The 225654-nt window shown below is 62.6% G+C and carries 185 protein-coding genes, 3 tRNA genes and 1 pseudogene (1 of these 189 cut by a window edge); 61 read left to right on the top strand and 128 right to left on the bottom strand.

Features of this window, described 5'->3' with window-relative positions:
* On the top strand, positions 1-940 hold the 3' portion of the coding sequence (locus Q5H89_RS14200; RefSeq protein ID WP_305019995.1) for a TonB-dependent receptor domain-containing protein. The gene continues 1586 nt to the left of window position 1, outside the view; 940 of the gene's 2526 nt are visible here — the last part of the coding sequence; its start codon lies beyond the left edge, outside the window; it ends in the stop codon at positions 938-940.
* Here the strand turns inward: Q5H89_RS14200 and Q5H89_RS14205 are convergent.
* The 3 genes from Q5H89_RS14205 to Q5H89_RS14215 all read right to left on the bottom strand — a co-directional run bounded on the left by Q5H89_RS14205 (position 937) and on the right by Q5H89_RS14215 (position 4963).
* Positions 937-1323 (bottom strand): hypothetical protein, encoded by a 387-nt coding sequence (locus Q5H89_RS14205; RefSeq protein WP_305019996.1) that lies wholly within the window; start codon positions 1321-1323, stop codon positions 937-939. The two genes, Q5H89_RS14200 and Q5H89_RS14205, sit on opposite strands and share 4 nt — an antisense overlap.
* 231 nt (positions 1324-1554) lie before the next feature.
* On the bottom strand, positions 1555-4182 hold the full coding sequence (locus Q5H89_RS14210) for an ATP-dependent Clp protease ATP-binding subunit (RefSeq protein WP_305019997.1): 2628 nt from the start codon (positions 4180-4182) through the stop codon (positions 1555-1557).
* 154 nt (positions 4183-4336) lie between these two features.
* Entirely contained in the window at positions 4337-4963 is a 627-nt protein-coding gene (locus Q5H89_RS14215) for a WbqC family protein (protein ID WP_305019998.1), read from the bottom strand.
* A gap of 72 nt (positions 4964-5035) precedes the next feature.
* On the opposite strand from Q5H89_RS14215, the gene Q5H89_RS14220 reads away from it, so the two are divergent.
* Genes Q5H89_RS14220 through Q5H89_RS14230 form a run of 3 tightly spaced genes read left to right on the top strand, consistent with a single transcriptional unit; the run spans position 5036 to position 7399 of the window.
* Positions 5036-5605 carry a DUF6891 domain-containing protein gene (locus Q5H89_RS14220; RefSeq protein WP_305019999.1) on the top strand — a complete coding sequence of 190 codons (570 nt, stop codon included), beginning with the start codon at positions 5036-5038 and terminating at the stop codon, positions 5603-5605.
* 10 nt (positions 5606-5615) lie between these two features.
* The gene (locus tag Q5H89_RS14225; RefSeq protein ID WP_305020000.1) at positions 5616-6482 is read left to right on the top strand and encodes a hypothetical protein; all 867 of its coding nucleotides are present in this window, start codon (positions 5616-5618) and stop codon (positions 6480-6482) included.
* Positions 6479-7399 carry a lysophospholipid acyltransferase family protein gene (locus Q5H89_RS14230; RefSeq protein ID WP_305020001.1) on the top strand — a complete coding sequence of 307 codons (921 nt, stop codon included), beginning with the start codon at positions 6479-6481 and terminating at the stop codon, positions 7397-7399. Before Q5H89_RS14225 ends, Q5H89_RS14230 begins: the two co-directional genes overlap by 4 nt.
* Positions 7400-7467: 68 nt before the next feature.
* Here Q5H89_RS14230 and Q5H89_RS14235 read toward each other — a convergent pair whose 3' ends face one another.
* Positions 7468-8100, bottom strand: a complete 633-nt coding sequence (locus tag Q5H89_RS14235; protein WP_208132680.1) for an L-threonylcarbamoyladenylate synthase — start codon at positions 8098-8100, stop codon at positions 7468-7470.
* A 200-nt stretch (positions 8101-8300) separates the two neighbouring features.
* Here Q5H89_RS14235 and mltG point away from each other — a divergent pair, with 200 nt between their 5' ends.
* The 6 genes from mltG (at position 8301) to Q5H89_RS14265 (ending at position 12709) form a co-directional block, all read left to right on the top strand.
* Entirely contained in the window at positions 8301-9404 is a 1104-nt protein-coding gene (gene mltG / locus Q5H89_RS14240) for an endolytic transglycosylase MltG (protein WP_305020002.1), read from the top strand.
* Positions 9405-9545: 141 nt separating this feature from the next.
* Positions 9546-10034, top strand: coding sequence for an acyl-CoA thioesterase (locus Q5H89_RS14245; protein WP_305020003.1), 489 nt, complete (start codon positions 9546-9548; stop codon positions 10032-10034).
* A gap of 156 nt (positions 10035-10190) precedes the next feature.
* Positions 10191-11150: a YihY/virulence factor BrkB family protein gene (locus Q5H89_RS14250; protein WP_305020004.1), complete on the top strand. Its 960-nt coding sequence runs from the start codon at positions 10191-10193 to the stop codon at positions 11148-11150.
* Positions 11151-11273: 123 nt separating this feature from the next.
* Positions 11274-11360: transfer RNA gene (locus Q5H89_RS14255), tRNA-Ser, on the top strand.
* A 76-nt stretch (positions 11361-11436) separates the two neighbouring features.
* Positions 11437-11521 (top strand) — tRNA-Ser (locus Q5H89_RS14260).
* 501 nt (positions 11522-12022) lie between these two features.
* Entirely contained in the window at positions 12023-12709 is a 687-nt protein-coding gene (locus tag Q5H89_RS14265) for a RibD family protein (protein ID WP_305020005.1), read from the top strand.
* A 110-nt stretch (positions 12710-12819) separates the two neighbouring features.
* Here the strand turns inward: Q5H89_RS14265 and Q5H89_RS14270 are convergent, their stop codons facing one another.
* A complete protein-coding gene (locus Q5H89_RS14270; protein WP_305020006.1) occupies positions 12820-13230 on the bottom strand; it encodes a cupin domain-containing protein in 411 nt (136 codons plus the stop codon).
* 317 nt (positions 13231-13547) lie between these two features.
* Between Q5H89_RS14270 and lepB the strand changes: the two genes are divergently transcribed.
* Positions 13548-14702, top strand: coding sequence for a signal peptidase I (gene lepB, locus Q5H89_RS14275; protein WP_305020007.1), 1155 nt, complete (start codon positions 13548-13550; stop codon positions 14700-14702).
* An 89-nt stretch (positions 14703-14791) separates the two neighbouring features.
* On the opposite strand, the gene Q5H89_RS14280 is transcribed toward lepB, so the two are convergent.
* Positions 14792-16963: a S9 family peptidase gene (locus tag Q5H89_RS14280; RefSeq protein WP_305020008.1), complete on the bottom strand. Its 2172-nt coding sequence runs from the start codon at positions 16961-16963 to the stop codon at positions 14792-14794.
* 237 nt (positions 16964-17200) lie between these two features.
* On the opposite strand from Q5H89_RS14280, the gene Q5H89_RS14285 reads away from it, so the two are divergent.
* Positions 17201-18010: a hypothetical protein gene (locus tag Q5H89_RS14285; protein WP_305020009.1), complete on the top strand. Its 810-nt coding sequence runs from the start codon at positions 17201-17203 to the stop codon at positions 18008-18010.
* 117 nt (positions 18011-18127) lie between these two features.
* On the opposite strand, the gene trpS is transcribed toward Q5H89_RS14285, so the two are convergent.
* The 7 genes from trpS to Q5H89_RS14320 all read right to left on the bottom strand — a co-directional run bounded on the left by trpS (position 18128) and on the right by Q5H89_RS14320 (position 25089).
* A complete protein-coding gene (gene trpS, locus Q5H89_RS14290; protein WP_305020010.1) occupies positions 18128-19102 on the bottom strand; it encodes a tryptophan--tRNA ligase in 975 nt (324 codons plus the stop codon).
* Between the two features lie 9 nt (positions 19103-19111).
* On the bottom strand, positions 19112-19738 hold the full coding sequence (locus Q5H89_RS14295; RefSeq protein WP_305020011.1) for a hypothetical protein: 627 nt from the start codon (positions 19736-19738) through the stop codon (positions 19112-19114).
* A 71-nt stretch (positions 19739-19809) separates the two neighbouring features.
* Positions 19810-20571: a queuosine precursor transporter gene (locus Q5H89_RS14300; RefSeq protein WP_305020012.1), complete on the bottom strand. Its 762-nt coding sequence runs from the start codon at positions 20569-20571 to the stop codon at positions 19810-19812.
* A 113-nt stretch (positions 20572-20684) separates the two neighbouring features.
* Complete coding sequence (locus tag Q5H89_RS14305; RefSeq protein WP_305020013.1) at positions 20685-21602, bottom strand: ribonuclease Z; 918 nt, start codon at positions 21600-21602, stop codon at positions 20685-20687.
* A 167-nt stretch (positions 21603-21769) separates the two neighbouring features.
* On the bottom strand, positions 21770-22144 hold the full coding sequence (locus Q5H89_RS14310) for an STAS domain-containing protein (RefSeq protein WP_151089188.1): 375 nt from the start codon (positions 22142-22144) through the stop codon (positions 21770-21772).
* A gap of 116 nt (positions 22145-22260) precedes the next feature.
* A complete protein-coding gene (locus tag Q5H89_RS14315; protein ID WP_305020014.1) occupies positions 22261-23106 on the bottom strand; it encodes a DUF4198 domain-containing protein in 846 nt (281 codons plus the stop codon).
* A 144-nt stretch (positions 23107-23250) separates the two neighbouring features.
* Entirely contained in the window at positions 23251-25089 is a 1839-nt protein-coding gene (locus tag Q5H89_RS14320; RefSeq protein WP_305020015.1) for a glycosyltransferase, read from the bottom strand.
* Positions 25090-25237: 148 nt separating this feature from the next.
* Between Q5H89_RS14320 and Q5H89_RS14325 the strand changes: the two genes are divergently transcribed.
* Positions 25238-25867: a nitroreductase family protein gene (locus tag Q5H89_RS14325; protein WP_305020021.1), complete on the top strand. Its 630-nt coding sequence runs from the start codon at positions 25238-25240 to the stop codon at positions 25865-25867.
* Between the two features lie 109 nt (positions 25868-25976).
* On the opposite strand, the gene Q5H89_RS14330 is transcribed toward Q5H89_RS14325, so the two are convergent.
* Positions 25977-27881 carry an alpha-amylase family glycosyl hydrolase gene (locus Q5H89_RS14330; protein ID WP_305020022.1) on the bottom strand — a complete coding sequence of 635 codons (1905 nt, stop codon included), beginning with the start codon at positions 27879-27881 and terminating at the stop codon, positions 25977-25979.
* A gap of 219 nt (positions 27882-28100) precedes the next feature.
* Complete coding sequence (locus Q5H89_RS14335) at positions 28101-31364, bottom strand: lamin tail domain-containing protein (RefSeq protein ID WP_305020023.1); 3264 nt, start codon at positions 31362-31364, stop codon at positions 28101-28103.
* A gap of 324 nt (positions 31365-31688) precedes the next feature.
* On the opposite strand from Q5H89_RS14335, the gene Q5H89_RS14340 reads away from it, so the two are divergent.
* The 7 genes from Q5H89_RS14340 to Q5H89_RS14370 all read left to right on the top strand — a co-directional run bounded on the left by Q5H89_RS14340 (position 31689) and on the right by Q5H89_RS14370 (position 37867).
* Positions 31689-32102, top strand: coding sequence for a DUF6960 family protein (locus Q5H89_RS14340; protein ID WP_305020024.1), 414 nt, complete (start codon positions 31689-31691; stop codon positions 32100-32102).
* An 83-nt stretch (positions 32103-32185) separates the two neighbouring features.
* Entirely contained in the window at positions 32186-33049 is an 864-nt protein-coding gene (locus tag Q5H89_RS14345) for an urease accessory protein UreD (RefSeq protein WP_305020025.1), read from the top strand.
* Between the two features lie 155 nt (positions 33050-33204).
* Complete coding sequence (locus Q5H89_RS14350; protein WP_305020026.1) at positions 33205-34035, top strand: phosphatase PAP2 family protein; 831 nt, start codon at positions 33205-33207, stop codon at positions 34033-34035.
* Between the two features lie 156 nt (positions 34036-34191).
* On the top strand, positions 34192-35082 hold the full coding sequence (locus Q5H89_RS14355; RefSeq protein ID WP_305020027.1) for a hypothetical protein: 891 nt from the start codon (positions 34192-34194) through the stop codon (positions 35080-35082).
* 106 nt (positions 35083-35188) lie between these two features.
* Positions 35189-35947: a helix-turn-helix domain-containing protein gene (locus tag Q5H89_RS14360; protein ID WP_305020028.1), complete on the top strand. Its 759-nt coding sequence runs from the start codon at positions 35189-35191 to the stop codon at positions 35945-35947.
* Positions 35948-35978: 31 nt separating this feature from the next.
* Positions 35979-37160 carry an FAD-dependent oxidoreductase gene (locus tag Q5H89_RS14365; RefSeq protein WP_305020029.1) on the top strand — a complete coding sequence of 394 codons (1182 nt, stop codon included), beginning with the start codon at positions 35979-35981 and terminating at the stop codon, positions 37158-37160.
* Between the two features lie 41 nt (positions 37161-37201).
* Positions 37202-37867, top strand: a complete 666-nt coding sequence (locus Q5H89_RS14370; protein WP_305020030.1) for a hypothetical protein — start codon at positions 37202-37204, stop codon at positions 37865-37867.
* A 67-nt stretch (positions 37868-37934) separates the two neighbouring features.
* On the opposite strand, the gene Q5H89_RS14375 is transcribed toward Q5H89_RS14370, so the two are convergent.
* The 5 genes from Q5H89_RS14375 to Q5H89_RS14395 form a co-directional block, all read right to left on the bottom strand.
* A complete protein-coding gene (locus Q5H89_RS14375) occupies positions 37935-39404 on the bottom strand; it encodes a glutamate synthase subunit beta (protein WP_305020031.1) in 1470 nt (489 codons plus the stop codon).
* 110 nt (positions 39405-39514) lie between these two features.
* Positions 39515-39856 (bottom strand): hypothetical protein, encoded by a 342-nt coding sequence (locus tag Q5H89_RS14380; protein ID WP_305020032.1) that lies wholly within the window; start codon positions 39854-39856, stop codon positions 39515-39517.
* 104 nt (positions 39857-39960) lie between these two features.
* A complete protein-coding gene (gene gltB / locus Q5H89_RS14385) occupies positions 39961-44463 on the bottom strand; it encodes a glutamate synthase large subunit (RefSeq protein ID WP_305020033.1) in 4503 nt (1500 codons plus the stop codon).
* 303 nt (positions 44464-44766) lie between these two features.
* Entirely contained in the window at positions 44767-45519 is a 753-nt protein-coding gene (gene ureG, locus Q5H89_RS14390) for an urease accessory protein UreG (RefSeq protein WP_305020034.1), read from the bottom strand.
* A 6-nt stretch (positions 45520-45525) separates the two neighbouring features.
* Positions 45526-46194, bottom strand: a complete 669-nt coding sequence (locus Q5H89_RS14395; RefSeq protein ID WP_305020035.1) for an urease accessory protein UreF — start codon at positions 46192-46194, stop codon at positions 45526-45528.
* Between the two features lie 60 nt (positions 46195-46254).
* Here Q5H89_RS14395 and Q5H89_RS14400 point away from each other — a divergent pair, with 60 nt between their 5' ends.
* Complete coding sequence (locus Q5H89_RS14400; RefSeq protein ID WP_305020036.1) at positions 46255-46662, top strand: endonuclease domain-containing protein; 408 nt, start codon at positions 46255-46257, stop codon at positions 46660-46662.
* A gap of 136 nt (positions 46663-46798) precedes the next feature.
* Here the strand turns inward: Q5H89_RS14400 and ureC are convergent, their stop codons facing one another.
* From ureC to Q5H89_RS14430, 6 genes are all read right to left on the bottom strand, one after another.
* Positions 46799-48520, bottom strand: a complete 1722-nt coding sequence (gene ureC, locus Q5H89_RS14405) for an urease subunit alpha (RefSeq protein ID WP_305020037.1) — start codon at positions 48518-48520, stop codon at positions 46799-46801.
* A 24-nt stretch (positions 48521-48544) separates the two neighbouring features.
* A complete protein-coding gene (locus tag Q5H89_RS14410; RefSeq protein WP_305020038.1) occupies positions 48545-49084 on the bottom strand; it encodes a hypothetical protein in 540 nt (179 codons plus the stop codon).
* A 24-nt stretch (positions 49085-49108) separates the two neighbouring features.
* The gene (locus tag Q5H89_RS14415; protein WP_305020039.1) at positions 49109-49834 is read right to left on the bottom strand and encodes an urease subunit beta; all 726 of its coding nucleotides are present in this window, start codon (positions 49832-49834) and stop codon (positions 49109-49111) included.
* A gap of 188 nt (positions 49835-50022) precedes the next feature.
* On the bottom strand, positions 50023-50622 hold the full coding sequence (locus Q5H89_RS14420; protein ID WP_305020040.1) for an urease accessory protein: 600 nt from the start codon (positions 50620-50622) through the stop codon (positions 50023-50025).
* 84 nt (positions 50623-50706) lie between these two features.
* The gene (locus tag Q5H89_RS14425) at positions 50707-51198 is read right to left on the bottom strand and encodes a GNAT family N-acetyltransferase (protein ID WP_305020041.1); all 492 of its coding nucleotides are present in this window, start codon (positions 51196-51198) and stop codon (positions 50707-50709) included.
* Positions 51199-51367: 169 nt separating this feature from the next.
* A complete protein-coding gene (locus Q5H89_RS14430) occupies positions 51368-52312 on the bottom strand; it encodes an acetylornithine carbamoyltransferase (RefSeq protein WP_305020042.1) in 945 nt (314 codons plus the stop codon).
* A gap of 412 nt (positions 52313-52724) precedes the next feature.
* On the opposite strand from Q5H89_RS14430, the gene Q5H89_RS14435 reads away from it, so the two are divergent.
* The 3 genes from Q5H89_RS14435 to Q5H89_RS14445 all read left to right on the top strand — a co-directional run bounded on the left by Q5H89_RS14435 (position 52725) and on the right by Q5H89_RS14445 (position 55576).
* Positions 52725-54248 carry a DUF2271 domain-containing protein gene (locus Q5H89_RS14435; protein WP_305020043.1) on the top strand — a complete coding sequence of 508 codons (1524 nt, stop codon included), beginning with the start codon at positions 52725-52727 and terminating at the stop codon, positions 54246-54248.
* Positions 54241-54891 carry a PepSY-associated TM helix domain-containing protein gene (locus Q5H89_RS14440; protein ID WP_305020044.1) on the top strand — a complete coding sequence of 217 codons (651 nt, stop codon included), beginning with the start codon at positions 54241-54243 and terminating at the stop codon, positions 54889-54891. The genes Q5H89_RS14435 and Q5H89_RS14440 overlap by 8 nt, the downstream gene beginning before the upstream one ends.
* A 253-nt stretch (positions 54892-55144) precedes the next feature.
* Positions 55145-55576: a hypothetical protein gene (locus tag Q5H89_RS14445; RefSeq protein ID WP_305020045.1), complete on the top strand. Its 432-nt coding sequence runs from the start codon at positions 55145-55147 to the stop codon at positions 55574-55576.
* 64 nt (positions 55577-55640) lie between these two features.
* Here Q5H89_RS14445 and carB read toward each other — a convergent pair whose 3' ends face one another.
* The 9 genes from carB to Q5H89_RS14490 form a co-directional block, all read right to left on the bottom strand.
* Positions 55641-58868, bottom strand: coding sequence for a carbamoyl-phosphate synthase (glutamine-hydrolyzing) large subunit (gene carB / locus Q5H89_RS14450; RefSeq protein WP_305020046.1), 3228 nt, complete (start codon positions 58866-58868; stop codon positions 55641-55643).
* Positions 58869-59001: 133 nt separating this feature from the next.
* Positions 59002-59292, bottom strand: a complete 291-nt coding sequence (locus tag Q5H89_RS14455) for a GIY-YIG nuclease family protein (protein WP_305020047.1) — start codon at positions 59290-59292, stop codon at positions 59002-59004.
* A 19-nt stretch (positions 59293-59311) separates the two neighbouring features.
* Positions 59312-59587: a hypothetical protein gene (locus Q5H89_RS14460; protein ID WP_305020048.1), complete on the bottom strand. Its 276-nt coding sequence runs from the start codon at positions 59585-59587 to the stop codon at positions 59312-59314.
* Between the two features lie 97 nt (positions 59588-59684).
* Positions 59685-60782 (bottom strand): glutamine-hydrolyzing carbamoyl-phosphate synthase small subunit, encoded by a 1098-nt coding sequence (carA, locus tag Q5H89_RS14465; protein WP_305020049.1) that lies wholly within the window; start codon positions 60780-60782, stop codon positions 59685-59687.
* 167 nt (positions 60783-60949) lie between these two features.
* Positions 60950-62113, bottom strand: coding sequence for an aspartate aminotransferase family protein (locus Q5H89_RS14470; RefSeq protein WP_305020050.1), 1164 nt, complete (start codon positions 62111-62113; stop codon positions 60950-60952).
* Positions 62114-62190: 77 nt separating this feature from the next.
* Positions 62191-62613 (bottom strand): hypothetical protein, encoded by a 423-nt coding sequence (locus Q5H89_RS14475; protein WP_305020051.1) that lies wholly within the window; start codon positions 62611-62613, stop codon positions 62191-62193.
* A gap of 75 nt (positions 62614-62688) precedes the next feature.
* A complete protein-coding gene (gene argC, locus Q5H89_RS14480; RefSeq protein WP_305020052.1) occupies positions 62689-63678 on the bottom strand; it encodes an N-acetyl-gamma-glutamyl-phosphate reductase in 990 nt (329 codons plus the stop codon).
* A 145-nt stretch (positions 63679-63823) separates the two neighbouring features.
* Positions 63824-65008 (bottom strand): argininosuccinate synthase, encoded by a 1185-nt coding sequence (gene argG, locus Q5H89_RS14485; protein ID WP_305020053.1) that lies wholly within the window; start codon positions 65006-65008, stop codon positions 63824-63826.
* On the bottom strand, positions 65008-65595 hold the full coding sequence (locus Q5H89_RS14490) for a GNAT family N-acetyltransferase (protein ID WP_305020054.1): 588 nt from the start codon (positions 65593-65595) through the stop codon (positions 65008-65010). Before Q5H89_RS14490 ends, argG begins: the two co-directional genes overlap by 1 nt.
* Before the next feature lie 404 nt (positions 65596-65999).
* On the opposite strand from Q5H89_RS14490, the gene argB reads away from it, so the two are divergent.
* The 4 genes from argB to Q5H89_RS14510 all read left to right on the top strand — a co-directional run bounded on the left by argB (position 66000) and on the right by Q5H89_RS14510 (position 72716).
* Positions 66000-66785, top strand: a complete 786-nt coding sequence (gene argB, locus Q5H89_RS14495) for an acetylglutamate kinase (protein ID WP_305020055.1) — start codon at positions 66000-66002, stop codon at positions 66783-66785.
* Positions 66773-67840 (top strand): M20 family metallo-hydrolase, encoded by a 1068-nt coding sequence (locus tag Q5H89_RS14500; RefSeq protein ID WP_305020056.1) that lies wholly within the window; start codon positions 66773-66775, stop codon positions 67838-67840. The genes argB and Q5H89_RS14500 overlap by 13 nt, the downstream gene beginning before the upstream one ends.
* Positions 67841-67882: 42 nt before the next feature.
* Positions 67883-69199 carry an argininosuccinate lyase gene (gene argH / locus Q5H89_RS14505; protein WP_305020057.1) on the top strand — a complete coding sequence of 439 codons (1317 nt, stop codon included), beginning with the start codon at positions 67883-67885 and terminating at the stop codon, positions 69197-69199.
* A gap of 73 nt (positions 69200-69272) precedes the next feature.
* Positions 69273-72716 carry a pyruvate carboxylase gene (locus Q5H89_RS14510; protein WP_305020058.1) on the top strand — a complete coding sequence of 1148 codons (3444 nt, stop codon included), beginning with the start codon at positions 69273-69275 and terminating at the stop codon, positions 72714-72716.
* A gap of 8 nt (positions 72717-72724) precedes the next feature.
* On the opposite strand, the gene Q5H89_RS14515 is transcribed toward Q5H89_RS14510, so the two are convergent.
* Positions 72725-73153: a response regulator gene (locus Q5H89_RS14515; protein ID WP_305020059.1), complete on the bottom strand. Its 429-nt coding sequence runs from the start codon at positions 73151-73153 to the stop codon at positions 72725-72727.
* Between the two features lie 31 nt (positions 73154-73184).
* Positions 73185-77048 carry a PAS domain-containing protein gene (locus tag Q5H89_RS14520; protein ID WP_305020060.1) on the bottom strand — a complete coding sequence of 1288 codons (3864 nt, stop codon included), beginning with the start codon at positions 77046-77048 and terminating at the stop codon, positions 73185-73187.
* A gap of 301 nt (positions 77049-77349) precedes the next feature.
* Between Q5H89_RS14520 and Q5H89_RS14525 the strand changes: the two genes are divergently transcribed.
* A complete protein-coding gene (locus Q5H89_RS14525; RefSeq protein ID WP_305020061.1) occupies positions 77350-78078 on the top strand; it encodes a hypothetical protein in 729 nt (242 codons plus the stop codon).
* A gap of 20 nt (positions 78079-78098) precedes the next feature.
* Positions 78099-79415, top strand: coding sequence for a M20/M25/M40 family metallo-hydrolase (locus Q5H89_RS14530; RefSeq protein WP_305020062.1), 1317 nt, complete (start codon positions 78099-78101; stop codon positions 79413-79415).
* Between the two features lie 67 nt (positions 79416-79482).
* On the opposite strand, the gene Q5H89_RS14535 is transcribed toward Q5H89_RS14530, so the two are convergent.
* The 4 genes from Q5H89_RS14535 to Q5H89_RS14550 form a co-directional block, all read right to left on the bottom strand.
* Complete coding sequence (locus tag Q5H89_RS14535; protein WP_305020063.1) at positions 79483-79956, bottom strand: META domain-containing protein; 474 nt, start codon at positions 79954-79956, stop codon at positions 79483-79485.
* Positions 79957-80042: 86 nt separating this feature from the next.
* On the bottom strand, positions 80043-80900 hold the full coding sequence (locus Q5H89_RS14540; protein WP_305020064.1) for a transporter: 858 nt from the start codon (positions 80898-80900) through the stop codon (positions 80043-80045).
* A gap of 157 nt (positions 80901-81057) precedes the next feature.
* The gene (locus Q5H89_RS14545) at positions 81058-83550 is read right to left on the bottom strand and encodes a M1 family aminopeptidase (RefSeq protein ID WP_305020065.1); all 2493 of its coding nucleotides are present in this window, start codon (positions 83548-83550) and stop codon (positions 81058-81060) included.
* Between the two features lie 155 nt (positions 83551-83705).
* Positions 83706-84152, bottom strand: coding sequence for a CHRD domain-containing protein (locus Q5H89_RS14550; RefSeq protein WP_305020066.1), 447 nt, complete (start codon positions 84150-84152; stop codon positions 83706-83708).
* Between the two features lie 367 nt (positions 84153-84519).
* Between Q5H89_RS14550 and dnaK the strand changes: the two genes are divergently transcribed.
* Positions 84520-86457, top strand: a complete 1938-nt coding sequence (dnaK, locus tag Q5H89_RS14555) for a molecular chaperone DnaK (protein ID WP_305020067.1) — start codon at positions 84520-84522, stop codon at positions 86455-86457.
* 1036 nt (positions 86458-87493) lie between these two features.
* Positions 87494-88186 (top strand): LEA type 2 family protein, encoded by a 693-nt coding sequence (locus Q5H89_RS14560; protein WP_305020068.1) that lies wholly within the window; start codon positions 87494-87496, stop codon positions 88184-88186.
* 139 nt (positions 88187-88325) lie between these two features.
* Here the strand turns inward: Q5H89_RS14560 and Q5H89_RS14565 are convergent, their stop codons facing one another.
* The gene (locus tag Q5H89_RS14565; protein ID WP_305020069.1) at positions 88326-89429 is read right to left on the bottom strand and encodes an endonuclease/exonuclease/phosphatase family protein; all 1104 of its coding nucleotides are present in this window, start codon (positions 89427-89429) and stop codon (positions 88326-88328) included.
* Positions 89430-89540: 111 nt separating this feature from the next.
* Here Q5H89_RS14565 and Q5H89_RS14570 point away from each other — a divergent pair, with 111 nt between their 5' ends.
* Positions 89541-90155 carry a MarC family protein gene (locus tag Q5H89_RS14570; RefSeq protein WP_305020070.1) on the top strand — a complete coding sequence of 205 codons (615 nt, stop codon included), beginning with the start codon at positions 89541-89543 and terminating at the stop codon, positions 90153-90155.
* Between the two features lie 125 nt (positions 90156-90280).
* On the opposite strand, the gene Q5H89_RS14575 is transcribed toward Q5H89_RS14570, so the two are convergent.
* Positions 90281-96358 (bottom strand): carboxypeptidase-like regulatory domain-containing protein, encoded by a 6078-nt coding sequence (locus Q5H89_RS14575; protein WP_305020071.1) that lies wholly within the window; start codon positions 96356-96358, stop codon positions 90281-90283.
* Between the two features lie 207 nt (positions 96359-96565).
* Positions 96566-97282, bottom strand: a complete 717-nt coding sequence (locus Q5H89_RS14580; RefSeq protein ID WP_305020072.1) for a 3-ketoacyl-ACP reductase — start codon at positions 97280-97282, stop codon at positions 96566-96568.
* Between the two features lie 113 nt (positions 97283-97395).
* Between Q5H89_RS14580 and Q5H89_RS14585 the strand changes: the two genes are divergently transcribed.
* Positions 97396-98367, top strand: coding sequence for an NAD(P)H-quinone oxidoreductase (locus tag Q5H89_RS14585; protein ID WP_305020073.1), 972 nt, complete (start codon positions 97396-97398; stop codon positions 98365-98367).
* 173 nt (positions 98368-98540) lie between these two features.
* Here Q5H89_RS14585 and bcp read toward each other — a convergent pair whose 3' ends face one another.
* The 3 genes from bcp to Q5H89_RS14600 form a co-directional block, all read right to left on the bottom strand.
* The gene (gene bcp / locus Q5H89_RS14590) at positions 98541-98990 is read right to left on the bottom strand and encodes a thioredoxin-dependent thiol peroxidase (RefSeq protein ID WP_305020074.1); all 450 of its coding nucleotides are present in this window, start codon (positions 98988-98990) and stop codon (positions 98541-98543) included.
* 205 nt (positions 98991-99195) lie between these two features.
* Complete coding sequence (locus tag Q5H89_RS14595; protein WP_305020075.1) at positions 99196-101241, bottom strand: M23 family metallopeptidase; 2046 nt, start codon at positions 101239-101241, stop codon at positions 99196-99198.
* A gap of 181 nt (positions 101242-101422) precedes the next feature.
* Complete coding sequence (locus Q5H89_RS14600; protein WP_305020076.1) at positions 101423-102121, bottom strand: fumarylacetoacetate hydrolase family protein; 699 nt, start codon at positions 102119-102121, stop codon at positions 101423-101425.
* A gap of 125 nt (positions 102122-102246) precedes the next feature.
* Here Q5H89_RS14600 and Q5H89_RS14605 point away from each other — a divergent pair, with 125 nt between their 5' ends.
* Complete coding sequence (locus tag Q5H89_RS14605) at positions 102247-103041, top strand: M48 family metallopeptidase (RefSeq protein WP_305020077.1); 795 nt, start codon at positions 102247-102249, stop codon at positions 103039-103041.
* A gap of 169 nt (positions 103042-103210) precedes the next feature.
* Entirely contained in the window at positions 103211-103828 is a 618-nt protein-coding gene (locus tag Q5H89_RS14610) for a hypothetical protein (RefSeq protein ID WP_305020078.1), read from the top strand.
* Positions 103829-103986: 158 nt separating this feature from the next.
* Here Q5H89_RS14610 and Q5H89_RS14615 read toward each other — a convergent pair whose 3' ends face one another.
* The 5 genes from Q5H89_RS14615 to Q5H89_RS14635 all read right to left on the bottom strand — a co-directional run bounded on the left by Q5H89_RS14615 (position 103987) and on the right by Q5H89_RS14635 (position 109130).
* Positions 103987-104529, bottom strand: a complete 543-nt coding sequence (locus Q5H89_RS14615) for a T9SS type A sorting domain-containing protein (protein ID WP_305020079.1) — start codon at positions 104527-104529, stop codon at positions 103987-103989.
* A 39-nt stretch (positions 104530-104568) separates the two neighbouring features.
* Entirely contained in the window at positions 104569-105735 is a 1167-nt protein-coding gene (locus Q5H89_RS14620) for a hypothetical protein (RefSeq protein ID WP_305020080.1), read from the bottom strand.
* 235 nt (positions 105736-105970) lie between these two features.
* Positions 105971-106723 carry a hypothetical protein gene (locus Q5H89_RS14625; RefSeq protein WP_305020081.1) on the bottom strand — a complete coding sequence of 251 codons (753 nt, stop codon included), beginning with the start codon at positions 106721-106723 and terminating at the stop codon, positions 105971-105973.
* A 272-nt stretch (positions 106724-106995) separates the two neighbouring features.
* Positions 106996-107670 carry a hypothetical protein gene (locus Q5H89_RS14630; RefSeq protein ID WP_305020082.1) on the bottom strand — a complete coding sequence of 225 codons (675 nt, stop codon included), beginning with the start codon at positions 107668-107670 and terminating at the stop codon, positions 106996-106998.
* 95 nt (positions 107671-107765) lie between these two features.
* On the bottom strand, positions 107766-109130 hold the full coding sequence (locus Q5H89_RS14635; protein WP_305020083.1) for a UDP-N-acetylmuramate--L-alanine ligase: 1365 nt from the start codon (positions 109128-109130) through the stop codon (positions 107766-107768).
* Between the two features lie 308 nt (positions 109131-109438).
* Here Q5H89_RS14635 and dnaB point away from each other — a divergent pair, with 308 nt between their 5' ends.
* On the top strand, positions 109439-111088 hold the full coding sequence (gene dnaB, locus Q5H89_RS14640; protein WP_369810666.1) for a replicative DNA helicase: 1650 nt from the start codon (positions 109439-109441) through the stop codon (positions 111086-111088).
* 153 nt (positions 111089-111241) lie between these two features.
* The gene (locus tag Q5H89_RS14645; protein WP_305020085.1) at positions 111242-112033 is read left to right on the top strand and encodes a sulfite exporter TauE/SafE family protein; all 792 of its coding nucleotides are present in this window, start codon (positions 111242-111244) and stop codon (positions 112031-112033) included.
* Positions 112034-112128: 95 nt separating this feature from the next.
* Here Q5H89_RS14645 and Q5H89_RS14650 read toward each other — a convergent pair whose 3' ends face one another.
* Both Q5H89_RS14650 and Q5H89_RS14655 read right to left on the bottom strand, forming a co-directional pair.
* The gene (locus Q5H89_RS14650; protein ID WP_305020086.1) at positions 112129-114657 is read right to left on the bottom strand and encodes a TonB-dependent siderophore receptor; all 2529 of its coding nucleotides are present in this window, start codon (positions 114655-114657) and stop codon (positions 112129-112131) included.
* 212 nt (positions 114658-114869) lie between these two features.
* On the bottom strand, positions 114870-115925 hold the full coding sequence (locus tag Q5H89_RS14655) for an LLM class flavin-dependent oxidoreductase (RefSeq protein WP_305020087.1): 1056 nt from the start codon (positions 115923-115925) through the stop codon (positions 114870-114872).
* A 100-nt stretch (positions 115926-116025) separates the two neighbouring features.
* On the opposite strand from Q5H89_RS14655, the gene Q5H89_RS14660 reads away from it, so the two are divergent.
* On the top strand, positions 116026-116736 hold the full coding sequence (locus Q5H89_RS14660) for a dienelactone hydrolase family protein (protein WP_305020088.1): 711 nt from the start codon (positions 116026-116028) through the stop codon (positions 116734-116736).
* A gap of 143 nt (positions 116737-116879) precedes the next feature.
* Complete coding sequence (locus tag Q5H89_RS14665; protein ID WP_305020089.1) at positions 116880-117923, top strand: SDR family NAD(P)-dependent oxidoreductase; 1044 nt, start codon at positions 116880-116882, stop codon at positions 117921-117923.
* A gap of 118 nt (positions 117924-118041) precedes the next feature.
* Here the strand turns inward: Q5H89_RS14665 and Q5H89_RS14670 are convergent, their stop codons facing one another.
* The 3 genes from Q5H89_RS14670 to Q5H89_RS14680 all read right to left on the bottom strand — a co-directional run bounded on the left by Q5H89_RS14670 (position 118042) and on the right by Q5H89_RS14680 (position 123877).
* Positions 118042-119391: a TolC family protein gene (locus Q5H89_RS14670; protein WP_305020090.1), complete on the bottom strand. Its 1350-nt coding sequence runs from the start codon at positions 119389-119391 to the stop codon at positions 118042-118044.
* A gap of 186 nt (positions 119392-119577) precedes the next feature.
* Positions 119578-122685, bottom strand: a complete 3108-nt coding sequence (locus Q5H89_RS14675; protein WP_305020091.1) for an efflux RND transporter permease subunit — start codon at positions 122683-122685, stop codon at positions 119578-119580.
* A gap of 88 nt (positions 122686-122773) precedes the next feature.
* A complete protein-coding gene (locus tag Q5H89_RS14680; RefSeq protein WP_305020092.1) occupies positions 122774-123877 on the bottom strand; it encodes an efflux RND transporter periplasmic adaptor subunit in 1104 nt (367 codons plus the stop codon).
* 160 nt (positions 123878-124037) lie between these two features.
* Between Q5H89_RS14680 and Q5H89_RS14685 the strand changes: the two genes are divergently transcribed.
* Positions 124038-124430, top strand: a complete 393-nt coding sequence (locus Q5H89_RS14685) for an MGMT family protein (RefSeq protein ID WP_305020093.1) — start codon at positions 124038-124040, stop codon at positions 124428-124430.
* A gap of 84 nt (positions 124431-124514) precedes the next feature.
* On the opposite strand, the gene Q5H89_RS14690 is transcribed toward Q5H89_RS14685, so the two are convergent.
* Together Q5H89_RS14690 and Q5H89_RS14695 are read right to left on the bottom strand one after the other, a co-directional pair.
* Positions 124515-124895, bottom strand: a complete 381-nt coding sequence (locus tag Q5H89_RS14690; RefSeq protein ID WP_305020094.1) for a DUF4440 domain-containing protein — start codon at positions 124893-124895, stop codon at positions 124515-124517.
* A gap of 507 nt (positions 124896-125402) precedes the next feature.
* Positions 125403-126353, bottom strand: a complete 951-nt coding sequence (locus Q5H89_RS14695; protein WP_305020095.1) for a zinc-dependent peptidase — start codon at positions 126351-126353, stop codon at positions 125403-125405.
* Positions 126354-126461: 108 nt separating this feature from the next.
* Here Q5H89_RS14695 and Q5H89_RS14700 point away from each other — a divergent pair, with 108 nt between their 5' ends.
* Entirely contained in the window at positions 126462-126839 is a 378-nt protein-coding gene (locus Q5H89_RS14700) for a hypothetical protein (protein ID WP_305020096.1), read from the top strand.
* A 106-nt stretch (positions 126840-126945) separates the two neighbouring features.
* Here the strand turns inward: Q5H89_RS14700 and Q5H89_RS14705 are convergent, their stop codons facing one another.
* From Q5H89_RS14705 to Q5H89_RS14715, 3 genes are all read right to left on the bottom strand, one after another.
* The gene (locus Q5H89_RS14705) at positions 126946-127383 is read right to left on the bottom strand and encodes a hypothetical protein (protein WP_305020097.1); all 438 of its coding nucleotides are present in this window, start codon (positions 127381-127383) and stop codon (positions 126946-126948) included.
* Positions 127384-127663: 280 nt separating this feature from the next.
* Complete coding sequence (locus tag Q5H89_RS14710) at positions 127664-129577, bottom strand: ABC-F family ATP-binding cassette domain-containing protein (RefSeq protein ID WP_305020098.1); 1914 nt, start codon at positions 129575-129577, stop codon at positions 127664-127666.
* A gap of 126 nt (positions 129578-129703) precedes the next feature.
* Entirely contained in the window at positions 129704-130945 is a 1242-nt protein-coding gene (locus tag Q5H89_RS14715) for a pyridoxal phosphate-dependent aminotransferase (protein WP_305020099.1), read from the bottom strand.
* 231 nt (positions 130946-131176) lie between these two features.
* Here Q5H89_RS14715 and Q5H89_RS14720 point away from each other — a divergent pair, with 231 nt between their 5' ends.
* Entirely contained in the window at positions 131177-131653 is a 477-nt protein-coding gene (locus Q5H89_RS14720) for a hypothetical protein (RefSeq protein ID WP_305020100.1), read from the top strand.
* Positions 131654-131666: 13 nt separating this feature from the next.
* On the opposite strand, the gene Q5H89_RS14725 is transcribed toward Q5H89_RS14720, so the two are convergent.
* From Q5H89_RS14725 to recR, 6 genes are all read right to left on the bottom strand, one after another.
* On the bottom strand, positions 131667-133292 hold the full coding sequence (locus Q5H89_RS14725; RefSeq protein ID WP_305020101.1) for a PepSY-associated TM helix domain-containing protein: 1626 nt from the start codon (positions 133290-133292) through the stop codon (positions 131667-131669).
* Positions 133293-133486: 194 nt separating this feature from the next.
* Complete coding sequence (locus Q5H89_RS14730) at positions 133487-135826, bottom strand: TonB-dependent receptor (protein ID WP_305020102.1); 2340 nt, start codon at positions 135824-135826, stop codon at positions 133487-133489.
* A gap of 117 nt (positions 135827-135943) precedes the next feature.
* The gene (locus tag Q5H89_RS14735; RefSeq protein ID WP_305020103.1) at positions 135944-136318 is read right to left on the bottom strand and encodes a hypothetical protein; all 375 of its coding nucleotides are present in this window, start codon (positions 136316-136318) and stop codon (positions 135944-135946) included.
* Between the two features lie 177 nt (positions 136319-136495).
* Positions 136496-138472, bottom strand: a complete 1977-nt coding sequence (locus Q5H89_RS14740) for a glycosyltransferase family 2 protein (protein WP_305020104.1) — start codon at positions 138470-138472, stop codon at positions 136496-136498.
* A gap of 205 nt (positions 138473-138677) precedes the next feature.
* Positions 138678-139481 (bottom strand): methyltransferase domain-containing protein, encoded by an 804-nt coding sequence (locus Q5H89_RS14745; protein WP_305020105.1) that lies wholly within the window; start codon positions 139479-139481, stop codon positions 138678-138680.
* Positions 139482-139595: 114 nt separating this feature from the next.
* A complete protein-coding gene (gene recR / locus Q5H89_RS14750; protein WP_305020106.1) occupies positions 139596-140210 on the bottom strand; it encodes a recombination mediator RecR in 615 nt (204 codons plus the stop codon).
* 133 nt (positions 140211-140343) lie between these two features.
* On the opposite strand from recR, the gene Q5H89_RS14755 reads away from it, so the two are divergent.
* The gene (locus Q5H89_RS14755) at positions 140344-140628 is read left to right on the top strand and encodes a hypothetical protein (protein WP_305020107.1); all 285 of its coding nucleotides are present in this window, start codon (positions 140344-140346) and stop codon (positions 140626-140628) included.
* A 180-nt stretch (positions 140629-140808) separates the two neighbouring features.
* On the opposite strand, the pseudogene Q5H89_RS14760 reads toward Q5H89_RS14755, so the two are convergent.
* Positions 140809-141327 (bottom strand): annotated as a pseudogene (locus Q5H89_RS14760) (recombinase family protein); the annotation flags it as partial.
* Between the two features lie 1175 nt (positions 141328-142502).
* On the opposite strand from Q5H89_RS14760, the gene Q5H89_RS14765 reads away from it, so the two are divergent.
* Entirely contained in the window at positions 142503-143414 is a 912-nt protein-coding gene (locus Q5H89_RS14765) for an IPT/TIG domain-containing protein (protein WP_305020108.1), read from the top strand.
* 288 nt (positions 143415-143702) lie between these two features.
* On the opposite strand, the gene Q5H89_RS14770 is transcribed toward Q5H89_RS14765, so the two are convergent.
* From Q5H89_RS14770 to Q5H89_RS14885, 24 genes are all read right to left on the bottom strand, one after another.
* A complete protein-coding gene (locus tag Q5H89_RS14770) occupies positions 143703-144278 on the bottom strand; it encodes a hypothetical protein (RefSeq protein ID WP_305020109.1) in 576 nt (191 codons plus the stop codon).
* Positions 144279-144605: 327 nt separating this feature from the next.
* The gene (locus Q5H89_RS14775) at positions 144606-145541 is read right to left on the bottom strand and encodes a hypothetical protein (RefSeq protein ID WP_305020110.1); all 936 of its coding nucleotides are present in this window, start codon (positions 145539-145541) and stop codon (positions 144606-144608) included.
* 30 nt (positions 145542-145571) lie between these two features.
* Positions 145572-146132 carry a hypothetical protein gene (locus tag Q5H89_RS14780; protein WP_305020111.1) on the bottom strand — a complete coding sequence of 187 codons (561 nt, stop codon included), beginning with the start codon at positions 146130-146132 and terminating at the stop codon, positions 145572-145574.
* 78 nt (positions 146133-146210) lie between these two features.
* A complete protein-coding gene (locus Q5H89_RS14785) occupies positions 146211-146390 on the bottom strand; it encodes a hypothetical protein (protein ID WP_305020112.1) in 180 nt (59 codons plus the stop codon).
* Between the two features lie 129 nt (positions 146391-146519).
* The gene (locus Q5H89_RS14790; protein WP_305020113.1) at positions 146520-146762 is read right to left on the bottom strand and encodes a hypothetical protein; all 243 of its coding nucleotides are present in this window, start codon (positions 146760-146762) and stop codon (positions 146520-146522) included.
* A 10-nt stretch (positions 146763-146772) separates the two neighbouring features.
* Entirely contained in the window at positions 146773-147330 is a 558-nt protein-coding gene (locus Q5H89_RS14795; protein ID WP_305020114.1) for a hypothetical protein, read from the bottom strand.
* Positions 147331-147335: 5 nt separating this feature from the next.
* Positions 147336-148331, bottom strand: a complete 996-nt coding sequence (locus tag Q5H89_RS14800) for a 3-oxoacyl-ACP synthase III family protein (protein WP_305020115.1) — start codon at positions 148329-148331, stop codon at positions 147336-147338.
* 3 nt (positions 148332-148334) lie between these two features.
* Entirely contained in the window at positions 148335-149612 is a 1278-nt protein-coding gene (locus Q5H89_RS14805; protein ID WP_305020116.1) for a patatin-like phospholipase family protein, read from the bottom strand.
* A 97-nt stretch (positions 149613-149709) separates the two neighbouring features.
* Positions 149710-149970, bottom strand: a complete 261-nt coding sequence (locus Q5H89_RS14810) for a hypothetical protein (protein WP_305020117.1) — start codon at positions 149968-149970, stop codon at positions 149710-149712.
* Positions 149967-150932, bottom strand: coding sequence for a TlpA family protein disulfide reductase (locus tag Q5H89_RS14815; RefSeq protein ID WP_305020118.1), 966 nt, complete (start codon positions 150930-150932; stop codon positions 149967-149969). The genes Q5H89_RS14810 and Q5H89_RS14815 overlap by 4 nt, the downstream gene beginning before the upstream one ends.
* Positions 150933-151081: 149 nt before the next feature.
* Positions 151082-152002: a hypothetical protein gene (locus tag Q5H89_RS14820; protein ID WP_305020119.1), complete on the bottom strand. Its 921-nt coding sequence runs from the start codon at positions 152000-152002 to the stop codon at positions 151082-151084.
* Between the two features lie 53 nt (positions 152003-152055).
* Positions 152056-152340 (bottom strand): hypothetical protein, encoded by a 285-nt coding sequence (locus Q5H89_RS14825; protein ID WP_305020120.1) that lies wholly within the window; start codon positions 152338-152340, stop codon positions 152056-152058.
* A gap of 177 nt (positions 152341-152517) precedes the next feature.
* Positions 152518-153039, bottom strand: a complete 522-nt coding sequence (locus Q5H89_RS14830; protein ID WP_305020121.1) for a GNAT family N-acetyltransferase — start codon at positions 153037-153039, stop codon at positions 152518-152520.
* A gap of 74 nt (positions 153040-153113) precedes the next feature.
* Positions 153114-153836, bottom strand: a complete 723-nt coding sequence (locus tag Q5H89_RS14835; protein ID WP_305020122.1) for a hypothetical protein — start codon at positions 153834-153836, stop codon at positions 153114-153116.
* Positions 153837-153885: 49 nt separating this feature from the next.
* Positions 153886-155610: a hypothetical protein gene (locus tag Q5H89_RS14840; RefSeq protein ID WP_305020123.1), complete on the bottom strand. Its 1725-nt coding sequence runs from the start codon at positions 155608-155610 to the stop codon at positions 153886-153888.
* A 131-nt stretch (positions 155611-155741) separates the two neighbouring features.
* Positions 155742-156413 (bottom strand): hypothetical protein, encoded by a 672-nt coding sequence (locus Q5H89_RS14845; RefSeq protein WP_305020124.1) that lies wholly within the window; start codon positions 156411-156413, stop codon positions 155742-155744.
* Between the two features lie 585 nt (positions 156414-156998).
* Positions 156999-157274 carry a hypothetical protein gene (locus tag Q5H89_RS14850; protein WP_305020125.1) on the bottom strand — a complete coding sequence of 92 codons (276 nt, stop codon included), beginning with the start codon at positions 157272-157274 and terminating at the stop codon, positions 156999-157001.
* Positions 157252-158166, bottom strand: a complete 915-nt coding sequence (locus Q5H89_RS14855) for a PLP-dependent lyase/thiolase (RefSeq protein WP_305020126.1) — start codon at positions 158164-158166, stop codon at positions 157252-157254. The genes Q5H89_RS14850 and Q5H89_RS14855 overlap by 23 nt, the downstream gene beginning before the upstream one ends.
* The gene (locus Q5H89_RS14860; RefSeq protein WP_305020127.1) at positions 158163-158555 is read right to left on the bottom strand and encodes a hypothetical protein; all 393 of its coding nucleotides are present in this window, start codon (positions 158553-158555) and stop codon (positions 158163-158165) included. The genes Q5H89_RS14855 and Q5H89_RS14860 overlap by 4 nt, the downstream gene beginning before the upstream one ends.
* Positions 158556-158746: 191 nt before the next feature.
* Positions 158747-159427: a GNAT family N-acetyltransferase gene (locus tag Q5H89_RS14865; RefSeq protein ID WP_305020128.1), complete on the bottom strand. Its 681-nt coding sequence runs from the start codon at positions 159425-159427 to the stop codon at positions 158747-158749.
* Positions 159424-161001, bottom strand: a complete 1578-nt coding sequence (locus tag Q5H89_RS14870) for a hypothetical protein (RefSeq protein WP_305020129.1) — start codon at positions 160999-161001, stop codon at positions 159424-159426. The genes Q5H89_RS14865 and Q5H89_RS14870 overlap by 4 nt, the downstream gene beginning before the upstream one ends.
* 19 nt (positions 161002-161020) lie before the next feature.
* Positions 161021-161563, bottom strand: a complete 543-nt coding sequence (locus tag Q5H89_RS14875) for a hypothetical protein (protein WP_305020130.1) — start codon at positions 161561-161563, stop codon at positions 161021-161023.
* Between the two features lie 460 nt (positions 161564-162023).
* Positions 162024-162698 (bottom strand): sensor histidine kinase, encoded by a 675-nt coding sequence (locus Q5H89_RS14880; protein WP_305020131.1) that lies wholly within the window; start codon positions 162696-162698, stop codon positions 162024-162026.
* 759 nt (positions 162699-163457) lie between these two features.
* Positions 163458-163748, bottom strand: a complete 291-nt coding sequence (locus Q5H89_RS14885) for an ATP-dependent Clp protease adaptor ClpS (RefSeq protein ID WP_305020132.1) — start codon at positions 163746-163748, stop codon at positions 163458-163460.
* A 138-nt stretch (positions 163749-163886) separates the two neighbouring features.
* Here Q5H89_RS14885 and Q5H89_RS14890 point away from each other — a divergent pair, with 138 nt between their 5' ends.
* The 3 genes from Q5H89_RS14890 (at position 163887) to Q5H89_RS14900 (ending at position 167713) form a co-directional block, all read left to right on the top strand.
* A complete protein-coding gene (locus tag Q5H89_RS14890) occupies positions 163887-164444 on the top strand; it encodes a hypothetical protein (protein WP_305020133.1) in 558 nt (185 codons plus the stop codon).
* A 7-nt stretch (positions 164445-164451) separates the two neighbouring features.
* Complete coding sequence (locus Q5H89_RS14895) at positions 164452-165855, top strand: cytochrome P450 (protein ID WP_305020134.1); 1404 nt, start codon at positions 164452-164454, stop codon at positions 165853-165855.
* Between the two features lie 196 nt (positions 165856-166051).
* Positions 166052-167713 (top strand): Na+/H+ antiporter, encoded by a 1662-nt coding sequence (locus Q5H89_RS14900; RefSeq protein ID WP_305020135.1) that lies wholly within the window; start codon positions 166052-166054, stop codon positions 167711-167713.
* A gap of 6 nt (positions 167714-167719) precedes the next feature.
* Here the strand turns inward: Q5H89_RS14900 and Q5H89_RS14905 are convergent, their stop codons facing one another.
* The 17 genes from Q5H89_RS14905 to kduI form a co-directional block, all read right to left on the bottom strand.
* Positions 167720-168073 carry a hypothetical protein gene (locus Q5H89_RS14905; RefSeq protein ID WP_305020136.1) on the bottom strand — a complete coding sequence of 118 codons (354 nt, stop codon included), beginning with the start codon at positions 168071-168073 and terminating at the stop codon, positions 167720-167722.
* A gap of 237 nt (positions 168074-168310) precedes the next feature.
* Positions 168311-170377: an alpha/beta hydrolase family protein gene (locus Q5H89_RS14910; protein ID WP_305020137.1), complete on the bottom strand. Its 2067-nt coding sequence runs from the start codon at positions 170375-170377 to the stop codon at positions 168311-168313.
* A 94-nt stretch (positions 170378-170471) separates the two neighbouring features.
* On the bottom strand, positions 170472-170891 hold the full coding sequence (locus tag Q5H89_RS14915; protein WP_305020138.1) for a hypothetical protein: 420 nt from the start codon (positions 170889-170891) through the stop codon (positions 170472-170474).
* Between the two features lie 82 nt (positions 170892-170973).
* A complete protein-coding gene (locus tag Q5H89_RS14920; protein ID WP_305020139.1) occupies positions 170974-171513 on the bottom strand; it encodes a hypothetical protein in 540 nt (179 codons plus the stop codon).
* A 168-nt stretch (positions 171514-171681) separates the two neighbouring features.
* On the bottom strand, positions 171682-173226 hold the full coding sequence (locus Q5H89_RS14925; RefSeq protein ID WP_305020140.1) for an aldehyde dehydrogenase family protein: 1545 nt from the start codon (positions 173224-173226) through the stop codon (positions 171682-171684).
* Positions 173227-173447: 221 nt separating this feature from the next.
* Positions 173448-174467: a class 1 fructose-bisphosphatase gene (fbp, locus tag Q5H89_RS14930; protein ID WP_305020141.1), complete on the bottom strand. Its 1020-nt coding sequence runs from the start codon at positions 174465-174467 to the stop codon at positions 173448-173450.
* A 217-nt stretch (positions 174468-174684) separates the two neighbouring features.
* Complete coding sequence (locus Q5H89_RS14935) at positions 174685-175203, bottom strand: nuclear transport factor 2 family protein (RefSeq protein WP_305020142.1); 519 nt, start codon at positions 175201-175203, stop codon at positions 174685-174687.
* Between the two features lie 9 nt (positions 175204-175212).
* Positions 175213-176589 (bottom strand): MFS transporter, encoded by a 1377-nt coding sequence (locus tag Q5H89_RS14940; protein WP_305020143.1) that lies wholly within the window; start codon positions 176587-176589, stop codon positions 175213-175215.
* Between the two features lie 136 nt (positions 176590-176725).
* The gene (locus tag Q5H89_RS14945) at positions 176726-177391 is read right to left on the bottom strand and encodes a bifunctional 4-hydroxy-2-oxoglutarate aldolase/2-dehydro-3-deoxy-phosphogluconate aldolase (RefSeq protein WP_305020144.1); all 666 of its coding nucleotides are present in this window, start codon (positions 177389-177391) and stop codon (positions 176726-176728) included.
* A 127-nt stretch (positions 177392-177518) separates the two neighbouring features.
* Positions 177519-178532, bottom strand: coding sequence for a sugar kinase (locus tag Q5H89_RS14950; RefSeq protein ID WP_305020145.1), 1014 nt, complete (start codon positions 178530-178532; stop codon positions 177519-177521).
* 180 nt (positions 178533-178712) lie between these two features.
* The gene (uxaC, locus tag Q5H89_RS14955) at positions 178713-180158 is read right to left on the bottom strand and encodes a glucuronate isomerase (RefSeq protein WP_305020146.1); all 1446 of its coding nucleotides are present in this window, start codon (positions 180156-180158) and stop codon (positions 178713-178715) included.
* Between the two features lie 165 nt (positions 180159-180323).
* A complete protein-coding gene (locus Q5H89_RS14960) occupies positions 180324-181973 on the bottom strand; it encodes a UxaA family hydrolase (protein WP_305020147.1) in 1650 nt (549 codons plus the stop codon).
* A gap of 93 nt (positions 181974-182066) precedes the next feature.
* Positions 182067-183599 carry a tagaturonate reductase gene (locus Q5H89_RS14965; protein WP_305020148.1) on the bottom strand — a complete coding sequence of 511 codons (1533 nt, stop codon included), beginning with the start codon at positions 183597-183599 and terminating at the stop codon, positions 182067-182069.
* 39 nt (positions 183600-183638) lie between these two features.
* On the bottom strand, positions 183639-184721 hold the full coding sequence (gene pelA, locus Q5H89_RS14970) for a pectate lyase (RefSeq protein ID WP_305020149.1): 1083 nt from the start codon (positions 184719-184721) through the stop codon (positions 183639-183641).
* Between the two features lie 105 nt (positions 184722-184826).
* Positions 184827-186671: a RagB/SusD family nutrient uptake outer membrane protein gene (locus tag Q5H89_RS14975; RefSeq protein WP_305020150.1), complete on the bottom strand. Its 1845-nt coding sequence runs from the start codon at positions 186669-186671 to the stop codon at positions 184827-184829.
* Positions 186672-186711: 40 nt separating this feature from the next.
* Entirely contained in the window at positions 186712-190017 is a 3306-nt protein-coding gene (locus Q5H89_RS14980; protein WP_305020151.1) for a SusC/RagA family TonB-linked outer membrane protein, read from the bottom strand.
* 45 nt (positions 190018-190062) lie between these two features.
* Complete coding sequence (gene kduI, locus Q5H89_RS14985) at positions 190063-190893, bottom strand: 5-dehydro-4-deoxy-D-glucuronate isomerase (RefSeq protein WP_305020152.1); 831 nt, start codon at positions 190891-190893, stop codon at positions 190063-190065.
* A gap of 357 nt (positions 190894-191250) precedes the next feature.
* On the opposite strand from kduI, the gene Q5H89_RS14990 reads away from it, so the two are divergent.
* Entirely contained in the window at positions 191251-192273 is a 1023-nt protein-coding gene (locus tag Q5H89_RS14990; protein WP_305020153.1) for a LacI family DNA-binding transcriptional regulator, read from the top strand.
* Positions 192274-192294: 21 nt separating this feature from the next.
* Here the strand turns inward: Q5H89_RS14990 and Q5H89_RS14995 are convergent, their stop codons facing one another.
* From Q5H89_RS14995 to Q5H89_RS15020, 6 genes are all read right to left on the bottom strand, one after another.
* Positions 192295-192711, bottom strand: a complete 417-nt coding sequence (locus Q5H89_RS14995; RefSeq protein WP_305020154.1) for a hypothetical protein — start codon at positions 192709-192711, stop codon at positions 192295-192297.
* Positions 192712-192737: 26 nt separating this feature from the next.
* On the bottom strand, positions 192738-193742 hold the full coding sequence (locus tag Q5H89_RS15000) for a pectinesterase family protein (protein WP_305020155.1): 1005 nt from the start codon (positions 193740-193742) through the stop codon (positions 192738-192740).
* A 254-nt stretch (positions 193743-193996) separates the two neighbouring features.
* Complete coding sequence (locus tag Q5H89_RS15005; RefSeq protein ID WP_305020156.1) at positions 193997-194947, bottom strand: pectinesterase family protein; 951 nt, start codon at positions 194945-194947, stop codon at positions 193997-193999.
* 138 nt (positions 194948-195085) lie between these two features.
* Positions 195086-195937 carry a fumarylacetoacetate hydrolase family protein gene (locus Q5H89_RS15010; RefSeq protein WP_305020157.1) on the bottom strand — a complete coding sequence of 284 codons (852 nt, stop codon included), beginning with the start codon at positions 195935-195937 and terminating at the stop codon, positions 195086-195088.
* 67 nt (positions 195938-196004) lie between these two features.
* Positions 196005-197918 carry a glycoside hydrolase family 88 protein gene (locus Q5H89_RS15015; RefSeq protein ID WP_305020158.1) on the bottom strand — a complete coding sequence of 638 codons (1914 nt, stop codon included), beginning with the start codon at positions 197916-197918 and terminating at the stop codon, positions 196005-196007.
* Positions 197919-198086: 168 nt separating this feature from the next.
* Entirely contained in the window at positions 198087-199778 is a 1692-nt protein-coding gene (locus Q5H89_RS15020) for a glycoside hydrolase family 28 protein (RefSeq protein ID WP_305020159.1), read from the bottom strand.
* A gap of 377 nt (positions 199779-200155) precedes the next feature.
* On the opposite strand from Q5H89_RS15020, the gene Q5H89_RS15025 reads away from it, so the two are divergent.
* From Q5H89_RS15025 to Q5H89_RS15045, 5 genes are all read left to right on the top strand, one after another.
* Positions 200156-200980, top strand: a complete 825-nt coding sequence (locus tag Q5H89_RS15025) for a phosphatase PAP2 family protein (protein ID WP_305020160.1) — start codon at positions 200156-200158, stop codon at positions 200978-200980.
* 147 nt (positions 200981-201127) lie between these two features.
* On the top strand, positions 201128-202141 hold the full coding sequence (locus Q5H89_RS15030) for a YncE family protein (protein WP_305020161.1): 1014 nt from the start codon (positions 201128-201130) through the stop codon (positions 202139-202141).
* Positions 202142-202289: 148 nt separating this feature from the next.
* Positions 202290-202967: a response regulator transcription factor gene (locus Q5H89_RS15035; protein WP_305020162.1), complete on the top strand. Its 678-nt coding sequence runs from the start codon at positions 202290-202292 to the stop codon at positions 202965-202967.
* A gap of 97 nt (positions 202968-203064) precedes the next feature.
* Complete coding sequence (locus tag Q5H89_RS15040) at positions 203065-204384, top strand: sensor histidine kinase (RefSeq protein ID WP_305020163.1); 1320 nt, start codon at positions 203065-203067, stop codon at positions 204382-204384.
* A gap of 46 nt (positions 204385-204430) precedes the next feature.
* The gene (locus tag Q5H89_RS15045) at positions 204431-205147 is read left to right on the top strand and encodes a carbonic anhydrase (RefSeq protein ID WP_305020164.1); all 717 of its coding nucleotides are present in this window, start codon (positions 204431-204433) and stop codon (positions 205145-205147) included.
* A 44-nt stretch (positions 205148-205191) separates the two neighbouring features.
* Here Q5H89_RS15045 and Q5H89_RS15050 read toward each other — a convergent pair whose 3' ends face one another.
* Positions 205192-206355 (bottom strand): acyltransferase family protein, encoded by a 1164-nt coding sequence (locus tag Q5H89_RS15050; RefSeq protein ID WP_305020165.1) that lies wholly within the window; start codon positions 206353-206355, stop codon positions 205192-205194.
* A gap of 69 nt (positions 206356-206424) precedes the next feature.
* On the opposite strand from Q5H89_RS15050, the gene Q5H89_RS15055 reads away from it, so the two are divergent.
* The 6 genes from Q5H89_RS15055 (at position 206425) to Q5H89_RS15080 (ending at position 215032) form a co-directional block, all read left to right on the top strand.
* Positions 206425-207333, top strand: coding sequence for a DUF3078 domain-containing protein (locus tag Q5H89_RS15055; RefSeq protein WP_305020167.1), 909 nt, complete (start codon positions 206425-206427; stop codon positions 207331-207333).
* 54 nt (positions 207334-207387) lie between these two features.
* On the top strand, positions 207388-209394 hold the full coding sequence (locus Q5H89_RS15060) for a TonB-dependent receptor plug domain-containing protein (RefSeq protein WP_305020168.1): 2007 nt from the start codon (positions 207388-207390) through the stop codon (positions 209392-209394).
* A 61-nt stretch (positions 209395-209455) separates the two neighbouring features.
* A complete protein-coding gene (locus tag Q5H89_RS15065) occupies positions 209456-209785 on the top strand; it encodes a hypothetical protein (protein ID WP_305020169.1) in 330 nt (109 codons plus the stop codon).
* Positions 209786-209836: 51 nt separating this feature from the next.
* On the top strand, positions 209837-210775 hold the full coding sequence (locus tag Q5H89_RS15070) for an EamA family transporter (RefSeq protein WP_305020170.1): 939 nt from the start codon (positions 209837-209839) through the stop codon (positions 210773-210775).
* A 611-nt stretch (positions 210776-211386) separates the two neighbouring features.
* Positions 211387-212346, top strand: coding sequence for a formylglycine-generating enzyme family protein (locus Q5H89_RS15075; RefSeq protein WP_305020171.1), 960 nt, complete (start codon positions 211387-211389; stop codon positions 212344-212346).
* A 109-nt stretch (positions 212347-212455) separates the two neighbouring features.
* A complete protein-coding gene (locus Q5H89_RS15080; RefSeq protein WP_305020172.1) occupies positions 212456-215032 on the top strand; it encodes a type IA DNA topoisomerase in 2577 nt (858 codons plus the stop codon).
* 41 nt (positions 215033-215073) lie between these two features.
* On the opposite strand, the gene Q5H89_RS15085 is transcribed toward Q5H89_RS15080, so the two are convergent.
* The 5 genes from Q5H89_RS15085 to Q5H89_RS15105 all read right to left on the bottom strand — a co-directional run bounded on the left by Q5H89_RS15085 (position 215074) and on the right by Q5H89_RS15105 (position 222244).
* A complete protein-coding gene (locus Q5H89_RS15085; protein WP_305020173.1) occupies positions 215074-216966 on the bottom strand; it encodes a prolipoprotein diacylglyceryl transferase family protein in 1893 nt (630 codons plus the stop codon).
* 232 nt (positions 216967-217198) lie between these two features.
* Entirely contained in the window at positions 217199-218647 is a 1449-nt protein-coding gene (locus tag Q5H89_RS15090) for a toxin-antitoxin system YwqK family antitoxin (protein ID WP_305020174.1), read from the bottom strand.
* 251 nt (positions 218648-218898) lie between these two features.
* Complete coding sequence (locus Q5H89_RS15095; RefSeq protein ID WP_305020175.1) at positions 218899-220080, bottom strand: acetyl-CoA C-acyltransferase; 1182 nt, start codon at positions 220078-220080, stop codon at positions 218899-218901.
* Positions 220081-220220: 140 nt separating this feature from the next.
* Positions 220221-221258: a hypothetical protein gene (locus tag Q5H89_RS15100; RefSeq protein WP_305020176.1), complete on the bottom strand. Its 1038-nt coding sequence runs from the start codon at positions 221256-221258 to the stop codon at positions 220221-220223.
* On the bottom strand, positions 221255-222244 hold the full coding sequence (locus Q5H89_RS15105; protein ID WP_305020177.1) for a VWA domain-containing protein: 990 nt from the start codon (positions 222242-222244) through the stop codon (positions 221255-221257). The genes Q5H89_RS15100 and Q5H89_RS15105 overlap by 4 nt, the downstream gene beginning before the upstream one ends.
* Before the next feature lie 189 nt (positions 222245-222433).
* Here Q5H89_RS15105 and Q5H89_RS15110 point away from each other — a divergent pair.
* Positions 222434-222521 (top strand) — tRNA-Ser (locus Q5H89_RS15110).
* A 703-nt stretch (positions 222522-223224) separates the two neighbouring features.
* Here the strand turns inward: Q5H89_RS15110 and Q5H89_RS15115 are convergent.
* Genes Q5H89_RS15115 through Q5H89_RS15140 form a run of 6 tightly spaced genes read right to left on the bottom strand, consistent with a single transcriptional unit; the run spans position 223225 to position 225393 of the window.
* Complete coding sequence (locus Q5H89_RS15115) at positions 223225-223605, bottom strand: hypothetical protein (RefSeq protein WP_305020178.1); 381 nt, start codon at positions 223603-223605, stop codon at positions 223225-223227.
* Positions 223602-223796 (bottom strand): hypothetical protein, encoded by a 195-nt coding sequence (locus tag Q5H89_RS15120; protein ID WP_305020179.1) that lies wholly within the window; start codon positions 223794-223796, stop codon positions 223602-223604. The genes Q5H89_RS15115 and Q5H89_RS15120 overlap by 4 nt, the downstream gene beginning before the upstream one ends.
* A gap of 10 nt (positions 223797-223806) precedes the next feature.
* Complete coding sequence (locus Q5H89_RS15125) at positions 223807-224346, bottom strand: hypothetical protein (protein WP_305020180.1); 540 nt, start codon at positions 224344-224346, stop codon at positions 223807-223809.
* Positions 224347-224390: 44 nt separating this feature from the next.
* Entirely contained in the window at positions 224391-224843 is a 453-nt protein-coding gene (locus Q5H89_RS15130) for a hypothetical protein (protein WP_305020181.1), read from the bottom strand.
* A gap of 31 nt (positions 224844-224874) precedes the next feature.
* The gene (locus Q5H89_RS15135) at positions 224875-225198 is read right to left on the bottom strand and encodes a hypothetical protein (RefSeq protein WP_305020182.1); all 324 of its coding nucleotides are present in this window, start codon (positions 225196-225198) and stop codon (positions 224875-224877) included.
* Positions 225199-225219: 21 nt separating this feature from the next.
* Positions 225220-225393: a hypothetical protein gene (locus tag Q5H89_RS15140; RefSeq protein WP_305020183.1), complete on the bottom strand. Its 174-nt coding sequence runs from the start codon at positions 225391-225393 to the stop codon at positions 225220-225222.
* Positions 225394-225654 lie beyond the last annotated feature (261 nt).

The following is a 225654-nucleotide window of genomic DNA, read 5'->3' on the forward strand; positions in this document are numbered from 1 at the left end:
CACCGAGGTGCTGGCCCGCTTTGGCGCGGGCAGCGCCGAGGTGTCGCTGCCCAGCTACCTCTCGCTGCTGCCCAACGGCAGCGCCCGCTATGCGTTCAGCGACGCTACCAGCCTGCGCTTTGCCTACAGCCGGCGCATCACGCGGCCCTATATCGACTACCTCAACCCGTTCGTGGACCGCTCCGATGCCAAGAATATTTCCTTCGGCAACTCGCTGCTGAGCCCCGAGTTTACCGACTCATACGAGCTGGCCTACAGCACCACCGTTAAGACAACGACCCTGAATGCCGCGCTTTCGGTGCGCCATACCGGCAACGCCATCGAGCAGATTCGCTACCTCACCACCAATCCCAACCCACCCGTGCCGCTGCCCGCCAGCGTAACGCCCGACCCTAGCGTGGCCGCCCAAACCTTCGCCAACGTGGCCGCCAATACCTTTTACCAGTTCAACGTGTACCTCTCGGCCAAGCCCTTGCCCAAGTGGGACCTTAGCGCCGGCCCCGACGTGCAGTACGTGGTGCGCAGCTCACCCGCGCTGGGCATCGAGCGCCGGGGCTTCGCGGCGGGCATCAACGTCAACACCTCGTATAAGCTGAACAAGGGCTTCACGGTGCAGGGCTTCGCGTTTGCCAGCACGCCCATGCCCGACATTCAGGGCACTGGCCCGGCCAACCTCTACTACCAGCTAGGGGTGAAGAAAACGCTGCTGGGCGAAAAGGCCGACCTGACCCTCAACTTCGGCAGCCCCTTCAACGCCTACTGGGCTTACCGCAACACCACCACCACGCCGCTCTTTACCGAGCATAGCGAGTACCGGGCCTACCAGCGCTCGTTCCGGCTCAATTTCAGCTACCGCTTCGGGCAGGCCGGCGCCGGCAAGCAGCGCAAATCCATCCAGAACGACGACACCAAGAGCGGCAGCAGCAAGCAGGGCGGCTAGCGGGCCGGCGCCAGCTCAGGCACGGGCCCCAGCCCGGGCGCTGCCCGGCTGGCGTGGGCGCTGCGGTATACAATAGCTGCGATAGCCAGCGCCAGGCTGCCCACTACCACAGCCGGGTGCGGCGCTGGCGCGAGCTGCTCCAAAACAGGCTTTTGCCCATCTTGTACCTGCGGCAAAAACGTGAGTGCCACCCACGCCAGCCCCGGCAGCCAGCTAATGTCGCGCAGCCACGTGCGCTCTACAAAGTGACCGGCAACCCCGGCGCTGGTGTAGTGCATGGGCACGTAGCCCAGCACTGAGGGCCAGATAAACTGCACGTACAACACCGGCACCAAAGCCAGCCCAGCGGCCAGGGCCGCCGCAAAAAATACTTGGCGGGTCATGGGCAGCTATGCAACTAAACGCAAGGCAATACTACTCCTAGCGAGGAGAAAGAGGACGAAGAATCCTCGAGCTATGAAAGCGGAAAGACCGGCCTCGTCCTGCGAAGCCGGTCTTTTTATGTTTGAAGCGGCGCTTGCCAGCTCCCAGCCGTCGGGTAGCTGCCGCATATATGCCAGGCAAAAGGCCGGTCCCGCACTGCGGAACCGGCCTTTTTCATCTGATAACCTTACTTATTTCGTTTCGCCGCTCTCGGGCTCCGAGGGGGCTTCCTCCGGCCGCTCGTCGCTGGCCAGGTTCGGCTTCTCGTCGCTCTTGGCAATGCTGAACGTCAGCTCATCCTTGCCATCCTCGTGGTCGGCCGTGATGACGTCGCCGTGCAGCAGCTGCGCTTTCAGGATTTCCTCGGCAATCGGGTCTTCAATGTACTTCTGAATAGCCCGGTTCAGCGGGCGAGCGCCGTACTTGGGGTCGTAGCCTTTGTCGGCCACGAAGTCCTTTGCTTTCTCGGTCAGCTCCACTTTGTAGCCGAGCGTGAGCACGCGGGCCAGCAGCTTGCTGAGGCTGATGTCGATAATCTTGTGAATGTCTTTCTTCTCCAGCGAGTTGAAGACTACCACATCGTCCAAACGGTTGAGGAACTCGGGCGAAAACGTCTTTTTCAAGGCGTTGGTAATGGTGCCCTTCGTAATCTCGTCCATGTTCTCGTTGCGAGCCTTCGTGCCGAAGCCGATGCCCGCGCCGAAGTCCTGCAAGTCACGCGCCCCTATGTTCGAGGTCATGATGATGATGGTGTTGCGGAAGTCTACCTTGCGGCCGAGGCCGTCGGTCAGAATACCGTCGTCCAGCACTTGCAGCAGCAGGTTATACACATCCGGGTGCGCCTTCTCAATCTCATCGAGCAGGATAACCGAGTACGGCTTGCGGCGGATTTTCTCCGTCAGCTGGCCGCCCTCTTCGTAGCCCACGTAGCCGGGAGGCGCGCCCACCAGGCGCGATACGCTGAATTTTTCCATGTACTCCGACATGTCCACGCGCACCAAGGCGTCTTCCTTGTCGAAGAGGTAAGTAGCCAACACCTTGGCTAGCTCCGTTTTACCCACACCAGTCGGGCCGAGGAATACGAACGAGCCAATCGGCTTCTTCGGGTCCTTCAGGCCCACCCGGGTGCGCTGAATAGCTTTCACGAGCTGGGCAATGGCCTTGTCCTGGCCGATTACCTTGCCCTTCAGCTCCTGGCCCATGTTCAGCAATTTCTCGCCTTCGTTCTGGGCCACGCGGTTCACGGGAATGCCGGTCATCATGGCGATTACCTCGGCCACGTTTTCCTCTTTCACCGTGTAACGCTTCTTCTTGGTCTCGTCTTCCCAGCTCTTCTTAGCCGAGTCGAGCTGCTCCAACAGCTTTTTCTCGGTGTCGCGGAGCTTGGCAGCTTCCTCGTATTTCTGCGATTTCACCACGCGGTTTTTCTCCGTCTTGATATTCTCAATCTGCTCTTCGAGCTTGAGAATATCCTCCGGCACCACAATGTTGTTGATGTGCACGCGGGCACCGGCCTCATCGAGGATGTCAATGGCTTTATCCGGCAGGAAGCGGTCGCTCATGTAGCGGTCGCTCAGCTTCACGCACTGCTCAATGGCCTTGTCGGTGTACACCACGTGGTGGTGGTCCTGGTACTTGTCCTTGATGTTGTGCAGAATCTCAATCGTTTCCTCGGGCGTGGTGGGGTCCACCATCACCATCTGGAAACGACGGGCCAGCGCGCCATCCTTCTCGATGTACTGGCGGTACTCGTCCAGCGTAGTAGCGCCGATGCATTGAATCTCGCCGCGGGCCAGGGCCGGCTTAAACATGTTGCTGGCATCGAGCGAGCCGCTAGCCCCGCCGGCGCCCACAATGGTGTGCAGCTCGTCAATGAACAGAATCACGTCGGGCGACTTTTCCAACTCGTTCATCACAGCCTTCATGCGCTCTTCGAACTGGCCGCGGTACTTGGTGCCCGCCACCAGCGAAGCCAAATCGAGGGTCACTACGCGCTTGTTGAACAGCACGCGGCTTACCTTTTTCTGGATGATGCGCAGGGCCAGGCCCTCGGCAATGGCCGTTTTACCAACGCCCGGCTCACCAATGAGAATCGGGTTATTCTTTTTGCGGCGGCTCAGTACCTGGGCCACGCGCTCAATCTCTTTTTCGCGGCCCACGATGGGGTCGAGCTTATCTTCTTCGGCTAGCTTGGTAAGGTCGCGGCCGAAGTTATCGAGCACCGGAGTACGCGATTTCTCACCGGCCCGCTTGGCACCAGCGCCAGCGGCGCCACCCTGGGCACCCTGGCCGCGGCCAGCCCCGCCCTGGCCCTGGCCAAAGAGGCGGTCATCATCGTCGTCAGCCTCCGGGCCAGCCTTGGGGCTGGTGTTCGGAGCGGCGCCGTGGTAGTCGAGCGAGTCGCGCACGGTTTCGTAGTTCACGTTGAATTTGGAAAGAATTTGAGAAGAAATGTTGTCCTCATCGCGCAGAATCGAGAGGAGCAGGTGCTCGGTGCCGATGATTTCCGACTTGAAAATCTTGGCTTCGAGGTAGGTGATTTTCAGCACCTTCTCGGTCTGCTTGGTCAGCGGAATCGAGCCGGTGATGCTGGTGCCCTGGGTGGAGGCCGTGTTGCGCGTGGCTTGCTCCAGGGCAAACTTCAGCTCATCGGTGGCCACGCCGAGCTTTTTGAGCAGGCCGAGGGCCGTGCCTTCGCCCTCGCGAATCATGCCCAGCAGCAGGTGCTCGGTGCCAATGTAGTCGTGGCCGAGCCGGATGGCCTCCTCCCGGCTCAAGGAAATAACCTCCTTGACGCGGTTTGAAAATTTAGCTTCCATGCAAGCAAGATAGAAATAAGACGCAGATAGTAGCTGTACCGAAAACGGCCCGAATAGTTGCGCTACAACGATACGTAAAGGAAAGCGGATTATGAGAAAAACAAGCGCCCGCGGGCGAAGGTTCGGACAAATTAAAATTGGCTAAGCGCCTGTCCTATAAAAACTGTCCGGCGGCCGGCCCTTGCATAAACAACAAATCCAACACGCTTAGCCCTGGTACAAATGCGATACCAAAAACCTGCGAATACGGTCGTTGCGACGGACTGTCAGGTCCGGCCCCGGCTAGGGCATTTTTGGGTGTCAGGAAGTCGCGCCGGTCGAGTAGAGTAGGAGGCAGGCTAGCCGGCGCCAGATACTCTGTAGTAGATTCGGTGGGCAGTGGCCAGCGCAGGCAGCGCAGTAGCAACTGCAAAAAAGTTAGATTTAATTCCCAGAGCCTGGCGGGCTTCTGGGTGTAAATATCCTGCAAATAATCAGCGTAGTACCCAAAATACGGCGAGGCGCCGTAGGCGGTTTGCAGGGTGCGAAAATGGCGGTGCATCCAGTTCTGGCGGTAGTCGATTTCAATCTCGCTGGTGCGGATTTTCTCGGAGCGCGCGCCATCCACTACCGGCACCGTGAGGGGCTGCGGGCCCTGCGCCGTGAGGATGAGCGCCCGGTTGCGGTAGGTCTGCTTGTGGTAGTGCTCGTGGGCGTCGAGCAAGAGCTTTTCGGCCCCTAGTACTTGCTGGAAATAGGGAATCGAGGGCAGGTAGTGCAACTCGGTAAGGACAACGGACATGGCCGCAAGGTAGCGGCAGTACGTTACTTTGTAGCCTCAGCCGCGGTAGTAGCTGAGTGCTTGATAGCCTATATGGACGACGTAACAGAAGATTATGCTGCTGCCATTCACGTCTGGGTTTGGTCGGGCTTTTACTCAGTCTCCGAAGTAGCTGATATGCTAGCTGAGCAATTGAAAGACGAAGCGGAGGAAGTCGACGAATTGCTGCTGAAGAGTTTGATAGCTCGGGAGTTTGCTACTAAGCAGCGAGCCGAAGCTACCTGGCCTGCCCCAACAGATTGTGACCGACTCGCCCAAGCCTTTGCTACTTTAGAGCGGCTGGGTATCATTTGCTTGCAAAATGCCGGGTATACAATGTCCGACGGCTTGGATAGCGTAGACGAAGTATTGGCCAAATACCCGTCGGAGCTAACAAAAGGTTATTGCTTTTATCATGGCCAAGACTTGGAGCGGGCCGTGAATGGCATGGGGCTGTGGCTAGCCTTCAGTAGCCTTGATAATGAAGCGGATACCAAGAGGGTGATAGGCCAGCAAGTGCAGGATACTATGCAGAAAGTTGGTTTAGTTGTTGAATGGAACGGCGACCCGGAGTCACGGATTCAACTGCCACAAATTGACTGGCAGCGCCGATATGCAATGTAAACTAGTAAGAATGAAAAATTTGCTTTTTCCGCTGTTTTTTGCAGTAACCACCGCCCAGGCCGGCCCGCCGCAACTCATTTTGCAAGTGGCCAAATTCCGCAACCTCGACCAGGTGCAGAAGGGTGGCGAGGTGGAGATTTCCGTGACGGTGCCCACCCAGCCGCTCACCTACCGGCAGCGGGCGCCCCGCTCGTTTCAGTCGTCGGCGGTGGTCGATTTAGATATTCTGAAAGCCGATGGCACAGCGGCCTGGCACGAAACCGTGACGCTGAAGCCGCCCGTGCTCAGCGATACCACCATTGCCATCAAAAACCCACTTAGCTTCCTCAAGCGCGTGGCCCTGCCCGATGGCACTTACACGCTGCGCGGCCGCATCCGCGACCAGTACAAGAGTGCCAACGGCGAAACTACTGTGGAGCAGCCCCTGGTGCTGGCGGCCCCCACCGGGCCGGCGTTCAGCGATTTAGTATTTCTGGCCAAGCCCGCGGCCAAGGCCAGCGCCGAAAGCGTCTTCAACCGTGGGGGCTACCTGCTCACGCGGGCGGCGGGCGGCTACTACGGCCGGGGTGCCGATAACGTCTTCTTCTACACCGAGTTGAATGCGGTGCCCGCCGGCCGCTCGGTGCGCCTGCACTACCACCTGGCCGCCGACGATGGCACCGCCGCCGATGCCGACGCGCCGCTCGTGACCACCCAGGGCGGCCGGCCCACGCCCATTGTGGGCCAGCTGCCGCTGGGCCCTATTCCGGCCGGGCATTTTACGCTTACCATTGAGGCCCGCGACGCGGCCACCAAAAAAGTAGTAGCCACCCAGCGCCAAACCGGCGAGCGTAGCCTCACCGACTATGCCCCCGCCGGGGCCGCCGTGCCCCGATGAGCCAGCCCGCTGCCCTGCCCTGGTACTACCGCCTGCTTACGGCCCTGCTGCTGGGGCTAGCCCACCTGCCTCTCACGGTACTGCACGGCTTTGCCCGGCTCATCTACTGGCTGCTGGCCTACGTGGTGCACTACCGCGAAAAAGTGGTGCTCGATAACCTGCGCCACGCTTTCCCGGCTAAGACGGAGGCCGAAATACGCCGCATTACCCGGCAGTTTTACTGGCACTTCGCGCAGGTAATGGTCGAGATTCTGAAGCTGGCCAGCATCAGCGCCGAGGAACTGAAGCGCCGTATGCGCTTCAGCAACCCCGAAGTGCTCGGTGCCCCCCTGGCCGCTGGCCGGCAGGTGCTGGTGCTGGGCTCGCACATGGGCAACTGGGAGTGGATACTCGGCGGCGCGGCCCTGCTATTTCCGGGGCAGATAACGGGCGTGTATAAGCTGCTGAACAATAAGTTTTTCGAGCAGTTTACGCTGCGCCTGCGCACCCGGCTAGGGGCGGGCGCGGTGCCTATGCTCGGCACGTTCCGGCACTTGGTGCGCTACCGGGGCCAGGGCCAGGAGCTGAGCCTGCTCATCGACCAGGCGGCCGGCCCCGACGACCGCCCGTACTGGACTGACTTTCTCAACCGCGAAGCCGGCTTTTACACCAGCGCCGACCGGCTGGCCGTGCAGTTCGACTGCGACGTGCTGTACGTGGGCGTTCGGCGGGTGCGGCGCGGCTACTACGAGGCGCGCTTTGTGCAGCTGCCGCAGGGCGAGGAAATCAGCGCGGGTGCCAAGTCGCTGGATGCGCTGGAGCGCTTCCCAGCCACCGAGGCCTTTGTGCGCCAACTGGAGGCCGATATTCGCGCCTATCCCGAGCAGTACCTCTGGACGCACCGCCGCTGGAAACACACGCGCCCGGCGCACCAGTAGGCTGAAACGCGAAACGGCCGGCTGCGAATGCTCGCAGCCGGCCGTTTCGCGTTTGCCAGGGAGCTTTTTTACAAAAACTGCTCAATATCGCCCAAGCCCTGGCGCACCAGCTCGAAGTCATCGTTGGTGCAATCCACGATGGTGCTGGGCTCGTTGCCACCGAAGCCGCCGTCGATGACGAGGTCGACGAGCGAGCGGTATTTTTCAAAAATCAGGTCGGGGTCGGTCACGTATTCTTCCAGCGTCTCCTCGCTTTCGCGCACCGAGGTGCTCACGATGGGCGTGCCGAATTCCTTCACAATCTGGCGCACAATCTGGTTATCGGGCACCCGGATGCCCACCGTGCTGCGCTTCACGCCGCCGTAGCGCGGGGCGTTGGGGCTAGCCTCGAAAATGAACGTAAACGGACCCGGCAGCGCCTTTTTAATCACCTTAAACACCGGCGTAGTGATGCCGTGCGCGTAATCGCTGATGTGCGACAAATCGTGGCAGATAAAGCTCAGATTAGCTTTTTCGGGCTTCAAGCCTTTGATGCGGCACAGCTTCTCAACCGCTTTCGCGTTGTTGATATCGCAGCCAATGCCATAAACCGTATCGGTGGGGTAAATAATAAGCCCGCCTTTGCGCAGCACTTCTACTACTTGCAGAATGCGGTTTTGGGGCGGGTTATCAGGATGGATGCGGAGCAGGGTAGCGGCCATAGGGCAGAAAAAGGGATAATGAATAACGATGGGCCAGTGGGGGCGGCCCGTTGGGGCGGGAAAGGTACTACGGCCGGCGGTTTTGGGCGGCTGGCCGGCTTTCGGTTGGGGGTTATAAGCAAAAGCGCCGCCAGTTGTTTAGGCCGGCCGCGTTGGTAGGGCAGGGCGGAGTTAATTTTGAAGTCCTTATTCCCTGCTCCATGTCTGAACCTGTCAAAAAGTCCGCTATCGAGTACCGGGCTGATTCCATCAAGCGCCGCAACCGCTTTGCCACCGTGAGCGTGATTATCGGCCTGCTGCTGGTATGCTTCTCGTATTATTTCTTCCAGATTTTCTACACCACCAACATCGACACCCGCGACAAGCCCGCGTTTGCCTACATCCACCGGGGCGACGACTGGCAGAAGGCTCTGGTAGCGGTAGAAAACGTGCGGGCCGAGGGCGAAAAAGTGGTGATTGACCCGCTCTCGCTGCACTTCGTAGGCAAGCTCATGGGCTACAACAAGCCCGGCGCCGTGAAGCCCGGCCGCTACGAGCTAAAAACCGGCATGACCAATCGCCAGGTAATCAACCTGCTGAAGTCGGGCCGCCAAACGCCGCTCAAGCTCACCTTCACCAACGTGCGCCTGCGCCGCGAGCTGGCCACCAAGCTCAGCAAGCAAATCGACGCCAAGCCCCGGCAGATTGATTCGCTGCTCAGCAGCCCTAGCTACACCAAGAGCCTGGGCTTCGACACCACTACGGTACTCTCGATGTTCATCCCCAACACTTACGAGCTGTACTGGAATACTTCGGCCCAGAACCTCATGCAGCGCATGAAAACCGAGTATGAGAAATTCTGGACGCCCGAGCGCGACGAAGCCCGCCAGAAGCTAGGCCTGACCCGCGTGCAAGTGAGTACCCTAGCCAGTATTGTGGAGGCCGAGCAGCAGCAGCACGCCGACGAGCGCCCCCGCATTGCCGGGGTGTACCTCAACCGCCTCAAGCGCGGCATGAAGCTGCAAGCCGACCCCACCGTAGTATTCGCCAACGGCGACTTCGGCATCAAGCGCGTGCTCAACGTGCACCTGCAAAAAGATTCGCCCTACAACACCTATAAGTACGCTGGCCTGCCGCCCGGCCCCATCGACCTGCCTAGCATCGCCAGCCTCAACGCCGTGCTGCACCCCGAGCAAAACGATTACCTCTACTTCTGTGCCAAGGACGATTTCAGCGGCTACCACGCCTTCGCCGCCACCCAGGCCCAGCACCTCGTGAATGCCCGCCGCTACCAGGCGGCGCTCACGCGGGCGGGCATTCGCTAGGACCTGTTCTTCGTGTTCCTCACGTCTGTCATGCTGACGAAGGAAGCATCTTGTCAGGGTAGAGCAGCTGCCTGGCAAACCTGATAAGATGCTTCCTTCGTCAGCATGACAGACGTTTTATAACGTCATTTATAAGTTCTTATGTACCAATCCGATATTCAAATCCGCGTGCGCTACGCCGAAACCGACCAGATGGGCTACGTCTATCACGGCAACTACGCGGCGTATTTTGAGGTAGCCCGCACCGAATCGTTTCGGGAGCTGGGCATTCGCTACAAAGACCTGGAAGGGCAGGGGGTAGGCATGCCGGTGGGCGAGCTGCACACCCGCTTCCGCCGCCCCGCCCGCTACGACGACCTGCTCACCATTCGCGTGCTGCTGCGCGAACTGGCCGAAGGCTCGCGGGTGAAATTCGAGTACGAAATTCGCAACGAGGCCGGCGAGCTGCTCACCGAAGGCTACACCCTCATGGTATTTGTGAGCACCGCCACCGGCCGCCCCGTGCCCATCCCCGACAGCGTGCGCCAGAAGCTAGCCCCGTATTTCGCCGAAGGTGAGGGCGACAGTCCGCTAGGCCCCGGCCGCGCCACGCCCGGCGAGGCGCCCGCCCCGGCCGCGTTTGGTAAGTGAAACTAGGAACGAACAAGAAAACTAGAACGTCATGCTGAACGAAGTGAAGCATCTCGCTCAAATCGGTAGATTAGCAACCCTAGCGGAGCGAGTGAGATGCTTCACTTCGTTCAGCATGACGTTCTTTAGTACTGCTTTAGTCTTCAGCCTCATTTAATGCTCGCTCCTCCCGCCCGCCGCCGCGCTATGCTGCCCGATGTGCGCCGCCACCGCGCCTACCGCACGCTTATGGCGTGGGGCAAGCGCCAGCGCATGCGCGGGGGCCGCATCTCGGTATATGAGGTGGGCGAGCGCGTGCTGCACGAGCTGCGCCTCGACTCGCTCGAAAAGCGCGCCGCCTACATGGCCTTCAACCTCACGCTGGCCCTGTTTCCGACCATTATTTTCCTGTTCACGCTCATCCCGTACATCCCGGTGCCCAATCTGGACGTGGACATTCTCCAGTTCCTGGCCGACATCATGCCCCACGAGCTGTACTCGGCCACGGCGGGCACCATCGAGGACATTGTGCGCATTCCGCACGGCGGCCTGCTCTCCTTCGGGTTTGTATCGGCCCTGGTGCTGTCCAGCAACGGCATTATGGCCCTGCTCGATGCGTTTGAGAAAAAATACCCCTGGTTTAAGCACCGCGGCTACTTGCATAAGCGTCTGATAGCCACCGGCCTCACCTTTGCGCTAGCCCTCATTTTGGTGATTGCCATCGCGGGCATCTTCTTCGGCACCTTCATCATCGATGGGCTGGTGTTCTACGAAATCGTGCCCGAAAGCTCCACCGAATTCATGATTCTGGTGCTGCGCTACGGCTCGCTCATCGGCCTGTTTCTCACCACTACCTGCGTTATCTATTACTTCGTGCCGCCGGTGCACGACAAGTGGCCCTTCATTTCGACCGGGGCCCTGGTGGCCACGCTGCTCATCTTCCTGGTGTCGTTTCTGTTCACGCTCTACGTGCGCATCTTCAACTCCTACAACCACTTCTACGGCTCCATCGGGGCGCTGGTGGGCTTCATGGTGTGGCTGGAGTTTGTGTGCATGACGCTCATTATCGGCTTCGAAGTCAACGTGAGCATCGACGCCGTAACGGGCCGGCTGGAGGTAATGCCCAAGCAAGCCTGAAAAAAAATGAGGAATTGATAGTGAGGCACCTAGCAGAAAAATCAAGAAAATTCGGCGCCGGCTCTTCCGCATTCCCATTTTCTGCCTAATTTTGCAGCCCCAACCACTCAATTTGGGACCTTTAGAGAGGTGGCAGAGTGGTCGAATGCGACGGATTCGAAATCCGTTATACCTGCAAGGGTATCGGGGGTTCGAATCCCCCCCTCTCTGCGAAATGGTGAAATAGTGCCTTGGTGAAGTGGCTTCCACTCTTCGCCAAGTTGCCGTTTTACCATTTTATTTTTCTAGAGAAGTGGCAGAGTGGTCGATTGCGGCGGTCTTGAAAACCGCTGACTGTAACAGGTCCGGGGGTTCGAATCCCTCCTTCTCTGCGAAAGCCCCTAGCGTTGCGCTAGGGGCTTTTTTTTGTTTCAGCAGGGCGGCCTGGTCCGCAGATTCAGAAGCCAAATCAAGCCGCTGAGTGCAGTGCCGGCGGGGTAGGAGCGGGGCGGCTCATCTGGCGACGGCGCGGACCTGCCGGGCCGGGCAGTGGGTAGCAATGACAGGAAATAATTCAGCGACAGATGGTTGCGCAGGTTGTCTATACGTTGTTCACGTTTCTACTTAGATAAAAACCTTTTCGCGGCGGATTATTGACCAAATATTTCGCTAGCTGGGTTTCTTTATGCCGGCTGCCGTGCCCCTGGCTTAGGCCCAAGCTACCGGCGGGGTGGGCATTGGCACCACCACGCCCCGCATCGGCTGCTTGCAATTTTCGGGCGAATGGCTACGCCTTGCCTGCCGGGCACCGGGGCCTGGCCGGCCGCTGGCAACGGCCTGGCGCCCGGCCCGTACCTGGCAGCTAGCCGCTTATTTTTTGCGCTTTCTCCCCTATGAAACCCCACGTTATCTGCCACATGGTGGCTTCGCTCGACGGCCGCATTATTACCAGCCGCTGGGGCGCCGCGCCCACTACCAAAGCTTACGAAACCACCGCCGCCACCTTCGATGCGCAGGCCTGGCTCTGCGGCCGCGTGACGATGGAAAAGGACTTTACCGATGGCCTGGCGCCCGACCTGCGGCCCGGCACTGCCCCGCCCGACCGCCACGATTTCGTGGCCGATAAGGAGGCTACTTCCTTTGCCGTTGCCATCGATGCGCACGGCAAGCTGGGCTGGGAGGCGGGCCACATCGACGCCGACCACCTTATCAGCGTGCTGACCGAGCAGGCCAGCGACGAGTATCTGGCCTACCTGCGCCGGCAGGGCGTGTCGTACATTTTTGGCGGCACGAAAGAGTTGGATTTCAAGCTGGTGCTTGACAAGCTCAGCCAGTTATTTCCCATCAAAACCATTCTGCTCGAAGGCGGCGGCCACGTCAACGGCTCGCTGCTCAAGGCGGGCCTGGTCGATGAACTGAGCTTGTTGCACTACCCCGTTATCGACGGGGCGGCCAGCTCGGCGGCCGTTTTTGAGCTTGGCAAGCAGCCCGGCCCGCCCGCCAAGCTGCGCCTGAAGCACGTAGAGCAACTGCCCGACGGCCTGGTGTGGCTGCGCTACGATGTGCTGGGCCACCACTAGGGCAGCACGCGCCGGTGCGCAGCCGTGGCTAGGCCGCTGCTGCGCACCGGCGCGTGCCAGGGTAGGTTTACGAAGGTGAATAGGGCTGACAAGGCTTACGTAATAGCTATTTACTGCGCCGCTGCCTGGTATTCGGCATCAGTCACGGGCGCTAGCCACACGGGCGCGCCCTGGCTGGCGCTGGGGTTGATGGCCAGGTGCGCAAACCAATCGGTGGCCGTGGCGCCGTGCCAGTGCACGACATCGGGGGCAATCACGACGGTGTCGCCGGCCCGCAGGCGGCGCGCGGGCTGGCCTTTTTCCTGGTAGTAGCCGGTGCCGGCCGTCACCACAAGCAGCTGGCCGTGCGGGTGCGCGTGCCAGTTGTTGCGGCAGCCGGGCTCAAATAGCACGTCGCCCACGGTGCAGTCGGTGGCGTTGCCAGCGGGGGCCAGCATTTTGACCCAGGCCGTGCCGGTGAAATACTGGGCTTGCGCCGGCTTAGCCTCGGCCGGGGCCACTTGGTTTGCTTGGTTGCTCATAGAAAATAGCGGTTTAGGGCTGCGGGGGGCAGCGTGCTGTATACGATACAAAGGTCTTCTGGCCGCGTTTTTTAAAAGAACAGGAAGCAAACCATTGCTTATAGAATTCAACTGGCAGCTTGGGCCCGGCGCTCGCTCGCTAGGCTAGTAGCCCGGCGGGCTAGCGGCTGGAACCGGCATTTCACCCAGGTTTGGTAGAACGCAGCAAGGTGCTAGTAGCCAAAGTCGGGCAGCCGGTAGCCGCTGCTTTTTGCGGGCGCGATACTACGAAGCGGTGCCAGGCCGTTGTAGGCTTACACCTTTTCACTCACGTACTTATGGCCTTCCTTACCAGCCGCCCCAGCACCCCTCCGAAGCCCAAAAGCCATGCGCGCCAGTGGCTCGACTCGCTCCTTTTTGCGGTGGTGGCCGCCTCGCTGCTGCGCTGGTCGGCGGTGGAGGCCTACGTTATTCCGTCGGAGAGCATGGAGCACTCGCTGCTGGTGGGCGATTATCTGTTTGTGAGCAAGCTGCACTACGGGCCCATTACGCCCCAAACGCCGCTGCAAGTGCCCCTCACGCACCAAACGCTGCCGGTGCTAGGCCTCAAGAGCTACTCCGACCTTATCCAGCTGCCTACGTACCGCTTCCCCGGCTTTAGCAGCGTGCGGCGCAACGATGTGGTGGTGTTTCACGTGCCCCACGAGCAGCAGCGCCCGGCCGACCTGCGCACCTTTCTCATCAAGCGCTGCATTGCCGTGGCGGGCGATACGCTCACTATTCGCCACGGCCAGGTGTTTCTCAATGGCCGGCCCGGCGCCATTGGGGGCCAGCCCCAAACCACCTACTTTATGGAGGTGCCCGCCCCCAACGATGAGGTGCGCCAGGCCCTGCGCGAGCAGGGAGTGGCCGACTACACCCAGCCCGACGGCCTGCCAGCCGTGGGTGCCAGCGCCGCCACCGGCAAGCTGGGCTACGTCATTAGCTGCCCGGCTAGCGTGGCCGCGTACTTCCGGCGGCAGCCCTACGTGAAGGGCCTCACCGTGGTGGTGCCGCCCGCGCAGCTCTTTCCCGACGTGGCCGATTTCGACGTGTCGGGCGCCCGCAGCGCGGTGCCGCGCCAGTGGCAGCTCGACGACTATGGCCCGCTGCCGGTGCCTGGCAAGGGCCAAACCATTGCCCTCACGCCGGCCAACGCCGCGATTTATTACAAAATAGTGAGCCAGTACGAGCGTAATAAAAATGTAACCTGGGACGCCAACACCGGCATGATTCTGCAAGATGGTAGGCCGCTCACGAGCTACACCATCAAGCAGAACTACTACTTCATGATGGGCGACAACCGCCACAATTCCGAAGACTCGCGCTTTTGGGGCTTTGTGCCCGAAGACCACATTGTGGGCAAGGCCGTGTTCGTGTGGCTCTCGCTCGACCCCTACGCCGACTGGCTGCACAAGGTGCGCTGGAGCCGGCTGTTTCAGCCCGTAAGCTAGGGGTCGTAAACAACTTAACGCCTAAAAAAGCCTCCTCTCCCGGCTGGGAAAGGAGGCTTTTTGCTAGCGCCTGGTAAGGCCAACCGGGGCTACCGGCCACCGGGGGGGCAGTTTTGCTGGAGGAACTTGGTGTAGATGCTGGCCAGGTGGCGGCTGGTACCCTCGCCCTCCGATATGCTGTGGGTGCGGTTGGGGTAGCTCATCAGCTGGAACGTTTTGTTGTACTTAATCAGCTCATTAATCATCTGCTCGGCGTTGTTGTAGTGCACGTTGTCGTCGCCGGTGCCGTGCACGAGCAGCAGGTTGCCGCGCAGGTTTTTGGCGTGGGCCAGGGGCGAGTTGTCCACGAAGAAGTGCCGGTCTTCGGGCAGCAGGCCCATGTAGCGCTCCTGGTAAATGTTGTCGTAGTTGAGCTGGTTATCGACGGCGGCTATGGAAATACCCGTTTTGTAGATTTTGGGGTACTGCATCAGCAGGCTGAGCGTGCTGGAGCCGCCGCCGCTCCAGCCCCACACCGCCACGCGGCTGGTGTCGATGTAGCTGTTTTTCAGCACCTCCGTGGCGCCCATTGCCTGGTCGCGGATGTTGAGCGCGCCGATGTTGTGGTAAATAGCCTTGCGAAACTCGCGGCCGCGCGGGGCGGGCGCGCCCCGGTTTTCGAGCGAGGCGTAGATGTAGCCGTCATCGGCCATGTTGCCGTGGTAGAGGCGGTTGGCGCCGGTGCCGAAGCGGTCGGTCACGGTCTGGCTGGCCGGCTCGCCGTACACGTAGAACACGATGGGGTATTTCTTGCCAGGGTCGAAGTTGGTGGGCTTCACCATCCAGCCGTCGAGGGTCACGCCATCGGCCGTTTTCACTTGGAAAAACTCCGTTTTGGGCAGCTTCATAGCTTTGGCCTGCTCCGAAACCTCGCCGCCGCTCAGGCGCTGGTGGGCGGGCAGGCTCACCACATCGGCCACCGGGAAAGTGCTGGTGTTGGAGAAGGTGTGCAGCGCCAGCTTGCCATTGGGCGAGATGTCGTAGCTGTTCGAGCCGGTGAGGGCGGCCGGGGTTACGCGCTCGGCCTTGCCCCCTTTCAGCGGCACTTTATACAGGTACGTCTGGGTGGCGTTGGCCGGCGAGGCCATGAAGTAGATGGTACCCGTGGGCTCGCTGATGGTTTCGAGGCTGATAACGTCGTAGTTGCCTGGCGTGAGGAGCTGCTCCTTGCCACTGCGGTCGATGGCGTAGAGGTGGCGCCAGCCGTCCTTCTCGCTAGCCCACACAAAGCGCTTGCCGCCCTCAATCCAGTTCCAGCCCACGGCGCCATCTTTGGCATCAACCCAGGCCTTGTCGGTTTCGGTGGCTAGCTGCCGGGCCGCGCCGCTGGCCGCGTTCACCAGGATAATGTTGCTCTGGTTCTGGCGGCGGTTGAGCTGCTGCACAATCAACTCCTGGGGGCCGGCCCACTCCATGCGCGGCAGGTAGTGCTGCACGGCATCGCCGGGAATGTCCATCCACTTGGTGGCGCCGCCGGCCACCGCCACCACCCCAATGCGGGCGCGGCTAGGGTCTTCGCCCACCACCGGGTACTCTACGGGCACGGTGTAGGGGTAGAGCTGGGCGGTAGTGTTCAGCATCAGATAGTTGCGCGTCTTGGTAGCGTCGAGCTGCCAGTAGGCGAGGCTCTGGCCATCGGGCGCCCACCGGAAGCCGTCGCGGCAGTCCAGCTCCTCCTCATACACCCAGTCGAAGGTGCCGTTGATGAGCCGGTCGGTGCCATCCTGCGTGAGCTGCGTGATGCGGTGGTCGGCCAGGTTTTCCACAAACAGGTTGTGCTCGCTCACGTAGGCCACTTTTCTGCCATCGGGCGAGAACTTGGCAAACATCAGCGACGACTCGGGCCGGCCCTTGCCCAGCTGGGTTAATTGCTTGCTGGCCAGGTCATACACCCAGTAGTCGCCGCGCGTGTCGTAGCGCCACACTTTCTTGGTATTCGTGTTGAGCAGCACCTGCTTGCCATCATCGGAAAGCGAAAAGCGCCGCACCTTCAGCGGGGCCGTGGCGCCGGCGGGCGTAAGCTGCTGCGCGCTGAGAATAGTGAGCGACTGGCCGGGCTTGCGGGCGTCGAGCTGCACAATGGCGTCCTTCTCAGTTTTGAGGTAGCCGTAGCCATCTTTGGTCCACTGCGTGCCGGGGCCAAACTGCGCCCACGTGGTAGTGGTGCCGCCTAGCAGCAGGGCTAGTGCCACGCCCGCCTGGCGGGCTGTGTGCTGTATCATGTTTTGGGAAATCAAGGAATGAAAGGCTGAAATTACGGCGGCGGCCTAGTTGCGCGGGTATTCAGCGCCGCTCGGGCATGTAAAGACACCGCCTTGCCCGAAAGGCGGCTTGGCGGCTGGCTTTTTACGCCGCTGCCAGGCCCGCCGGGGCTAAAAACCAGGCGGGGGGCAGCCTGCGTACCTGCACAGTAGCGTAGCTTGCTGCCCGATTGTCTTCCCGCCGTTATCCACTTGTCTATGGCTAAATCTGCCGCTGCTTCGGCTGCCTCTCCCGCCCCGGCTGGCCCGCCCGCCGCCCGCAAAAAAACGGTTCGCCCCAAGAAAGTGCCCGCCGCCCCGCTCGTGGAGCCCACCGAGGTGCCCGATGCGCTGCCGCCCGACCGCCTGCACCTCATTGCCGAAGGCCTGCGCGAAAAGTCCAGCGCCAAGCAGGCTATTTTCCGGGCTACCCAGGCGGCGTTCACGCTCTTGCGCCAGGTGTCGCAGCAGCTGTGCCTGGAGCTAACCCAGAAAGTAACCACCGATGCCGACGCCAGCGTACGCATCGAGTGCCTACCCGTCAACGAGATGGAGTTTCACATTCGCTTCTCGGGCGATTTGCTGGTGTTCGTGATGCACTCCAACATCGTCACGTTTCCCGACAGCTTTGAGCCGCTGAATACGCCCTACGTCGAAGCCGATTTTCGGCGGCGCTTCTTCGGCCACATCATGGCCTACAACTTTATGGCCGACAGCATTCGCTACCAGCGCCTCAACGACCCCGGCTACCTGCTGGGCCGCCTGCTCATCAACATCGACAGCCACTATTTTCTCGAAGGCGTGCAGCAGCTCGAGCTGCCCGACCCCGACATGAGCCGCAGCACCGTCACGGCCGAGTCGCTGCGCCTGTTCGTGGAAAGCGCCATGATTGCGGCCGTCAACAACGACCTCATCGCCCCGCCGCTGCCCGAGATTCAGCGCATCAGCGTCAAGCAAAAGCTCGAAAATCAGCAGGTAAGTCGCGGCAGCAAAGTAGGCTTCAACTTTACCAATCAGCAGCAGTTCTAGTCGTCTGTCATTGCGAGCGCAACTAAGTGAAGCGCGGCAATCTTTCCTGCACGCTAGCGTAGTAGCCCAACGAAAAGGAAGGATTGCCGCGCTTCGCTCGCAATGACAGATGGGGAGCTAGCTACCGTAGCCTACCCGTTGGCGCACCTTGGCCAGCACGCCCGCGCCGTATTCCTGCGCGCGCTGGGCGCCGAGGGCTAGCTGCGCGTCAATTTCCGGCAGGTTATTCATGTAGAAGCTAAAGCGCTCGCGCTCGGTGGCGAAGCGTTGCAAAATCAGCTCGTACAGCGCCTGCTTGGCGTGGCCATAGCCGTAGCCACCGGCCTCGTAGCGCTGGCGCAGGGCGGCCGTGTCGGCGGGGCTAGCCAGCAGCGAGTAGAGCTTGAAGGTGGTGTCGGTATCGGGGTTCTTAGGCGCTTCGAGCGGCGTGCTGTCCGAGATGATGCTGCGCACGGTTTTAAGCAGCTCCTTCTCGGGTGCAAACACGTCGATGATGTTGCCGTAGCTCTTGCTCATCTTCTGGCCGTCGAGGCCGGGAACGGTCATTAATTCGGCATCCACGCGGGCCTGGGGCTCCACGAGGGTATCGCCGTAGCGATTGTTGAAGGCCTTGGCAATGTCGCGGGCTATTTCGAGGTGCTGAATCTGGTCTTTGCCCACGGGCACCACCCCGGCGTCGTAGAGCAAAATATCGGCCGCCATCAGCACCGGGTAGGTGAAAAGGCCGGCGTTCACGTCCGACAGCTTATCGCTCTTGTCCTTGAAGCTGTGCGCGTTGGCCAGCATGGGGTAGGGCGTAAAGCACGACAGGTACCACGTCAGCTCGGTTACCTGCGGCACGTCGGATTGCCGGTAGAACAGGTTTTTCTCGGTGTCGAAGCCGCAGGCCAGCCACGCGGCGGCTACGGCGTAGGTGTTGGCACGCAGCACGCTAGGGTCGCGCACGGTGGTAAGCGAGTGCAAATCGGCAATGAAATACAGCGACTCGTTGGCCGGGTTTTTTGACAGCTCGATGGCGGGCAGGATGGCGCCGAGCAGGTTGCCCAGGTGCGGGCGGCCGGTGCTCTGGATGCCGGTGAGGATGCGGGACATTATGATAAATTAATTGCCAAATGGGTCTTCCACCGGGCGTTCTTTTATTTCTTTTACTGCTTTTTTGGGGGTTGCTTCTTTGCCTCTTAACTCAAGTGCCGGGAATGGCTGACCGGAATTAATAGCGTGGAAAAAAGCGATTAAATTTCGGTCGTTAATTCTATGGTCAGCCAGTAGCTTCTGTAAATCGGGGCGGTTAGCAGCGTAAGGAGTAATAGCCTCGTAAAACTTTTTACCTTGGTTAGTCCATACGTAACCAGGAACTGTCACCGCGTTTGGCATTCCTTCTTGCTTCAAAAGATACATGAAGTGGCTAGTGCCACCTCCGCTACCACCGCTGACAATGTACCCGTAGCGCATCAGGCAAATTCGTCCACTGTCGACTAATTCAACCAGCGTATTACCCATGACTTGGCTGCTAAAAGTAGAGAGAGCTTCGAAGCCACTAGTAGAAATATACCGTTGATTATTTGCGGTCTTAGCGTAATAAACTTCATCAGTTTTATACGTTATTTTCTTGCCTGATTTGTCTTTTACAGTGAGTGTCGACTTGTCGTATTTCAGGTCACCTGCATACACTTTCTGGGGATTATCCATCAAAATGTATGCGCCAGGTATAAACTGAGCATTACTCATTAATGGCGCTATACAGCAGAGAATTAGCAGTAGTCGGCTCAGCATGAGCAAGATGTTGACTAAGAAAAGGATTACACACTTTTATCCACCAGTGCCTCTTCTTGCAACTCTGCCGTTTCCTGTGGCCCGAGGTAGCGGTCGATGGCGTAATGCGCCAAGTAGAGTACGGGCGTAAGCACAATGGCCGCCGCAAACTTATACCAATAATTGAACCTGGCCACTGCCAGCACCTGCGTCATCGACCAGTTGCCGAACAGGTAGAATGCCACGTAGAGCACCACGAAGCTGTCGACGAGCTGCGAAATGAGCGTGGAGCCCGTGGCCCGCAGCCAGATAAAGCGGCTGCCCGTGACGCGCCGAAACAGCTGAAATACGCTGGCATCGAGCACCTGCCCAATTATAAACGCCGTGAGCGAACCGATAATAATGCCCAGCCCCTGCCGGAAAATGCTTTGGTAAGCAAACTCAATGTCGAACGGACGGCCTAGCGCGTCGGTCTTGTTGAGGTCGAGCCAGAAGTCGGCCGGTACCAGCCGGGTAGTACCCAGAATAACCAGGAAAGCGTACAAAATGAGCCCCACCGTGAGGAAGGTGATGCGCAGCACGCCCTTGCGCCCAAAGTACTCGTTGATAACGTCGGTAGAGATAAACACCACCGGCCACACCAGCACTCCCGCCGTGAGGTTGCCGCTGAGGCCAAAAGTCTTTTCAACCGAAAATATCTTGACGCCGATAATCTCGGCTAGCAGCGCGTTCACCAGGAAAATGCCGCTTAGCACTAAGTACAGCTGCTGTTTTTTGTGGGCGTAGGTAGCCATCTTGTCGTTTGTCATTGCGAGCGCAGCGCGGCAATCGCACCAGAACAAATTGTTAGCTGCGCTAATATGGTGCGAGCTATTGCATCGGGGCGATTGATTCGTTGCGCTCGCCACCGGCTAGCCAGCAGTTACACGCTCACCACGAGCCCTTCAGTGGCCAGCTCGGTCCAGGCAAAGACGGCCTGAGCCTCTTTCAGGTGCCAGGCCAGCTCTTTATAGCGCGACGAAAAGTGGCCGATGAGCAGGCGGTGAGCATCGGCGGCCTGGGCAATTTGGGCGGCCTGCCGGGCGGTACTATGAAACGTGGTGGCCGCCCGCTCGCGCAGGTCGTCCAGGAAAGTAGCCTCGTGGTAAAGTAAATCCACGCCGTGCACCAACTCGGCCAGCTCGGGCTGGTAGCGCGTATCGGAGCAGAAGGCGTAGCGGCGCGGCGCGGCGGCGGGCACCGATACCGCGGCGTGGGCCAGGGCGGGGCGGCCGGTAGCTTCGTCGGCGGGCAGGTCCTGGCCGCTGGCCAGCAGGCTAAGCTCGCTAGGGGTGAGGCCGGCGGGCAGGCGCTCCTTCACGAGCTTATCGCGGCGGGGCTGCTCCTCAAATAAGTAGCCGGCGCACGCAATGCGGTGGCGCATGGGCAGCGACCACACCCGCACCAGGGCATCCTCATACACCACGGCGTGGGCCTCGGTATCGACCGGAACAAAGGTGATATTATAACCCGGCTGCATCTGCGAGTGCTGGGCCTGAGTAGTAAGCACCAGTTCGAGGCCGGGCGGGCCTACTACCGTGAGGGGCTCCTGGCGGCCTTGCAGGTGCAGGGTGCTCAGCAGCCCAAATAGCCCGAAATAGTGGTCGCCGTGCAGGTGCGAGATAAAAATAACCCGGATGGAGCTGAGCCGGCGGCGGTGCTCCAGCAACCGCAGCTGTGTGCCCTCGCCGCAATCGATGAGGTAGCGGCCTTCGCCCACGGCCAGTAGCTGGGCGGTGGGGTGGCGGCCTACCATCGGGGTGGCCGAGCCGCTGCCCAGTATCTGAAGCTCAAATTGCATGACAAGCTGTTAGCGCCTAGCCGGTAGCCTGGGCCAGCGGCCGGAAAATGGCAGACCGGGTAAAAAAGCCGTAGCCGCTAGCCGGGGCGCGGGCGCTCGTAGAACCTACGAGCAGCGCACGCCAGGCTAGCGGCTATGTGCCGAATGAAGGCAGCCGCTAAAAAAATCTACTCCTTGTCCGTCAGGTCGCGCTCGATGGCGTGCAAAAAGATGCGGTCGATGCCTTCCTCCACGGTGGGCAGGATGTGCAGCACCGACTCCAGCTTGCTGATGGTGATGAGCTTCAACACGTGGTCTTGCAGGCCGGTGAGCACCAGCAGGCCGCCGGTCGAGTTGCACAGGCGGTTCGCAATCAGGATGCTGCTGAGGCCCGACGAGTCGGTGTATTTTACGTTTTGTAGGTCGAGTATCAGGTTGTTACTGCCTTCCGCGTTGAGCTTTACAAACTCCGATTTGAGGTCAGGCGCAACGGTTGTATCGAGCTTTTTTTCATCAATGGTGATGACGGTGTAGCTCTCTTTTTTATCAATGGAGTACTTCATAAAACCGCGGCGGGAGAATGAGATTTGTGTGCAGAGAAGCGAAGGTAGGAAGAAAAAGGAAAATGCGAAACCAGACCGTTACGAAGGGCCAGGGCTAACTAATTGGGGCGGTGCGGCTAGTAGGCTTTAGCGGGGGCTGCGGGCCCGCCAAACGTAAGCGAAGCCCACGTGCTAAGCCAGTCGGCGCGCGCGGCCAGGGCCGCAGGCGCATTTTCGATGCGCACAGTAGCAAGCAGGTAGGGCCCCGGCCCCGGCACCCGCAACAGCAGCCGGCCCTGGGCATTGGTATGCGTAGTGAAGTGAGTAACCGGCAAGGCCGCGGTTGGTTTGGCTGCCGGGGGGCTGGCCTGCCACACCTGCACCAGCGCGCCCGGCACGGGCTGGCCTTGGCGTAGCACCCGTACGGTAAGGGCCGCGCCGGGCCGCAGGCGGTAGGGGTTTTGCTCGGGCACCAGCTCTAGCGGCAGGCCTAGCACGCGCCCGAAAGCCGTATCGGCCATGGCTGGCGGCAGGTGCGGCCCCAGGGTGGCCAGCACCAGCGACTTGGCACAGCGGCGATAGGCTTCGCGGCCGGGCTTGGTGGCGGCCTCGCCGGCTTCCTGGCGTTGGCGTAGCGCTTCGCCCAGGCCTTCCTCGCGCAGGTAGGCGGTGAAGGCCTGGGCGGGCAGTTCAATGGAAGCAAGCTGGCTCGTGAGGGCTAGCAGGTGCGTGCCAGGCGTGGCGCACCGCAGCGTGGGGGCCAGCGAATCGGTGAGCAGGGCGGGGCGCAGGTCGGTAGAGTCGGCGGTGGCGCCAGGGCCGAAACAGACGAAGCGCCGCACCCGGCGCGTGGGGCGCGCCCAGGGCTGGCCACCGAAGTTTTCGCCCACCAGCAGGGCTAGCGGCACGGGCGCGCCTACCGCCACCCGAAAGCTGGCCGGCTGCAGCCAGAACTCGTGAGCCAGCCCGGCGGTGGTAAGCAAGAGGAGAGGTATGAGGCGGCGCATGAGTCATTTTTGACCCAGCGTTGAAGAAGGGAAGAGGCGTCTCACGAAGTAGCAGAACGCTGAGAAACCTCTTTTCTCTTCTTCCACGCTGAGCCAAATAATCAGCTAAACTGACGTGCGCTACTGCCGCTCCAGGGCCAGCGCGTAGGCGCGGTCGTAGTACACACGCAGGTTTTTCCAGTCGAATATATCGGCCGAGCTTTCCACGCGGTTGCGCTGGCTGATGCGGTCGCGGCGGTTGAGCAGCACGAAGTTCCAGAGCATCTCGGTCAATTCCTCGGCGGCCTGGTCGAAGCTGCGCTCTTGGCGGCGCACCACAAAAATGCCTTTTTCCTCGTGCTCAGGCACGTTTTTCTGCACGTAGTCGCCAAAGCCCGAGAGGTCGCTCGTCACGGCCGGCACGCCGCGGGCCACGCACTCGAGCGGGGTGTAGCCCCAGGGCTCGTAATAGCTCGGGAACACGCCCAGGTGGCAGCCGCGCACAAACTGCCCGTAGTCCATGCCAAACAGGGGCGAGGTAGTGCTCACAAAATCAGGGTGGTACACGATTTTTACCCGGTCGTGCTGATTATTCACCAGATTGGCGCGGCGCACGAAATTCAGAATATCGTCGTCTTGGTCGTTTACCAGGTTATGGGTAATGACGGAAGGCAGGGCCGAGGTTTTCCAGCTTTGCAGGCCGCGGCGGTAGCGCAGCTTCCAGTAGTCGTCCACCATGCTGTCGAGGTCGGGCAGGCGGTGGTCCTGGCTGGCGGCGGCGGCGTAGAAGAGGCGCTCGCCCACCTGCTCCTCAATGGCGCGGCAGGTTTGGCGCACTTCTTCGAGCTGGGCGCGGCTTTGCAGTACTAGGGGGTTGATGCTGGTATAAGGCCGCTTGGTGATGAAAAACATCACTACCTGGCCTTCCAGCCCACTTTGCTGCAGGCGGTGGTTGAGGCGGGCCAGCGCCTCCAGGGTCAGGTCAAAACCCTTATTGTGGTACTCGTAGCGGCCCGAGGTGAAGAGGTAAATCGTCTGGTCGAGGTCGAAGGCGTAGCTCTGAAAAAAGTGCGCCATCACAAACTCGTGGATTTTATCCTTGTAGAGCTTGTGCAGGTTCTGGAACTCGTGCAGGGCCACGAAGCGCTCAATGTTGAGGCCGTTGGGCAGCACCGCATCGGGTATTCTATCCAATAGATAGATGCACTCGCGCACCGTCAGCTCGCTCACCGTGGTGAAGACGTGGCTGCCGTGGGCGGCGGCGCGCTCCATGCTCACGGCCGGCTCGATGTTGAAGTGCCGCGCCTGGGCGCGCCAGTCTACGAGCATCAGATTGTCGTAGAAATTGGGGTCGTTCATGGCCAGGTAGCGGCCTAGCAGCGTGGCGTGCGTGGTAAAGAGCAGGTGCACCGGCACCTGGCGGCGGCGCAGCTCCGGAATGGCCACGCCCGTCATCCACTCGTGGAAGTGGGTAATGACTTTCCACTGGTTTACCGTTTGGCGGGCCACCATTTCCACAAACTGAGTAGCCAGGTGGCCGAAGGCAATAACCTGGTGCAGCAGGTCGTCGTTGTCGGGCGCGGGTATTTTATGGTCGCGCCAGAGGTCGCTTTTCAGCGTAGCCAGCTCGTTGTATTTCTGAAACGGATTGATGAGCACCGTGCGGGGCCGGCCCGTTACGAGCCACACGCCCAGGCAAATATCCATGCCCTGCTCGCGCAGCGCCCGCACAGCCGTGGCGTAGGGGTCGTTCATGCCGGCCAGCTGGTCGTCGTCGTAGGCCTCAAACTCGCCCTGCGCCTGCTGCGGAAAGTAAGGCCCTAGCAAGCAGTAGCGCCCGCCCCAGGCCGGCATGGTGGCCGGCACCTTCGAGCGGATAACGGTGTAGATGCCCCCCACCTGGTTACATACTTCCCAGGCTACTTCTATTAATAACGAATCGGGGAACAGAGCTTCGGGCGCGTGAGGCTGCGGCTGCATAACGAGAGTGAAAGGGGCGGGGAATAGAGAGCGGCAAGGTAAGCCAAGCCACTGCGTACTTCCTACGCTAAAAAACGGTGGGCAGCGGTGCCGGGCGAAAACATAACGCCCGGCCAGTGGCTTTAAAGCCGTCAAAACCCTCTTTTTCATGTCCGACCTCACCAACGTCCTCCCAGCCGAGCACCCCATTCTGCCCCAGCTTACCCAGCGCCGCAGCCCCCGCGCCTACACCAGCCAGCCCGTGGCGGCCGAGGTGCTCCAGCAGCTCTTTACGGCCGCCGGCTCGGCTGCCTCGTGCTTTGGCGAGCAGCCCTGGCGCTTTGTGGTGGGCAGCCAGGTCACCAGCCCCGAGGTGTTCCAGAAAATTCTGGGTACCCTAGCCGAGTTCAATCAAGGCTGGGCTAAAAATGCCTCGGCTATTGCGCTGGCGGTAGCCAAAACCACGTTTTCGCACGATAGCAACCCCAACGCTTGGGCCAAGCACGACGTGGGCCAGGCCGTGGCCACCCTCGCCATTCAGGGCGTAGAGCTAGGGGTGCAGATTCACCAAATGGCCGGTTTCTCGCAAGATGCGGCCCGGGCTGCTTTCCAGATTCCGGCCGACTATGAGCTGGTGTCGGTGTTCACCATCGGCTACCCCGGCAGCCCCGACACCCTGCCCGACCCACTGAAGGCACGCGAAGCTGCCCCCCGCAGCCGCAAGCCGCTGGGCGAAATCATGTTTGAGGGCGGCTGGCCCACCGTGGCCGGCGAGCGCTACGACCAGGCCCCCGTTTAAGCCAAGTCCGCGCAAGCTAGCGGCGTAAAAAAGAGGTGGCGCAAGGTATCCAAACTGGACCTTGCGCCACCTCTTTTTTACGCCGCTAGCTTGCGCGGGCTAGTACCGGCTAGCGAGAAAGTATCACCGCTGCATACGGCCCCAAGTCAAAGCTGGCGTGCTGCGGATAGCCATCGTAGTCGCCGGCCTCGGTGGCCGTGCCATAGCAAGGAAAATCCGCGAAAGCCTCGTCGTAGCCGTGCCAGTCAGAGTTGAAGCGCACCGTCCAGTCGCCACCTGCCGGCAGGCCCAGGGTGTAGCCCTGGCGCGCCTGGTTGGCAAAATTGACGATAACCACCGTCGCATTTTCGGGGGCGCCGTCCCAGCGGGCAAAGGCCAGCACCTTGTCGTCGTTGTTGACGTGGAAGACGTGGCAGCCCTGGCCGCGCAGGCCGGGCGTCACGCCGCGCAGGTCGCGCCGCAGGGCTATCAGGTCGCGGTAGAGCTGGGTGAGGCCAGCGTGGGCCTCAGCCCAGTCCCAATTCAGCGGCTCGGTATCGTTAAAGGAGCCGGGCGCCAGAAACTCCTGGCCCTGAAACAGCATCGGGATGCCGGGCGCCGTGAGTGTAAGCGCGGCCCCTAGCACCATGCGCTTCTTGGCAAAGTAGTTTTCGACATCGCCCCCGCCAATCTCTTCGGGCAGGCGGCTTTTGCCGTTGGCCACTTCGTCGTGGCTTTCGGTGTAGATAACGCGCTGGAAGGCATCGCCATTATAGGCCGTACACACGGCCCGGCCCACGGCGTGCATGTCGCGGTCGCGGTCTTCCATGGTAGTCAGCGCCTCGTGCAGGGGGTAAATAAAGGAGGCCGACCACTGGGCCGAGAAGCCCTCACCGCCCTGCTCGGTCGTGCCCGTAATGGCGGGGTTCGAGCGCAGGTCTTCGGCAATGGTGATTTTCCAGGGCTGGCGGTTGTGGATTTCCTCGTTCACCCAGCGCATCAGGCTCCAGCCGTCGGGCAGGTCGGCGCCGGGGTCTTCCTCGCCGTGCACGTTGCGGATGAAGGCAATGGCATCCATGCGCAGGCCATCGCAGTGGTAGTCTTCGAGCCACATCAGGGCATTGTCCAGGATGTAGCGGCGCACTTCGGGGCGGCCGTAGTCGGGGCGGTTGTGGCCCCAGGGCGTTTCGGCGCGCCAGTCGTTGTAGAAGTAAATGCCGCCGCCGTCGTTTTCCTGCCAGCCATCGAACTGCCACAGGTCGAGGTCGCCCGGGCCGAAGTGGTTGTACACCACGTCTAGAATCACGGCAATGCCGTGCTGGTGGGCAGCCTTCACCAGCTCGCGAAACGCCTCAGCCCCGCCGTAGTCGCTTTCGAGCGCAAATGGGTTGGACGGGTTGTAGCCCCACGAATACGCCCCCGGAAACTCGGTGGCCGGCATAATTTCGATGCAGTTCACGCCCAGCCCCTGCAGGTAGCCCAGCCGCTCAATCACATCGCGAAACGTGCCGGGGTGGCCGGCTTCCTTCACGTTGAAGGTGCCGATGTGCAGCTCATAGATAATGAGGTCATTCCAGGCCGGCATCTGAAAATTATCGCCTTCCCAATCAAAATCATAGGGGTCGAACACCAGCGAGTGGCCGGCCGAGTTGGTGACGGCGCGGGCGTAGGGGTCGTTGCGGGTAAGCTCGCCGGCGGGCGTGGTAAGGGCAAACTTGTAGCCGTCGCCGGCTTTTACGCCGGGCAGGTCAGCGGCCCAGTTGCCGCCTTCTTCGGCGTGCAGGGGGCTGGCATTTTTGTCCCAGTTATTGAAGGTGCCGATAACCGACACGGCGCTGGCGGCCGGTGCCCACACCCGAAAGGTGGTGCCCTGGGCGTGGGGCAGCGCCCCGAAGCCATCGCGCACGGGCGCGGCACCGGCGGGCTTGGTAGGGGGGGCATCGGCTGCGGCCGAAGCACCCGAAGCGGTTTTGGGAGTGGCTGAAGAAGCTTTTTTAGTAGCAGACTTAGCGTGGGGAAGGGTAGGTATAGACATAAAAAAAAGCCGCCGCGCGGGCTCTTACTGATGAGCCTCATTGGCGCGGCAAGCAACTAGACCCGCTTTTACGGCGCTAACCCAATTAGGATATCAGCGGGCGCTAACCCGGCTGGCAAAAGCCGGGCTGGTGCCCGCCGATAAGACAATGGCTCCCGCGGGTTTGCCGCGGGAGCCATTGCCATACCAGCTAAATTTCAGGGCTTAACGTTAGGGGGGCTATTCTTTCGCAAAGCGCTGCACTACCCGTTCGGTTGGGGTGCGCAGCTCCAGAAAATACATGCCCGCCGGCAGCCCGGCCACCCCTACCGTAGCTGGTCCGCTAGGCACTGTGCCACTCAGCAAAGCCTGGCCCAGCACCGAGCGCACCGTATAGGCCGTGGGCAGCATAGCCTGGAAATGCAGGTAGTCGTGGGCGGGGTTGGGGGCTAGCAGCAGGCCATCGGGCGCGCTGCCCGCCACCACGGCCACGGGCGAGTAGGCCGCGGTGCCATCGGCATCGACCAGCCGCAGGCGGTAGTAGAGCGGCCCGGCGGGTGCCCCTTCGTCGCGGCGGGCGTAGGTGTGGGCGATGGCCGAAGTGCCCTGGGCGGGCACGGTGGCCAGCAGGGCAAACGTGTGCCCATCGGGGCTGCGCTCCAGCTCGAAGCGGGCGCTGTTTACTTCCGAGGCGGTAACCCAGGCCAGGGCCACCGGGCCACCCGGCTGCCGGGCGGCCGTGAAGGCGGCCAGCTGCACGGGCAGCGGGTTGGGAGTGGCGGCCGGGTCGGTGCTGCCCAGCGCGAAGTCAGAGAACGACAAGATGTTATCCGAGGTAACGGTGCCCGCGCTGGCTGTGCCCGCGTAGCCCCGGCGGCCGGCGTTGGCCCAGGGCTGGGTGGCATCGGCGCGCTTGGCCACTGCCAGCGAGGTGGCAGCGGGCGTGCTTACCCCATCATCGGCCCCGTAGCTCAGGGTTACGGTGCCCGCGAAGCCTAGCGGCTGGGTCACTACCGGCATGGCATCGGGGCTGAATGGCGTGAGGGTAAAGTAGCGCGCCCGGCTCACGCGGGTGAGGCTGGTGCCGCTCGGGTCGGGGCTAGCCAGGGTGCGGGCGGCGTTGCCCTCAAACTGCTCGGCCCGGTACACAGTAGTGCTTGTTTGGGTACTGATGGTGAGGGTAAGCGGGCGGTAGGCCGCGCCCTTGCCCACCGGAAACACAAAAGCCGTAGCGCTCGAAACCGGCCCGATGGGCCGCCGCACGGGGCCATTCACAAAGCTGGCATCGGTGCCGCCCTGCACCGTGGCCGTGGCCGCGAGCGTGAGGGGGCTAGCCGCATCGGTAGTGAGTAGGCCGCTGGTGAGCACCAGGGTGTTGCCCACGGCAACGGGCGTGCGCAGGGTGGCACCCGCGGGGTTGGCTATTTCCAGTTGCACGGCCGCGCTCAAATAGGAGTCGGTACCTGCGCCGGGGTCGGACAAGGCAGTGCCGGTAATGAGCTGCGGCGCAGTGCCTTGTAGTATCAGGCGGGCCGTAGTGCCCGTGTTGTTGGGGGCAAACCGGAAATTGCCCGTGTTTTGCAGGTTGCCGCGCAGCACAATGTTGGCGAGCAGCGCGGCTGCGAACGCCACGTTATTCTCAATAGTGAGCGAGCCATTAATGGTGAGCGGCGAATTGCCGCTGGTGGTGTAGGAGCTGACCCCGGCATTGGTGCTGCCGCGCTGGAAGATAAGGTTGCCGTAGGTGCGGCCCGCCGTGATGGTGGTGTAGCTGGCTTGAGGCACCCGGTAGTAGAAATTACCAGTCTCAGTGCCTGACCCGGCTGATAGGTTCTCAACCAGCGATGCCACGCTACGCACCGTTTGGTGGCGGTAGCTACCACCATTCAGCAGAAAAACGGTTGGGTTGGTGCCCGCCACTTCCAGCACGGCATTGCTCATGCCGGCCGGCGCACCCGAGGCATTGGTGAAAAAAGCCCGGTTGCCCACGTATAGCGCCGTGTCGCCGCTCAGGCTGCGCGTCAGGGTCAGGGCCGGGCTGTCGCCGGTGGTGGCGGGCAGCAGGTTGGTGTTTGGAATGCTGAGCAGGATGGAGTCTCCACCCAAAGGCCGCAGGCGCAGCGAGGCCACCGTGGCGGCTGCCGTGCCAGGGCTATTTCCGAGCACCACGGTGTACTTGCCCCCCACGTAGCGGTGGTCGAGCACCACATCGTCGCCGGGGCCGGGCGTGGTGCCACCCTCCCAGTTGGCCGCGTCAAACCACGAGGTAGTGCTGGCGGCGCCCGTCCAGCGCCTGGGTGCCAGGGGGGCTACCACCGCCCCGCTCACGGCCACGCTGGTGGTAGTGGGGCCATTGGTGTTGGCTATGCTGCCCGCCAGGGCGCCCACGGCCAGGCCGCTTGCCACCCGCACGTATACCGGCGTGGGCGCCAGGGTTGCACTGCCGCTCAGGGCCAAGCTGGCCGTGGCGCCGTAGCTGAGGCCATTGAGCGATACCTCAAAGCTGGCATTCGAGGGCTTGATGAGCAAGGTAGTGCCATCGAGCGAGCTGCCGCTGACCTGGTACGATTGGGCGGCCGACGCCGCGCCTTGCGTAGCCACCAGGCCCGTGAGCGTGGCGGGGCTAGCCGTGATAACCGGCACGGTAACGGTGAAGTCGGTGGCCGAAGCAGCCGTGCCGGTAGCCGTAGTCACGGCTACCGGGCCACTGGTAGCGCTGCCCGGTACCACAGCCGTGAGCGTAGTGGGGCTCACAAAAGTCACCACCGTAGCCGCCGTGCCATTGAAGGTCACCGCCGTGCTGCTCGTAAAGCCCGTGCCGCTGATGCTGACGCTAGCCCCCACCGGCCCGCTCGCAGGCGTGAAGCCGGTGATGGTAGGCGCCGGCCCGTTGCAGAGGTTGCCGGCTGCCCCGGCGTTGCGCGGGGCGGGCGCGCCCGTCACGAAGTCCGTCGCGTTGTTGCCGACATCGGTGCAGCCGCCCAGCACCCGGAATAAGGCCGTGGTGGCCGAAGGCGCCGGGGCCGCGCCGCTGCCTTTGTAGGTAGCAGCCGTGCTGCCATACCCCACGCGGTCGGCCAGGGCCCCGGCGGCCAGCAAATCGAGCCGGCCGGCGGTCGCACTCATCGCAATGCTGGTAATAGTCTGGTCGGCCCTGGGTAGGTCGGCGCCGTTTGTGCCGCCCGCCAGCTGCACCAGGTAGTAGCCGCCGGCGGGTACCACGGCCGTAGCCAGGGCGTAGGTGGTGCCGGTTGCGGCCGTAGAGCTAGCCGTGAAGTAAGCCAGCGAGTAGCTCCCGAGCGATACCGGGCCGGCGCTTCGGTTGAACAGCTCGACATAGTCGTATTTGAGCGGCGCACCACTGTTGCCGCCGCCGCCATAAAGCTGGCTGATAACCAGCGGGCTAGCCTGCCCCCAGCCCAGCAGGGGCAGCAATAGGAGCAAAGCGGCGCCCCCCAGCCGGCGCCCGGCGCTAAGAAGCAGTTGCGTAAGTTTTTCGTCCATAGATTTTTAAGGAATACATGTTTATATGTAAAAGAAAAAAGTAATGCTACTTAGCTGTAAAGCTAAATAAAATATGCTAATAATATAAAAAACAACCTAAAGTATACCAGTTATTTAGGGGTTGAGCGGGGCAGCGGGCCGCAACTGCCGGGGCCCGGCCTGGCTGTTGCGCCCGGTGCGGCGCTTCGAAATACTGGCAAGCGGCACTTGGGCGGGCGGGCCAAGTTTTCGGCCCCAGCCGGCCGTTTCTGCCCGGGCGGCGGCAACCTTGGCCGTAGGTTTGGGGTTTTACCGTGGCGGCGGCTGCCGCTAACCTGCCCCTTTATGCCCCGTCCGCGTCCCGTTATTTTTGGTTTGTATGCTTGGTCGCCCGAGTATGGCTACCGCTACCTGCACCCCGCCAACCGGCGCTCGTTTGAGATACTGGAGCCGGTGGGCAAAGTCTTTGAGAAAGTGAGCGACCTCGACGATGACAGCGAGTGGATAACCCTGCGCTACGACGAGCAGCAGTTTCTGGTGCGCGGCGAGCTGTTTAAAGAACTCTACAACAAGCCTTCCTTCGGCTTTGGCGACCTGGTGGAGGAGGTACGGCCCGTGCCTGGCCAGCCCGCCCACCGGGGCCTGATTTCCGATATCTTCTGGAGCGAAAGCCAGGACCGCGCCACCTTTCAACTGGTAGAGCGCAAGCGCAAACTGGCCCGCCTCTTTGCCCCCGACGAGCTGCGCAAGGTCGACTAACCCCTGGCTGGCCAGGTAGGGCTAGCTGGCGGCTGCGCACCTTTACGTAGGTGCCAACCTGGCGGCGGGCGTTACTTTGCCCCATGCCCGAAACCGACCCCGCGTGGAGCGAGCTGGCCGTGGCCCAGGTGCGGCAGCAGTCGCGGCTGGTGGCTAGCCACAGTGTTCAGCCCCTCAAAATCATCAACCCTACGGCGCCGGCTAGCCCCGCCTGCCACGCCGTGCTGGCCAGCTACGGCGGCGGCCTGGTGGCCGGCGACAGCATTCGGCTGCGGGTGCGCTGCGAAGCGGGCAGCCGCCTGCTGCTTACTACCCAGGCCAATACCCGCATCTTCAAGTCGATAGATGGTAGCCGGGCCGAGCAGCTTACCGAAGGTCACGTGGCCGGCCAGGCCCTGGCCGTGGTGCTGCCCGACCCGCTGGTGCCCCAGGCCGCCAGCCGCTACCACCAGGCGCAGCACTGGCACCTGGCCGAAAGCGCTACCCTGCTGCTGGCCGACTGGTGGCACGCCGGCCGCACCGACCTGGGCGAAAAGTTTGCCTTCACTTCGTTTGCCACCGAGCTGCGCGTGAGCGTGGCGGGCCGGCTAGCCCTGCTCGACCGCTTTGCCCTGCAGCCCGCCGGGCATCTGGCTGCTTCGCAGGCCACGTTTGGGCCGTATCAATCGGCGCTGTCGCTTTACCTCGTGGGGCCGCCGGGCGGCGTGCCGTATCAGCGCCTGGCGGCGGCGCTGCGCCAATTACCGCCGCCCGGCCAAACCGAGCTGCACGCCAGCCTGGCCGGGCGCCCGCACGTGGTAGCCGTGACGCAGGCGCGCCCCCATGTGCTGCTGGTGCGAGCCCTGGGCATGTCGCGGCTCGCCCTGGAGCCCGTGTACCAGGCCGTAGCGGCGGCGCTGGCGGGGGAGGAGCTGCTGGGTTTCAACCCGCTGGCGCGTAAGTATTAGGGGTAGGCTCGGCGCATCTTTGGGCAGTAGGTGCGGGCGTACTGACTGGGCGAGAATCTGAAGAAAAGTAGCTGAAATTCTGTAGGTTTATTAAAGCGGCTTGGGGCTTAACCTTGGCCCTAGTCCCTGCGTTTGAGCAGCTTTCTTCCAGCTCTATGAAGCAGTTTTTCGCCCCGATTTTAGCTAGCTCGCTCAGCCTAGTGGCGGCTTGTCCGGCCGCCGCGCAGCAGGCGCCGTCGCCCTACCAAACTCGCTTTGCCGTGGAGGCGCCCGTTATAGTGGCCGAGGGTGCCGTTAGCGGCTTTGGCATCTACCGCTCGATGCAGCGCGATGGCTTGACCGACGCCGAGCTGGCGGCGCTCAACAAGGATAATATTCCGTCCTTCGACCGCTTTTCGGCCGGGTATTATAGCAAAAATTTCCAGACGGCCGGCGACCTGTTGTGCTACCCCACGCTGGTTATCGCGCCCGGTTTGCTAGCCCTCAACCCCGCCGCCCGTGGCCGCTACGGGCAAGTGGTAGTGCTCTACATCGAAACCATTGCGGCGGCCGATGCCTTTTTCACCACGGCCATTGGCAATATTCCGCGCTACCGGCCTTACCTCTACGGCTCCGAGGGCGGCGACCTGCGCAACGGCCACATTGCCACCAACTCGTTTTTTGCCGGCCACACGGCGCACACGGCGGCCGCTACCTTCTTCGCGGCCAAGGTGTTTCACGACTTCAACCCCAACTCGCGCGCCCAGCCCTACGTGTGGACGGCGGCCGCCCTGCTGCCGGCCGTGGTGGCCTACACCCGCATCGAGGCCGGCAAGCATTTTCTCTCCGACAACCTTGTGGGCTACGCCGTGGGCGCTACTATGGGCGTGGTGGTGCCGCAGCTGCATAAGGCAGCCGGCCGCCGCGGCCTCTCGCTGGTGCCGCTGCAAGGCGTGAATGTGAATGGCTACTCGTACAGCGGCCTGCTGCTGCGCAAGCAGCTGTAGCAGGGGCTAGCCCGCCACAACCGCAGCAAATCGGCTAATTATGGCGGCTGGTCGGCAAGGTGCTCGGCGCGGCCGATTGTGGGCAGGGCAAGTAGGCGCCGGCCAGCATTTTGTGCCGCTAGCCGCTCACTGCCAGGCTGGCCGTTTTGTAGCCTCATGCTTCGCAAAGAGTTTATCCGTCGCATTGCCCTGGGTTCGGCCGTGGCGCCGCTGTTGCTGCAGCAGCTGGGTTGTTCTTCCGAAAGCGGCCAGTCGGCCGCCACTGGCTCGGCCCCGGCCGATAGTGCCCGCCTAGCGGGGCGCCCAGGCCCGCCGCCCGGTGGGCCCGGCGGGCCGCCCCCTCCCGGTGGGCCCCCGCCCGGTTGGCAGGGCGGCCCGCCGCCCCCTCCGCCGCACCACGCCAGCAAGCCAGGCCCGGTGGGCCACGCGGCCGATGGCAGCACCTGCCTCGCTACCCCCGAGCTGACGGGCGGCCCGTACCCTTACGACCTAAGCGGCCAGGGCGCCATGACGCGCCGCGTTATCCACGAAAGCCGGCCCGGCCTGCCGTTCCAGTTCACCTTTACCCTCGTCAATACCCGGCAGGGCTGCGCGGCCATCCCGGATGCCCGCATCGATGTGTGGCACTGCGATGCCGATGGCTATTACTCCGAATACAAAGAGCTTGGCTATCTCGGCACGCGCGATTTTACCAGCCAGACGTTTTGCCGCGGCATTCAGCGCACCGATGCCCACGGCCAGGCCACGTTCGAGAGCATTTATCCCGGCTGGTACGAGGGGCGCATCACGCACGTGCATTTTGAGGTGTATATCGGCAAGCAGAAAGTGCTCACCAGCCAGCTAGCCCTTCCCGACGGTATAAATGCCGCCGTATATGCCCAGGCACCTTACAGTAAGCACGGTACGAACACTTCCGTTCGGCGCAACGCGGCCGATATGGTTTTCAGCGAAACGCCCACTACGCTGGCTCAGGCGCTCTTTCACGTAGTGCCCAATGCGGCCACGGGCGGCTACACGGGCTCGTACACGATTGGGCTGCCGGGGTGAGTAGTGCAGAAGCCGCCAGCCCGCCCGCCAGCATCTTGCGTCTGCGAGCGAGCGCCTCTACTTGCGCCCTGCGTTCGCTTGTAGAGTTCGCGCCACTCCTAGTACTATGGCTTTTCAAGACCTCGTATTTCAAACCCAGGCCCCGCCTCCGGCCCTGGCCGAGTACGTCGAGAGCTTCTGGCAGCTCGCCAATCCCTCCGGTGTGGCGCAGCCCGTCGTTATCGTGCCCGATGGCCGGGTCGATACTTTCTTTACCTACTCGGCCACCGAGCCCTACAACGTGCTGCTGCTAGGCCTCGATACCCAGCCCGAAGCCCAGGTTATTCTGCCCCACACCAGCACCTTCGCCATTGGCTGGAAGCTGCTCGCGGCCGATTATGTCCTGCCAGTTCGGCTGGCCGACTTGCCGCAGCATGCCTGCTACCTACCCCCTGACTACCTGGGCATGAGCGCCGCTGACCTGACCGACTTCGCAGGCTTTTGCGCGAAAGCAGCCGCGCAAATCCAGCAGCTGCTGCCGGCCGAAGTTGATAGCCGCAAGCGCAAGCTTTTCAACCTCCTTTACGCCACCAGCGGCACCCGCACCGTCGAGGCCTACGCCGACGCGGCCGCCTGGAGCAGCCGCCAAATCAACCGGTATTTTCAGCAGCAGTTCGGCCTGTCACTCAAAGCCTACTGCAATATTCTCCGGTTTCGGGCCGCTTTGCCTGACCTCAAATCAGGCAAGCTTTTTCCCGAGGCGCACTTCGCCGACCAGGCGCATTTCATCCGCGAAATCAAGAAATACGCCGGCGTGGCGCCCAAAGAATTAGTCCGCAACCAAGACGACCGATTTATACAATTATCCGCGTTGCCAAAAAAATAATTTTGTGCTGAATCTCCACCACTATTCAGCCATGCTACTTCAGGATAAGAAAATTGCCATCATCGGCGGCGGCCCCGGCGGCCTCACCCTAGCCCGCCTGCTCCAGCAAAGCGGCGCCACCGTGCAGGTATACGAGCGCGACCTCAATCGCCACGAGCGCGTGCAGGGCGGCACCCTCGACCTGCACCACGAATCGGGCCTGGCCGCCCTGCGCGCCGCCGGCCTGCTCGATGCTTTTAAAAAGCACTACCGCCCCGGTGCCGACCACCTGCGCATCACCGACCAGCACGCCACTATCGTGCTCGACGAACACGCCGAAACCCAAAACGCCACCTTCGGCGACGAGCATTTTCGCCCCGAAATCGACCGCGGCCCGCTACGCGACCTGCTGCTCGATTCCCTGCAGCCCGGCACCGTGGTTTGGGACAGCCACCTGCTAGCAGTAATGCCGCACGGCACCAGTTGGCAGCTAGCTTTCGCCAACGGCACCACTGCCCTGGCCGATATCCTCATCGGGGCCGACGGGGCCAATTCCAAAATTCGCCCCCTAGTGACGCCCATCCGGCCGTTCTACTCGGGCGTTATGGTAGTAGAAGGCGCCGTATACGACGCGGCCCAGCACGCGCCCCGCGTGAGCCAGCTGCTGCAAGGCGGCAAAATCTTCGCCCTAGGCGACGAAAAAACGCTGGTAGTAAGCGCCAAAGGCGACAATAGCCTGAACTTCTACCTCGGCTTCAAAGCCCCCGAAACCTGGCCCCAGGCCAGCGGCCTCGATTTCCAGCACGCGGCCCAGTTACAAGCGTGGTTCCGGCAGGAGTCTGCCGGGTGGGCTAGCCTCTGGGAAGAGCTGTTTGCCGCTGTGCCCGCTGCCTGCATGCCCCGCCCGCAATACTGCATGCCGCTCACCCAAACCTGGCCCGCCCAACCCAATAGCACCTTGCTCGGCGACGCCGCCCACCTCATGCCGCCCTATGCCGGCGAAGGCGTAAACATGGCCATGCTCGACGCCCTGGAGCTAAGCAACTGCCTGACCAGCGCGCAGTTTCCCAACCTGCAAGCCGCCATTGCCCACTACGAACAGCACATGCGGCAGCGCGCCTCCGCCGTAGCCCAGGATACGATGGAGCAAACGGCCGCTTTGCACGCGCCGGAGGGGCTAGCGCATTTGGTGGGGCTGTTTTGTGGGGTAGGGCTGGGTAAGGAAACAATTTAATCTCTACTACTGAGCGTTAGTAACAGTAGCCTGCGCTATATTTGAAAAGCTCTAAACTTATTTTATACAAAGCAAATGTGGTTGCTAAGTGGAATCGGCGTAAATTGAATGAACGGAACAGATGGTATAAAATTTTAAAAATACATAAGATGTCAGTATTCGATTTTTTTGCTAAAAAAGATAACGCCAAGAGAGAAGAAGGGAAGCTAGATGTGCTTAAGCCTCAAATATGTGCTGAGCTTATTGACGATGCAATTATTGAAGAACTGAGTAAAGTAAACTGGTCGCAATTCCATACTGCTTATGGAAATGCAGAAAATTCTGTTCCTTATTACCTCAAAAATATTTTTTGTGCTAATGAAGATGTGGCTTTAGAAGCAACTCATCAACTTTGGTGTTCTATATGCCACCAAGGAGTAAATATGGCAGATGCTGCCCTACCTTCATATGAAATACTCAAGACTAGCCTTGTGAAGCTGAGTGATAAGATAAGAGCAGAAGTACTTGATATATTCGCAGCCTTTGCTTTGTGCACAAGTAAAGAATATTTTACTGTTCCTAATGAGTTAGTAGAATGGGAGAAAGAGATTCAGCAAAAGCTTTTGAGAGATAAGAGTCTTTTTCGTTCTTTTGAGCAAGTGAACAACGAGTATATAGCTAATACGGCAAAGTTGATTTGCAGCTACTTAGAAAATCAAAAAGATTAAGATAAAAGAAGAAGCCCTGGACGCAACGGCTTCCAAGGCTTCTTTTTTACCTCAATTCCCAAACCCCTTACCCAAACATCCCCACCGCGTTCTTGCTCGGCAGGCTGGTCTTACCCATCAAATACATATCAATTTGCCGGGCCGCTTCGCGGCCTTCTGAGATGGCCCACACGACCAGCGACTGGCCGCGGCGCATGTCGCCGGCCACGAATACGCCGGGCATGTTGGTGTGGTAGGTGGTTTCGGGGGCGTGCACGTTGCCGCGCTCATCCAGATTTACGCCTAGCTGGCCGAGCAGGCCCGCGTTGGCCGGGCCGGTGAAGCCGAGGGCTAGTAGTACCAACTGGCACGGGATTTCGCGGTCGGAACCGGGTATTTCCTCGAAGCGGATGCGGCGGCCCAGGTCGTCGGTTTCCCAGGTTACGTCGCTCACGAGCAGGGCACGCACTTCCCCATTTTCGTTGCCGAGGTAGGCTTTTGTGTTCACGCCCCAGTAGCGCTGGCAGCCCTCTTCGTGCGAGCTGCTGGTGCGAAACACAGTGGGGTAGAGCGGCCAGGGCGTATGGGCCGGGCGCTCTTCGCCAGGCTGGTGCATCATGGCAAACTGCGCTACTGACTTGGCCTGCTGGCGGTTGGCGGTGCCTACACAGTCGGAGCCCGTGTCGCCGCTGCCAATCACCACCACGTCGAGACCATCGGCCAGAATGTGCTCGCTGTCCACGGGCGTGTCGCTCACGCGGCGGTTTTGCTGCGTGAGGTATTCCATGGCGTAGTGAATGCCTTTTAGCTCGCGGCCGGGCAGGCTAAGCTCGCGCGGGGCCGAGGCGCCGCCCGCCAGCACCACCGCGTCGAAGGCTAGCCGCAGCTCGTCGGCCGAGAGGTCGCGGCCGATTTCGGTGTTGCAGCGGAAGGTCACGCCGGTTTCTTCGAGCAGCTTGATGCGGCGCTCAATCACCCATTTTTCGAGCTTGAAATCGGGCACACCGTAGCGCAGCAGTCCGCCGGGATGCGGGTCGCGCTCGAACACCGTGACGGTGTGGCCGGCCTTGGTGAGCTGCGCCGCCACCGCTAGCCCCGCCGGGCCCGAGCCTACCACGGCCACCTGCTTGCCGGTTTTCAGCACCGGCGCGGTGGGCTGCACGTAGCCTTTCTGGAAGGCAATTTCGATGATGTGCTTCTCGATTTCCTCAATGGCCACCGGCGCGCTGTGGATGCTCAGCACGCACGCCGACTCGCACGGCGCCGGGCAGATGCGGCCGGTAAACTCCGGGAAATTATTGGTCGACGAGAGGATATCGTAGGCCTCGCGCCAGTCCTGCCGGTATACCGCCTCGTTGAATTCGGGGATGATATTGCCCAGCGGGCAGCCTGAGTGACAGAAGGGTACGCCGCAGTTCATGCAGCGGGCCGATTGCTTGTGCAGCTCCGGCTCGGGGTAGAGGCCGATAAATTCCTGGTAGTGCGCCACGCGCTCGGTCGGGGCCGCTTTGGGCGGCGCGGTGCGCGGGTATTCTTTGAAGCCGGTGATGTTGCCCATGTGTGCAGCCCCACCCCCCGGCCCCCTCCCCTGCGGGGGAGGGGGAGCCTGGGCGAGTTTGGGATTTGTTTTAAGTTTGAAACTTGATACTAGGTGCTTGTATTTGAGTGCTATATGAGTACAAACATCTTAGCTCCTTTTAAAGCCGACGCGGGTAGGAGGTAAGATTTCGTATCTCTGGAATAGCTCGTTCCATTAGAGTTACCTCGCACTACCTTAAGGTAGCGAGGGTATGGATATGGGTACTGCTGCACAAGAACGATGGTGTTTCCTGCCTGCAAGCGACGGCCTTTACCACTCAAAGTATCACGTAATTGCCGATAAAATATAGCCTTATTTGCTAAGAAAAAGCCATGTGGGTTAATAGAGCTTTGTAGTGGGATTTGAGAAGCTGATTGTGCTAGCGCAACAGCAGATGTTACAAGCATCAATTGAATTAGTAAAGCTTTCATAAAAGTGAATTAGTAAAGCTTTCATAAAAGGTAAATAAGCCAAAATACAAACTGCGCCGCAGTGGCTCCCCCTCCCCCGCAGGGGAGGGGGCCGGGGGGTGGGGCTACCGCGCCACCGCCTTCTCCAGCACCCGCTTGTACTCCAGCGGGAATACCTTCACAAACCGCCCCGCTTCTTCCTCCCAGTTGCCCAGCAGGAAGTTAGCCAAGTGGCTGCCCGTCAGCTCGTGGTGTTGCTTCAGCAGCGTTTGAATCTCAGTTTCGTCGGTTTCGGTCAGGCCTTCGAGGGCCACCATGTCGGGGTTGCAGTTAGTCGGGAACTGGCCGCTAGGGTCATAAATCCAGGCTAGCCCGCCGCTCATGCCAGCGGCGAAGTTGCGGCCCGTGCCGCCCAGCACCAGTACGCGTCCTCCCGTCATGTACTCGCAGCCGTGGTCGCCTACCCCCTCGACTACCGCCGTAGCGCCCGAGTTGCGGACTGCGAAGCGCTCGCCGGCCTTACCGCGCACGTAGAGTTCGCCCGAAGTCGCGCCGTAGAGCGCTACGTTGCCAATGAGGATGTTATTCTCGGGGGTGAAGGTGCTGGTGGCGGGCGGGAAGATGGCTAGCCGCGCGCCGCTCAGGCCCTTGCCCACGTAGTCATTGGCTTCGCCTTCAAGCTTGAAGGTGAGGCCGCTAGCCGAGAACGCGCCGAAGCTCTGCCCGGCCGAGCCGGTGAACTTGTAGCGAATGGTATCGGCGGGCAGGCCGGTCGAGTGGTAGCGCTTGGCAATCTCATTCGAGAGCAGCGTGCCAATGGTGCGGTCGGTATTCTTCACGTCGAATTCGGCCGTTACGGCTTCCTGACGCTCCAGCGCGGGCTGAGCGTGTTCCAATAGCTGCCAGTCAAGCACTTCGGCGATGCCGTGGTCCTGGCTTTCGCTGTTATATAAGGTGCCGCCCGAGATATTTGGGGCGGGCGTCAGCACCGCATCGAGGTCGATGAGCTTGGCCTTCCAGTGGCCAGCCTCGGGATTCACTTTCAGGAATTCGCTGCGGCCCACCATCTCATTAATGGTGCGGAAGCCCAGCTCGGCCATGATTTCGCGCAGCTCTTCGGCCAGGAAGTGGAAGAGGTTGACGATGTGCTCGGCCTTGCCGCTGAACAGCTTACGCAATTCAGGGTCTTGGGTAGCGACGCCCACCGGGCAGGTATTGAGGTGGCACTTGCGCATCATGATGCAGCCGCCCGCGATGAGTGCGGCCGTGGCTACGCCAAACTCTTCGGCCCCTAGCAGAGCGGCCACGGCGAGGTCGCGGCCGGTTTTCATCTGGCCATCGGCTTGCAGCACCACGCGGCTACGGAGCTGGCTACGGAGCAGCGTTTGCTGCGCCTCGGCTAGGCCTAGCTCCCAGGGCAGGCCGGCGTGGCGGATACTGCTGAGCGGCGAGGCGCCCGTGCCACCGTCGTAGCCCGAGATGAGAATCACGTCGGCGTGCGCCTTGGCTACGCCCGCCGCGATGGTCCCCACGCCCGCCTTGCTCACCAGCTTCACGTTGATGCGGGCGGCGCGGTTGGCGTTTTTGAGGTCGAAAATGAGCTGCGCTAGGTCCTCGATGGAGTAGATGTCGTGGTGCGGCGGCGGCGAAATCAAGCCCACGCCGGGCGTGGCGTGGCGCACCTTGGCAATCCAGTCATCTACCTTGTGGCCAGGGAGTTGGCCGCCTTCGCCGGGCTTTGCGCCCTGGGCCATCTTGATTTGCAACTCGTCGGCGTTGGTGAGATAGTGCGCCGTGACGCCGAAGCGGGCCGAGGCAATCTGCTTGATGGCCGAGCGCATCGAATCACCGTTCTCCAGGTGCTCGTAGCGGAGCGGGTCTTCGCCGCCCTCGCCGGTGTTGCTTTTGCCGCCAATGCGGTTCATTGCAATGGCCAGGGTACTGTGCGCCTCGTGCGAAATCGAGCCAAACGACATGGCGCCGGTGGCAAAGCGCTTCATGATATTCTCGGCCGGCTCTACTTCTTCGAGCCCGATGCTGGGCCGGTGCCTGGCAAAGCCCAGCAGCCCCCGGATGGTAAAGAGTTGGTTCGGGTGCTCGTTGAGCAGCTGCGCGTACTTCTTGTACGTCTGGTAGTTGCCGGTGCGGGTGGCGTGTTGCAGCAGGTGCACCGTTTCGGGGTTGAACATGTGGGCCTCGCCCTGGCGGCGCCACTGGTACACGCCGCCCGCGTCGAGCAGCTCGGGGCCCACGGTGCTTTCCTGCTTGTAGCCCTGGTGGTGCTTGTAGAGCGTTTCCTTGGCAATTTCATCCAGCCCCAGGCCCTGAATGCGCGTCACGGCGCCGGTGAAATACTGGTCCACCACAGCCTGGTTAAGGCCCAGAATCTCAAACACCTGCGCACCGTGGTAGCTCTGCAAGGTCGAAATTCCCATCTTCGAGAAGATTTTGAGCAGGCCATCGCACACCGCCTTTATGTAGTTGGCGGCCAGCTTCTCGTAGGGCAAATTGACCCCTAGCAGCCCGGCCGCGTGGCGCGTCTGAATGGTGGCCAGGGCCAGGTACGGGTTCACGGCCGTGGCCCCAAACGAGAGCAGGCAGGCAAAATGGTGCACTTCCCACACGTCGCCGGCCTCCACCACCAGCCCCACCGAGCCGCGCATCCCCTTCTTAATCAGGTGGTGATGCACGGCCGACACCGCCAGCAGCGACGGAATAGGGGCGTGCTCCGAGTCCATGGCGCGGTCCGACAGAATCAGCACTTCGAAGCTGTCGTTCACCGCGTCTTCGGCGTAGCGGCACAGGCGCTCCACGCCGCGCTGCAAGGCGCCGGGCTTGCCATCGGCCTTGAAATACGTTTGCAACGTCTTGGCCTGAAATGAGCCGGTGTCGATACTGCGGAGCTTTTCCAGCTCGCGGTTGCTGAGGATGGGCTGCCTAGCGGCCACGCAGTGGCAGTGGCGCGGGTCCTCATCCAGAATGTTGCCGTTGTTGCCGATAAATGTGGCCAGGCTCATCACCAGCCGCTCCCGAATGGGGTCGATGGGCGGGTTGGTGACCTGCGCAAAAAACTGCTTGAAGTAGCTGCTCAAGTGCTGCGGCTGGTCGGAGAGTACAGCCAGCGGCACATCCACGCCCATCGAGCCGATGGGCTCCTTGCCTTCCAGCGCCATCGGGGCCAAGATGGTTTCGAGGTCCTCGCGGGTGTAGCCAAAAGCCTGCTGGTACTTGAGTACTGCCTCAGCGCCGAGGTCGGTGAAGGTGAGGCGGGGCTCGGCCAGGTCTTCGAGCCGAATCTGGTAATTATCCAGCCACTGGCCATAGGGCTGTTGGCCCGCAGCTTGCGCCTTAATCTCACGGTCGGTGAGGATGCGGCCGGCCTTAGTATCCACCACGAACATCTTGCCGGGCTGCAAGCGGCCCTTCTTGATGATAGTTTCGGGGGCTAGCGGCAGCACGCCGGCCTCGGAGGCCACCAGCACGCGGCCATCGTTGGTGATGGCGTAGCGCAGTGGCCGCAACCCATTGCGGTCGAGCATGGCGCCCACTAGGGTGCCATCGGTGAAGTTGAGGGCGGCTGGGCCGTCCCAGGGCGCCATAAACGTGGCGTGAAACTCGTAGAACGCCTTTTTGAGCGGGTCCATCTGCTCGTTGCCGTCCCAGGCTTCGGGCACCAGCATCATCAGCACGTGAGGCAGCGAGCGCCCGCAGTGCGTGAGCAGCTCCACAATGTTGTCGAGGCAGGCCGAGTCCGACTGCCAGGGGTCGATAACGGGCAGCAGCATTTCCATTTCCTCGGCCGAAAAGTAGGGCGAGGTGTAGGTGGGCAGGCCCGCAAAAAACCAGTTCAGGTTGCCGCGCAGCGTGTTAATCTCCCCATTATGCGCCAGGTAGCGGAAGGGCTGGGCCAGCCGCCACGAAGGCATGGTATTGGTCGAAAAGCGCGAGTGCACCAGCCCGAACGCCGATGTCACGCGCTCATCACTCAGGTCGGGATAATACATGCCGACTTGAAAAGTCGTCAGCTGGCCCTTGTATACGATGGTGCGGCACGAGAGCGAGGCAAAGTAAAAGGCCTCCATCGCCGCCGGCACTTCTTTCTGCAACGTATTGACTACCAAGCGGCGCAGGATGTATAGCTTGCGCTCAAAGTCGGCTTCCGTGCCAGCCCCGAGCGGCCGCCCCAGCACCAGCTGCTCGATTGCCGGCTCGGCCGACAACGCCGTGACGCCGATGCCCTCGGTGCGCACCGGCACCGGCCGGTACCCCAGCACCGGAATGCCCAGCCGCTGCGCTGCCCCCGCAATTACCTGCTTGCAAGCCTCGCGCAGCTTTTCCTTCTTCGGCAAAAACAGCATGCCCACGCCGTAGCCGCCCGGCTCGGGCAGCCGAATGCCGTGCTTCACGCACTCCTCCAGCAAAAACCAGTGCGGCAGCTGAATGAGCACACCCGCGCCGTCGCCCGAGTCGGAGTCGCAGCCGCAGGCGCCGCGGTGTTCCATGTTGGCGAGCATGGTGAGCGCGTCGTCCACAATCTGGTGGCTCTTGCGCCCGTCGATGTACGTAATAAAGCCCGTGCCGCAGGAGTCGTGCTCAAACTCGGGCCGGTAGAGGGTGGGCGTGGTCATAAATCAAGTAGAAATTGGGCGAGCGCGAACTTTCAGTCCGCAGCTAGGTGCATTAATTACTCGCGAACTGCAAGTCCGCGCTACTTCCGGGCCGGACACGGCTTCGCGGCGCTGGCCCCAAGCTGCTTTCTGGAAAACAGCGAGGCTAGTGCCGAAAACCGGCATCCGTAGTGGGTGGGGGAGGGGAGGGAGAGGGCAGAGGCGCGGGCTAGCAAAGCTGGCCGTTGCCGGGGCGGCTGGCGCAGTGGGTGCGCTAACCGCAGAGTAAGATACAACGCTGAAGCTCAGCGTGCGCCGGTAAGGCTAGCGGCGGTCGGCGCGCACGGCGGCCAGCGCGTGCGCTTTGGCCGCGTGGATGTGCTCGATAATGGCGGCTAAGTTATAGCCATCGGAGGCGCGGGCAAAAACAAAAGGGCCATCGCCGCGCATCCGGCGCGAGTCGCGCTCCATCACGCCCAGGTCGGCCTTGACCAGCGGTGCCAGGTCTATCTTATTGATAACGAGTAGGTCGGCCTGCGTGATACCCGGCCCGCCCTTGCGCGGCACCTTGTCGCCACCCGATACGTCGATGACGTAAATCGAGTAATCGACCAGCTCGCGGCTGAAGTGGGCGGCCAGGTTGTCGCCGCCGCTTTCCACAAACAGGTAATCAATCTGATTGTCAAACTTGTGCATGAGGCCTTCGAGGGCGTCCATGTTCAGCGAAATATCCTCGCGGATGGCGGCGTGGGGGCAGCCGCCGGTTTCGACGCCCACAATACGGTCGGCGGTGAGGGCGCTTTCGCGAATGAGAAACTCGGCATCCTCGCGGGTGAAGATGTCGTTGGTGACGACCCCTAGCCGGTAGTCGTCGCGCAGGTTTTCGCACAACGCCTTGAGCAAAGCTGTTTTACCAGTGCCCACCGGCCCGCCAATGCCCACCGTAAAGGCCCGCTTGCGGAAGTTGCGGTAGGGCGGCAGGCGCCGGGTTTCGCGCTCGGCAAAGTCGCCGGGCGACTCCAGTACCTCGTGGCTATGGCCGTGGAGCAGCAGCGCCAGTTTCTCAACGAAAGCCATAAGCGGTTAATTCTGAAAGAGACGCGAGTAAATGTCGTCGTGAAGGATTTGGGCTACTTCGAGTAATAAGGTGCAACGACTAGCCTCGGTGTAGGGCCGAATATCGGCCGAATCCAGCAGACTCTCAAAAATTTCGTAAAAATCGTGTTGTAGCCGGTGCCCCGCCATCGGCCCGATAAAGCCCAGGCGAATGGCCGCGCTCAGCTGGTCGCGCAAGGTCAGGTGCAGGTAAGTAGCCTGAATATCAGCCACTGCAAAGCCCGTTTTGCCCAAACTCAACCCGAACAGCGGCACAAAATGCGCGGGTAGCTCCTGCCGAGCCAGCTCGCGGCCCACTTCCGCTAGCCCCGCCTCGGGGTAAAAGGTGGCCAGCAGCTTGAGCCAGTTTTTGCCCTGGGTGAGGCTCGCCCGGTGCAGGGCCGGGGTGAGCAGCTGGGCGTCGTACTCCAGAAGCAGCGCTTCGAGGTCGTTGCCAGTGGCCTGCGCCGCCGCCGTGACGAAGGGAATCTCAAACCCCATCGCCTGCTGCAAAAAAGAGTAGAGGTAGGCCCGAAACTCGGTTTCAGTCGTGATAAGGCCGAACGTAAGGCTGCTTTCCAGGCCGTAGGAATAGGCGAAGGAGCCGGTGGGCAAGGCCGAATCGGCGAGGTGGAGCAGGCGGGCGAGGTGCGGCACGGGGCGAAAGTAGCTGGTTGCGGATGTAAGATTATAGTTACTGAGGTATATCTTGCCCTCATGGCAAACCTCGGCCCTAGCGATAGCTCCATTCATACCTTCACCACCGACCGGCAACGGTGGAGGAACCTGAAAGGCTTTGCCCGTGAAAATCGCCGACAGCCCACCCTAGCGGAAGCGCAGCTCTGGCAGGCACTGCGAGGTAATCAGCTAGGCCCGCGCTTCCGGCGGCAACACGCCATTACCGACTATATCGTGGATTTTGTGTGCCTGTCGGCTTGGCTTGTGGTGGAAGTTGATGGCGAAATTCACCAAGTGTCGGAAGCAGCGGAGTACGATGGCGGGCGCACGCACGCCTTGCAGGAGCTTGGTTTTTTGGTGGTGCGGTATAGTAATGAGGCGGTATTGCAGCGGCTACCGGAGGTGTTGGCGGATATTGAGCGGCATTTGAAATTGCTGTTGCCCTGACGCCTTACCTCACCCCCCCGGCCCCCTCTCCTTGGGGAGAGGGGGAGCCTGACGACTTTTCAATGTGAGCTTACATCCGCTGACGGTCGGCTCCCCCTCTCCCCAAGGAGAGGGGGCCGGGGGGTGAGGTAAGGCGTTAGAACAAATTATAGAGCTGCGCCAGCGGCAGCGTCTGCGCCGGCTCGCACGTCAGGTGCACGCCGTCCACCATCACCCGGTACGTCTCCGGGTCCACCGAAATATTGGGTAGGTAGTCGTTCAGCGCCATGTCCTTTTTGGCCACCGTGCGGCAGCCCTGCACCGCCAGCACACGCTTACTCAAGCCATATTCGGCAGAAACCTTCTCCACCGAAGCGCCCGATACAAACGCCACAGAGCACGGCCCCGTAGCCTTGCCATACGCCCCGAACATGGGCCGCGAGAACGACGGTTGCGGCGTGGGGATGGAGGCATTCGGGTCGCCCATTTGGGCCTGCACGATTACGCCGCCCTTCAGAATCATTTCCGGCCGCGAGCCGAACAAGGCCGGCTTCCAAAGTACCAAATCGGCGAGCTTGCCTATTTCAACGGAGCCGATTTCGTCGGCCATGCCGTGGGCGCGGGCGGGGTTGATGGTGTACTTGGCTACGTAGCGGCGGGCGCGGAAATTGTCGTTGGGGCGCGGGGCGCCGGCGTCTTCGGGTAGGGGACCGCGCTGCTGGCGCATCTTGTGGGCCGTTTGCCAAGTGCGGGTGATGACCTCGCCCACCCGGCCCATGGCCTGCGAGTCGCTGCTGATGATGCTCAGCGCGCCTAGGTCGTGCAGAATATCCTCGGCGGCAATGGTTTCGGGGCGGATGCGGCTCTCGGCAAAGGCCACGTCCTCGGGGATGTTCTTGTCGAGGTGGTGGCACACGAGCAGCATGTCGAGGTGCTCATCAATCGTGTTCACCGTAAACGGCCGCGTGGGGTTGGTGCTCGACGGAATGACGTTGGGCTCGCCGCAAATCTTGATGATGTCGGGCGCGTGCCCGCCGCCCGCACCCTCCGTGTGGTACGAGTGGATGGTGCGCCCCTTGAAGGCCGCCACCGAGTTTTCGACGAAGCCGCTCTCATTCAGCGTATCGGTGTGGATGCACACCTGCACGTCGTACTGGTCGGCGATAGTCAGGCAGTTATCAATCGTGGCCGGGGTGGTGCCCCAGTCTTCGTGCAGCTTAAAGCCCAGCGCCCCGGCCTCCACCTGCTCGGCCAGCCCCTCGGGCTTCGAGGAGTTACCCTTGCCCAAAAACCCGAAGTTCATGGGGAAGGCGTCGGTGGCCTTGAGCATCATTTCGATGTAAAACGCGCCCGGCGTGCAGGTGGTAGCCGTGGTGCCAGCGGCCGGACCAGTGCCGCCGCCCACCATCGTGGTCACGCCCGAGGCCAGCGCCTCGGTTATCTGCTGCGGGCAAATGAAGTGGATGTGGCAGTCGATGCCGCCCGCCGTGAGGATGTGCCCCTCGCCGGCCACCACTTCGGTGGTCACGCCCACCACCAGGCGCGGGTCCACGCCGGGCATGATGTGCGGGTTGCCCGCCTTGCCAATGCCCACGATACGCCCGCCCTTGATGCCAATATCAGCCTTGTACACGCCGGTGTAGTCGAGCACCAGCGCGTTGGTAATCAGCAGGTCGAGCGCATCGGCCTGCCCGATGCCGGCCGCCTGCCCCATGCCGTCGCGCAGAGTTTTGCCGCCGCCAAACTTGCATTCCTCGCCATACACGCAATAGTCGCGCTCGACCTCCAGCAGCAGGTCGGTATCGCCCAGGCGCACCCGGTCGCCCACGGTCGGGCCATACATAGCGGCATACGCCTGCCGGGAAAGGGGTAGGGACATAGTTGGTATCTATTTGTTGGCTAATTATTTGTGCTTAAACTTAGGCGCTTTATAATAGCCTAGTGCTAAGCTAGTATGCACCCTCCTGTACCGTTTTAAGTTGCCTTTGTAGAAGAAATAGTTAGCAGCTTTCTTGCTCTCATCTCCAATAGGCACATGATAGAATTGGCCAGCAGGGATGGTATCAGTGAGGTTTTTGCTAGCAAGTAAACGCACAAGCTTTTCGTCTACCTGCTTTGTAGAATCATCCCAATAAAATATCTTGTCTTTTTGCTGTAAATAACCTGTTGGAATTGCCTTGTAATCGTATTTCGACTTGTCTTTATAAATCTGAAATTTATGCGAAGTTCCAAAGATGCCGACCGCTAATATGCTATCATTTATGGATACTGTATGCACCCAAAATAGATTGTCTTTTTGGTATAATTTATCTGAATGTGTAAAATCAATAATAGCATTTTGGATAGCCTCATTGCGACTGCCCTGAGATACTAATGAGCTTTTCCATGAAGCGCACTCTGTTAGCAAGACGCACAAAATCAGAGATGAAAAACTTATTTTCATAGCTATTCGAAATATTAAACTGCTTTACCCCAGCTTCTCTAGCGCCTGCTGCTTGCCGGCCTCATCGAGCGGGCCATCAATCCAGCCGTTGCCGCCGTACACGCGGCGCTCGCCGGCCAGCGCTACTAGCTGCACGCGCTTGCGCTCGCCCGGCTCGAAGCGCACCGCCGTGCCGGCCGGAATATGGAGCCGGTAGCCAAACGCCGCCGCCCGGTCGAAGTCCAGCCCCGCGTTTGTTTCGAAGAAGGGGTAGTGCGAGCCCACCTGTACCGGCCGGTCGCCCCGGTTCAGCACCTCCAGCTCGATAACGGGGCGGTTTTCGTTCAGGATGATGTCGCCGTCGGCCAGTAGGTACTCGCCCGGCACGGCGGCGGGCACCGGCGCGGCGGTCGGGGCCGTGCGGCTGAGGCCGCTGCCGTAGAGCGCCAGCTCGGGCGCGCCGTGCTCGCGGCAAATGGGCTGGTGCACGGTCACGAGCTTGGTGCCATCGGGGAAGGTGCCTTCTACCTGCACCTCGTGCAGCAGGTCGGCCACGCCCTCCAGCACGTCATTGAGGCCCAGTAGTTGCTTGCCTTTGTCCATGAGCGCAGCCACCGATTCGCCGTCGCGGATAAACTCCAGCAGCTGGGTGGCGAGCAGGGCGGCGGCCTCGGGGTAGTTGAGGCGCAGGCCGCGGGCGTAGCGCTTCTGGGCCACTACGCCGGCCTGGTGCAGTACCAGCTTGTCGAGGTCTTTGGGGGCGAGGTGCATGGGGGAGGGGTTTGGGCGCTAATGTAGGGGCTGCCGGCCTGACGTTCAACCTCACCCCCCGGCCCCCTCTCCTGGGGGAGAGGGGGAGCCGACCGCAAGCGGACGTGGGTCTATATTGGAAAGTCGTCAGGCTCCCCCTCTCCCCCAGGAGAGGGGGCCGGGGGGTGAGGTAGCACGCCCGACGAGCCTCACACGTTCACCCACACCAGCCACCCGCCATAGCCCACGCTCAGCGCCGACGACAGCACTACTGCTGCCGCCCGCAGCTGCCGCCCCAGCCGCATGCGCAGTGTGAACGGCACGCGCATCAGGCTCACCGCCACCAGCATACCCAGTACCGAGCCGAGGCCGAATAACAGAATGTAGGCCACGGCCCAGGCCGGCTGCGCAATGGCGCTCAGCACCGCCAGCACCAGCGCCCCGCTGCCCGCTAGCCCGTGCACCAGCCCCACGGTGTAGGCAAAGCCCACCCGCTGCTTCGGCAGCTGAAACGACTGATACGAATTCTTATCAAGCAAGCGGCTGATGCCTAGCCCAATGAGCATGACGCCCACGGCCACTTCAAAATAGCCCGGGTGCAGCCAGGTGGCCCGGCTGAAGATGATAACGGACCCAAACAGCACCAGCATGGTAGTGTGGCCCAGGCCCCAAAACAGCCCATCGCGCAGGGCCGGACCTAGCCGGTCGTGGCGCGTCACGAGGGTGCTCACGGCCAGCAGGTGGTCGGGTTCGAAGGCGTGGCCCATGCCGACTACGGCCGCGAATAGAATGGGAACAAGGGGCTGCATTCCTACAAAAAAACGCCTGCTAGGCTTTGCAAGCGACGGCTAGCGAAGCCCAACAGGCGACTTACACCCAGGCAAGAGGGAAAATCAAACGGATTTAATCATCCAAATCTGGCAGCCAAAGTGGCCGCTGTTGCCCAGTGGCGCGGGCAAGTACGTGAAGCCCAGCCGCTCGTAGAGCGGGATGGCCTGGGTCAACTCGTCGGTGGTTTCGAGGTACACGCGGGCGTAGCCGGCAATGCGGGCAGCTTCGAAGCAGTGGGTAATCAGCGCCTTGCCCACGCCCCGGCCCCTAGCGGCGGGCAGCAGGTAGAGCTTCACCAGCTCCACGGTATCGGCGGGCAGGCCGGTGGTGGAGAAAATGCCACCGCCGCCCAGCACCTCGCCGTTCAGCTCAGCCACGAAATAGGCGCTGCGGGGTGTTTGGCTGAACAGCTCGTAGAGGTGGTCGGTGGCCTCGTCGTAGTAGGCCGTGCCAGGCTTGGCCGCGCCAAACTCGGCTAGGGTGTCGCGCACAGCGCGGGCCAGCGCCGCGTTGTCGCCGGGCGCAATGGGGCGAATAGTGATTTCGGAGTTCATTAGTTATTCTGGCATGTCCTGACGCCTTACCTCACCCCGGCCCCCTCTCCTTAGGGAGAGGGGGAGCCGACCGTTAGCGAATGTAATGTTGCGTCGAAAGTCGTCAGGCTCCCCCTCTCCCCAAGGAGAGGGGGCCGGGGGGTGAGGTAAATCGTCAGGACAAAAAAACCTATTTTAACAACTCGTGCAGCACGGTTTGCATCGAAAAAGTCCGGTTGCCCGCCTCCTGAATAATGAGCGAGCCCGGCGCGTCGAGTACCTCGTCGGACACTTCCACGTTGCGGCGCACGGGCAGGCAGTGGATGAATTTGGCGTCGTCGGTGAGGCGCATGTGCTCGGTGGTGAGCATCCAGCTAGGGTCGTTGTTGAGCACCTGGCCGTAGTCGCGGTAGCTGCTCCAGTTTTTGGCCTGCACGTAGTCGGCGCCTTCCAGCGCCTTGCGCTGGTCGTACTCGATAGTCGCGCCCTTCGTGAATTTGGGGTCCAGCTCGTAGCCGTGGGGGTGAGTAATCACAAAATCCACCCAGTCGATTTCCGAAAACCAATCGGCAAACGAGTTGGGCACGCACTGCGGCAGCGCGCGCACGTGCGGCGCCCAGGTCAGCACCACTTTCACGCGCTCTTTTTTCTTGGTTTCCGCCACCGTGATGAGGTCGGCAAACGACTGCAAGGGGTGCAGCGTGGCGCTTTCGAGGCTGATAACCGGCACCGTGGCGTACTGCAAAATCTTGCTCAGCACCTCCTCGCTGTAGTCGGCCTCCTTGTCTTTGAGCGTCGGGAAAGTGCGCACCCCTAGCACGTCGCAGTACTGGCTCATCACCGCGATGGCATCCTTGATATGCTCCTGCGTCGAGCCGTTCATCACGGCGCCGTCGGCCATTTCGAGCGTCCACGAGTCGGCCCCGGCGTTCAGCACCCAGGCTTGCGCGCCGAGGTTATAGGCCGCTTTCAGGCTGCTGAGGCGGGTACGCAGGCTAGGGTTGAAAAATATCAGGCCAACGGTTTTGTTTTTGCCAACGTGTTGGTAGCCAAACGGATTTTTTTTGATTTCTAAGGCTTGCTTGAGGAGCGTCTTATAGTCGCCCGCATCGGCGAAGGAGAGAAAGTTTTTCATAAGTCAGAAATGAAGCCGCAAGAACGGCATAACGGAAAAGAAAGGCGGCCGCTAGCCCTCGCGTGGCCTGGCCCCTGCTGAAGAGGGGAGGGCGGCAAAAATCCGGGTCCGGCCTGGCTTTTGCACTAGTCGCGCCGTAGAAGTCCCGCTGCGTCGGCTCCATCTGCCGCGTGTAGCTGGCCAGCGTGGCAGACCACGAAAAGGCCTCCGCGCCTGGCTAGGGTGCCCAACTTAGCCACTATCAATTCGCGCCTCACCACAGCCGCTGGCAAGCCGTCGCAATACTGGTTGGTCGGCGTTTGCGGCCCGTTTAAAGCGCATGTAGCGGAGTTTACTTTTTTGGGTAACTTCTTTGCTTTCCCAATCCCATTGCCCTGGCCTGCTTGCCGGCCGGCCTTTTTCACGCTTTACCATGAAAGTCAATTTCCTGCGCCAACCGGCGATTTTGTTATTGCTAACGCTCGGGCTGGGTAGCGCCACTTTTCGGCCGCACCGGGCTAGCCGGCTCTACGTGGCCGACTACGAAAATGTGCTCGGTACTTCCCTGGAAATCAAGCTGGCCGCTGCGGCCGAGCCCGCCGCCACCCAGGCCGAAGCCGCCGCGCTGCAAGAGGTAGACCGGCTCAATAAAATCCTCAGCGGCTACGATGCCAGCAGCGAATTCAGCCGCTGGCTGCGCGCTCCCCAGGCGCCGGTGGCCGTGTCGCCCGAGCTGTACGAAGTACTGTCGCTGTTCGACCAGTGGCGCCTGCAAAGCCACGGCGCCCTCGATGCCTCGGCCGAAACCGTGAGCAAGCTCTGGCGCGAGGCCGCCCGCCAAAATCGCCGGCCCACCGATGCCGAAATTGCCGCCGCCGTGCAAGCCGTGCAGCAGCCGCACTACGTGCTGAACGCTCAAAACCACACCGCCCAGCGCCTGAGCGATGCGCCACTGGTGCTCAACTCGTTCGCCAAAAGCTACATCCTGAGCAAGGCCGCCGACGCGGCCCTGGCCACGCCCGGCGTGTCGGGCCTGGTGCTCAATATCGGCGGCGATATTGTGGTGCGCGGCGAGCACCTCGAGCGGGTAAATGTCAGCAACCCCAAAGCCGACGCGGAGAACGATGCGCCAGTGGCGCAAGTGCAGCTCCAAAATAAAACCATCGCCACCAGCGGCAACTACCGCCGGGGCGAATTGATTGATGGCCAGTGGTATTCGCACATTATTGACCCGCGCACCGGCCAGCCCGCCGGTGGCGTCATCAGCGCCTCGGTCATTGCCGACAAGGCTACCGATGCCGGTGCCCTGGCCACGGCCCTCAACGTACTTAGCCCCGAGGAGGCCCCCGCCCTGGTGGCTACCGTGCCCGGCGCCGAGTATATGCTCCTCACCGCCGATGGCCGCCGCCTCGAAAGCACAGGCTGGAAAAAAGCGGAGCTGCCGGCCCCCCAAGCCAGTATTAAAAACACTGCCCCCGTGGCCAAGGACAAGCTTTGGGACCCTAGCTACGAGGTAGCCGTCAACCTGGAGCTAGCCACCACCGAAGGCGCGCGGGTGCATCGGCCCTTCGTGGCCGTGTGGGTGGTCGACAGCAAGAAAAAGCCCGTCCGGCAAATTGCGCTGTGGTACAACAAGCCCAAATACCTGCACGATATGCGTTACTGGTACGAAACGTACTACGACCAGTTTGCGGCCAATACCAACAATCTAAGCTCGACAACCAGCGCCACCCGCGCGCCCGGCAAATACACCCTCAAGTGGGATGGCAAAGACGATAAAGGCAACCTGGTGCCCCAGGGCACCTATACCCTGAACATTGAAGTAGCCCGCGAGCACGGCACGCACCAGCTGCTGACCCAGGAAATCAACACCAAAAAGCCCCAGCGCGCCGAGCTGCCCGCTAACCCCGAAGTAGCCGCCGCCGCCGTAGACTATCGTAAGAAAACCAATGACTAGCCCCAGTGAGCAGTTGAAATCCGTGGCTAGCCCTCCCGGCAAGCCCAAACAGGTGTGGAAAAAGCGTACGGCCTCGTTTTCGCGCTGGCTGCACCTCTACCTGTCGATGCTCACGTTTTTCGTGGTGCTGTTTTTCTCCATTACGGGCCTTACCCTCAACCACGCCGAGTGGTTTGACGGCCAACAGGTTGAACATAAATTCACGGGTGCCGTGCCCGCCGCCTGGGTCAACGTTCCGGACACCGCCCGCATCAAAAAGCTGGAAATCGTGGAAGCCCTGCGCAACAGGCACGCCATCCGGGGTGCCGTCAGCGATTTTCTGATAGAGGACGACCAGTGCTCCGTTTCCTTCAAAGGCCCCGGCTACAGCGCCGACGCCTTCCTTAACCGGCACGATGGCACCTACAAGCTAACCGAAACCCGGCTAGGCCTGTTCGCCGTGCTCAACGACCTGCACAAGGGCCGCGACAGCGGCCCCGGCTGGAGCTGGCTGATTGACCTTTCGGCCGGCTTCTTAGTCTTAGTTTCCCTGAGCGGCCTGGTAATGCTGTTCTTTTTGAAAAACAAGCGGGTGAAAGGGGCGATAGTTGCTATTCTGGGCGGGATAATCTGCTACTTGCTGTATTGGTTGCTAGTACCTTGAGTAAGGTTTTATACTCTGTTGTAGCTAAGCGTTATAGTTGTCGCATCTTTTATGCAACTACAAAAAACAAGGTGTGAAGCCAACTGGCTTCACACCTTGTTTTGGTCTATCAAGTACCAAGCCGCCATAGCCAACGCCACTTCTGCCGTTCCTAAAATTGGCTATCAATAGAAATTATTAAGGCTTTTACAGCAACCGCGTGGTGAGGTGAAAAATCCACATAAAAGAGCCAAGGTATTTCTAATTTTGATAGATGAAAAATATAATTTCGGTACTAAGGAAAGTATTTAAAGCTGTCAGGCTGATTTTTACTTTTGTTGCAGTGGTAGTATTAGGAATAACAGTCGTCTTATTCTTAATATGGACCGGCAAAGAAATTATAACTCCTAAAGACCTCTCGCAGATACAAGGAGTTTGGCTAACTCATGATGGTGACGAGCAGTTATATGGTAAGCTTGAATTACGTATCATCCACGACAGTGCTTATTTTGGAAATAGAATTTTTGCTGACGGTCGTCCAGACTCTTTATGCGGTGTATGTGCTATAATACATCTCAAAAAGGATAGTCTAGTATTGAGAGATAATAATGGCCGTGACTTCCAAGCTTGGCGACTAGAATCGTTAGACGAAGAACACCTGGTCTTAGCTGGTGATTCCTACTCATACGATTTTATAAAGCAATAGAATGCTGAATAAAATCGTATGAGTAGGAATATTTTTAACAATTTAATAAAACATTACGACTGAATTACTGCCCCTTATACTCGTTCCAGCTCTTAATCTTCAAATCACTCATCTCCAGCTCGCAGAATGCAGTGATAAACGCGCTCGCCAACCGCGCATTCGTCAGCAGCGGGATGCTGAAATCGACGGCCGTGCGGCGAATCTTGTAGTCATTATCCAACTCGCCCTTCGTCAGGTTTTTGGGGATGTTGATGACCATCTCAATTTCTTTATTCCGCAGGTAGTCGAGCACGTTGGGCTGCTCCTGGCTGTCGGGCCAGTGGAGGAGGGTGGAGGCTAGCCCCATGTCAGCCAAGAACTTGTGCGTACCCGCCGTAGCGTAAAGCGTGAAGCCACGCTCGGCCAGCAGCTTCGCCACCGGCAGCAGCGTCACCTTCGAGGCGATGGGACCGCCCGAAATCAGCACCGATTTTTGGGGAATGCGGTAGCCCACCGACAGCATCGACTTGAGTAGCGCCTCGGCCGCCGTATCGCCCAGGCAGCCTACTTCGCCGGTTGAGGACATGTCCACCGTCAGCACCGGGTCGGCGCCGGCCAGGCGGGTGAAAGAGAACTGCGAAGCCTTGACGCCCACGAACTTGGCATCATATACCAGCTCGCTGGCATCGCGCTCCACGGGCACCCCTAGCAGCACTTTCGTGGCTTTGGTAATCAGGTTATTGCCCGATACTTTCGACACGAAGGGAAAGCTGCGCGAGGCGCGGATGTTGCACTCGATAACCTTCAGGTCGTTGTTTTTACCCAGAAACTGGATGTTGAACGGCCCACTGATTTCGTAGCGCTTGGCAATTTTCTCGGCAATAGCTTTGAGACGGCGCACCGTCTCCACGTACACCTTTTGGGGAGGGTAATACATGGTGGCGTCGCCCGAGTGCACGCCCGCAAACTCGACGTGCTCCGAAATGGCGTAGCTCACGATTTCGCCGTGGTCGGCCACCGCGTCCAGCTCGATTTCCTTGGCTTCCTCGATGAACTCCGATACCACCACCGGGTATTCGGTGCTCACTTCCTTGGCTACGCGCAGGAAGTTTTCCAGCTCTTCGTTGTTGGAAACCACGTTCATAGCCGCGCCCGACAGTACGTAGCTCGGCCGGATGAGCACCGGGAAGCCCACCTTGCCCACGAACTCAAATACGCCTTCCAACGTCGAAAGCTCGCTCCAGCGGGGCTGCGACACGCCCAACTCGTCCATGATACTAGAGAACTTGTGGCGGTTTTCGGCCTCGTCGATGCGCTCGGGCGAGGTGCCCAGCACCGGCACGTTTTCCTGGTGCAGGCGCATGGCGAGGTTGTTCGGAATCTGGCCACCCGTGGAGAGAATAACCCCGCCCGGCTGCTCAAAATCCAGAATATCCATTACCCGCTCAAACGACAGCTCCTCGAAATACAGCCGGTCGCTCACGTCGTAGTCGGTCGAAACGGTTTCGGGGTTGTAGTTGATAACGATGGTTTTGTAGCCCTCGGCAGCGGCGGTTTGCACCGCGTTCACGCCGCACCAGTCAAACTCCACGCTGCTGCCGATGCGGTACACGCCCGAGCCCAGCACAGCCACCGCCTTCTCTGTTTCGGGCTCTAGGTCGTTCTCAGTGCCGTGGTAAGTGAGATACAGGTAATTAGTCTTGGCTGGAAACTCCGCCGCTAGGGTATCAATCTGTTTAATTACCGGCAAAATGCCCAGCGACTTCCGCAGCGTGCGCACGCGCAATTCGCTGTTGCGCAAGTCGTTTTCGCCGTAGAACTTGGCGGCTAGCTGCATGTCCGAGAAGCCCAACTTCTTGGCTTCGGCCAGCAGCGCTTTATCAGCGAGCGTGCCATCGCCGAGCGGCAGGAGCCGCTGGCCCATTTCAAAAATGGTGCTCAGGCGCTGCAAAAACCACAGGTCAATTTTGGTTAAATCGTGGATTTGTTGCACCGTGTAGCCCAACTCAAATGCTTGGTTGATAGCGAAAATACGCTCTTCGTTGGGGTCGCTTAGCAGCTTGTCTACCTCGGCGTTGGTCACGGGTGCTTCGGGCCGGTTAGCCACAAAGCCGCGGCGGCCGGTGTCCAGCATCCGAAGGCCCTTCTGAATGGCTTCCTCAAACGAGCGTCCGATGGCCATTACCTCGCCCACGCTCTTCATGCTGGAGCCAATCTGCCGGGTCACGCCGTCAAACTTGCCTAGGTCCCAGCGCGGCAGCTTCACCACCACGTAGTCGAGCGCCGGCTCAAACAGCGCCGAAGTCGTCTGCGTCACGCTGTTTTTTACCTCAAACAGCCCGTAGCCCAGCGCCAATTTGGCCGCCACGAAGGCCAGCGGGTAGCCCGTCGCCTTCGAGGCCAGCGCCGATGAGCGCGACAAACGCGCATTCACCTCAATTACGCGGTAATCCTCCGAAACCGGGTCGAGCGCGTACTGAATGTTGCACTCGCCCACGATGCCCAAATGCCGAATGGTCTTGATGCCAATCTGGCGCAGTTTGTGGTACTCGCGGTTGCTGAGCGTCTGCGACGGGGCCACCACGATGCTCTCGCCGGTATGAATACCGATAGGGTCGAAGTTCTCCATGTTGCAGACCGTGATGCAGTTGTCATAGCAGTCGCGCACCACTTCGTACTCCACTTCCTTCCAGCCCTTCAGCGACTCTTCCACCAAAATCTGGCTCGAAGTCGCAAACGCCCGCTCGGCCAGCGCCCGCAGCTCGTCCTCGTTATCGGCAAAGCCGCTGCCCAAACCACCCAGCGCAAATGCCGCCCGAATAATCAGCGGAAAACCAATTTCCAGACCCGCCGCAATGGCGTCGTCCATCGTGGTAACGGCCCGACTACGGGCCGTTTTTACGTCGATTTCATTGAGCTTGTCAATGAAAATATCCCGGTCCTCGGTGTCGATAATCGACTGCACCGGCGTGCCGAGCACGCGCACATTGTACTTCTCGAAAATATTATTCCGGTAGAGCTGCACCGCGCAGTTCAGCGCCGTTTGCCCCCCAAACGCCACTAGAATGCCGTCGGGTTTTTCCTTCTTAATAACCTCCTCGACGAAATACGGCGTGACGGGCAGAAAATACACATCGTCGGCAATATTGTCCGACGTTTGCACGGTGGCAATATTGGGATTAATCAGGATGGTCGTAATGCCTTCTTCCTTCAGCGCCTTCAGCGCCTGCGAACCGGAATAATCAAATTCGCCCGCCTCGCCGATTTTCAGAGCGCCCGAGCCGAGAACCAGTACTTTTTTGATGTCTTTCATTGGTTGCTTAAAGCCTTCTAAGAGAGAAGGAAGCGAGTGTAAAAATTAAATAACTTTTGTAGCGCAGTAACCCCGCATCGTCATGCTGAGCGGAGCGCAGCGAAGTCGAAGCATCTCTACCGCTTCGTTGCTTTCAACCTGCCCAAGTCTCTAAATCAATTGCTTCCCAAGTAGGGTTAAATGCATTAATTAGCGCGTCTTTCTTTCGTCGTGTCCAGCCTTTCAATTGCTTTTCCCGCGCTATGGCTTGCGTAGCATCGGGGCATATTTCAAAATACATCAACAAGTCCGTCTGATACTTTCCGCTGAATTTGCTGGCATCACCGCGCCCACTACTATGCTCGTAGAGCCTTCGCGTAAGGTCGCTGGTAACGCCGACGTAGAGCGTGGTTTTGGTCGGATTGGTTAGGATGTAGACGTACATGCTAGCGTTGTCAATTAGACTACCAAATCATTTTGTCGGCAATGCTGCGCGGACAAATGAGAACTACAGAAACGTCTGTTTTAAGCAGTTCTTGATTTACAACAGCTAATGCATCTGGAATCAATTCTTCAGCATTATTTGGATGCTCAATAAAAAAGTCACTGTACTCATCTGCTTCTAGCACGAACCGACCTACTTCTACTGTTCCATTTTGGACAAGAAGTATTTCTGTTCCTGACGCAATTGGTGGCTCAGTGCGACCGTCGGCCCAAATACGTACTTTCTGTAGTTCCATAATTGAGTGCCTTTTGAGCCAGAGATAACAACGAAGCGGTAGAGATGCTTCGACTTCGCTGCGCTCCGCTCAGCATGACGTTACTTGTTGCTTCTGTTTATACTGCTGGCTGCTCCGCCTTATACTTCTCCACCGAAGCCAAAAAGTCGTCAAACAGATACTCTGTATCCACTGGCCCGCCGGCGGCTTCGGGGTGAAACTGCACCGCGAAGAATGGCTTGGTTTTGTGGCGGATACCCTCGCAGGTGCCGTCGTTCAGGTTCTCAAACAAGCCTTCCCACTCGGCGGGCAGGTTTTGCATATCCACCGCGAAACCGTGGTTTTGCGAGGTCACGTAGCACTTGTTGGTGCCGAGCTGGCGAACGGGCTGGTTGTGGCTGCGATGGCCGTATTTCAGCTTGTAGGTGCGGCCGCCGCAGGCCAGGCCCATGAGCTGAATGCCCAGGCAGATGCCAAAAATCGGTTTGTCGCCGGCCAGCGCGGTGCGCAGGTGGCCGATGGTTTTTTCGCAGGTGGTGGGGTCGCCGGGGCCGTTGCTCAGGAATAGGCCGTCGTAGTCGAGCTGGTTGAAATCGTAGTCCCAGGGCACGCGGGTTAGCTCCACGTCGCGTTCCAGCAGGCAGCGGATGATGTTGTTTTTCACGCCGCAATCGACCAGCACGATTTTGTGCTTGCCGCTGCCGTAGCGCTTCACGCCGTCCACGCTCACCTGGGCCACGAGGTTATCCTCGTTGGGGTCGTGCAGCGGAATGTCGTGGTCGGGCGTTACGATTTTGCCGAGCATGGCGCCTTCTTCGCGCAGCTTCTTGGTTAAGAAGCGCGTATCTACGTCGTAGATGCCCGGAATATCGTGCGCGGCCAGCCACTCGCTCAGGCTTTGCGAGGCGTTCCAGTGGTTGTACTCCTCCGAATAATACGACACCACGAGGCCCGAGATATGCACCTGGCTCGATTCGAGGGCACTCGAAATATCTTGCTCAATCTGCTCCATTGGCACGCCATAGTTGCCCACCATGGGGTAGGTCAGTACCAGAATCTGGCCCCGGAAGGAAGGGTCGGTCAGGTTTTCGGGGTAGCCCGTCATGGCCGTGCTGAACACGACCTCGCCCGCCGACGCCGTGTAGGCCCCGAAGGACTTGCCTTCAATTTCGGTACCGTCGGCTAATACCAGTTTTACCAGCTTCGTATTTTCCACGCTTGTTAGGTTATGTGTAAAATGGAGCGGTGCTCCGTTGGTCACTACTTGATTGATTCACAAAGCCTTTTGTACACGTTGAGCTTGCCAAATATCTTATCAGGCTCGAACGACTTGTTCTGGCGAGATAAGATATTTGGCAAGCTCAACATGATGGATTACGAGGGTTAGTCCTGCTCGACTACCGTGTTATCGACCGCAAATTTAGCCGGTTCCAGCGCGAATAGCGCCTGCAAAAATAGGTCAGCCTCGGCCTTCGTGATGTTAAGTGGTGGTAATAAGCGCAGTACGTTCGGGTCGCTGGCGTTGCCCACGAAGATGTGATGCTCGAACATTAGCTTATCACGAATTTCCTTAATAGGGAAATCGTACTTCACGCCAATCATCAGCCCGCGCCCGCGCACTACCGTAGCCTGGCTGTGCGCCCGCAATTCCTGCATGATGTACGCGCCCAGTTCGGCCGCGTGCGCCACCAGGTTTTCCTGCTCCAATACCTCGAGCACCGCCAGGCCCGCCGCGCAAGCCAGGTGGTTGCCGCCAAACGTGGTGCCCAGCAAGCCATACGACGCCTTGAACTCCGGCGAAATCAGCACGCCACCAATCGGGAAGCCATTGCCCATGCCCTTGGCCGTGGTGATGATGCCCGGCCGAATGCCCGCGTGCTGGTGCGCAAAAAACTCGCCGCTGCGGCCGTAGCCGCTCTGTACCTCGTCGGCAATGAGCACCACGCCGTGCTGCGCACACAGCGCCGCTAGCCCCTGCAAAAACTCGTCGCTCGGCAGCACTACGCCGCCCACGCCCTGAATCGGCTCGATAATGACGGCGCACACCGGCTGCGTCTGCATCACCTGCGCCACAGCCGCGAGGTCGTAGGGCACGAAGCTCACGCCGTGTCCCGCGTTGAATGGTGCCACGATTTTGGGGTTGTCGGTGGCGGCCACCGCGCCCGAGGTGCGGCCGTGAAACGCTCCTTTGAAGGCAATGACGTGGTTTTTGCCGGTGTGAAACGACGCCAGTTTCAGCGCATTCTCGTTGGCCTCGGCCCCCGAGTTGCACAGAAACAGCGTGTAGTCGGGGTAGCCTGACAAGTCGCCCAGCTTCGTGGCTAGCTCCTGCTGAATCGGAATTTTCACCGAGTTGGAGTAGAAGCCGATTTTGGCCACCTGCTCCTGCACGCGCTGCACGTAGTGCGGGTGGCTGTGGCCGATGGAAATCACGGCGTGGCCGCCGTAAAAATCCAGGTATTGCTGGCCGTTCTCGTCCCAAAGCGTCGCGCCGAGCGCTCGCACCGGTGTGATGTTTACGAGCGGATAAACGTCGAAGAGGTTCATGGTTATTAGGAGGTTATCTTTTTAGTAGACCGTTATGCTGAACGCAGTGAAGCATCTTGGCAGGTTCGTTGAAATAGCTAAGCCAAGCCTCTAATTATATCCAACCGATTACTCGGTGCATTTGGAGCGAAGAAATTCGAAATAGTATTCTCACTTCTTCGTGGTCGGCTCAAAAATTTTGGCGACCACTCAGTTAAGCGTTGTTCCTTCTTATGGATGAATTCGCCAGGCTCAGGTTCTTCAATGTATTCTTCTTGAAGGACAAGTGCTAGCGGTTCCTCTGCGCCAGCGCTTTTGAGTGAAAATTCCTGAGCTTCTTCATATGTCTCGAAAACGTAGTAATAATCATCGCCATTTTCGGTGTCTGGTGCGCCATCGTGCGGATGGCACCAAACTCGGTACTCCAAAACATCATCCCAAACGTAACCGCCACCTCCTCCAACGACTGCCGGATAAGTGCCTATAAGGTTTGGGTCTTTGACGCTTGGGTACTCAGACATTGGTGAAGCTTATGAATCAATAGTTACGAACCTGCCAAGATGCTTCGGCAAGCTCAGCATGGCGGACGGTCTAGGTTAAAAAAATGAAGCCTTAATCCCCAATCCCGCCGTTTCCTCCAAGCCAAACATCAGGTTCATATTCTGAATAGCCTGCCCCGATGCGCCTTTGAGCAGGTTGTCCAGCGCGGAAGTGATGAGCACTTGGTCGTCGTGCTTGGTCACATGCAGCAGGCATTTGTTGGTGTTCACCACCTGTTTGAGGTGAATTTCCTTGTCCGAAACTATCGTGAATGGCGCATCACGGTAGTAGTCGGCGTACAACTCTTGTACTTCTGGTATTAAAAGTTCGCAGGTAGTATAAACCGAAGCGAAGATGCCCCGCGTGAAATTGCCCCGGTAGGGGATAAACCGCACCGGCTTATCGAAGTCCGGCTGCAAGCCCACCAGCGTCTCGCCAATCTCGCCCAAGTGCTGGTGCGTGAAGGTTTTATAGGTCGAAATGTTGCCGGTGCGCCAGGTGTAGCCCGTCGTTTCGACGAGGCCCCGGCCCGCGCCGGTGCTGCCCGTAATGGCCGAGACATGCACGGCATCGTGGAGCTGCCCGGCCGCCGCTAGGGGCAGCAGCGCCAGTTGAATAGCCGAGGCAAAGCAGCCCGGATTGGCAATGCTGTCGGCAGTGCGAATCTGCTCGCGGTTCATTTCCGGCAGGCCGTACACGAAGTGCCGGCTGGCTACATCGCGGTCGGCCGCCAGGCGAAAATCATTGCTCAGGTCAATGACTTTGGTGCTGGCGGGCAGGTTGGCTTTCAGCAGCCACTCCCGCGAGTGGCCGTGGCCGAGGCACAGGAAAACCACGTTTTCATCGCCCCGCAACTCGCTGGCAAATGCTAAATCCGTGTCGCCCAGCAAATCCTCGTGCACGGTATGCACCGGCTGCCCGGCCTGCGTCGAACTCACAACCGCGCCGATTTCGACCTGCGGGTGATGCAGCAGCAGGCGCACCAACTCGCCAGCTGTGTAGCCCGCGCCGCCCACGATGCCGGCAGTGATTTTATAGTTGTTCATGATTAAATCGCCCTCAACGATTAACCTCACCCCCCGGCCCCCTCTCCTTGGGGAGAGGGGGAGCCACGGCAGCGCGGGATTAAAAATTAAGACTAAAAACCAGAGCTAGTTCCCCCTCTCCCCAAGGAGAGGCTAGGGGGTGAGGTTAATCGTTGAGGCTAGCGTGAATTTTCAGCTGATTACCGAAAATCTTAATAAAGCCCCGCGCATCGCGCGAATCCCAAGCGTTGTTTTCCTCGCCATACGTCGCCACTTTCGATTGCATCATGTCGTATTTCGACTCAATACCCAGCAGCTCAAAATGGTAGGGGCGTAACTCCACGAACACCGTACCCGTCACGCGCTCCTGCGAGGAGATAAGGAAGGCCTCAAAGTCGCGCATAGCCGGGTCGAGGTATTGCGCCTCGTGCAGCAGCGTGCCGTACCAGGTCGCTACCGGCTCCTTGTGCAGTTGCTGCCAGCGCGAGAGCGTGTGCTTTTCCAGCAAATGGTGCGCCTTGATGAGCAGCAGCGCCGCCGGCGCCTCAAAACCCACGCGGCCTTTGATGCCCAGAATAGTGTCGCCCACGTGCGTATCGCGGCCGATGGCGTAGGCGCCAGCTAGGTCGTTAATCTGCTGAATGAGCGATACGGCGTCCATGCGCTGGCCGTTCAGGGCCACCGGCTCACCCTTTTCAAAGGTGATTTCCAGCTGGCTAGGCTCGGTTTTGGAAAGCTGGGTAGGGTAGGCGCTCTCGGGCAAAGCCTGGCGCGAAGTCAACGTTTCGACACCGCCTACGCTGGTGCCCCAAATACCCCGGTTGATGGAGTATTTAGCCTTTTCCCAGCTCATCTCGAAGCCCTGGTCCTGCAAGTACTGAATCTCGGCCTGGCGCGACAGCTTCTGGTCGCGGATGGGCGTGATAATCTCGGTATCAGGCGAAATAACGGCGAAAGCCACGTCGAAGCGCACCTGGTCGTTGCCGGCGCCGGTGCTGCCGTGCACAATGTACTCGGCGTTCTCGCGCTTGGCGTATTCGGCGATGGCCAGGGCCTGAAACATGCGCTCGGCGCTTACGCTCAACGGGTAGGTGTCGTTCTTCAACACGTTGCCAAACAGCAGGTAGCGCAGGCAATCGTGGTAAAAGCGCTGGGTAATATCAATCACCTCGTGCTTCACCGAGCCTAGCTCGTAGGCACGCTTTTCGATGGCGGCCAGCTCCTCGGCCGAAAAGCCGCCCGAGTTTACGATAACAGTGTGCACCTCCAGGTCGTGCTCGCGCACGAGGTTCACTACGCAATACGACGTGTCGAGCCCGCCGCTGTACGCTACAATTGCCTTTTTTTTCATTATTCCGAAAGAGTAGAAGTCGAAGAAGGAGTTTCAGCCTCGGTTTCCGAGGCGGGCAGCGGCGCCGTGACATCGTCGAAGACCATGCCCGTGCAGAGGCACATTTTGCGCTCGTTTTCCATCAGGATGCCGAAGTTTTTGCAGCTCTTACAGCCTTTCCAGAAATCCTCACTGGTCGTAAGCTCTGAGAACGTGACCGGCTTGTAGCCCAGGTCGCTGTTGATTTTCATCACGGCCAGGCTGGTTGTGATGCCGAAAATCTTGGCGTCCGGGTACTTGGTGCGCGAAAGCCGGAACACCTCGCGCTTGATGGCGCGGCCCAGGCCGTGCTTGCGCAGCTCGGTGTTTACCACGAGGCCCGAGTTGGCCACGAACTTGCCGCTCTCGAAGGTTTCGATGTAGCAGAAGCCGGCCAGCTCGCCCTCGACAAACGCGATAACCGCGTTGCCTTGCAGCATTTTAGCTTTCACGTACTCAGGGTCGCGCTTCGCGATGCCCGTGCCCCGCTGCTTGGCCGATTCGATGTACCATTGACACAGCAGGTCCGCGTACTGCGTGTCTGCTGCTGTCGCAACCCGTATTGTCATTTTAAAAGGAAAAACTTAGGGAAAGAGACGCAGTTTACCGGCCCTCGCCCATGCGAGTTGTACGGCAGAAAACCCGAAATCTATCGGTAAGTGGCTGAGCGCGTTAGCGGTGGCTCAGCGAAGCTGGCTCGCGGCCAGCACCCGGCGGTTGAAGCCGGCTAGGGTCGTCGCAGCAATGCGCAAACGAGTGTGCGCACACCTTCCACGCCCGGAAGGGCCGTGGTGGAAAGTAGAAAATTGGTGCGAACCAAGTTAGTCATTGCGAAAGGTAGCCGTGGGCTAGCAAGTGAACTAGCAAACCAGGGGCCATAATGGAGCAGCAAAGGTAAAAGTTCCTACTTTTGCCCGCAATAGACAAGGTGTTTTTTTTCGCGGTCAGCCCCGGCCGCTGCGATTAACAAATCATGAATAATCCAGTAGTAACTATTTATAAAATTGGGGGCGGCATCATCGACGATGACGCCGAGCTTGGCCAGTTCTTAGAAATAATAGCCCAAACGGCGGGCCTAAAAATACTTGTGCACGGCGGCGGCAAAGGTGCCAGCACCATGATGCGCGAGCTGGGCCTCGTGCCGCAGCTCATCAACGGCCGCCGGGTAACCGACGCCGCTACGCTCGACATCGTGACGATGTTTTACGCCGGCAAAACCAACAAGCAGATAGTGGCCAGCTTGCAGCGCCTCGGAGTTGATGCGCTCGGCCTGAGCGGGGCCGATGGCAACGTTATTCGGGGCATAAAACGCCCCGTGCAGGATATTGATTATGGGTTTGTCGGCGATTTGCTGCCGGCTAGCGTCAATGCCGACCTGTTGCAGCAATTGCTGGCGGCTGGCCTTACTCCCGTGCTGTGCCCCATTATTCATGACGGCCAGGGCCAACTACTTAATACCAACGCCGATACCATAGCCTCGGCCGTGGCGGTGGCCCTAGCCGATACGTACACGGTAAAGCTGCATTATTGCTTTGAGAAAAATGGCGTGCTTCGCAACGTGGCGGACGAGCAGTCCGTAATTCCGGAAATTAACACGATTGACTACGCCGAATTAAAGCAGCAGGGAATTATTGCCGATGGTATGCTGCCAAAATTAGAAAACGCTTTCGCGGCGCTGCATAAGGGCGTTAGCCAGGTAATTATTGGCCACGCGCGCAATATTGGCACTTCGCTGCATACGGTATTATGTCTGAATTAATTGCGCAGCTTAGCGACGAGGCGATTAGCTTACTGATAAAGTTAATTCAGACACCTTCTTTTTCGCGGGAGGAAGCAGATACGGCCGCTAGTATTGAAGAGTTTTTAGCGCAGCATAATATTGCTGCACAGCGCCAGGGCAATAATGTGTGGGCCGTGAGCCGGGATTTCGACCCGCAGAAGCCAACTATTCTGCTCAATTCGCACCACGACACAGTGAAGCCCGGCGTGGCGTGGACGTATCCGCCTTTTGGCGCGGTGCTGGAAGGGGATAGATTGACGGGGCTAGGCAGCAACGACGCCGGGGCCTCGGCAGTGAGCCTACTGGCAGTATTCCGGTATTTCTACGACCAGCCCACGGCGTTTAATTTAATTTGTGCCATTACGGCGGAAGAGGAAATATCGGGTGCCAATGGCATTAAAAGTATTCTGCCGGTATTGGGCAAAATCGACCTTGGCATTGTGGGTGAGCCCACTGGGATGAATGCCGCCGTGGCCGAAAAGGGCTTGCTGGTGCTCGATGGCCTGGCGCGGGGCCGCACCGGCCACGCCGCCCGCAACGAAGGCGAAAATGCCCTTTACAAAGCGCTGGACGATATTGCCTGGCTGCGCAGCTATCAGTTTCCGGCGGTGTCGCCGCTGCTTGGGCCAGTGAAAATGACCGTGACGCAGCTAAGCGCGGGCACCCAGCACAACGTGGTGCCCGACGAGTGCCGCTACGTGGTGGATGTGCGCCCCACCGAGTGCTATTCAAACGAGGAAATTCTGGCCACGGTGCGCGCCCACGTGCAGGCCGAAATCACGCCGCGCTCCACGCATTTGCAATCGTCGGGTATTGCGCTAGGCCACCCGCTGGTGCGCAAAGCCGTGGCGATGGGCAAAAATACCTACGGCTCGCCTACGCTCTCCGACCAGGCGCTCATGCGCTTCGATACCCTGAAAATGGGTCCCGGTGACAGCGCTCGCTCGCACGCGCCGGACGAGTATATTTTATTGTCGGAAATTCGCGCTGGAATTGCGGATTATATTAAGCTGCTGACTGATTTTACCTTGTAGAGCGGAGCGGTACGCTGCGTTCTACAAAGCCATTTAATAATTATGAAAATCTGGGAAAAAGGTTTTTCCGTCGACGATAAAATTGAGCAATTTACCGTGGGGCAAGACCGGGAATTGGATATGTATCTGGCGCCTTTCGACATGCTGGCTTCCAAGGCACAGGCGAAGATGCTGGCTGGCATCGGCTTGATTTCCAGAGAGGAAGAGGAGCAGCTGCTAACTGGCTTGAACGAATTGCTGGCGCAGGTCGAAAATGGCACGTTTCAGATTGAGGCAGAATTTGAGGACGTGCATTCCAAGATTGAATATTACCTGACGGAGAAATTTGGCGACGCGGGCAAAAAAATTCATACGGCGCGCTCGCGCAACGACCAGGTGCTGACGGCCATTCAATTATTTATCAAGGATTACACCGAAAAGATTGGCGCGAAAGTTCTGGAGCTAGCCGAATTATTGGTGCAGCAAGGCGAAAAATATAAAAATGACCTGCTGCCCGGCTACACCCATTTTCAGGCCGCTATGCCGAGCAGCTTTGGGCTATGGTTTGGGGCGTATGCCGAGCATCTGTTGCTGGATATGAGTTTGTTGGAAGCTGCGCACCACGTGGCCGACCACAACCCGTTAGGGTCGGGCGCGGGCTTTGGCAGCAGCTTTGGCATCGACCGCGAGCAGACGACGCGCGAGATGGGCTTTGGCAACCTGGCTATTAGCGCCGTGGGGGCGCAGATGCTGCGCGGCAAAACCGAGAAAACGCTGGCCTTTGCCATTGCGGGCGTGGCGGGTACGCTCAGCAAGCTGGCGTATGACCTGGTGCTGTATAACAGCCAGGATTTGGGCTTCGTGAAGCTGCCCAAGGAGTTTACAACCGGCTCCAGCATTATGCCGCACAAGAAAAACCCCGATGTATTTGAGTTGGTGCGGGCGCATTGCAACCGGCTGCAAGCCCTGCCCAATGATATTATGCTCACCATTAATAATCTGCCGAGCGGCTACCACCGTGATTTTCAGATTTTAAAGGAGCTATTATTCCGGCCGATGACGCAGTTTGCCAATATTCTGGATATTCTGCTTTTTGCCGTGCCGGCGCTGGAAGTAGTGCCGGGCGTAATCGACCAGCCGAAATACGACGCCATTTTCTCGGTGGAGAATATCAACCAGCTCATTCAGAGCGGCGTGCCGTTCCGGGATGCCTACAAACAGGTGGGGCAGGCCGTGGATGCCGGCACGTATGTGCCGCATAAAGAGTTTGCTACCAGCCACTTGGGTAGCGTGCACCAGCCGGGGCTGGCGCAGCTTGGCGAGCGCTTGCAGCGGGTGCGCCAGCGGCTGCCCTGGGCAAATGGCGTGGCGGCGGGCTAGGGCAGAGGTAGGAAGGCTGCAACCCCCGGCGTAGCTTAGCCGCTACACTGCTGCTACCTCTACCGAAACCCGTATGAAAATCACGAAGCTGCTCGTCGCCAACCGCGGCGAAATAGCCATCCGCGTGTTCCGCGCGGCCTCCGAGCTGGGCATTCCCACGGTGGCCCTCTATACTTATGAGGACCGCAACTCGCTGCACCGCTTTAAGGCTGATGAGGCCTACCAGATTGGGCGCGACGACGAGCCGCTGCGCCCGTACCTTGATATTGAAGGCGTTATCCGGATTGCCAAGGACAACGGCGTGACTGCCATTCACCCCGGCTACGGCTTCCTGAGCGAAAATGCGACGCTAGCCCGGCGCTGCCGCGAAGAGGGCATCATTTTCGTGGGCCCGCGCCCCGAGGTGATGGAGGCGCTCGGCGACAAGGTGGCGGCCAAGGAGGTGGCCCAGCAGTGCGGCGTGCCGCTCATCGAAAGCAGCGAGGCCGCCCTGACGGACATCGACGTGGCGCTGGCCGAGGCCCACCGCATCGGCTACCCCGTGATGCTGAAGGCGGCCAGCGGCGGTGGCGGGCGCGGTATGCGCGTGATTCGGGACGATGAGCAGTTGCGCAAAGGCTTTTTTGAGGCCCGCAACGAGGCCCAGAATGCCTTTGGCGACGACACGGTGTTCCTCGAAAAATTTGTGGAGCGGCCCAAGCACATTGAGGTGCAATTGGTGGGCGACCAGCACGGCCACCTCACGCACCTCTACGAGCGCGACTGCTCGGTGCAGCGCCGCTTCCAGAAGGTGGTGGAGGTGGCACCGGCTGTCGACCTCACCGAGTCGCTACGCCAGCGGCTGTACGAGTACTCGCTGAAAATCGGCAAGGCCGTGGGCTACGACAACGTGGGCACGGTGGAGTTTTTGGTGAACCCCGAGCTGGACCGCATTTATTTTATTGAGGTAAACCCCCGCATTCAGGTCGAGCATACGGTGACCGAGATGATAACGGGCGTCGATATTGTTAAAACGCAGCTGTTCATTGCCTCGGGCCTGCCGCTGGAGGCGCCCGAAATCGGGCTGGGGCCCGAGGTGGTGGTGCCGCGCATGGGCGTGGCTGTGCAGTGCCGCATCACCACCGAAGACGCCACCAACGATTTCAAGCCCGACTACGGCGTTATCGTGGCCTACCGCTCGGCGGGCGGCTTCGGCATTCGGCTCGACCAGGGCTCGGTGTACCAGGGCGCGGTGATTTCGCCGTTTTTTGATTCGCTGCTCGTGAAGGTGTCGGCCCACGCGCCGACCCTGGCGGGCGCGGCCCAGAAAATGCTGCGCACGCTGGATGAGTTTCGGGTGCGCGGGGTGAAGACGAACATGCAGTTTTTGCAGAATATCGTGCGCCACCCCGAGTTTCAGGCCGGCCACGCCACCGTCGATTTCATCAAGGACAACCCTGACCTGCTGCAATTTCGGACCCGGCTCGACCGCGCCACGCGCCTGCTGCGCTACCTCGGCGAGGTGGTGGTGAACGGCAACCCCGACGTGGCTGGCCGCGTGGACGAGCGCCGCCAGGCCCGCCGGGTGCCCCTGCCCGCCGCCGACCTCAGCCAGCCCCCGGCCGACGGCACCCGCCAGAAGCTGGCCGAGCTAGGCCCCGAAAAATTCAGCCAGTGGCTGCGCCAGGAGCCGCTCATTCACTACACCGATACCACGCTGCGCGACGCCCACCAGAGCCTGCTGGCCACCCGCATGCGCACCATCGACATGCTGGCCGTAGCCAGCCGCTACGCCCGGCAGCACCCCCAAACTTTCTCGCTCGAAATGTGGGGCGGCGCTACCTTCGACGTGGCGCTACGCTTTTTGCACGAGGACCCCTGGGCTCGGCTCACGCGGCTGCGCGAGGCCGTGCCCAATATTCTGTTTCAGATGCTCATCCGGGGAGCTAACGGTGTGGGCTACAAAGCCTATCCGGATAATCTTACCGAGCGTTTCGTGGCCGAGGCCGGGGCCAAGGGCATCGACGTGTTCCGCATTTTTGATTCCTTGAACTGGATGAAGGGCATGGATGCCTGCATCCAGTTTGTGCGCAAGCAAACCACGGGGCTGGCCGAAGGTAGCATCTGCTATACCGGCGATATCCTGGACCCTAGCCGGCCCAAGTACAACCTCCAGTACTACCTGACCCTGGCCAGGCAGCTCGAAGACGCCGGCGCGCACATCCTCTGCATCAAGGACATGGCGGGTTTGCTGAAGCCCTATGCCGCCCAGGAATTGATTCCGGCCCTGCTCGACACCGTAAAGCTGCCCATTCACCTGCACACCCACGACACCAGCGGCCTGCAAGCCGCCACCTACCTCAAGGCCGTGGAGGCGGGCGTAAACGTGATTGACGTGGCGCTGGGCGGCCTCTCGGGCCTCACCTCGCAGCCCAACTTCAACTCGGCGGTAGAGATGCTGCGCCACTCGCCGCGCCACCGCGAGTTCGACCAGCACAGCCTCAACGAGTTCAGCGATTATTGGGAGGCCCTGCGCGAGCAGTATTACCCCTTCGAGAGCGGCCTGCTGGCCAGCACCGCCGAGGTCTACGAGCACGAGATTCCGGGCGGGCAGTACTCCAACCTGCGGCCCCAGGCGGCGGCACTAGGCCTGCTCGACAAGTTTGAGGAGGTGAAGCAGCGCTTTCACGACGCCAACCAGTTGCTAGGAGATATTCCGAAGGTTACGCCCTCCTCAAAAGTGGTTGGCGACCTGGCCTTGTTCATGGTTTCCAACAAGCTCACGCCCGAGGAGGTCATCAGCCGGGGGCCTAGCCTGAGCTTCCCGGAGTCGGTGCGCGAACTGCTGCGCGGCGACATCGGGCAGCCGCTCGGGGGCTGGCCCGCCGAAGTGCAGCAAGCCGTGCTGAAGGGCGAGCAGCCCTTCACCGACCGGCCCAACGACCACCTCACACCCATCGACTTTGAGAAAGAATGGGCCGAGTTTGAAAAAGAACACCCCTACGCGCAGTTTACCGACCTGCTCTCCAGCCTGCTGTACCCCAAGGTATTTGCCGATTACTGGCAGTTCCGGAAGGAGCACGGCGACGTGAGCCGCATCCAGACGCCGGTATTCTTCTTCGGCCTGAAGGAAGGGGAGGAGACGACCATCGAGATTGCGCGCGGCAAGTCGATTATCATCCGCCTGCAATCCATCGGCCCGGTGAATGAGGAAGGTATGCGCACCGTGTTCTTCACCCTCAACGGCCAGACCCGCAACCTCGAAGTGCGCGACGAGCACGTGGAGGTCAAAACCGTGCACAACGCCAAAGCCGACCGCGCCAACCCCAAGCAGATTGCCGCCCCGCTGCAAGGCCTGCTCAGCAAGGTGCTGGTGGAGGCCGGCCAGCAGGTAGCCAAAAACACGCCGCTCTTCGTGATTGAAGCCATGAAGATGGAAACCACCATCACCGCCCCCGACGACCTGACGGTGGGCACCCTGGCCCTGGGCGAAGGCACCCGCGTGCAGGCCGACGACCTAGTGCTGACGATGGCCTAGCGCGGGCGCTAGGCCAGCTCATCAGCCAGCAGTACTTCGGGCGGCAGCTGCCGCCCGAAGTGCTGCTGCAGCATGGCGTTTATTTTTTCCTTGGTGAGGGGCTTCACGAGGTAATCGGCCACGGGCAGGCTGGCCAGGCGGGCCCGGTCGCGGGCGTGCACCGTGGTAGTGAGCACAATAACGACGGGCAGCGGGGCCGGCGGCCGGTGGTAGGCTTCCAGAAACTCGATGCCGTCCATCACGGGCATGTGCACATCGAGCAGCACTAGGGCGGGGGGCGGCGCGTCGCCGGCTTCGGCCAGCAGGGCGAGCGCCTCGGCGCCGTTCTCGGCCACCACGCAATACTCCGTTACGCCGAGACTAATGAGGAGCTGCTCGTGCAGAAAATTAGTAGTAGGGTCATCATCGACCAACAGCACGCCGGACAGTTTTTGCATTGTCAGGAAGAATAGACTGCATATATACACCCTAGCCTGGCAATATCACTAAAAAAGTAGACCCCTCGCCCAACTGGCTGCGCACGGTGAGCGTGCCCCCGGCGTTCTCCACTATGCGCTTCACCATGTAGAGGCCCACGCCCGAGCCGCCCACGTGGGCGTGCAGCCGCCGAAACAGCTCAAACAACCGGGCCTGCTGCTGTTCGCTCAGGCCCAGGCCGTTATCCTGCACGGCCAGCACCGTGCGGCCGGCCTCGCGGTAGCAGCGCAGCAGCACTTGGGGCGGGCGCCGGGGGTGGCGGTACTTAAACCCATTGCTGAGCAGGTTGTACACCACCGAGCGCAGGTGCTGCGGCGCCAGCGGCACGCTAGGGCAGTCGGCAAGGTCGAGGGTGAGCTGGCCGCCCGCTTCTTCGAGCTGGGGCCCTAGGTCGAGGCGCACGGCCTCTACCACGGCCGCCAGGTCGGCGGCTTCGGGGGGCAGGGAGTAGGTTTGCTGCAGCTGGGCCAGGTCGGTAAGCTGGGCAATGGTGAGCTGAAAGCGCTCGATGGCCCCCTGCATCATGCCCAGCACCCGGGGCACCAGGCCAGCCTGCCGGGCCTCGGCGGGCAGCTGCTGGCGCAGCAGCAGCAGTAGGCTCTCAATGTTGGCGATGGGGGCCTTGAGGTCGTGCGAGGCCGCGTAGATAAAATTATCGAGGTCGATGTTGGTACGCGTGAGCTGCTGGTTGATGGCGAGCAGGTCTTCATTGGCCTGGGCCAGCTGCTGGCGGCCCACCACCCGCGCGCTGACATCGGTAACGACCACCACCACGGCCGCCACCTGGCCCTGGGCATCGGGCAGCGGCTGGCACACCAGGTGGAAGTAAACCGTTTCGGGCTGACCCGGGCGCCCAAGCTGCACCGCCCGCTCGTGGGCAATAAAGGACTGGCCGGTGCGCCGCACCCTGGCCAGCTCGTCGAGAAAGGCCGGGGTGGCCAGCTCGGGCAGGGCTTCGGGCAGCGGCCGGCCCAGCAAGTGCGCCTGGGTGCAGTGCAGCAGCGTGCACAGGGCCGGGCTAACCACCTCAACCAGGTAGCTAGGGCCCGCCAGCACGGCCACGGCCACGGGCGCCTGCTCAAACAGCTGCTGTAGCTGGTGCAGCCCGGCATCGCGCTGCTGGCGGGCGCGCACCTGCTCGCTCACCTCAAAGGCAAACACCGACACGCCTGCCGGCTGGCCGGCTTCCAGGTAGCGCTGGCAGGTGAGGTCGAGATACCGCTGGCGGCCCGGCTCGCCGGCGGGCGGCGCAAGGGGCAGGGGCGCTTCGCCGGCGAAGTAGGCCTCGCCGGTATGCAGCACGCCGGCCAGCCGGCGCACGAAGCCGGGCGAGATAAGCTCGGGCAGGGCTTCGGCCAGGGCCAGGCCTAGCAGCGGGCGGCCCGGAAACAGTTGCTCGAAGGCGGGATTGACGTAGTCGATTCGAAACCCGGGGCCGCGCAGCAGGGCAACTAGGGCGGGCGTTTGGGCAAAAACCTGGTAGAAGACCTCGCGCTCCTGGGCCTGACGCTGGGCGGCGGCCTGCACCTCGGCCTGCAGCGACAGGGTGCGCTGCTGGGCCAGCACGTGCTCGGTTACTTCCACGATAAACGCCAGAATGCCTTGCGTTTGGCCCTGGGCATCCTTCAGCGGCTGGTACAGAAAATCAACGTAAATCAGGGCGGGCTCGTCGGCGCCGGCCTGCTGCATCCGGGCCGGCTGGCGCAGGCCCTGGTGGGGCTGCGAGGTGGCGTACACCTGGTCCAGAGTTTCTACAAACCCCTGCTCAACCAGCTCGGGCAGGGCCTCGGCCACCGGGCGGCCTAGCTGGGCGCGGTTGTTGGCAATGGCCTGGTAGGTTTCGTTGAAAAACACGAAGCGGTGCTCGGGGCCGGCCAGCGTGGCCACGGCCGCCGGCAGCTGCCCCAGTATCTGGCGCAGCAGGCTCTGCTGCTCGCACAGCTGGCCGCGCTGCTGCTTGGCTTCGTGCAGGGCGGCCTGTAGCTGCCGGGTGCGCTCGGCCACGCGGGCCTCCAGCTGCTCATTAAGCTGCTGCACCTGCTGGCGGGCCAGCACCTGCTCGGTTACCTCTACGGCTACCGTGAGCACGCCCGTAGTGCCGGAGAGCTTGTTGGGCAGGGGCTGATACACAAAATTGAAGTAGCCCAGGCCCGGCTGGCCATTGCGCTGCACCGGCACGGGCATTTCGCGGCCCACAAAGGGCACCTGCGTGCGCATGGTTTCGCGCAGCAGCTGCTCAAAGCCCTGGCCTTGCAGCAGGGGCAGGGCTTCGAGTAGCGGCTGGCCTAGCAGCTCGGGCTCGGTACCGCTCCACACTTCGTAGGCCGCCGGGTTCAGCAGCGTAAGCCGCAAATCGGGCCCTTCTAAGTAGCTGATGGCCACCGGCGCGTGTTCGATGATAGTGTGCAGCTGCTGGGTGCGCTCGGCCACGCGGGCCTCCAGCTGCTCATTAAGCTGCTGCACCTGCTGGCGGGCCAGCACCTGCTCGGTTACCTCGTAGGCAAAGGCCAGTACGCCATCTATGCGGCCCTGCTCATCGTAGCGGGCCTGGTACACGCAGTTGAAATAAACCGCCTGGGCCGGCCCGCCGCCGGGCGGGCCAATGGCCAGCTCCACTTCGTGGCCTTCGTGGGTGAGGCCGGTTTCGTACACTTCGCGCAGCAGGGCCGGAATATTTTGGGCCAGCAGCTCGGGCACGGCCTGCACCGGCTGGCCTAGCAGCTGCCGGCCCAAAAAATACTGCTGGTACACGGGGTTCACCAGCTCATACACAAGCTCGGGCCCGTCGAGCACGCAAATGGCCACGGGCGCCTGCTGAAAAAAACGCGCCAGGCGCTCGCGCTGCTGCTCGGCTTCGGCGTGGGCCTGCTGCGCCGCCCAGGTGCCGGCGGCCACGCGGGCTTCCAGCTTCTCGTTGAGCTGCTTTAGTTGGTGCTGGGTGCTGGCCAGGGTGGCATTGTTGGCGCGCAGCTCCTCATTGGCCGCCGCCAGGGCCTGGTTGAGCTGCTGCACCTGCTGGCGGGCCAGCACCTGCTCGGTTACCTCGTAGGCAAACACCGAAAGGCGCTCGGCGTGCCCGTTTTCGAGGTGGGCCTGGTACATAAAATTGAAGTAGCGCGGGTGGTCTGGCGGGCTCCCCGGCTGGGGGCTGGCCAGGGGCAGCTCGGCTTCGAGCCAGGTTTCGCCGGTTTCGTACACGCGGTCGAGCAGCGCAATAAAGCCCTGGTTTAGCGCCTCGGGCAGCACCTCGGCGGCGGGGCGGCCTTCCAGCGCCCGGTGGGCAAACAGCCGCGCAAACGCCGGGTTCACGTATTCAAACTGGTATTCGGGCCCGCGCAGCAGGCAAATGGGCGTGGGCGTTTGGGCCAGCACCCGGTGCAGCACGTCGCGCTCCTGGGTTAGCTGCTGGGCGGCCAGCCGGGTGCGGGCCAGGGCACTGTAGCTGGCGGCCAGCCGGCTGGCCGCCGTTTGGGCCGGCAGCTGGCTGAGCGGGGGCAGGGTGGCCGTCAGGCTCACGGCCAGCTCGGTGCCGTGGCGCCGCGCCCGCGCCCGCCAGCCGCTCGGGTAGCTGAGGTCGCAGGCGCCCGTGGTATCGGCCAGAAAGGTGTCGCGGTAAAAAGCAAAGTCGGCCTCGGCCTGCGGGTGCAGCGTGCGAAACGTAGCGGGGGGCACCTCCGGCAGCCGCAGCAGGCGCTGGGCGGTCGGGTTGAGCCGCAGGTAGGCCAGGTCAACAATTTCGGCCGGGGCGCCGGGCGCATACACGGGCCGAAAGTGCAGAATGCCAATCTCCGCGTCATCCAACAGGTCGGCCGGTACGGCGAGCGCAACAGGCGGCGAGGCTACGGGAGTGGGCATAATGGAGGAGCGTAAATATTTCGCCAGAGCTAAGTTACGGCGTGGCGCGTAGCGGCCCGGGTTATTCGGCCAAATGGCCTGATTCCTGGTTATAGTGCGGATTGCGCTTGCCGCTTGCCGCTTGCCCGGGCTTGGGGCTTCGGCCCGGCGGCTTTGGCTGCCCGCAAGCCCCTGGCCGGGGCGGCGGCCAGCCCCGCTGCCGCGGCCAGGGGGCGGGGCGGCGGGCCGCCGCCCCTGGCCGGTTTTGCAGCCGAGCGCAGAACGCGGAATATCTTTCGCTGCTTAACCTGCCCTTATTCCTATGAGCATTCGCATTTTGCTGCCGGCCCTGCTGGCTTTGCCCCTGCTGGGGGCCGCCCAAAACACCCTGCTGGGAGCGCCCGCCATGAACGATTTAAGCCGCAACAACGGGTTGTTCAACAACGGCTACAGCCTGATAGGCCCCGATGCCAACAAGCTGCACGGCAACCCGTTTTTGGCCCCCGGCTGGACGCCGGCCACCATTCAGCTGCAAGGCAACGCCACCCCTACGCCAGCCACCATGCGCTACGATGTGTACCGGCAGGAAGTGCGCGTGCGCCGCCCGCAGGGCGATTCGGTGATAGTGCCCCTGAACCGGATAAAGGAATTTACCCTCAGCCCCGCGGGCCGCCGCTTTGTGTGCTACCCGGCGGCCACGCTGCCCGCCGAGGTGCAGGACGCCTGCGCCGAAGTGCTGGCCGATGGCGCCCACTTGCAGTTGCTCAAGTTTTGGCGCAAAAAGCTGGTGAAGGAGCCCGCCGAAAACTCGTCCTACGCCTCCAACAGCACTATGGACGTGCTACAGACCACCTCCAGCTACTACCTGCGCTGGCCCGCCGATGGGCACCTGGTGGCCGTGCGCCCCAAGCGCAGCAGCCTCGAGCAGGCTCTGGCCGGCCAGCCCGCCGCCCTGGCCGCCCTCAAGGCCCAAAAAGGCGGCCTGGGCTCCGAGGCCGAGCTGGCGGCTGCCGTGCAGGCCCTCGACCCCACCATCACCACCGGCCGCTAGGCCATTAGTCAAGAATAAAGATGCGTAACCTATTGTTGATGAGCTTGCTGGCAGCGGGTGCCCTGCCGGCTGCCGCCCAGCGCCGGGCCCCCGAAGTATCGGGTGCCACCGTGGAGCGGGTGCTCACTACCCTGGCGGCCGACGACATGCAGGGCCGCGCCACCGGCCAGCCCGGCAGCGTAAAAGCGGCCGATTTTCTGGCCAGTGAGTTTCAGCGCATTGGCTTGCAGCCGCTGCCCGGTGCCACGGGCTTCCGGCAGGAGTTTCCGGCGTATCAGTCGGCCGTGACGAGTGCCAGCGTTACGCTCGATGGCGTGGCGCAGCCCGCTAGCCAGGTGCTGGCCCTCACCACCCAGCCCACCCTCAGCTGGACCGAGAAAGACGACGTGGCGCTGCTCGTGCTAGGCCCGCAAGACAAGGTGCAGCCGCACTTTGGCGAGATTTTTCGGCCTACCAAAAATACGCTCGTGCTGCTCGACCCCGGCCAGGCGGCGCTTTTCAAGTCGCTGGCCGAGCGCTACAGCCGCCCCCGGCTGCGCGCCGAGCCGGCCGGCAACCCCTACTCCACGGTGGTGGTGCTGGCCTCGGCGCCGGCTAGCCCGCCCGCCTACCGCGTGGCCGCCACCACGGCCACTACTACCCTCACGCTGCGCAACGTGGCGGGCTACCTGCCGGGCCACGATGCCGCGCACGCCGCCGAAAAAATTATTTTTTCGGGCCACTACGACCACCTGGGTATTCTGAAGCCGGTGGCGGGCGACTCCATCGCCAACGGGGCCGACGACGATGCCAGCGGCACCACGGCCGTAGTGGCCCTGGCCGAATACTTCAAAAAGCGCGACGACAACGCCCGCTCGCTCATCTTCGTGGCTTTCACGGCCGAAGAAATCGGGGGCTTTGGCGCCCGCTATTTCTCGCAGCAGCTCGACCCCAAGGAGCTGACGGCCATGTTCAACATCGAAATGATTGGCAAGCCCGCCAAGTTTGGGCCCAACACGGCCTTCATTACCGGCTACGACAAGTCGGATTTCGGGCAGCTGCTGCAAGCCAATCTCAAGGGCACCAAATTCAAGTTTGAGCCCGACCCGTATCCCGAGCAAAATCTGTTTTACCGCTCCGACAATGCCACGCTGGCCCGGCTAGGGGTGCCGGCCCACACCATCAGCACCGACCAGATTCCAACCGATAAGCTCTACCACAGCGTCGACGACGAGGTGAGCAGCCTGGACGTGAAGAACATGACGGCCGTGATATCGGCCATCGCGCGCAGCGCCACCGGCCTCGTGGCCGGCCGCCAGACCCCCAGCCGCGTGGCCCCCGAAAGCGTGGCGAAATAGCTGATTGGCGATTGGTGGGCGTTGGTTGTTCGCGCTAAGCGAGTAACAATCGACGCCCACCAGTCAGCTAGGGCAGGGGCACGGCCTCTAGCTGGGCCAGCGGCGTGCCGGTGCGCTCGGCAGTGGCATACAGCAGCAGCAGCTTGCCCGTGATGCGGTAGGCGTGGGTGGTTTCGAGAGCCTGCGAAAAGGCCTGCTCGGTTACCAGCTCGGGGCACGCCATGCGCGTGCTCTGGAGCGGAGAAAATTGCAGCTCGCCGTCGTCGGTGGCGGGCTTGAGGGTGCCCCGAAAGCGGTTGCAGCCGCCCTGACCCTCGGCCGTGCCCGCCGCACTGATGAACAGATAGGGCTCCTGGTTGGGCTGGGCCGCCTCGGCTATGGGCTGGCCGCCCACCTGGCGCAGCACCCAGCGGGTTTCGCGCAGCGGGGCATCGGGCGTGATGGAAGTGGCCATGGGCGTGGTGTTGGCGCGCTCCGTAACGCGCTGGCAGGCCGAGCCCGCTACCAGCAAGCACAACAAAAGAGAGGCAGGATACTTCATAGCAAAAAGGCAAAAAAGAGCCGACCCGCCCCTATACGTGGCAGGCCGGCTAAGAGTAGCAAAAGTAGGCCGGAAATGGCTAGCGGCTAGTTGCCGCCCAGCCGCAGGGCCAGCCCGGCGCCCACCGTGGTAGCGCCCGCGTTCACGCCGCCCAAAATGCGGCCCACCGTGGCATCGAGGCGCAGGCCGGTCCAGGGGCGGTAGTAGAGGCCCGCCGTGGCCCCCGTGGTGAGGGCCGCCCGGCCCCGGCCATAGCCTTCCAGGAAGTAGCCGGCCTTATCGCCCAGTGGGGCGGTAAGCGCCAGCGAGCCAATGTATTGCCCGCTCAGCTCGCCGTTAAACACGTCGGCCAGGGTAAGGCCGCTCTGCACAAAACCAAAGTTGCCTTCCAGGGCGGCGCGGCGGCCTAGCTGCTGGCTTAGCAGCAGGCGGCCGGCGGGGGCCCAGCTGGTGCGGCGCAGGCCATTCTGGCCGGTGTTGGGCAGGGCGCTTTCCAGCAGCAGCGTGGCCTGGAAACGGCTGGCGCGGTCGGGCGTCAGCATCAGCTTGGCGCCCACCGTAAGCGGTGCCCAGCCCACCGAGTCGGCGCGCAACACCGGGCTTTCGCCGCCGGTGCTGGTGGCCAGGCCCGGCGTGCCAAACACGTAGGGCTGCGTAATGCGCAGTTCCATGCTGTTGAAAAAGCCGATGCGCAGCGTATTCACGTTGCTGCTCACGCCCACCCCGCCGCGGGGCGAGAAGCGCTGAATGCCGGTTTCGAGCTGAAACTGACCCGGGCGCAGCACGCCCGCCGTAATGGTCTGGCCGGGGCGGTCGGGCCGAATGTGCTGCACGAAGGGCGTGTCGCCGTTTTCGTTGTTTTCTTCCGGCGTGTTCTGGGCCAGGGCGGGGGTGAGGCGGCCTGCAAGCAGGGCGGCCAGCACCAGCGGAGTGGTCTTGCGCATGGCTATTCGACACGCAACCCGCCGCGATAGTTCAACGTAGCCACCCGCCGCTAGGCACTACGCACTAAAAATGAGGGGATAAAGACCGCCGATTGCTGCCTTTATCCTCTCATTTAGCCAGCCGTAAGGCGCAAGCGCTCTGCCGGTAACCCAAAATTTATTTGCTGGCCTGAATCGCCTGGATGGCGGCGGCCGCCGTGGCCTGGTTTTGGGCGGCGTTGGGCTTGCCGGCCTGGGCATCGGACGCTTTTTGCAGGGCTTCCACCATGCGCTTATCAAAGCCGTAGGCCTTGAGCTGGGGCACCAGCGCCAGCTCTTGCAGGCGCTTCACGTCTTCGGCAAAGGCCGTGGGGTCGGTGAGGCGGGGCAGCATCTGCACCAGCGGCTGAATGAAGCTGTAGCGGCCGCGGCCCTCGGCCTTGTCGTAGGCCGTGCGGATGTAGTTCCACTGCTCGGGGCCGCCCTGCTGCGCGTACACACTCAGCACGGCCGAACTCAGGTGCTCGTCCTTTTCAAACGTTTTGGCGCGGGCCAGCGCGGTGGGCGCGTCAATTTCGCCCAGCGTTTCCAAGCCGGCTCCCTGCACCTCATACGACTCGCTGGCCAGGGCCGAGGTGACGATTTTCTGGTCCTTCTTGTCCTTCAGCTGGGCCAGGGCGCCCACGGCGGCGGCGCGCACGTGGTTCTCGGTTTCGCTGCTGGCCAGCTGGCGCAGCGTGGGCGCGGCGGCCTTGGCCACGTCTTTGTTATCCAGCTTCAGGCCCCGAATAGCAGCAATACGCAGCCCGTAAAACTTGTCTTTGAGCGCGGCCAGCACCACGGCGCGGGCGGCGGGGCTAGTGGCCTGGGCTGCCACGGCAGCCGCCAGGGCCTCGCGGCGGTCTACGTACAGCGGGGCGTGGCTGTACTGGTAGAGGCTCTCGGTCAGGGGCTTATTATCGGTTTTCTGCCAGAGGGTAAATTTCTCGGCGTCCACGTTCACCAGCTGGGGCTGGGCGGCCAGCGGCATGGTAAACGTTTGGGTGGCCTGGGTCATCATTACGCGCTGGCGCTGCGCCTTGCCGTTCACGTAGTAGTCAATGGCCAGCGGCAGCTGAAATACTTGTCCGCTCTGGGTCTGCTTGATGGTGACGCGCTGCGTTTTGGTGCCCGCGTCCCAGCCGTAGTCGATGGTTACCACCGGGTGGCCGGCGCCGTAGTACCACTGGTTGTAAAACCAGTTCAGGTCCTGGCCCGACACCGCTTCCATAGCCAGCCGCATCTGGTGCGCCTCGCCGTTGCCAAACTTGTTGTCGGTGAGGTATTTCTGCAAGCCGGCAAAAAACACGTCGTCGCCCAGGTAGGTGCGCAGCATCTGCACAATGGCCCCGCCCTTCTGGTAGCTCACGAGGTCAAAAACGTCCTCCTTGTTATTGTAGTGAAAGCGCACGAGGTTCTTGGCCGCGTCGCGCGGGCTGCGCAGGTAGGCCTGCACGTAGCGGTAGTTGTGGTCGTCGGCGGCATCCTGGCCGTACTTGTGCTGGGCATAAAGGGCCTCCGAAAAGTCGGCCATCGACTCGTTCACCGTGATGTTCGACCACGATTCGGCCGTCACGTAGTCGCCAAACCACTGGTGAAACAGCTCGTGCGCAATCACCGACTCACTGTCGTACTCGCGGTCGAGCAGCTCGCGGCCGTCCATCTGCACCTGCTCGCCGTGCAGCGTGGCGGTGGTGTTTTCCATGGCGCCGCTCACGTAGTCGCGGGCCACAATCTGGGCGTACTTGTTCCACGGAAACTCAACCCCTAGCCGCTGGCTGAAAAACTCCAGCATATCGGGCGTGTTGCCAAAAATCTGCTTCGCAAACGGCGCATACTTGGGCTCCAGGTAATAGGTAACGTCTTTGCCGCGCCAGGTATCCTTGTAGACTTTGAAGTCGCCCACGGCCATCATAAACAGGTAGGGCGAGTGGGGCAGGTCCATTTTCCAGGTGTCGGTGCGCAGGCCGGGGCCGGCGGGCACCTGGCTCACGAGCTGGCCGTTGCTGAGCGTGGTGTACTTGGCCGGCACGGTCATGGCAATTTCCTCGGTCGTTTTCTGGTTGGGCCGGTCGATGGTCGGAAACCAGGCCGACGAGCTTTGCGTCTCGCCCTGGGTCCAGATTTGCACCGGCTTGCCCTTCACCGCACTGTCGGGGTTGATGAAATACAGGCCCTTGGCATCGGTAATGGCCGCCGAGCCCTGCACTTTCAGCTCGTCGGGCTTGGCCGTGTACTCGATGTACACCACGTACTGCTCGCCCGGCTTGAAGGTGCGGCCCAGGCTGATGCGCAGGTTATTCTTATCCGAGTAGTCGTACTTGAGCGGCTGCTGGCTAGCTCCGCTCATCAGGGCCACGGTCTTAATGTCCATGCCCTGCGCATCCAGCCGCAGCGTATCGGTGGCGTAGGCGTGGGGCTTGAGCGTCACCCATTCCTGGCCGTAGAGGTAGCGCTTGGCGTAGTCGAAGCGCACGGCCAGCTTGGTGTGCACCAGGTCGTTGGTTTTGGTGGCCGAAGGCCGGTAGGGTGCGTTGGCAGCCGCCGCGGGCGTGGAGGGTGCCTGGGCCCGGGCAGTGCCGGCGAGTAGCAGGCAGCCGGGCAGCAGCGCGGCAAAGAGCGTGGGTTTCATGAAGCGAAACAAGGGGAGAGGTAGCAGAATGAGGCCAAAGATGCGGGCCGCCCCGCAAAGTTGCGCCGCCTGGCCCGGCCCCACTGGCCCCAAACGCAACGAGCCGGCCGCTAGGGTAGCGGCCGGCCCGAACTAGAAGCGGAAAGACAGCGCAGTTATTTCAGCGTGACGTTGGCGCGCACCTCGCCGCCCGCGTTGCTGGCCGTGTGAATGTTGCTGTACACGTGGCCTAGCTTAAACGAGTCGGCCTGCATAGCAGTAAGAGTAGCCGTGCCCGATACCGTGCCGCTGGTGGCGGCGGGCAGGGTCGGAAACGAAATAAATACGTTGCCCGAGTGCTTGGCATCGCCAAAGTGGAAGTGCCCGGCCGAAGGGTTGCCCGTGAGGCCCGAATAGGTAACGGTGTAGGTGAGCACCATGCTGCTAGGGTCGTAGGTGCCGGTTACGGCGCCCGTACCCGAGGAAGCCACCTTCACGGCCGGCACTTCGGCCGAGGCCGCCATAGTGCCCGCCAGCTGCATGGTGGCCGGCGTGGTGTCATCCTTTTTGCAGGCAGTAGTGAGTGCCAGGCCAGCGAGCACAAGGAGGAGAGATTTTTTCATGTAGGCTTAAAAAAGGTGGGAGGTTGGATAAGGAGGAAATTAAAAAAGCGATGCCATAAACGGTATTGCAAAGGTGAGTGGATTGCCGGCCGGAAAATAAATTTTTGGCCCAACGGCAGTTGGCGGCCGATGAACGCCCCCGCCGGGCTAGCGGGCGGCACCCGGCAACTTCGGCAGGCCCGCCCGGCGGGCTGCCAGCCGCCGGCCGCCGCCCTGGCAGCTTGCGAGCCAAACAGCCACCCTGGCCCGCCAAAGTGGCAGAAAAAAGCGCTTGGTACGCGGCTTGTAACTAGCCTCGCAGCGGCTTCGTAGCTGCTACTTCCAACCCAGACACCACTTCACTTTAAATCTCAGCACCCACCTTATCATGGGCAAAATCATCGGTATTGACTTGGGCACCACCAACTCGTGCGTCGCCGTAATGGAAGGCAACGAGCCGGTTGTAATTCCTAACTCCGAAGGCCGCCGCACCACGCCGTCGATTGTCGCGTTTCTCGACAATGGCAAGGGCGAGCGCAAGGTAGGCGACCCGGCTAAGCGCCAGGCCGTTACCAACCCCAAAAACACCATCGCCAGCATCAAGCGTTTCATGGGCCGCAACTTCTCGGAGGTTTCCTCGGAGAGCAAGTACGTGGCCTACGACCTCGTGCCCGGCGCCAACAACACGGTGGCCGTTAAAATCGGCGACCGCAACTACACGCCCCAGGAAATTTCGGCCATGATTCTGCAAAAGATGAAGCAGACGGCCGAAGACTACCTGGGCCAGCCCGTAACCGAAGCCGTTATCACGGTGCCGGCTTACTTCAACGACGCTCAGCGCCAGGCTACCAAGGAAGCCGGGGCCATCGCGGGCCTCGACGTGAAGCGCATCATCAACGAGCCCACGGCGGCCGCGCTAGCCTACGGCCTGGACAAAAAGCACAAAGACCAGAAAATCGCCGTGTACGACCTCGGCGGCGGCACGTTTGACATCTCGATTCTGGAGCTGGGCGATGGCGTGTTTGAGGTGCTGAGCACCAACGGCGACACCCACCTCGGCGGCGACGACTTCGACCAGGTTATCATCAACTTCCTGGCCGACCAGTTTAAGAGCGAAAACGACGGCCTCGACCTGCGCAACGACCCCATGGCCCTGCAGCGCCTCAAGGAAGCTGCCGAGAAGGCCAAGATTGAGCTGTCGAGTTCGAACGAGACGGAAATCAACCTGCCCTACATCACGGCCACGGCCAGCGGCCCCAAGCACCTGGTAGTAAAGCTGAGCCGCGCCAAGTTTGAGCAGCTGAGCGATGACCTCGTGCGCCGCTCGATGGAGCCCTGCAAAAAGGCCCTGCAAGACGCCGGCCTGTCGGCTTCGCAAATCGACGAGGTTATCCTCGTGGGTGGTTCGACGCGCATTCCGCGCATCCAGGAAGAGGTAGAGAAGTTCTTCGGCAAGAAGCCCAGCAAAGGCGTGAACCCCGACGAGGTAGTGGCCATCGGCGCGGCCATCCAGGGCGGCGTGCTCACCGGCGAGGTGAAAGACGTGCTGCTGCTCGACGTGACCCCGCTCTCGCTGGGCATCGAAACGATGGGCGGCGTGATGACCAAGCTCATTGAGAGCAACACCACTATTCCGACCAAGAAATCGGAAACCTTCTCCACGGCTTCGGACTCGCAGCCTTCGGTAGAAATCCACGTGCTGCAAGGCGAGCGCCCGCTAGCCTCGCAAAACCGCACCATCGGCAAGTTTCACCTCGACAGCATTCCGCCCGCACCCCGCGGCGTGCCGCAGATTGAGGTTACGTTCGACATCGACGCCAACGGCATCCTGAACGTGACGGCCAAGGACAAAGGCACCGGCAAGGAGCAGAAAATCCGCATCGAGGCTAGCAGCGGCCTGACCGACGCCGACATCGAGCGGATGCGCACCGAAGCCGCCGCCAACGCCGACGCCGACAAAGCCGAAGCCGAGCGCATCAAGAAGGTGAACGACGCCGACTCGCTCATCTTCCAGACCGAAAAGCAGCTCAAGGAGTTTGGCGACAAGCTCAGCGGCGGCAACAAAACTGCCGTCGAAGGTGCCCTCGCCGACCTCAAGAAAGCCCACGAAAGCAAGGACCTCGCGGGCATCGACGCCGGCGTGGCCGCACTTAACAAAGCCTGGGAAGCTGCTTCGCAGGAGATGTACGCTGCGGCCGGCGCCCAGGGTGGCCAGCCCGACGGGCAGGGCTTCCCCGGCGCCGATGGCCAGGGCGGCAATGGCCAGCAGGGCCAGCCCGCCGACCACGTAACCGACGTAGACTACGAGGAAGTAGACGGCAAATAGCCCGCAGACTTAACGGACTGCGCCCCTGACTGGTAGGCTAGCCGTTATTTCCGGAGGACAAAAGTGAAAGGCCGGGGGCGAGAGCTTCCGGCCTTTTGGCGTTTGTGCGCGACGCATTTTTGATTGCCGGAATACCTGTGGAGTATGATGTGCATATCACGCGCAAAGCCGAAAGCTGAGCCGATGAGAAGGACTAGGCCACTACTGCACTGGCGAAATAGAAAGAATATGTAGCTGGCGACCCCGAAATGCGCCTCGATAACTGCGCCATTGCGCCGGTCTGTGGCGCTGGCCGGGCAGCTGCTGCGCCAGCACCGATTGGCCGGGTTGGCTCAACTCGACAACTGCCACGACCACAAAGCCTGAATAATGCGCGGCTAGCTCCTGGCCCTGTTAGGCAGGTTCTCTGGTATGCTCATTGGCTATCAGCTCTATACTCACTGCAAGCAGCTGCCCGATGGCCGCTGGGTGCTCGCCTGCAGCGCCCCGTCTGCACACACGGCCACGCAGCATGGTGCTGGGTGCCTTCATTTTCGTACTCATGCCAAAGCCCCGGGCGATTTAGCTCCTGCATGAAAATTAATTTAGCAACAAAGGAAGATTTTTGTCTGGATAATAGGCAAGAATAAGTATGATTTTAAAAAGACAAAGGACATTTAATTTTGAATTAAAAACCTGGTTTAAAGTTAATTGAGTAAATAATGTTCATAGAAATGCTTTGCATAATTTGAGGTAACGAGTTTGCGGGAAGCATGGGCGTTATATAACTTGCACAGTAATCACTGGAGGACAATCATTTGGTTTAACGTTTACTTTATCTAACTCTTCGGCCTGGTGGCACTAGGGCTGCGCTTTTCGCGTTGAGAGCCGTTGGCTACCCGAAGGGCAGTACCTGGTGCGCGGCGCGTTTCGTTTACGGGCCTAATGCAGGGGTGCAACCAGCTAAAGTGGGCGTTTGGCGAAAATCGGGTCCCGGCACGGTTTTTATTCTCTTGTTTTGCCAACCCGTTAGCCAAGTCACTTCGTAGGTCAGGCCATGAACACTGTTACTGCCATGTTATTCCTTCGTCGCTTTGCGCTGTTGCCGGTCCTCGGGTTGCTGTGCGCCACAAGCTGTACCCTGCGCGAAACGCGGCAGGAAGGCGCCCCCAACGTGGCGCCCGAAGTAAAGCTGCGCGCCGTGGAGCAGGCCAGCCTTGGCACCCTCAACGTGCTGCCGCTGCATACCCCCAGCGATGTGGACCTGCCCCGGCGCAATCAGCTCATCGAAGGCTACGTCAACAAAAACCTGCCGCTGAAAATGCGCGTGCGCCTCAACGCCTACAACCCTAACCTGGAGCCTACCGCCCTCACCGGCCTCGACTACACGGTGCTGGTTGATGGCAAGGTGCTGGGCTCGGCCCGGGTGCCGCTGGCTGTGGAGCTGCCCCCGCGCGACTCGGTGCGCGTGCCGCTCGAATTTGAGATGAACACCTACAAGCTGCTCGGCGATGATGCCCTGCCGGCCCTGCGCAATTTTGCCCTGGGTTTCGGCGACCTCAACCGCAAGCGCGTAACCCTGAACCTGCGCCCGGTGGTGCGCAACGGCCGCGGCCGCCTCAGCACCCTCATTCGCCGCTTGCCCGTACCGATGGCCAGCGTCAAAGCCAAGCCGGCTAGCCGGCCCCGTACCCTGCCCGCCACCGTTGAGGCCGATTCGCGCACCAAACCCGGCAAGCAGGCATTATAAATTGTGTGAGCTACCCCCGTTACGTATCATTAGTGGGTTATTAAGTGCTGATTAGTTGTGTGTTATGAGAGTGGCCCGCCGGCTTGTCCACTAAGGATAAACCGGCGGGCCACTCCGCCTTAGGGGCGTGCCGGTGGGGCTAGTCCTCCACTGTTTCGGTGGCAGCCTCGGCTATTTTTTCGCGGGCTTCGAGGCGGTCTTCGGCGTCGGGGGCTTCCAATTCGGCTTCCTGGGTTTGCCAGCCCTGGGGCTCGTAGCTGAGGCGGATGTAGATGGGAAAGTGGTCGGAGCCGATGTGGGGCAGGCGCTTAAGGTCTTGCAGCCGAAAGTGCGCCGAGTGAAACACGTGGTCGAGGGGCCAGCGCAGCAGCTTATAATCGGCATGAAAGGTGGGCAGCAGGCCCCGGCCCACGCGCGGGTCGAGCAAGCGGGCTAGCCGCCGAAACAGCTCGGAGGTGTGGCTCCAGGCCACATCATTGAGGTCGCCGGCCACGATGGTAGGCCCGTCGTGGGCCTGGATGGCACGGCCCACGAGCAGCAGCTCGGCATCGCGCCGGGTGCTGGTTTTCGATTCCTGGGGGGCGGGCGGCTTGGGGTGCACAAAATGCAGGTTGGCCTCGACGCCGCTGGGCAGCCGCACCCGCCCGTGAAACGACGGAATACCAGGGTCCAGAATAAACTGTATCTCCTTGGCCAGCAGGGGCAGGCGCGAAAACACCAGCATGCCGTAGGTATTGGGCAGCGGCGCGTGGCAGGTGTGCGGGTACTCCTGGGCCAGGTGTCCTAGCTGACTCAGCCACCACTCGTCGGTTTCGACGGCCAGCACGATATCGGGCCGCTGCTCGCGGATGACGCCCAGGCAGCGCGAGGCGTCGCGGTTGTACATCAGCACGTTAGTCACGAGCAGGCTGAGGTGGTTGGGGTCGGCGGCGGGGCGCTGGCTGTCCTGCACCTGCTTGCGGTGCCAGGGCGTGTAGGGCCAGATGCGGCTGGCCTGGTATACCACCGCCGCCAGCAGCCCCGTAAGCAGCGCCGGCCAGTAGGCCGCCGGCAGCGCGCTGCCGGGCACCGCTACCAGCAGCAACACGCTCAGCAGCAGGCCCGCTACTATTTGCAGGCGCGGAAAATCGCACACGCGCACCCACCAGGCAGTTTGGCGCAGCAAGGGCAGTAAGGTGGCCAGCAGGCCGGCGCCGCCCAGCAGCAGCCCCAGGCAATGAAGCAGAAAATAAAGAGTGGCCACGCGAAAAAAGGCAGGGTTGGGAAGAACGAGGCCGTAAAGATGGGCCGCCGGGGCAGAAGCTGAACCATCCGCCCGGCTAGCGGCCCGGTGGCTGGCCGATACCTTTGGGGCATGGAAGTACTGCTCGCCACCTTCACCACGCTTTTCTCGGTTGTCAATCCCTTCGGGGCCATGCCGATGTTCCTTACCCTCACCGACAGCGATACCAACGCCGAGCGCACAGCCACAGCCCTGCGCTCGTGCATTTACATGGTGGCGATTTTGTCGGTAGCCTTTTTTGGGGGGCAGTATATTCTTAATTTCTTCGGCATCAATATTCAGCACCTGCGCATTGCGGGCGGCATTCTGCTCATGCGCTCGGCCTTCGAACTGCTGACGCCCGGCGCCAACCGCGACCGTGTGGGCCACGAAGCCCTCGAAGAAAGCAAGCTTAAGGATGACATCAGCTTTACGCCCCTGGCCATGCCCATGCTCTCGGGCCCCGGCTCGATGGCGCTCTGCATCGGCCTCATCCGCCCCACCTACGCCGACAAGGCCATGACCGTGCTGGGCTTTGCGCTGGTGGCGGCGGCGGCGTTTATCATTCTTGTTTCTTCGCTGCGCCTCACCAAATTCATGGGCCGGCCGGGCATGGCCGCGCTGGCCCGCATCATGGGTTTTCTGACCCTAGCCATCGGCGTCAACTTCTTCGTCACGGCCGTAAAGGTGCTGTTTCATGTGGAATAGCTAGTAATGGGCGATAGTAAAACGTCCGTCATGCTGAGCTTGCCAAAGCAGCTCTACCGCTCCATTGGATAAAGCAATAGAGCTGCTTCGGCAAGCTCAGCATGACGGACGTTTCTTATTTGCTTTTAGTTGATTTCCACGCGCTTGCCAGCCGTGCGGCCGTATTTGGTCGGGAAATACACCATCTCCAGCTTGGCCGGGTTGAAGGTGTAGCTGCCCCGGTAGCGGGGCTGCAAGGCCACCCGGAAGGTGTGCCGGCCGGCTGGCAGGCGGTCAATAAAAATGCCCACCTGGTGCTTGAGGTACTCGCGGTGCACTTCGATATAATTAGTCGGGGCTGGTGGGCCGTAGGAGCAGCCGGCCGGAATGGGCACTTCGAGCAGCGCGTAGCGCACATCGGCTTTCACGTCTATGGTCACTTCCAGCTCGGCGGGCTGGCCGGCGGGCAGGCGCACGTGGCCGCTGGCCTGGCCCGCTAGGGTAGTGGTAACGGTGAAGGGCGCGGTGGCCGCCGTAGGCGTGGGGTTCCAGCGGGTCTGGTAGGCGGTGGCGTACACGGGCAGGCCGCCCTGCTTGCGCAGCGTGAGCGCGCCCGTGCCGGCCGGCAGCGTGAGGGCTAGCGGGAACGTGCTGACAACCCCCGCCGGCAGTGCCGGGCTGCCGCTGAGCTGCACCTGCGCCATTTTGCCGCCCGAGTTTGGTATCAGCAAATCGGGGCCGATGGTGAGCAGGATTTGGGCGGACTCGTAGGTACTGCGCCAGTAATCACCACCCCGCAGGCCCAGCAAATAGGTGCGGATGCGGGCCAGCTCGGCGGTGTGGCCGCCCTGGTGGCGCAAGAGCTTATACGCCAGCAGCGTAGTGCCCACACGCTGGTCGAGCAGGTAGCGGTAGTACGAGCTTTCGCGCAGCGTGTCGCCGTAGCTGGCGCCGCCCAGCTCGGTGCGCAGGCGGTAGCGCCGCAGTGTATCGAGCTGATACGAGAGGCCCAATTGCTGGCGCAGCTCGGTGAGGGCCAGGTAGCGGTCGAGCGGCGGGCGGCGCGGGGCGCTAGCCTCCACGCGCCGCAGGTAGGTGCCGTAGTCGGCCGAAGTGCCCAGGTCGTGCAGCAGCTTGAGCAGGCGAATCTGGTCGTCGTCCGAGGCAAAGTGCCCGCTGTAGGGGTGGGTGGACGTGGGCTGGCTCAGGCTTTCGTCGAGTTCGTGCAGCAGGTAGGCTTGCAGCGGCCCGCGGTCGAGGCCGCTGGCGTAGCCGAGCTTTTCGGCCTCCAGCAGCGCTTCTACTACGTGCACCGTGGCCCAGGGGCTCACCGCCGAATTTGGCCAGGTGCCCCAGATGCCCTCGGGCTGGTGGCGGCCATCCTGGAGCTTTTTAATCAGGAAGTTGACAATTTTCTGGCTCTTGAACGCGGTGCCCTGCGCCGCGCAAATGCGCTGCTCCAGCAGCAGTGCCAACAGGCGCGAGGCCGCCTGCTCGTTGCAGAGATAGGCGTATTCTTGCAGGTGGTGAATCTCGGCCAGCAGCGTGGGCAGCGCGTCGCTTTCCACGCGCAGCTGCACCTCGCCCAGGCTGGGGTTCAGGGGCAGGGCTAGGGTAGTATCGGCGGCCGTGAGCACGGCGTAGGTGCCCACGCGCTCGCGGGTGCCCACCGGCAGCACCGGCAGGCTGCGCTGCTCGCCATCGGCGTAGCCGCTGGCCTGCTCCAGGCCGAAGGTGACTTGCAGCGAGTCGCCAGCGGCCGGGGCGGTCACGGTCAGCGTATCAATCAGGGCCGTGCCTACGCGGCGGGCCTGGCGGCGCACTACCTGGCCGCCCACGCGAAACGTAGTAGTCAGCTGGGCGGTGTCGGGCTGGTAGTTGAGGGCTTTGCCGAGCAGCTGCACGCGGTCGCCGGCCAGCAAAAAGCGCGGACCATTGAGGCTGGCCAGCAGCGACTTGAAGGCGCGTACCCGGCCGGTGGCGGTGCCTAGCCGCGCGTGGCCGTCGGAGCCGATAACGAAGGTGTCCCAGCTCGTCACGTCGTCGGGCAGCACTACGTTGGTGTGGGCGCGGCCCTGGGCGTCGGTTACGAGGGTGGGCCGCCACCAGGCGTGGTCGCTGAAGTGGCGGCGCAGCATCAGGCGCTGGTCGGCGCCGGGGAGCAAGTCGGCGGCGCCCGCGGGCTGCCTGGCTAGGGTACCGCCGCGCTTCAGGGTGATGAGTACCACGCCGCCGCTAGCCCGCGCGCCGTAAAGGCCAGCGGCTTCGGGGCCTTTAAGCACTTTCATTTCCTGAATATCGGCCGGCGCAATATCGGCCAGCCGGCCAGTGAAGGGCAGCCCGTTCACGATGTAAAGCGGCTGCTCCGACGCCGCTACCGTTGAGGCGCCGCGAATAAGCACCTGGGCCGGCGCTCCGCTGATGCTCACGCCCGCCGCCCGCCCTTGCAGGCTGTAGCTGACCGAGGTTGCGCTGCCCGCGTAGTCGCGGCGCGTCTGGGTGCCGTAGCCCGTCACCACTACTTCCGATAGCTGTTGCATCGACATGCTCATCGCAACCAGAAGCTTGCTACTGTAATCGACGTTCTGCTCCTGCGTTTCGTAGCCCACGAAGGAAAAAATCAGCGTTTGGGTGGCAAAGGGCGCGTGCAGCTCAAAGCTGCCATCAGCGGCGGTGGAGGTGCCGAGGGTAGTACCTTTCACCAACACCGTCACGCCCGGCAGGCCTTCTTCGGTGGCGCGGTCTACCACGCGGCCGCGCAGCAAGCGCTGGTTCACGCCCGGCGTGCTCGGCTGCGTTACCTGGATGCGGCGCTGCTCGGGGGCCACTACCGGCTTGGGCACTACCGGCGTCAGGCGCCACAGCCACTGATTGAGGCGGTGGCTGAGTGCTTTGGCTAGCTGGCGCTCAGTTCGATGCAGGCGGTAGTACGTCTGGCCATCAGCCTGCACCAGCACTAGGTCTTTAGAAATCAGGCAGCTGCTATCGGCCAGCAGCACGGCCACGCGGTAGCGCCCGGGCGCCAGGCCCTGGGCCAGTTGCTGGGCAGGCTGCAAGCGCTGAAATTTGGGTCGGTCGGGCCGGGTGAGCAGCACGTACAGCGGCTGGGCCACGCTGTCGGGCAGCAGCAAATCGAGGCGGCCCTGGCCCGGCAGCGAGCGGCCGGGGTAGGTGAGCTTGGGCGCCGAGCGGTAGTACTCTGTATAAGAATTGGGCCGGCTAGTCCGCAATTTTTTCCGGCGCACCGGCGCCTGGGGCTTGGCGGCGGGCTCGTATTTCCAAGGCCGCAGCATGGCTTCGGTGTAGGCAAAGTCGCCGAGCGGCAGCGTGGCCGGCAAGCCCGCGCCATTGAGCAAGCCCAGCGCGCCAGGGTCAACACAAATCATTTTGACCACGCCGGGGCTGAACTGATAGCTATAAAGCGGCTCGAACAGAAACTTGCGACGCTGGTTGGTGGCTACCTCGTACTCATCATGCAGCGGCCGCAGCAAAATAGAGTCGGGCCGAAACGGGCCGGCCACGCGCAGGGTTGAGGCGTAGTAGCTGGCGGCCAGCGGGCGCAGCACCGGCCCCTGGCGCAGCGTGGCGGCCGGCTGGCCCTGCACGGCCAGCAGCGTGCGGCGCAGCGTCAGCAGCTCGGCGGGGGTGAGGGTAGTGGGGCGGGTTTCCACCTGCAGCTCGGCGCAGGGCTGGTTGGGGTCGAGGCCGAGCGTGAGCTTGTGCTGGGCTTTCAAATACACGTCGCGCAGCGTAATGAGCCGGCTAGGGGTGCGAATGCTGAGCGTGTGGTGCCCGCTGTCGGCCACGGCCACGTAGGGCTGCCCTTGGTTAATATCGTGAATATAAGCCGGCTGGCCATCCACGTAAATCGCAATCGGCGCCTGCACCCGGCCCGAATCCACCACAAAAACCGCCACCTGCGTGAGCCCGCCCGGCGCCGGCCGATACTCATAAAACGCCCCCCCCGCCGGATACAGAAAGTGGTAGAATTGTAGCGAATCGAGCCCTAGCTGGTGCTGCCACTGCCGCCAGGCCAGGCGCTGGCGCTCGGTGGCGTAGTGGCTGAAGCCCGGCGTGAGGGCAAAGCGCTGCCGGGCCAGCCGGCCCGGCACGGGCGGCGCGGTATCCGGTATTTCGGGCAGGGTGCTTTGGGCAAATTTGCTGCTATAAGCGTAGGCTGTGAGGTCGGCATCGGGCACGGGCCGGCCGTGCTCGTTGGTCACCACAAAGCCTAGCCGCAGGCGCTGGCCGGGGTAGGCGATGGCGGGCTCGTCGGTGGCGATGTGCAATTGGCGTTGCACCGGCCCTACCGAATACTCGGCCGAGCGCAGCTGCCCGCCCCAAACGTAGTGCAGCGATACGTGCCAGGGCGCCACGTTGCTTTCTTTGATAGCCAGTTGGTAATCACTAGTGTAGCCGCGGTAGCGCAGCTCATTGCCCCGGTACACGTAGTACCAGAAGGGCAGCCGATGCGGGTTGCTCACGGCCAGGCGCAGCGAGTCGGCGGTGCGGGCCGAGGCCAGGGTTAGCTCGGCGTTGCTGTCGCTTAGGTACACGTCGGCGGTGCGGCCGGCCGCGTCGTGCACCCAGTAGCGGGCGGCCTGCGGGTTCACGGGCAGGGCGAGCGGCAGCCGCACCACGCGGCTACTAAAGTGGGTGCTATCGCCGGGCGCCGTATTGGCGCGCAGGATTTCCAGCTTGGCGCGGTGCGGCTTGTCGAGGCCCAGCGAGTCGTAGCTCAGGCGCACCGAGTCGCCCGCCAGCGTGAGGTGCAGGCGGCCGGGGTCGAGCTGGTAGAGGAGGCTAGCGGTTTCGACGTGGCGCTCGTTGTCAGTAGTCAAAAACGTGGCCCGCACCTCGTAGCTAAACTCCATGTGGGGGAAAATACGGGCCGGCAAATTCACCCGGGTTTCGCCCACCGGGTCGAGAGCCTGCGTGTGGGTCCAGAGCGTATCGGGCACAAACAGGCGCCGGCCCAGCACCTCGCGCGGCCCGCTGGTGGGCACTACCGTCAGGCGCACCCGCGCATCGAGCAGGTTCAGCTCGCTGGCGTCGGTGCCGCGCAAAAAGACGGCTTGCGGCTGCCCGCGCCGGGGCGTTTTCTCCAGCATGCGCAGCGTGAAGGTATTGTTGTTCAGCTCATAATCTTCGAACCTGAATTCACCCTCGGCTATGGTTTGCTCCTGGGCGTCTTCCAGCGTGAGGCTGGCCGTGGTGCCCACCCGCAGGCCCAGCGTATCGGTGAGCGGCAGGCTGTACTCGTAAGTGCCCGGGCGCACCGGGCGCAGGCTAGCCAGGCGCTTGCGGCGCGCCAGCCCGCCGCCGCTCAGCCACAGCGTGAGGGGGCGGGTGCTGAGGTGGCCGCTGCCGCGCCGCAGCACGCGCGCTTTCAGGCGCAGGGTGTCGTGGGCGGGGCGGTAGCGCGGCTGGCTCACGATGAGGTAGCTCTGCCACTTTTGCTGCGCCCGCTCCTCGCGCTGGTCGTGGTGCTGCTCGCGGCGGTTTTGGCGCTCGTCGCGCACATCTTCGCTGAAGGGCGAGCGCAGCAAGCCTACCAGCCCGGTCGTGACTTGCGAAGGATGCTTGAGGTCGCGCACCGTGCGCCACACGGGCACCGTGAGGTAGCCCAGCGGCCGGCCGTACAGCACGCGGCGTCCGGCGGCTAGCCAGCCATTGGTGCGCCAATTGGTGCGGCCGGGCTGGCGGTAAGTTTGGGTGAGGGGGTGAAAGGAGGTGCGCCCGCCGGCCGTCACGGCCACGATGCCGTCGCGGCTGGGCTTGGCGCGGCGGTAGGTGCGGGTGGCGGGGTCGTAGGGGAGGGGTTGGCCGCTCACCGCCACCTGGGCATTGGGCAGCAGCTGGCCCAGCGAGTCGCGCACGGCCAGCGTCAGGTCGGTTTGGTTGTCAATGACTTGCAGCGTGCGCGAGGTTTCGGCGCGCAGCCAGTACACCAGCTCGGGGCCTTCGGTGTGGGCCACCAGGTAGTAGCCCAGCGGCAGCCGCGGCCAGGCCGGCTTATCGCTGGGGAAGGAATCGACGGCCAGGGTAAAAAAGTCGGGCCTAGCCGCCTTCAAACCGTGTTCGTAGAGGCGCTGGGCCTGGGCCGTGGTAAGCCGGAAGACCTTGGTGAGGTAGCTGCTTTGGCGGGCCTTAGCGAGCTGCTGCTGGGCCAGCACCGGCAGGGCTAGCCAGCATAAGAGCAGGGCAAGTACAAGTTGATACATAAGCGGCGGGGTAGAGATTGGCTACCTGATGCCGCCGCCGGTTTTTTTGCACAGCGCTTGCTTGCACAAGCTATTAAAAAACGCCCGTCATGCTGAGCTTGCCGAAGCATCTTGGCTGGTCACATAAGGAATAAAAACCTTACGCATTCTGGCAAGATGCTTCGGCAAGCTCAGCATGACGGGCGTGTTTAGAAGCTCTTACTTAGGCTACGGGTTAGTCGACCACAGCCCCGCTTCCTTGATAAAGATGCGGCGATTGAGCTTCAATTGCGAGATGATGAACTCGGCAATGTCCTCGGGCTGCATCACCTTGTCGGGGTTGCCGTCGGTAAGGTTATTGTTGATAGCCAGCTCGGTAGCCACCGTGCTGGGTGTAAGGGCGCTCACCCGGATATTGTGCTTGCGCACTTCCTGCATCAGGGCTTCGCTCAGGCCCATCACCGCAAATTTGGAGGCGCTATAGGCGCTGCTGCCCGCGGCGGCGCGCAGCCCCGAGGTCGAGGAAATGTTGATAATGTCGCCGCTCTGGCGCGCTATCATGGCCGGCAGGGCGGCGCGCGTCACATAGTACACCCCTAGCAGATTCACCCGGATAATGTGCTCCCAATCGGCCACGGGCATGTCCAGAAACTTAGCAAACGTGCCGATGCCCGCGTTGTTAATCAGGATATCAAGCGGCCCCAGCTCGCCGGTGATGTGGGCCACGGCGGCGTTCACGGCGGCTTCGTCGGCCACGTCGGCGGCGGCGAAACTGGTTTTTACGCCCAGCTTTTGCAGCTCAGCGGCTACTTCCTGAAGTTGGTTTTCGGAGCGGGCCAGCAGGCCTACGTGCACGCCTTCGTGGGCCAGCGCTACGGCCACGGCTTTGCCGATGCCTTTGCCGGCGCCCGTTACGAGGGCGACTTTTCCAGTTAGTTTTTCCATGATGAAGTAAGAAATGAGGGCAGATGACTGCCTTCGCCATAACCCGCCAAGTGGGCATTGGGTTACACAGATGCCAGTTGCCGCCCCGGCAGGGCTAGCTTCCCCTCCTTACTATGAAAGCCATTGTGATTACCCGCCCCGGCGGCCCCGAGGTATTGGAGCTGCAAGAGCGCCCCCAACCGGTGCCCGCTGCCCACGAAGTCCTTATCAAGGTGAAAGCCGCCGGCCTCAACCGCTCCGACTTGGCCCTGCGCGCGGGCAAATACGGCGGCCAGCCGGTGGCCGGCGTGGTGCCCGGCCTGGAGGTAGCTGGCGAGGTAGTGGCCGTGGGCGCCACCGCCGCGCGCTGGCAGGTGGGCGACCGTGTGTGCGCCCTGCTGAGCGAAGGCGCCTACGCCGAGTACGCGGCCGTAGATGCCCGCCACTGCCTGCCCGTGCCCGCCGGCTGGTCGCTGCTGGAAGCCGCCAGCCTGCCCGAAACCACCTTCACGGTGTGGGCCAACGTGTTTCAGGCGGCCGCCTTGCAGCCCGGCGAAACGGTGCTGGTGCACGGCGGTAGCAGCGGTATTGGCCTCACGCTCATTCAGCTGGGGCACGCGCTGGGCCACCGGGTGCTGGCCACCGCCGGCTCGCCCGATAAGTGCCAGGCCTGCGAGCGGCTGGGCGCCGCCCGGTGCGTCAACTACAAGCACGACGACTTCGAGCAGGCGTTTAAAGACGAGAAAATCGACGTTATCCTCGATATGGTGGGTGGCAACTACACCGCCAAAAACCTGCGCCTGCTAGCCCCCGACGGCCGCCTGCAAAACCTCAACGCCATGCAGGGCGCCAAGGTTGAAATCAACCTGCTTGACATCATGACCAAGCGCCTGCGCCTGAGCGGCAGCATGCTGCGCCCCCGCTCGGCCGACTTCAAAGCCGCCTTGGCCGCCGAGGTCGAAAAGTACGTGTGGCCGCTGGCGGCTGCCGGCCAATTGGAGCCGGTTATCTACAAAACCTTCCCGCTGGCCGAGGCGGCGAAGGCGCAGGAGTTGATGGACAGCAGCGAGCACATCGGCAAGATTTTGCTGGTGAATGAGGGGTAGAGGTGGGCTCGCCTTGCGTGGACCTCACCCCCTAGCCCCCTCTCCTTGGGGAGAGGGGGAACTAGCTCTAGCTTTTCTTGTCATTTAGCTCTAGAATTAGCGACTAGTCCCCCCTCTCCCCAAGGAGAGGGGGCTAGGGGGTGAGGTTGACGCCAGACAAGCCCACGCGCAGGCTACTTCAGCACTTGCGCGGCGTGCTCCTTGGTGTCGGGGCGCTTGATAACCTTCTCAATCAAGCCGTTGGCGTCGATGAGGAAGGTGGTGCGCACGGTGCCCCAGTAGGTTTTGCCGTAGTTTTTCTTTTCCTGCCACACGCCGTAGGCGTTCACGATGGCTTTGTCGGCATCGGCTACGAGGGGGAAGTTCAGGTCGTATTTCGCCGCAAACTTGCCGTGCGAGGCCGTGTCATCGGTGCTCACGCCCACTACCTTGATGCCCTGGGCAGCTAGCTGGGCTTCGTTGTCGCGTAGGTTGCAGGCTTGGGCGGTGCAGCCGGGCGTATCATCCTTGGGATAGAAGTACAGCGCCACGCGCTGGCCCCGCAGGCTGCTCAGGGTGAAGGGATTGCCATGTTGGTCGGGGGCGGTGAAATCGGGGGCTAGGGCGCCGGGCTCGGGAAGCATCTTTTTGAATTATGAGTTAGAAGTTATGAGTTGGGGCTAGTGAGGGAGGCGTTGGAAATAACGCTTGTCAACCCCGCGGTTGTCATGCTGAACGCAGTGAAGCATCTTGCTCGCATCGCTAGGGTTGCTGCCCCAACGATTCGGCCAAGATGCTTCACTGCGTTCAGCATGACGAACGACAAATGACGGATGACCAACGCGGATTTTACAAATTCAGCGGAATAACCTTCTCGTTGCCCGCTTGGTCGGTGAGGCGCAGCTCGGCGGGGCCGCGCAGCTTGGGCCCTAGCGTGTCGCCGGCCACGGTGAAGAGCGTGGCGTTTTTGTACTCGTAGCGCAGCAGCCGGAACTGCCCGCCCACGAGCAATTTATAAGAGGCTAGCCCCGAGAGGTCGTCGCCAACCCGAAAGGTGAGCTGGCCGCCGGCCCGACCCACAAGCTGGGCCGAAGGCGCCTTGGTATCGGCATAGAGCCGAAACTGACCGAACTGCTTGAGATTGGCCGAAATCTGGGTGCCGGCCTCGTTCCAGGTGCCGCCCACGTAGGTTCGGCCGCCCTTGGCCGACACGCTGTAGATGGCGGTGCGGGGGCGGGCGGCGGGGGGCACGGTGGGCTTCAGGGTGAGGCGCAGCGGCAGGTAGAGCGGCACGAGCGGCGTGCCTATCGTCCAGCTTTCGGGGGCTAGCGGGCCGGCATCGGCGCGGTGCGCGGTGCTGAGGTAGAGGTTGGAAAACAGCGTTTGGGACCCAAAAACCACGTTGGCATAGGGCGTGGCGTAGTTAGTTTCCTGGCCGGGCGGAATCAGGGCCTGGCGGTCAAATACCTGGTGTAGCTCGCCGAGCAGCAGCGAGTCGGGCAGGCCGGCGCGCAGGTCGTAGAGGTAGGTGGTGGCCGCGCCCACCGAGTAGCTGGGGCGCAGGGCTAGCTGCCGGCCGCCGCGCCGCAGCAGCAGGTACTGGGGCTGGTCGGCAGTGTCGGTGGGGGCGTTGAGAACCGTGGCGTGCAGCAGGTTGCGGGTAATGTCGTAGGTGAGCTTGGGGCGGCCGGGGGCCGCGGCGCCGGGCAGCTTCACGTAATCGGCGGGCTTTTCGCCGCGCAGCACGAGGTGGGCCGTGGCCTTATTGTTGTAAGCGTCGGCTAGCTCAAAATCAAGGCTATACACCTTGCCAGCCTGCACGTCGAGCTTGCCCTGGCCCAGGCCGGGCGGCGTGTAAAAGGGCAGGTCGTTGCCGTCCTCCACCCACAGCTTTTGCAGGGTGCGGCCACTGGTGCGGGCGTAGGCGTAGTCCACAAAGTTGTTGACCTGCCGGGTACCGTTGGGAAAGGGCACGGCGTCAATCACGTGCTGGTAGTGCGGCTGGCCATTCACACGCACCGTCACGCGCTGAATACCATTCTTGTTCCAGGCATTGTCGAAGCGGTCGAAGCCTTGCAAAAGCAGGCCCACCTGCCCAAAGCACACCACAGTATCGGGCCACGCGGTGGCCGCGCCGGGCAGCGGCTGCAGCCGGGGCACCAGCAGCGCCCGCTCGAAGCGCTGGCGCACCCTGGCCGTGATGGCCAGCGGCTCCACAGCCAGCGCCTGCAGGGTGGGCCCGGTGTGGTCCTGAATCTCCGAAAAGCCGCCCCACTGCAACGGGTTCAGCTGGCGGTCCTGGGCGTCGCGCACTTCCCAGTGCAGGTGCGGGCCGGCCGAGCCGCCCGTGTTGCCTGATAGCGCCACTTCCTCGCCACGCTTTACCGGGAACTGGCCGGGCTGAAAAAACAGCTCCAGCTCGTAGGTCTGCTTCTCGTATTGCTGGCGCAGCAACTCGGCCCCCACGGCGCCGGCAAACTTATTGAGGTGGCCGTACACGGTAGTCAGGCCGTTGGGGTGGGTGATATACAGCACGTTGCCGTAGCCGAAGGCCGACTGCTTGAGGCGCGAGATGTAGCCATCGGCCGAGGCGTACACCGGCTTATTGACCCCGCCGCCCGTCTTGATGTCGAGGCCGCCGTGGAAGTGGTTGGGCCGCAGCTCGCCCATGCTGGCCGCCAGAAAGCCCGGCTGCCCCGGCGCAATCGGAAACAGGAAATAGCCCGGCGCCACCTCCACCTTGCCCGCCGCGGCGGCCGGCTTAATGGGCCCACTCACGCGGCGGGTAGTGGTGTCGTCCTGGCCATCATCCTGGCCGTGGCCCACGGTAGCCAGCAATAAAAAGCCGCCCAGCGCCGGTAGCGACAGCCGACGCAGTAGTTTGATAGTTAGCAAAATAGATTAATTTTATTCGAATAGTAAAAGCCAGCGTACTGAGTACGTTTTCTAACGCGAAACCCCACCCCCAGCCCCTCCCCTTCGGGAGAGGGGAGCCACGGCGGGGCTAATTTGCTCAATCGTCAGGCTCCCCTCCCTTGAAGGGGAGGGGCTGGGGGTGGGGTAAGGCGCCAGGGGCCTAGCGCACGGGCACTTCCAGAATTTTCTCGTTTTCGAGGTAGCCCACCAGCTCATCGCCGGGCTTTACGGGACCTACGCCGGCGGGCGTGCCGGTGAAGATGAGGTCGCCCTGCTTGAGGGTAATGTACTGCGACACGAAGCTGAGGATTTTGGCAAACGGGTGCAGCATCAGGCCCGAGTTGCCCTGCTGGCGCACCTCGCCGTTTACTTCGAGCCGGAAATTGATGTTGGCAAAATCCGGGAACTCGGCCACCGGCTTGAAGGTGGGCGACACGGGCGCCGAGCCGTCGAAGGCCTTGGCCAGCTCCCAGGGCAGGCCCTTTTTCTTAAGCTCGCTCTGCAGGTCGCGGGCCGTGAAATCAATGCCCAGCCCGATGGCGTCGAAGTATGTGTGGGCAAATTTTTCCTCGATGTGGCGGCCGTTTTTGCTGATGCGCAGCACCAGCTCCAGCTCATGGTGCACATCCTGGGAGAAATCGGGCACGAAAAAGGGCTGGCCGCGCTGCACCAGGGCAGTTTCGGGCTTGAGGAAGATGACCGGGGCGGCGGGCGTCTCGTTGTGCAGCTCGGCAATGTGGTCGGCGTAGTTGCGGCCGATGCAGATAATTTTCATGGACAAGGAATAACTAAGGAAGGCGGCCAGGCGCCAAGCGTGGGGCTGGCCCGCGCCCGCCCGGGGCGCGGCCGGCCGCTGCACAAAGTAAACATTTCCCCCGCCCGGTTGCGTATAGGCGGCACGGCCTGGCTAGCTTTTTGGCACCAGTTTGGCGGTCCGGGCGGGGCTAGGCCACTCTTTCTCTAAACCTTACCAACGCTTTTTTCATGTTCAAGAAAATCGTACTCGCCAGCAGTTTGCTGCTCGCCGCCGGCTGCACCACCGTGCCCATTACGGGGCGCCGCCAGCTCAGCCTGGTGTCAGACAGTGAGATGAATACGCTGGCCGTGACCCAGTACAAGCAAACCCTGACCACGGCCAAGCTCTCGACCAATGCCGAACAAACGGCCATGGTGCGCCGCGTGGGCGAGCGCGTGGCCGCCGCCGTGCAGCAGTACTTCAAGCAGCAGGGCCAGAGCAGCCAGCTGGAAGGCTACCAGTGGGAATTTAACCTCATCGACGACCCCAAAACGGTGAATGCCTGGTGCATGCCCGGCGGCAAGGTGGCCGTGTACACGGGCATTCTGCCCTTCACGCGCGACGAAAACGGCCTGGCCGTAGTGCTGGGCCACGAAATTTCGCACGCCGTGGCCAAGCACGGCGCCGAGCGTATGAGCGACCAGCTAGCCCTGCAGCTGGGCGGCACGGCGCTGGCCACCGCGTTTTCGCAAAACCCCACGGCTACCGGCACGCTGTTTAATACCGTAATCGGGGCCGGCGAGCAGGGAGCCGCCCTGGCCTTCAGCCGCCGCCAGGAAAGCGAGGCCGACCACCTGGGCCTGATTTTTATGGCCATGGCCGGCTACAACCCCGCTGGCGCCGTGCCTTTTTGGGAGCGCATGGCCGCGCAGAGCCAGAACAACACGCCGGTTTTCCTCTCCGACCACCCCGCCGATGCTACCCGCATTGCCGACATTCAGCGCCTGCTGCCCGAGGCCGAGAAATACTACAAGCCGCGCTAGCCCGCCGGGCTGGCTCAACCCTACGGCTGCCGATGAAAACGGGCGCGCCGGCCGTAGCTGGCGCGCCCCGCCCGGGCGGCTGGGGCACGCGGCGCGGCAAGGGGATTAAATCAATTTAAAGCGTAGCCTCGTATGACGGCTGTTCATTCCCAAAGGAAGCCTGCCTATTATGCGTACTCTACCCCGATTGTTTGGTTTGCTGCTGCTTGGCGTGCTCAGCGGCTTGCTGCTGCTGTCGTCGTGCGAAACCACGCGCCGCCGCGAGCGTAGCGACCCTAGCCGCGAGGCCCAGCGCCTGAGCGACGCGGCGGGTGCCTCGCTCTCGGGCTCGGCCAGCAGCCGCCAGATTATGCAGCTCGATGGCAAGGGCAAGGTAAAGTACAAGCTGTCCCAGTCGGTAATGGCGGCGGCCCTCATCCGGCAGTTCGATGACGGCACGGTGTTCGACCGCATTATGGTGCGCAAAGCGCCGGGCAGCGAGGACAAACAGCCCGTGTACTACCTCATTGGCATGGGCCACAACAACGGGGCCTACCGGGCCGTGGCCCTGCCGCTGCGCGGCACCGACGACAGTACTTATTACCTCACGCCCGCCGCCAGCCGCTACGTCATTACGGGGGTGGGCTGCCCTAGCTGCTACTTCGATTTTGAGGACGGCCACATTGTGGGCACCACCTGCGACGACAACTCGGGCGGGAGCAGCTGCACCATGAAAGTGCTGGCCGCCAATGAGATATTTGCCAAAGTGCAGCCCGAAGACCCCATCGCCAAAAAGAAGCGCAAATGAGCCGCGCCGCCAAATGGGCCCTGCGCCTGAGCCTCACGGCCCTGGCCGTGCTGCTGGCCAACGACAGCGGCCGGCGCCCCAGGCCCCTGCCCGAACGCAAAAAGCCGGCTAGCTAGCCAGCTTTTTGCGTCTGTGAGGCGCTAGCCCACGCCAGCCGCTTAATGCACAATTCGAATCTGCTTACGCACGGCCTTGCCCCGTGCATCGCGCATTTCCAGAAAATATAATCCGGCCGGTAAGCGGCGGGTGTCCAGCTGCACGCGGCCGGGCCGGGCAATTTGGCTGCGCACGGCCTGCCCGTGGGCATTGGTAAGGCGCACGGGCCCGCCGCCCTGCTCCAGGGTGAGGTCGTTGCCGGCGGGGTTGGGGTAGGCTGCTGCCGACTCGGTGGCCGGCTGGCCAGGCGCGGTAAAAAAGGGCTCGTAGCCCCCGGCGCAATCAATTATCTCGAGCTGATAGGCAGTTACCGGGCCTACGCCGCAGGTATTACGCTCCTGCAGCTGGGCTTCGTAGCGGGCACCCACGACCGTACCGACCTGGAAGTAGAGCGTGCTGTTAGCGGCATCGGCGCCGGTATCGGTTTGGGTATACACGAGCTGCGCGGGCGTCACATCGACCCGGTACACTTTCCAGGCCGCCTCCAGCAGCGCGCCGGGGCTAGGGTCGCGGGGCGTGAGGGTAATGTGGCTGCCGGGGCACACCCCGGTGCAGCCGTAGGGGCAGTTGGCTTCGTAGCCCGATTAGGTGTCGCTGTGCATGGTAAGGGTGCCATTGTGGGCGGGTGGGCCCCCATACACCACGTTGTAGGCCACCGAAGCTGGCGAGGCGCAGCTGCTCACGCTCGTGTTGGTGGCCGTGACCGTGAGGCTGCCCTGCCCGTTGCCGCTGCCCGGCGCCGCCACCGTAACGCTCGAGCTAGCCCCCGTAGTCGTAACCGTAGCCGCACCGCCCACGGTGAGGCCGCCGGTGGCCGTCCAGGTATAGCTGTTGGCCCCGGCCACGGCCGTAGAGAAGGTGGCGGTGCTGCCCGGGCACAGCACCGGGTAGGGGCCCGCGGGGTTGGAAGTGCCCAGCGAGCTGCTAATAATGGGCCGAGGCAGCGGTTGCACCGTTACGGGCACGTTGGGGGCATACACTGTAGTGCTGGCCCCATTGCAGCTGTACAGGGCCGAGGCATCGACGCCAACCGTGCCCGTAGCCCCGGTGAAGCTGCTGGCCGGCGTGGCGCTGTTCACAGTGCCGGTGGGCGTGATGGGGCCGCTAAACCGGAAGGCATAGTTGCTGAACGCCCCACCCGCCGGCACGGGGCCGGTAGCCGTGCGAAAGTGGTAGTCGCTCTGGTCGCCGCAAGTGAGCGAGAAGCCCCCGCCGCTCGGGCTTTTATCGCTGATAATGGTGAACGTGGGCGTAGGGCGCCCTACGTCCACACTCAGCGTCTTGCTAATGGAGTTGTCGGGGCCGGTCGAGGCATTGATGCAGTTATTATTCACGGCCCGCACGCTGATAGTGCCGCCCGTGCCAGGGGCGGGCGTTACCGAAATCTGATTGCCGGAGCTGCCGCTCACCCGATGCAGCGTGCTGCCATCCGAAACGTAGTTGGTGCCGTCGTTGTACTTCCAGTTTGCGGGAATAACCCAATCGTAGGTCAGGGCCGCCAGGTACACGCTGTTAGCGGAGCTTTGGGGCAGCTCCACCAGGGGTACTTTCAGGGTCAGGGCCGTATTGTCGCCGAAGGGCAGCGCGTATTGCGCGCCCACAGCCGTGTTGTTGACCGTCAGCGGGCCCGGCGTCTTGTTGCTGATGGAGCTGACGAAGACATCCCGGGTCGTAGTGCCGGAGGAGCCACAGTTCAGCCCTACGGAGGTGGGGTTGCTGGTAGCATCGGTGGGCACGTCCTTCCAGCGCACGGTAATGGCACCGGAGTTCGTGGAAACGAGCGTGTACTCCCCTTTTACCACCCAACTGCACCCAGTGGTTGAGCTGGGATAAGTGTAGGTATAGTCCTTATTGGGGCATTAATGCATCGCCGGTGGGCGAAGCATTAATGCCCTGTGCCTGCGCTAAATAGGGCAGTACAGCACAAGCTAGAAGCAGAATACGGAGAAAAGTTTTTTTCATGTCAGTGTTGGAAAAGGTGAAAGATTAAAGAATGACGGTCAGTCCCACTACCTGAACTGGGTAGTAGTCAACGTGCCACGTAGTGACTATTTCATCGCGGTACACCCCGCCAGGTGATACACCATAGTTGGGGTTATCAACAGTAGTCGTGTAACTACCCCAGCTCTTCTGGTGCCGGTAGCTCACCCCGATAGCTGTTTCCGCGAACAGGCGTAGCCGCGAGGTCAGCACGTAGCTCAGGCCCGCAAACCCCCGGCCCTGCACCTGCCAACGGGACAGGTCGCGCGAGCCAATATCTGTATCGGTAAAGGGACCATCCCCATTAAAGCCAACCGGGTCATAGTAGTAATTGGTGTAAGCCCGATGCTCATTGCGGTAGCCCCCGCCCGCTTCCAAGCCATAGTGCCATTGCCAGCGGCGGCCCAGCCGGTGCTGCCACTCGTAGCCCACCAGCGCGTTGACTTCCCAGGCGCGGGCCTCCGGCCCTTTCTCCTGAATGTAAAATGCCCCGCCGGCCGTGGCCGTATCGTGCCGGGAGTAGTAGCCGGTGAGCCGCACGCGCCAGGCCTGGCCCGGCCGCACCTGGTGCTTGTAGAGCAGGCCCAGGGGCAGCACCCGGTTGGTGGTAAACAGATTGTCGAACTGCGGGCTCATCGTCAGGCCCAACTCGTGCTTGTAGTAGAAGCGGACGGTATCGGCCGGGGCAGTTTGGGCCAGCGCGGGGCTAGCCAGAGTAGCCAGCAGGGCGGCGGGCAAAAGGAGTTGTAAGGAAGGCATGGGAAAAAGGAAATAGGCCAAAGCTATTCTGCGTTAAAAGGGCTGGCAGGTGTCAAGGACCACCGGGCCGTTGCCCGGTACCAGCGCCCGTTTTGGCTATGCCAGGCGCGACCGCTACCGGCGGGCTGGCAGGCCAGAACAAGCCCGGCCGGGTCGGCGGCCCTAGCAGGGCCGCCGACCCGGCCAGCGCAGCTAAACAACTGTGAGTAAGATAAATGGGGCTGATGGGCTTCCGCCCTGGCTAGCCCGCGCAGTAGGGCGGTGGCACCGGGCTAGCCCGGCGCCACTCGCTGGGGGCGTAGTGCCAGCGCCACGCAGTAGCAGCTGTGCAGCACCAGCGAGAGCACGTAGTGGATAGACCACACCTGCTGGTTGAACGCCAATGAATAATGCGTCAGCATGTAATTGCTGAACAAAGCAATGTTCAGGTAGCCCGCAAAGTAGAGAATCAGCCCGGTCGATACCCAGAACAGGGGCTCGCGCCCGAGGCGCGGCGCGGGCAGCCGCCCCCGGAGCAGCTGCCAGAAATAGAGCCCCGCCATGCCCAGCAGCAGCAGGCTCTGCAGTACCTGCTGCCCCGGTTTGTACCATTGCAGGTCGGGCGCCAGCAGTGTATCGGCCAGCGCATACAGGGCAAAGCCGCCCACCAGCCACGGCACAGCGCGGGCAAAAGCCGCCGACCGCAGCGCGTGCCGATACATCAGCGCCAGCAAGGCTAGCTCACCCACGGTGTAAAAGGGCATGATAAACAGATTGTTGCGGTTTTGCGCCCACAGCCAGACCCCGAATATTTCCAGCGGCAGCTCAAACCACGTGAGCCAGGCCAGATAGCGCAGGGGCGGCGGCAGGCGGGCGTAGCGGCCGGCCGCCAGGCCGGCCGCTCCCACAATAGTCAGCAGGCTCACCCCCGTTTTGTAAATCTGAAAGGTGGTGAGCGCAAGCAGCATAAGCCAAAGCAGGCAAGGCAGCCCGGCAGCCGCGTGGCGGCGGCTGCCGGGCCCGGGTTGAAAAAACGAGCGGCCCCCGGAAAGCGGTGCGCCGGCTAGCCTGCCACCTCGCGGGCCAGCGCCGCCAGGTCCAGCCCATCGAAGGTGCCCGAGGTCATCAGCAGCAAATTTGTATCGGCCCAGGGCTGCGCGTGCAGGAACTCGGCCAAGGCCCGGCTATCGGTGAAAACCCGCAAATCGGGCCGCTGAAACGCTTGCTGCACGGCCTCGGGGGCTAGCGGCGGCAGGCGCTTGTGCTCCAGCACGTGGGGGTTGAAGTACACCACCGCCACGTCGGGCGCGTCGAAGCAGTGCGCGTACTGCGGCAAAAAAGCCGGGTTGAGCGAGCTGAAGGTGTGCAGCTCTAGGCAGGCCACCAGCCGGCGCGCCGGAAACTGCTGCTTGAGGGCCGCCGCCGTGGCGCGCAGCTTGCTGGGCGCGTGGGCAAAATCCTTGTACACCACCGACGTGGCCCCGGCCTGCACCAGCTCCAGCCGCCGCGCCGCGCCCTGGAAGGTAGCCACGGCCTTATAAAAGTCCTTGCCCTTGATGCCCAATTGCTTGCACACCTCCTTGGCCGCCGAGATGTTGCGCAGGTTGTGCTCGCCAAACACCCGGATGGGCACTTCCTCGTCCTTCTTGGTAATCAAAAACGTTTGCCCGTTGCGGATAACGTGCTCGTGCGGGCCGTAGCCCACGTAGGTCACGTCGGGGCTGGTGGGCACGGCAATGAGCTGGGTTTGCTCGTCGTCGCGGTCGTAGATGAGCACGCCGGCCTTGGGCGTTTGGCGGGCAAAAATCTCGAACTGCTCGCGGTAGATTTCCTCGGTCGGAAACACGTTGATGTGGTCCCAGCTGATGCCCGAAATCACCCCGATGTGGTGCTGGTAGAGGTGAAACTTGGGCCGCCTGTCCACCGGCGACGACAAATACTCGTCGCCCTCGATAATGATAACCGGGGCCTCGTCCGTGAGCTGCACCATCAGGTCGAAGCCCGCCAGCTGGGCGCCCACCGCATAGTCGAACTGCCGCCCGTGAAACCGCAGCACGTGCAAAATCAGCGCCGTGATGCTCGTTTTGCCGTGCGAGCCGCCAATCACCACCCGCTGCTTGTCCTTGCTGGCCTCGTAGATGTACTCGGGAAAGGAGTAGATTTTTAGCCCCAGCGCCTGGGCGCGGGTCAGCTCGGGGTTGTCGGGGCGGGCGTGCATCCCCACAATCACGGCCGCCAGCCCGGCATGAATTTTCTCCGGAAACCAGCCCTCGGCCGCGGGCAAGATGCCCGCGGCGGCCAGGCGCGCGCGCGCGGGCTCAAAAATCTCGTCGTCCGAGCCCGTTACCCGGGCCCCGCGCCGGTGCAGCGCCAGCGCCAGGTTGTGCATGATGCTGCCGCCCACGGCAATGAGGTGAATCTGTTCCAAAGCGTTTTTTATGAGAATCTTAAGGCAGAAAAATGGGGAGCGGCTAGCCCCGGCCGGGCCCGCGCCGCCCGCCGGGGCTAGCCGCTAAGCCACCCGCAGCCAGCCCATTGGCGGGGGCGAAAGTACGCCCGGGCTTGCGCTTGGGCGGGGCGGCGCCCCGCTGCCGGGGGCCCGGCCGGCCTTTCTTTTCGGGCACTTATTGGTTAGCTTTGTTAGTTCGGGCACCCAATTGCCCGGCGCTTTCTACCCAAGGCAATTACCTGCTCTGTTTCCCGTCCTTTGCCTCCCTTACCCCGATGAACGACCGTATGGACGACCGCCTCAAGCAATCTGCCGCCCGCGCCGTTGCCGCCTTCCAGGGTGGGCGCGGCCAGCGTGCGCCCGTACCCACGTCGCCCACCGGCAAGCTGCCGCCCCAGCGCCTCGAAATGGAAGCCGCCGTGCTAGGCGCCCTCATGCTCGAAAAAGACGCGCTCACCACGGTGGTCGATATCCTGAAAGCCACCAGCTTTTACAAGGATGGCCACCAGCGCATCTACAAGGCTATCAGTAACTTATTTGATAAATCGGAGCCTATCGACCAGCTCACCGTGGTGCAGGAGCTGCGCGAGATGGGCGAGCTGGAGGCGGCCGGCGGCGTGGGCTACGTGGCGGGCCTCACCATGCACATCAACTCGGCGGCCAACATTGAGGCCCACGCTAGGGTAATTCTGGAGGCGGCCATCAAGCGCGAGCTTATTCGCACGGCTACCGACATCCTGCGCGATGCCTACGAGGAAACCACCGACGTGTTTGAGCTGCTCGACGCCACTGAGAAAAACATCTTCCAGGTGTCGGAAGACAACATGCGCAAGGGCGTCGACTCGATGCAGGATTTGATGGTGAAGGCCATCAAGGAGCTTGAAGAAAAGAAGCACCAGAAGGATGGCCTCACCGGCGTGCCCACCGGCTTCGCGGCCCTCGACCGCGTTACGAGCGGCTGGCAACCCTCTGACCTCGTGATTATTGCGGCTAGGCCGGGCATGGGCAAAACTGCTTTCGTGGTGTCGGCTATGCGCAACGCGGCCGTGGATTTTAAGAAGCCGGTGGCCATTTTCTCCCTCGAAATGTCGTCGCTGCAGCTCGTCAACCGTCTGATTTCGGCCGAGGCGGAGCTGGACTCCGAGAAAATCAAGAAGGGCAACCTGGCCGACTACGAGTGGGCGCAGCTCAACCACAAGATTTCCTCGCTCTCGTCGGCCCCGATTTTTATTGACGACACGCCCGCGCTCAGCATTCGGGAGCTGCGGGCCAAGTGCCGCCGCCTCAAGTCGCAGCACGATATCCAGCTCATTATCATCGACTACCTGCAATTGATGAGCGGCAACGAGGGCGGCAAGAACGGCAACCGCGAGCAGGAAATCGCCAGCATCTCGCGGGCGCTCAAGGGCATTGCCAAGGAGCTGAACATCCCGGTAATCGCGCTTTCGCAGCTCTCACGCTCGGTCGAAACGCGGGGCGGCGACAAGAAGCCGCAGCTCAGTGACCTGCGCGAATCGGGTTCTATTGAGCAGGATGCCGACATGGTTATCTTCCTGTACCGCCCTGAATACTACAAGATTACCGAAGACGAGATGGGCAACCCGACCCAGGGCATGGGCGAGGTCATCATTGCCAAGCACCGCAACGGTTCTTTGGAAACGGTGCAGCTCAAGTTCATCGGCCGCTTCACCAAGTTTGCCGACCTCGACGGCTTCGATGGCGGCGGCGACGCGGGCGGCTTCGGCGGCGCGCCGGCCTTTGCGTCCAACTCGTTCCCGACCAGCAGCTTCGACTCGGAGCCGGCCGGTGGGCCCGCGCCAGGCGGCGGCTTCGGCGCGCCCAATACCATCCGGCTAGGCTCGCGCATGAACGACGCCTCGCCCGCCCCGGTGCCCTTCCCCAAGAGCAACAGCTTTGGCGAGGAGCCGCCGTTTTAAATCATCGACCCTTACAGTATATATAAAGAGGTCATGCTGAACACAGTGAAGCATCTTACTCGTGTCGCTAGGGTACTGCCCCAACGATTCGAGCAAGATGCTTCACTGCGTTCAGCATGACCGTTCTTTTGTTTCACCTCTTCCTCCTGCTTAATGCCCCTTAGCGACCCAGCTTACACCCTGCCGCTCCTTTGCGCGGCCTCGCTGCTGGCCGGCCTCATCGACGGCATGGTGGGCGGCGGGGGCCTTATTCAGCTGCCGGCACTGCTGCTGCTGCTACCCAAGGTGCCGGTGCCTACGGTGCTGGGCACCGGCAAGGTGGCGAGCCTGGCGGGCACGTCGGCGTCGGCGTTTCGGTATCTGAAAGGGTTGAGCGGCGTGGCCATCAACTGGCGCACGGTGGCGGTGGCGGCGGTAGTGGCGGGCTGCTTTGCGCTGCTAGGGGCCCGGGCCGTGAGCGGCCTCAACAAAGAGCTGGTAAAGCCGCTGGTGCTGGCCCTGCTGGTGCTGATGGCCGCCTACACCTTCTGGCGCAAGGACTTCGGGAGCCTGCACGCGCCGCGCCTACGCGGCAGCCGCGAGCTGTGGACGGGCGTGGCGCTGGGTGCCGCCATTGGGTTTTACGACGGTTTTTTTGGGCCGGGCACCGGCAGCCTGCTGCTGTTTGCGTTTGTGGGGCTGTTTGGCTACGACTTTCTGGCGGCCTCGGCCTCGGCCAAGGTGGTGAATATTGCCACCAACATTGCGGGGCTAGCCTACTTCATCTCGACCGGGCAGGTGCTGTACTACTACGCCCTGCCCATGGCGGCCTGCAACGTGCTGGGCTCGTCGCTGGGGGCGCGGCTGGCGCTGCGGCGCGGCACGGGCTTCGTGCGGGTGCTGTTTCTGGTGGTGGTGAGCGGCTTTATCGTCAAGCTGGGGTATGAAGTGCTGCACACTGCCTGAAGCTAGCCAGGAAGGGAAAAAGCCAGGGCTGCCAACGCTTGGTCGGCAGCCCTGGCTTTTTTGGCAGGCCGTATGGCGGGTGTCCGCGCCTTCGTTTACAGCTTAAAGCTCAGCGAGAACGAGTAGTTGCGCGGGGCGATGGGGTTGATGCTGTTATCGTCGTGCACGTTGTAGCTCAGCTCGTTGAGCAGGTTGGCCACCTTGGCCCGGAACTGGAAGCGCTGGTAGGCGTAGCCCACGTTGGCATCAAACTGAAAGTAATTGGGCAGGGCAATGAGCTGGAAGGCATCGCCGCTAGGCCAGGCCTGGCCGGTGGCGGGGTTTAGGAGACGGTTGTTGCGGCCGGCCAGGCGGTCGCCCACGTAGTAGCCGGTGGTGCCCAGCGAGAGGCCGCGCAAAAAGCCGGTTTCGCGCAGCGAGCTGAAGTTGTAGAAAATGCTGGCGCTGGCCGTGTGGGCGGGGTTGTAGCGCAGGCGGCTGCCGTCTTCGTAAATATTGCTGCGGGTGTAGGCGGTATTGTTGTAGCTGTAGCCAGCCAGCACCGACCAGCCCAGGTAGGGCTTGCTTTGCACATCTACTTCCACGCCTTTGCTCGTGACCTGGCCGGCTAGCTCCTGGGCGCTGGGGAAGGCCGTGTTGTAGGTGGGCGAGCCGGGCAGCACGGTCTGGGGCTGGTTGCTGTTCACGATTTGGTACAGCGTCACGTTGGCCGAGAGCGCGCCCTGAAAGAGGTCGTTTTTGATGCCTACCTCATACTGGTCCACTACCGAGGGGGCTAGCGAGGCGCCGGTCACGTCTACGCCGGTATTGGGCGCGAACGAGTTGGAATACGACGCAAACACGGCCGAGGTCTTAATGGGCTGATACACCAAGCCCAGGCGCGGCGAAAAGGCATTGTCGTAGCGGCGGTTTTCGACGTAGGTGCCGGCCGTTTTGGCCGTCAGCGTGGCGGGGTTCGAGTAGTAGTACACGTCGCTGGGCGTTTCCTGGTAGCTCCAGCGCAGGCCGGCCAGCACCTTCACTTTCTCGCCCAGGCTCACCAGGTCCTGGGCGTAGAAGCCAGCCCGGCGGGTATTGTCTTTGGTGAGGGAGTTGCGCACGAGGGCATCGAAGCCGCCCAGGCGCAGGGCGGGCTGCGCGATTACCCGGCTAGGGTCCAGGATGTTGATAACGTCGAACGTGGACACGGCCGTGGTGGCGCTGGTGGGCGAGGCCGGGTTGGTGTAGGCTAGCGTGTTGGTGTTGTACTGGTCGGCGTCGGCCCCCACCAGCAGCGTGTGGCCGATGGTGCCGGTGCGGAACTGCCCCGTGAGGTCAACCTCGGCCAGGAAATAGTTCTGGCTCGTTTCGGTGCGTTGCAGGCCCCGCGCCCAGTTGCCATAGGTGGCGCCGGGCGTGGCCACGATGCCCGTGGGGCGGGCCGCGCTCTGCAAATCGTTGTCGTAGCGCTGAAAGCCGCCGATGGCCCGCACCGTCCACCCGTCGCTGAGGCGGCTGGTGAGGGTGGCCGTGGCGCTGGTTTGCTGGGTTGAGTTCAGGGCATCGGCTACGTTGAGGAAGCGCGAGCGCGAGTCCTGAATCTGGTAGTTGATGGCCCCGATGCCGTAGTCGGGCGTGCGGCGGTCGCGCAGGAAGTCGCCTTCCAGGATAAAATCTGTTTTGGGGCTGAGGCGGAACAGCAGCGAGGGGTTGACGTAGAAGCGGTTATAGCGCACGCCGTCGCGGTAGCTGTCGCCGCGCTCGTAGGTGCCGTTGAGCCGGAAAGCGGCCTTGTCGCTCTGCCCAATGGCGCCGTACACGTCCACAATCGGCTTCACCAGCCCGAAGCTGCCCACGCGCATCGTCACGGAGCCGCCGCGCTCGAAGAGCGGCTTCTTGGTCACAAGGTTGAGCACGCCGCCCGCCGCCACGTTGCCGTAGAGAATGGCCGCGCTGCCCTTCAGCACCTCCAGGCGCTCCAGCGAGCTGGCCTCGGGCAGAATACCATTATTGAAGCGCACCCCGTTTTTGAACGTGTTGCTGCTGGTGTAGGCAAAGCCGCGGCTGGCAATTTCCTCCTGCGTGCCGCCGGTGGCGCCCATCACGTACACACCCGGCGTGTTGGCCAGGGCATCGCTCAGGCGCAGCACCTGCTGTTGCTCCAGCACCTGGCGCTCCACGGTGAGGCTGGCCTGGGGCATATCGAGCGGGGCAATGGGCAGCTTGCCCAGGGTAGTGGGGCGTTGGTTGAGGCTTTTATTCCCGGTCACGGTCACCTCGTCGAGCTGGCGGTTGCCGCGCGCCAGCGTCAGGGCGGGGGGCGTAACCGTCTGGCCGGCTACTACTTCCACTGTTACTTCCTGCGCCGAGTAGCCCAGGCCCGTGAAGGTGAGCACCTGCCAGCCGGCCGGCGCGTCGAGCCGGAAATTGCCATCGGCATCGGGCGTAGTGCCGTGGGTAGTGCCGCGCACCAGCACGGCTACGTGGTCGGCACTCTGGCCATCGGCTAGGGTCACGCGGCCCGCAATAGTGCCCAGGCGGTGGTGCTGGGCATGGTGCGGCACCGCCGGGGCCTGCGTTTGGGCCTGGCCTAGCAGCGGGAAAGCAAGCGTGGAAAAGAGCAGCGGAGAGAAAAGGTGTCGCATGGGCTTATTTAGAATCGTTCAACGCAGCGCAAAGGTGCAGCTGAGTTTAGAATCGTTCCAAATAGTGCAACAGCATGTTTTCAGCTGATTTTCATAAATGTTGTTAGGCAACTCACGATAAAAAATTGAGTATGAATATTTTGAAAATAAAAAAGGCCCCAGCTAAGGGGCCTATTTTATTTAGAACAAAATTAAATAGCTGGGGCAAGCACTTAGTCCATTAGCACTTCGGCGCTTACTACGGGGCTAGCCGGAGCTAGCTCGAAGGCTTCGGCTAGCAACTCGTACGAGCGCAGGCGGTCAGCAAAATCGGCGGTGATGCTGGTCAGGATAAGCTCGTCTACCGCGTAGGCGGCGGCCAACTCGGTGAGCTGGGCGTGCACCTGGGCGGGCGTGCCGCTCACCACGCGGCCCTGGTGGTGGCGCAGGCGGGCCTGCTCCAGGGGACCAAACTGGTGGGCGGCCACTTCGGCGGCGGTGGGGTAGGGGCCGCGCACGCCCTGCTCGAAGCGCAGCAGCTGCATCAGCATGGCTTTAGCTAAGGCGTTGGCTTTCTCCTCGGTGTCGGCGCAGAGCACGAATAGGGCCACGCTGGCCGCGGGCGCGGCCAGTTCGGGCGAGGGCCGGAACTGCTGGCGGTAGGCGCGCACCGCCGCCGGCCCGCCGCTAGGGTTGATAAACTGGGCAAACGTGAAGCCCAGGCCCAGCTGCGCGGCAAACTCGCCGCTCTGCCCGCTGCTGCTGAGCAGCCACAGCTCGGGCTGCGTCTCAATCTGCGGAATGGCCTGCACCCGCTCGTGGATGGTTTCGGGCGTGCGCTCATCGCGCAGGTAGGCTTGCAAATCAACTAATTGCTCCACAAAGTCTTCTTCCGCAAACTTGTTGCTTGGGTTGAGGGCGTAAGCCGTGAGGCGGTCGGCCCCCGGCGCCCGGCCAATGCCCAGGTCGATGCGGCCGGGGTGCAGCGCCTCCAGCATTTTGAAGTTTTCGGCCACTTTCAGGGCCGAGTAGTGGGGCAGCATCACGCCGCCCGACCCTAGCCGGATGCGGCTGGTGTGGGCGCCCAGGTGGGATAGTAGCACCTCGGGCGCGGGGCCGGCCAGGGTGGTGGTATTGTGGTGCTCGCTCACCCAGTAGCGGGTGTAGCCGAGGCGGTCGGCGAGCTGGGCGAGCTGCGTGGTTTCTTGCAAAGCCTGGCGGGCGGTGGCGCCGGGCCGCACCGGCGACTGGTCGAGCACGCTCAGGCGCAGAGTGGAGGAGGTAGGCATAAGCTAGCGGACTACAGAAACGAGAATCGACGGGTGAAAACATCGGCTTCCGCCGCCTTGTTTCTGGCTCCGAATCCTTTTCCCAGTTTCCCAGCCTTTTATGAGCACCCCCAACGCACTCGTGCTGCCCGTGGCCGACGGCACCGCCATGCACGCCTATGCGGCCCAGCCCCAGCACACCGCCAGCGCCCCCGGCATCATTCTCTTTCAGGAGGCCTTTGGCGTGAATGGCCACATTCGCAACGTGGCCGACCGGCTAGCCCAGGCGGGCTACGTGGTGGTGGCGCCCGAGCTGTTTCACCGCACTGCCGCGCCGGGCCTGGAAATTCCGTACAACGACTTTCCGAGCGCCATGCCGCACTTCCAGGGCATCACGCCCGAGGGGCTGGCCCACGATGCGCAGGCCGCCTACGACTGGCTGCTAGCCCAGCCCAACGTGCAGAAGGACAATATTGCGGCCATCGGCTTTTGCCTGGGCGGGCGCGTGGCCTTTGTGGCCAATACCGTGCTGCCGCTCAAAGCCGCCGTGTCGTACTACGGCGGTGGCCTGCACACCCTGGCCGACCGGGCTAAGGACCTGCACGCGCCGCACCTGTTTTTCTGGGGCGGCCTCGACCAGCACATCTCGAAGGAGAATGTCAAGACGATAATCGACGCCGTGGACGCTACCGGCAAGCCCTACATCAGCACCGTTATCTCCTACGCCGACCACGGCTTCAACTGCGACGAGCGCCCTAGCTACAACAAAGACGCTGCCGCCGAGGCCTGGGCCCTCACGCTGGCCTTTTTTAAGGAGAAGCTAGGGGCGTAGCGCAAGCTTTGACTTGCGAGCGAGCACCGCGAGCAACTGCGTAAGCGAACGTCAGCATCCGTGAATGCTCGCCGCGCTCGCTCGCAAGCTAAAGCTTACGCTACATCTGTAACCTTTCAGCCCCCAAATGCATACAGAGGGGCATGAAAACTTCCCGCCGACCTTCTTCCTCCTGGGCTTGGGCCGCTGGCCTGGGCCTGGCTGCCCTGGCCACTACCGTTTGGCGCAACCGGCGCGGCTCGTACGAGCTAACGGGGCGCACCGTGCTCATCACCGGCGGCTCGCGCGGGCTGGGCCTGGTGCTGGCCCGCCGCGCCGTGCTCGAAGGCGCGCGCGTGGCCATCTGCGCCCGCGACGAGCAGGAGCTGGCCCGCGCCCGCCAGGACCTGCTAGGCTACGGCGGCACCGAAAACACCGTGCTGGCCCTGGCCCGCGACCTTACCGATGCCGCCGAGGTGCGCTCGCTGGTGGCCGAGGTCGAGAGCAAGCTCGGCGGTATTGATGTGCTGGTGAATAACGCCGGCATCATTATCGGGGGGCCGCTCGAAAACATGGACGCCCGCGACTTTGAGGATGCCATGAACACGCACTTCTGGGCGCCTTTTCATGCCATGCAGGCGGTGCTGCCGGGTATGCGGCTGCGCGGCGAGGGGCGCATTATTAATATCTCGTCGCTGGGGGGCAAGGTGGCTATTCCGCACCTCACGGCCTATAGCGCCAGCAAGTTTGCCCTGGTCGGCTTGTCGGAGGGCTTTCGGGCTGAGCTGAGCCAGCACGGCATTTATGTAACTACGGTGTGCCCCGGCCTGCTGCGCACCGGCAGCGCCCAAAATGCCGACGTGAAGGGCAACCACGAGAAAGAGTACGCCTGGTTCAGCATTGCCGACGCCCTGCCCGGCTTCACGATGAGCGCCGAAGACGCGGCCCGCCGCATCTGGAACGCCGCCCGGCGCGGCGACGGCGAGCTGATTTTGTCGCTGCCGGCCAAGCTGCTGGCCACTTTCCACGGCATCGCGCCCGGCACCACCGTCGATATTCTGGCCTGGGTAAACCGGGCCCTGCCCGCCACCGGCGAGAGCGCCGCTGCCAACGAGCGCCGCAAAGGCTACGAAAGCGAAACGCCTATCACGCAGTCGTTTCTCACCAAGCTCAACCGCAACGAGGCCGCCCGCAACAACGAGAACTAGGGGCACCCGCGGGCTGCTGTTTCAGCAGCAGGGGCTAGCGAAGAGGGCCGCTCATACCAGGTATGAGCGGCCCTTTTTCAATGGCTTAGCCGGCAGGATAGCCAGCGTTGGGTGGTTGCTAGGGTGCCAGCAGCGCCGCCAGCTGGCGCAGCGTAATTTCGGCCGCCTTCGCATTATAGCGGTAATTGACCAGGCGGTAGCCGGCATCTTCGTAGCTCTGCTGCGCGATGCGCACATCGACCAGGGTCGAGAGGCCGGCGTCGAGGCGCATCTGCACGAGTTTGAGTAGGTTGCGGGCGGTGGTGTAGCTGGCTTCGGCCGTGTCTACAAGGGCCAGCGTTTGCTCGTAGGCTTCCCAGGCCTTGCGGGCATTCAGCTGGTAGTTCTGCTGCAAGGCAGTGCGTTGCAGCTCAGCTGTTTTGGTGTTCACACGGGCCACGTCGACGAGGCGCTTATTTACGCCGCCCGAGTAGATGGGCACCGCCAGCCCTAGCCCCGCATACGGCCCGTAGCTCTGGTTGAAGAGCGTGGTGCCCACCGCGTTCTGGTTGCGGGCAAAGTTGGTGCCCGCATTGATGCCTAGCGAAGGGTAGCGGTTGGCGCGGGCCACGCGCTCCAGCAGCTCATTTACGCGCACCTGGCGGTCGGCGGCCAGCAGGGCCGGGTTGCGCACGAGCGAGGCCTGAATGTCGGCCCAGCGCAGGTCGCGGCTCACCGGAATGCTGTCTTCCAGCGCAATGGGCGTCGTCAAATCCAGCGTCAGGGCGCGCAGCAAATCGGCCGTAGCCTGCTCGGCGGCCAGCGCCTGCTGGCCCTGCGTTTGCAGCTGAGCATTCAGGTCGAGCTGCGCCTGAAACTTATCGGCGTTGTTGGCCAGCCCCACTGCCTGGCGCGCCTCGATGAGGCGCAGCTTCTGGCGCGACACCTCCACCGAAGCCTGCAAGGTGCGGATGTAGCGCTGCTGTTGCACCACAGCGTAGTACTTCAGGCTCACATCGGCCAGCACGTTCTGCACCGTCGAGTTGAGCTGCAGCTCGCTGATTTGCTGCAACTCATCAAGCCGCTTGCGATTGGCCACCACGTAGCCACCATTGTAGAGCAGGTAGGAGCCGGCTAGCCCAAAGTTGTACTGCGTAGAGCGGGCCCCGGTGCGGATGGTCGTCTGGCCGGTATTAAACTCCTGGTTGGTGTTGTTAATCACCACGTTGTTGCTGCCCGCCAGGGCTAGCGTCGGCAGGCCGCCCGCAAAGCCCAGCGTGTTTTGCAGGCGTTGCACCTCCACCGCGTTCTGGCCAATCTGAATATCGAGGCTGTTTTTGAGGGCCGTTTGCAAGGCCTCGTGCAGCGTGAGCAGGGGCGCCGGCGGGTTGGCCGCTACGGCGGGCGGGGGCACCGCCGGGGTGGGCGTTTGGGCCCGGCTGGCGGTGCTGAGGCTGAGCAGCGTGAGGCCGATAAACAGAGATTTCATGGCAGGCAAAACAGGTTCATGTCCGGGCGCGGTTACTTCACCCCCGGCCCCTCTCCTTGGGGAGAGGGGAGATTAACTACTTACTTATTAATGACAACGCGCATTTATTTGCGGTCGGCTACCCTCTCCCCAAGGAGAGGGGCCGGGGGTGAGGTAATCGCGCCCGGACACGCTACTTAGCAAGTACTACGCCGCTACTTCGGCCGGCTCGTGGGCCGGAATTGTTTCGGCGTCGGCCGGCTTGCGCTCCTTCCCAATGAACGTGTAGATGGCCGGAATAACCAACAGCGTGAGTACGAGCGAGAACAGAATGCCGCCCACGATAACCGTACCCAGCGGCTTGCGGCTGGTGCTGGCCGCACCCAGGCTCATGGCAATGGGCAACGCGCCCAGCGCCGTAGCCAGCGAGGTCATCAAGATGGGCCGCAGGCGCTGCTGCGCCGCCAGGCGCACGGCCTCGCGCAGGGGCAGGCCGGCATCGCGCTGGTGGTTGGCAAACTCCACAATGAGGATGCCGTTCTTGGTCACGAGGCCGATGAGCATAATCATCCCGATTTGCGAGAAGATGTTGAGCGTCTGGCCCATCAGCCACAGGCTGAGCAGCGCGCCGGCCAGGGCCAGCGGCACCGTGAGCAGGATGGTGAGCGGGTCGCGGAAGCTCTCAAACTGCGCCGCCAGCAGCAAGTAAATCAGCACGAGGGCCAGCATAAAGGCGAAAGCCGTGTTGCCCGAGCTTTCGGCAAAGTCGCGCGAGGAGCCGGTGAGCGCCGTCGAGAAGCTGGCATCCAGCGTTTTGTCGGCAATGGCTTGCATGGCGGCCACGCCGTCGCCCACCGTTTTGCCCTCGGCCAGCTGCGCCGATAACGTGGCCGCCTTCAGGCGGTTGAAGTGGAAGAGCGTGCTAGGGTTGGAATTCTCGACCTGGTGCACCACAGCCGTGAGCGGAATGCTTTCGCCGCGGCTGTTCGTGACGTAAAGGCGGCTGATATCGTTGGGCGCACTGCGCGAGCTGCGGTCTACCTGCCCGATTACCTGGTACTGCCGGCCGTTGAGCAGGAAGTAGGCCATGCGCCGGCCGCCGAAGGCGCCCTGCACGGCCGCCACCACGTCTTGCGTCGTCAGGCCCAGGTCGCGGATTTTCAGGCGGTCAAACGTAAGCTGCACCTCGGGCTTGTTGAATTTGAGGTTGGCATCAACGTTCTGGAAGGTCGGGTCTTGCCTAGCGGCGGCCAGGAACTTAGGCAGCGCCTCCTTTATCTTTTCGAGGTCGGTGTTTTGCAGCACAAACTGCACCGGCACGCTGCTCTTGGCGCCCGAGCCCACGGCGATGGTTTGCTCCTGCACCACAAAAATGCGCGCGTCGTTGAAGCGCTTGGTTTTCTTGGTCAGGTACTTGGCAATGTCTTCCTGCGAGCGTTTGCGCTCGCCGGGCGGCACCAGGCCCACGCGCACCTGCGCGGTGTTGGCGCTGCCGCCGGCCGGCGTGCGGGCAAATACAAAATCGGTTTCGGGTACCGAGTCGCGCACAAAATCGGCTACCTGACTGCTGATTTTCTCCATCGCGTCGTAGCTCGTGCCCTCCGGCCCCGTCAGGGCCATGCGCACGCTGCTGCGGTCTTCGAGCGGGGCCAGCTCGGTCGGAATGCCCTTGCCCACGAAGTAGATGAGGCCCGCGCACACGGCCACCACCGCCCAGGCCAGCCCCCGCACCCGTAGAAAGCCGCCCACAATGCGCCCGTAGCCAGTCTCCATATGCTGGAAGAAAGGCTCGGTTTTGTCGTAGAGCCGGCCGTGGCCGCTGCCCTCTTTATTCTTATTCTCGCGGTGCAGCACCACGTTGAGCACCGGCGTGATGGTGAGCGACACGAAGGCCGAAATCAGCACCGCGCCTGCTACCACCACCCCAAATTCGCGGAACAAGCGGCCCGTGAAGCCTTCCAGAAAAATCACCGGCAGGAACACCACCGCCAGGGTCAGCGAGGTCGAGATAACGGCGAAGAAGATTTCCTTGCTGCCTTCCAGCGCTGCCCGCCGAATGTCCATGCCTTCTTCGAGCTTGCGGAAAATGTTCTCCGTCACCACAATACCGTCGTCTACCACCAGGCCGGTGGCTAGCACGATGCCCAGCAGCGTGAGAATATTGATGGTAAAGCCCGCCAGGTACATCACGAAAAACGTGGCAATCAGCGAAATCGGAATGTCGATGAGCGGGCGCAGCGCCGTGAGCCAGTTGCGGAAGAAGAAGAAGATAACCACTACCACCAGCCCGAAGGAAATGGCGAGGGTTTCGAGCACCTCGTCGATGGAGTTCTTAACAATCTTGGTGTTATCGGTGAGCACCCGTAGTTGAATGTCAGCCTTGTTTTCCTTCTGCACCTCGGCCAGGCGCTTATAAAATTCGTCGGCAATCTCCACGTAGTTGGAGCCCGGCTGCGGCACGATGGCCAGGCCCACGGCGTAGGCGCCGTTTACCTTCCAGCTCTGCTCGTAGCTCTCGGGGCCGAGCACCACGCGGGCCACATCGCCAAGGCGCACAATGCCCGATTTATCCTCGCGCAGAATGAGGTTGCGAAACTGCGCCTCGGTAGTGAAGCGGGCCATCGTGCGAATGGTCAGCTCTGTTTTGCCGCCGTAGATTTTGCCGGCCGGCACCTCCACGTTCTCCGCGTTAAGGGCCTGCTGCACATTGGTAAACGATACCTGGTAGGCGTCCATCTTGGCCGGGTCGAGCCAGAGGCGCATGGCGTAGCGCTGCTGCCCGAAGATGTTGATGGCCGACACGCCGTTGATGGTCTGAAAGCGCTGCTGCAGGTTGTTCTCGGCAAAGTCGCTGAGGTCCATCAGGCTCTTGGTGCGGCTCTGCACGGCCAGGATGAGGATGTTATCGGAGTTGGCGTCCGACTTCGACACCACCGGCGGGGCGTCGATATCCTGCGGCAGCGAGCGCACGCCCTGGCCCACCTTGTCGCGCACGTCGGAGGCGGCGGCTTCCAAGTCCACATCGAGGTTGAACTCGACCGTGATGTTGCTGGACCCTAGCGACGAGCTGGAGGTGATGGATTTAATGCCCGGAATGCCGTTAATCTGCTTTTCGAGCGGCTCGGTTATCTGGTTCTCAATCACGTCGGCGTTGGCGCCGGTGTAGGAGGTGCTTACGCTGATAATCGGCGGGTCGATGGCCGGGTAGTCGCGCAGGGCCAGAAACGAGAAGCCCACCCCGCCGAAAAGTATCAGCAGCAGGTTGAACACCGTAGCGAGCACGGGCCGCTTCAGGGATAGCTCGGAGATATTCATAAACTACAGCTGGAAAAAGCAGCCGTCATGCTGAGCGCAGCAAAGCGCAGCCGAAGCATGACAAACGTTTTATATCAATTAATTTCTGCTATTTTGCTTTTCGCGCCTTGCGCACCTTCACCGGCTTGCCGGGCTGGGTGAAGAGCACGCCGTTGGTCACGACCGAGTCGCCGGCCGAGAGGCCGCTTATCACGGAAATCTGGTCGTCCCGGCGGTCGCCGGTTTTCACGTCCTGCATCACGGCCTTGCCGTTTTTCACGAGCACCACCTGGTCCGACTTATCGCCGGGCATAATGGCGTTGGTGGGCAGCACCACGCTGCGGCGGGCCGCGCCGGTGGGCACCAGCACCCTGGCAAACGTGCCGGGGCTTACCTGGGCGCCGGCCGGCAGCAGGGCACGCACGGTCAGGTTGCGGGTGGTTTGGTTTACCTGGCTTTCCTGGGCCTGCACGGTGGCCGGGTAGCTGCGCGGCGGGTTGCCGGCAAAGCGCACCGTAACCGCAGTGCCGGGGTGCACCAGCCCCCCGTTGGCTTCGGGCAGCGTAAAATCGACCTTGAGCTTGGTATCGGCCTGTAAGGTGGCAATAATGGTGGTGGGCGTGACGTAGGCGCCGGGGCTTACCTGGCGCAAGCCCAGCACCCCGGTAAAGGGCGCCCGAATAACCGTTTTGGCCAGCATGGCCTGGGTGTAGGCAGCATCGGCCTCGCTGCTGCGCACCTGGCTCACGGCCAGGTCGTAGTCGGCCTGGTTGACGCCCTGCACTTTAAGCAGCTTTTCGAGACGGTCCTGCGAGAGGCGGCCGACTTGCAGCTGGGCCTTGATTTTCTGTAGGTTAGCCTGCAAGTCGGCGTCGTTGATGCGGGCAATGACGGTGCCTTTGCTCACGCGGCGGCCCTCATTTACTTGCAGGTAGGTGAGGCGGCCACTCACTTCGGGGTGCAGCTCCACAAAGTCGTTGGCCACCACGGCGCCGTTGGCCTCCACCGAGTCGGTCACCGATGAGGGGCTGGCCACGAGCACATCGACGAGGGCCGGGCCGTTGTTCTTTTTGGCGTCTTTGCCATCTTTGCCACCCTTGGCATCGTCGGGTTTGGCATGGCAGCCGGCCAGCAGGGCCAGCGCACCGGCCAGCAGCAGCGGAGCCGTGCCCGCGCGGGTTTTGGGAGATAGAGCCGCGAAAAAAAAGCGCATACGTGGAATTAATTGGGAATCAGCCGCTAGCCCTGCACACGAGCCAGTAGCCGGCCGAAGGTCAGGAAACAGCGGGCGCAAAGTTCGGGTTCAAGTGCGCGGGCGCAAGGACGCGCCCGCTAGCCCGGGGTTGCGCCGCCCGCCCCGTATTTTCACCGCCATGAAAAAGCCCGCCGCCCCGCCGCCCGGCCAGACTACCCCCGCCCCCGAGCGCAACTACTTTGCCGATGTGCACGAGGTGGTGCGCCTGGTGCCGCCCGGCCGCGTTACGAGCTACGGCGCCGTGGCGCACTACCTGGGCGCCACGCGCGGCGCGCGGGCCGTGGGCTACGCCCTCATGGCCTCCAACCTCGACGCCATTACCCACCAAAAAGAGGCGCCCGTGCCCGCCCACCGCGTCGTCAATCGGCTAGGGCAGCTCAGCGGGCGGCACCATTTTCCTACCCCCACCGCCATGCAGGAACGCCTCGAAGCCGAGGGCGTGCGCGTGGAAGACGACACGGTGGTCGAGTTCAAGAAGCTGTTCTGGGACCCGGCCGTGGAGCTGGGCTAGGGCCGTATAGGGGATAGCTGCAAAGGCGAAAAGCTGCCGGGAGATGGGCTCCCAACAGCTTTTTTCCAGGTAAGAAGGTGGCCGCTACTTGCTAGCCTTGCTAGGGTCTTCTGCTATGTGTGCGTAGGTGACCTGCCAGACAGCCCCTTCCTTGCGGGCCAAGTCCAGGAACGAGCCGTGCGCCGTGGCCCCCTCTGGGTAGTCAGCCGTCGGCTTGATGTCATAGGTGTAATACCCCGCGGCGTAGCCCATCGTGGCGTCGCTACCCGTTTGCAGGAACTTGATTTTTAGGTTGCTAGTGGTGCTGAAAGTATTTTTCAGCCAGTAAGTGCTCAGCGAATCCCGGCCGCTCAGCACCGGCGACGTGTTGACGAGCAGCCGCGCCTCCCTGGCCAGGCAAGCAGTGGCTTTGGCCAAATCCTGCTGCTGCATTGCCTCAGTGAATTGCTGAGCCAAAGCAGCCATAGTAGTTGGCCCAGCTACAACGGAGATAGGCGCGGCCGGTACGCTGGGGCTGCCAGCGCCGAATGCCAGTAGCGTAGCCAGCCCCAAAAGAGGTAAGAAAGTTTTTATGCACTGTTGATGAGGGTGGGTGTTCATCAAATGTAGCAGAATGTCAATAAGTTACGTCGATTTAAGGAGAAAGCAAGGCGTAAACAAGTAGAAAGACCTGCTTTTGCCGCGCTACTTGCCCGCTACGCCCGGCGCAGTTAGTGTCAGGGCTTTGGGGGCAACCACTACCACCAGCCAACTGCCTCTTACCAGCGGTATTATGCTGGCCGCGCAGGTACCGGACCGGAAGTTTTCTGGAAGCCGCAGGCATCGCCAAGGCACCCACGGAGCGGGCAAAGCTGCGGCCTTCGTCGGGGGCTAGCAGGCACTGCCCGGGGCAGTTGCGGTCGTGTAAAGCCCCCGCAAGCTGGGCAGCCTCGACCGTTTTTACGCGCCCAGAGCAGGGCTAGGCAGCCAGCCCTACGCCGCCTGGGCCAGGTGGCAGTCCTTGTATTTCTTGCCCGAGCCGCAGGGGCAGGGCGAGTTGCGGCCCAGCACTTGCTTTTTGGCGCGCAGCTGGCGCAGCCACTGGCGCGGGTCGAGGTGGCTGCCGTGGGCCGTCAGGGTTTGCTCGGGGTGCTGGTGCAGGGCCTGGGCTAGCAGGTCAAACAGCTCGGGGTGGTGTTCCTTCAGCTTTTCGGGGCGCTCGAAGAAATACTCGTTCACCACGGCAAAAAATTCGGCCTCGTTGGTGCCCGCGTAGGGGTCAATGTCAGAATGCCCGGCCCGGATGGCCGCCAGCTCGCGCTGCATGGCGGCGGCCCAGGCCGGGCGCAGGGCGGGCGGCAGGCCCGCGCCGGGCACGCCGTCAATTTCCCCATCGGCCTCGTCTACGAGGTGGGCAAACTCGTGCACGCCCACGTTGTGCTTGTCCTCGGCATCGGCAAAACCCTGCACCAAGGCGGCGCGCGAAAGGCGCATGTACTGCGAGGTCTGGAAGCGCTGCACCGACCCTAGCAGGGTGCCTTGCAGAGAGTGTACCTCCTGGTCGGGGCGGGTTTCGAGCTGCCAGGCATCGGGCACAATCAATACTTCGTGCAGGGTCGGGTACTCCCAGCCCGGAAAGCCGAATACCGGAATAACGGCCGCCGCCGCCGTAAGCACCCGCGTGAGGTCATCGACCTCCGTCTGAATGCCGGTGAGGCGCGTGCGGGCCAGAAAAAGCTGCATGGCCTGCTCGAAGCGCCCCTTGTCGGTGTCGGCCAGGCCGTCGTAAAAGGCCACGTTCCCGGTTAGAATAGTGCGCCACGCAGCCGGAAAAGGCGTGGCCAGGGCCGCTTGCCGGCGGCGGGCATCGGCGGTGAGGTAGCGGTAAAAAACCAGCAGCAGGGCAAGCAGCACCGCGCCGGTGAGCACGTAGGAGAGGGGCATGGCCGCCTTAACGGCCGGCCGGGGCCACGGGTTGGCGGGGCCATTTGCCTTTTCGTGCGCAAATTTGTGGCGTATCACTTCCCCGTTGTCTTCCCCCTGCCTGCCCCGATGAACGCTGCCGACCTGAACAAAGCCCTGCTGGCCCTGATTGAGAAGAAAGCCGAGCTGCACACGCTCACCTACGACGACGCCCGCTACGACGACGTGGAAGAAGCCCTGCACGACCTGGAGGATGACTTCAACGACGACTTCGGCGCTGACCTCGAAGCGGCCCTCGAAAAAGTGCACCTCGACCTCAAATCGGATACCGATGTGCTGCTGCCCACCGCCTACCTGCCCGCCACCCTGGCCCCGCAAAAAGAAGACGGCGTGTGGATTGACTCGGAGAAATACCCCGGCCGCGTGCGCCTCGTGCTGCGCGCCAACCCGCCCCGCTTCGTGCTCACTACCAGCAAAGGTCAGGAGCACGAGCTTTGGAAAGCTTAAAAATCAACGAGGTGCGCCAGCCGGCGCGCCTTACTGCCTACCCAAAAGCTGCCCCGGCGGCCGGCTGCTAGCCGGCCGCCGGGGCAGCTTTGTTTGGTAGAGCAGCTTAGGGAGTGGCTACCGACTGCCGGGCCCCCTGCTTGGCGCTGGCCAACGAGTTGTAGAGCTGGGTGTGCAGGGCAGCGCGGTCCTGGTGCTGGCGGGTTTCCTCGATGTAGCGCTGGGTGGCAATTTGGCCAAACACGTTTTCGGCCACCACCACGCTCACTTCGCGCAGGCCGGCGGCCGTGGCGCGGGGGTTAAACTCGGCAATGAGCCAGGCCTGGGCCTTGGCCGGAATGGCCCCCATCTGGCGCACATCGCCTACCCAGCCCCAGGGCCGCTCGGGGCTGGAGTGCGCCTCAAAATGCTCCAGCGCAAACCCCTGGAGGGCAATGAATTCTGCGGCATTAGCAAACGCGTGCCACTGCGTAATAATGCACGGCACGCTGGTATCGACCAGCACCACGCCGTAGGGTTTCGCATAAATAAGCTGGTCGCTCATCGGGGCAAAAAGGCAGACGGGTTGCAGCCCGGCCAGCAAAGGCCAGGGCAGCCGCTGCCTTCGGCTAGCTACGTGAAAAAGAAAAAGGCAGTAACTACAACAGCCAAGACAGTGGCCAGGGTAGTAAAGTGCCCCCATACGGCAAGGCGCGCCAGGGAGTTGCGGCTAGCCCCGGCCGCCGGCCGGAAGCCAGACGCTACTTCAACGCTACCTAAAAGCCAGCAAAGCCAGCGCCATCGGCACTGGCTTTGCTGGCCAGGCGGCACCAGGTAAGCGCCGACTAGATAAAGTCGCTGAGTTCAAGCCAGCGCTCGCCTTTGGCATCCAGCTCTTTATCTACGGCTTGCAGGCGGGCCGGCCAGGCTATCAGCTCCTGGCGCGAGCCCTGGCCGGTGGCCAGGCTGGCCACCAGCTGCTCCTTTTCTTTTTCGAGCGCGGCAATGTCTTTTTCCAGTTGCTCAAACTCCTTTTTTTCGGCGAAGCTGGCGCGGCGCTTGGCCGGCGCGGCGGCCGGCGTGGGGGCGGGGCTAGCGGGGGCGGCTTTGGCGGCGGCGCGGGCGGCCTTGGCAGCTTTTTCCTCGGCTTCGAGGGCGGCTTCGGTTTCGCGCTCGGCCAGGTAGTCGCGGTAGTCGGTGTAGTTGCCGGGGAAGTTGAGCACGGCCCCGCCCGGCTCCAGCACAAAGAGGTGCTCGGCCAGGTTGTCGAGGAAATAGCGGTCGTGGCTCACGATGAGCAGGCAGCCCGAGAAGTGCAGTAGAAAGTCTTCCAGAATATTGAGCGTGCCCAGGTCCAGGTCGTTGGTGGGCTCGTCCAGAATCAGGAAGTTGGGGTTTTTTACCAGCACGCGCAGCAATTGCAGGCGGCGTTTCTCGCCGCCGCTCAGCTTGCTTACCAGCGTGTACTGCTGGGCCGGCGGAAAGAGAAACAGTGTGAGGAACTGGCTGGCCGTAAGCACGTCGCCGTTGGCTAGCTCCACCACTTCGGCCACTTCCTTTACAATGTCAATCACGCGCTGGCTAGGGTCAAATTCCAGCTCGGTCTGGGTGTAGTAGCCAAACACGGTGGTCTGGCCCACATCCACGGTGCCGCTGTCGGGCTTCAGCTTGCCGGTCAGCATGTTAAGCAGCGTGCTCTTGCCCGCGCCATTTGGGCCCACCAGGCCGATGCGGTCCTTTTTCTTGAACACGTAGCTGAAGTCATCCAGCACCACCTTGTCGCCGAATTTCTTGTTGAGGTGCTCAGCCTCAATAATTTTGCCGCCCTGGCGGGTGGTTTTCACGCTCAGCTCCAGCTGCTGCTTGCTGAGGTTGGTGCTGGCTTTTTCCTTGGTGATGTAGAAAGCGTCGATGCGCGCCTTCTGCTTGGTGCCGCGCGCCTGGGGCATGCGGCGCATCCACTCCAATTCCTTTTTGAAGAGCTGGCGCGCCTTCTCTACCTCGGTGGCTTCGCGCATTTCGCGGTCGGCCTTTTTCTCCACAAAGTAGGCGTAGTTGCCCTGGTAGCGGTACATCTGGCCCTTATCGAGTTCCACAATCTCGTTGGCCACCTTGTCCAGGAAGTAGCGGTCGTGGGTCACCATCAAGAGCGTGAGGCTGGGCGAGTTGAGGCGGTTTTCGAGCCACTCAATAGTGGCCAGGTCGAGGTGGTTGGTGGGCTCGTCGAGTAGCAGCACGTCGGGCTCCTCGATAAGTACCCTAGCCAGCGCCACGCGCTTGCGCTGCCCGCCCGAGAGCTTGCTCACGTTGCGCGTCAGCAGCTCGCCCAAGATGCCGAGCTTGCCCAAAATCTGCTGCACCTGCGACTCGTAGTCCCAGGCGTTGAGCGTGTCCATGCGCTCCATCACGCGCTGCAGGTCCTCGGGGTCGTGGTTGGGGTCGTTCACCACGTGCTCGTAGTCCTTCACGGCGCGCAGCGTGTCGTTCTGGCTGGCGAAGATGGTTTCCTCCACCGTCAGGCTCTCATCAAACTCGGGCTGCTGGCCCAGGTAGGTGACCCGGATGCCCTGGCGGCGCGTAACCAGGCCGGTATCAGGGTTTTCGAGGCCGGCCAGCACCCGCATGAGCGTGGTTTTGCCGGTGCCGTTGATGCCCACAAAAGCAATGCGCTGCCCTTGCTGCAGCCCAAAATTGAGGTCCTTAAACAGCCAGCGGTCGGCGTAATTCTTCGAGATATTCTCGGCGGAAAGCAAATTCATAAGTACCCGCAAAGGTACGGCCTCCACTTCCTGTGGCGCGGGCGTTCTGTAATAAAGGGGATTCTATAAAGAGAAGGTCATGCTTGGGCTTCGCCCAGCATGACCTTCTCTTTAAGGTATCAGCAATTATTTCAGCGCAGCCAGGCTCTTTTTGATGCGCTCAAAGGCATCGGCCAGCTTGGCATCGGCGGCGGCGGTGCTGAAGCGGATGCAGTCGGGCGCGCCAAACGAGTCGCCGCCCACGGCCGACACGTGCGCGTCGCGCAGCAGGTACAGCGCCAGGTCCGACGAGTCGTTGATGACCGCGCCATCGGGCGCGGTGCGGCCGAAGAACGCCGATACATTGGGGAAAATGTAGAAAGCGCCGTCGGGCGTGGGCGTTTTCAGACCTGGAATATCCTTTACCAAGTCCAGCACGAGGTCGCGGCGGCGGTGGTAGGCCTGCACCATTTCATCGGCCGAGGCGCGGCCGCCTTGCAGCGCGGCTAGCCCCGCCCGCTGCGCAATAGAGCAGGTGCCCGAGGTAATCTGGCTTTGCAGCTTGTCGCAGGCGGCGGCCACGGCGGGGTGCGCGGCCAGGTAGCCCAGGCGCCAGCCCGTCATGGCGTAGCCCTTCGAGAAGCCGTTGATGGTGATAACCTGGTCTTTCACGGCGTCGAACTGCGCCAGGCTCACGTGCTCATCGGTGAAGTTGATGTACTCGTAAATCTCGTCGGCAATGGCAAAAATGCCGGGGTGCCGGGCCAGCACCTCGGCAATGGCCTCTAGCTCGGCCCGGCTGAACACGGCGCCGGTGGGGTTGCAGGGCGAGGAGTACATCACGGCCTTGGTGCGCGGCGTGATGGCGGCCTCAAACTCGGCGGCGGTCACCTTGTAGTCGTTTTCGAGCGCGCCCATGATGGGCACGGCCACGCCCTCGGCCAGCTCTACCTGCGCGGCGTAACTCACCCAGTAGGGCGAAAAAATGATAACCTCGTCGCCTGGGTTCACTAGGGTCATGATGATGTTGCTGAGCGCCTGCTTGGCGCCGGTGCTCACCACAATCTGGTTGGGCGCGTAGGTCAAGTTGTTCTCACGCAGCAGCTTATCGCAGATGGCCTGGCGCAGGTCGAGGTAGCCCGGCACCGGCGTGTAGAACGTAAAGCCGTCGTCAATCGCCTTTTTGGCCGCGTCCTTGATGTACTGCGGGGTCTGAAAATCGGGCTCGCCAAAACTCAGGTTAATAACGTCGACGCCCTGGGCGGCCAGCTCGCGGCTTTTCTTGGCCATAGCGATGGTGGCCGACTCCTGAATCTGGAGAATGCGGTCGGAGAAATACACAGTGGGGTCGGCCGGCGTGGCAGCCGGGGTAGCAGTACTAGGCGACATAAGCTTAACTGATAAGAAACGATGCGAATCGCAAAAGTATTGGCTCGCGCGGCGTTACGAATGAAGTGGCGCCGGTTTTCACGGTTTTTTTTGCTTTTGGTGGGGCAGGGATTAGCGAGCGACCAGTTGCCGGCTGGCTGCTACTAGCCCGCTAGCCTTGGTTTGCCCCAACGAGGCCGGGGGCCCCTAGCCCCCGGTGGCGGGTATCTTTGAGCTTTAGTACAGTACCGCATGACCGCAACTACCCCCGACCCCGCCGGCGCCTTCGAGCGGGCCCGGGCCGGCCTCTGGGCCAGCCTGCAAAAGCACCTGGCCCTCATTTACCAGGCCGAAGCGGCCTTTAAGCAGGCCGTCGCCTTTGCCGATACGTTTCCTTTTTCGACCGCTGAGGTGGAGGCCGGGCAACTGGCCGACTACACCCGGCAGCGCGCCGCCCTGCGCGATTTATTTACCGACGAAACCACGCAGCTGGATACCCTGACGAAGGCCATCCGCACGAAAAGCTACGCCGAGGACGAAAAGAAACAGCTATACTTGCTGCTGCTGGGCTACCTCGACATCGCGGCGGCCGTGTTTGAGCGTCTGCGCGTACAGGTGCCCCGCGGCCTGCCTGCCGATGAGGAACTGGCCGCCACCCAGGCCCGCTTCGAGCGGGTGCGCAGCTTCGCTCGCCTGCATGTGAAGGGCATTGCCGGGCTGCTGGGCTAGCGCCCCGGCCGGCCTACCGCCGGGTGCGCACCAGCAGTACAAACCCGTAGAGCGTAACCACCAGCACACCCAGCGCCGAGAGAATGGCCACGGCGTCGCGCACGTTTTTGCCGGCCCAGTCCATCAGGAAAAACTTGTGCAGCACGGCGAAAGAAAGCCCTTCGCGCCGGTCGCCGTCGGTGACGAGGGCGGCCAGGCGGCCGCTGGCGGGCTCCACGTACAGGGCCGTGTGCTCGGGCGTGGCAAAGGCGAGCTTCATCACCGGCAGGCGCTTGTTCACAAAGCCATACTCGCCGGCAAACTTGGTTATCAGCTCGGGGCTGCCCAAGTTAGCCTGCGCCGAAGCCGGCCCGGCGGCCGGCGTGCCAAGGGCGGCGGGCGTTTCGGAAGTGAGGCTAGGGGCGGTGCAGCAGTCGGGGAGGGCGCCGTCTTCGGCGGCGCCGGTGGCAGTGGCCGGGGCGGCCTGGCCGTTGAGCTTCAGCATGAATTCCTGGCCTAGCTCGCGGGCGTAAAGCAGCTCGCCATCAGGCAGCAATTGGCCGTCGCGGGTGCTGCGGTACTGCACGGTGGGCGGGCTGCCGGCCGCGCCCTGGCTAGCCAGCCGGTAGTAGGGCTGGCCCGCTACCCGCACCAGCGACACGCGCTGCACCGGCGCCGGGCCGGCCAGGGCCTCGGTGAGCGGCCAGGTCAATTCGCTGGCCGCGAAGCCCGACACGCGGGCCACGGTGTCGCGGCGGTCGGGCGTGAGCTTTTGCCAGAGGTGGTACGAGGCGCTCAGGGCAAACGTGAAGGTGACAAACGCCACCCACAGCCCCAGCGTGCGGTGGCGCCGGCGCAGCCAGCCCACCTGGTCCTGGGCCGAGCGGGGCTGCCGCAGTTTCATCCGCACAAAGCCGTAAATGACCAGTCCGCTCAGCGCCGACAGCCAGATGATAGTTGTGAACACCAGCATGATGCCCAGGTGCCAGGGCCGCGGCAGCGCATCGAGGAAGTCCCAGTTGTGCATCATGCCAAATACCCACAAAAAGCGGGCGCGGGCCGTGTTGTTGAACGTGCCCATCCGGCTCTGCTCGGTTTCGATGAACACGGCCATGCCGTCGGGCCTGGCTAGGGTGATTTTCCACACCGGCAGCAGGCGGTTGATAAACTTGTAGTCGCTGGTGTAGTGCGTCAGGCGCGCAGCGCCGGCCACGGCCGAGGTCGAGTCGGCCGTGAGGTAGCGGGCCACTTCTTCGGCATAGGCGCGGTCGCCGTCGGGCAGTTCCTGGCCGGTGGCGGCGGCAAAGTAGCGCAGCCGGCCCCGAAAGTCAGTAACCTGATAATAAGGCTGGTGGCGGTACTGCACCACGCGCAGGTTTTGGATGGCCGCCAGGTGGTGCCGGGCCAGCAACCCGGGCACGGGCAGGGCTAGCGCGGCGGCTTGCAGCGGCGGCGCGGGCACGGTTTCGTGGGCGATGGGCGGCCGCAGCCAGTTCGACATCAGCGGGTGCGAGATGCCGCTGAGCGTCCAGAGCACCACTGGCAGCACCGTGATAAGGCCCAGGATGCGGTGCCAGCGATACATATGGCGGCCCACAAAGCGCCGCAGCGGCGAAGCCGCTGGCGTGGGCCGCGCCGGCGGGGTTGAAGTTGTTTGCATGAGGTTAAGGCTGGTAATGATGGGAATATTCTCGCCTTGCGTCAACCTCACCCCCTAGCCCCCTCTCCTTGGGGAGAGGGGGAACTAGTCTTTAGTCATAGTTTCTAAGAGCTAGAACCAGCACTAGTCCCCCCTCTCCCCAAGGAGAGGGGGCTAGGGGGCGAGGTGACCCGCCCGACGAGCTAAAGTGAGCGCTACTCCCGCGCCTTAGCGGCGAAAGTATACCCTAGCCCCAGCGTGACGGTGCGCGGCGCGGCGGCCGCGTAGGTGGTGCCGTATTGATTAGTAGTAGCGTTCACGGCGTAGAGCGCATTACCCAGGTTCACCACGTTGGCCCACACCTCCAGGCCGCGCGCCACCGCTTGCGGCAGGCGGTAGCCCAGGCGCAGGTTCAGCAGGTTGTAGCCGGCGTAGGTTTTGGTGTTGGCCGTGTTGGTGTAGAACTGGCCCACGCGCTGGTACTCCAGCCCGAGGCGGGCGCCGGGCGCAAAGCGCGGCTTGTAGAATATCTCCGCGTTGGCCAGCCAGTTGGGCGCGCCCACCATGCGGTTGCCGGCGTAGTCGCGGTTGCGGCCCTGCACTACCTCGCTGTAATCGAGGTAGGTATGGCGGGCGTTGGTGCCGCTGAGGCGGAAGTTTACTTCCGGCACCGGCGCATACGTCAGCGTGTACTCGACGCCCTGGTGGCGGGTGGCGCCCACGTTTTCGCTCTGCGTGGTATTGTCGGCCTGCAAGAGGCTCACGATTTCGTTGCGGCCCTCCATCTGGTAGAGGCTCAGGTCGATATACACCTTGCGCTCAAATAAGGCGACCCAGCCGCCGGCCTCATAATTGGTGAAATTGGCCTGCTTCAGCTCAATAGTCTGGCGCGAGCTGTAGAGGCTGCCCGTTTCGGGGGGCTGGAAGCCGGTGCTGAAATTGGCGTACAAGCCCTGGGCCGGCCCGAGCGCGTAGGTCAGGCCGAGCTTGGGCGCCACGATGTTGTAGACGTTATCCTGGCTAGCCTTTTTGCTCGTCTGCGCGCCGCTCAAATTATTGCTGAACTTGTACTGCACGCGGTCGTAGCGCAGGCCGCCCACTAGGCGCAGCGCCTCGGTGGCCTGCACCTCGTACTGGGCGTAGCCCGCCACGTTGGAGAGGTTGATTTTATAATCGTCGAGGTAGCGGCCGGTATCGGTGTAGCCGGTGTAAAAATTATTAGCTACATCCTTCTGAATCGTCAGAAAACGCGCGTAGTACGTGCTCGGGCTGTAGTCAAAATACCCGCCCAAAATGAGCCGCGAGTTCAGAAAACCCAGGTCGGCGCGGTGCTGCACCAAGGCGCCGTAGCTGTGAAATGACTGGTTGTTCACCTGCCCCGTCGAGCTTTGGTACACGCCGTTCACGCGCACATCGGCAATGTAGTAGCTCGGCAGCTGGCCGGTCGAGTTGTAGCGCGTGAAGGCCGTGAGGGCCGTTTGCTGGCTAGGGCTCCAGTCGTGCTCCAGGCGCAGGCTGCCGCGCACGGCCGTCACCTCGCGGTTGGTGAAGCGGTTGTTGCTCTGGTAGGTGCGGCTGTAGAAGTGCGCGCTGTCGAGCGTACCCGGCGTTTGGGTGTAGAGGTAATTATAGCTGCCGGTGCCAATAAGGCGCGTCTTGGCGTTGAAGGTATAATCGGCCCGCAACGTCCACGACTGCTTGTTGAAATCGGTATAATCCTGCCAGCCGCCGCGCTGCCGCGCCGCGTAGCCCCCCGCGTACAGCCCGAGCCGGCCCACCGTGCCGCTGGCGCTGGCATCTACGCGCCGGTAGCCGAAGTTGTCGCCCTGCACCGAGGCGCCCACCGTGGGCAGCGGCGTTGGCTGCTTGGTCAAAAAATTGACCGCCCCGCCAATGGCGTTGGAGCCGTAGAGCGACGAGGACGGGCCCTTCACCACCTCCACGCTGCGCACGCCGGCCTGGTTTATTTCGTACAGCGCGTTGTGGTTGAAGATACCGATGGGCCGGATGGGCAGCCCGTCTTCTAAATACAGGTACACCGCGTTGGTCGTAATCGGCTGGCGGATAGCCATCATGTGCTGCTCGGCGCCCAGGTCTACCATGTACACGCCGGCCACTTTATTGAGCAGCTGGTAGGGCGCCGTGGCCTTGGTGTCGGCAATGAGCTGCGGCGAAATCTGGCTGATGGCCACCGGCGTTTCGGTGCGCCGCTCCTGCTCGCGGCTGCCCGATACCACTACGCCTTGCAGGCTCACGGGCGCCGCCTCCAGCCGCACGGTGAGGGCGTGGCCCGTGGCCGGCACGCGCACGCGCTGCGTGTTGTAGCCAATAAACGAGATAGTTAGCTCGCGGCTATCGGCCGGCGCGGCCAGCACAAAGCGGCCGCTGGCATCGGTAGTCGTGCCGGCGCCGGTGCCCGGCGCTACTACCGTTACGCCCGGCAGCGGCTGCTGCGACTGCGCATCGAGAATTGTGCCGCGCACGGCGGCTTGCTGCGCCTGCGCGCTCACCAGGCTAGCCACGGCCAGCCCGGCACCCATAAAAATACCTCTCATTCCCCTGATAATCAGACTAACTCAAACCCAACGGGGGCAAGGCCCAGCCAGGGCCCGGGCGTGCGCAACGCAGCCCCGGGCGCCAGCCAGCCGGCAACTCCCCAAACGGAGGTTGGTTTAGCCGAGCGGCGGGCGGAAAACGGCGCCCAGCGGGGCCGCGTAGTGCCCCGGCACCAGCGCCGCGGTGTAGCGGGGGCTAGCCGGCGTAGCCGGCCGGGCGGCCGCAACTTGCCAGGGGCCAAAGGTGGCGGGCAGCATTTCGAGCCGCTCCTTCACGGGGCCGGCCGACTTATTCTGGCGCTCTTCCTGCTGGCGGGCTTTCTTGGCGAAGTAGCACTTGCCGTCGCAGTGCAGGGCCGGGCGGGCCTTGTTTACGCAGTAGCGGGCCGTGATAACCGATTGGTTGAGTGCAAAATCCACCAGCAATACTTCGCGGCTGAACGATTGCAGCAGCACCAGCGAAATAAAGAAATAGGCGAAAAATGCTTTCACAGCGACCTGACTAGACAACGCAAAGGTAGCAGGCCCCGCACCCAACCCCGACTGCACCTCCGTCGTCACGGGCAATTTCCTCGCCCAACGGCCCCGCTGGCGGGGCTAGCGCCTTCTTTCCGTGGCTTATCGCAACTGCGCCGCCGCCACCATGTGCCTTGCCGGAAGGTAGCGGGGCTAGCCGCCCAGCCGGCGCCAGCCCCGCCAGAGCACGCTCAGGTCGAGGCCCGGCTCGTAGTCCTGGGCGTACAGCAATTCGAGCCGCTGGCGGGTGGCCGCGTCGAGCGGGCCGGCGGCGGGGGCCACCTCGGCGGGCGAGAGCACGGCCGGGTAGCGGCTCGCCTCGGGCAAGTAGCGCAGGCCCACCCAGCTGCGGCGGCCGCGCAGCACCTGGCCCACGTGGGGTAACAGCCCACTAGGCCGGCGCTGGCCCCAAAGTAGCACCGGGCTCAGCACCAGCACCACCAGGCAGGCCATAAGGTCGAGCAGGCGCTTGTTGCGGCGCTGGGCGGGCTGGCTCAGGCGCCACGAGCGGTCGAGGGTGTAGTAGTCGCCGGGCGCGTCCTTATGGCTGCTGCCGATGATGTACTGGCTGCCGGCCGGCAGTATTTTGTAGGCCACCGGGGGGCTGGCCGGCAGGCTGGCCATGAGGTCGATAATCTGGCTGGCCGGTAGGTCCTGGCCACAAAAAATAAGCTCCGTCAGGCCGTAGAGGCGCAGCAGCGCGGGCAGCTCGGCTACCGTGCCGAGGTGGTCGGCCAGGGTAGTGGCTGGCGAGGGAAGCGCATAGTCGGGCGCATCGGGCGTGATGTAGCCGATAACCTTGGCCGGCACCTGGGCCTGGGTTAGCAGCTGGCGCACGCGCTGGCTTTCGGCCCAGGTGCCCACAATGGCCAGGGTTTTGGCGCGGCCCTCGCTCAGGCGCAGGTTGCCGTGGCGCAGCCAGTGGCTCAGCACCCGCCGCCCCACCAGCGCCGCCACCGCCCAGCCGCCGCCCAGCACAATGAGCGCTTTGGAGAAGCGCCAGGCATCGAAGAAGTTGGATACGGCCGAAATCAGCACCGTGCCCACGGCCACGCCGCGCACCACCCGGCTGGCGCGGGTGGGCTGGTCATAACCGCCACTAAGCCAAGTGGTAGTGAGCCAGGCCCCGATGTAAAGCGGCACGGCCACCAGCATGTACTGCGGCGGGTAGGGCAGGCGCACGTACTTCTGGTTGACCTCCCAGTACGATTTCAGCACGTACATGCCGGCGTAAAGCAGGGCCGCATCGAGCAGCACCGGCGTGGCGGCGGTGGCCAGGCGCTGGGCCACGGCTAGCCCCGCCCGCAGCCAGATGGCGCCGTTTATCAGCAAGGAGAACAGCCCCGCCCGGCTGGCAGCAAAGTGCTTGCGGGCAAAAATGACCATCGCCCGGTAAAAGACCAGCACGTAGTTCACGCTCGTGCGCTTGGTGCTTTCGCCCTTGTAGTGCAGGATGCGGGTACCCGGAAAATACCAGTTTTGCCAGCCGCCCTGCGTGAGGCGGTACGAGAGGTCGATGTCCTCGCCGTACATAAAATAATCCTCATCGAGCAGCCCCACCTCGGCCAGCGCCGCCTGGCGCAGCAGCATAAACGCCCCGCTGAGCACGGCCACCTCATGGGCCTCATGCTTGTCGAGAAAGCCCAGGTGGTAGCGCCCGAACGTGCGCGAGCGCGGGAAGAGGCTGGCTAGCCCGAATATCTTGTAGAAAGCCACCGCCGGCGTGGGCAGCCCGCGCTTGCTTTCGGGCAGAAACCGGCCCCGGCCGTCGAGCATCAGCACGCCCAGGCCACCGCAGCGCGGGTGCGCGTCCATAAAGTCGCAGCAGCGCCGGAAGGTGGTTTCCTCCACCAAGGTATCGGGGTTGAGCAGCAGCTGGTACTGGCCGGTGGCTAGCCGCAGCGCTTGGTTGTTGGCCCGCGAAAAGCCGGGATTATCCTTGTTTGCCAGCAAGATAACTTCCGGAAAGCGCGCCCGCACCATTGCCACCGAGGCATCGGCCGAGTTGTTATCGACCACGAATACCTCCACCGGCTCGCCCAACTCCGCCGCCGCCCGGCGCACCGACAGCAGCGTCTGCTCCAGGAAGTAGCAGACGTTGTAATTGACAATGACGACGGAGAGCTTCACGGCGGGCAAAGCTACTAGCGCGGCCTGCAGGTTGGTGAATAAGCTAGGCGCCAGGCCTCACTCCCGGCCCCTCCCCTGCGGGAGAGGGGAGCCTGACGCGAGCAGACGTACCCTGACGAATGGCTCTCCTCTCCCAAAGGGGAGGGGCCGGGGGGCTACCCGCCAGGGCTGTCCAGCTGATTAGGGCTGCCAGGCCCCCGGCCCGCTACTTTTTGCGCAGCACCCACACATCCTGGCTGGCGCCCTGGCCCAGCCACTGGCCGGGCGTGTGGCGCAGCACCTCCAGCTGCTCGCCAAAGAGCCGCCGCAGGAAAGCCGGCGGCTGAAACGCCGCAAACACGCGGTGGCCCTCGCGCACCTGGCGGCGCTCTACCAGCTCGCCGGCGTCGAAGCGCACGCGCTCGGCCGGCGTGAGGATGGCGCCAAACGCGGCCCCGTGCGTGGTGAGCAGCAGCACGCCGCCCGGCCGCAGCACGCGCAGCAGCTCGGCCAGCCAGCTGGCGTGGCCCTCGGCCGAGAGGTGCGTAAAAATGGAGATGCCGTAGGCCACATCGACCGAGGCGGCGGCCAGGGCCAGCGGCGGGCGCATGCCATTGTGCAGAAAGGTGATACCCGGCAGGTGCGCCCGGCACCAGGCCACCGACGCGGCATTGGCATCGGTGCCCGTGAAGCGGCAGCCCTGGCCGATTACCTCGGGCAGGTGCCGCACCACGCGGCCCGGCCCGCAGCCCCAGTCCAGAATGTGCTGGCCCTGTAGGCTGGCGTAGGGGGCTAGCTCGGCGCGCAGCCACTCGGCCGTTTCGCGCCCGCCCGCATAGTAGCTCTGGTAGCGCAGCCGAAACGACTCGTACATGAGGTAGTCGGGCGGCAGGGCCACGCCGGGGTGCGCGGCCCGGAAGCGCTGGTTCTCACGGCGGTGGCGCAGTTGCAGCACCCGAAAGCGCAGCTGGTCGGCCAGGTGCATCAGGCCCGCCTGCCGGAGCCAGGTGCTAAGGGCAGCTTTGTTCATGGCCGCAATATCGCCGCCGAATGGCCCTAGCCACGCAAAAGCCCGCCGCCCGCCCGGCGAAAGCCGAACCAAGCCACGGGCCGAAACTGCCTGGCAACAATCGCCGCCGGCGGGCTAGCGCGCCTGGCGCTGGCGCTCCACAATGCTGCGGCCCAGCGTAATCTCGTCGGCATACTCCAATTCGCCGCCCATCGGAATGCCCCGGGCGATGGTGCTGATGTGCACGTGTTCAAAGTCGCGCAGGCGGCGCGAGAGGTAAAACGCCGTGGTGTCGCCCTCCATCGTGGGCGAGATGGCCAGGATGATTTCACGAATCTCCGAGTCCTCGGCCCCGGCGCGGGCCACCAGGGAGTCGACCTGCAAATCGGCGGGGCCGATGCCCTCGATGGGCGAAATAACGCCCCCTAGCACGTGGTACACGCCCTGGTACTGGCCGGTATTTTCGATGGCAATCACGTCGCGCACGTCGGCCACTACGCACACCTGGGCGTGGTCGCGCAGCTTATTGGCGCAAATACTGCACTCTTCCGAGTCGGAAATACTGTGGCAGGTGCGGCAGTACGTGATGTCGAAGCGCATCTTGGCCAGGGCCTCGGCCAGGTTGGCGGTGGTGTCGCTTTCGGCCTTGAGCAGGTGCAGGGCCAGCCGCAGGGCGGTTTTTTTGCCGATGCCGGGCAGGCGCGATAGCTCTACTACCGCATTCTCAATGAGCTTGGAAGGAAAATCCATAAAACAGAATAAAGTACCTTTTTGATGCCATAGAGGCACTTTTTAATTTATGTTGTGCCAGGGTTGTGACAATGTTTTGGGATGCGTTGCATTTGTTGCAGAGCCTCTTATTCTCTACATTAAATACAACTGTATGGCAAAGCTCAGCTGCCTGTTGCGGGGTTCTGGTGGGAATGAGGTGAAGAAGACCGTCGTAGTATGCTTCACGCACGATGGGGTAACGTATGCTAAGCGGACCGAGGCGAAAGTCAGCAAGAAGGACTTCGACCAGGTTGCCGGACTCGTCAAAATTAAGGTGAAAGGGTCAGCCGTTGAAAACAAGAAAATCGACCTTGTACGTTCCCGATTTAGCGAGACACTGAAGCGACGTGAGGCGTGGGAACCAGAACCCACGGTCGCCAATTTTAAGCTCAAATAGGAGAAGTTGTTGTCCCAGCCCGAAGTCACCGAACGCAACGATGCGAAGTACAAGTTGCTGCGCGAGTTGACTGCGGAAGCCTTGAGGATGGCAATAGGTGACCTCGAATCCCAGCTTGAAGAGAAGCGGAAGAAGCTTCATCGTATCCTCCACGGAAGCCCTTAATGAGTTAGTGGCTTCTTAAGCAACCAAGGGGTTTTTGGCGGCTAAGAGACGGTACACTGTGCAGGAAATGAACTTGCACTCACGACGGGTTTTATACCCCAGCTCATTCAGCTTGTCCGCAATCTGGTTCAGGCTCCACGCCATATCGTTGTAGCGCTTGGCTAGGTTGCGCGCCTGGATGTTGCGCTCGTGATTCAGGGCGTTATTCTGGTTCGTTTCTTTCCCCTTGACTTTCCCGGCTTCCGTGAAGTTGAGGTTACCTAGTGGCCGGTTACGGGCTTTCTTTGCGGCTGATGCCGCCTTGGTACGAGTAGAAATAAGCTGACGCTCGTTCTCAGCCAGGGTAGCTATAATCCCGATAGCCAATGGAGTAGCATCGGGCATATCCGCACAAACGAAATCCACCTTGGCATCCCTGAGTTTGAAAACAAAGGAGGCGTTACGAGAGAGCTGGTTCAACTTAGCAATAAGGAGAGTAGCCCCCGAAGCCTTCGCGTCTTCAATAGCTGCGAGTAGCTGGGGGCGTGTGTCCTTGCCACCGGACTCAACTTTTCTATGCTCATTTTATGGCTGGTTTCAGGCTGGGGCCTTGTAGGTATAGGATAGTCTGCCGGGTTACCACTTTTGAACAGGGCTTCCTCGAACGCGGTGTATCCGTGTAGGTAGCAGCACGCCGGAGCCAGGATGTAGTTGCCGCGCCGGCACTGGGCGTGGCTGCCGGGGTAAACAGCCACGGTCCGGTTGCACTCGTCACACCAGGCTGTTTCGCGGATGTAATAGCCAGGAGATGGTAAAAATATGCCCTGACATGCTATTAATGCAGGTTGCGCATACCCTTTGTGTGCATTGATACAAAAAATGAGTTGAATCTTGTAGCAATGTTATATCAAGCGCCCATTGCTGCAATAAGGCAATGAACTTTCATCAAGTCGTGATTATGATGACGTGAATACATCAACCAGGCCTTGAATTTTTTAAGTACGCCTAGGCACTTACGGCGCAGATAAGCGCGGTACTCAAATGCACGAAAGCGGGAGGACTTGGTCCCGAACAAGAATAATCTGGTTGTCCACGCAAGGCCGTCACTTCGAAGGAGCGCCCTGTTGCAGCAAATAACCAATATTCGGCTGCAAGGCGTTGTACTACGCAGAGAAAATCCTTGCTATTTTCACTGGTTTTACAGCAAGAATTACACACAACTACTTTATTAATAAGAAGTTATGAGTAATTTACGCCTGAGTTTATGGCTGCTTGCCGGGCTACCGCTTTTTATTTCTTCTACACTGGCGAAGTGCGTAAAGAGCTTTTGCGTTACAAACGCAGAAGACGCTTGCCGGCCGCCTTTTGGCACTCGCCTGCGTTGGGTGGTGGCCTTGCTACTGACCACCTGCGCAGCTCGCGCCACTACGGTGGACTGTACTACAGGGAAGAGTTCAGTTTTCCAAGCGCTGCCCCCTGCCAGTGGCCAGGTAGTCCGCGTCATCGCCGTCACTAGTGTTCGTCTCGGCGCCAGCCCTGTAGGGGCTCGCACTAAGTACGTGCCTGGGGCGGCCGTACGCATAGATACTTGGTTGGCTACGGCTAGCCCGCCACGCACCCCCATTAAGTCCACTCAACCGAGGAGTGTAACTACCGCCAAGGGCTTACTCGCTCACAAGCGCGTATCCCAGCTACCCACGCCGGGGGGAGGTACCGGCGTGGGCAACTTCGTGGCTCCGCCTATCAATGCCAGCCCGGCCGTAGGCCATCACCCCTGCAGCATAGTAGTAGGAGACGTAGATGGCGATGGTGACCTGGACCTGCTTACGGCTAATTCCAGCAGTAACAACGTGAGCGTGCGCCTCAACGATGGCAGAGGCAACTTTACGCCCCCCGCCAGTAACCCTAATCCGGCCGTGGGAACCGCCCCTCGCAACCTGGCGGTGGGCGATGTGGACGGCGACGGTGACCTGGACCTGGTGGCCGCTACTTCCATCGGCAGATACTCGGTAAGTGTGCGCCTCAACGATGGCACGGGCAATTTCACGCCCCCCACCCGTAACCCTAACCCGGTCGTGGGGGGCAACCCCAACAACCTGGCATTGGGCGACCTGGACGGGGATGGCGACCTGGACCTGCTGGCCGCTAATACCAGCAGCAACACCGTGAGCGTGCGCCTAAATGATGGGAGGGGCAACTTTACTTCGCCCACCAGCAACCCCGAGCCGGCCGTGGGCAGTGACCCCGAAAGCCTGGCGTTGGGGGACCTGGACGGCGACGGCGACCTGGACCTGCTCACGACTTGTAGCAATGGCTATGCGGTGAGCGTGCGGTTGAATCAGGCGCCTGCCCCCACTATCAGCCAGGTAAGCCCAGTCAGCGGCGTAGCCGGCACGCGCGTGCGCCTGACGGGCACTAACCTAACGGGGGCCAGCCGTGTGCTCCTCGATGGGGTGGCCGTGACCCCAACGGCCGTTAACAGTACCAGCCTGGTGTTTGTGGTGCCGGCCGGCACCAGTTCCGTGCCGGTCCTTCTCGTTACGACCCCGTGCGGCAACAGTGCAGTTAGTACGGCCTTCGCGGTGCGGCTACGTGGGGCAGCGCGCCGTCGTAAAATCGCAAAAAAACACCACAAGACCTGATGATAAGCGGAGTCAGGCGAGGTCATTTGGTTCGCAGATACAACCGCCCGGGCGTGACGGGCTGCGGAAACAGGGGCTGATGCCCAGCTGAACCACTGGTCGGGCGAGCGCTGGCCCTGGCAGCGAGGGCCTAGCCGCCAACTGGCGTAGCCGGCTAGGCCGGCGGCGGCGGCGCGTGCTTGACCCCCACCCGGTGCTGCCAGCAACAGCGGCGAGGATAGCGCTCAACTCCTGGTTGACAGGCACTTCGCGTCCGGAGGCAACGGGCGCCTGCGCACGCCCGTGTACCTACTTGGTGTTTAGTACTTTTTCTAATTCACTGTTGACCGTGCTTAACCCTATTCTGCCAATCAGCAGGAGTATCACGAAAAGGCTCCAGAAAGCACAATCTTCACAAAAAACACTCAGCCAGCCTTGTTGCCGGGCTACCCAGACGGAAACCGTAAACAGTATCACCCAGATAGCCACCGCGCCACTGCTCACGCGCAAACCCTTCCCACTCATTTGCTGCAAATACGTTTCCCATCCTATCAACTGCTCACTGCTTCTTGGGGCAGCTGCTTCCATCTTCCGTATGTAAGCGGCCCGTAGCAAAATATAGTGCAACAGGGCCAGGCACCGGAGCCCCCCCAGAAGCGCAAAAAAGGCGGGGATTAACCAGACAATCGGGTGGTCTGCTACGAAACGTTGGCCACTGTCCTTAACCGTAGCCAACCAGGTCCACACCGCGCCAGTGCCTGCTAGGGCTATGCGTTCCAGCAACCGGGTTTCGGCCACGTCGGCATCAATCTCGGCTCGCAGTACGTCATACTGTTTGATTTCAAAATCATTCAAGCCAGAACTTTGCTTAGAGTCATCCGCCATAGTCTTATGCAGGTTACGAGGGTATACCAACTGAAAAACAAATGCTTAACGAAGCTTGCCTGTCGCGCCATGGCGAGTATATCCGAGGTAGCTCGCTAAATCAGGACATGTACTCGCCGGGTACATCCTCAGCTATTATTTGGGCCTGTACCGAGCAGCGGCCAGCCAGGTCTGCGCGTCCGACCGGGTGAAGTAACGCTTAGTTGCCAGCGTTGCGCTGGGAGTCCGGCTACCAGGGCCTGACGCGTTGCTCAGGCGGGTTATCTCCTCCGTCAGACCCCTAGCCGTCCGTTTTTACTTAAGCACCTCCAGAAAACGACGTACATCTTACGTTACCAGTACTTCCGCATCCGGGTCGACGCGCCGCCACCAGCTGAGCGGCCGCTTCAGATAGCCCCAGGGCCGTATGGCGTCGGGCAGCGTTACCAGGTAGACGATGCCCACTACGGCCAGCACAAACGCAATGTGCAGCGGCGCAAACCACTTGTGCTCGGTCAGCATTTCCAGGCCCAGGATAACCACCGACGACAACAGGTACGGGCGTTGCGCCCGCGTCACATCGTGGTGGCGAAAGAGCACGGCCATGGTGTAGTTGAGCAGAAACTGGGTCACGGCCGACACGGCAAATAGCCACAGGTCGGCCACGTGGATGGGGCTGAGGTGTCCGCCCAGCCCCCACACGGCCAGCCCCACGGCGAAGCAGCCCAGATTGGTCGTGTTAATGACCGTGAGGTTGTTTTCAACCGCGACACTTTGCTTGCCCAGCAAATAGGCGACGGCCGTCATCGCCACCGCGAAAATTGCCATGGCCAAACCGAGCGGGTCTTCGTCTATTTTGCCCGCAAACAGGAAAGAGGAGAGCACCAGCGCCAGCACGAGCAGCGAGAGCCGGAATTTCCCATCGCGGGCCCGCTGGCCCAGCAGCACCGCCAGAATAACGGCGAACGGAATATCCAGCCGCTGAATGGTCGAAACCGTTACCCCCGCCAGGCGGCGGAAAGACTCGAAGGCCAGCAGCAGCGCGAGCCCGGAGTTGAAGAACCGGACGGCCTGCGCGCGCGGGGCCTGCGGCCAGATGCGCAGGCCTTGCCAGCGGGCTATCGCGGCCACCAGGGCACAACCCAAAATGCCGCGGTATACCAGCAGCGAGGGCACCGAATAGCCCCGGCTCGTGAGGTGCTCAATAGATTGGTTGTAAGCCACGGCGGCCACCAGGGTTACCAGGGCATTGTAGCGGTAAATCAGGTTGTCGAACCGGTTCATAGGGAAAGGCGCGGGTATAAACCAATTGCTTCACGCCAGCGCCAGCATCTGGCGGAGCTGCTCGGCAGCGATGGCGAACTGGGTGCGTGGCAAGGCAACGAACAGCTCTTCGGTGTGCTCCCCGAAGGTTATATCCGCGCCGCTTACCGGGCAGAAGGAGTAGCCCAGCGCACGGAGCAGGTTCAGGCGCGGGGCGCCAGCATAGACAAAGCCGGTCAGGGATTGCAGCTGCGGGTCGGCTAGGGCAGTTTCCAGCATCGCTAGCCGCAGGCGGCTGTTGAGGCCCTGGTAGTGCCGGCCCGGTCGGGTAGCCCCCCGGTTGAGCAGCAGGGTTGGAAAAGCCTTGAACTCCACTGCCGGCAGGGAGCCATTGAAGTGGGCCAGGTCGGCGAGCGAGCGACACGGGATGTACTGCATGGTGGCCACCAGTCCATTAGCCGAGCAGTCGGCCACTAGCACCTGCCCGTCCCAGCGGGTCACGGCCGCTTCGTCGGCTATCGTAAACTCCGGGGCCGCCCGGTAGGCGGCCAGCCGCAAAGCCGCTACGGCATCAAAATCGGCCGCAGTGGCCAAACGGATGGTGATAGGCACTGGGCGAGTGGGGTGAAAAATAAGGTGTGCAAAGAAGCGTGACATTTTTGGGAGAAGCAATACCTAAAACTAGGTAGGCTAGGGGCTAGCGGGCTGCCAGATGCACAAGTGGTGGTTGGGGATGGGCGGCACCGGGTCGGCCGCACGCCACACCACCGGACCCAGCTCCCGCCAGCCTTGCTGCTGCAACTGGGCCACCCGGCCTGGGAAGCTGGCCCCTAGCGCAAACGCCACCCCGGTGTCTTGCAAAAAGGCCATGCGGATTTGGTCGAACTGCCCGGCCAACCCCTGACCCCGGTAGGCGGGCAGAATGACTAGCCGGGAGAGGTAGCCCCAGGGCCGCCCCGCCGGCAGCTCAAAGCGGTTAAAGTCGGGCTGCCCGCTTTCCTAAAGGGTATCAAGCAACACCACGCGGGCCGCCGCCACCAGCCGTCCCTCGTCCTCGACCACCCAATGCCGCGCGCCGCGGTGGGTATCAAGCGCATCGGACCAGCCCTGCGGGAACAACTCGCGATTGACGTAGGGCTGGCCGGGCGACTGCTCCCACGCCGCCACGCGCAGGGCGTAGATTTCGGGTAGCCGCGAGGCGTCGGCGAGCAGCTGCGGCGTCAGCTTCGTAGGGGTGTTCATTGAAAAACAGCTAGGGGTGCAGTGCTGTATTTGCCGAGTCGGTGGCGATAATGGCCAGCAAGCCAATGCCCACGTCGCCGTAGTGCTTCCAGCCCATTTTCAGCGAGCTGGCGTGGGTATTGTGATTGTGATAAGCCATGATGCCCGCGAAGTAGTCGTATTTGGCTTTCGAAATTTCTCGCAGCAGATGCAGGGTCTTCGCGTTCAGCCCGCGGCCCTGGTAGGGTTCTGCTGTGCTCGACAGCAGACAAGTAGCGTAGCGGCCAGCCGGGAGAGTGCCGTTGGCAATCAGGCGCTCAACTACCGCCTTGCGCTCTGCTAGGTCGCCGGGGTCGAAAAAGGGGTTGGTAAAGTAAAAGCTTACCACCTGGCCGTCGGCTACGGCTACGACGGCTTCACTTTCGGCCACTATCCGCTCAATTTTTGCCACGGTATAGGGGTTCTTAAGCGTAAAAAAACGCTTGGTTTTTTCTGCGTCCACGTAGTGCTCCTCCCAGTAGCGGTAGATGTTGTAGATGCCCTGGGCATCGGCGGCCGTGGCCCGGCGGATTTCAATAGTGTGAGCCATACTAATCAAGCAGACGGTGAAAGATGCAGTTTAATCAGCCCCGCCGCGTAGGTATAGCCGGCGCCCACGGCAGCCAGCAGCAGCGTTTCGTGGCCGCGCAGCCGGCCGCTGCGTAGCGCCTGCGAGATGGCTAGCGGTATAGTGGCGGCGCTGGTGTTGCCGATATCGGCCACGTTGGCCAGTAGCTTATTGGCGGGCAGGCCCAGGTCGTCACCCAGCGCTTCGAGCAGGCGCAAGTTGGCTTGGTGCGGCACCAGGCAATCCACTTGCGCCAGGGTCAGGCGCTGGTCGGCGAGCAGCTCTCGGATAGCCTGCCCGAACAACCGCAGCACTTCGGGGCCAATATGCCGGCTTACGAAGCGCAGGTAGTGCGCTCCTGCGGCTACCAGGGCAGGCGTAGCGGGCAGGCGGCTGCCCCCGGCCGGGGCCACGATATCGGTTAGGCACGTGCTATCGAGCTGGCAACGCATGCCCAGCAGGTGGTTTGCGGTGTCGCTGCGTTGCAGCAGGCAGGCGCCGGCCCCATCGGCCAGCACCAGGGTGGTTTTGCGGTCGAGCGGGTCAATGATGCTGCTCATCTTATCGGCCGCGCACACCAGCACCGTGCGGCAGGTACCCGCCTCAATGAGTGCCGCGCCCACCTGCAAGGCGTAGAGAAAGCCGCTGCACGCCGCCATCAGGTCGAAGCCCCAGGCGCGGACGGCGCCCAATTGCCGCTGCACCAAGGCCGCCGTGGAGGGGCAGGGCTGGTCGGGCGTCATGGTGGCTACCAGCAGGCAGTCCAGCTCGGAAGCAGCTACGCCGGCCCGGGCCAGGCAGTCGCGGGCGGCGGCCACGGCCAGGTCCGAGGTGGCCTCGTCGGCCGCCGCGTAGCGCCGCTCCCGGATGCCGGTTTTGGCCAGTATCCAGTCCTCGCTCACCCCAAAGCGCTCGGCCAGCTCGGGGTTGCCCACGCGCCGCGCCGGCAGGTAGTGGCCAAAACCAATTATCGCTATGCCCATTGGTCAGGAAGCGAAAGGGAACAGCTCATTAAACAGGCGCTGCACGTCTGCAAACAAGGGTTGGCCTACTAAACAGCGCAGCTCGGCATCGGCGCGAACGGGCTGGTTGGGCAGCCGGCCCGCCAGCCAGTCCTCGCAAATGCGTTGCACCAGCTTCACTTCTTCGTTGGTTACGGCATCCAGCTCCAGGGCGCAAATGGCTTTGATAGTCGTTTCGTCGTAGCTGGGTGGCGCGTGCCAGGTGTTGTTTTCCAGCCGAGGCTGCACCACCGGGTTGGCCCGGATAAAATTGCGGCTTTGAAAGCCCGCGTGGGCAAAGTTTGGGTTAAGCGTGGTGAAGGCTACGTAGGAAGCCGAGTCGGGTGGGGCACCCACGATAGCGGAGGCGACTTTCACTACATCGCGGAAAAAGCCCTCGTTGGCTTTGGCTGCGGTCAGCAGCGAGTCATACTCCGCGGTTTGGCCGGCCTGCGCCACCGGAAAAACCTTGGCCCCGGTGCCAACGGACACCACCTGGATGCTAGCGGCCGGATGCCCGTTGGACAAAGCCTCCGTGACGGCCGCCAGCACGGGGTTGTTGTAGCCGGCCACCCCGCCGTCCCACAGGTAGCTGTCCTGCCCGCCGATGCTGACGGCGGCCGTGGCATCAAAGAAGTTGACCGGGGCCGTACTCGACGCGTGCACGGCGGCCAGCAGCTCCACCGGGTGGCCGGTGGCGGGGGCGGGCGGGCGGCTGGCCAGCACGTCGGCCAGCACGGCACTGTCGCCCCGGCTCAGCTGGTCGGAGCGGAAAAAGGTGGAGCGCTGGCGATTATAGTCAAAGGCCGGGATGAGTACGTGCGGCCCCGGCCGGCCGCTGCCGGGCTGGCTTACGCGGTCGGGCACGTTGTGCAGGCACAGCCCGTTGAGCACGCCCAGGTGCTGGCGCAGGGCCGCCAGCTTGCGCTCCGTCGAGTACCGGGGGCCCACGGCCGGCAGCCAGTCGCCGCTAGCCTCGGCCAGGGCATGTTCGAGCCGCCAGCCTAGCTTATCGGTGGGCGCGAAGATGTCGCGCCGCACGGCTTCATTTTCAAACAGCGCTAGGATGTCGGCCAGCGGCATATCGGCCACCAGCCCGGCCAGCACAATGCTGCCGCCCGAGTTGGCCGCTACCAGGTCAAAGCAGCGCAGCACCTGATGGCCGGTAGTAGCCCAGGGCATCAGCTGTTGCAGGCAGCGCACCTGAATCAGGGCCCAGGAGCCGCCGCCGTCGAGTGAGAGGATACGGTAGGGGGCTGACATTGTAGGCATTACGAGTCGGAAAAGCCAAAAGTAACTCAGCCCATAGGCCTAGCCAATACCTAGAAATAGGTAGCTGACCGTTGCCGGATTCGTCAGCTTACCGGCGGCCTGGTACCCCTAGCGCGGCCCAGGCAGCAGCCAGTTGCCGGGGCTGCGTGTGTAGGTCGCAGGTGTAGGGTTGGAAGTCAAATATCATTGGGGCGACCTCGACCCGAATAGTACTGCCCACGACCACGAAACCTAATTGGTGCAACTGCCGGTGCGGCTCCGTGTTGCCATTCACCCAGCGGGCGCCCGTGGCCTGCGCCAGCAGTAGCGCGGCAAAAAGCTGTTCGTGTTCGAGTCCGGGCAAGGTCATGGCTTGCCGGTTTTGCCAGGTGAATTGGCAGAGGCCAGCGCCCGCCGGATAAGCCCTTCCACCTGGCCGCTGCTGGGGCGGGGCGCGTTGCCGTCGAGGATGCGCCCGTCGGGGCCGATGAGGACGTAGCGCGGCAGCGAGGGCAGCCGGTACGCCACGCCAGCGGTGGCCCGGCCCGAATCCGGCGAAACCACGTTCAGGCCCTCAATGCCGTTCTTTTCCAGGGCGCACTGCCAGGTGTCCCAGTCGTCGTCCAGGCTCACGTTCAGGAAGGCTACTTCACTGGCGTAGTCAGCCAGGGCGGCGTGCAGGGCGCGCGCGGCTGGGGCTTCCACCAGGCAGAAGCCGCACCAACTGGCCCAAAAGTCCACGTACACCACCTTGCCGCGCAGGGCGGCCAAGTCTAAGTGCTTACCAGTCTGATTTTTGGCCTGGAAGACCGGGGCCACCATGCCCGGCCGGGTGAGGCGGTCGCCGGGCCAGCGGCGCTCCCAACCCTGGTGGCGCAGGAAGTACAGCTCGCCCCGCTGGTAGTCCACAAACGGCTTTTCCAGCGGGCCAGGGTGCGGGAAGGCCGCCGCCAGGCGGGCCGCGTCGTGGCGCTTGGTGGCCGCCAGCCAGATGCGGAAAGCTGCTTCGGGGCCGGCCAGGGTCTGGCGGTATTGTTGCTGCTGGCGGTTCTGGTCCAGCACCTCGGCCGCGCGGTAATTGTTGACGCGGCTGCCGCGCCCGGTATAGCGCAGCGTTTCGTCGAAGCGGCGGGCGTCGAGCGTAATGGTCAGGTTGTCGCCGGGCGAAATCCACATCCGGGCTACCTCGTCGCCCAGCTGCAGAGTGGCCGGCTGGGCCGCGCTCCAGCGGGCCCGCAGCTGAAAGCGCCCGTCGGCGGCGGTTTGAGTGCGCAGAATCTCGTTGCCGTAGTTGTCGGTAAGAACCAGCGTGCGGCTATGCGGGTGGAGCATTCGACCTTGCAGGGCAATAATTGGGTAGCCACTAGTTGAAGTGGCGGGAGCATTTTGGGCGGTCGCAGGGGCTAAGGAGAGCCCGATGGCAAAGACCAGCAGCAGCGCCCGAGCTGAGCGCTGGCAGAAGAGGATACGGAGCCGGCCCATCACCACTGACTGGTTGACGCTGCCAGGGCCACCAGCATATCGCCCAGCACCGTACCGAGGTTGAAGGCCGCTGTGTAGCGGTGCGGCTTAGTCGCTTCCGGTCCGTAGAAGCCTACCCGGTTGGCAATGCCGGAGGCAAACAGGACGGGCACGCCGGCCGGGGCACTGAGTCGTATCAGGCCGTGCGTGGTTTCGACCGATACGGCCGGTGCGGTACCCGTAGCAGCCCAGGCGGCGAGGGTAGCGGCATCGGCCTGGTCGTATTTTGTGTAGTCCAGCACGTTCAGCGTGCCCAGGGCAATACTTTGCTCGTCAAGCAGCACCTGGGGGATGGCCGGGACGGGCAGCGCGACGGGCCCCGGCACGTTGGCCACGGGCAGCAGGTGCTGCGCGGTGCCGGCCGCGGCCAGCTTCGCGCTGAGCAGGCCAAACAGCGCCGGAGCCGCGCCGCCGGGCAGTACTGTGTCGAAGGCGCCGGGCAGCTGGAAGTTGCTGGTCGAGGTGGAGTCGAAGCTGCGGGCATCGTGCAGCAAGAAGCGCCCGCCCAGCAGCACTGAGCCGTTAAGCGAAGCCGTGGCTTCGACGGAGGCCGCCGTGCCGGCCGCTACCACCAGGTCGACGGGCGCATAGTCGCGGTAGAGCGTGGGCAGCACCCGGTACTTTTCTTCCGAGCTGGAAGCATTCTTGGTGGGGTCCATAACGTCCTGCAGACACCAGATGATGGCGCGCAACTGAATGCCCTGGGCATCGCCGAAGTAGTAAGTGGCGCGGGGCGCGGCGCGGTGGTCGCCGTCACGGCGGGGACTGTCCAGCTCATTGGGGTAAGGCAGTCCTTTAGCCCTAAACTCGGCACTGGTCAACGCATTGAGCACCGGCTCTACCTCCCAATTCTTATTGACGACGAAGAAAATGGTTTTCATGAAGGGCGTGCAAATGGTTACGAATAAGCTGCCTGGGAACTCGTAAGCGCGCGTCAGCTAGCGCAGGTCACTAGCACGGCTACTTCGACGGCGGCGCAAAGGACTTGGTGGTCGGCGACCGAATACAGGGTAGTGAGGAAGCCTTCAGCCAGGTTGTCGCCTCGTATGGCTCGCGTCCACTGCTGGTTGAGGGCGTGGGCGATGGTCCGCGGCTGCAGCAGCCCGGCACGGGTGTGGCCGGGTAGCCAGCGGGTAGTGTCCTGGATGCTGTGTGGGGATACTGCCCCTTCGTAGAACGTGGCCACGTCCGGCCGCCAGAGCCCTTCTTCCAGGCGCACGCCACCCCGCGTGGCATTGTAGATCGTGTCGTCCGGTTGCAACTCCGGCAATGTCAGGTGGTCGGCTGTCGTGCTTTCCATCGTTACGCACACTAGGCCGCGTTGCTGGCAGGCGGCGTCGAGCAGGGTTGCGCTCTAGGGTGTTAGCTGAAAAGCCGGTGGTGACGAGGTAGAGGGTCATGAATTAGGCAAGGCGATAGTATGCTCAGGGGTAGGTACCGTGTACACCCACAGGTTACTAACGTGCGTAAGTGGTGGCACTTGTGGCACGAAGCCGGGCTGGGTAAGCACAAAGCCACAACGGGCTACCATCTTCGCGATGCCGCTATTATTAGTGCGTACCCATCCTATTACAAATTGAATTTCTCGCATCCCGGCCTCATTCAACGCCTTTCGCAGTAGACTCTCACCCAGGCCCTTGAGTTGTACATCTGCTGCCACGTAAGTGCTCGACTCGGCCAGCAGGTACCTCTTGAGTGGATTACTAGTGCAGGGAAGCAGCGACTGCCACCCTAGCACCTGCCCGGCTTCCTCGGCCACCCAGAAGCCGAATGGCGGCTGACAGGTGGCAAAATTGTGGTGGAACTGCTCGCGCAGGTCGGGCGGGTGGGCGAAGCCGGCGAACGAGTGGGCGATGCCTTCCAGCCAGATGGCGTAGATGGCTTCAAAGTCGACAGGCGCGGCGGGGCGGATGGTCATTGTGCGTTCGTCAGAGTAGCGTGGGGGCGAGTGCGCATTTTCTTAATTATTAATTTTCTTATTTGATTTTTAATTTATTTCAATTCAAAAACCCATTTAGGTTCAAACTCCATGTCATCGGCTTTAGCCGATGTGGCTAGGGGTTCCCAACTGCCGTGGTCGTCGTACTGCTTGCCGAGCACAAACACAGCGTGATTATCGCTGTAGGCCACTGCTGCTGCGTACAGCAGCGCGGGGTTGTAGCGGGGAGCGGTTGAGTCTTTCACTTGCAAACCCAGATGCCGGTAGGCATTATCGCTGCAAATGCTTTTGTCGGTCAGTTTGCGCAAAGCGCGCCTATACTTGGTCAGTGGAGCATAGACAACGACTTTGCCTGCGTCGTCGATGCAGCCGTACCACTGCTGAGTTTGCATGTATTTAGCCATCACTGCGTAGCAGAAATTGGCATAGGAGACGATTGCTGCCCTTTCGGTAACAGGCAGAGCTATTCCTGTCGGCTGATTGAACATGGCCCAGGTGGCCGCCTGTTGCCGTTCGGCGTCGGTGAGCACAAGCGCAGTGCCATCGTGCAGCGTCACCCGCACCTGGTCGCCCGTGCGCAGGGTATCAAACACTTGGCCTATACCATGATGCTGGATAGCGGCTTTAATCAGCGCGACCGATATGCAGTTATTCGCTCTCCCTTGCGCAAATGCCTGCATGCGCAAGGCATCCGGCGACTGGGCATAGCTGGTTAGACTGGCTGCATCGAGAAGCAGCGCCGCAGAAGCAACTTGGAAGTAGCAGCTGATTTTCATGGCAATAGGCTAAATGGATGAACAGAGACAGGTAGGCTGAAGGCTGGGCCTACCACGGCATGCGGGTGTGCCAGTTATTGAACCCGATTTTTAGGCTGAAGACATCGGGCATAGGCAGCGAGCCGGCATTATGCTCATAGCCGATTACAACGCGGAGGGGATAATGAGCATCTTCGGCCCCAATGTTCCACGCCAGGTCCACTCCGGTTACCAGGCCGTGGCCACTATTCGTCGTTATACCGCCGCCAATGCGGCCCTGCACTGCCGCGTTGAGGTAGGGAAGCGGAAATAGGTTGGGAGCAAAAAGCACATTGGTTTGCAGACAGCGGTCGATATCGTCCGATTCATTTCGGTAGGGAACGGATTTAACAGCTACCGCAACCCCGTATTCGGAGCGGTGCAGCAGGCCATTCTTGGCATCAGCCGGCCCCGGCGAGCAATGATATTGCAGTTCTCCTCCCACGGCCGCTGAAGAGCGGTTGCTACCCCATTGTCCAAAACCTAACACGGTGTAAGAGGTGTGGTAATCGTAGGCAAAAGCATCCTTGGAATTGACAGGGCCGGGTGCAGCACCCGTCGCAGTCGGTACCCGTAGTCTCTTCGGTGGATAGTGAAAGATATAGTCGCCCACTTCTTTGTGGACAATCTGCTCGGAAGCGCCGACGTACGCAAAAGCAGTCGCCGTAAGCGTTGCGTTGCCAAAGGGCCGGAAATGGTCATTAAGCACGGTGCGCCAGCCTTGCTCCAATTGAGTTTCCAAAGCATCATAGACCGGCCGGGCGTTGCGAAAGGCCGTCAGCAGGGCGGCCTGGCTGCTGGGGTAGCCGGCCGGGTCGAGCTGCGGGTAGTCATTATCTTTTGAAAGCCCCTTGCTGTTGTACTCCCAAGCCGGTTCGCCGTAGTGCACCGACTGGTAGTAGGTGTGGGTAAGGGCGTCGCGCAGCTCAACCAAGTCGGCCGCGCTAGTGCCCGGGCGGGCGTAGGTGCTAAGTGAGGCATCCCACAGGGGGCGGAATTGCTGCTGCGCAAGGCGGGTACGGTAAAACAGGGTCATCACATCAGCCAAGGCGTTGGCTGCTTCCTCGGCCTGCGGCGACATGTTGTGAAGGCGGGTTGGGTCAAACCACTCTTCATCGCCGGGGGCGTGGCCAATACCGCCGTGCAGCATGCGGTGGGTGCCCTCCGAAGTGGCTTGGTGGGCGGCCAGCGGCCAGGCTGGCCGGGACAGTCGCCACCCCTTCACGGCTTTCAGGGCGCCGAACTTGCCATCACGGGTGGTATGCTCACTCGAATAAGAATCGGCCACGATGTGCAGCAGCACAAAGACGCCCCGGCCCGATTCGCTGGCTCCTTCCGGGTTGTAGCAGGCTTCCCATAGCAGAAAGCGCATGAGTTGCAGGCAGTCGGGCAGGGTTTGCAGCAGCAGCACGTGCTGTTTAGCAGCCGCATCGAGGTTGGCCATGTTGGCCGCTCGAACCACGGATTTATTGCCCGCCATAAAATGGTAGCCTTGCAAGTCCTGGGCAAACTGCCGCTCGCCCGAGGCATCGGGATATTGCGAGCGGGGCGCGGGCACGGCATCGGTGGCCTCGGTCCAATTGGGCAGCATATACACTTCCCGAATAATGTCCTGCCTGGTGGGGGGCAATGTCAGGGCAGCAGCCAGGGCAGCGGTATACCGCTCCTGCAATATTCCCAAGGCCCGCTGCTCAATGGCCTTGTGTCCCGCCGACTCGAAGGCACTGGCGGGCTCAACTCCGCAAAGCCAGAGCATGATAGCGCCCACTACCCATCCCCACGACCCGAGGCGAATTGCTGCTGACTTGGCGAATAAGTACATCATATCGATTCTACTTGCTTTTAGTGAGGAATTACCACTGCCAAGCCTGCTACTTCGTGGTGCTATCAAGGAGCAAATCCCACCACCAGCAGCCGGTCACCCCGGCTTTCGTCGAGCGACACTTGCTTGAAAAATCCGGCGGGGCCGTCGGTGCTTACCTCGTCCAGGCGCTGCGCCTCGTGGGCCGAGTAGCGCACGCCGGGCGCGGCGGCCCGCAGCAGCCAGGGCGTGGCGGCGCGCCAGGTAGCCTGCGGGTACTGCGTCGTGGCAATGGTGCGCAGGCGCTGGCGGCCCAATTCGTCACAGTCGCCCGCAGCATCAGGCGCTGCTTCGGCCAGCGTGCGGGTAAACCATTGGAATGGGATAGGACTGGCCGTGGTGAAATAGAGGAGTATGCGATGACCCATGCGGGCTTCCAGCTGGCGGCAGTCCTGAAAGTGGGCGCTCCAGAGGCTAGAGCCCAGTCCCTGGCCCTTGCAGTCGTCACGCACGGCACTCAGGCCCAGATAGCAGCACAGGGTATACTCGACGTAGTGGTAGCCAACAGTGTAGAAGGCCGCCAGCCGGCCGGCCGCATCGCGCAGCGTATACAATTCGTGCTGCATGCCGGGCAGCGGTTCCGTTAGGCCTTTAAGGGCAAAGTGGCTGATACTTTTGTAACTGGGTGCCAGCAAGGCTGTTTGCTCGTCCAGCAGGCCGGTGTTGCCGTGGTAGTCGGTCAGCTTTTCGAGCGTCATAGGGCAAGGAAATTACCAGAGGAATGACAGGTGGTAGGCCGATGGCCGCGTCACCATCTGGGCATATCAATTACGCCTGCCCTTCAACTGGTTACCTACATGCCTACGCAAAAGAAGCAGGTAGCTATGGCACCCGCAATACCTATTTTTAGGTAGGCGCAAAGTAGCTTTTCGGGTAGCGCAGCCAGACGACGGGCGCGTACCCAATCACCAGCAGCCGGTCGCCGTTGCGCTCGTCCAAGGCCACGGAGTTGAAGAAGCTACCGGGCTGGCTGGCCGCTACTTGCTGTACCCTTAGATAGTCACGCTCTGAATAGCGCACATCGGGCGCGGCCCGACGTAGTAGGAAGGGCGTAACTATATCCCAGGTGGCTTGTGGGTACTGGGTAGTAACTAAACTCCGTACTACTTGCAGGCCCGACTCGTCGCAGTAACCAGTTTGTGTAGGCGCTGCCTTATCTAACGTATTAGTAAACCAAGCGAATATAATGGGGCTAGCCGTGGTAAAATACAATAGAATTCGTTGGCCGTGGCGAACTTCCGCTTGTCGGCAATTCTGAAGCAGCGCCTGCCACAACTGCTGGCCTAGCCCCTGATTCTATGCTCTTCGCCTACCGCAATCAGGCCCATGTAGCCGCACGGCAAGCCTGCTATGTCGTGGTAGCCCACCGTGCAAAACGCTGCCAGCTGCCCATCCGCGTCGCGCAGCGTATACAACTCGTGCCTCATGCCGGGCACAGGATAGGCGATTCCTTTGAGCGCAAACGGCCCAACAGCCACATAGCTCGGCGCCAGAAGCGCTTGGACTTCGGCCAATAACCCCCTGTTAACGTGGTAGTCAGTAATTTTCTCCAGGTTCATGGTGTGTGGCTGGATAAGAAAAGTTAGCTATAGCTCCGGTAAAGTGAGCGGCCCCGATATTGCCGCCCGTAGCCAGGGCCACTACTGGCTCTGGGCTGGTGGGGAGCTGCCACGCGGCGGCAACAGCAACGGCTGCCGCGCCCTCCAACTGCAGGCGCGTGGCGGCAGCGGTCAGCCGCATGGCCTCCGCAATGGCGGCTTCGGTTACGGCCACCCGTGTAGCGGCTTGCAGCGCGGGCTGGTTGGAAGGAGAAATATGGTTAATAGCCAGGCCATCAGCCAGGCTTGGCGAGCTAAAGGCCAGGGGAGCGGTTTGGTTAAAGCGCGAGTAAGCGGTTGGTTCGGCTCCCACGAGGCGGGCGGATATTCCCAGCTCGGCCACCCGTTCGGTGCAGGCGCGTAGCAGCGAACCGGTGCCCACCGGCACCACCAACCGAAATGCCGGCCCTAGCTGATGGGCAATTTCATCAACCACGGTTGCATAGCCCGCCAGCAGCCCGGCATGGTTCGCCAGTGGCACAAATAGCCACCCCAGGGTGGCCGCTTCGCGAGCGGCAGCGGCCTGGCCGGCATCGGCATTAAGGGAGCTTGCCACCAGCGTGGCCCCATGCGCTAGTAGCAACTGCTGCTTGTAAGCTGCCAGCGTGGGCGGGCAAAATACCCGGCACGGCACGCCCAGGCGCTGGGCAGCTACTGCCACGGCGATGCCGTGGTTGCCAGTGCTGTAAGTAGTTAGCCCGATAGGCGCAGGCGAGTCGGCCAGCACCTGCGCCACTCCACGCGCCTTTATCGAGCCGGCCGGGCTGGTAGTTTCCAGCTTCAGCCACAGCCCCGGCCGGGTGGCGGCCAGGGAAAGCAGGGGCGTAGGCGGAACAACGGCTGCAGGAGTCATTGGACAGGCAGCTGAGACACGGGCAGCACCACGTAATACAGCTGGTTATTTTCGCCCCGCACTTGCCAGCCGTCGCCGGTATGCGCCCGGAAAGCTTTGGTGTTTTCCTTGGCAATGGTCGCAAACAGGTAGTCGAAGCGACCAGCTACCTGCTTTAGCAATTGCTGCAAAAGCCGCTGTCGCAAGCCCGTGCCTTGATAGGGCAGGTCGATACAGGCTTGCGCCCCAGTGCCTACCCGGTCAGTGGGGGCTAGCTGCCCTTGCTGCCGAAGGGTCTCAACGGCCTGGTGGTGCGTGGCCAGTACGCCGTCGGTCGATACCGTGTTAAGTAGATAATAGCCCACTACCTCATCGGCCGCCATGGCTACCACCACCTGTTGGTTTTCCACTAGCGCCGTAAAAACCATCGAACTGAAGACGGCTCCCAGAAATCCATTTTGCGCAGTGGCGACTTGGCTTCTTTGCCAGCGCTGGTTGAGGCTTAGTAGCCCAGGGATATCGGCCGATTGGCCAGCCCGCACGGTAGGTGACAAAGCAGCCATGTGGGTTCCGGAATAGATGCTCGTGTTGTTATTTTGAATCAAACCACCTTAGGCGCGTAGCCAATCACCAATAGCCGGTCGCCCCGGCTTTCGTCGAGCTGCACGGCGTTGAAAAAGCTGGTGGGCTGGCCGGTACTTACCTCACTCAAGCGCTGGGTTTCGTGGGCCGAGTAGCGCATGTCGGGCGCTGCTTCGCGGAGCAGAAAGGGCGTAGCTGAGTCCCACGAGGCCTGCGGGTACTCCGTTTCGGCGATAATGCCCAGGCGCTGGCGCCCCAGCTCGTCAATGTAGCCGGTGGCGGTGGGCGCGGGGTCCGCTAAAACCCGGGTAAACCAGTTGAATACCAAAGGCGTCGCGGTGGTGAAATACAGCAGAATGCGATGCCCCAACTGTTTTTCTAAGTTTCTGCAATCAGCAAAGTGCGCAGTATAGAGCCTGCTGCCCAGCCCTTGGCCTTTGTAGGTGTCGCGCACGGCGCTCAGTCCCAAATGACAGCACGGAATAGCGCCGATAGTGTGATACCATATCGTAAAGAACGCGGCTAGGTGCCCTTCCTCGTCGCGGCAGGTGTATAGCTCATGCCGCATCCCTGGCTCCGCCTTGGTGAGGCCCTTGAGCCCAAAATGACCAAAACGCGCATAGCTGGGAGTTAACAGGTTCTTGATTTCATTCAGAAGCTGTTTATCACCTTGGTAATCAGTAAGTTTTTGCAGGGTCATGATTTCAGGAAGGTTGGAATGGTTGCCGTCAGAGTAAATCCCGCGCTCCACCGATTGGGCAAGCTGGCACTTCTGGCCCGCACTTGCGGAATGAGCAACAGCGTCCCACTACCCGCCTTCACCGGTACCACGATTCCCAGCGTGAGATTATGCAGGGCGTGCGTGTCGGCTGCCAGTAGCGCCTCGTACACGGCCGTAGCGCCGAAGCCGGGCAAGCCCTTGGCTGCCGTAACGGTAAGTTGCGATTGCAGGCTCAGGTAGCGTACGTGCGGTGGAATAGTCGGGTATAAAACCTTCTGCGTTACTACCACCGCCGTGCCTTGCAGGCTGGAAGTCTGATAGGTTTGCTGGTCGGCTTTGTTCAGCTGAAGTTGATTATTGGTGCCAATCCCGGCACTCCCACTCACATTCACCACCTCCGTTTCCCACACGCTGTTAAGAGTGGCTTGTAGCTGCCAGTAGTTGTCGTAGTAGGTATCGGCGTAGGTCTGCCCCACTTTGGCGGCGTTGAAAATCGGTTGTTTGGCTTGTCCGCCCAGCACCGAGCCAGTTCCCCAGAAGCGCCACCGACTCGACCACTTCACTGCCAGTTGCAACGAGTCGTACACCTGATACCGCTTCTTGCGGGTGGCCTCATTCAGGTCACATAGCAAGTCCTTCAGGGTGTGTTGGAAATCAGGACTGCTACATAAAGTGTCGACTGTTGAGGCATTGTGAGCGAGTGGGGGTATCTTGTTTTTTCCCACCTGCTGGTTGATATAACTAATTTCCTTTTCTTGCTTCCACTTGTCCCATTCATCACTAAGGATGGGCATCACGAGGTACTCGGCTGCCAAGTAATCTTTGTAGAACTCGCGGCCGTCGGCGCTTTCCGTATCGGGGGGCTCAAACTCGTCATCATAAAATCTGTCGGCACGAGTGCGTCCATGTTCATCCTTCCTAGTGTCTTTGTTGAGCCAGCTTTGAAACACGCGCCATTTCGTGATGAAGTCTGCCATCAGCGGGGCGTATGTATTCATTAAGCTGGCCTCGGTGTTCGGCTCCAACTCATTGGCCCATTTAGATTTGTCAATGGCCCGCATCCCCCGCATCTTCTGATGCAGGTTTTTCTTGGTGCGCTCCCGAAATTTCGACTGGTCGTTACCAAACACGAGCAGCGTTCCGCCTACCGCAAAATTCGTCGGGGAGCCGGCGTTTGAAAACAGATTCACGAAGCCCTGGTCGGGCGTGAAGCGCCCGTTGGCGATGAGCGCGATGTTAGGAGTTGTGTTGGGAATGACACCCCCCAGATTCAGCGTAACCGCTTGGTCGCTGACCGTAAAGCTGCTGCCCAGCGTCCGTCCCTCTGCCACCGATAAGCCCGTGGTGCTGACCTGCTTCTTATACAGCAACCGCCCATAACTTTCATCGGTTATGATGCGCCCGTCAAACGGGTGATTGAGCAGATAGTCGAGGTTTATAAATTTTGCCTTGTACTCCTCTTGGCAGTTTTGCCCCCTAGCCAGCCCCGGCAGCAATAGCAAAACCAGGCTAGCCAGCCGAATTACGAACAAACAAGCAAGTGATATTTTCATGCCTTTCAGTTAGTTATGCTTAGGGGCAGAATACCCGTAGCAGCTTCTCCCGCGCCGCCGCAAACTGCGGCCGCCGCAAGGCGACAAAGAATTCCGAAGTGTGGCCGGTAACGTGTTGGTGCGCGGTTTTTTCTACCGGAGTGAACGCATACCCAAGCTCCCGCAGCAGGTTCAGCCGGGGCGCGCCCTCGTACACGAAGCCAGTGAGCGACTGCAACCGCGTGTCGGCCATGGCCATCTCAAGGGCGGCCAGCCGTAGCCGACTATTCAGACCCATGTAATTGCGTCCGGGCAACGTAGCGCCCCGATTAAGTAAAAGCGTCGGAAAGGCAGGAAAATCGGGTGGCGGCAAGGAGTCACTGGCTTGTTGCAATTCCAGCAGCTTTGCGCACTCAATTACCTGCATCGTCGCTACCAGTCCTACCCCGGCGCAGTCGGCCACCAGCACCAGCCCGTCCCACCGAACTACGGCAGCCTCATCGGCCATGGTGAACTCCGGTGCGGCGCGGTAGGCAGCCAGGCGCAGGGCGGCTACGGCGGCAAACTCAGTAGCAGCAGCCAAGCGGGTGAATACAGAAGAAACCATGCCAGAATCACTCACTAGGGTAAGATACTGTCTCACAAATGTTAATCGCGTTACCCTGGCCGGCAATACTTACTTTTAGGTAATTTTCTATTATCGCACAACCCCTTAAAAACCATGCTCGTGGGCAAAGCGCCCCAGCTCGGCTACACTATGCACCCCCAGCTTGTGCATCAGGTTGCGCCGGTGAGTGCTCACGGTCAGCCCGTCCAGCTGGGGGGCAGGTACAGGTCGAGCAGTACCAGGTCGGCGGCCGGGGCTAGCGCCGCGGCCAGAAAGCTCAGCAGCGCCTCGCCAGTGGCAGCCCGGTTCCTTCCAGGTCGGGCTCCTGCCCAAGCAGGGCCGCCAGCCCCGGCGTGAGCGTCGGATGGTCATCAAGCAACAGCAGGCGACAGGGCATGAGGCAAAAACTGATAATGTCAGTTTCAGGGTAAAAAGGTTACACGGGCAGCTCGACCGTAATGACCGTGCCGCGCCCCGGCTGCGTACTGACCAGCACCTGGCCGCGCAGGTAGCCGGCCCGCACCCGCACCCCGCGCAAGCCCAGGCCGCCCCGCCGGGGGGCGGGGCTCCGCGGGTCAAACCCCCGGCCATTATCCCGCACGTTTAGGCGCAGGCTGGCGGGGAAGCGCTGCACTTCCACGTGCACGTGCTGCGCCTGCGCGTGCCGGAGGGCATTGTGCAGCAACTCCGCTACGATGCGGTAGGCCGCCTGCTGAACCGGCCTCGGCAGGCTAGCCGTAGCTGGGTCGCAGTAACACGCGACCACCGGGCCATCATCGGTCAGGCTGAGCGTTTCCGTTAGCAGCACCACTGCTTCGGATAGCGGGGGCTGCTCGCCCCCCGGCGGGTTGGGCAGCAGCGCCTGGCTCAGCGTACGCACATCGTGCCGTAGCTGCCGCAGCAAGGCTTCGGTGTGTTCGTGGGCCTCCGCCAGCAGGGCCGCTCGGTGCGCCAGGGCCTGGCGCACTGAGCGGCCCTGCCAGGCCAGGTGCAGGGCGGTCAGGCCGGGGGCCAGGGCATCGTGCAGCTCCCGGGCGAGGGCCTCCCGCTCCTCGTCCTGCGCCGCAATAAGGCGCTGCCCGGCCGCGGCTCGCTCGCGCAGGTGGCGCACCCGCCACGCCGCGTTCTGCCGCTGGGCGTTGCGATACCGAATTGTGAGCAGGATACTTAGCGTGAGCAGCTCCGCTGCCAGGCCCCAGGCCAGGGAGTTGGGCTCGACCAGGTGGATATTGACCCAGCCGGTGTGGTTGAGCAGAAAATTTCCGGTGCCGATGATGAAAAACGGGTAGGTAAACCTGCGCGAGTTAAATCGGGCTTATATCAAAGCACCCGACCGGCTACGACACCAACTTGACACCCAGGCACCCCCTGGTGCAGTATGATTCTGGTTTATGCGTAGGCGCGGCATTGCACGCAGATAAACTTGACTTGAAAAAGCTAACCGTCTTTTCCATTCGCTACCTCCCGCGCTCCGTGGTGCTAAGTTGTGTGGATGCGTAGGCAATGCAGTAACCCACGACCCTGTGCAGATTGCCAAGTATTTGTTAGAAGAGTTCGGGAACTCTGAGCGGCATTGTCTGTTGCAATCTTCTTCGACTCATGTATACGTCGCCGTTGCGGCGGGGGAACACTACGCCGTGGTAAAGCTTGGTGAGGAACAGACCTCCTCTACGAAGGAGGAGAGAAAGGCGTACGTTAAGGGCAGTGTATCACAATAAGGAAGGCCCACGTCACAGAAAGTAGGAAGGAATCTGTGACGTGAGCCTTTTAAGCTGGGTAATAATTTTACAACTGCTTGATTTATAACAGCTCCAAAAATGCTCTGTTTTAAGTTAAGGTTTTAAAAGGAAAATCCATTCAGCAGGCAAAATCAAACGATGTCGGCCGAGATGCCCCGGTCGTGGATGGCCGAGCAGCGGGGCTCCAGCTCCTCATAGGTGCCGTTTTTGACGGCGCACTTGCCCTTGTGGTGGATGAGCAGGGTGCACTGCTCGGCCTGCTCGGGCTCGTGGCCACACACCTCAATGAGCGTCTGAATGACGTGGTCGAAGGTGTTCACGTCGTCGTTGTAGACTACGAGCGTGCGTAATTCCTGCTCGTCTTCGAGCAAGAGCACGTCGTCCTGATAGTCGGTCTGCGGGCGGGTAGCGGGGAAAGCCATGGCACAAAAATACGGCGGCCCCGGCGAAGCGTGGGGCCGCCTGATAACGCCCGGCCAGGGGGTTTCGTTCGGGTGGAACAACTACTTTACCGACCTTTGCCAAAGAGGGTGGGGCTAGCCCGCCCGCTGCCGTAGCTTATGCCCGTCCCGTCTGCCGATTTTAAAAAAGCCGTGGCTCGCCTCTCCGACAAGGAAAAGGAGGCCCTCATTGTGCGCGCGGCCCGGCGCGATGCCGAACTTTACGACACGTTCAGCTTTGAGCTGCTGCCCGACGTGACGCTCGAAAGCGTGTACGAGGCCAGCGCCGACCGCATTCACGAGCTGTTCAACGTGGCCGTAACGGGCCGCCTGCTCAACCGCAGCCTGGTAAAAGCTCTGCGCGGGGCTACCCAGGAGGCCGCCCGCGCCCGCCGCGTTACCAAGAGCAAGCAGCTCGAAATCGACCTGAGTATGTACGCGCTACGACTGATTTTTGAGAACTACACCGGGCAGTTCGACAGCGTGTACCAAGGGTTTTTTGTGGGCACGGCACGGCTGGCGGTGCGCCTCACCAACCTCATTCCTAAGCACCTGCACGAAGACTTGTGGCTGGAGTATAAGCCCGAGCTGGACGATTTTCTGACCCAGCTGCACGGCCGCAAAAAAAGCCGCGAATTGAAGTTTGAACTGCCGCGCGCCTTGGTGCTGCCCGATTAAGCCAGCCATGAGCCAACCTACCCCTGGTGCCCCGGCTAGCGGCTGGCCGCAGGTGCCGCGCCGCATCACGCTGCGCAACTCGCTGAAATCGGCCCGCGACCCCATCGGGGCGCTCGACAAGCTGCTGGCCCACTACGGCGACACGGTGCGCCTGTACCTGGGCGGCGTGCGGCCCTCGGTCGTCACGCGCGACCCGGCCCTGGTGCAGCACATTTTGCAGAAAAACCACCGCCGCTACCACAAGTCGGACCTCACGCACGGGCTGCTGCGCTACCTGGGCCGCGGCCTGCTCACGAATGAGGGCGCCGACTGGCTGCGCCAGCGCCGGCTCATTCAGCCCGGCTTTCACCGGCAGCGGCTGGCTGGCCTCACGCGCCTTATGCGCGCGGCGGCCGACGAGTGGGTGGCCGAGCTGGATTTGCTAACCGCCGCTAGCCCCGTGGCCGAGCTGGATGTGCACGCGGCCATGACGCGGGTGGCGTTTCGCATCGTGGCCCGCTCGGTGTTTGGCGACAGCCTGGGCGAGAGCCAGCTCACCCAGCTCAGCGACTGGCTCACGGCCATTCAGGCGTTTTATGTCAACACCATTCGGCAGCCCTACCTGCGGCCCTGGCACTGGGCACGGGGCAGCTACGGCCGCCACGACCGGCTAGCCCGCCAGCTGCGCGAACTGGTGCGGGCGGCCATTGGCCGGCACCGCGCCGCCCGGGCCGCCCCCGCCGGCACGCCCGCCCCCGACGACCTGCTGCAAATGCTGCTCGACGCCCGCTACGAAGACACCGGCGAGCCGATGGCCGACGAGCAATTGCTCGACGAACTGAACATCCTACTCGTGGCCGGGCACGAAACCTCGGCCAACGCCCTGGCCTGGGCCCTGTACCTGCTAGCCCGCCACCCCGCGGCGCAGGCCGAGCTGGTGGCCGAGATTGAGCAGGCGCTGCCCGGCGGCCGCCCGCCCGAGTTTGAGGACCTGCCCCGGCTGCCTTTCGCCCTGCAAGTGGTGCAGGAGGCCATGCGCCTCTACCCGCCCGCCTGGGTCATGGACCGCGTGGCCACCGAGGCCGACGAGTTTCAGGGCCAGCCCATTGCCAAGGGTACGCTGTTTACGCTCTACCTCTACGGCCTGCACCACCACCCCGCGCTGTGGCCCGATGCCGAGGCGTTTCGGCCCCAGCGCTTTGCGGCGGGGGCGCAGCCGGCCCCGCCGGCCTACGGCTACCTGCCCTTCGGGGCCGGGCCGCGCCTGTGCGTGGGCCAGCACTTTGCCCTTACCGAGCTGCAGCTGGTGCTCATTCAAACCCTGCGGCGCTACCACGTGGCGCCCGCTAGCCCGGCCGTGCCGGGCATGGCCCCGCTCGTGACGCTGCGGCCGGGCGGCGCGCTGCCGCTGCGGTTTCGGCGGCGGGAGTAAGGCGTTACTGCTTAGCCGAGACTGACCTTGAGGCTGCGAAATACGTATACTCTCCCAGGCCGTCATGCTGAGCTTGCCGAAGCATCTTGCTCGAATCGTTGGGGAGCAACCCTAGCGGGGCGAGCAAGATGCTTCGGCAAGCTCAGCATGACGGTTTTAGTTTGGTTAGAACATAAGACGATTACTAGCTGCCGATTTGGAACACCTTACCCTGATAATATTCCTGCTGGCGCTGCTGGTGGCGCTGTCGGCCGTGGCGCCCAGGCTCAAGCTGCCCTACCCGGTGCTGCTGGTGGTGGCGGGCGGGCTGCTCGGGCTGGTGCCCGGCCTGCCGGCCATCAACATCGACCCCAACCTGATATTTTTCATCTTCCTGCCGCCGCTGCTCTACGAGGCCAGCTACCAAATGTCGTGGCACGAGTTTGTGGCCAACCGGCGCCCCATTACGCTGCTGGCGGTGGGGCTGGTGCTGCTTACGACCACCATTGTGGCGGCCCTGGCGCACTACTTTATTCCGGGCTTTAGCTGGGCCATGGGCTTTGTGCTGGGCGCCATTGTGGCCCCGCCCGATGCCGTGGCGGCCACGAGCGTAACCAAAGGGCTAGGCCTGCCGCGCCGCATCACGGGTATTCTGGAGGGCGAAAGCCTGGTGAATGATGCCTCGGCGCTCATTGCCTACCGCTACGCCGTGGCGGCGGTGGTGAGCGGCACGTTTGGCCTCTGGGATGCCAGCTGGCACTTTTTGCTGGTGGCCGGGGGCGGGGCGGCCATCGGCGTGGCGGTGGGCTACGTGGTGGTGCGGGTGCAAAACTTCCTCACCGATGCCACGCTCATCACGGCGCTGTCGCTGCTGCTGCCGTTTGGGGTGTACCTGGCCGCCGAGCACGTGCACGTGTCGGGGGTGCTGGCCGTGGTGGCGATGGGCCTGATGATGAGCCGCCGCTCGCACGATATCTACGACAACCAAACGCGGCTGCTCAAGCACAGCTTCTGGCGGGTGCTGGGCTTTCTGCTCAATGGGCTGGTGTTTCTCATCATTGGGCTCGAGTTGCGCTCTATCCTGACCGGGCTGGGGGCGGCGGCCTTCTGGCCCATGCTGGGCTACGGCCTGCTGGTGAGCGCGGCGGCCATCGCCATCCGGCTGGGGTGGGTGTTTCCGGTTAGCTTTCTGGGGCACTGGCTGGGGCGCTGGCTGGGCCGCACCGAGGAGCGGGCGCCCAAGCGCAACCTCTTTATCACGTCGTGGGCCGGTATGCGGGGGGTGGTGTCGCTGGCTACGGCGCTGGCGCTGCCGCTGGTCGTGCGGGGCGGGCAGCCGTTTCCGCAGCGCAATGCCATCCTGTTTCTCACCTTCACCGTTATCTTGGTTACGCTGCTGGTGCAGGGCCTGAGTTTGCCGTGGCTGGTGCGCCGGCTGAATGTGCAGGAGTCGCCGGCCGCCCGCGCGGCCGAAGAGCAGGCCCTGCGCCTGGCCCTCACCACCGATTCGCTGGCCTATCTTGAAGCCCGCATCAAGGCCGAAAAAGAAGCCCCCGACCCCAGCCTGCTTACCCTGCGCGAAGTAATGCGCCGCCAGGCGCGGCGCCTGCACGGCACCTTTGCCGCCAACGAGGCCACCGACGAGCAGCCACCCACCGAGGCCGAAACTCAGGCCGCCGCCTCGTTCGAAGGCCTGCTGCGCTGCCGCCTTGCCGTGACGGAGCACCAGCGGGCGCTGCTGGTAAAGCTGCACCGGGCCGATACGTACAGCGAAGAAGCCATCCGGCAGGTAGAGCTGGAGCTGGACCGCTTTGAGATTGCGCTCGATACCCAGCTGGCTACCGTGCAGCAGCCCCCCGAGCCGGCGGCTGGTGCCTAGTAGTACTTAGCGCATGGCCAGCTCGCGCAGGCTGGCGGCCGCGCTGGCATCGTCGTGCAGCTGCTCGAAGCGCTCGTACTCGCTCTCGGTGAGCACCGTGCGCAGGCGCTGGGCCAGCAGCTCGGGCGTGCGGGTGAGGCGCTGGTGCTTTTGCACGGCCTGCTGCACCGCTATTGTTTGGCTCGGCGACAGCTGCAGGCTGGCCGCCAGGTAGCGCACCAGGGGGCTGGCCCCTATGCCCCCGCCGGCCAGTACCCCTACGCTGGGGGTAGGGCGCTCGGGGTCGCGCGAGGAGGCCCGGGCGGGCTGCTGGCTCAGAACCAACAGGGCAAGAAAGCTGGAGGTAAGTACTGTTTTCATCAATAAAAAGACGGGAGAGTGGAGAGCAGCCGCCGAAACGACCTGCCTGTTTGAAGCAGCGTAGGCCGTTCGACGTAGTAAAGGTGCGACGGCCGTTTTCTTTTTACAATCCAACTTGCTCATTGGTAAGTCCTGCAATCCCAATGAGGTCTTTTTACATGCGAAAGAGCTAATTATTTAGCTAAACAATCCTATTTCCTGGGTGAACCTAACTATTTACTCGCCCAGTGGCGGTGGCTAGGGCAGCAGGCGGGCGCCCAGGGCCCGGCGCAGGTCGGGCACGTCGTAGGCGCGCAGCACGCCGGGCACTACCTCGGAGTAGGCATCTTTGGCGGCCGGGTTTTCGAGGTAGTACTGGAAGGAGGGTGGCCCGCCGCTCACCTGCACCTGCGCTATTGCGGGGGCCCACGCCGGGGCCGGGCCGGGCGGCGCGGGGGCGGCGCTGGTCATGGGGTAAGGCTGTTTGGCCACTTGGGGGCTTAGCAGCGCCGCGTGCAAGGCCGTTAGGGCCGCCCGGCCATCGGCCCGCAGCAAAATGGGCAGCTGCCCGAAGCGGCTGTCGTTGCGCAGCAGCGTGAGCAGGGTGCTTACGTCCGTTACGCGCTGGGCCAGCAGCGGGTGGCCCAGGTGCAGGGCCAGCAGCGCATCGCGGTATTCCTGGTTGTAGTATTTGGGGTCGTTGAAGGCCGCCGGGTCGGTGGTTTCGCCCAGGCCGCGCAGGTCGGCCAGCAGCACGGCGGTGCCCTGGCGCTGGTAGGCGGCTAGCCGGGCGGCGCTGTCGCGCAGTACCGTGGCCATGCCCTGGCCGGGCAGCCACAGCACGAGGCGGGTAGGGGCGGGCGCGCCCGGGGCGGGCATAAGCAGCCGGGCGGGCAGGGGCGGGTTGTCATCGTCGCGGCGCAGCAGCAGGCCTTGCAGGGCCAGGCCACCCGGCAGGCGCAGGGTGTCGCGCAGCACAACGCTCAGCCTGGCTGCACCCCTGGCCGGCGGCCACAGCCCTAGCTGCTGGCCGAGCACGCGGGCTAGTGCCTCGGGCGCATAGGCCGGCCGGTGGCTGGCCAGCGCCCGCGCGGCGGCCAGGTGAATGGCCGCCAGGCTTTGCTCATTCTTAAACGCCGTGCCCACCTGCCCGGTAGCCGTGCAGCGCAGCGTGGCCTCGGGCAGCGCGATGGGCGTGGCCTCCTCGGCCACGGCCGGGCCGCTAGCCCCCAGCCAGCGCCGAAACCACGCCACGGCCGCCGCCCGCTTGGGGGCCGAGATGCCGTGGCCGTCGTCGTAGGTGAAGAGGTCAGCCTTCTCGGCCTGGCCTAGCGCAGTGTAGGCCCGGTGGGTGTCGGCGTAGGCGGCCTCCATGTCGGTCTGGTCCACAAAATCGTAGCGTCCCGTCAGCAGCAGCAGCGGTTTGGGGGCAAACATGAGGAGCCAGTCGGCCACGTCGAAGCCGGCTGCCCCGGCACCGGGCAGCATCACGCAGCCATCGGCGGGGCCGGTGGCGGTGAGGTTGCGCTCACCGGCCGCCACGTAGCTGCACAGCGCGGCGGCCTGCACCCGGTCGTCGTAGGCCATGAAGTAGGCCGTTTGGGTGGCGCCGCCCGAGTTGCCGAGGCAGCCCACGCGGGCAGCATCCACCTCGGGCCTGGTGAGCAGGTAGTCGAGGCCGCGCACGTTGTCCCACAGCTCCTCGGCGGGTAGGTTGGTGCCCAGCAGCGTGGCCTGGGCGTTGAGCAGCGTGTGCTCGGTGGTGCCGCCCCGGGTGAGGAACTTACCGCCAGGGTCTACCAACTGCATTCGCTCGCCTTGCGAAACCGGGTCGATGACGAGCACCACGAAGCCGTTGCGGGCCAGGAGCCGGGCCGTTTGCTGATACGAGGGCGTGGCCTTGCTAGCCTGCTCGTGGCCGCAAAAGAGCAGCGCGGCCGGCCGCTTGCCCCGGCCGTCGGGCACGTACAAATTGGCCGTAACGTGGTGGTGGGGCTGGCTCTCATAAAGCACCTTTTCAATCTGAAAGCCCGCCTGCGGCACCGTGCCCACCACCCGCGCCCGCAGCGGCGTGCGCGCCGGCAGTGGCCCCAGCACCCGCCGGAAGCGCGCCCGCGCCGAGTCGCGGTACGCCCGCGTGCCCGCCGCCGAGGCCAGGGCCGCATCGAGGGCCAGCCGGCGCGGGGCGTACTGCTGGTGCACCTGCTGCAGCAGGTAGGTGGGCAGCGTGGCGGGCGCCTTCCAGTCGATAACGGGCGGAAGGGGGGCCTGGGCAGCGGTGGGGCGGGCGGCCAAAAGCAGCAGCAATACAAGCAAGCGAAGCATACCCCAAAGAACGGTCCCGCCCGCCCGACGCTGCATTAAAAAAGCCGGCCCCCGCAAGGAAGGCCGGCTTTTCAGAGCTGGAAACGCGCGCGCCCTACGCAGGCAGCGTAGCGCGGTGGGTGGTTACGGCGGCTTGCGCGGCCGTGAGCGTGCCCACCTGGGCGGCCACCTGCTCGGCATCCACGTTGGCCAGGAAGGCAGCGGCGCCGGTGCGGGCACTGTTGCGCTCGGTCAGGTTGTCTTTGCGGTCGTGGGCGCGGCGCAGCTTGCTTTCGGCTTGCTTCCTGAGCGCGGCCGGCACGTTGGGGGTGTTGAGCATGGCCGTGTACGAGTCGATTTCGGCCTGCACGCCCGCCAGGCGGGCCGCTACGTCGGCGGTGCTGCGGTCGGCCTGGGTGGCGGCAAAGCCCAGGTTCGTGGTGCGGTGCTGGTAGCCGTCCAGCTCGGCTTGCAGGTCGGTGAGGGCGTCGTCGCACTCGGCGCGGGTGGTCAGTAGGGTCAGGTCAAGGGCCATGACAGTCAGGAGTAAAAGGTGAATAAATGCATTTGCTCAAATGTAGTAAAGCAAAAGTATTTATTTGCCTGCGCCAGGCCCGCTAGCCAGGCGCCAGCAGCTTGCTTAGCGCTACGGCCTCGGTTTCCAGGGCTTCGGCCCGCAGGCGCAGCAGGTGGTAGCGGGCAGCGGTTTCGCCGTCGAGGTCGGCGGCAGCTTGCGCCTGCCGGCGCAGCAGCCAGGAGTGGGCGCGCTCCTCGGCCCGGGCCAGCAGGTCGGGCAGGGCCTGTTGCCAGCGGCGGGCTGTTGCCAGGGTTTGGGTGAGGGCGGCCAGCTCGCGGCGCAGGCGGGCGGCATGGTGCTGGCAGTAGTCGCGGCGGGCTAGCAGCGGGGCCGCGTCGGGCGGGGCCAGGTGGGCGGCGGGGGCGGGGGCTTCGGTAGGCGCGCCGGGGGCAGGCAGGGCTTGCAGCAGCGGCAGCAGACGCTGGGCCACGGCGGGGCTTAGGCCGCGCTGGCCAGCTTCGAGGCGGCTATGCTGGCCGGGATTAATACCCAGATACACGGCCAGCGTGGCTTGGTCGAGGCCGAAGTACCGGCGCACCTCGGCCAGCACCGAAGAGGAATAAGCAGCTTTGCGCGCCATAGCAAAAAATAAATAAGGCAAGAATAAACTTAGAGGCGTAAAAATACTTGCCGCCACTGACAAGTATTTGGCAAGAATAAAGAAGGAACGGGTAGCATACTTGCCACTGTCGGCAAGTATGCTACCCGTTCCTTCTTTATTCTTGCCAGCTTACGGCTACCCCACGGGCTAGGCCTTCTCGGGCAACAGCACGGCATCGGGGTAGTTGCCGAGCACGGGCTGGCCGGGGGCGCCCTGGGTCACGGCCTCCACGAGCAGCTTGCCGCCCACGAAGGCGCCCTTCCAGCTTTCGCCCAGGCCGCCGAATACCTCCTCGCGGTCGCCGCGGCTGCGCAGCTTGTTGATGCCCACCTTAAAGGCGCGCAGCTCCTTGCCGGTGCGGGTGGCCCACTTCTCGTCGTCGGAGCCGAGCGCCGTGACGAGGGCGCCGTTCGAGATGTTCATCTCGCCCACCAGCTCCTCCACGCGGTCGACGAGCACCACCGTGTCGATGGGGCCGAAGGGTTCCTTGAAGTACAGCTCGGCCTGGCGGGGCAGGCCCACCAGGGCGCGCGGGGCGCGGTAGGCCGAGCGGTCCTGGCCGGGCAAAAAGAGGCTGTCGTCGAGCTTGCCCTGGTAGAACGGGATGGCGCCGTGCTTGCTGGCATCGGTGAATAACTCGTCGAGGCTCTTGGCCTGGTTGGCATTAATAACCGGGCCAAAAGCCAGGTCGGGCAGCTTATCGCCGGCCGCGTCTACCAGGGTCGGGTTGCCCACCTTGAGGCTGCCGATGGCCTTGGTATAGGTTTCCAGAAACTCCGGAAACAGGTCGCGCTGCACCACCCAGCGCACGTAGGCCGTGCAGCGCTGCTTGCCGTAGTCGTAGCCTTTCACCAGTTGGTCGGCCAGCTTGTCCCACTGCGAGTAGTCCCAGATGCCGTAGGTGTTCACGCCCTCCATTTCGAGCATGTAGCGCTTGTGCTCCACGCTGAGGGCGTCGGCGATGTTGCGGCCGTTGTAGCGGCCGCCCACGAAGCTGAGGCAGTCCACGGCCGGGTCCTTCACCAGCACGTCGCTCAGCTCGCCGCCGGGGCCGCTCACCAGGGTCACCGGCAGGCCGGCGCGGCGGGCAATGGCGAAGGTGAGGCTGAGCGAGATGAAGCCGCCGTCGGTGGGCGTTTTGGCGATAACCGAGTTGCCGGCCAGCACCTGCACCAGCACCGCGTGCATGAGCACCGACATGGGGTAGTTCCAAGAGGCAATGTTGCTGACGAGGCCCAGCGGGCGGCGGTCGCCGAGCAGGCCTTCAATGTTGTCCACATACCACTGCACGCCCTCGATGGCGCGGTCGATGTCGTTGAAGCCAAGCTTGTAGGTTTTGCCGATTTCCCACATCAGCAGCTTGCTCACCAGGTCGATGTGCGGGCGCAGCTGGTCGAGGCAGTCCTGCACGCGGCGGCGGCGCTCCTGCAAGTCGGTGGCGGCCCAGGCGGCGGCTTCGCCCTTGGCGAAGCGCACGGCGCGCAGGGCGGCATCGTGCTTGAGCATGGGCAGCGAGCCAATGTCGGAGCCGTCGATGGGCGAGATGAACGGCCGGGGCTCGCCGGGCTCCTGCCACTTGCCTTCGAACAGGTTGAGAAAGCCGCCGTTAGGGGCAAATATTTCGGGCACGGCCTGCTTCACATCGTTCAGCAAGTGGCTGAATTCAACTTCGGGCGCAATGATTTTAGGCATGAGAAAGAAGGGCGCCGGAGATAGAGCAGGCGCGTTGGTGACAGAATAGTTTCAGGAACAGGCCAGGTAGCTGTAAGTTAAAAATTGGCCGTCATTGCGATTGGCTGTCATTGCGAGCGCAGCGAAGCAATCGCACCAAAACAGAACACGAACGGCTCGTTCCGATGCGATTGCTTCGCTGCGCTCGCAATGACAGGCGACTCTTACGTTGGCACCAAAATCTACCCCATCGCCACGGCTTGCAGTTCGCGCACCAGCTCGGCCGAGCCCACGAAGAGCGGCACGCGCTGGTGCAAATCCTGGCTAGGGGGTACGTCGAGCACATCGGCGGCGCCGGTCACGGCCACGCCGCCGGCCTGCTCGGTCACGAAGGCAATGGGGTAGGCCTCGTAGAGCAGGCGCAGCTTGCCGCTGGGCCACTCGCCGGTGGGCGGGTAGAGGTAAATGCCGCCCGTGAAGAGGTTGCGGTGGTAGTCGGCGGCCAGCGAGCCCACGTAGCGGGCCGTGTAGCGGCGCTCCTTGCAGGTGGTGAGGAAGGTGCGCGCAAACTCCGGAAAGTCAAACCAGTTGCCTTCGTTGCATGAGAACACTGCGCCCTGCGCCGGAATCGTGAGCCTGGGGTGCGAAAGGAAGAATTCGCCCAGGCTCGGCTCATACGTGAAGCCCGCCACGCCGTGGCCAGTGGTGTACACCAGCATCACGCTGGAGCCGTAGAGAATGTAGCCCGCCGCCACCTGCGCCCGGCCACCCTGGGTAAAATCTTCGGCCCTAGCCGGCCCGCCGTAGCGGCTCACGCGCCGGTAAATGCTGAAGATGGTGCCCGTGCTCACGTTGAAGTCCAGGCTCACCGAGCCATTCAAGGGGTTGAGGGCCACCACGTACTTGCCATCCTGGTTGCCGGTTTCGATGAGGTCGGGCCGGGCCTCGCTTAGCACGGCGCAGCACTCGCGGCCGTTGGTGAGGGCACGCACGAAGCGAATGTGCGCCTCCTCGCCCAGGCGGTGGCGCGGGGCGGTGGTTTCGCCCTCGGGCCCCACGGCCTCGGCCAGGGTGCTGAGGCCGGCGCGGCTTACCTCGCGCACCATGATTTTGCTGGCCAGGGCAATGTCGCGCAGCAGCTGCGACAACTCGCCGGTGGCAAACGGAAACTCGGCCTGCTTGCGCATGATGTAGCGCTCCAGGGTGGTGCCGACGGGCGTGGCCAGCTCATCGTGCGAGGGTAGGGTAGCGGGTTTAGACATAGCAAAGGGCTGGCCAGTGGGCCAGGAATAATAGTCAGAATAAGCAACGACCCTGGCGTATAGCCCCACCCCCGGCCCCTCCCCTGCGGGGGAGGGGCCGGGGGTGGGGCCTGGGGTGGGGCGGCACACCGGAGCCTGATACGCGCTAACGTCCGCTGCCGCCAGGCACCCCTCCCCCGCAGGGGAGGGGCCGGGGGTGGGGCGGCACACCGCAGACCTATTTCGCCTCTGGCTGCTTCTGCGACTGCCAGAGTACCACCTGCCAACCCTGCGGATTCTTGATTTGCACGGTCACGTACTTGAGGTGCGCCACGTTGGGCGAACCATCGGGTTTGTTGGGCTGGTAGATGGTAATCTGGCCATTCACCACGGCCGTGGTGCCGCCGTTGTAGGCGCGCACGTTGATGTTTTCGACGTCAATTTTGTCATACACGCTCTTGCCGTCGCGAATGCTTTGCAGGTAGTCGTTTTTGCCGTTTTGCTTGCCGCTGGCGTGGGTATACACCAAGTCGTCGGCAAAGGCTTTTTCTAGGAAAGCATAATCCTTGCTCACCTGGGCCGCAAAGCGCTGGCGCTCCAGCGCCTCCACTTCTTTGGCGGCGGTAGCGTTGCGCTGGGCGAGGTTGGCCTGAGCAGGCAGCAGGGCCGTATTCGGGCGGGGCATTTTGGGCGCGGCCTGGGCCTGGGCAAGTAGGGGCAGGGCTAGCAGGGCCAGCGCGGTGAGCAAGCGGTTCATAGAAGCAGCTTAAGAAGCAGTGGGAAGAATATCGTCCTCGTCGAGCTTGATGGGCTCCATGCGCGGCACCAGCGTAAACATCAGTACCCAGGCCAGCAGATAGGCCGCCCCGCAGATGAAGAACATGATGTAGTAGGCTTTATCGAGCTGGCCGATGCTTTCGAAGTGCACAAACATGCGCTTCTGCACCAAGGCCGTGAGGGCAATGCCGCCCAGGCCGCCCGCCATGCCGCCAATGCCCGTAACCGAGGCCACGGCGCGCTTCGGAAACATGTCCGATACGGTGGTGAAGATGTTGGCGCTCCAGGCCTGGTGGGCCGCCGCCGCAATGCCGATGACCAGCACCGCCAGCCACATGTTCATACCCCCTAGCCACTGCGCAAACACAATCGGGAACACGCAAAAGGCAATAACCAGCATGGCCGTTTTGCGGGCCTGAAAAGCCGGCATGCCGCGCTTGATGAACCCTAGCGGCAGGTAGCCGCCGCCCACGCTGCCGATGCTCGAAAGCACGTACACGGCCGCCACCGGCAGGGCAATGGCCGTGCCCTTGAGGTGGTACTGCTTGCTCAAAAAATCAGGCAGCCAGAACAGGTAAAACCACCAGATGGGGTCGGTAATGAACTTGCCAATCACGAAGGCCCAGGTTTGGCGGAAGCCCAGCAGCGGCAGCCAGCCCACTTTGGGCTTCTCTTCCGTCACGCCCTCGGTGGGCAGGCCCACCGGAATATCGGCGTTGATGTAGTCGAACTCGGCCTTGCTCAGGCGCTTGCTTTCGGCCGGCGTTTCGTAGATGAGCATCCACAGCACCAGCCACACAAAACCCAGCGCGCCAGTGATGAGGAAGGCCCACTGCCAGCCAATGTGCTCGGCTATCCAGGGCACCGTGAGCGGCGCCACAATGGCGCCCACGTTGGAGCCCGAATTGAAGATGCCCGTGGCCAGGGCCCGCTCGCGCTGCGGAAACCACTCGGCCGTGGTCTTGATGGCCGCCGGAAAGTTGCCCGCTTCCGTGATGCCCAAAAAGCCGCGCGCTACGCCAAAGCCCAGCGTACTGCTCACCAGGGCGTGGCCCATCGCAGCCACGCTCCACAGCGCGGTAGAAAGCGCATAGCCGAGCTTGGTACCCAGCTTGTCGATGATGCGGCCCACCCCAATCATGCCCACCGCGTAGGCCAGCTTGAAGGCAATCTCGATGTTGGCGTAGTCGCCCGCGTTCCAATGAAACGCCGTTTCGAGGTAAGGCTTCAGCAGCGAGATAACTGCCCGGTCGAGGTAGTTGATGGTGGTGGCAAAGAATACCAGCGAACAGATAGTCCAGCGGTACCGGCCGATGACGGCCGACGTATCGGCGCCGGGCGGCGAGCTGCGAAGGGTGGGATTCATAGAGGATAGTATTAGGGATGCTGCTTAAAACCGTTTGTCATTGCGAGCCTGCGAAGCAATCGCACCAGAACGAGTCGTGCGGGTATCGTGCGGGTGCGATTGCTTCGCAGGCTCGCAATGACAGGCGAATTATTGGTCATTGACCAACAGCTACCTGCTGCTGTAAAAACGTCATCAGCGGGGCCACCCGCGCCGTAATCGTGGCCGCGTCGCTAGCTCCTTTAAAGAGCTGCGAGCCCACACCCACCACGTTCACGCCGGCCCCAAACCACTCGGTGAGGCTGGCCTCGGTGGGCTCGACGCCGCCCGTTACCATGAGCTTGACGCCGGGCATGGGGCCGCGCAGGGCCTTCACATAGTCGGGACCCACGAGGTTACCGGGAAATATCTTGACGAGCTGCGCGCCGAGCTGGGTGGCGGCGTAAATCTCATTGGGCGTGAGGGCGCCGGGCAGCCAGGCCACGTCGTGGCGCTGGCAGGCGGCGGCCACCTCGGCCGTGGTTACGGGCTGCACCACGAAGGCCGCGCCGGCCGCGATGAAGCGCTCGGCATCGGCGGCGGTGTAGATGGTGCCAATGCCCAGCACGAGGTCGGGGCAGTCGTCGGCCACCAGCTTGGCCAGCTCCTGAAACACCTCGAAGGCATTGGCCCCCCGGTTGGTAAACTCAAACACCCGGACGCCCCCCGCGTAGCAGCCCCGCACAATGGATTGCGCATAGGCCGCATCGGCATGGAAAAAAACCGGCACCAGCGGCGCGGCCAGCGTGCGGGCAATAACGTCTTGGGAAGGGAGGCGAGGCATCAGGTTATGTCAAGTAATATGTTTCGTCTGTCATTGCGAGCCTGCGAAGCAATCGCACCAGAACGAGTCGGGTGGGTGTCGTGCGGATGCGACTGTTTCGCAGGCTCGCAATGACAGATGGAAAACATTACCGCAGCAAACGCCCCGTGAGGTTGCCCTGCATGAGGTGCTCGACTTCGGCGGGCGTCACCAGGTTGATGTCGCCGTGAATGGTGTGTTTCAGCGCCGAGGCGATGGTGGCAAATGACAGCGCCTGCGCGCGGTCTTCGTAGGTAGTAGAGCCGTAGATGAAGCCCGAGATAAACGAGTCGCCGCCCCCGATGCGGTCTACCACCGGCGCGATGTCGTAGAAGGGCGTTTCAAAAAACTCGCCCTGGTCCCAGAGCAGCCCGCAAATGCGCTCGTGCGAGGCGCTTTGCGTCTGGCGGCGGGTGGCAATCACGCGCTTGATATTAGGAAAGCGCTGGGTCAATTGCTGGCTCATCGAAATGAAGCCGTTGTCCGAGTCCGGGTCGGCCTTGATGCCGAACAGGTCGTCGGCGTCGCCTTCGGTGCAGACCACGAGGTCGCAGCCTTCGACCAGGGCGGGCATTACGTCCTGCGCCTTCTGGCCGTACTGCCACAGGTTGCGGCGGTAGTTCACGTCGGCCGACACGGTGACCCCTAGCCGGCGGGCGGCCGCAATGGCCTCGGCCGTGGCCCGGGCGGTGGCGGCCGAAATGGCGGGCGTGATGCCCGTCCAGTGCAGCCAACCGGCGTCTTGCAGAATCTCGTCCCAGTTGAAAGCCGCTGGGTCGAGGTGCGCGAAGGCCGACTCGGCGCGGTCGTACACGATGCGGCTGGGCCGCAGCGAGGCGCCCACTTCTAGGAAATACAATCCTAGCCGGTGGCCTTCGGTGAAGTAGCAGTGGGTGGTATCGACGCCGTAGCGGCGCAGGTGGTTGGCGGCGGCATAGCCCAGCTCATTGGCCGGGAAGGCCGACACGTGGGCGGCGGGCACGCCCATTTGGGCGAGGGCGGCGGCTACGTTGGCGTCGCCGCCGCCGTAGGTTACTTCGAGGGTGGCGGTTTGGGGTAGCCGGTAATTCAGCGGCGGCGAGAGCCGCATCATCACTTCGCCGAAGGTTACGACTTGCTTCATGGGGTGGGAATCAGCGCCCCGCTAATAGGGTAAGCTGGGGCTGGCCAGGGGTAATTTGACTTGAAAGGTAGGCCGCTAACTTGGTGCTTCGGGGCCCTTTTTCGGCTTTTTTTAACGCAAACGTTCCCGATAGTCTGCTTATTAAGCAGGCTGAAACCAGCAGTTCAGTAAAGGGAAGGCCTAGCCGGCCACCAACTCTCCCGTACTCACCGGGGCAGTGGTAGCAGCAAAGCCGAAGTAGTTTTTGGCGTTGCCGTAGCTGATGTTTTCGACCAGCTGGCCGAGCCAGGGCAGCTCCTCGATGGGCAGCTCGCCGTTTTCCACATCGCGGCCCAGCAGGTTGCACAGGATGCGGCGGAAATACTCGTGGCGCGGGAAGGAGAGGAAGCTGCGCGAATCGGTGAGCATGCCCACAAACTGGCTCAGCAGGCCCATGCTGCTGAGGGCGTTGAGCTGCTTTTCCATGCCATCCTTCTGGTCCAGAAACCACCAGCCCGAGCCAAACTGGATTTTGCCGGCCGAAGAACCGTCCTGGAAGTTGCCAATCATGGTGGCAAACAGGTCGTTATCGGCGGGGTTTAGGTTGTAGAGAATAGTTTTGGCTAGCTTGTTTTGGTTGTCCAGGCGGTCGAGAAAGCGCGACAGGGCGCGGGCCTGCGAGAAGTCGCCAATCGAGTCCCAGCCCGTGTCGGGACCTAGCTCGCGCAGGGCGCGGGTGTTGTTATTGCGCAGCGCGCCCAGGTGAAACTGCTGCGTCCAGCCTTTCTCCCAGTCCAACTCGGCCAGAAAAATCAGCATGGCCGACTTGAATTTTTCAATCTCCAAAGCGCTCAGCGGCTGGCTAGCCTGCGCTTTCTCAAAAATGGTGGCTACCTCCGCCTCGGTATAATCGGCGGCGTAAATCTGCTCCAGGCCGTGGTCGGAGAGGCGGCCACCCAGCGAGGCGAAGAAGTCGTGGCGCTGGCGCAGGGCGGCCAGCAGGTCGGCGTAGCCGCGAATGTCTACGCCGGCCGCCGCGCCCAGCTTGTCGAGGTATTGGCGGTAGTCGCTCGCCTCGGGCGTCATGGCCTTGTCGGGGCGAAAGGTGGGCAGGATGCGCGTGCCGAAGTCGTGGCTAGCCAGCGCCTGGTGATGCTCCAGCGAGTCAGCCGGGTCGTCGGTGGTGCACACGGTCACCACGTTCATCTTGCGCAGCAGACCCTGCACGCTGTATTCGGGCGTTTGGAGCAGGGCGCTGCACTGGTCGTAGATGCGGCGGGCGCTGTCCTTGTTCAGCAATTCGGTGATGCCGAAATAGCGGCGCAGCTCCAGGTGCGTCCAGTGGTAGAGGGGGTTGCGCACGGTATATGGCACCGTTTCGGCCCACTTCTCAAACTTCTCCCAGTCCGAGGCATCGCCGGTGATGAAGCGCTCGTTCACGCCGTTGGCGCGCATGGCGCGCCACTTATAGTGGTCGCCGTAGAGCCAGATTTGGGTGATGTTCTCGAACTGCCGGTTCTGGGCAATCTGGTCGGGCGGCAGGTGGCAGTGGTAGTCGATGATGGGCTGCGCGGCAGCGTGCTGGTGGTAGAGCGTGCGGGCCGTTTCGGTTTGCAGCAGAAAGTCGTCGGAGAGGAAAGGCTTCATAATAACGGGGCGCCTCACCCCCCGGCCCCCTCTCCTTGGGGAGAGGGGGAGCCACGGCGGCTTGGACGTTAGATAGTGAATTATTTTACTGGAAAGTCGTCAGGCCCCCCCCTCTCCCCAAGGAGAGGGGGCCGGGGGGTGAGGTGAATCGCTAGGGTAGATTGCCTACAAAGAAACGCCGCGCTTCCAGGGAATAAAATCGGTTTGGCCGTGGCGCACGGCGCTTACCTCTAAACCGCTGGCTACTTGCACTACATAATCGAGGATGCGTTCGCCGGCCTGCTCAATGGTTTCTTCGCCGTCGATAACGGTGCCAGTGTTCAGGTCAATGATGTCGGGCATGCGCAGGGCCAGCTTGGTGTTGGAGCTGATTTTTACCACCGGGGCGATAGGGTTGCCGGTAGGCGTACCTAGCCCGGTGGTAAAGAGCACAATGTTAGCGCCCGAGCCCACTTCGGCGGTCGTGCTTTCTACGTCGTTGCCGGGCGTGCAAAGCAGATTCAGGCCCGGCTTGGTCACCAGCTCAGGGTAATCGAGCACGGCCACGACCGGCGACGAGCCGCCCTTGCGGGCCGCGCCGGCCGATTTCATGGCGTCGGTAATGAGGCCGTCGCGGATGTTGCCGGGCGAGGGGTTCATGTCGAAGCCCGAGCCCACGGCTACCGCGCTCTCGCCGTAGGCTTTCATGAGCGAAGTGAAGCGCTGAGCCGTGTCGTGGTCCACCGAGCGGTTCACGATTTCCTGCTCCACGCCGCACAATTCGGGAAACTCGGCCAGGATAACCGAGCCGCCCAGGGCCACGAGCAAGTCGGAAACGTGGCCCACCGCGGGGTTGGCCGAGATGCCCGAAAAGCCATCCGAGCCGCCGCACTCCAGGCCGATGGTGAGCTTGCTGAGCGGCGCCGGCTGGCGCTGCTGCTGGTTGGCCTGCATAAGGCCGGCGAAGGTCTGGCGCAGGGCCATGCTTACTAGGGCTTCTTCGGTACCAATCGTCTGCTGGTCGAGGATGAACAGCGGCTTGCTGAAATTGGGGTCGCGCTTCGCAATCTCCTCCTGCAGCATGCTGGCCTGCGCGTTCTGGCAGCCCAGGCTGAGTACCGTGGCGCCGGCCACGTTGGGGTGGGTAATGTAGCCGGCCAGCAGGCCGCACAGCGTCTGGGCATCCTGCCGGATGCCGCCGCAGCCGCCCTCGTGCTGCAAAAACCGGATGCCATCCACGTTCGGAAACAGCCGGGGCTTTTGGTAGTCCACTTCGGCCGAGTGCAGGTCGGTGGCCAGGATTTCCTCTACCGACTTGCCGGCCTTCATCAGCTCCACCAGGGCCTGCGTTTGGGGCTGGTAGCTTTTGCGGCGGGCGTAGCCGAGGTCGTTTACCAGGGCTTCTTCGAGTACCTGAATGTTGCGATTCTCGCAGAAAACCAAGGGGATAACGAGCCAGTAGTTGGCCGTGCCCACGCGGCCATCGGGCCGGTGGTAGCCCCTAAAGGTGCGGCCCGCAAACTTCGTCACGTCGGGCTGGGCCCAGCTGTGCGGGTGCTGGCCTTCCTGGTACGAGTCGGTGGCGTGCTTGATGTTGGCGGTGGTAAGCAGGCCGCCCTGGGCTACGGGCGCGGCCATTTTGCCCACCAGCACGCCGTACATGGTTACCTCAGCGCCGGGGGCTAGCGGCTGCAAGGCCAGCTTGTGCTTGGCCGGAATTTTCTCGGTGGTGGTCACGGTCACCCCGTCCCAGGTTACGGGCGTGCCGATGGGCAGGTCGGTGAGGGCAACGAGCACGTTATCGGCAGGGTGGATTTTAGCAACGAGGTGCTTCATAATCTTCGATAATTATGAATTATAAATTATGAGTTATGAATGGCTAATGAAACTTAGCTAGGCAGTAATAAGGTAGCTAAGGTCAGCTCCTGGCTAAACCGCGGCGCGCTGCGTTTTGGTTAATTTAGCAGCCAGGGTAGCGGCGGCGCCTTCCTGCAGTAGCTGCAGCAGGTAGCGCGTCACGGCGTCTGCGAAGCCGGGCAGGGCCGTGAGGTCGGTGCCCCACAGGCCAAGGTCGCTCAGCACGCGCTGCACTAGTTCGATGGGCGGGCAATGGGCCCAAAGGTCGGCAAAGAAGCCGGCCTGCTCGTCCTGAATCGGGTATTCCTGGCCGTGGGCCTCGCCGTACCAGGTGCCGCCTTCGTGCCGGGTGCCGCGCATAAAGAGCAGGTAAGCCGCGAAGCCCAGCGCCACATAGTGCGGCACGGCCCGCAGGCGCGCCACGTAGTGCAGCAAATCGGGCACCACGCGCATGCGCAGCTTGGCCGAGTAGTTGAGCGTGATGGCTAGCCAGCGGTGCTCTACGGCGGGGTTGCGGAAGCGGTCGAGCACCTGCATACCAAAGCGCTGCCCAGTTTTCTCCTCAATGGGGTAGGGGATGCCGGGCAGCAAATCGGCCAGCATCAGGTGGCGGATGTAGATGAGCAGGTCCTCGTCCTCCATGGCGCCGCGCACGGTGGGCACGCCCGCCAGCACGGCTAGCCCGCAGGCCAGCGAGTGCGTGCCGTTGAGCAGGCGCAGCTTCAATTCCTTGAACTGGTTGATGTCGGGCTGCACAATAATGCCCGGGTTCACCGGCTGAAAGCTCAGCACGCGCTGCACCCGCTCATCGCCCTCAATGGCCCAGAGCGCGTACACTTCCGACATCGTCAGCAGGTCGTCTTCGTAGCCCAGCTCCTGGGCTAGCGCGGCGCGGGCGGCCGCGTCGGGCCGGCCCGGCACAATGCGGTCAACCAGGGAGTTGCAGACGGTATTCGCGTTCTCCAGCCAGTGCAGAAAGCCCACGTCGGGCACCTGGCTTTCGGCCAGCTCGCGCAGGATGCCGCGCAGCTTGGTGCCGTTGTCAGGAATCAATTCGGTGGGCACAATGACCAGGCCCTTGTCCTGGGCGCCGGCGAAGGCCTCGTAGCGGGCCAGCAGCACGGCCAGCAGCTTGCCCGGAAACGAGCGCGGCGGCGCGGCGCGCACGTCGTCGGTTTCGTCGAGCACGATGCCAACTTCGGTGGTGTTCGAGAGCACGATTTGTAAGTCGGGGCTAGCCGCAAAGGCCAGCACCTCGGCCCATTGGCTGCGGGCCGACAGCACCCGGCTGAGGCTGGCGCACACCACGTCCTGGCTCACGGGCACTTCGTCTTCAATGCCGCGCACGCACACCGTGTAGAGGTTGTCCTGGCGCTCGAAGGCGGCGGCATCGCCGCCGTCGGTGCTTTTCACCACCACCACGCGGCCGTTGAAAATACCCTGGCGGTTGGCCTGGTCAATCAAGAAATCGGGCAGGCCGCGCAGCAGCACGCCGGTACCAAATTGCAGCACCTTCTCGGGCAGGTCGAACAGGGCCGGCGCAGGCAGGCTGACGGTTGGGCCGGCCGCGGCAGCCCGTACCAATTCCTGGGTTAGGATGGGCATAAAGTAGCGAATTATTCTAAAATAAAATCTGATTTTCAGTTAGTTGGCGCCCCACTTCTGCTGCCACTTCGGGTAGTCGCGGGCGAGTAGCTTTTCGGGCCAGGTGCCGGCATACACGTAGCCGGTGCGGCGCTCTACCTCGATGTCGGCCAGGCGGTCGTGCTTCACGCCATCGCGCCCCACGTAAATGGGTTTATTTGTGTCGAGGTCGTAGAAGCGGGCCCACACCGTGCTGCCCGCCTGGGGCACCATTACCCGGTCGCGCCCCTTGGGCTGGCTAGGGTCGGCGAGGTCCTGCACGGCCGTATTCTCAATTTTCGAAGCCTGAAACCACGCCACGGCCGCTGCAATAGCCTTGCGTACTTCGGGCGAAGGCTGGTCGAGGCTCAGCAAAAACTCGGTGATGCCTACCGACTCGTCGCCGCTCAGCGAGGCCAGCTCGAAGGCGCGGGCCTTGCAGGGCAGCAGCGTGGTGCGGTCGTGCTGGGCGCCCCAGGCCGTGAGCTTGCCGTGCTGCACGTACTGGGTTTTCAGGATGCACTGCACGCCGCGGTCCACGGCTTTTTGGGCGGGCATTATCAGGCTGGCATCTACCAGGGCAAAGTCATTTTTCTTCTCAGCCACCGCCTTCAGCACTTCCAGCGCCCGTATCATGGCGTTGTCGTTGTAGGTAATCTGGGCGCGGTAGAAGCGCGCATCAGGGTAGTACTGCGGAAAGCCCCCGCTGGGCTGCTGCATCTTCAGCAGGTAGCCAATGCCGCGTTCGGCGGCCTGGCGGTAGGCCGGGTTCTGGGTGGCTTTGAAGGCCGAAACCAGGTAGGTGATTTCGCGGGTCGTGGCGTTGTTGTCGATGGTCGCGTCTTCCTGGCCAGCCCCCCGGCGGGCGGCCGCCAGGTCGGCGTCATTCATGCGGTGGCGGTAGTCTACTTTCACCTCGTTCACGGCTTTGGGCCAGCCGCCGCCGCTGCGCTGGAAGGCCAGCATTTTTTCGGCAGTCGTATCCTGGGCAGCAGCTGGCTGCGCCGCCAGCGGCGGCACCGGCACCCGGCTGGCCGGGCGGCCGTGGCCGTGGGCCAGCCCGGCCGCCAGGCTCAGGGTGAGCAGGAGAAGGCAAATTTTCATGAGTCAGAAAGGCTGAGCGGCGCCGGAAGGCAAGAGAAATAAAAGCGAAGAGTTAAAACACTTTCAGTTAATTGTTTAACTCTTCGCTTTTACCTCTCATTACCCCTAGTACCCGTAATTCTGTACCAGGGCCGGGTCGGTGTCGAGGGTCGTTTGCGGAATGGGCAGCAGCTCTTTGCCCTGGCCCGTGACGTACTCGGCGGCCATGCCGCTGCCCACGCTGTTGACGGTAGTGGTGCCGATGGTTACCACGGTGCCGCTAGGGCGCAGGTTGCCCACGTAGGTAGCATCGATGCCCTGGCGCCAGTTCACGCGGGTGGTGCCGCTAGGGGTGGCAGCGGGCGACGGCTTGTAGAAGGAGCGCTGCCACTGCACCACGCCGTTCACTACTTTGTAGAACTGGTACTGCGGCACCGTGTTGTAGGGCGCCGAGGCCGAGCGCAGCAGGTCGAGGTTGGCCTTGGTCGAGGCCAGCTTGTCGGCCAGCAGGTTCCAGCGCAGCAGGTCGTACTTGCGGATGCCCTCGGCACCAAACTCCAGCAGGCGCTCGTTCACGATGGCGTTGAACATGTCGGCCTTCGAGCCGGTGTTCACCCCTAGCGCGGCGCGGGCCGAGTTGCCGCCGAAGCCGCGGGTGCGCACCTCCAGCAGGGCGGCGCGGCCGGCGGCGGTGGGGCCGTTAAGCTCGTTATCCGTCTCGGCAAACATCAGCAGCACGTCGGCAAAGCGGATGAGCGGCCAGTTGTAGCCCAGGTAGTTGTTGGTGCCAGGCAGGGCCGGGCTGTGCCAGTCGCGGCGGAATTTGCCGTCGTACAGCGTATTCAGGGCCACGCCCGACTGCACGTTGGCGCCGCTGGCGTACTGGTAGGGCGCGATGGTGATATCGCGGCGCACGTCGGTCGAGTCGAAGGCGTAGAAGTAAGTCGGCACTACCGTCACGGCGCCCTGCGTCGAGCCGTAGATGGGCGAGGCCTGCAGGCGCGGGCCGTTGTAGTAGCCCAGCTTCGAGTCGCCGGTGGCCGTCGAGCCCGCCATACCTACCTCAAAAATTATCTCGTTGTAGTTGTCGTGGCGCTGCTGGTTTACCCCTAGCCACAGGTCCGAAAAGCTGGGGTTGAGGGTGTGCTCGCTACGGCGGGCCATCAGCTCCAGGCACTCCTGGCGGGCAATGGTGTAGTAGGTGAGGTAGTCGGCGGCGCGGGTCATCGTGTTGCCCTTCAGGGCGTAGCCGCCGCGCTGCAGGCACAGGCGGGCGCGCAGGGCCTTCACGGCGCCCTTCGTAATGCGCTCGTTTATTACGCCGGCACCCGAGCGGTAGGGCACGAGCTTTTCGGCCGTGGCCAGGTCCGCAATCAGGGTAGTGAGCGTCTGGTTACGGTCACCGTTGGGCAGGTTGAAATTCTGGTCGTAGCTCGAGGGCGTGAGCTGGGCCGGCACGTCGCCCCAGTTGCGAATCAGCTCCAGGTAGTACTGGGCGCGCAGCGTCAGGGCCTCGCCATAAAGACGGTGCAGGCTGGCCGTGTCGGTGCTGGTGCCGCTGGTATAAAGGGCCATCTGCGGAATGTACTTGATGCACACGTTGGCCCGCTCCACACCCTGGTACAGGTTGTTCCAGGGGTTGATAATCTCGGTGTTAGAGGCAAACGCCTTGTAGCGCGCAATGCCACGGCGGCCCGTATCGTAGGTGCCCGACGAGCCGATAAGCTCATCGGTATCGTAGGGGTAGTACAGGCTCAGGCGGGTGCCGTAGGTGTTGTCGCCCGAGAGCGGGTCGTAGGCCCCGAGCACGGCGCTCTGCGCGCCGCTCACGGTGCTGAAGGTGGCCTCGGTGGTGGTGAGGGCCGTGGGCTCAATATCGAGGTAGTTCTTGCAGGACGAGGCCAGCCCGGCCGCCCCGGCCAGCAGCACGGCCACCGTGGCCTTCCGCGAAGAAAAAGTGGAGAATTTCATAGGGCTAGGTACTAGCTGATAATGCGGGTGGGAGAAAAGCTTAGAGCCCCAGGTTCAGGCCGAACAGGAAGGCGCGGCTGCGGGGGTAGGCCGCGTAGTCGACGCCCGGCGTGAGCGGCGTGGCGCGGCGGGTGTTCACCTCCGGGTCGTAGCCCGAGTATTTGGTGAAAGTGTAGAGGTTGTTGAGCGTGGCGTAGAAGCGCAGGCTCTGCACCTTCACGCGGCTCAGCAGGCCCTTGGGCAGCGAGTAGCCCACCGTGATGTTGTTGATGCGCAGGAACGAGCCGTCCTCGATGGCGTAGGAGTGCAGCAGGTAGTTGCCGCGCACCGGGCTCCACATAGTAGCGTTGGCGTTCACCTGGTTGAAGGTGGCCGCGTCGGTGATGAGCGCGCCGCTGTTGTCGATGTAGCGCACGCGGTTGTTCATCTCGCTCAGCAGGTTGGCGTAGGGCGTGTTGGCCGTGCTGGTCGTAAACTCAATCTTGTTGGCGTTGTATATGTCGTTGCCAAGCACGAAGTTGAGGAAGATGCTGGCGTCGAAATTCTTGTAAGTGAACTGCTGGTTCAGGCCGCCAATCACCTTGGGGTTGGCGTTGCCGATAACCGTTTTGTCAGCTTCCGTAATCTGGCCGTCGCCGTTCACGTCGCGCAGCTTCAGCGAGCCGATGCTCAGCTGGGGGTTGCCGGTCACGCTCAGGTCGCTGGCCACGCCATCGTTCAGCACGCCGGTGCGGGTGGCGTAGTTGTACGATTTGAAATCATTGGCCGTGTAGAAGCCGTCGGTGATGTAGCCGTACATCTGGCCCACCGGCTGGCCCACGCGGGCCACGTAGTCGGAGCCCGACAAGGCCGTGCCGGCCCAGCCCGACTGAATGCTCGGAATCTCGTTCAGCCCGCCCAAGTCCGTAATTTTGTTGCGGTTGAAGGAGGCGTTGGCCGAGGCCGTCCAGGTGAAGTTCGAGGTCTGCACCACCGTGCCGCTCAATTGCAGTTCGAGGCCTTTGTTCGAGGTCGAGCCGATGTTGCGGTACTGCGAGGTGTAGCCCGAGAAGCCCGGCAGCGGCTGCGAAATCAGCAGGTCGTGGGTCGTGTTGTAGTACACATCGGCCGTGAACTGCACGCGGTTGTTGAATAAGCCCACGTCCACGCCCACGTCGCGGGTCGTCGTGATTTCCCACTTCAGGTCGGGGTTGTAAAGCGTCGTGAGGGCCGTGGCGGGCGTGGTCACGTGGTTCAGGGCGTAGTTGACGTTGCCAGCCTGGTAGAGCGGCTTGGTCAGGAAGTCCGGAATGCGGTTGTTGCCGGCCTGGCCGTAGCTCACGCGCAGTTTCAGGTCCGACACCTTAGTGAGGTAGTCCTTGAAAAAGTCTTCCTGCGAGATGCGCCACGCGGCCGAAGCGCCGGGGAACACGCCACCGCGGTTGCCGGGCTCGAACTTCGACGAGTTGTCGTAGCGGGCCGAGGCCGAAACCAGGTACTTGCCATCGTAGTCGTAGCTCAGGCGCGTGAAGCCCGACACCAGGCCGTAATCAACCGGAATAGTCGTGCTGGGTAGCACCGGCTGGGCGTTGATGCCAATTGGCAGCACGGCCTGGTTGATGTTGGCTAGGGCCCGCTCGGCGGTAATGTCAATCGGGAAGTAGTTGACCTGCACCGCGTACTGCGTGGTGCGCTGGCGGTAGGTTTCCTCCCCTAGCAGGGCCGTGAAGGTGTGCTTGTCTTTCTTGAACGTGTAGTCGAGCACGTTCGAGTTGTTCAAGGTCGTCGTCAGTCCATCGGTAATGGTGATGAACGGCTGGGTATTGTAGCCGCCCGCCGCCTGCCGGATGGTGGGCGAGTAGTAGCCGTTGAACGTGCTCAGGTCGGCGTAGGTGATGTCGAAGCCGCCCGTGGAGCGGAATACTAACGAGGGCAGGATGTTGAACGCTGCCGTGGCGCCCATGTTGAAGGTGCGGCGCTTATCCGAGCGGTACTCGTTGTTGCTCACCAGCACCGGGTTAATCAGCGTCGAGTTGTTGAAGAAGTCGGGGTCGAAGTTGGCGGTTGGGTCGGCGCCCGCGCCGGTGGGCAGGTTGAAGGGGATGTACTGCACTGCGTTGCGCAGGCGCGAAGTGGTGTTCGAGCCGGTGTTCACGAGCTGGCCGGTGCTGGAGGTGCCGAGTGCCGCGCCGGTGCCCGCGCCCAGGTTTTCCTGGTCGTTGAAGCGGGCGTTGAAGCCCAGCCGGAACTTGTCGCTAGCCTTGGTATCGATGCGGAAGTTCACCAGGTTGCGCACGTAGCCCGACCCTAGCTGAATGCCGTTCTCGTTGTTGCGGGTCAAGCTCAGGTTGAACGTGGTGCTCTTGGTGCCGCCGCTGATGGCCACGTTGTGCGTCTGCTGCACGGCGTTGCGGCCAAATACCTGCTGCTGCCAGTCCTGGTTGGGCAGGTTGCGCAGGCGGTTCAGCGTATCGCCGTTGAAATTAAGCGAGCCAAACACGCTCTTAAACGTGCTCAGGTTGCCGGTGGTGCCCGAGGCCGTGCCCACCAGCTGCGCCCGCTCATACTCCCAGTTCAGGTAGTCGGCCGGCGCCATTACGCCGAGCGTCTTGGTAATCTTGCGGAAGCCCGCAAAGCCGTTATACGTTACCGAGGTGCGGCCTTCGCGGCCGTTTTTGGTGGTGATGATAACCACACCGTTGGCGCCGCGCGCGCCGTAGATGGCCGTCGAAGAAGCGTCCTTCAGCACATCCACCGAGGCAATGTCCTGCGGGGCAATTACCGACAGCGCGTTCTCAATCTGAATGCCGTCCACGATGTAGAGCGGCGAGTTGTCCTGGGTAATGGAGCCACCGCCGCGCACCCGCACCTGCACGTTGTTGTTGCCCGGCGTGCCTTCCGATGAAGTCAGCTGCACACCCGCCAGGCGGCCGGTCAGCGCCTCAGCGGCTGAGTTCACGGGAATATCCTTAATCTGCTGTGCATTAACCGAGGAAATGGCGCTGGTTACGTCGCCGCGCCGCACCTCCTGGTAGCCGATTACCACTACGTCGTCGAGGCTCTGGGTATCGGAGGCCAGCGTGATGGGGAAGGTGGTGCGGGAGCCCACGGTCACTTCCTGGCTTACGTAGCCAATGAAGCTGAAGCGCAGCACGGCCGTCTTGTTATCGGCCGGAATAGTGAGGGAGAAGGCACCGTCGGGGCCGGTCGAGGCGCCGGTGCTGGTGCCTTTCAGCACCACCGTCACGCCGGGCAAAGATTCGCCATCCGGGCCTTTCACCACGCCCGTTACGGTGCGGGATTGCGCCATCGCCAGGCCGATGCTGCCGCACAGCAAGAGCCAAAGCAGGAGAAGATGTTTTTTCATAAAGCGGAAGCGGTTGGGTGGGAAATTGAAAAGTGAACTCTTGGCTTAGCGCAGGTCATGCAGCGCCACGGCATCCATGTCAGTGTATTCGAGGTTTTCGCCGGCCATGCCCCAGATGAAGGCGTAGGCGCTGGTGCCGCAGCCGGTGTGGATGGACCACGGCGGCGAGAGAATGGCCTGCTCGTTGCTGACCCACAGCGGGCGTGTCTCTTGGGGCTCGCCCAGCAGGTGCAGCACGCGCTGGCCCTGGGGCAGGTTGAAGTAGAGGTAGGCTTCCATGCGCCGGTCGTGCACGTGGCTGGGCATGGTGTTCCACACCGAGCCGGGCTTGAGCTGGGTCAGGCCCATCACGAGCTGGCAGCTGGCAATACCCTCGTTGAAGATGTACTTGTAGATAGTGCGCTGGTTGGCCGTTTCGAGGGCGCCCATTTCCACGGGCGTGGCCTCGGCCTGGGTGCGCCGGGTGGTGGGATACGCTTTGTGGGCCGGGGCCGAGAGCAGGTAAAACTTGGCCGGGTTGGCCGCATCGACACTGCGGAACGCCACCTGCTGGCTGCCGCGGCCGATGTACAGGCAGTCCTGCGACCCTAGCGCGTGGCTAGTGCCATCGACTACAATCTCGCCCGCACCGCCCACGTTGAGGGCGCCCAGCTCGCGGCGCTCCAGAAAGTAGCTGGCCTTCAGGCTGTCGGGGCAAGGCAGGGCCAGGGCTGCGTCGGTGGGCATGGCGCCGCCCACAATCATGCGGTCGTAGTGCGTGTAGGTCAGCTCAATAGCACCGGGCGTGAAGATGTTCTCAATGAGAAAATGCTGGCGCAGGCCGGCCGTGTTGAGGCTAGCAGTTTCGCGGGGGCCGATGGCAAAGCGTTGGGTCATGGGTGGGAGAAGGGGCGGAGTGGCGCGCCCGATGGGTGGGCTAGCCCGGTTGCCGGGTGGCGAGTGAGCAAACACTCAAGGCCCGGCGCGTGGGAGTTGCGTTTTAGAAAGAACAGAAAGGCTACCTGGCACGGGCCGGCCAGGTAGGCAGTGTCGAAGTTTAGCCCCTAGCCAAGGTGCGCTGACTACCCGGGAGCGTTTTTATTTGCGCAATCGTTATCGGTAACGTTTCCACGTTCCTCATGCGCTGCTCATCTAAGCGTGGGCTAGCCCGGCAACATTGAGTTAACGTTTATCTTTAGCCGCCAAACTACCGGCCAGCTGGCTTTTAGTAATTGCATTTTAAGTAGAACCCGCTTGGAACCCGCCACCCTCAAGGACATCGCCCGCGAGCTGAATATCTCCGTATCGACCGTATCGCGGGCCTTGCGCGACAGCTACGAAATCAACCCCGAAACCAAGCGGCTGGTGATGGAGTGCGCCGCGCGCCTACACTACCGGCCCAACCCCATCGCGCTCAGCCTGAAGGGCAGCAGCAGCAAAGCCATTGGGGTCATCGTGCCGCAGATTGCCAATTATTACTTTTCGCAGGCCATCAACGGCATCGAGGAGGTAGCCAACCAGCGCGGCTACGACGTGCTCATCTTCCAAACCCACGAGGCCTACGACCGCGAAGTGGCCAACCTGCGCCAGGCCCTGGCCCGCCGCGTCGATGGCCTGCTCATCTCGCTCAGCAGCGAAACCAACGATATTTCGCACCTGCAGGAATTGCAGCAGCAGGGCACGCCCATCGTGCAGTTCGACCGCGTGTCGGCGGCCCTTGACACGCCCCGCGTGGTGGCCGACAATTTCGCCGGGGCCTTCGCGGCCACCGAGCACTTATTGCAGTCGGGGCGGCGGCGCATTGCGCACCTCACCATCCAGCCCTGGCTCAGCATCACGCAGGAGCGGCTGGCCGGCTACCGGGCCGCCCTCGAAAAGCACGGCGTGCCCTACGATGAAAACCTGGTGCGCTTCGGTACCTTCGGCCCCGACGAGGTGGGCCCGCTCGTGGATGAGCTGCTGGCCCTGGAGCCCCGGCCCGACGCCTTTTTCACGGCCAGCGACCGGCTAGCCGTGGGCTGCCTGGCGGCCCTGCGCCAGCGCCGCATCGCCATCCCCGGCCAGGTGTCGCTCATCGGCTTCACCAACCTCACCGTGGCCGATATGCTGGCCCCCTCGCTGAGCACCGTGGAGCAGCCCGCCACCGAAATCGGCCGCGTGGCCGTGGGCCGCCTGCTCGACCTGATTGAGTTGAAGCACCGCGCCGCGCCGCCCAGCACGATTACCATCCCGACCACGCTGGTGGTGCGGGAGTCGTCGGGCGGGGTGGTGGTATAATTGAAATTTTGGTCAGAATGATTACCTGGAATTCTTAAACGACTCGTGGGGTATCGGGTCGCGAGCTTCGAATTCGGCTTGACTTAACGGGCCTTCGAAGCCATCGCTTAATTCTTGGGCAGCCGGATTAGGGAGATAAGCTGCCTTGTGGATAATGAAATACAGCGTTTGCCCCTTAACGGCTCGTGACTGGTCCGACCACGCATAGGGGTGGTTAGCGCGCAGACCGCGGGCTACGATGATATCGCCATCCCACTTAGCCTCGTCGCAGCCGCCAGGAATAATTTGCAGGGTGCCGCAGTACACATTAGTGTTGTCGGGCCGGTCATAGTACCCAAACTGAAAGTCGCTATCAATACGCTGGAAACTGGAGTAGGTGCCTAGAAAAAAGTAAGCGAGTAACCCAAGCGCTACTGCGGCTATTAATAGTTTTTTCATGTTGCTTGCGCGTGCGGCTACTTAACCTACTCCTGCGGCACCCAGCCGCTTTCGCCGCCGAAGATATTGGCTAGGGTGTAGCGCTTGGCTTCCTTGGCCGTGAGCTGGTGGCTCCACTGGGCGCGGGTGGCGGGGCTAGCGCCGGGGCCGATGCTCTGGTATTCGGCGTAGTAGGCGGTTTTTTCGTTGGCGGCGTCGCGCCAGTTGTCCCAACCGGCGGGCAGTATGTGGGCGCCTAGCTCGCAGCGCAGGTACACGGTGCGCGAGTGCGGGCGCCAGGGCCGGGCCAGGTATACTTTGTGGGCGGCAGTGTCGGCCGTGAGCTTACAGTCTCTAAACACGAAGCCGTAGGCCTGGCGCTCGGTGGTGGCGGCGGCGGCGATGTAGGAGTTGCGCTTGCTACGGATTTCGCAGCGGTCGAACACGGCCACGGCGGTGCCGAAAATGAAATCGGTGGTGCCCTCGATGTAGCAGTCCTGGTAGTACTGGCGGCTATTTTCCACGGCCGGGTACAGCGTGTCCTGGTTGCCCAGCATCCGGCAGTGGCGGAAGGTGGCGCGGTCGCCATCCACGTGCAGGGCCACGGCCTGGCCCACGGGGCCGGCGGCGTTCTCGAAGGTGATGTTTTCGGCCGTAAAGTCGTTGGCCTGCACCAGCACCGTTTGGGAGGAATAGGTGTTGTGGCCGGCCGCGTCGCCGGTGTGGTCGGCGCCCGTGATGATGGTGCCCAGCGCGCTTTCGCCCACCAGCCGCACGTGCGTTTTGTGGGCCGGCACCACCAGCTTTTCGCGGTAGATGCCGTTTTTAATTTGAATCGTGACTGTCACCTGCGACAAGTCGCGCGAGGCATTTACGGCCTCCTGAATAGTGCGGTAGTCGCCGCTGCCATCCTGGGCCACGCGCATCAGCAGCACCTGGGGCGGCGGGGCCGGGCGGGCGGGCGGCATGCCGAGGCTAGCGGCGGGTGGGGTAGGCGTTTGGGCCAGGGCGGGGGCTAGCGGCAGCAGGGCTAGCAGAAGGAGTTTGCGCATAAGCAGAGAAACGGGCAGGTACACTGGCGCGAGTTTAGCGCAGCGTAACTCGTGCCTAACTATGTGATAAGGCTGTGTCTCATTTGCCGCACCAGCGGCAAGTTGCGTGGGCAGTCGTAGCAATAGGACCGGCGTAGTATTGCCGCTGGCGCGGCAGTGGAGTTGAAAACTCCACGCATGTTCGGGCACGAGTTACGCTGCGCTAAACTCGCGCCAGTGCGGTCAGTATGCCTAAGAGACTGCCGTTGCCAGTATTACTTAGATGGCTGCCAGCCGCGCAGTACGGCGGCCTGGGTGTAGGTTTTGGCTTCGGCCTTGGTGAGCTGGTGCGTCCAGGGGGCGCGGGCAGCGGGCTTGGCGCCGGGGCCGCTACTCTTATACTCGGCGTAGTAGGCAGTTTGCTTGTTGCTTTCCTTACCCCACTCGTCCCAGCCCTCGGGCCGCACGAGGGCGCCTAGCTGGCACTCCAGAAACACCGTTTTGGCGTAGGGGCGCCAGGGGCGGCCCAGGTAAAAGGAGCCGGCCGGGGCCGCACCATCGAGGCGGCAGCGGTGAAATACGTAGCCGTAGCGGGTGGTATCGGGGGTAGAGGCGGCGGTGAAGAAGCCGCCGGTTTTGCCCACCACGTGGCAATTCTCAAACCAAGCCGTGCTGCTGCCGAAAATAAAATCGACGGTGCCCTCGATGTAGCAGTCGTCGTAGAGCTGGCGGCTGCCAAAGCCGAAGGTGTAGAGCGTATCCTGAAAGCCCAGGAAGCGGCAGTGCCGAAAGCTGCTGCGGTCGCCGGCCACCCAGGCGGCCACGGCCTGCCCCACCGGCCCGGCCGAGTTTTCAAAGGTGATATTCTCGGCCGCGAAGTCGTTGGCGTAGAGGTGCACGCTGGCCGAGCCGGTGGTGCCGAAATTCTTGCCGGTGGTCGGGTCGAGGCGCTGGTTGTAGTTGTCGAAGGTGAGGATGGTGCGGGCCGCATCCTCGCCCACCAGCCGCACGTGGGTTTTCTCGGCGGCCAGGGTCAGCTTTTCCTTGTAAGTGCCGGGCTTCACGACAATGGTAAACCAGTCGGCGTTGCCGGCGGGCACGGCGTCGAAGGCAGCCTGCACGCTGCGGAAGTCGCCGCTGCCATCGGCCGCTACCACCACGCGGCGCACCTGGGCCTGGGCGGTGAGGGTGGCTAACAGCAGGCCGAGGAAAAGCGGGAGTTTCATGGGTGATAAAGTGTGGTTATATCAATCGTCTGTCATTGCGAGCAACGCGAAGCAATCGCACCCGAACGAGTCGTGCGGGTATTGTGTAGGTGCGATTGCTTCGCGTTGCTCGCAATGACAGACGGAATTATGCTCGAATCATTCCGACGCCCGCACCACCTGCCGCGCGCTGCCCAGGCCCTCGATACCCAGCTCCACCACATCGCCGGGGGCGAGGTAGCGCGGGGGCTTGAGGCCGCTGCCCACGCCGGCCGGCGTGCCGGTCGAAACGATGTCGCCGGGCAGCAGGGTCATAAACTGGCTGATGTAGCTGATGAGGTAGGGCACCCGGAAAATGAGGTTGGCGGTGTTGCCATTCTGGTATTGTTCGCCGTTTACCGAGAGCCAGATTTTGAGGCGGCTAGGGTTGAGCAGCTCGTCGGGGGTGGCTAGCCAGGGGCCGAGCGGCGCGAAGGTGTCGCAGCCCTTGCCCTTGTCCCAGGTGCCGCCGCGCTCCAGCTGGTAGGCGCGCTCGCTCACATCATTGAGCAGCACGTAGCCGGCAATGTACTGGGCCGCGTCGGCCTCGGCCACGTAGCTGGCCCGCTTGCGAATTACCACCGCCAGCTCGACTTCCCAATCGGTTTTCGCCGAGCCGCGGGGCAGGATAATGTCGTCGTTGGGACCGCTCAGCGAGGACGTGGCTTTCAGGAAAATAACCGGCTCGGTGGGCAAACCCAGGCCCATTTCCTGGGCGTGGTCGGTGTAGTTGAGGCCCGCGCACACGATTTTGGAGGGCCGCGCCACCGGCGGGCCTAGCCGGGTGGTGGGCGGAATGGGCAGCAGCAGCTCGCGCTGCACGTCCACAAACGCCGCCAGGCGCGCGAGGCCGTCGGAAGCAAAGAATTTTTCGTCGAAATCCTCGCCAAATTGGCTGAGGTCGTAGCGGTAGCCGTCGAGGACGATGCCGGGTTTTTCGTGGCCGGGCTGGCCGTGGCGAATGAGAAGCATAGCAAAAAAGGTGGAGGTAGCGGCCACAAGAACGGCAGGCGCGGCCCGGCGTTCGGGCGAGCGGCCGCTATTTCAGCAGCCAGCGCCCCAAATCCTTGCCCGCCTGGAAGTTCTCATAGGTGGCCGGAATCTTGCGCCCGTCGGTGTACTCGTTGTACAGCCACGGGTCGCCGAGGGCGAAGACGCGGCCCTTGCCCAGCGTGGCCGTAGCCATTATCACCTTGCCATTATTTGTTACCAAGGGCTGCGCGGGCGCGGTCAGGGCTAGCACCGACAGCTCTTTGATGTAGGCCGTTTTGGCGTTTTTGAATACCGCCGCGCCGCTCGCCAAATCCACGCGGCCCTGCTCAAACTGGCTGCCCTGCACCATGTTCACGCTCTGGTCGGTGAACTGAATGCCGAAGTTTTTGGCCAGGGTATTAAAGTGCTTGATTTCGCAGTTGGCCGTGTCGTTGGCCAGCAGCACCAGCGTGCCGCCGGCGCGCACCCAGTCGGCCACGGCCTTGCCATCGGCGGCCGAGATATAGCTGGGCTGCGGCGACTCCTTTTTGGTGTCGGGGTCCACTATCACGTACACATTCAGGCCCTTGAGGCTGGCGGCGGTGGGCGCGGCAGGCACCGGCACGGTGCGGGCCCCTAGCTCGCGCAGCTGGTTGCCCCACAGCCAGAAGCCGCCGTGCGTGCGCTCCTCCCAGGTGTAATGCCACTGCTCGGGCTGGCCGGTGAAAGCGTTTTTGCGCGTTTCGTGGTTGAAATAGTAGTCGAGGCCCACGGTTTTGCCCTGGCCCAGCGCGTCTTCCTGGGCTATTTCCATCTCGGTGCTCGCCAGGATGAACGGCCCCACGCCCTTCAAGTCATTCTGGCGCAGCGGCTCGCTGAGGTAGTACTGGTAAGAGCCGTCGCGGTAGGGGTTGCCGCCCAGGCCGCCCACGCTCACGGTACCGTTGAGGGCTAGCGCGCCGTTTTCGGTGCTGATGAAAGTTTTCAGCAGCCCCTCGTATCCCTTGCGGGCCACGGCGGCGTACTTCTTATCGAGGTAGCCGAGCCGCACGCCCTTGGCCAGGGCGTACACAAACATACTGCTGCCCGAGGCTTCGGCGTAGTTGCCTTTCTGGCCCTCCTGGCCCAGCACGAGGCTCCAGGTGCCGGTTTTGGGGTCCTGATATTTGGCCAAAACCGGGGCTAGCCGCTGCAAATCCTGAGTAAGCTCGGCGCGGTGGGCATTGCCGGCGGGCAGATAATCGAGCACGTCCACGAGGGCCATGGCGTACCAGCCCACCGCGCGGTCCCAGGCTTGGGGCGAGAGGCCGGTAGCTTTATCGGCCCATTTTTGCTCGCGGCTTTCGTCGTAGCCGTGGCGCAGCAGGCCGGTTTTGGGGTCGCGCAGGTGCTTTTCGATGAGCGCAAACTGCTTGGCTACGTCGTCGAGGCCGGCCTGGTCGCCGGTTAGCACGCTATACTGGGCGTAGAAGGGCTCGGCCATGTAGAGGCCATCGAGCCACATCTGGTTGGGATACACCTTCTTGTGCCAGAAGCCGCCCTCCTTGGTGCGCGGCTGGCTGGCCAGTTGCTTGCGCAGGGTAGCGGCGGCCAGCCGGTACTTCTCATTATTGGGTACCGACAGCTGGCTTAGCAGCAGCAGCGCCGGGCCAGTAGCCAGGTTATCAAGCGTGTAGTCTTCGGCCTTGTAGGTGCGGATGCTGCCGTCCTGCTGCACAAACTGGTCGAGGTCTTTCTGGATGTAGGTGAAGTAGCGGCCATCGCCGGTGCGCTCCCACACGCGCTCCAAGGCCTTCAGCATCAGGCCCTGCTCGTAATCCCAGCGGGCCGTTTTGCGGTTGCCGATAACGATGGAGTCGGGGTGCTGGGCGATGAAGGCATCGGCCATGCGCTGCGACAGGGCGGCCGGCGCATTCTGGGCCGGGGCCAGCAGCGGCAGGGCTAGCGCGGCGGCGAGGAAAAGGCGGGTGGGAGTGGACATGTAGTAGAAAGGCGGCTGCCATGGCGAGCCTGCGAAGCACCCGAAGGACAGCGCAGCTAATCTTTCCTTGCCGTTGGCATCGTTGAATGATTACCCCTGGCAACAAGGAAAGATTGCCGCGCTCCGCGTTGCTGCGTTCGCCATGACAGACGGGGATTTAATAGTTGGTTACTTCGCCGCCACCTGCACCACCTTTTTACCTACCTTATCGCCTAGCTCCAGGCCTTTTTTGGCGAGCTTGGTATTGGTGTTGGTAAGGCGGATGTCCTGGCTGCGGTCGCCGCTCACGCGCAGCAGCAGGTCGGCGCCGCTGGCGTATTTGATGCCATCAAGGCTGATATTCCGGCTGTTCTGCACTTCCAGCACCGGCCTGGTTTCGGTGGTGAGCAGCGTCACGTTTTTGAGGCGAATATTTTCGGCTTCCTGGCACAGCATCCCTTTCTGGCTCTCAATCACCACGTTTTCGAGACTGATATCCTTGATGCTCATCTCGGGCAGGCCGCGCACCAGGATGCCGGTTTCGGCGCCCTTGCAGGTCACGTTTTTGATGTAGAAGTGCTGGAACTGCGGCGTGCCCTCGCCCAGCGGCTGGGCCGCGATAACGGGCGGCGCCGCCGACTCGCCGGCCTGCGGCACGGGGTCTTTGGCGGCGTAGTACATATCGAAGAGGATAGCCTGGCCGGCAATGTCGGTCATGGTGATGCCATCGACCCAGATATTTTCGACCATGCCACCGCGCCCGCGCGCCGTTTTGAAGCGCAGGCCCACGTCGGTGCCCTGGAAAGTGCAGTTGCGCACCACCAGGTTGCGCACGCCGCCCGACATTTCGGAGCCAATCACGAAGCCGCCGTGGGCACTGTACACCTTGCAGTTCTGGATGAGGAAATTCTCGGTGGGTACGCCGCGGCGGCGGCCTTCCTCGTCGCGCCCGCTCTTGATGCACAGGCCGTCGTCGCCCACGCTAAACACGCAGTCGTCGAGCACGCCGTTGCGGCACGATTCTACGTCGATGGCGTCGGTGTTCTGGCCGTACCAGGGGTTGCGGGCCGTCACGCGGCGCACCGTAATATCCTGGCACAGCAGCGGGTGAATGGTCCAGGCCGGCGAATTCTGAATGGTGAAGCCTTCGAGCAGAATCTGCTTGCAGTCGGTCAGGCTCAGCATATTAGGCCGCAGGAAATCACGAATATCGTCGAAGTCGCCGGGGTTCAGGCTCTTGCGCGGCGTGCCGGCCGCGGCCAGCATATTGCCTTTGAGCGAGCTGGCCGAGGGGTACCACGAGTCCTTCTTCTCATTGAGCACGCCGCCCGAGGCCAGCAGCTTTTTCCACTCGCCCTCGTTGAGCTTGCTTTTCTTAACGGGCCGCCAGCTGTCGCCGGCCCCGTCGAAGGTGCCGTTGCCGGTGATGGCAATGTTGGCTAGCCCCACGCCCGAAATCGGCGCCTGGCTGCGGATGGCTTCCTCGCCTTCCCAGGTGGTTTTGATGAGCGGGTACTGCAAGTGGTCGGTCGTGAACTGCACCAGCGCGCCGGTGGCCAGGTGCAGGTTCACGTTGTTTTGCAGCACGATGGGCCCCGTGAGCCACAGGCCGGCGGGTACCAGCACCGTGCCGCCGCCTGCCTGCGTGCAGGCCATAATGGCCTGCTGAAACGCCTGCGTGTTCAGCGTCTGGCCATCGGCCACGGCCCCGTACTTCTGAATAGTAAAGGTGTCGGCCTTGAAGCGCACCTGGCGCACGGCGGGCAGCGTGGGCGGGGCCGGCTGGCTGGGGGCCGGGCGGCCGCTCTGGCCGTGGCTGGGGGCAGCCTGCCAGGCCGCCAGGGCCAGCAGCAGGCCGGGCAACAATGCAAAACGGGTCATATTAGCTACAATAAGCGGCGGGTGGGAGCGCGCAGCAGCCGGGCCACTGCTGGGCAATAAACAGCGTGAGAAAAAGCCAGCCACCTGCGCAAGCCAGGCTTCGGCAGCGGAATACTAGGCCCGCTGGCGGGCATCTGCAAGCGCAGCCCCCGATTTATTTGCGCTATCGTTGCCGGCAACGTTGCCGCCCGGCTGCGCGAGGACACTGGCTGCCTGGTGCCACGAGCGGCCGGGCCCGGTGCTACCGGCCAGGGTAGAAAGTCAGAATCTCGCTAGAATAGGCCGCTAGGTTTGTCGGCCGCCGCAAAAAACGGCCGGGCAGCAGCAAAAAGCGGCTGGTTCGCGTAGAGCGCATTTCATTACCTTACTGTTACCCCATGCGCTCATTTTTCTCTGCTTCCCGCGCCGTGCTGCTAGGCCTGCTGCTGAGCAGCACGACGCCCGTGCTGGCCCAGGTGCCCCTCAACCCCGCTGCTACCCCTGCTCCCGCCGACACCACCCACAAATACGAAAACCCAGCCGGCGTGCCGGCGTCAGTCAAGCAGCCTTTTTTCAAGAGCAAACTGTTTAAGGCCGTGGCTATTCCGGCGGTGCTCATTGGCTACGGGGCCTATACGTTTAACGGCGGCGGCTTTTATACCAATCAGGAGGCGCAGCGCGACATTCACCGCATCTTCCCGTCGTCGCAAACGCGCGTGGCCGACCTCCTCATCTTCGTGCCTTACCTCGAGCTGGGGGCGGTGGCGCTGGCGGGCGTCGAGGGCCGCAACGACCGCATTAACACCCTGCTCATCATTGCCAAAAGTGAGGCCATTATGCTGGGCAGCACCTTCCTGGTGAAGGCCGTGAGCCACGAGGAGCGGCCCGATGGCTCGGATAACCTCTCGTTTCCGTCGGGCCACACGGCGCAGGCGTTTCTGGCGGCCAGCATCGTGCACACCGAGTTCAGAGACAAAAGCCAGTGGTACGGCATCGGGGCCTACACGGTGGCTACCAGCGTGGCCGTGCTGCGCATGGTGGTGGATAAGCACTGGCAGAGCGATGTAGTGGCCGGTGCGGGCTTCGGCATCTTGTCGGCCCACCTGGGCTACCTCACGCACCGCAATCGCTGGGGCCGCAAGTCCATCGGCCGCGACATTGGCGTGATGCCCACTTACTACGGCAACACGCCCGGCCTGTGCCTCACGTGGCGCCCCCGCTAGGCTAGCCCGGCTGGCCGGAAAGGCGGCGCCTTTTCTTAAGAGTTGGTAAAGTTTGGCCCTTCGGCGGCAGCAAACCCAGCGGGGTGCTTTCGTTAGCCGTTGTAGGGCAGACAAGAAATATACCAACTGCCGTTTCCCGGCCCAGCCATGAAAACCCTGCTGCCCCTGCTGCTGAGCGCCAGCCTCTGCCAGGCCCAAACGCCCGCCCCGCCTGCCTACCAGGTGGCCGCTACCTGGCCGGTAAGCGGCCAGGGGGGCTGGGACTACCTCAGCGCCGACCCGGTGGGCCAGCGCCTCTACGTAGCGCACGGCACCCAGGTAGAGGTGCTCGACCTGGCCACCGGCCGGCTGGTGGGCACCATTGCCGACACGCCGGGCGTGCATGGCGTGCTGGTGGTGCCCGCGCTGGGCAAAGGGTTTATTACGTGCGGTCGCAACGATGCCGTCCGGGTTTTTGACCCCAAAACCCTGCAAGTGACGGCCACCGTGCCCACCGGCACCAAGCCCGCTGCCCTGCTCTACGACCCAGCCAGCGGCCGGCTCTTCGTTTTCAACAACGGCACTACCACGGCCACGGTGCTCGAAGCGGCTACTGCCAGGGTAGTGGGCACCGCCGAGCTGGGCGGCGCCCCCGAAACCGGCGTAAGCGACGGCAAGGGCACCATCTTCGTTAACCTCGCAGACCGCAGCGAGGTGGTGGCCTTCGATGCCAAAACCCTGGCCGTGAAGCACCGCTGGCCGCTAGCCCCCGGCGAAAACCCCAGCGGCCTGGCCCTCGACCCGGTGCACCACCGCCTGTTTAGCGTGTGCGCCAACGGGCAGCTGCTCGTGCTCAGCGCCGAAAACGGCGAGAAGCTGGCCGAGCTGCCCATCGGCGGCGGGGCCGACGGGGTGGTGTTTGACCCGGGGCGGCAGGTGGCGCTCATTTCCAACGGCAGCGGTAGCCTTACGGTGGTGCGGGAGGAAAGCCCGGGTACCTTTCGCGTGGTGCAAACCCTGGCCACGGCGCGCGGTGCCCGCACCATCAGCCTCGACCCCCGCACGCACCGCGCCTTTTTGCCTGCCGCCGAGCTGGGCCCGGCCCCGGCGGCCGTAGCCGGCGGCAGCCGGCCCCGGCCTAGTATCGTGCCGGGCACGTTTCGGATTCTGGTGGTAAAATAGCGGCTGCCCGGCAGCAAGCCAGGCAAGCTAAAGGGCCCGCTGCCTGGCCGGGCAAAGATGAAAATTGTATGAGGAAATTCTGAGTCTCCCGATTTACTTCAGAATCATCGCCTTCTTTCGTGTGCTGAACTACCCACCCACCTTAGCCATGAAAATACTGCTAGTCGAAGACGAGCCGGCCCTGCGCTCTACCCTCATCGAAGCCCTGCGCCAGGGCGGCTACGTGGTAGAGGTAGCCGCTGATTATGCCCAAGCCTACGATAAAATAAAGGTGTACCGCTACGACTGCGTGCTGCTCGACCTGACGCTGCCCGACGGCAACGGCCTCGACCTGCTGCGGGCCCTCAAGGCCGACAGCTCGCCGGCGGGTGTGCTCGTGATTTCGGCCCGCGATAGCCTCGACGACCGCGTGGCCGGCCTCGACCTGGGCGCCGACGACTACCTGGTGAAGCCTTTTCACCTCTCGGAGCTGAATGCCCGGCTGCGGGCCATCATCCGCCGGCGGCGATTTCAAGGGCACAACCACTTGATATTTCGCGACCTGGTAGTGTGGCCCGACCAGGCCGAGGTGCTGGTGCACGGCGAGCAGCTAGCCCTCACGCGCAAGGAATACGACCTGCTGCTGTACCTGCTGGCCAACCCCGGCCGCGTGCTCACCAAGGAGGCCATTGCCGAGCACCTGTGCGGCGATTCGGTAGATGCCGCCGACTCGTTTGACTTCATCTATACCCACCTCAAAAACCTGCGCAAGAAGCTACAGGAAAAGGGCGCCGAAAACTACATCCGCACCATGTACGGCGTGGGCTACAAGCTGAGCGCGGAGTAGGTGAGAAGTTGAGCAATGCGGGCAATGCGCATACGGTCATCCTAACTTCATCGCTCCTAGTACTCAAATTACGCAACCTTACTCCCCTCATTAAGGCATGAAGCTGCTGGCCGCCACCAACCGCTACTATGTGCTGCTGAGCGCCGGGCTGTTTGCGGCGGGCAGCCTGGTGCTGTACGTGAGCGTGGACCACGCCGTGCGCAACGAGGTGGGCGAGCAGCTGCAAAACGACCGGCTGGAGGTAGAAGCCCACGTGGCGAGCGGCCGGGCCCTGCCCGAGCCCCTCTACCGGCAGCAGTACAGCCTGAGCACGCGCCCCCGGCCGCTGGGCTTTTCCGACACGGTGCTGCTAGACCCCACCGAGGGCTCGCTGGTGCCGCACCGGCAGCTCACGTTTCGGGTAGCGGGCGCCGGGCAGGCCCCGGCCTGGGTTACGCTGCGCAAGTCGCTGGTGGAAACCGACGAGCTGCTGGGGGCCGTGGCGGGCAGCATGCTGGTGGTGCTGGCGCTGCTGCTAGGCGGCATCGTGGGGCTGCACCGCTACTTGTCGGGGCGGCTGTGGGCGCCGTTTCGGCGCACCCTGGAGGCGCTGCGCAACTACGACTTGCAGCAGCACCGGGCGCTGGCCCTGCCCACTTCGCGCATCGAGGAGTTTGCCGAGCTAAACCAGGCGCTCACGCACCTCAGCCGCCGCCTGGTGGCTGATTATGAGAACTTACGCGAGTTTACGGCCAACGCCGCCCACGAAACCCAGACGCCGCTGGCCATTATGCAGGCCCAGCTGGAGCAGCTGCTGCAAGTGCCCACCCTGGCCGCCGATGCTGCCGCCGCGCCGCTGCTGGCCGACCTCTACGGGGCTACCCGGCGGCTCTCGCGCCTGCACCAGGCGCTGGGCCTGCTCAGCCGCATCGAAAACGGGCAGTTCACCCAGGCCGTGCCCCTCGACCTGGCCGCCCTGCTGCGCGAAAAAGCCGAGCAGCTAGCCCCCTTGCTCGAAGCCCGGGGCCTGGCCCTGCACCTGCACCTGGGGGCTAGCCCCCCGCGCCAGCTGCACCCGGGCCTGGCCGATTCGCTGCTGCACAACCTGCTGCACAACGCCATCCGGCACAACGTGCCGGGCGGCGAGGTGGTGGTGCGCCTCGCAGCCAATGAGCTGGAAGTGAGCAACCCGGGCCCTGTGGTGAGCGGCGACCCCAGCCGGTTTTTTGAGCGCTTTCGCAAGCACAACGCCGCCTCCGAGTCGCCGGGCCTGGGCCTGAGCATTGTGCAGCACATCTGCGCCTACTACGGCTTCGGGCTGCGCTACGGCTTTGACCCGGCCGGGGCGCGGCACACGCTGCGCGTTAGCTTTGGGCCCGCGGACAAGGGCGCGGCCGGGGGCAAAGTTTTGACCCCTGTTGCGGCCCGCGCCGTATAAGGCTGGGCGCAGTACTGCGCTTGCCGTTGCTTAATTTTATTGCATTATGCCTGGTATTCAGGATATTCTGGCCAATAACCGCCAGTGGGTGGCGACCAAAAACGCCGAAGACCCCGAGTTTTTCAAGCGCCTGGCCGACGGCCAGAAGCCGCGCTACCTGTTCATCGGCTGCTCCGACTCGCGGGTGCCAGCCTCGGGCATCACGGGCACGGGCCCAGGCGAGATGTTTGTGCACCGCAACATTGCCAACATGGTGGTGCACACCGACATGAACCTGCTGAGCGTGCTGCAATACGCCGTGGAAGTGCTAGGGGTGCAGGACATTCTGGTAGTGGGCCACTACGGCTGCGGCGGCGTGGCGGCGGCCGCGGCCAACAAGCAGTATGGCCTCATCGACAACTGGCTGGTGAATATTCGCGACGTGGTGCGCCTGCACGAAACCGAGCTGCTGCGCATCTCGGACGAGAAGCAGCGCCTGCGCCGCCTCGTCGAGCTTAACGTGGCGGAGCAGGTGCAGAACCTGGCCAAGACCAACATCATCCAGAACGCCCTGCGCGGCGACAACCCGCCCCGCCTGCACGGCCTCGTGTATGACATCGCCGACGGCGTGCTCAAGGACCTCGATGTGCACGGCCTGGAGATAGTGGAGGAGCTGGAGCACATCTACGCCACCGAGGCAGTGCACGAAAAGGACAACGACGCCAACTCCTACGAAGGCCCGAAGGAAGACCCGGCCGAAGAAGCCGCCGGCCACCAGGCTTAACGTAAAACGTTGCGGTACACGGTTGAAGCCGCGCCCTGGCTGGCCTACGCTGGCTGCGGCGCGGCTTTTGCGCGCCCGGCCGGGCGCGCCAGCAGCCAGCGGTGCAGGGGCTTTTCGACCAGGCGGTAGCCTAGCTCGGACAGCAGCACGGTGGCCGCAAACTGCGCCAGAATGTGCCGGCCCCAGCCAAAGTGCTGCTGCCACCAGATGCTGAACGGGCTGACGTGCAGCAGGTAAAAGAAATACGAGCTGCGCCCCAGCGCCTGCGCCAGCCGGCTGGCCAGCACGCGCTGCAGCCAAGTGCTTTCGGCCAGTAGGCCGGCCAGCAGCAGCGCCACGCCGGCCGGAAACAGCAGGATGTTGAGGGCTGTGGCCGCCGGGTAGCGCAGGCCGTCGTAGGTGTCGATGGGCGAGCGCAGGGCGGCTAGCCCCGCCACGGCCAGCGCCATGACCAGGGTGCCGGCCAGGGTGAGCCACAGGCCGCGCCCGGCCGGGGCCGCCGGCCGGCCGGCCCACCAGCGCGCCAGCCCCACGCCCATTACAAACTCCAGCACCCGCCCAAAAAAGGTAAAGTTGAACAAGTGGTGGTAGGAGCCAAACAAGCCGTGCAGCTCGGGCCGCCCGGCGCACAAGGCCGTGAGCAGCAGGCCGCTGCCCACCACTGCCGCCACAAAGCCCGCCGCCCCGGCCCAGCCGCGCCGCTGCCAGGCCAGCAGCAGCAGCGGCGCCGACAGGTAAAAGCATTCCTCCACCGTGAGCGACCAGCCCTGCGGCAGGCCCACAAACTTGAGGGTATTGGAAAAGCCCCGCAACATGCTTTGGCTGAGCGCAATCAGAAACAGGCTGCTGCCCGCCTGCCCCGGCGGCAGGGGCCAGTAAATGCGGGCCAGCGCCCAGCCATTCAGCAAAAAATACACCGGGTAGATGCGCGCCACCCGCCGCCACAGGTAGCGCCCCCACCACGCCCGCGTGTGCGGCTGGCTGCCCGGGTAGCGCGTGGCAATAACAAAGCCGCTGAGCACGAAGAACATGCCCACCCCCACGTAGCCCTGTCCCGTGAGGCGCACCAGCCAGTCGGGCTGCCCCACAAAGCGGAAGTGCAGAAAAAAAACCAAATATGCCGCCACCGCCCGCAGGCCCGTGAGGGCCGGGTAGTAGGGCGGGCGGGCCGGCGGCGCCGGCGCCGCGGCTAGGGTAGAAACGGCCATGCGACCGCAAAATAAGCCGGCCCCGGCCGGGCTCAGTATTTTTGCCGGCTCCCCTTACTGCTTTGCCCGATGAAAAAACTGTGTACTCTTGCGCTGGGGCTGCTAGGCCCCGGTGGGGCGCTGGCCCAGGCGGCGCCCCCGGCCGCGGCGCTCGCCGACACCTCGTACTGGCGCACCAGCCTCAAGGCGGGCGTGAACCTGAACGAGGCGGTAGTGTCGGACAACTGGAAGGGCGGCGGGGCTACCTCGCTGGGCCTGAGTACCTTGTTTAATGGCCAGGCACACTACCTGCGCGGCCCGCAGAGCTGGGACAACGAGGCCGACTTTCTCTACGCCGGGCAGTACACCCGGGGCCAGGGCTACCGCAAAACCAACGACCGCCTCTGGCTCGATACCAAGTATGGCCATCAGCTGTCGGCCAAGTGGAACGCCTTTGTGTCGCTGAACATGCTCTCGCAGTTTGCGCCCGGCTACGACTATTCGGGCGAGGTGCCGCGCTTGGTGTCGAGCTTTCTGGCCCCGGCCTACGTCACCAATGCGTATGGGTTTGAGTACCGGCCCACCTCGCGCTTCACGCTGCGGCTCTCGCCGTTTGCCCCGCGCCTCACCATCGTGCGCGGCCTGGCCCGCTTCCAAACGTTGCCCACCGATGTGGTGTACGGCGTAGACCCCGGCCACACCGCGCGCTGGGAAATCCTGGCCGCCCAGGTGCTGGCCAGCCTCGACCAGCCGCTGGGCCCCAATGCCAACCTGAAAGCGCGCTACCTGCTCTTCACCAACTACGGCGCTTTTCGGCTGCGTGAAATCAACCATCGCCTCGACCTCACGCTCACGGCCAAGGTGTATGGGCTGCTGAGCGTCAACTTTCAAAGCACCGTGCTTTACCAATACGACCAGGATGCGGGCCTGCAATTCAGCCAGGGGCTGGGCCTGGGTTTGCTGCTGACGCGCCAAAAGCCGGTGGTGGTGGCCAAGTAGTGCCGGGCGGCGGGCTAGGGCCGGCGTAGCTTTGCGGGGCCATTTGCTTGCTTTATGCCCCGATTTCTACCTGCTGCCGTCCTTTTTTCTACCGCGCTGCTAGCCCGGCCGGGCGCCGCCCAGGCCCAGCGCCCGGCTAGCCCCGCCGATACCGCCCGCCAGCGCCAGCTGGGCGAAGTAACCGTGTACGCCACCCGCCTAAGCCAACTGGCGGGCCAGAGCGGCCGCTACGTAACGGTGGTGCCCGGCAGCGCCCTCAGCCGCTACCCGGTGGCCTCGCTCGACGACCTGCTGCGCCTGCTGCCCGCTCTGGAGGTGCAGAGCCGCGGCAACTTTGGCACCCAGGCCGACATTACGCTGCGCGGCTCGACCTTCAACCAGGTGCTGATTTTGCTGGATGGCATGCGGCTGAACGACCCGCTGACGGGCCATTTTGCCGGCTACTTCCCCATTGCGCCCACCGAGATTGAGCAGATTGAGGTGGTGCGCGGCCCCGGCGCGGCCCTCTACGGCCCCGATGCCGTGGGCGGCTTCATCAACATCGTGACCAAGACCTTCGCCGCCACCCACCGGCCCGATGGCGCCGAGCTGGCCGGCACTTTCCTGGCCGGCGAGTATGGCCTGAAAAGCACCAACGCCGGCTTTTATGGCCAGGATAAGGGCCTGCGGCTGGCGGGCGGTATTCTCAACAACACGGCCAGCGGCCAGCTGCTCGACCTGCCCGGCGGCGGGCGCAACGACTTCAAGCTGAACACTTACTCGCTGTCGGGCGCGTACCAGATTAGCGACAAGCTCAGCGCCGCCGCCCGCGCCAGCTTCGACCGCCGCGACTACAACGCCCAGAATTTTTACACCACCGCCACCGGCGACCGCGCCCGCGAAACCACCAGCCGCGATTGGTACCAGGGCCAGTTGCGCTACGAGTGGAACGAGCGCGCCCGCACCGAGCTGCAAATAGTGGGCACGGCCAGCACCGACCTCTACCTCTACACGCCGACCTCGGTGGCCAGCGACCACCTCATGCACTACCTCAACGTGCAGGGCCAGCACCAGCTGCAACTCTCTGACCATGTGCGCCTCTCGCTGGGTGGCCAGGCCGACCGCCGCGCCGTGCAAAGCAACGACCGCGGCGACCACGCCGTGTGGCACACCGGGGCCTTTGCCGTGGCGGCGCTAGCCCCGGCGGCGGGCCTCAACCTCACGGCCGCCCTGCGCGTGGACCACGACCAGAGCTACGGCACCGAAGTGGTGCCGCAGCTCAACGCCAGCCAACAGGTGGGCGAGCGGCTGACCGTGCGCGGCGCCGTGGGCCGGGGCATTCGGGCGCCCAATTTCACCGAGCAGTACAACTCGGCCATTCGGCCGGGCACGGTGCCGAGCGGCTTTAACGTAGGCAACCCGGGGCTGAGCGCCGAGCGCACCATCAACTACGAGGGCGGGCTCGACTACCAGCCGCTGGCCGCCCTCACGCTGCGCGGCACGTACTTCAACCGCTACGGCCGCAACCTTATTGACTACGTGAGCCAGCCCGGCAGCCAGGTTATTGAGGGCAGCGGCTTCACCAACCTCAACCCGGCCGCCACCTACCGCTTTGCCCAAAACCTGTTTGCGGTGCGTACCCAGGGCATCGAAACCGAGGTGACTACCCGCGCCCAGCTAGCCCCCGGCCTGCGCCTCGATGGCAGCGTGGGCTACACCTGGGTCAGCCTCAACACCGAGGGCGACGTGCAGTCGCAGTACCTCTCCAACGTGGCGCGCCACTTGGTGTCGGGCAACGTGAGCCTTACGCACCGGCGCTTCACGCTGGCCTTCGGCGGCCTGTATAAGGTGCGCGCCGGGCAGAGCACCACCGTCACGACCACCAACGGCCAGCTCGCGGCCACCCTCACCCCGAGCTACGCCGTCTTCAACGCCCGCCTCGACCTGGCCCTGGTGCCCGAGCGCGTGTGGCTGGTGGGCCAGGCCCAAAACCTTTTCAACGCCCAATACTCCGACCTGCTGGGGGCCCCGATGCCCACCCGCTGGCTCATGGCCGGCGTGCGCGTGGCGCTGCGGAAGTAGGCGCGGCTAGGGTGGGTAAACAACAAGTGGTGCGATGCTGAAGAAAGTCGGCCTTTTTCTCTTGGCGGCGCTCCTTGTGCTATTTGTGCCTTTTGGGCCGGGGCACAACACCACGCTGAAGGTGCGCTACGCTCACTATGCCTGCCAGCCGTGCAGCCTGGGCTTTGCGTATAGCGTGGCCCAGGTGTACCGGCCCACGGATGAGTATCTGCTGCGCCAGGCCGTGGTGCTTTACTACCGGCGCGGCTATTTCGTCGAGTATTCGGGGCACAAGCTCGAAGATATTGATAAGCTGACGCGGGTGCTGTGCCGCGTGCGGGGCCGCAGCCTGTTTGACCAGCTCACGGATGCCCCCTACGCGGCGGACGTTTACAAATGGACTTATCGCTAGGAGCCGGGTCAAAAAATTAGCGTCACCCGCGCCCGCCCGCTCGGAGAAAAAATGAGGATGAGTAAAGTAACTGCTTCTGATTCCAAGCCGCCGCTGTGGCTGCTTGTGGCTGCCTTCGCGGCCGTATACCTGCTGTGGGGCTCCACGTACCTGGCCATCAAGTACGCCATCGTGACCATGCCGCCCTTGCTGATGGCGGGCGCCCGGTTTGTGGTGGCGGGCAGCATGTTGGCCCTGGCGGGCCGCGCCTCGGCCGGCTACGAGCGGCCCACCTGGGCGCAGTGGCGCACGAGCTTGGTAGTGGGAGCGCTGCTGCTGGTGGGCGGCAACGGCATGGTGGTGCTAGCCGAGCGCAACCTGCCCAGCAGCCTGGCCGCGCTGCTGGTAGCGAGCGAGCCCTTTTGGGTGGTGCTGCTGGGCTGGTGGTGGCTGGGGCAGGCGCGGCCCAGCGGGCGCGTGGTGCTGGGGCTGCTGCTGGGCTTCGGGGGCGTATATCTATTGGTAGGCGAGCAGCTTACGGCCGGCGCCGGGGCTAGCCGCGCGCAGCTGGGCGGCGTGGGGCTGGTGCTGCTGGCGGCGTTTAGCTGGGCGGCGGGCTCCATCTACGGGCTGCGCTCGCCGGTGCCCAAGTCGGCGGTGCTGGCCTCGGGCATGCAAATGCTGGCCGGCGGCACGCTGCTGCTGCTGCTGGGCACGGCCACCGGCGAGTGGCGGGGGCTGAAGCCGGGCAGCTTTGGGCTGGCGGCGTGGCTGGGTTGGGGCTACCTGGTGGTGTTTGGCTCGCTGGTAGCCTTCACAGCCTACAGCTGGCTGCTGAAGCACGCCCCACCGGCGCGGGTGGCCACGTATGCCTACGTCAACCCCGTAGTGGCGGTGCTGCTGGGCTGGGCCATGCTGGGCGAAAAGCTGACGCCCCAGATGCTGGTGGGCGCGGCCGTTATCGTGGGCTCGGTGGTGCTCATCACCTCGCAGCAAAAGCGAGTAGGCTAGCTGCCGAGGCGTCGGCTAGCCCACTCGCAGGTATAATGTTGGTCGGGACAGACTCTAGCAGGAGAAAATACGTACTATTAATGAATGATTTTCAGTAATTTATATTGGAAATAATCTGACTTTAGCCGGTTCGATTCGTATTAGGTAGCGCAAAAAAGGACGGCGTACTTCGCCCCATCATTCTTTCTGCGCTATGAAACCCTTTCTATTCCTCGCGGGCCTGCTGCTGGCCGCCGGCCCAGCCAGCGCTCAAACTGCACCCGTGGCCGGCTGCGCCGCGCAGCCGGCCACGGGTGCAGTTTGAGCGCTGGCGGCGTGTTTGTGCTGGCCGTAGCCTAGGCCTAAGGAAGTACGAATCTTACGATGGTGCCGCACTAAGATTAATTGGCTTCACGCCAGTACTTATTGGGGCGCTAATTGCCAAGCCGCTGTTCTATAGCCAGTACAGCCGCCGCCACGAGCGCTAAGCCATGGCCGCCTGGCAGGCACACCGCCTACCACACCGGCTAGCCGACAAGCTACGGCCCAACTATTTCGTGGAATAGGCCGTCGGGGCACCCCGCTGGCCGCGTAGTTTTGGTGGCATGAAGCACTACTTTTTCTATTGGCTGGTGCTGCTGGGCGGCCTGCTCCCCCGCACCGGCCGCGCTCAGAGCGACTACCAAAAGCTAGCCCGACTGGTGAGCCCGCCGGGCACGGTGCCCATCGGTGACAGCCTGTGGCTGGATGAGACTGAGATAACGAACATTCATTGGGCCGAGTACCTGCACTTTCTGCAAAAAGACTCTAGTGCGGCCCTTTACCGCTCGCAGCAGCCCAACCCTGCCGACGTGCAGTATTGCATGAAGCCAAACTGGGACGGAGACGAATTTTCTATGGCTGCGTTGCGCTCAACCTACCCAAGTGTTACCTACCTGCCAATAGTCGGCATTACATATGCGCAAGCCATTCATTACTGCCAGTGGCGCACGGCTGCAGTCAATCGCATACTGCACTCGGAAGACTATTTGAGCAAGCACGCCAGGCTGCGAAACTACGATTTTCGGGTAGTATACCGGCTGCCTACTATACAAGAATGGGAATTAGCTGCGGCCGGTGGCCTCGACCTGGCTAAGCACCCGCTGGGTGTAGTGCACCCGGCAGTGCACGGCAGCCGCCAGTACCGCGAGCAACTTTGCAAGCCGAAAGAGGCTGCTGCCTGCCTGGCTGCCGCAAAGCTGCCGGGGCAGCAAGCCAGCGCCATACTAAGAATGGAATTCACCGTGCAGGAAAATGTGTATTTTGAGGCTACCGGGCAGCCCTTCTTTTGTCCTGGTCAGTGGTGGAACACAGGTAATCCTAAGCAGTTGATACCAGATTTTGTATTTGAGCACTCGCCTAATAAGTATGGCTTATTCAATATGATTGGTAACGTGGCTGAATTGACTGCTAAGCGTGGCATAGCCAAAGGTGGTTCCTTCAAACAGTCGATAAAGGAGTGCGCTGTGCAAGCCAACTTCTCCTACACTCAGCCGCAGCCGTGGCTGGGCTTCCGCTGTGCCTGTACGGTGCACATCACCCCCAAGCCCTAGCGCCAGCTACCCATACAAACGCCCTCCCGACCTTTTCCCTGCGTATTTTTGTCTATAAGCGTAGCCAGCCCGCGCAGCGGGCGTATCCGCGAAATCTGTTAAATCTGCGATGAAGGTGTGTCTTGCCGAAAAGCCCAGCGTGGCCCGCGAAATTGCCCAGGTTATCGGGGCCGACCGGCGCCTGGACGGCTACTACGAGGGCAACGGCTACCAGGTCACCTGGACGTTTGGCCACTTCTGCCAGCTCAAGGAGCCCGACGACTACCGCCCCGAGTGGAAGCGCTGGAGCCTCCACGACCTGCCCATGATACCCGAGCAGTTCGGCATCAAGCTTATGCGCCGCGACGACGGGGTGGTGAAGCAGTTCAACACCATTAAGCGCCTGCTCGACGCGGCCACCGAGGTCATCAACTGCGGCGACGCCGGGCAGGAGGGCGAGGTTATTCAGCGCTGGGTTATTCACGAAGCCAAGTGCCGCAAGCCGGTGAAGCGCTTGTGGATTTCGTCGCTCACCGAAGAAGCTATCCGCCAGGGCTTTCAGAACCTGCGCGACGGCAAGGAGTTCGACAGCCTCTACCAGGCCGGGCGCAGCCGGGCCGTGGGCGACTGGCTGCTGGGCCTGAACGCCACGCGCCTCTTCACCCTCAAATACACCACCTACCAGGATAAGCAGCTGCTGAGCATCGGGCGGGTGCAAACGCCCACGCTAGCCCTACTCGTGGCCCGCCACCACGAAATTGCCAACTTCAAGCCCGAGCCCTACTGGGTGCTGAAGACCGAATACCGCAACACCACCTTCACGCGCATCAACACCGAGGCCGAGCAAAAGGAAGCCCAGGATGCCCCCGACGAGCAGAGCCGCCTGCGCGCGCTAGGCTACTTCGTGAAGGAAGACGAGGCCAACCAGGCCCTGGCCACGGTGAAGCCTGCGCCGCTTACGGTCACCAATGTGGAGATTAAGAAGGGCCGCGAATCACCACCGCGCCTCTTCGACCTCACGGCGCTGCAAGTGCAGTGCAACAACCAGCTAGGCCTCTCGGCCGAGGATACCCTCAAGATTGTGCAGGCCCTCTACGAGAAGAAAGCCGTGAGCTACCCGCGCGTGGACACCACATTTTTGCCCGACGACGTGTACCCCAAAATTCCGGGTATTTTGAAGGGAATTGGCTACGCCAACCTCACCGGGCCGCTGCTGGAAAAGAAGATTCCGAAAACGCCTAAGGTATTCAACAACAACAAGGTAACTGACCACCACGCCATTATCCCGACTGGTAGCGGCGGGCCGGGCGGTGGCATGGAAAACAGCGTGTATGACATCATCGTGCGCCGCTTCATCGCCGCCTTTTACCCCGACTGCGAGGTGAGCAACACCACCGTGCTGGCCGAGGCGGCGGGCTTCCTCTTCCGGGTGCGCGGCCGCCAGATTCTGAGTCCCGGCTGGCGCGTGGTCTACGGCGACCCTAGCCAGCAGGCGGCGCCCAAGCCCGCTGCCCCGGCCGGCGCCGGTAGTGACAAGGCGGCCACTGGCGCCGAAGACAACGACGACGTGGTGAGCACCGTGCTGCCGAGCTTCGTGAAGGGCGAAAGCGGCCCGCATCAGCCGCGGCTGGAAAGCAAGATGACCCAGCCGCCCAAGGACTACACCGAGGCCAGCCTGCTGCGCGGCATGGAAACGGCCGGCCGCAACATCGACGACGACGAGCTGCGCCTGGCCATGAAGGAAAACGGCATTGGCCGCCCCAGTACCCGCGCCGCCATCATCGAAACGCTGTTTAAGCGCAACTATGTGCGCCGCGATAAAAAGCGCCTGCTGCCCACGCCCACCGGCGTCGAACTGATTGGCTTGATTGCTAATCCGACCCTGAAATCGGCGGAGCTTACCGGCCAGTGGGAGAAAAAGCTGCGCCAGATTGAGCGCAACGAACTACCGTCTGACCAGTTTCTGGACGAGCTAAAAGGCCTGGTGCGCGAGATGGTGCAGGAAGTAAAAACCGACCGTAGCGGCCGGGCCGTCACCTCGACCTCGGCCATGAGCGCCGCGCCCGCGGCCACCGCTAGCCCGCCAAAAGCCAACGGCCAGCCGGCTGCTACCAACGGCGCCAAGGCTAGCGGGCCGCCCGCCACGGCCGGCCTCGGCACGTGCCCGGCCTGCAAAACCGGCCACATTTTGCGGGGCAAAACGGCGTTTGGCTGCGCGCGCTTTCGGGAGGGCTGCCAGTTTCGGCTGCCGGCCGAGATTCTGGGCAAAAAGCTGACCGATTCGCAGGTTCAACGCCTGTTTGCCAAGGGCCGCACGCAGCTCATCAAAGGCTTTATAACGGGCGCGGGCGAGAAGCTCGACGGCGCGCTGGTGCTCGACGCCAACCTGACGCCCGAGCTGGTGCCCGCCGCCGAAAGCAAGCCCACCACCGCCACCGACCCCGGCCAGATTCCGTGCCCGGTGTGCAAGCTCGGCACCATGCTGAAAGGCAGTAGCGCCTTCGGTTGCTCGCGCTTTCGGGAAGACTGTCAGTTTCGGGTGCCCTTCGAGTGGGGCGGCAAGAAGCTGACTGACACGCAGCTACGCCAGCTGCTGCGCCGCGGCGAAACAGGCGTTATCAAGGGCTTCCTCTCGGCCAAAACCGGCAAGAAGTACGACGCTGCGCTGAAGGTAGAGGAAGGGCGCGTGGTGCCGGTGTTTGGCTAGTGCGCCTGTGGCCTGCCAATGCCACAGGCGCGCTGGCCGGGCTAGCGGCCCAGCTGGTAGTGCAGCTTCAGGCTGAAGATGTTGTGGCGGTCGAAGTCGGTGGCGAAGTAGGGCTCCAGGCTGAGGGCGCCCAGGCCGGTGCTGGCGGGCAGGCGCAGGTTGGCGCTAGCGAAGGCCAGGTTGGGGCTAGGGTAGTGGGCCGAGTTAGCGTAGCCCACCAGCAGCTGGCTGCCGTGCAGCTGCCCCAGCCCCGAGCCCAGCGCCAGGCGGGTGGTGTAAGCGCCGAGGGCGTTTTCGGCGCCGTAGCCAACGTCGCCCTGCAAGTACGCCACGCGCGGGAAGCCCACGCGCAGCATTCCCTCGGGGGCAAACGTATTGTTATCCCGTGAGTGAGTATCGGTATAATAGCTGTAGTGACCTAGCGAGCCCGCGTGCAGCCCCAGCCGGTAGGCCACTGCAAAGCCGATGTTGGGAATTTGCCGCTCCTGCTCCACGTAAAAGTGCACGTCGGCCAGGTTATAGCTGAGGGTCGTGTCGGCATGAACGGTAAAAGGAGCATTGTAGGCTGGCAAGTGTACGCCTATATGCTGCGTTCCCAGCCAGATGCCCGCGCCAACAGTAGTCTGCACAGCCGCGTTGGTGCGGGTGTAGGCCGCCTCGCCGCCCCCTGCCCGCACCTGCTGGTACGTGTTGTAGCGAGTGCTGCCCCCGCAGCTGCCGGGATTGTTGGCATACGTTTCGTCGGCATCGTGGTAATTGCCCAGCAGGCCCCCGCTCAGGGTGAAGTGCGACGTAGCGGCTTGGTCTGGGGCGGGCGGGTTTTGCTGCGGCGCCGGCGCCTGGGCGGTGGCTAGCAGCAGCCCGGCGCCCAACAGCGCGGCCAGCGGCACACCCGCCAGGCGCGGCAAAGCCCAGCTTAGGCGCGGCAGCCAGGTGCGGGCCTCGGCCAGTAGCACGAGCAGCAGCAGCAGTTGCAGCGTCAGTACCTCAGAAGCCGCGAGCAGGCCACTGCCGAAATGTGCCGTCAGCCCCAGCAAGCCCAGCGCCACCAGCGCCGAGTGGATGGCTGGCACTGGCACTAAGTACGGGCTAGCGGCCACCGCCCGGCGGCGCACCAGCCAGGCCCAGCCACCGAGCAGGGCCAGCCCTTCGAGCAGCAACAGCCACTGAATTTTTAGCAGCGAAAAGCCAGCCACGGCCAGCGAGGCACTCAGCAGTGGCTCGCCGGCCGGGTCGCGCCAAAACTCAATGCCCAGGCGCCCCAGGCACAATAAGCTCATGGCCAACAAGTAGCGGCTACCGCCTGGCCAGCTGGCCGCCCGATGGCGCAGCGCGTGTAGCCCCAGGCCCACGCCGCCGCACAGTAGCAATTGGTAGAGCTGGGTGGGCACCACCGGCAGCGCGTGGGCCGCGCCAGCGGGCAGCAGCCCCTGCGCCTGCTGCGCCAAATAGGGCAGGGTGCCCGGCCCAAAGCTTACCCCCAGGGTGCCCGGCGCGGCTACTTCGCCCCAGCAGCAGCCCACCAGCGCGCAGCCCACGCACTGCACGGCCAGGGCCCAGCACAGCGGCCCGGCAAAGGCATCGAGTACCGCCCAGCCCCGGAAGCCTAGCGCCCGCCGCAACACCAGCACGACCAGCAGGCTGGCCGCCGCGCCGCCCACCACCGAGCGCGGCCCGTGGGCCAGGGCGTGCGCCACAGCCGCATCGCCCCGCAGCCAGGCCAGCCATTCACCCGTGGGTAAAAATACCAGTTGGCAGCCCAGCATCAGGGCCAGGGTGGCGGCGGCCACCAGGGGCAGCCACTGCCGCCAGGGGTAGCCGCGCCGGTAGCCCTGGCCCAGCAACAGCCCCACAAATAGCCCAAAGGCTGCCAGCTGGGCTAGCTGATAATAGTAGGCGCCGTGCGCGACGGGTGGCAGGTAAAGCTGGGGCATGAAGCTAGGGGCTAGGGCGCCGCCACAGTGGCCAGCGCGCCAGCTAAGCTAGCGAAGCAGGACAAGCCCGCGCCCGGCTATTTTGCCTCGCAAAGGACGCCGCGCAGCAGGGCATGAAACCAATAAAAGTCAGGTTATCAGCCGAAAGCAGGGCTGATAACCTGACTTTTAACCCCCTGGAATTTAGCTCCTGCTGCGCCTCGTTGCGCCCGGGCACAAGCCAGCGCCTAGGCTACTTTTTCTTCGGCACGTAGGGCTTGCCGTTGAGCTTGGCGCGGGTGCCGGTGCCCTGGGGGCGGCCGTCGCGGTAGGTTACCTGGCGCTCGATGCTGTGGCCGTCGGCCTTGTAGTACGTCCACTCGCCGCTCTGCTTGCCGTTCTTATACTGGCCCTTCACGGCCGGGCTACCGTCGTCGTGAAACTCCTGGAAGTCGCCGGCTAGCAAGCCTTTCAGGTAGTTGGCCTCCTTGCGCGCCTGGCCGCTAGGGTAGTACTCCTGGCCTAGCCCGGTTTGCAGGCCGTTGATATCAAACGCCTGGCGAATCTGCACCTTGCCCGTATCAAAATACGTGAGGCGCTCGCCCGTGAGTTTGCCATTGGGGCCGTAGGCCTCAACCTGGCGCGGGGTTTTGCCATCGGGGTAAAACTCGCGCCAGGTGCCGGCGGGGCGGTTGTTTTTGTACTGCTCCTCGGCCTGGCGGGGCTGGCCGGCGGCGTCGTAGTAGCGCGTCACTTTGCGGTCGCGGCCCTGGGCGGCGTAGTCGGTTTCCTCCTTCAGCTGGCCGTTTTCGAAGTACACCACGGCGTGGCCGGTGGGCACGCCCAGGCGGTAGGTAGTCTTGCCCCGCACCTTGCCGCTTTCATAGTACGAGGTAGCCGGGCCATCGAGGGCCGCCGTGCCGGTGCGCGGGGCCACGCGCTTGGTGAGGTCGTCGCCGAGCTTGTTGGTCACCTGGCGCTCGCGCACGGCGGCCGGGGCATAGGTGCCCTCCGTCTGGAGCTGGCCGGTGGGGTAGTACGCGCGGTAGCTGCCCTTGCCGGTTTGCTCGTTCATCACCGTCTCGCTTTCGAGCTGGCCGGTTTCGTAATACGTTTTGTAAGAGCTGGCCAGCAGGCCGTTGCGCAGCGTGCCCTCGCTCTGCACCTTGCCGCTAGGGTAGAAAAATTTCACTGGCCCGTTGGGCTGGCCGTTGGCGTAGGTGACCTCGGCGGCGGCCTGGCCGCTGGCATACAGCTCGCGCACGGCGCCGTTGGGCTGGCCCTTCACCAGGGTGGTTTGCAGCTTTATTTCGCCGGTGGGGAAGTAGGTCGTGAGCGGCCCGTCGGGCTCATCCTCCACAAACGTGCCCACCTGGGCCACCTTGCCATCGGCGTAGTAGGTTTTGAACGGGCCCTGGCGCACGCCGGCCACGTAGGTAGCCTCCAGCCGCCGCCCCCGGTTGGCGTGAAACTCCACGTACACCGAGTCGCGCTTGCCATCGGTGTAGCGCGTCTGGGCTTCGAGGCGGCCGTTGGGATAGAAGCGTTTGTAGGGGCCATTCATCACCGTATCCTGGCCCACGAGAGCCCGGAAAATCTCGTGCGGATGAATCTTGGTCGAGTCGAAATAAATCGTAACGCGCTGCGAGCGTTGAGCTTGGCTAGCCAGCGGCAGCAGTAGTAAAAGCAACAGGTATCGCATAGGGAGGTACAACGCCGACCGCGTCTTTTTTAGCGCAAAGGCCCGCCAGGATGAAAAAGTTTGGCTAGCGCCTTACTTCGGTTTGCAAGGTTCGTACCTAAAACGACATCCTCTGCTGAGAAAAAACGTCATGCTGCCCAACGTGCAGCATCGTGCTCGCAACGTTAGAATTTGTAATCCTAGCAGTGCGGGCACGTTGCTGCACGTTGGGCAGCATGACGTTTTGCGAAGAGCGCGTAAAAGCCTCGTGCTTACAGCTTTTCGAGCACGATGGAGCTAGCCCCGCCGCCACCGTTGCAGATGCCGGTAACGCCGATTTTGCCGCCTTCCTGCTGCAGCACGCTCAGCAGCGTGGTTACGATGCGCGCACCCGAGGCCCCTAGCGGGTGGCCCAGGCTCACGGCGCCACCGTACACATTTACCTTGGTGCCTTCGAGATTGAGGAGCTTGTTATTGGCCAGCGACACGACCGAAAACGCTTCGTTAATTTCGTAGAAATCAACATCTTTGGCTTCGAGGCCGGCGTTTTTCAAGGCCTTCGGAATGGCAATGGACGGCGTGGTCGTAAACCACTCGGGCGCCTGCTCGGCATCGGCAAAGCCGCGGATGCGGGCCAGCGGCTTAATGCCCAGCGCGTCGGCCTTCTCGCGGCTCATGAGCAGCACGGCGGCGGCGCCGTCGTTGAGCGTCGAGGCGTTGGCGGCCGTCACGGTGCCTTCCTTGGTGAAGGCCGGCTTGAGGCCCGGCATCTTCTCAAACTGCACCTTGGTGTACTCCTCGTCGTCGCTCACCACGGTGTCTTTGCCGCGTACCGTAATGGTGACGGGCACAATCTCGTCCTTCTTTTTGCCGGCCTGGGCGGCGGCGGCGCTGCGCTCGTAGCTCTGGCGGGCGAAGGCATCCTGCTCCTCGCGCGTGATGCCGTAGTGCTGGGCCGTGGCATCGGCGGCGTTGCCCATGGCGTAGTCGTGGTAGGGGTCCCAGAGGCCGTCGCGCACGAGCCCGTCAATCATCTGGCCGTTCCCATACTTGGCCCCAAAGCGCGCCTTATCGAGGTAGTAGGGCACATTGCTCATGCTCTCCATGCCGCCGGCCAGAATAACCTCGGCCTGACCCAACATAATAGCCTGGGCAGCATACATAATGGCCTTCGAGCCCGAGGCGCACACCTTGTTCACGGTGGTGCACTCCACGGTATCGGGCAGGCCGGCTTTTTTAGCGGCCTGGCGGGCGGGTGCCTGGCCCAGGTTGGCCGAAATCACGTTGCCCATAATTACCTGCTCAACCAGCGCGGGGTCCACGCCGGCTTTGTCGAGGGCGCCTTTGAGGGCAATGGCGCCCAGCTCGGTGGCCGATAGCGAGGCTAGTGCCCCGCCAAATGAGCCGATGGGCGTGCGCACGGCGGCTACGATAACTACTTCTTTTACTTGCATAAGAGGGGTGGGGTGGGAAGAAAAAGCGAAGAAAACCAACGGGCCAGCAGCCACCCAGCCGGGCGGCCCGGCGCGCAGCCAACCAAAAACTAACAAACCTTCGTTCGTAGCCCAAAAGTACGGCGCCCGCTGCGGTCGGCTCACCAGGTAGGCTGGCCGGGCGCGGGCGGCGGGCCCTGCTGCTGGCGCGGGCGCTGCTGTAGGTACTGCTGCTCGCTCTCACGCAGGGCCTCCAGCACTTGCTGGGCCTGGGCGGGCGTCAGGTTCATGGCCTTGAGGCGCTCGCGCTGGGTTTGAAGCTGCAAGTCGCTACTGGTAGCCGCCTCAGTGCCGGGGCGCCGGCCCTGGCCCGCCGGGGCATCGGAGCCGCTAGCCGTGGTACCGGCATCGAGGCCGCGCTGGCGGCCGGGCGCAGTACCGCTGGGCAGGGGCTGGCGCTCGCCGGCGCCCGGCCGGAAGCCCCCGGCTGCGCTGCTGCCGGCGGCAGAGGTGGGTCGCTGGCGGTCGGGCTGGCCGGCACTATTGGGCTGCGGCGCGCCGGCGGGCCCGGCGGGCGCAGCTGGGCTAGGGTCGGGGGCCTGGCCGGGGTGGTCGGCGCCAGCTTTCTCAGCGGGCTGCGGGCTGCGGCCCTGGCGCTCGCGCTGGGTAGAGTCGGGCCGGTTGGGCTGCCTGGGCGGGGGGGGGCTAGCCCCCCCCGGGGGGGGCAGGTCAGGGTTATCGGGTCGCTGGCCGGCCAGGTACTGGCTCAGTAGCTCATAGTTGTAGCGGGCCGTGGCATTGGTTGGGTTTAGTCGTAGGGCTTGGCGCAGCAGGCCCACGGCCTGAGCCACCTGGTGCTGTTGCGCCAGCAAGCCGGCTAGCTGCTGCCGGGCCACACTACCAATGCCCGTGGGTACGGCAGGGGCTAGCAGGCGGCCATACGTGGCCTGGGCGGCGCCAAGCTGGCTGGCCTGCTGCTGCGCCTGGCCCAGGCTCAAGAGCAGCGCCGGGCCAGGGCCGCCCCGCCCCGCCAGGGCCACCGCCCGCTGAAAATAATACACCGCCTCGGCGGGCCGGTGGGCGCGCAGGGCAGCCTGCGCCTGCGCTTGCGCCCCGTTGTGCTCGCGCACCCGCGTCAGCCATTGCCAGCCCGGCGGGCCGCTGCTCAGCAGCAGTAGGTAAAGCAGCCAGCTTCTCATAGCTCAAGGCGCAGCACGCGCACGGTTAACAGGCTGTCAAGCAGCAGTAGTACCAGGGCAGCGCCCAGCGGGTAGCGGTAGCGGTTATCGGCCACGGCTACGGTGCGGGTGGTGGCCGCGCCCGCCGTGGGGGGTAGGTTGCGCAGGCTTGTGAGCAGGGTGGGCAGGCCGTTTTCGCGGTCGTTCAGGGCTACGTACTGGCCGCCGGTTTGGGCGGCTACCTGCAGCAGGGGCCCTTCGCGCAGGCGGCTCACCACGGGGCGCCCCTGGCCGTCGCGCAGGCTGGTTTTGGCCCCCGGGGCGGGTACCGGGCTGCCCGCGGCCGTGCCCACGCCCACCGTGTACACCCGGGCGCCGGTGCGGCCCAGCGTGCGCAGCACCGGCTCCAGGTTTTCGCCAAAGTCCTCGCCATCGCTCACCAGCACGGCCGCCACGGCGCGCGGCGGCGCGTTGCCCGGTCCCGTGGGGGCTAGCCGGCTCAGCAGCAGGTCAAGCGGAGCCCGCAGCGTGGTGGGGCCCGGCGCCGTAAGCTTGGTGCTGAGGGTGTTAATGAATAATTGCAGGGAAGCTTGGTCGTAGGTGAGCGGGCACTGCACATAGGCTTGCGCGCCGAAAACGATGAGCCCCAGCCGGTCGGCCGGAAACGCGGCGGCCAGCTCGCCCAGCACGGCTTGCGTGCGCAGCAGGCGGGTGGGGGCCACATCGGCGGCATCCATCGAGCGCGATACATCTACGAGCAGCCATACATCCTGGCCACTGCTGCGCACCGCCTGCTGGCGCACGCCCAGCGCCGGCCCTAGCCAGGCCAGCAGCAGCAGCGCGCCCGCCACCAGCCGCAGCGGCAGCTTCCAGGCCAGCCGGCTTGCGCCCAGCCCCAGGCGCCGGCTTAGCCGGGCCGTGCGCCGGGTGTAGGCCACCAGTAGCAGCCCGAGCAGCGCCAGCCCGGCGGCGGCCAGCATAAAATCAGGATAGGCCCAGCTAAACATGCGCGCAAAGGACGGCTGCGAGGGTGCAAAGCTAGGAAGGCGCTCCCTAAGCCGCGCACGCAGCAGCTTTCGTAGCAGGCAGTTGCACCGGGCAGCCTTAAAAACTTCGAAAATTTTATAGAAAATGTGGTCATTCGCTGTATATTTGCAGCCGCTAAGGCCACCAGGGCCTTGGCAAACCACCCGCACGGAGAAGTGGGTGAGTGGCTGAAACCAGTAGTTTGCTAAACTGCCGTAGCTCTAAAGGTTACCGGGGGTTCGAATCCCCCCTTCTCCGCTAAAACCCCCTCAGTAGCTCACTGAGGGGGTTTTTTAATGCTCTATGTGCGTGCGTATGTGCGTGGCCCGCCGGAACTACTTACAATTCCAGCACGCTACATCATCCTTGCCGAAGACGCGCTGACCCTTCTTGGCCGCGTACTAGCGGTTGATGCTGCTTCCTCGTCCCAGTGCTAAGCTAGGGAGGTGCCGTAATGGAGCACCCAGTAGAGCTGCACCACGGACGGGAGCAGGCGGAAGGCATAGTGGGTCATGGGCGCAAAGAAAAACCCCAGCCGGCTGGCTAGGGTTTTTGCCTGCTATGGCAGCTTTGGCCTATCACAGGAAGAAAAATTTTACGATTCTATAACAGAAGCAAGCGTAATGACAACATTACCAGGCTGGGCGAAAATAAGCGTTATGGTACGCTCTTGGTCGTTTGCCACTGGGTAGGGAATGGTGCTGCTTCCGCCAGGTAGGGTGGACTCGGTTTTCGGGGGGTGTGAACTCGCGACAGTGGTGACTACCGTCTGCGCGTGCAGGTGGTTTCTGATTTCTATCGAATCTGCCATCGTTACTAGCTTGTAAAGTGTGCCTACTCTGTGGGGGCTTTTCGGCATCCGCCCACTCCGCAAGCCGGGAGTAGCACAAAGGAACGACTTGGTTTGGGTGAGGCAAAAGCGTATAAACACTTGATTTACAATAACACGTAGTTTTACGTATCACCTTGCCCGCCAGCGCAGCCACCCGAGCGGCACTTGGCTGCTGAGCCACTCCCAGCCGGCGATGCTAGCCAAGCCCACGAACGCAAACACCCACCACGGCACACCGCCCTTTTTCTGGCTGGCCTGAATGGGGGAGCCGGCGCCGGTGCTCACGGCCTGGGCCCGCTGGCCGGTTTTGTCGGTGCCCACCGTCGAGCTGCTATTGCCCTGCCCGACCTGCATGGTGACGGGGCCGGTGAGCTTGAGCTTGTGCACCGCCAGCGGGGGGATGCCGGCGGCCACCAGGGCCGAATCGACTTTGGCGTCGGTGGCCAGCGGCACGCGCTCGGTGGCGCAGCTGGCGAGCCCGAGTAGGGTAGCAAGTAGGTATCTTTTCATTTGGCGGTGAATAAGGCGCGCCGCCGGCGGGCGGCACTGGCCAGCGAGTCGAGGCGATGTTGGGAAGGCCGGCGGGGCAGTCGGGGCAGGTAGGCCGGGCCGCTGAAGCCGCGCCAGGCCTGGGGCCGGCGCTGGGCCGGGGTGGGGGTGGTGAGCAGTAGGCCCAAGGCTAGGAGTAGCAGCGTTTTCATCAGCACGGGGTTAGTAGAGCCAGTTGGCGGCGGCGTACAATTCGTAAGTCGGGTACCACACGTCGTGCACGCCGGCCCCGTCGCGCCCGCCGCCGGTGCCCGTGTTGCCGGCGCGCACCACCCAGCCCCGGGCGGGCCGGCCCCGGCGCACCGGGCGGCTAGCCGCCACGAGCCGGCCGACGTGGCCCACCCGGCCCAGGGTGGCGTAGTAGAACGTGACCTGGTGGCCGGGCCTGAGGCTATCGAGCGAGCCGCGCAGGCCCCGGATGAAGTAGGTGCGGGGCGAGCTGGCCAGGCTCCAGTTGCGGGCGGCGGCCGGCCAGGCGGGCGAGGGCAGCCCGCAGAGCCTTTGCTCCATGAACTGCTCGCAGCCGCACCACGGGTCGCCTTTTTGGGCGCCGGCCGCGCGCTGGGCCGCTTCCACGTCGGGGCCGTCGTTGCGGCCGGTGGCCTCGCGAATGCGCAGGCGCCCGGCGCTCACCTGCAGCACGGCGGCCGGCTGGCCGGGGCGCGCCCGGTGGGCCACCTGGGCCGGGGCGGAGCTTGCCATAAAAAGTATAGCAAGCCCGCCAAAAAAGGTAGCAAGCTGACGCATTACGACACCAGGCAGGCGGCCAGCACGCACAGGGCAAAGTAGCCCAGCAGGCCCAGCCAGATGAGGTTGAAGGTGCGCAGCTGCTGCGCATCGGGCAGGGTGTAGAAGGCTACCTTGTAGCCGCCCTGCTTGGTGGCCCAGCGCGGCAGCACGGGCACCACGAAGCGCATGACGAACCACACGGCCGCCAGCCCGCCGAAGAACAGGCCCAGGCCGAAGAGGAACTTGCCGGCCACCAGCCCGAAGGGCGGCACGGCCACGTTGTGGGCGCTGGCCACCTCGGGCGAGTCGGCGTTGAGGCGGCCGGCCGTCACGGCCGCGGCCAGGGCGACGCGGTGCCGCTCCTGGCCGGCGGTGTACTGGTAGTAGGCCGCGCACAGCAGCAGGGCCAAGAGGGCGGGCAGCCAGCGGCGAAACAGGCCGCGCACGCGGCAGAGCAAACGGGTGAGCATAAGGCAGAAAAAAGGGAGAAGGGTGAAAAACTTACTTGTGGGTTTGCATGAATTGGTCACTAATCGCGGCGCGCTGCTCCAGCGAGCCCATCCGGTTGAAAATCTGCGTGTGCACCTCGCCCGCATCCTTGCGGGCATCTTCCAGGTTTTTCACCCGCTCGACCAGAAAGCCGTATTGCGCGTTGGCGACCTCCGTTTTGGTGGTCATGCTGTTGACTTTCTCAATCGCCTCATCCATGCGCTTGACGGCGCTGTTGATTTGCAGCGTGAGCAGCAGCATCACCACCCCGCCCAGCCCGGGCACGGCCCAGGCCTTGAGTTTATTTAAGATGTCTTCGTGGTCGTCGGTGGCCATGGCAGGGCGGCACAGGGGCAATTAAGGGGTGGGGGTGGCGTAGGCGTAGCGGCCGGGCGTGGCGCCGGGGCGCTGGCCGGGCAGCGGGAAGGGAATGCGGTAGATGAGTTTATCGCGTTGCAGCAGGTAGATATCCAGCTGCTCTTTTTCGGAAAGCTGGCCGATGATTTTGAGCACGAAGTCGGTGTTTTTCATCGCGAAAGCGGGTTAGGGCCGGAAGCCGGCGGGCACTTCCCAAAAGGCATAGAGCACGGCGGCGGCCAGTAGGGCAAAGCCGAGCCAGCGAAAGAGGCGGGTGCTGGGCATGACTTAGGTGAAGCGGCCGAGCGCATCGGCGCGCTGAATGTGGTGGCGAATGACGTCGGCAATCTTAATGGCTTCGTTTTCGCGCAGGTACACGAAAAAATCGGCTTGCAGCATCGTGGGCTGCGAAAAGCTATCTACCACCGCCTGCCA

Origin of the sequence: Hymenobacter cheonanensis (genome assembly GCF_030581075.1) — a bacterium.
Taxonomy (GTDB): domain Bacteria; phylum Bacteroidota; class Bacteroidia; order Cytophagales; family Hymenobacteraceae; genus Hymenobacter.

Bases quoted from the DNA above. Each gene is read 5' to 3' on its own strand.
- Q5H89_RS14205 (WP_305019996.1), bottom strand. From the start codon at position 1,323: ATGACCCGCCAAGTATTTTTTGCGGCGGCCCTGGCCGCTGGGCTGGCT.
- Q5H89_RS14210 (WP_305019997.1), bottom strand. From the start codon at position 4,182: ATGGAAGCTAAATTTTCAAACCGCGTCAAGGAGGTTATTTCCTTGAGC.
- Q5H89_RS14215 (WP_305019998.1), bottom strand. From the start codon at position 4,963: ATGTCCGTTGTCCTTACCGAGTTGCACTACCTGCCCTCGATTCCCTAT.
- Q5H89_RS14220 (WP_305019999.1), top strand. From the start codon at position 5,036: ATGGACGACGTAACAGAAGATTATGCTGCTGCCATTCACGTCTGGGTT.
- Q5H89_RS14225 (WP_305020000.1), top strand. From the start codon at position 5,616: ATGAAAAATTTGCTTTTTCCGCTGTTTTTTGCAGTAACCACCGCCCAG.
- Q5H89_RS14230 (WP_305020001.1), top strand. From the start codon at position 6,479: ATGAGCCAGCCCGCTGCCCTGCCCTGGTACTACCGCCTGCTTACGGCC.
- Q5H89_RS14235 (WP_208132680.1), bottom strand. From the start codon at position 8,100: ATGGCCGCTACCCTGCTCCGCATCCATCCTGATAACCCGCCCCAAAAC.
- mltG (WP_305020002.1), top strand. From the start codon at position 8,301: ATGTCTGAACCTGTCAAAAAGTCCGCTATCGAGTACCGGGCTGATTCC.
- Q5H89_RS14245 (WP_305020003.1), top strand. From the start codon at position 9,546: ATGTACCAATCCGATATTCAAATCCGCGTGCGCTACGCCGAAACCGAC.
- Q5H89_RS14250 (WP_305020004.1), top strand. From the start codon at position 10,191: ATGCTCGCTCCTCCCGCCCGCCGCCGCGCTATGCTGCCCGATGTGCGC.
- Q5H89_RS14265 (WP_305020005.1), top strand. From the start codon at position 12,023: ATGAAACCCCACGTTATCTGCCACATGGTGGCTTCGCTCGACGGCCGC.
- Q5H89_RS14270 (WP_305020006.1), bottom strand. From the start codon at position 13,230: ATGAGCAACCAAGCAAACCAAGTGGCCCCGGCCGAGGCTAAGCCGGCG.
- lepB (WP_305020007.1), top strand. From the start codon at position 13,548: ATGGCCTTCCTTACCAGCCGCCCCAGCACCCCTCCGAAGCCCAAAAGC.
- Q5H89_RS14280 (WP_305020008.1), bottom strand. From the start codon at position 16,963: ATGATACAGCACACAGCCCGCCAGGCGGGCGTGGCACTAGCCCTGCTG.
- Q5H89_RS14285 (WP_305020009.1), top strand. From the start codon at position 17,201: ATGGCTAAATCTGCCGCTGCTTCGGCTGCCTCTCCCGCCCCGGCTGGC.
- trpS (WP_305020010.1), bottom strand. From the start codon at position 19,102: ATGTCCCGCATCCTCACCGGCATCCAGAGCACCGGCCGCCCGCACCTG.
- Q5H89_RS14295 (WP_305020011.1), bottom strand. From the start codon at position 19,738: ATGAGTAATGCTCAGTTTATACCTGGCGCATACATTTTGATGGATAAT.
- Q5H89_RS14300 (WP_305020012.1), bottom strand. From the start codon at position 20,571: ATGACAAACGACAAGATGGCTACCTACGCCCACAAAAAACAGCAGCTG.
- Q5H89_RS14305 (WP_305020013.1), bottom strand. From the start codon at position 21,602: ATGCAATTTGAGCTTCAGATACTGGGCAGCGGCTCGGCCACCCCGATG.
- Q5H89_RS14310 (WP_151089188.1), bottom strand. From the start codon at position 22,144: ATGAAGTACTCCATTGATAAAAAAGAGAGCTACACCGTCATCACCATT.
- Q5H89_RS14320 (WP_305020015.1), bottom strand. From the start codon at position 25,089: ATGCAGCCGCAGCCTCACGCGCCCGAAGCTCTGTTCCCCGATTCGTTA.
- Q5H89_RS14325 (WP_305020021.1), top strand. From the start codon at position 25,238: ATGTCCGACCTCACCAACGTCCTCCCAGCCGAGCACCCCATTCTGCCC.
- Q5H89_RS14330 (WP_305020022.1), bottom strand. From the start codon at position 27,881: ATGTCTATACCTACCCTTCCCCACGCTAAGTCTGCTACTAAAAAAGCT.
- Q5H89_RS14335 (WP_305020023.1), bottom strand. From the start codon at position 31,364: ATGGACGAAAAACTTACGCAACTGCTTCTTAGCGCCGGGCGCCGGCTG.
- Q5H89_RS14340 (WP_305020024.1), top strand. From the start codon at position 31,689: ATGCCCCGTCCGCGTCCCGTTATTTTTGGTTTGTATGCTTGGTCGCCC.
- Q5H89_RS14345 (WP_305020025.1), top strand. From the start codon at position 32,186: ATGCCCGAAACCGACCCCGCGTGGAGCGAGCTGGCCGTGGCCCAGGTG.
- Q5H89_RS14350 (WP_305020026.1), top strand. From the start codon at position 33,205: ATGAAGCAGTTTTTCGCCCCGATTTTAGCTAGCTCGCTCAGCCTAGTG.
- Q5H89_RS14355 (WP_305020027.1), top strand. From the start codon at position 34,192: ATGCTTCGCAAAGAGTTTATCCGTCGCATTGCCCTGGGTTCGGCCGTG.
- Q5H89_RS14360 (WP_305020028.1), top strand. From the start codon at position 35,189: ATGGCTTTTCAAGACCTCGTATTTCAAACCCAGGCCCCGCCTCCGGCC.
- Q5H89_RS14365 (WP_305020029.1), top strand. From the start codon at position 35,979: ATGCTACTTCAGGATAAGAAAATTGCCATCATCGGCGGCGGCCCCGGC.
- Q5H89_RS14375 (WP_305020031.1), bottom strand. From the start codon at position 39,404: ATGGGCAACATCACCGGCTTCAAAGAATACCCGCGCACCGCGCCGCCC.
- Q5H89_RS14380 (WP_305020032.1), bottom strand. From the start codon at position 39,856: ATGAAAGCTTTACTAATTCAATTGATGCTTGTAACATCTGCTGTTGCG.
- gltB (WP_305020033.1), bottom strand. From the start codon at position 44,463: ATGACCACGCCCACCCTCTACCGGCCCGAGTTTGAGCACGACTCCTGC.
- ureG (WP_305020034.1), bottom strand. From the start codon at position 45,519: ATGGCTTTCGTTGAGAAACTGGCGCTGCTGCTCCACGGCCATAGCCAC.
- Q5H89_RS14400 (WP_305020036.1), top strand. From the start codon at position 46,255: ATGGCAAACCTCGGCCCTAGCGATAGCTCCATTCATACCTTCACCACC.
- ureC (WP_305020037.1), bottom strand. From the start codon at position 48,520: ATGTCCCTACCCCTTTCCCGGCAGGCGTATGCCGCTATGTATGGCCCG.
- Q5H89_RS14410 (WP_305020038.1), bottom strand. From the start codon at position 49,084: ATGAAAATAAGTTTTTCATCTCTGATTTTGTGCGTCTTGCTAACAGAG.
- Q5H89_RS14415 (WP_305020039.1), bottom strand. From the start codon at position 49,834: ATGCACCTCGCCCCCAAAGACCTCGACAAGCTGGTACTGCACCAGGCC.
- Q5H89_RS14420 (WP_305020040.1), bottom strand. From the start codon at position 50,622: ATGCAGCCCCTTGTTCCCATTCTATTCGCGGCCGTAGTCGGCATGGGC.
- Q5H89_RS14425 (WP_305020041.1), bottom strand. From the start codon at position 51,198: ATGAACTCCGAAATCACTATTCGCCCCATTGCGCCCGGCGACAACGCG.
- Q5H89_RS14430 (WP_305020042.1), bottom strand. From the start codon at position 52,312: ATGAAAAACTTTCTCTCCTTCGCCGATGCGGGCGACTATAAGACGCTC.
- Q5H89_RS14435 (WP_305020043.1), top strand. From the start codon at position 52,725: ATGAAAGTCAATTTCCTGCGCCAACCGGCGATTTTGTTATTGCTAACG.
- Q5H89_RS14440 (WP_305020044.1), top strand. From the start codon at position 54,241: ATGACTAGCCCCAGTGAGCAGTTGAAATCCGTGGCTAGCCCTCCCGGC.
- Q5H89_RS14445 (WP_305020045.1), top strand. From the start codon at position 55,145: ATGAAAAATATAATTTCGGTACTAAGGAAAGTATTTAAAGCTGTCAGG.
- carB (WP_305020046.1), bottom strand. From the start codon at position 58,868: ATGAAAGACATCAAAAAAGTACTGGTTCTCGGCTCGGGCGCTCTGAAA.
- Q5H89_RS14455 (WP_305020047.1), bottom strand. From the start codon at position 59,292: ATGTACGTCTACATCCTAACCAATCCGACCAAAACCACGCTCTACGTC.
- Q5H89_RS14460 (WP_305020048.1), bottom strand. From the start codon at position 59,587: ATGGAACTACAGAAAGTACGTATTTGGGCCGACGGTCGCACTGAGCCA.
- Q5H89_RS14470 (WP_305020050.1), bottom strand. From the start codon at position 62,113: ATGAACCTCTTCGACGTTTATCCGCTCGTAAACATCACACCGGTGCGA.
- Q5H89_RS14475 (WP_305020051.1), bottom strand. From the start codon at position 62,613: ATGTCTGAGTACCCAAGCGTCAAAGACCCAAACCTTATAGGCACTTAT.
- argC (WP_305020052.1), bottom strand. From the start codon at position 63,678: ATGAACAACTATAAAATCACTGCCGGCATCGTGGGCGGCGCGGGCTAC.
- argG (WP_305020053.1), bottom strand. From the start codon at position 65,008: ATGAAAAAAAAGGCAATTGTAGCGTACAGCGGCGGGCTCGACACGTCG.
- Q5H89_RS14490 (WP_305020054.1), bottom strand. From the start codon at position 65,595: ATGACAATACGGGTTGCGACAGCAGCAGACACGCAGTACGCGGACCTG.
- argB (WP_305020055.1), top strand. From the start codon at position 66,000: ATGAATAATCCAGTAGTAACTATTTATAAAATTGGGGGCGGCATCATC.
- Q5H89_RS14500 (WP_305020056.1), top strand. From the start codon at position 66,773: ATGTCTGAATTAATTGCGCAGCTTAGCGACGAGGCGATTAGCTTACTG.
- argH (WP_305020057.1), top strand. From the start codon at position 67,883: ATGAAAATCTGGGAAAAAGGTTTTTCCGTCGACGATAAAATTGAGCAA.
- Q5H89_RS14510 (WP_305020058.1), top strand. From the start codon at position 69,273: ATGAAAATCACGAAGCTGCTCGTCGCCAACCGCGGCGAAATAGCCATC.
- Q5H89_RS14515 (WP_305020059.1), bottom strand. From the start codon at position 73,153: ATGCAAAAACTGTCCGGCGTGCTGTTGGTCGATGATGACCCTACTACT.
- Q5H89_RS14520 (WP_305020060.1), bottom strand. From the start codon at position 77,048: ATGCCCACTCCCGTAGCCTCGCCGCCTGTTGCGCTCGCCGTACCGGCC.
- Q5H89_RS14525 (WP_305020061.1), top strand. From the start codon at position 77,350: ATGAGCATTCGCATTTTGCTGCCGGCCCTGCTGGCTTTGCCCCTGCTG.
- Q5H89_RS14530 (WP_305020062.1), top strand. From the start codon at position 78,099: ATGCGTAACCTATTGTTGATGAGCTTGCTGGCAGCGGGTGCCCTGCCG.
- Q5H89_RS14535 (WP_305020063.1), bottom strand. From the start codon at position 79,956: ATGAAGTATCCTGCCTCTCTTTTGTTGTGCTTGCTGGTAGCGGGCTCG.
- Q5H89_RS14540 (WP_305020064.1), bottom strand. From the start codon at position 80,900: ATGCGCAAGACCACTCCGCTGGTGCTGGCCGCCCTGCTTGCAGGCCGC.
- Q5H89_RS14545 (WP_305020065.1), bottom strand. From the start codon at position 83,550: ATGAAACCCACGCTCTTTGCCGCGCTGCTGCCCGGCTGCCTGCTACTC.
- Q5H89_RS14550 (WP_305020066.1), bottom strand. From the start codon at position 84,152: ATGAAAAAATCTCTCCTCCTTGTGCTCGCTGGCCTGGCACTCACTACT.
- dnaK (WP_305020067.1), top strand. From the start codon at position 84,520: ATGGGCAAAATCATCGGTATTGACTTGGGCACCACCAACTCGTGCGTC.
- Q5H89_RS14560 (WP_305020068.1), top strand. From the start codon at position 87,494: ATGAACACTGTTACTGCCATGTTATTCCTTCGTCGCTTTGCGCTGTTG.
- Q5H89_RS14570 (WP_305020070.1), top strand. From the start codon at position 89,541: ATGGAAGTACTGCTCGCCACCTTCACCACGCTTTTCTCGGTTGTCAAT.
- Q5H89_RS14575 (WP_305020071.1), bottom strand. From the start codon at position 96,358: ATGTATCAACTTGTACTTGCCCTGCTCTTATGCTGGCTAGCCCTGCCG.
- Q5H89_RS14580 (WP_305020072.1), bottom strand. From the start codon at position 97,282: ATGGAAAAACTAACTGGAAAAGTCGCCCTCGTAACGGGCGCCGGCAAA.
- Q5H89_RS14585 (WP_305020073.1), top strand. From the start codon at position 97,396: ATGAAAGCCATTGTGATTACCCGCCCCGGCGGCCCCGAGGTATTGGAG.
- bcp (WP_305020074.1), bottom strand. From the start codon at position 98,990: ATGCTTCCCGAGCCCGGCGCCCTAGCCCCCGATTTCACCGCCCCCGAC.
- Q5H89_RS14605 (WP_305020077.1), top strand. From the start codon at position 102,247: ATGTTCAAGAAAATCGTACTCGCCAGCAGTTTGCTGCTCGCCGCCGGC.
- Q5H89_RS14610 (WP_305020078.1), top strand. From the start codon at position 103,211: ATGCGTACTCTACCCCGATTGTTTGGTTTGCTGCTGCTTGGCGTGCTC.
- Q5H89_RS14625 (WP_305020081.1), bottom strand. From the start codon at position 106,723: ATGCCTTCCTTACAACTCCTTTTGCCCGCCGCCCTGCTGGCTACTCTG.
- Q5H89_RS14630 (WP_305020082.1), bottom strand. From the start codon at position 107,670: ATGCTGCTTGCGCTCACCACCTTTCAGATTTACAAAACGGGGGTGAGC.
- dnaB (WP_369810666.1), top strand. From the start codon at position 109,439: ATGGACGACCGCCTCAAGCAATCTGCCGCCCGCGCCGTTGCCGCCTTC.
- Q5H89_RS14645 (WP_305020085.1), top strand. From the start codon at position 111,242: ATGCCCCTTAGCGACCCAGCTTACACCCTGCCGCTCCTTTGCGCGGCC.
- Q5H89_RS14650 (WP_305020086.1), bottom strand. From the start codon at position 114,657: ATGCGACACCTTTTCTCTCCGCTGCTCTTTTCCACGCTTGCTTTCCCG.
- Q5H89_RS14655 (WP_305020087.1), bottom strand. From the start codon at position 115,925: ATGCCTACCTCCTCCACTCTGCGCCTGAGCGTGCTCGACCAGTCGCCG.
- Q5H89_RS14660 (WP_305020088.1), top strand. From the start codon at position 116,026: ATGAGCACCCCCAACGCACTCGTGCTGCCCGTGGCCGACGGCACCGCC.
- Q5H89_RS14665 (WP_305020089.1), top strand. From the start codon at position 116,880: ATGAAAACTTCCCGCCGACCTTCTTCCTCCTGGGCTTGGGCCGCTGGC.
- Q5H89_RS14670 (WP_305020090.1), bottom strand. From the start codon at position 119,391: ATGAAATCTCTGTTTATCGGCCTCACGCTGCTCAGCCTCAGCACCGCC.
- Q5H89_RS14675 (WP_305020091.1), bottom strand. From the start codon at position 122,685: ATGAATATCTCCGAGCTATCCCTGAAGCGGCCCGTGCTCGCTACGGTG.
- Q5H89_RS14680 (WP_305020092.1), bottom strand. From the start codon at position 123,877: ATGCGCTTTTTTTTCGCGGCTCTATCTCCCAAAACCCGCGCGGGCACG.
- Q5H89_RS14685 (WP_305020093.1), top strand. From the start codon at position 124,038: ATGAAAAAGCCCGCCGCCCCGCCGCCCGGCCAGACTACCCCCGCCCCC.
- Q5H89_RS14690 (WP_305020094.1), bottom strand. From the start codon at position 124,895: ATGGCTGCTTTGGCTCAGCAATTCACTGAGGCAATGCAGCAGCAGGAT.
- Q5H89_RS14695 (WP_305020095.1), bottom strand. From the start codon at position 126,353: ATGCCCCTCTCCTACGTGCTCACCGGCGCGGTGCTGCTTGCCCTGCTG.
- Q5H89_RS14700 (WP_305020096.1), top strand. From the start codon at position 126,462: ATGAACGCTGCCGACCTGAACAAAGCCCTGCTGGCCCTGATTGAGAAG.
- Q5H89_RS14705 (WP_305020097.1), bottom strand. From the start codon at position 127,383: ATGAGCGACCAGCTTATTTATGCGAAACCCTACGGCGTGGTGCTGGTC.
- Q5H89_RS14710 (WP_305020098.1), bottom strand. From the start codon at position 129,577: ATGAATTTGCTTTCCGCCGAGAATATCTCGAAGAATTACGCCGACCGC.
- Q5H89_RS14715 (WP_305020099.1), bottom strand. From the start codon at position 130,945: ATGTCGCCTAGTACTGCTACCCCGGCTGCCACGCCGGCCGACCCCACT.
- Q5H89_RS14720 (WP_305020100.1), top strand. From the start codon at position 131,177: ATGACCGCAACTACCCCCGACCCCGCCGGCGCCTTCGAGCGGGCCCGG.
- Q5H89_RS14725 (WP_305020101.1), bottom strand. From the start codon at position 133,292: ATGCAAACAACTTCAACCCCGCCGGCGCGGCCCACGCCAGCGGCTTCG.
- Q5H89_RS14730 (WP_305020102.1), bottom strand. From the start codon at position 135,826: ATGAGAGGTATTTTTATGGGTGCCGGGCTGGCCGTGGCTAGCCTGGTG.
- Q5H89_RS14745 (WP_305020105.1), bottom strand. From the start codon at position 139,481: ATGAACAAAGCTGCCCTTAGCACCTGGCTCCGGCAGGCGGGCCTGATG.
- recR (WP_305020106.1), bottom strand. From the start codon at position 140,210: ATGGATTTTCCTTCCAAGCTCATTGAGAATGCGGTAGTAGAGCTATCG.
- Q5H89_RS14755 (WP_305020107.1), top strand. From the start codon at position 140,344: ATGGCAAAGCTCAGCTGCCTGTTGCGGGGTTCTGGTGGGAATGAGGTG.
- Q5H89_RS14770 (WP_305020109.1), bottom strand. From the start codon at position 144,278: ATGGCGGATGACTCTAAGCAAAGTTCTGGCTTGAATGATTTTGAAATC.
- Q5H89_RS14775 (WP_305020110.1), bottom strand. From the start codon at position 145,541: ATGAACCGGTTCGACAACCTGATTTACCGCTACAATGCCCTGGTAACC.
- Q5H89_RS14785 (WP_305020112.1), bottom strand. From the start codon at position 146,390: ATGGCCTTTTTGCAAGACACCGGGGTGGCGTTTGCGCTAGGGGCCAGC.
- Q5H89_RS14790 (WP_305020113.1), bottom strand. From the start codon at position 146,762: ATGAACACCCCTACGAAGCTGACGCCGCAGCTGCTCGCCGACGCCTCG.
- Q5H89_RS14795 (WP_305020114.1), bottom strand. From the start codon at position 147,330: ATGGCTCACACTATTGAAATCCGCCGGGCCACGGCCGCCGATGCCCAG.
- Q5H89_RS14800 (WP_305020115.1), bottom strand. From the start codon at position 148,331: ATGGGCATAGCGATAATTGGTTTTGGCCACTACCTGCCGGCGCGGCGC.
- Q5H89_RS14805 (WP_305020116.1), bottom strand. From the start codon at position 149,612: ATGTCAGCCCCCTACCGTATCCTCTCACTCGACGGCGGCGGCTCCTGG.
- Q5H89_RS14810 (WP_305020117.1), bottom strand. From the start codon at position 149,970: ATGACCTTGCCCGGACTCGAACACGAACAGCTTTTTGCCGCGCTACTG.
- Q5H89_RS14815 (WP_305020118.1), bottom strand. From the start codon at position 150,932: ATGCTCCACCCGCATAGCCGCACGCTGGTTCTTACCGACAACTACGGC.
- Q5H89_RS14820 (WP_305020119.1), bottom strand. From the start codon at position 152,002: ATGAAAACCATTTTCTTCGTCGTCAATAAGAATTGGGAGGTAGAGCCG.
- Q5H89_RS14830 (WP_305020121.1), bottom strand. From the start codon at position 153,039: ATGACCATCCGCCCCGCCGCGCCTGTCGACTTTGAAGCCATCTACGCC.
- Q5H89_RS14835 (WP_305020122.1), bottom strand. From the start codon at position 153,836: ATGAAAATCAGCTGCTACTTCCAAGTTGCTTCTGCGGCGCTGCTTCTC.
- Q5H89_RS14840 (WP_305020123.1), bottom strand. From the start codon at position 155,610: ATGCTCTGGCTTTGCGGAGTTGAGCCCGCCAGTGCCTTCGAGTCGGCG.
- Q5H89_RS14845 (WP_305020124.1), bottom strand. From the start codon at position 156,413: ATGACGCTCGAAAAGCTGACCGACTACCACGGCAACACCGGCCTGCTG.
- Q5H89_RS14850 (WP_305020125.1), bottom strand. From the start codon at position 157,274: ATGAACCTGGAGAAAATTACTGACTACCACGTTAACAGGGGGTTATTG.
- Q5H89_RS14855 (WP_305020126.1), bottom strand. From the start codon at position 158,166: ATGACTCCTGCAGCCGTTGTTCCGCCTACGCCCCTGCTTTCCCTGGCC.
- Q5H89_RS14865 (WP_305020128.1), bottom strand. From the start codon at position 159,427: ATGACCCTGCAAAAACTTACTGATTACCAAGGTGATAAACAGCTTCTG.
- Q5H89_RS14870 (WP_305020129.1), bottom strand. From the start codon at position 161,001: ATGAAAATATCACTTGCTTGTTTGTTCGTAATTCGGCTGGCTAGCCTG.
- Q5H89_RS14885 (WP_305020132.1), bottom strand. From the start codon at position 163,748: ATGGCTTTCCCCGCTACCCGCCCGCAGACCGACTATCAGGACGACGTG.
- Q5H89_RS14890 (WP_305020133.1), top strand. From the start codon at position 163,887: ATGCCCGTCCCGTCTGCCGATTTTAAAAAAGCCGTGGCTCGCCTCTCC.
- Q5H89_RS14895 (WP_305020134.1), top strand. From the start codon at position 164,452: ATGAGCCAACCTACCCCTGGTGCCCCGGCTAGCGGCTGGCCGCAGGTG.
- Q5H89_RS14905 (WP_305020136.1), bottom strand. From the start codon at position 168,073: ATGAAAACAGTACTTACCTCCAGCTTTCTTGCCCTGTTGGTTCTGAGC.
- Q5H89_RS14910 (WP_305020137.1), bottom strand. From the start codon at position 170,377: ATGCTTCGCTTGCTTGTATTGCTGCTGCTTTTGGCCGCCCGCCCCACC.
- Q5H89_RS14915 (WP_305020138.1), bottom strand. From the start codon at position 170,891: ATGGCCCTTGACCTGACCCTACTGACCACCCGCGCCGAGTGCGACGAC.
- Q5H89_RS14920 (WP_305020139.1), bottom strand. From the start codon at position 171,513: ATGGCGCGCAAAGCTGCTTATTCCTCTTCGGTGCTGGCCGAGGTGCGC.
- Q5H89_RS14925 (WP_305020140.1), bottom strand. From the start codon at position 173,226: ATGCCTAAAATCATTGCGCCCGAAGTTGAATTCAGCCACTTGCTGAAC.
- fbp (WP_305020141.1), bottom strand. From the start codon at position 174,467: ATGTCTAAACCCGCTACCCTACCCTCGCACGATGAGCTGGCCACGCCC.
- Q5H89_RS14935 (WP_305020142.1), bottom strand. From the start codon at position 175,203: ATGAACCGCTTGCTCACCGCGCTGGCCCTGCTAGCCCTGCCCCTACTT.
- Q5H89_RS14940 (WP_305020143.1), bottom strand. From the start codon at position 176,589: ATGAATCCCACCCTTCGCAGCTCGCCGCCCGGCGCCGATACGTCGGCC.
- Q5H89_RS14945 (WP_305020144.1), bottom strand. From the start codon at position 177,391: ATGCCTCGCCTCCCTTCCCAAGACGTTATTGCCCGCACGCTGGCCGCG.
- Q5H89_RS14950 (WP_305020145.1), bottom strand. From the start codon at position 178,532: ATGAAGCAAGTCGTAACCTTCGGCGAAGTGATGATGCGGCTCTCGCCG.
- uxaC (WP_305020146.1), bottom strand. From the start codon at position 180,158: ATGAAGCCTTTCCTCTCCGACGACTTTCTGCTGCAAACCGAAACGGCC.
- Q5H89_RS14960 (WP_305020147.1), bottom strand. From the start codon at position 181,973: ATGAAGCACCTCGTTGCTAAAATCCACCCTGCCGATAACGTGCTCGTT.
- Q5H89_RS14965 (WP_305020148.1), bottom strand. From the start codon at position 183,599: ATGCCCATCCTAACCCAGGAATTGGTACGGGCTGCCGCGGCCGGCCCA.
- pelA (WP_305020149.1), bottom strand. From the start codon at position 184,721: ATGAAAATTTGCCTTCTCCTGCTCACCCTGAGCCTGGCGGCCGGGCTG.
- Q5H89_RS14975 (WP_305020150.1), bottom strand. From the start codon at position 186,671: ATGAAATTCTCCACTTTTTCTTCGCGGAAGGCCACGGTGGCCGTGCTG.
- Q5H89_RS14980 (WP_305020151.1), bottom strand. From the start codon at position 190,017: ATGAAAAAACATCTTCTCCTGCTTTGGCTCTTGCTGTGCGGCAGCATC.
- kduI (WP_305020152.1), bottom strand. From the start codon at position 190,893: ATGACCCAACGCTTTGCCATCGGCCCCCGCGAAACTGCTAGCCTCAAC.
- Q5H89_RS14995 (WP_305020154.1), bottom strand. From the start codon at position 192,711: ATGAAAAAACTATTAATAGCCGCAGTAGCGCTTGGGTTACTCGCTTAC.
- Q5H89_RS15000 (WP_305020155.1), bottom strand. From the start codon at position 193,742: ATGCGCAAACTCCTTCTGCTAGCCCTGCTGCCGCTAGCCCCCGCCCTG.
- Q5H89_RS15005 (WP_305020156.1), bottom strand. From the start codon at position 194,947: ATGAAACTCCCGCTTTTCCTCGGCCTGCTGTTAGCCACCCTCACCGCC.
- Q5H89_RS15010 (WP_305020157.1), bottom strand. From the start codon at position 195,937: ATGCTTCTCATTCGCCACGGCCAGCCCGGCCACGAAAAACCCGGCATC.
- Q5H89_RS15015 (WP_305020158.1), bottom strand. From the start codon at position 197,918: ATGTCCACTCCCACCCGCCTTTTCCTCGCCGCCGCGCTAGCCCTGCCG.
- Q5H89_RS15020 (WP_305020159.1), bottom strand. From the start codon at position 199,778: ATGACCCGTTTTGCATTGTTGCCCGGCCTGCTGCTGGCCCTGGCGGCC.
- Q5H89_RS15025 (WP_305020160.1), top strand. From the start codon at position 200,156: ATGCGCTCATTTTTCTCTGCTTCCCGCGCCGTGCTGCTAGGCCTGCTG.
- Q5H89_RS15030 (WP_305020161.1), top strand. From the start codon at position 201,128: ATGAAAACCCTGCTGCCCCTGCTGCTGAGCGCCAGCCTCTGCCAGGCC.
- Q5H89_RS15035 (WP_305020162.1), top strand. From the start codon at position 202,290: ATGAAAATACTGCTAGTCGAAGACGAGCCGGCCCTGCGCTCTACCCTC.
- Q5H89_RS15040 (WP_305020163.1), top strand. From the start codon at position 203,065: ATGAAGCTGCTGGCCGCCACCAACCGCTACTATGTGCTGCTGAGCGCC.
- Q5H89_RS15045 (WP_305020164.1), top strand. From the start codon at position 204,431: ATGCCTGGTATTCAGGATATTCTGGCCAATAACCGCCAGTGGGTGGCG.
- Q5H89_RS15050 (WP_305020165.1), bottom strand. From the start codon at position 206,355: ATGGCCGTTTCTACCCTAGCCGCGGCGCCGGCGCCGCCGGCCCGCCCG.
- Q5H89_RS15055 (WP_305020167.1), top strand. From the start codon at position 206,425: ATGAAAAAACTGTGTACTCTTGCGCTGGGGCTGCTAGGCCCCGGTGGG.
- Q5H89_RS15060 (WP_305020168.1), top strand. From the start codon at position 207,388: ATGCCCCGATTTCTACCTGCTGCCGTCCTTTTTTCTACCGCGCTGCTA.
- Q5H89_RS15070 (WP_305020170.1), top strand. From the start codon at position 209,837: ATGAGGATGAGTAAAGTAACTGCTTCTGATTCCAAGCCGCCGCTGTGG.
- Q5H89_RS15080 (WP_305020172.1), top strand. From the start codon at position 212,456: ATGAAGGTGTGTCTTGCCGAAAAGCCCAGCGTGGCCCGCGAAATTGCC.
- Q5H89_RS15085 (WP_305020173.1), bottom strand. From the start codon at position 216,966: ATGCCCCAGCTTTACCTGCCACCCGTCGCGCACGGCGCCTACTATTAT.
- Q5H89_RS15090 (WP_305020174.1), bottom strand. From the start codon at position 218,647: ATGCGATACCTGTTGCTTTTACTACTGCTGCCGCTGGCTAGCCAAGCT.
- Q5H89_RS15095 (WP_305020175.1), bottom strand. From the start codon at position 220,080: ATGCAAGTAAAAGAAGTAGTTATCGTAGCCGCCGTGCGCACGCCCATC.
- Q5H89_RS15100 (WP_305020176.1), bottom strand. From the start codon at position 221,258: ATGAGAAGCTGGCTGCTTTACCTACTGCTGCTGAGCAGCGGCCCGCCG.
- Q5H89_RS15105 (WP_305020177.1), bottom strand. From the start codon at position 222,244: ATGTTTAGCTGGGCCTATCCTGATTTTATGCTGGCCGCCGCCGGGCTG.
- Q5H89_RS15115 (WP_305020178.1), bottom strand. From the start codon at position 223,605: ATGAAAAGATACCTACTTGCTACCCTACTCGGGCTCGCCAGCTGCGCC.
- Q5H89_RS15120 (WP_305020179.1), bottom strand. From the start codon at position 223,796: ATGAAAACGCTGCTACTCCTAGCCTTGGGCCTACTGCTCACCACCCCC.
- Q5H89_RS15125 (WP_305020180.1), bottom strand. From the start codon at position 224,346: ATGGCAAGCTCCGCCCCGGCCCAGGTGGCCCACCGGGCGCGCCCCGGC.
- Q5H89_RS15130 (WP_305020181.1), bottom strand. From the start codon at position 224,843: ATGCTCACCCGTTTGCTCTGCCGCGTGCGCGGCCTGTTTCGCCGCTGG.
- Q5H89_RS15135 (WP_305020182.1), bottom strand. From the start codon at position 225,198: ATGGCCACCGACGACCACGAAGACATCTTAAATAAACTCAAGGCCTGG.
- Q5H89_RS15140 (WP_305020183.1), bottom strand. From the start codon at position 225,393: ATGAAAAACACCGACTTCGTGCTCAAAATCATCGGCCAGCTTTCCGAA.